The sequence below is a fragment of the Nonomuraea sp. IBHARD001 genome (assembly GCF_056106265.1).
Map to the genome: position 1 here is coordinate 446,655 of NZ_JBWBBW010000002.1, position 224,135 is coordinate 670,789.

221 protein-coding genes, 3 tRNA genes and 5 pseudogenes (1 of these 229 only partly in view) are annotated in these 224,135 nt (G+C 69.8%); 134 read left to right on the plus strand and 95 right to left on the minus strand.

All coding sequences use genetic code 11. The annotated features are described in order from the left end of the window. The 3 genes from ACTWNK_RS04195 to rarD form a co-directional block, all read right to left on the minus strand. A protein-coding gene (locus tag ACTWNK_RS04195) for a WD40 repeat domain-containing protein (RefSeq protein WP_474302177.1) crosses the window boundary here: on the minus strand, positions 1–131 show its 5' end (the start). 3,547 nt of this gene lie to the left of the window's left edge; 131 of the gene's 3,678 nt are visible here — the first part of the coding sequence; the start codon lies at positions 129–131; its stop codon lies off the left edge, out of view. Between the two features lie 80 nt (positions 132–211). Continuing rightward, positions 212–526 carry a hypothetical protein gene (locus ACTWNK_RS04200; protein WP_474302178.1) on the minus strand — a complete coding sequence of 105 codons (315 nt, stop codon included), beginning with the start codon at positions 524–526 and terminating at the stop codon, positions 212–214. A gap of 144 nt (positions 527–670) precedes the next feature. Continuing rightward, complete coding sequence (gene rarD / locus ACTWNK_RS04205; protein WP_474302179.1) at positions 671–1,591, minus strand: EamA family transporter RarD; 921 nt, start codon at positions 1,589–1,591, stop codon at positions 671–673. A gap of 156 nt (positions 1,592–1,747) precedes the next feature. On the opposite strand from rarD, the gene msrA reads away from it, so the two are divergent. Together msrA and ACTWNK_RS04215 are read left to right on the plus strand one after the other, a co-directional pair. Next, positions 1,748–2,410, plus strand: a complete 663-nt coding sequence (msrA, locus tag ACTWNK_RS04210; protein WP_474302180.1) for a peptide-methionine (S)-S-oxide reductase MsrA — start codon at positions 1,748–1,750, stop codon at positions 2,408–2,410. A gap of 137 nt (positions 2,411–2,547) precedes the next feature. After that, on the plus strand, positions 2,548–2,811 hold the full coding sequence (locus ACTWNK_RS04215) for a hypothetical protein (protein WP_474302181.1): 264 nt from the start codon (positions 2,548–2,550) through the stop codon (positions 2,809–2,811). Positions 2,812–3,309: 498 nt separating this feature from the next. Here the strand turns inward: ACTWNK_RS04215 and ACTWNK_RS04220 are convergent, their stop codons facing one another. The 4 genes from ACTWNK_RS04220 to ACTWNK_RS04235 all read right to left on the minus strand — a co-directional run bounded on the left by ACTWNK_RS04220 (position 3,310) and on the right by ACTWNK_RS04235 (position 6,119). Then, complete coding sequence (locus tag ACTWNK_RS04220) at positions 3,310–3,642, minus strand: hypothetical protein (RefSeq protein WP_474302182.1); 333 nt, start codon at positions 3,640–3,642, stop codon at positions 3,310–3,312. A gap of 108 nt (positions 3,643–3,750) precedes the next feature. Then, positions 3,751–4,956 carry a helix-turn-helix domain-containing protein gene (locus ACTWNK_RS04225; protein WP_474302183.1) on the minus strand — a complete coding sequence of 402 codons (1,206 nt, stop codon included), beginning with the start codon at positions 4,954–4,956 and terminating at the stop codon, positions 3,751–3,753. Positions 4,957–4,960: 4 nt separating this feature from the next. Then, on the minus strand, positions 4,961–5,497 hold the full coding sequence (locus ACTWNK_RS04230; protein WP_474302184.1) for a flavoprotein: 537 nt from the start codon (positions 5,495–5,497) through the stop codon (positions 4,961–4,963). 289 nt (positions 5,498–5,786) lie between these two features. Next, positions 5,787–6,119: a replication initiator gene (locus tag ACTWNK_RS04235; protein WP_474302185.1), complete on the minus strand. Its 333-nt coding sequence runs from the start codon at positions 6,117–6,119 to the stop codon at positions 5,787–5,789. Positions 6,120–6,591: 472 nt separating this feature from the next. Between ACTWNK_RS04235 and ACTWNK_RS04240 the strand changes: the two genes are divergently transcribed. Then, complete coding sequence (locus tag ACTWNK_RS04240; RefSeq protein WP_474302186.1) at positions 6,592–7,473, plus strand: haloalkane dehalogenase; 882 nt, start codon at positions 6,592–6,594, stop codon at positions 7,471–7,473. Here the strand turns inward: ACTWNK_RS04240 and ACTWNK_RS04245 are convergent. Both ACTWNK_RS04245 and ACTWNK_RS04250 read right to left on the minus strand, forming a co-directional pair. Further along, entirely contained in the window at positions 7,466–7,687 is a 222-nt protein-coding gene (locus tag ACTWNK_RS04245; RefSeq protein ID WP_474302187.1) for a hypothetical protein, read from the minus strand. The two genes, ACTWNK_RS04240 and ACTWNK_RS04245, sit on opposite strands and share 8 nt — an antisense overlap. A gap of 189 nt (positions 7,688–7,876) precedes the next feature. Continuing rightward, positions 7,877–8,662: a MerR family transcriptional regulator gene (locus ACTWNK_RS04250; RefSeq protein ID WP_474302188.1), complete on the minus strand. Its 786-nt coding sequence runs from the start codon at positions 8,660–8,662 to the stop codon at positions 7,877–7,879. A gap of 64 nt (positions 8,663–8,726) precedes the next feature. Between ACTWNK_RS04250 and ACTWNK_RS04255 the strand changes: the two genes are divergently transcribed. The 3 genes from ACTWNK_RS04255 to ACTWNK_RS04265 are packed head-to-tail and all read left to right on the plus strand — an operon-like array spanning position 8,727 to position 11,001. Further along, positions 8,727–9,368 (plus strand): hypothetical protein, encoded by a 642-nt coding sequence (locus ACTWNK_RS04255; protein ID WP_474302189.1) that lies wholly within the window; start codon positions 8,727–8,729, stop codon positions 9,366–9,368. 45 nt (positions 9,369–9,413) lie between these two features. After that, positions 9,414–10,172, plus strand: a complete 759-nt coding sequence (locus ACTWNK_RS04260) for a hypothetical protein (RefSeq protein WP_474302190.1) — start codon at positions 9,414–9,416, stop codon at positions 10,170–10,172. Next, entirely contained in the window at positions 10,165–11,001 is an 837-nt protein-coding gene (locus tag ACTWNK_RS04265; protein WP_474302191.1) for an alpha/beta fold hydrolase, read from the plus strand. The genes ACTWNK_RS04260 and ACTWNK_RS04265 overlap by 8 nt, the downstream gene beginning before the upstream one ends. Before the next feature lie 37 nt (positions 11,002–11,038). Here ACTWNK_RS04265 and ACTWNK_RS04270 read toward each other — a convergent pair whose 3' ends face one another. Beyond that, positions 11,039–11,785, minus strand: a complete 747-nt coding sequence (locus ACTWNK_RS04270; RefSeq protein ID WP_474302192.1) for an MBL fold metallo-hydrolase — start codon at positions 11,783–11,785, stop codon at positions 11,039–11,041. A 28-nt stretch (positions 11,786–11,813) separates the two neighbouring features. On the opposite strand from ACTWNK_RS04270, the gene ACTWNK_RS04275 reads away from it, so the two are divergent. From ACTWNK_RS04275 to ACTWNK_RS04295, 5 genes are all read left to right on the plus strand, one after another. Continuing rightward, positions 11,814–12,218, plus strand: coding sequence for a MerR family transcriptional regulator (locus tag ACTWNK_RS04275; protein WP_474302193.1), 405 nt, complete (start codon positions 11,814–11,816; stop codon positions 12,216–12,218). A gap of 71 nt (positions 12,219–12,289) precedes the next feature. Further along, positions 12,290–12,964, plus strand: coding sequence for a hypothetical protein (locus tag ACTWNK_RS04280; protein ID WP_474302194.1), 675 nt, complete (start codon positions 12,290–12,292; stop codon positions 12,962–12,964). A 91-nt stretch (positions 12,965–13,055) separates the two neighbouring features. Continuing rightward, the gene (locus tag ACTWNK_RS04285; protein WP_474302195.1) at positions 13,056–13,532 is read left to right on the plus strand and encodes a hypothetical protein; all 477 of its coding nucleotides are present in this window, start codon (positions 13,056–13,058) and stop codon (positions 13,530–13,532) included. A 23-nt stretch (positions 13,533–13,555) separates the two neighbouring features. Continuing rightward, entirely contained in the window at positions 13,556–14,518 is a 963-nt protein-coding gene (locus ACTWNK_RS04290; RefSeq protein ID WP_474302196.1) for a hypothetical protein, read from the plus strand. 6 nt (positions 14,519–14,524) lie between these two features. Beyond that, positions 14,525–14,923: a ribosomal maturation YjgA family protein gene (locus ACTWNK_RS04295; protein ID WP_474302197.1), complete on the plus strand. Its 399-nt coding sequence runs from the start codon at positions 14,525–14,527 to the stop codon at positions 14,921–14,923. 283 nt (positions 14,924–15,206) lie between these two features. Here the strand turns inward: ACTWNK_RS04295 and lpdA are convergent, their stop codons facing one another. Continuing rightward, positions 15,207–16,586, minus strand: coding sequence for a dihydrolipoyl dehydrogenase (gene lpdA, locus ACTWNK_RS04300; RefSeq protein WP_474302198.1), 1,380 nt, complete (start codon positions 16,584–16,586; stop codon positions 15,207–15,209). A 65-nt stretch (positions 16,587–16,651) separates the two neighbouring features. Here lpdA and ACTWNK_RS04305 point away from each other — a divergent pair, with 65 nt between their 5' ends. Next, a complete protein-coding gene (locus ACTWNK_RS04305) occupies positions 16,652–16,978 on the plus strand; it encodes an MmcQ/YjbR family DNA-binding protein (RefSeq protein ID WP_474302199.1) in 327 nt (108 codons plus the stop codon). 12 nt (positions 16,979–16,990) lie between these two features. Here the strand turns inward: ACTWNK_RS04305 and ACTWNK_RS04310 are convergent, their stop codons facing one another. The 4 genes from ACTWNK_RS04310 to ACTWNK_RS04325 are packed head-to-tail and all read right to left on the minus strand — an operon-like array spanning position 16,991 to position 20,529. Further along, entirely contained in the window at positions 16,991–18,190 is a 1,200-nt protein-coding gene (locus ACTWNK_RS04310) for an ABC transporter permease (RefSeq protein WP_474302200.1), read from the minus strand. 34 nt (positions 18,191–18,224) lie between these two features. Beyond that, positions 18,225–18,899, minus strand: a complete 675-nt coding sequence (locus tag ACTWNK_RS04315; RefSeq protein WP_474302201.1) for an ABC transporter ATP-binding protein — start codon at positions 18,897–18,899, stop codon at positions 18,225–18,227. Beyond that, positions 18,896–19,999, minus strand: coding sequence for an efflux RND transporter periplasmic adaptor subunit (locus ACTWNK_RS04320; protein ID WP_474302202.1), 1,104 nt, complete (start codon positions 19,997–19,999; stop codon positions 18,896–18,898). The genes ACTWNK_RS04315 and ACTWNK_RS04320 overlap by 4 nt, the downstream gene beginning before the upstream one ends. Then, on the minus strand, positions 19,996–20,529 hold the full coding sequence (locus ACTWNK_RS04325) for a hypothetical protein (RefSeq protein ID WP_474310827.1): 534 nt from the start codon (positions 20,527–20,529) through the stop codon (positions 19,996–19,998). The genes ACTWNK_RS04320 and ACTWNK_RS04325 overlap by 4 nt, the downstream gene beginning before the upstream one ends. 174 nt (positions 20,530–20,703) lie before the next feature. Between ACTWNK_RS04325 and ACTWNK_RS04330 the strand changes: the two genes are divergently transcribed. The 3 genes from ACTWNK_RS04330 to ACTWNK_RS04340 are packed head-to-tail and all read left to right on the plus strand — an operon-like array spanning position 20,704 to position 23,003. After that, positions 20,704–21,360, plus strand: a complete 657-nt coding sequence (locus tag ACTWNK_RS04330; RefSeq protein WP_474302203.1) for a response regulator transcription factor — start codon at positions 20,704–20,706, stop codon at positions 21,358–21,360. Continuing rightward, on the plus strand, positions 21,357–22,601 hold the full coding sequence (locus ACTWNK_RS04335; protein ID WP_474302204.1) for a sensor histidine kinase: 1,245 nt from the start codon (positions 21,357–21,359) through the stop codon (positions 22,599–22,601). The genes ACTWNK_RS04330 and ACTWNK_RS04335 overlap by 4 nt, the downstream gene beginning before the upstream one ends. Before the next feature lie 21 nt (positions 22,602–22,622). Then, the gene (locus ACTWNK_RS04340; protein ID WP_474302205.1) at positions 22,623–23,003 is read left to right on the plus strand and encodes a hypothetical protein; all 381 of its coding nucleotides are present in this window, start codon (positions 22,623–22,625) and stop codon (positions 23,001–23,003) included. Positions 23,004–23,021: 18 nt separating this feature from the next. Here ACTWNK_RS04340 and ACTWNK_RS04345 read toward each other — a convergent pair whose 3' ends face one another. Together ACTWNK_RS04345 and ACTWNK_RS04350 are read right to left on the minus strand one after the other, a co-directional pair. Continuing rightward, complete coding sequence (locus tag ACTWNK_RS04345; RefSeq protein ID WP_474302206.1) at positions 23,022–23,387, minus strand: DUF742 domain-containing protein; 366 nt, start codon at positions 23,385–23,387, stop codon at positions 23,022–23,024. Next, the gene (locus tag ACTWNK_RS04350) at positions 23,384–25,501 is read right to left on the minus strand and encodes a sensor histidine kinase (protein ID WP_474302207.1); all 2,118 of its coding nucleotides are present in this window, start codon (positions 25,499–25,501) and stop codon (positions 23,384–23,386) included. Before ACTWNK_RS04350 ends, ACTWNK_RS04345 begins: the two co-directional genes overlap by 4 nt. A 211-nt stretch (positions 25,502–25,712) precedes the next feature. Between ACTWNK_RS04350 and ACTWNK_RS04355 the strand changes: the two genes are divergently transcribed. From ACTWNK_RS04355 to ACTWNK_RS04405, 11 genes are all read left to right on the plus strand, one after another. Beyond that, positions 25,713–26,018, plus strand: coding sequence for a hypothetical protein (locus ACTWNK_RS04355; protein WP_474302208.1), 306 nt, complete (start codon positions 25,713–25,715; stop codon positions 26,016–26,018). A gap of 42 nt (positions 26,019–26,060) precedes the next feature. Next, positions 26,061–27,014: a DMT family transporter gene (locus ACTWNK_RS04360; RefSeq protein ID WP_474302209.1), complete on the plus strand. Its 954-nt coding sequence runs from the start codon at positions 26,061–26,063 to the stop codon at positions 27,012–27,014. Positions 27,015–27,024: 10 nt separating this feature from the next. After that, positions 27,025–27,666 (plus strand): GntR family transcriptional regulator, encoded by a 642-nt coding sequence (locus ACTWNK_RS04365; RefSeq protein ID WP_474302210.1) that lies wholly within the window; start codon positions 27,025–27,027, stop codon positions 27,664–27,666. 19 nt (positions 27,667–27,685) lie between these two features. Continuing rightward, positions 27,686–28,048, plus strand: a complete 363-nt coding sequence (locus ACTWNK_RS04370) for a hypothetical protein (RefSeq protein ID WP_474302211.1) — start codon at positions 27,686–27,688, stop codon at positions 28,046–28,048. 250 nt (positions 28,049–28,298) lie between these two features. Further along, positions 28,299–29,978 (plus strand): DUF4082 domain-containing protein, encoded by a 1,680-nt coding sequence (locus ACTWNK_RS04375; RefSeq protein WP_474302212.1) that lies wholly within the window; start codon positions 28,299–28,301, stop codon positions 29,976–29,978. A gap of 301 nt (positions 29,979–30,279) precedes the next feature. Then, the gene (locus ACTWNK_RS04380; RefSeq protein ID WP_474302213.1) at positions 30,280–31,701 is read left to right on the plus strand and encodes a sugar transferase; all 1,422 of its coding nucleotides are present in this window, start codon (positions 30,280–30,282) and stop codon (positions 31,699–31,701) included. A gap of 1 nt (position 31,702) precedes the next feature. Beyond that, positions 31,703–32,770: a glucose-1-phosphate thymidylyltransferase gene (locus ACTWNK_RS04385; protein ID WP_474302214.1), complete on the plus strand. Its 1,068-nt coding sequence runs from the start codon at positions 31,703–31,705 to the stop codon at positions 32,768–32,770. Next, a complete protein-coding gene (gene rfbB, locus ACTWNK_RS04390) occupies positions 32,767–33,726 on the plus strand; it encodes a dTDP-glucose 4,6-dehydratase (protein WP_474302215.1) in 960 nt (319 codons plus the stop codon). Before ACTWNK_RS04385 ends, rfbB begins: the two co-directional genes overlap by 4 nt. Further along, entirely contained in the window at positions 33,723–34,592 is an 870-nt protein-coding gene (gene rfbD, locus ACTWNK_RS04395) for a dTDP-4-dehydrorhamnose reductase (protein WP_474302216.1), read from the plus strand. The genes rfbB and rfbD overlap by 4 nt, the downstream gene beginning before the upstream one ends. After that, positions 34,589–35,824: an MFS transporter gene (locus ACTWNK_RS04400; protein WP_474302217.1), complete on the plus strand. Its 1,236-nt coding sequence runs from the start codon at positions 34,589–34,591 to the stop codon at positions 35,822–35,824. Before rfbD ends, ACTWNK_RS04400 begins: the two co-directional genes overlap by 4 nt. Continuing rightward, positions 35,821–36,810 (plus strand): TolB family protein, encoded by a 990-nt coding sequence (locus ACTWNK_RS04405; protein WP_474302218.1) that lies wholly within the window; start codon positions 35,821–35,823, stop codon positions 36,808–36,810. The genes ACTWNK_RS04400 and ACTWNK_RS04405 overlap by 4 nt, the downstream gene beginning before the upstream one ends. 20 nt (positions 36,811–36,830) lie before the next feature. On the opposite strand, the gene ACTWNK_RS04410 is transcribed toward ACTWNK_RS04405, so the two are convergent. Further along, complete coding sequence (locus ACTWNK_RS04410) at positions 36,831–37,883, minus strand: GNAT family N-acetyltransferase (protein ID WP_474302219.1); 1,053 nt, start codon at positions 37,881–37,883, stop codon at positions 36,831–36,833. Further along, a complete protein-coding gene (locus tag ACTWNK_RS04415) occupies positions 37,880–38,473 on the minus strand; it encodes a dTDP-4-dehydrorhamnose 3,5-epimerase family protein (protein ID WP_474302220.1) in 594 nt (197 codons plus the stop codon). Before ACTWNK_RS04415 ends, ACTWNK_RS04410 begins: the two co-directional genes overlap by 4 nt. Before the next feature lie 47 nt (positions 38,474–38,520). Here ACTWNK_RS04415 and ACTWNK_RS04420 point away from each other — a divergent pair, with 47 nt between their 5' ends. After that, complete coding sequence (locus ACTWNK_RS04420; protein ID WP_474302221.1) at positions 38,521–39,498, plus strand: glycosyltransferase family 2 protein; 978 nt, start codon at positions 38,521–38,523, stop codon at positions 39,496–39,498. Between the two features lie 7 nt (positions 39,499–39,505). Here ACTWNK_RS04420 and ACTWNK_RS04425 read toward each other — a convergent pair whose 3' ends face one another. After that, positions 39,506–40,102, minus strand: coding sequence for an acyltransferase (locus tag ACTWNK_RS04425; protein ID WP_474302222.1), 597 nt, complete (start codon positions 40,100–40,102; stop codon positions 39,506–39,508). A 61-nt stretch (positions 40,103–40,163) separates the two neighbouring features. Here ACTWNK_RS04425 and ACTWNK_RS04430 point away from each other — a divergent pair, with 61 nt between their 5' ends. The 5 genes from ACTWNK_RS04430 to ACTWNK_RS04450 all read left to right on the plus strand — a co-directional run bounded on the left by ACTWNK_RS04430 (position 40,164) and on the right by ACTWNK_RS04450 (position 49,788). After that, positions 40,164–40,991: a glycosyltransferase family 2 protein gene (locus ACTWNK_RS04430; protein WP_474302223.1), complete on the plus strand. Its 828-nt coding sequence runs from the start codon at positions 40,164–40,166 to the stop codon at positions 40,989–40,991. A 127-nt stretch (positions 40,992–41,118) separates the two neighbouring features. Beyond that, entirely contained in the window at positions 41,119–45,960 is a 4,842-nt protein-coding gene (locus ACTWNK_RS04435; RefSeq protein WP_474302224.1) for a DUF4082 domain-containing protein, read from the plus strand. After that, on the plus strand, positions 45,957–46,988 hold the full coding sequence (locus tag ACTWNK_RS04440) for a glycosyltransferase family 4 protein (RefSeq protein ID WP_474302225.1): 1,032 nt from the start codon (positions 45,957–45,959) through the stop codon (positions 46,986–46,988). Before ACTWNK_RS04435 ends, ACTWNK_RS04440 begins: the two co-directional genes overlap by 4 nt. Next, positions 46,988–48,220, plus strand: a complete 1,233-nt coding sequence (locus tag ACTWNK_RS04445; RefSeq protein WP_474302226.1) for a glycosyltransferase — start codon at positions 46,988–46,990, stop codon at positions 48,218–48,220. Before ACTWNK_RS04440 ends, ACTWNK_RS04445 begins: the two co-directional genes overlap by 1 nt. After that, entirely contained in the window at positions 48,217–49,788 is a 1,572-nt protein-coding gene (locus tag ACTWNK_RS04450; protein WP_474302227.1) for a lipopolysaccharide biosynthesis protein, read from the plus strand. The genes ACTWNK_RS04445 and ACTWNK_RS04450 overlap by 4 nt, the downstream gene beginning before the upstream one ends. Positions 49,789–49,974: 186 nt before the next feature. Here the strand turns inward: ACTWNK_RS04450 and ACTWNK_RS04455 are convergent. Both ACTWNK_RS04455 and ACTWNK_RS04460 read right to left on the minus strand, forming a co-directional pair. Further along, positions 49,975–50,871 (minus strand): annotated as a pseudogene (locus tag ACTWNK_RS04455) (O-antigen ligase family protein); the annotation flags it as partial. A 157-nt stretch (positions 50,872–51,028) separates the two neighbouring features. Continuing rightward, positions 51,029–51,769, minus strand: a complete 741-nt coding sequence (locus tag ACTWNK_RS04460) for a hypothetical protein (protein WP_474302228.1) — start codon at positions 51,767–51,769, stop codon at positions 51,029–51,031. A 348-nt stretch (positions 51,770–52,117) separates the two neighbouring features. Here ACTWNK_RS04460 and ACTWNK_RS04465 point away from each other — a divergent pair, with 348 nt between their 5' ends. From ACTWNK_RS04465 to ACTWNK_RS04475, 3 genes are read left to right on the plus strand one after another with little or no spacing between them, the layout of a single operon-like run. Continuing rightward, positions 52,118–52,756, plus strand: coding sequence for a hypothetical protein (locus ACTWNK_RS04465; protein WP_474302229.1), 639 nt, complete (start codon positions 52,118–52,120; stop codon positions 52,754–52,756). Between the two features lie 57 nt (positions 52,757–52,813). Further along, entirely contained in the window at positions 52,814–53,479 is a 666-nt protein-coding gene (locus ACTWNK_RS04470) for a polysaccharide deacetylase family protein (RefSeq protein ID WP_474302230.1), read from the plus strand. Further along, the gene (locus ACTWNK_RS04475; protein ID WP_474302231.1) at positions 53,476–54,453 is read left to right on the plus strand and encodes a right-handed parallel beta-helix repeat-containing protein; all 978 of its coding nucleotides are present in this window, start codon (positions 53,476–53,478) and stop codon (positions 54,451–54,453) included. Before ACTWNK_RS04470 ends, ACTWNK_RS04475 begins: the two co-directional genes overlap by 4 nt. Before the next feature lie 18 nt (positions 54,454–54,471). Here the strand turns inward: ACTWNK_RS04475 and ACTWNK_RS04480 are convergent, their stop codons facing one another. From ACTWNK_RS04480 to ACTWNK_RS04530, 11 genes are all read right to left on the minus strand, one after another. Then, entirely contained in the window at positions 54,472–55,236 is a 765-nt protein-coding gene (locus ACTWNK_RS04480; RefSeq protein WP_474302232.1) for a WecB/TagA/CpsF family glycosyltransferase, read from the minus strand. Then, the gene (locus ACTWNK_RS04485) at positions 55,233–55,889 is read right to left on the minus strand and encodes a class I SAM-dependent methyltransferase (RefSeq protein ID WP_474302233.1); all 657 of its coding nucleotides are present in this window, start codon (positions 55,887–55,889) and stop codon (positions 55,233–55,235) included. The genes ACTWNK_RS04480 and ACTWNK_RS04485 overlap by 4 nt, the downstream gene beginning before the upstream one ends. Next, positions 55,886–56,980, minus strand: a complete 1,095-nt coding sequence (locus tag ACTWNK_RS04490) for a DegT/DnrJ/EryC1/StrS family aminotransferase (RefSeq protein ID WP_474302234.1) — start codon at positions 56,978–56,980, stop codon at positions 55,886–55,888. The genes ACTWNK_RS04485 and ACTWNK_RS04490 overlap by 4 nt, the downstream gene beginning before the upstream one ends. Then, positions 56,977–57,621, minus strand: coding sequence for an acetyltransferase (locus tag ACTWNK_RS04495; protein WP_474302235.1), 645 nt, complete (start codon positions 57,619–57,621; stop codon positions 56,977–56,979). Before ACTWNK_RS04495 ends, ACTWNK_RS04490 begins: the two co-directional genes overlap by 4 nt. Next, positions 57,618–58,721 carry a DegT/DnrJ/EryC1/StrS family aminotransferase gene (locus ACTWNK_RS04500; RefSeq protein WP_474302236.1) on the minus strand — a complete coding sequence of 368 codons (1,104 nt, stop codon included), beginning with the start codon at positions 58,719–58,721 and terminating at the stop codon, positions 57,618–57,620. Before ACTWNK_RS04500 ends, ACTWNK_RS04495 begins: the two co-directional genes overlap by 4 nt. 8 nt (positions 58,722–58,729) lie before the next feature. Beyond that, complete coding sequence (locus ACTWNK_RS04505) at positions 58,730–59,731, minus strand: SDR family NAD(P)-dependent oxidoreductase (RefSeq protein WP_474302237.1); 1,002 nt, start codon at positions 59,729–59,731, stop codon at positions 58,730–58,732. Beyond that, positions 59,728–60,768 carry a Gfo/Idh/MocA family protein gene (locus tag ACTWNK_RS04510; protein WP_474302238.1) on the minus strand — a complete coding sequence of 347 codons (1,041 nt, stop codon included), beginning with the start codon at positions 60,766–60,768 and terminating at the stop codon, positions 59,728–59,730. Before ACTWNK_RS04510 ends, ACTWNK_RS04505 begins: the two co-directional genes overlap by 4 nt. 413 nt (positions 60,769–61,181) lie before the next feature. Beyond that, positions 61,182–62,228, minus strand: a complete 1,047-nt coding sequence (locus ACTWNK_RS04515) for a 2-oxoacid:ferredoxin oxidoreductase subunit beta (protein WP_474302239.1) — start codon at positions 62,226–62,228, stop codon at positions 61,182–61,184. Further along, the gene (locus ACTWNK_RS04520) at positions 62,221–64,068 is read right to left on the minus strand and encodes a 2-oxoacid:acceptor oxidoreductase subunit alpha (protein ID WP_474302240.1); all 1,848 of its coding nucleotides are present in this window, start codon (positions 64,066–64,068) and stop codon (positions 62,221–62,223) included. Before ACTWNK_RS04520 ends, ACTWNK_RS04515 begins: the two co-directional genes overlap by 8 nt. Before the next feature lie 141 nt (positions 64,069–64,209). Next, positions 64,210–64,284 (minus strand): putative leader peptide, encoded by a 75-nt coding sequence (locus ACTWNK_RS04525; RefSeq protein ID WP_474310829.1) that lies wholly within the window; start codon positions 64,282–64,284, stop codon positions 64,210–64,212. Positions 64,285–64,467: 183 nt separating this feature from the next. Next, positions 64,468–65,820, minus strand: a complete 1,353-nt coding sequence (locus ACTWNK_RS04530; RefSeq protein ID WP_474302241.1) for a polysaccharide deacetylase family protein — start codon at positions 65,818–65,820, stop codon at positions 64,468–64,470. A gap of 2,089 nt (positions 65,821–67,909) precedes the next feature. Here ACTWNK_RS04530 and ACTWNK_RS04535 point away from each other — a divergent pair. The 12 genes and pseudogenes from ACTWNK_RS04535 to htpX all read left to right on the plus strand — a co-directional run bounded on the left by ACTWNK_RS04535 (position 67,910) and on the right by htpX (position 80,056). Then, the gene (locus ACTWNK_RS04535) at positions 67,910–68,281 is read left to right on the plus strand and encodes an NADH-quinone oxidoreductase subunit A (protein ID WP_474302242.1); all 372 of its coding nucleotides are present in this window, start codon (positions 67,910–67,912) and stop codon (positions 68,279–68,281) included. A 22-nt stretch (positions 68,282–68,303) separates the two neighbouring features. Then, on the plus strand, positions 68,304–68,825 hold the full coding sequence (locus ACTWNK_RS04540; RefSeq protein ID WP_474302243.1) for an NADH-quinone oxidoreductase subunit B: 522 nt from the start codon (positions 68,304–68,306) through the stop codon (positions 68,823–68,825). Then, positions 68,825–69,412, plus strand: a complete 588-nt coding sequence (locus ACTWNK_RS04545; RefSeq protein WP_474302244.1) for an NADH-quinone oxidoreductase subunit C — start codon at positions 68,825–68,827, stop codon at positions 69,410–69,412. The genes ACTWNK_RS04540 and ACTWNK_RS04545 overlap by 1 nt, the downstream gene beginning before the upstream one ends. Continuing rightward, the gene (nuoH, locus tag ACTWNK_RS04550) at positions 69,405–70,352 is read left to right on the plus strand and encodes an NADH-quinone oxidoreductase subunit NuoH (RefSeq protein WP_474302245.1); all 948 of its coding nucleotides are present in this window, start codon (positions 69,405–69,407) and stop codon (positions 70,350–70,352) included. Before ACTWNK_RS04545 ends, nuoH begins: the two co-directional genes overlap by 8 nt. Before the next feature lie 30 nt (positions 70,353–70,382). Further along, on the plus strand, positions 70,383–71,525 hold the full coding sequence (locus ACTWNK_RS04555; RefSeq protein ID WP_474302246.1) for a hypothetical protein: 1,143 nt from the start codon (positions 70,383–70,385) through the stop codon (positions 71,523–71,525). A 159-nt stretch (positions 71,526–71,684) separates the two neighbouring features. Continuing rightward, the gene (locus ACTWNK_RS04560) at positions 71,685–72,746 is read left to right on the plus strand and encodes a NuoI/complex I 23 kDa subunit family protein (RefSeq protein ID WP_474302247.1); all 1,062 of its coding nucleotides are present in this window, start codon (positions 71,685–71,687) and stop codon (positions 72,744–72,746) included. Beyond that, positions 72,743–73,279 carry an NADH-quinone oxidoreductase subunit J family protein gene (locus ACTWNK_RS04565; RefSeq protein WP_474302248.1) on the plus strand — a complete coding sequence of 179 codons (537 nt, stop codon included), beginning with the start codon at positions 72,743–72,745 and terminating at the stop codon, positions 73,277–73,279. Before ACTWNK_RS04560 ends, ACTWNK_RS04565 begins: the two co-directional genes overlap by 4 nt. Next, positions 73,279–73,560, plus strand: a pseudogene (nuoK, locus tag ACTWNK_RS04570) (NADH-quinone oxidoreductase subunit NuoK); the annotation flags it as partial. The gene ACTWNK_RS04565 and the pseudogene nuoK, both read left to right, overlap by 1 nt. Before the next feature lie 182 nt (positions 73,561–73,742). After that, entirely contained in the window at positions 73,743–75,704 is a 1,962-nt protein-coding gene (locus tag ACTWNK_RS04575) for an NADH-quinone oxidoreductase subunit 5 family protein (protein ID WP_474310831.1), read from the plus strand. Positions 75,705–75,747: 43 nt separating this feature from the next. Further along, positions 75,748–77,349 (plus strand): complex I subunit 4 family protein, encoded by a 1,602-nt coding sequence (locus ACTWNK_RS04580; protein WP_474302249.1) that lies wholly within the window; start codon positions 75,748–75,750, stop codon positions 77,347–77,349. A 28-nt stretch (positions 77,350–77,377) separates the two neighbouring features. After that, positions 77,378–79,033, plus strand: a complete 1,656-nt coding sequence (locus ACTWNK_RS04585; RefSeq protein WP_474302250.1) for an NADH-quinone oxidoreductase subunit N — start codon at positions 77,378–77,380, stop codon at positions 79,031–79,033. Between the two features lie 171 nt (positions 79,034–79,204). Further along, a complete protein-coding gene (gene htpX / locus ACTWNK_RS04590) occupies positions 79,205–80,056 on the plus strand; it encodes a zinc metalloprotease HtpX (RefSeq protein ID WP_474302251.1) in 852 nt (283 codons plus the stop codon). 56 nt (positions 80,057–80,112) lie between these two features. Here the strand turns inward: htpX and ACTWNK_RS04595 are convergent, their stop codons facing one another. From ACTWNK_RS04595 to ACTWNK_RS04605, 3 genes are all read right to left on the minus strand, one after another. Continuing rightward, on the minus strand, positions 80,113–80,661 hold the full coding sequence (locus tag ACTWNK_RS04595) for a hypothetical protein (RefSeq protein ID WP_474302252.1): 549 nt from the start codon (positions 80,659–80,661) through the stop codon (positions 80,113–80,115). Between the two features lie 1,287 nt (positions 80,662–81,948). Beyond that, positions 81,949–82,524, minus strand: a complete 576-nt coding sequence (locus ACTWNK_RS04600; RefSeq protein WP_474302253.1) for a pyridoxamine 5'-phosphate oxidase family protein — start codon at positions 82,522–82,524, stop codon at positions 81,949–81,951. Between the two features lie 18 nt (positions 82,525–82,542). Then, the gene (locus tag ACTWNK_RS04605; protein WP_474302254.1) at positions 82,543–83,547 is read right to left on the minus strand and encodes a hypothetical protein; all 1,005 of its coding nucleotides are present in this window, start codon (positions 83,545–83,547) and stop codon (positions 82,543–82,545) included. Between the two features lie 106 nt (positions 83,548–83,653). Between ACTWNK_RS04605 and ACTWNK_RS04610 the strand changes: the two genes are divergently transcribed. After that, on the plus strand, positions 83,654–85,120 hold the full coding sequence (locus ACTWNK_RS04610; RefSeq protein ID WP_474302255.1) for a hypothetical protein: 1,467 nt from the start codon (positions 83,654–83,656) through the stop codon (positions 85,118–85,120). Positions 85,121–85,145: 25 nt separating this feature from the next. Here the strand turns inward: ACTWNK_RS04610 and ACTWNK_RS04615 are convergent, their stop codons facing one another. Next, the gene (locus tag ACTWNK_RS04615; RefSeq protein ID WP_474302256.1) at positions 85,146–85,943 is read right to left on the minus strand and encodes a hypothetical protein; all 798 of its coding nucleotides are present in this window, start codon (positions 85,941–85,943) and stop codon (positions 85,146–85,148) included. Positions 85,944–86,195: 252 nt separating this feature from the next. On the opposite strand from ACTWNK_RS04615, the gene ACTWNK_RS04620 reads away from it, so the two are divergent. Then, positions 86,196–87,638, plus strand: coding sequence for a hypothetical protein (locus tag ACTWNK_RS04620; RefSeq protein WP_474302257.1), 1,443 nt, complete (start codon positions 86,196–86,198; stop codon positions 87,636–87,638). A gap of 132 nt (positions 87,639–87,770) precedes the next feature. Then, complete coding sequence (locus ACTWNK_RS04625) at positions 87,771–88,373, plus strand: hypothetical protein (protein ID WP_474302258.1); 603 nt, start codon at positions 87,771–87,773, stop codon at positions 88,371–88,373. A gap of 61 nt (positions 88,374–88,434) precedes the next feature. Here ACTWNK_RS04625 and ACTWNK_RS04630 read toward each other — a convergent pair. After that, positions 88,435–88,516, minus strand: a tRNA-Tyr gene (locus tag ACTWNK_RS04630). A gap of 196 nt (positions 88,517–88,712) precedes the next feature. Between ACTWNK_RS04630 and ACTWNK_RS04635 the strand changes: the two genes are divergently transcribed. Continuing rightward, on the plus strand, positions 88,713–89,201 hold the full coding sequence (locus ACTWNK_RS04635; protein ID WP_474302259.1) for a YajQ family cyclic di-GMP-binding protein: 489 nt from the start codon (positions 88,713–88,715) through the stop codon (positions 89,199–89,201). 21 nt (positions 89,202–89,222) lie between these two features. Here ACTWNK_RS04635 and ACTWNK_RS04640 read toward each other — a convergent pair. Continuing rightward, positions 89,223–89,935, minus strand: a pseudogene (locus ACTWNK_RS04640) (transposase); the annotation flags it as partial. A 711-nt stretch (positions 89,936–90,646) separates the two neighbouring features. Here ACTWNK_RS04640 and ACTWNK_RS04645 point away from each other — a divergent pair. Then, positions 90,647–90,865, plus strand: coding sequence for a hypothetical protein (locus ACTWNK_RS04645; RefSeq protein WP_474302260.1), 219 nt, complete (start codon positions 90,647–90,649; stop codon positions 90,863–90,865). Positions 90,866–90,874: 9 nt separating this feature from the next. Here the strand turns inward: ACTWNK_RS04645 and ACTWNK_RS04650 are convergent, their stop codons facing one another. From ACTWNK_RS04650 to ACTWNK_RS04660, 3 genes are all read right to left on the minus strand, one after another. Next, a complete protein-coding gene (locus ACTWNK_RS04650) occupies positions 90,875–91,018 on the minus strand; it encodes a DUF3703 domain-containing protein (protein WP_474310832.1) in 144 nt (47 codons plus the stop codon). Between the two features lie 181 nt (positions 91,019–91,199). After that, the gene (locus ACTWNK_RS04655; RefSeq protein WP_474302261.1) at positions 91,200–92,090 is read right to left on the minus strand and encodes a transporter substrate-binding domain-containing protein; all 891 of its coding nucleotides are present in this window, start codon (positions 92,088–92,090) and stop codon (positions 91,200–91,202) included. Between the two features lie 24 nt (positions 92,091–92,114). Further along, positions 92,115–92,774, minus strand: coding sequence for a hypothetical protein (locus tag ACTWNK_RS04660; protein WP_474302262.1), 660 nt, complete (start codon positions 92,772–92,774; stop codon positions 92,115–92,117). Positions 92,775–93,059: 285 nt separating this feature from the next. Between ACTWNK_RS04660 and ACTWNK_RS04665 the strand changes: the two genes are divergently transcribed. Genes ACTWNK_RS04665 through ACTWNK_RS04675 form a run of 3 tightly spaced genes read left to right on the plus strand, consistent with a single transcriptional unit; the run spans position 93,060 to position 94,684 of the window. Further along, positions 93,060–93,410, plus strand: coding sequence for an ArsR/SmtB family transcription factor (locus ACTWNK_RS04665; RefSeq protein ID WP_474302263.1), 351 nt, complete (start codon positions 93,060–93,062; stop codon positions 93,408–93,410). Beyond that, the gene (locus ACTWNK_RS04670; protein ID WP_474302264.1) at positions 93,410–93,694 is read left to right on the plus strand and encodes a hypothetical protein; all 285 of its coding nucleotides are present in this window, start codon (positions 93,410–93,412) and stop codon (positions 93,692–93,694) included. Before ACTWNK_RS04665 ends, ACTWNK_RS04670 begins: the two co-directional genes overlap by 1 nt. A gap of 33 nt (positions 93,695–93,727) precedes the next feature. Then, the gene (locus ACTWNK_RS04675) at positions 93,728–94,684 is read left to right on the plus strand and encodes an NAD(P)-dependent alcohol dehydrogenase (protein ID WP_474302265.1); all 957 of its coding nucleotides are present in this window, start codon (positions 93,728–93,730) and stop codon (positions 94,682–94,684) included. Here the strand turns inward: ACTWNK_RS04675 and ACTWNK_RS04680 are convergent. Together ACTWNK_RS04680 and ACTWNK_RS04685 are read right to left on the minus strand one after the other, a co-directional pair. Further along, a complete protein-coding gene (locus ACTWNK_RS04680; protein WP_474302266.1) occupies positions 94,671–95,834 on the minus strand; it encodes a WD40 repeat domain-containing protein in 1,164 nt (387 codons plus the stop codon). The genes ACTWNK_RS04675 and ACTWNK_RS04680 overlap by 14 nt on opposite strands. Further along, positions 95,831–96,340 (minus strand): SigE family RNA polymerase sigma factor, encoded by a 510-nt coding sequence (locus tag ACTWNK_RS04685; RefSeq protein ID WP_474302267.1) that lies wholly within the window; start codon positions 96,338–96,340, stop codon positions 95,831–95,833. Before ACTWNK_RS04685 ends, ACTWNK_RS04680 begins: the two co-directional genes overlap by 4 nt. A gap of 139 nt (positions 96,341–96,479) precedes the next feature. On the opposite strand from ACTWNK_RS04685, the gene ACTWNK_RS04690 reads away from it, so the two are divergent. Next, positions 96,480–97,499 (plus strand): GH25 family lysozyme, encoded by a 1,020-nt coding sequence (locus ACTWNK_RS04690; protein ID WP_474302268.1) that lies wholly within the window; start codon positions 96,480–96,482, stop codon positions 97,497–97,499. Between the two features lie 17 nt (positions 97,500–97,516). On the opposite strand, the gene ACTWNK_RS04695 is transcribed toward ACTWNK_RS04690, so the two are convergent. Beyond that, positions 97,517–98,158 carry a hemerythrin domain-containing protein gene (locus tag ACTWNK_RS04695; protein WP_474302269.1) on the minus strand — a complete coding sequence of 214 codons (642 nt, stop codon included), beginning with the start codon at positions 98,156–98,158 and terminating at the stop codon, positions 97,517–97,519. Positions 98,159–98,290: 132 nt separating this feature from the next. On the opposite strand from ACTWNK_RS04695, the gene ACTWNK_RS04700 reads away from it, so the two are divergent. From ACTWNK_RS04700 to ACTWNK_RS04720, 5 genes are all read left to right on the plus strand, one after another. After that, positions 98,291–98,494, plus strand: a complete 204-nt coding sequence (locus ACTWNK_RS04700; protein WP_474302270.1) for a transposase — start codon at positions 98,291–98,293, stop codon at positions 98,492–98,494. Between the two features lie 55 nt (positions 98,495–98,549). Beyond that, positions 98,550–98,963, plus strand: a complete 414-nt coding sequence (locus ACTWNK_RS04705; protein ID WP_474302271.1) for a hypothetical protein — start codon at positions 98,550–98,552, stop codon at positions 98,961–98,963. Continuing rightward, positions 98,960–99,631 carry a two-component system response regulator CseB gene (gene cseB / locus ACTWNK_RS04710; protein ID WP_474302272.1) on the plus strand — a complete coding sequence of 224 codons (672 nt, stop codon included), beginning with the start codon at positions 98,960–98,962 and terminating at the stop codon, positions 99,629–99,631. Before ACTWNK_RS04705 ends, cseB begins: the two co-directional genes overlap by 4 nt. Then, the gene (locus ACTWNK_RS04715) at positions 99,631–100,866 is read left to right on the plus strand and encodes a sensor histidine kinase (protein ID WP_474302273.1); all 1,236 of its coding nucleotides are present in this window, start codon (positions 99,631–99,633) and stop codon (positions 100,864–100,866) included. Before cseB ends, ACTWNK_RS04715 begins: the two co-directional genes overlap by 1 nt. Positions 100,867–100,911: 45 nt before the next feature. After that, positions 100,912–100,984: transfer RNA gene (locus ACTWNK_RS04720), tRNA-Thr, on the plus strand. Between the two features lie 195 nt (positions 100,985–101,179). Here ACTWNK_RS04720 and ACTWNK_RS04725 read toward each other — a convergent pair. Further along, a complete protein-coding gene (locus ACTWNK_RS04725; RefSeq protein WP_474302274.1) occupies positions 101,180–101,434 on the minus strand; it encodes a hypothetical protein in 255 nt (84 codons plus the stop codon). Next, positions 101,435–101,773, minus strand: a complete 339-nt coding sequence (locus ACTWNK_RS04730; protein WP_474302275.1) for a DUF6247 family protein — start codon at positions 101,771–101,773, stop codon at positions 101,435–101,437. Between the two features lie 507 nt (positions 101,774–102,280). On the opposite strand from ACTWNK_RS04730, the gene ACTWNK_RS04735 reads away from it, so the two are divergent. Further along, complete coding sequence (locus ACTWNK_RS04735) at positions 102,281–104,602, plus strand: xanthine dehydrogenase family protein molybdopterin-binding subunit (protein WP_474302276.1); 2,322 nt, start codon at positions 102,281–102,283, stop codon at positions 104,600–104,602. Between the two features lie 315 nt (positions 104,603–104,917). Here the strand turns inward: ACTWNK_RS04735 and ACTWNK_RS04740 are convergent, their stop codons facing one another. Further along, positions 104,918–105,250: a hypothetical protein gene (locus ACTWNK_RS04740; protein WP_474302277.1), complete on the minus strand. Its 333-nt coding sequence runs from the start codon at positions 105,248–105,250 to the stop codon at positions 104,918–104,920. A 413-nt stretch (positions 105,251–105,663) separates the two neighbouring features. On the opposite strand from ACTWNK_RS04740, the gene ACTWNK_RS04745 reads away from it, so the two are divergent. From ACTWNK_RS04745 to ACTWNK_RS04780, 8 genes are all read left to right on the plus strand, one after another. Beyond that, a tRNA-Met gene (locus ACTWNK_RS04745) sits at positions 105,664–105,737 on the plus strand. 73 nt (positions 105,738–105,810) lie between these two features. Further along, positions 105,811–105,975 (plus strand): 50S ribosomal protein L33, encoded by a 165-nt coding sequence (rpmG, locus tag ACTWNK_RS04750; protein ID WP_030921771.1) that lies wholly within the window; start codon positions 105,811–105,813, stop codon positions 105,973–105,975. A gap of 320 nt (positions 105,976–106,295) precedes the next feature. Then, positions 106,296–106,745, plus strand: coding sequence for a MaoC family dehydratase N-terminal domain-containing protein (locus tag ACTWNK_RS04755; protein ID WP_474302278.1), 450 nt, complete (start codon positions 106,296–106,298; stop codon positions 106,743–106,745). Between the two features lies 1 nt (position 106,746). Then, a complete protein-coding gene (locus ACTWNK_RS04760) occupies positions 106,747–107,175 on the plus strand; it encodes a MaoC family dehydratase (protein ID WP_474302279.1) in 429 nt (142 codons plus the stop codon). A gap of 146 nt (positions 107,176–107,321) precedes the next feature. Further along, the gene (locus ACTWNK_RS04765; protein WP_474302280.1) at positions 107,322–107,636 is read left to right on the plus strand and encodes a hypothetical protein; all 315 of its coding nucleotides are present in this window, start codon (positions 107,322–107,324) and stop codon (positions 107,634–107,636) included. 79 nt (positions 107,637–107,715) lie between these two features. Further along, positions 107,716–108,588, plus strand: coding sequence for a hypothetical protein (locus tag ACTWNK_RS04770; RefSeq protein ID WP_474302281.1), 873 nt, complete (start codon positions 107,716–107,718; stop codon positions 108,586–108,588). Between the two features lie 23 nt (positions 108,589–108,611). Then, complete coding sequence (locus ACTWNK_RS04775; protein ID WP_474302282.1) at positions 108,612–109,706, plus strand: UDP-N-acetylmuramate dehydrogenase; 1,095 nt, start codon at positions 108,612–108,614, stop codon at positions 109,704–109,706. Between the two features lie 177 nt (positions 109,707–109,883). Further along, positions 109,884–110,453, plus strand: a complete 570-nt coding sequence (locus ACTWNK_RS04780) for a TMEM165/GDT1 family protein (RefSeq protein ID WP_474302283.1) — start codon at positions 109,884–109,886, stop codon at positions 110,451–110,453. 14 nt (positions 110,454–110,467) lie between these two features. Here the strand turns inward: ACTWNK_RS04780 and ACTWNK_RS04785 are convergent, their stop codons facing one another. Both ACTWNK_RS04785 and ACTWNK_RS04790 read right to left on the minus strand, forming a co-directional pair. Next, entirely contained in the window at positions 110,468–113,314 is a 2,847-nt protein-coding gene (locus ACTWNK_RS04785) for an ATP-binding protein (protein WP_474302284.1), read from the minus strand. 113 nt (positions 113,315–113,427) lie between these two features. Then, entirely contained in the window at positions 113,428–113,580 is a 153-nt protein-coding gene (locus ACTWNK_RS04790) for a hypothetical protein (protein ID WP_474302285.1), read from the minus strand. Between the two features lie 171 nt (positions 113,581–113,751). On the opposite strand from ACTWNK_RS04790, the gene ACTWNK_RS04795 reads away from it, so the two are divergent. The 6 genes from ACTWNK_RS04795 (at position 113,752) to ACTWNK_RS04820 (ending at position 119,621) form a co-directional block, all read left to right on the plus strand. Then, positions 113,752–114,807 (plus strand): hypothetical protein, encoded by a 1,056-nt coding sequence (locus ACTWNK_RS04795; protein WP_474302286.1) that lies wholly within the window; start codon positions 113,752–113,754, stop codon positions 114,805–114,807. Positions 114,808–114,913: 106 nt separating this feature from the next. Then, positions 114,914–115,852, plus strand: coding sequence for a deoxyribose-phosphate aldolase (deoC, locus tag ACTWNK_RS04800; RefSeq protein WP_474302287.1), 939 nt, complete (start codon positions 114,914–114,916; stop codon positions 115,850–115,852). 5 nt (positions 115,853–115,857) lie between these two features. Next, positions 115,858–117,282 carry an aldehyde dehydrogenase family protein gene (locus tag ACTWNK_RS04805; RefSeq protein ID WP_474310834.1) on the plus strand — a complete coding sequence of 475 codons (1,425 nt, stop codon included), beginning with the start codon at positions 115,858–115,860 and terminating at the stop codon, positions 117,280–117,282. Next, positions 117,272–117,493: a hypothetical protein gene (locus ACTWNK_RS04810; protein ID WP_474302288.1), complete on the plus strand. Its 222-nt coding sequence runs from the start codon at positions 117,272–117,274 to the stop codon at positions 117,491–117,493. The genes ACTWNK_RS04805 and ACTWNK_RS04810 overlap by 11 nt, the downstream gene beginning before the upstream one ends. Beyond that, positions 117,486–118,316 (plus strand): aldehyde dehydrogenase family protein, encoded by an 831-nt coding sequence (locus tag ACTWNK_RS04815; RefSeq protein WP_474302289.1) that lies wholly within the window; start codon positions 117,486–117,488, stop codon positions 118,314–118,316. Before ACTWNK_RS04810 ends, ACTWNK_RS04815 begins: the two co-directional genes overlap by 8 nt. A 102-nt stretch (positions 118,317–118,418) precedes the next feature. Further along, complete coding sequence (locus ACTWNK_RS04820) at positions 118,419–119,621, plus strand: FAD-dependent monooxygenase (protein ID WP_474302290.1); 1,203 nt, start codon at positions 118,419–118,421, stop codon at positions 119,619–119,621. Here the strand turns inward: ACTWNK_RS04820 and ACTWNK_RS04825 are convergent. From ACTWNK_RS04825 to ACTWNK_RS04855, 7 genes are all read right to left on the minus strand, one after another. After that, positions 119,606–121,117, minus strand: coding sequence for an amidase (locus ACTWNK_RS04825; RefSeq protein ID WP_474302291.1), 1,512 nt, complete (start codon positions 121,115–121,117; stop codon positions 119,606–119,608). The two genes, ACTWNK_RS04820 and ACTWNK_RS04825, sit on opposite strands and share 16 nt — an antisense overlap. Before the next feature lie 50 nt (positions 121,118–121,167). Beyond that, positions 121,168–121,383, minus strand: coding sequence for a type II toxin-antitoxin system antitoxin (locus tag ACTWNK_RS04830; protein ID WP_474302292.1), 216 nt, complete (start codon positions 121,381–121,383; stop codon positions 121,168–121,170). Beyond that, a complete protein-coding gene (locus ACTWNK_RS04835; RefSeq protein ID WP_474302293.1) occupies positions 121,376–122,227 on the minus strand; it encodes an SPFH domain-containing protein in 852 nt (283 codons plus the stop codon). Before ACTWNK_RS04835 ends, ACTWNK_RS04830 begins: the two co-directional genes overlap by 8 nt. 30 nt (positions 122,228–122,257) lie before the next feature. Continuing rightward, the gene (locus tag ACTWNK_RS04840; protein WP_474302294.1) at positions 122,258–123,082 is read right to left on the minus strand and encodes an alpha/beta fold hydrolase; all 825 of its coding nucleotides are present in this window, start codon (positions 123,080–123,082) and stop codon (positions 122,258–122,260) included. 81 nt (positions 123,083–123,163) lie between these two features. After that, positions 123,164–123,868, minus strand: a complete 705-nt coding sequence (locus tag ACTWNK_RS04845; protein ID WP_474302295.1) for a hypothetical protein — start codon at positions 123,866–123,868, stop codon at positions 123,164–123,166. A gap of 1 nt (position 123,869) precedes the next feature. Continuing rightward, positions 123,870–126,293, minus strand: coding sequence for an ATP-dependent helicase HrpB (hrpB, locus tag ACTWNK_RS04850; protein ID WP_474302296.1), 2,424 nt, complete (start codon positions 126,291–126,293; stop codon positions 123,870–123,872). 4 nt (positions 126,294–126,297) lie between these two features. Next, complete coding sequence (locus tag ACTWNK_RS04855) at positions 126,298–126,615, minus strand: ArsR/SmtB family transcription factor (protein ID WP_474302297.1); 318 nt, start codon at positions 126,613–126,615, stop codon at positions 126,298–126,300. Between the two features lie 64 nt (positions 126,616–126,679). Here ACTWNK_RS04855 and ACTWNK_RS04860 point away from each other — a divergent pair, with 64 nt between their 5' ends. Continuing rightward, entirely contained in the window at positions 126,680–127,840 is a 1,161-nt protein-coding gene (locus ACTWNK_RS04860; protein WP_474302298.1) for an MFS transporter, read from the plus strand. On the opposite strand, the gene pstB is transcribed toward ACTWNK_RS04860, so the two are convergent. The 5 genes from pstB to ACTWNK_RS04885 form a co-directional block, all read right to left on the minus strand. Beyond that, the gene (gene pstB / locus ACTWNK_RS04865; RefSeq protein ID WP_474302299.1) at positions 127,821–128,588 is read right to left on the minus strand and encodes a phosphate ABC transporter ATP-binding protein PstB; all 768 of its coding nucleotides are present in this window, start codon (positions 128,586–128,588) and stop codon (positions 127,821–127,823) included. The genes ACTWNK_RS04860 and pstB overlap by 20 nt on opposite strands. Next, positions 128,585–129,439 carry a phosphate ABC transporter permease PstA gene (gene pstA / locus ACTWNK_RS04870; RefSeq protein WP_474302300.1) on the minus strand — a complete coding sequence of 285 codons (855 nt, stop codon included), beginning with the start codon at positions 129,437–129,439 and terminating at the stop codon, positions 128,585–128,587. Before pstA ends, pstB begins: the two co-directional genes overlap by 4 nt. Next, complete coding sequence (gene pstC, locus ACTWNK_RS04875; RefSeq protein WP_474302301.1) at positions 129,436–130,332, minus strand: phosphate ABC transporter permease subunit PstC; 897 nt, start codon at positions 130,330–130,332, stop codon at positions 129,436–129,438. Before pstC ends, pstA begins: the two co-directional genes overlap by 4 nt. After that, the gene (pstS, locus tag ACTWNK_RS04880; RefSeq protein ID WP_474302302.1) at positions 130,329–131,390 is read right to left on the minus strand and encodes a phosphate ABC transporter substrate-binding protein PstS; all 1,062 of its coding nucleotides are present in this window, start codon (positions 131,388–131,390) and stop codon (positions 130,329–130,331) included. Before pstS ends, pstC begins: the two co-directional genes overlap by 4 nt. A 90-nt stretch (positions 131,391–131,480) precedes the next feature. Then, positions 131,481–132,086, minus strand: coding sequence for a TetR/AcrR family transcriptional regulator (locus ACTWNK_RS04885; RefSeq protein ID WP_474302303.1), 606 nt, complete (start codon positions 132,084–132,086; stop codon positions 131,481–131,483). Positions 132,087–132,158: 72 nt separating this feature from the next. On the opposite strand from ACTWNK_RS04885, the gene ACTWNK_RS04890 reads away from it, so the two are divergent. Beyond that, a complete protein-coding gene (locus ACTWNK_RS04890) occupies positions 132,159–133,142 on the plus strand; it encodes a hypothetical protein (protein ID WP_474302304.1) in 984 nt (327 codons plus the stop codon). A 146-nt stretch (positions 133,143–133,288) separates the two neighbouring features. Continuing rightward, positions 133,289–133,699, plus strand: a complete 411-nt coding sequence (locus ACTWNK_RS04895) for a hypothetical protein (protein WP_474302305.1) — start codon at positions 133,289–133,291, stop codon at positions 133,697–133,699. Here ACTWNK_RS04895 and ACTWNK_RS04900 read toward each other — a convergent pair. Continuing rightward, positions 133,671–134,498 (minus strand): undecaprenyl-diphosphate phosphatase, encoded by an 828-nt coding sequence (locus ACTWNK_RS04900; protein WP_474302306.1) that lies wholly within the window; start codon positions 134,496–134,498, stop codon positions 133,671–133,673. The two genes, ACTWNK_RS04895 and ACTWNK_RS04900, sit on opposite strands and share 29 nt — an antisense overlap. A gap of 226 nt (positions 134,499–134,724) precedes the next feature. Here ACTWNK_RS04900 and ACTWNK_RS04905 point away from each other — a divergent pair, with 226 nt between their 5' ends. Continuing rightward, positions 134,725–135,855 (plus strand): alpha/beta hydrolase family protein, encoded by a 1,131-nt coding sequence (locus tag ACTWNK_RS04905; RefSeq protein WP_474302307.1) that lies wholly within the window; start codon positions 134,725–134,727, stop codon positions 135,853–135,855. 47 nt (positions 135,856–135,902) lie between these two features. On the opposite strand, the gene ACTWNK_RS04910 is transcribed toward ACTWNK_RS04905, so the two are convergent. Continuing rightward, entirely contained in the window at positions 135,903–137,456 is a 1,554-nt protein-coding gene (locus ACTWNK_RS04910; RefSeq protein WP_474302308.1) for a M28 family peptidase, read from the minus strand. Between the two features lie 83 nt (positions 137,457–137,539). After that, complete coding sequence (locus tag ACTWNK_RS04915) at positions 137,540–139,054, minus strand: M28 family metallopeptidase (RefSeq protein ID WP_474302309.1); 1,515 nt, start codon at positions 139,052–139,054, stop codon at positions 137,540–137,542. A gap of 152 nt (positions 139,055–139,206) precedes the next feature. Here ACTWNK_RS04915 and ACTWNK_RS04920 point away from each other — a divergent pair, with 152 nt between their 5' ends. The 3 genes from ACTWNK_RS04920 (at position 139,207) to lipB (ending at position 140,613) form a co-directional block, all read left to right on the plus strand. Then, complete coding sequence (locus tag ACTWNK_RS04920) at positions 139,207–139,719, plus strand: HAD domain-containing protein (RefSeq protein WP_474302310.1); 513 nt, start codon at positions 139,207–139,209, stop codon at positions 139,717–139,719. Between the two features lie 63 nt (positions 139,720–139,782). Beyond that, positions 139,783–139,968, plus strand: coding sequence for a PspC domain-containing protein (locus tag ACTWNK_RS04925; protein ID WP_474302311.1), 186 nt, complete (start codon positions 139,783–139,785; stop codon positions 139,966–139,968). Between the two features lie 9 nt (positions 139,969–139,977). After that, positions 139,978–140,613, plus strand: coding sequence for a lipoyl(octanoyl) transferase LipB (lipB, locus tag ACTWNK_RS04930; RefSeq protein ID WP_474302312.1), 636 nt, complete (start codon positions 139,978–139,980; stop codon positions 140,611–140,613). Positions 140,614–140,656: 43 nt separating this feature from the next. Here lipB and ACTWNK_RS04935 read toward each other — a convergent pair whose 3' ends face one another. Together ACTWNK_RS04935 and ACTWNK_RS04940 are read right to left on the minus strand one after the other, a co-directional pair. Then, positions 140,657–142,153, minus strand: coding sequence for an amino acid permease (locus ACTWNK_RS04935; protein WP_474302313.1), 1,497 nt, complete (start codon positions 142,151–142,153; stop codon positions 140,657–140,659). A gap of 22 nt (positions 142,154–142,175) precedes the next feature. Then, positions 142,176–143,090 carry a choline/ethanolamine kinase family protein gene (locus ACTWNK_RS04940; protein WP_474302314.1) on the minus strand — a complete coding sequence of 305 codons (915 nt, stop codon included), beginning with the start codon at positions 143,088–143,090 and terminating at the stop codon, positions 142,176–142,178. A gap of 59 nt (positions 143,091–143,149) precedes the next feature. Here ACTWNK_RS04940 and ACTWNK_RS04945 point away from each other — a divergent pair, with 59 nt between their 5' ends. Beyond that, positions 143,150–145,540, plus strand: coding sequence for a GcvT family protein (locus ACTWNK_RS04945; protein WP_474302315.1), 2,391 nt, complete (start codon positions 143,150–143,152; stop codon positions 145,538–145,540). On the opposite strand, the gene ACTWNK_RS04950 is transcribed toward ACTWNK_RS04945, so the two are convergent. Further along, the gene (locus ACTWNK_RS04950; RefSeq protein ID WP_474302316.1) at positions 145,526–146,422 is read right to left on the minus strand and encodes a zinc-binding dehydrogenase; all 897 of its coding nucleotides are present in this window, start codon (positions 146,420–146,422) and stop codon (positions 145,526–145,528) included. The genes ACTWNK_RS04945 and ACTWNK_RS04950 overlap by 15 nt on opposite strands. An 84-nt stretch (positions 146,423–146,506) precedes the next feature. Between ACTWNK_RS04950 and ACTWNK_RS04955 the strand changes: the two genes are divergently transcribed. From ACTWNK_RS04955 to cutA, 7 genes are all read left to right on the plus strand, one after another. Then, on the plus strand, positions 146,507–147,064 hold the full coding sequence (locus ACTWNK_RS04955; RefSeq protein ID WP_474302317.1) for a TetR/AcrR family transcriptional regulator: 558 nt from the start codon (positions 146,507–146,509) through the stop codon (positions 147,062–147,064). Between the two features lie 57 nt (positions 147,065–147,121). Continuing rightward, positions 147,122–147,511, plus strand: coding sequence for a GntR family transcriptional regulator (locus tag ACTWNK_RS04960; protein ID WP_474302318.1), 390 nt, complete (start codon positions 147,122–147,124; stop codon positions 147,509–147,511). Beyond that, a complete protein-coding gene (locus ACTWNK_RS04965; protein ID WP_474302319.1) occupies positions 147,508–148,350 on the plus strand; it encodes an ABC transporter ATP-binding protein in 843 nt (280 codons plus the stop codon). Before ACTWNK_RS04960 ends, ACTWNK_RS04965 begins: the two co-directional genes overlap by 4 nt. Beyond that, positions 148,347–149,249: a hypothetical protein gene (locus ACTWNK_RS04970; RefSeq protein WP_474302320.1), complete on the plus strand. Its 903-nt coding sequence runs from the start codon at positions 148,347–148,349 to the stop codon at positions 149,247–149,249. The genes ACTWNK_RS04965 and ACTWNK_RS04970 overlap by 4 nt, the downstream gene beginning before the upstream one ends. 59 nt (positions 149,250–149,308) lie before the next feature. Beyond that, a complete protein-coding gene (locus ACTWNK_RS04975; RefSeq protein ID WP_474302321.1) occupies positions 149,309–149,581 on the plus strand; it encodes a heavy-metal-associated domain-containing protein in 273 nt (90 codons plus the stop codon). Positions 149,582–149,661: 80 nt separating this feature from the next. Further along, entirely contained in the window at positions 149,662–151,302 is a 1,641-nt protein-coding gene (locus ACTWNK_RS04980; RefSeq protein ID WP_474302322.1) for an ABC-F family ATP-binding cassette domain-containing protein, read from the plus strand. Then, complete coding sequence (cutA, locus tag ACTWNK_RS04985) at positions 151,299–151,619, plus strand: divalent-cation tolerance protein CutA (RefSeq protein ID WP_474302323.1); 321 nt, start codon at positions 151,299–151,301, stop codon at positions 151,617–151,619. Before ACTWNK_RS04980 ends, cutA begins: the two co-directional genes overlap by 4 nt. On the opposite strand, the gene ACTWNK_RS04990 is transcribed toward cutA, so the two are convergent. Both ACTWNK_RS04990 and ACTWNK_RS04995 read right to left on the minus strand, forming a co-directional pair. Then, the gene (locus tag ACTWNK_RS04990; RefSeq protein ID WP_474302324.1) at positions 151,597–152,229 is read right to left on the minus strand and encodes a hypothetical protein; all 633 of its coding nucleotides are present in this window, start codon (positions 152,227–152,229) and stop codon (positions 151,597–151,599) included. The two genes, cutA and ACTWNK_RS04990, sit on opposite strands and share 23 nt — an antisense overlap. A gap of 43 nt (positions 152,230–152,272) precedes the next feature. Then, positions 152,273–153,634: an MFS transporter gene (locus ACTWNK_RS04995; protein WP_474302325.1), complete on the minus strand. Its 1,362-nt coding sequence runs from the start codon at positions 153,632–153,634 to the stop codon at positions 152,273–152,275. An 87-nt stretch (positions 153,635–153,721) separates the two neighbouring features. On the opposite strand from ACTWNK_RS04995, the gene ACTWNK_RS05000 reads away from it, so the two are divergent. Continuing rightward, a complete protein-coding gene (locus ACTWNK_RS05000; protein ID WP_474302326.1) occupies positions 153,722–154,525 on the plus strand; it encodes an SAM-dependent methyltransferase in 804 nt (267 codons plus the stop codon). A gap of 80 nt (positions 154,526–154,605) precedes the next feature. Then, a complete protein-coding gene (locus ACTWNK_RS05005) occupies positions 154,606–155,742 on the plus strand; it encodes an amidohydrolase family protein (protein ID WP_474302327.1) in 1,137 nt (378 codons plus the stop codon). 160 nt (positions 155,743–155,902) lie between these two features. Here ACTWNK_RS05005 and ACTWNK_RS05010 read toward each other — a convergent pair whose 3' ends face one another. The 3 genes from ACTWNK_RS05010 to ACTWNK_RS05020 form a co-directional block, all read right to left on the minus strand. Continuing rightward, positions 155,903–156,532 (minus strand): maleylpyruvate isomerase N-terminal domain-containing protein, encoded by a 630-nt coding sequence (locus tag ACTWNK_RS05010; RefSeq protein ID WP_474302328.1) that lies wholly within the window; start codon positions 156,530–156,532, stop codon positions 155,903–155,905. 424 nt (positions 156,533–156,956) lie between these two features. Then, a complete protein-coding gene (locus ACTWNK_RS05015; protein ID WP_474302329.1) occupies positions 156,957–157,271 on the minus strand; it encodes a DMT family transporter in 315 nt (104 codons plus the stop codon). Continuing rightward, complete coding sequence (locus ACTWNK_RS05020) at positions 157,268–157,912, minus strand: FMN-dependent NADH-azoreductase (protein WP_474302330.1); 645 nt, start codon at positions 157,910–157,912, stop codon at positions 157,268–157,270. Before ACTWNK_RS05020 ends, ACTWNK_RS05015 begins: the two co-directional genes overlap by 4 nt. A gap of 128 nt (positions 157,913–158,040) precedes the next feature. Here ACTWNK_RS05020 and ACTWNK_RS05025 point away from each other — a divergent pair, with 128 nt between their 5' ends. Further along, the gene (locus ACTWNK_RS05025) at positions 158,041–158,607 is read left to right on the plus strand and encodes a helix-turn-helix domain-containing protein (RefSeq protein ID WP_474302331.1); all 567 of its coding nucleotides are present in this window, start codon (positions 158,041–158,043) and stop codon (positions 158,605–158,607) included. A 329-nt stretch (positions 158,608–158,936) separates the two neighbouring features. Here the strand turns inward: ACTWNK_RS05025 and ACTWNK_RS05030 are convergent, their stop codons facing one another. The 5 genes from ACTWNK_RS05030 to ACTWNK_RS05050 all read right to left on the minus strand — a co-directional run bounded on the left by ACTWNK_RS05030 (position 158,937) and on the right by ACTWNK_RS05050 (position 165,175). Further along, positions 158,937–159,143 carry an alpha/beta hydrolase gene (locus ACTWNK_RS05030; RefSeq protein ID WP_474310837.1) on the minus strand — a complete coding sequence of 69 codons (207 nt, stop codon included), beginning with the start codon at positions 159,141–159,143 and terminating at the stop codon, positions 158,937–158,939. Then, on the minus strand, positions 159,089–159,601 hold the full coding sequence (locus ACTWNK_RS05035; RefSeq protein WP_474302332.1) for a hypothetical protein: 513 nt from the start codon (positions 159,599–159,601) through the stop codon (positions 159,089–159,091). Before ACTWNK_RS05035 ends, ACTWNK_RS05030 begins: the two co-directional genes overlap by 55 nt. Next, positions 159,598–160,293, minus strand: coding sequence for an alpha/beta fold hydrolase (locus ACTWNK_RS05040; protein ID WP_474302333.1), 696 nt, complete (start codon positions 160,291–160,293; stop codon positions 159,598–159,600). The genes ACTWNK_RS05035 and ACTWNK_RS05040 overlap by 4 nt, the downstream gene beginning before the upstream one ends. Positions 160,294–160,382: 89 nt before the next feature. Then, positions 160,383–160,529 (minus strand): hypothetical protein, encoded by a 147-nt coding sequence (locus ACTWNK_RS05045; protein ID WP_474302334.1) that lies wholly within the window; start codon positions 160,527–160,529, stop codon positions 160,383–160,385. A gap of 866 nt (positions 160,530–161,395) precedes the next feature. Then, the gene (locus ACTWNK_RS05050; RefSeq protein ID WP_474302335.1) at positions 161,396–165,175 is read right to left on the minus strand and encodes an SGNH/GDSL hydrolase family protein; all 3,780 of its coding nucleotides are present in this window, start codon (positions 165,173–165,175) and stop codon (positions 161,396–161,398) included. Between the two features lie 1,091 nt (positions 165,176–166,266). Here ACTWNK_RS05050 and ACTWNK_RS05055 point away from each other — a divergent pair. The 3 genes and pseudogenes from ACTWNK_RS05055 (at position 166,267) to ACTWNK_RS05065 (ending at position 168,994) form a co-directional block, all read left to right on the plus strand. Beyond that, the gene (locus tag ACTWNK_RS05055) at positions 166,267–166,857 is read left to right on the plus strand and encodes an RICIN domain-containing protein (protein ID WP_474302336.1); all 591 of its coding nucleotides are present in this window, start codon (positions 166,267–166,269) and stop codon (positions 166,855–166,857) included. A gap of 9 nt (positions 166,858–166,866) precedes the next feature. Beyond that, positions 166,867–167,913, plus strand: a complete 1,047-nt coding sequence (locus ACTWNK_RS05060; protein ID WP_474302337.1) for a hypothetical protein — start codon at positions 166,867–166,869, stop codon at positions 167,911–167,913. Between the two features lie 118 nt (positions 167,914–168,031). Then, a pseudogene (locus ACTWNK_RS05065) lies at positions 168,032–168,994 on the plus strand (IS481 family transposase). A 126-nt stretch (positions 168,995–169,120) separates the two neighbouring features. Here ACTWNK_RS05065 and ACTWNK_RS05070 read toward each other — a convergent pair. The 3 genes from ACTWNK_RS05070 to ACTWNK_RS05080 form a co-directional block, all read right to left on the minus strand. Next, positions 169,121–171,973 carry a helix-turn-helix transcriptional regulator gene (locus ACTWNK_RS05070; RefSeq protein WP_474302338.1) on the minus strand — a complete coding sequence of 951 codons (2,853 nt, stop codon included), beginning with the start codon at positions 171,971–171,973 and terminating at the stop codon, positions 169,121–169,123. Positions 171,974–172,000: 27 nt separating this feature from the next. Further along, positions 172,001–172,807 (minus strand): hypothetical protein, encoded by an 807-nt coding sequence (locus ACTWNK_RS05075; protein WP_474302339.1) that lies wholly within the window; start codon positions 172,805–172,807, stop codon positions 172,001–172,003. An 83-nt stretch (positions 172,808–172,890) separates the two neighbouring features. Beyond that, the gene (locus ACTWNK_RS05080; protein ID WP_474302340.1) at positions 172,891–173,253 is read right to left on the minus strand and encodes a DUF1304 domain-containing protein; all 363 of its coding nucleotides are present in this window, start codon (positions 173,251–173,253) and stop codon (positions 172,891–172,893) included. 190 nt (positions 173,254–173,443) lie between these two features. Here ACTWNK_RS05080 and thrS point away from each other — a divergent pair. The 13 genes and pseudogenes from thrS to ACTWNK_RS05145 all read left to right on the plus strand — a co-directional run. Continuing rightward, positions 173,444–174,667: pseudogene (gene thrS / locus ACTWNK_RS05085) on the plus strand (threonine--tRNA ligase); the annotation flags it as partial. A gap of 61 nt (positions 174,668–174,728) precedes the next feature. Further along, positions 174,729–175,277: a hypothetical protein gene (locus ACTWNK_RS05090; RefSeq protein WP_474302341.1), complete on the plus strand. Its 549-nt coding sequence runs from the start codon at positions 174,729–174,731 to the stop codon at positions 175,275–175,277. A gap of 43 nt (positions 175,278–175,320) precedes the next feature. Continuing rightward, positions 175,321–175,920 carry a helix-turn-helix transcriptional regulator gene (locus ACTWNK_RS05095; RefSeq protein WP_474302342.1) on the plus strand — a complete coding sequence of 200 codons (600 nt, stop codon included), beginning with the start codon at positions 175,321–175,323 and terminating at the stop codon, positions 175,918–175,920. Then, entirely contained in the window at positions 175,917–177,038 is a 1,122-nt protein-coding gene (locus ACTWNK_RS05100; RefSeq protein WP_474302343.1) for an aminotransferase class I/II-fold pyridoxal phosphate-dependent enzyme, read from the plus strand. The genes ACTWNK_RS05095 and ACTWNK_RS05100 overlap by 4 nt, the downstream gene beginning before the upstream one ends. 60 nt (positions 177,039–177,098) lie before the next feature. Further along, positions 177,099–177,512, plus strand: coding sequence for a hypothetical protein (locus ACTWNK_RS05105; RefSeq protein WP_474302344.1), 414 nt, complete (start codon positions 177,099–177,101; stop codon positions 177,510–177,512). A gap of 102 nt (positions 177,513–177,614) precedes the next feature. Beyond that, positions 177,615–177,845, plus strand: coding sequence for a hypothetical protein (locus tag ACTWNK_RS05110; RefSeq protein WP_474302345.1), 231 nt, complete (start codon positions 177,615–177,617; stop codon positions 177,843–177,845). Positions 177,846–178,023: 178 nt separating this feature from the next. Then, positions 178,024–178,515 (plus strand): DUF1203 domain-containing protein, encoded by a 492-nt coding sequence (locus tag ACTWNK_RS05115; protein ID WP_474302346.1) that lies wholly within the window; start codon positions 178,024–178,026, stop codon positions 178,513–178,515. A gap of 72 nt (positions 178,516–178,587) precedes the next feature. Beyond that, positions 178,588–179,004, plus strand: a complete 417-nt coding sequence (locus ACTWNK_RS05120; protein WP_474302347.1) for an ArsR/SmtB family transcription factor — start codon at positions 178,588–178,590, stop codon at positions 179,002–179,004. Beyond that, positions 178,997–179,986 carry a cation diffusion facilitator family transporter gene (locus ACTWNK_RS05125; RefSeq protein WP_474302348.1) on the plus strand — a complete coding sequence of 330 codons (990 nt, stop codon included), beginning with the start codon at positions 178,997–178,999 and terminating at the stop codon, positions 179,984–179,986. The genes ACTWNK_RS05120 and ACTWNK_RS05125 overlap by 8 nt, the downstream gene beginning before the upstream one ends. A 43-nt stretch (positions 179,987–180,029) precedes the next feature. Then, positions 180,030–180,380, plus strand: a complete 351-nt coding sequence (locus ACTWNK_RS05130; RefSeq protein ID WP_474302349.1) for a BlaI/MecI/CopY family transcriptional regulator — start codon at positions 180,030–180,032, stop codon at positions 180,378–180,380. Continuing rightward, positions 180,377–181,300: a M56 family metallopeptidase gene (locus tag ACTWNK_RS05135; protein WP_474302350.1), complete on the plus strand. Its 924-nt coding sequence runs from the start codon at positions 180,377–180,379 to the stop codon at positions 181,298–181,300. Before ACTWNK_RS05130 ends, ACTWNK_RS05135 begins: the two co-directional genes overlap by 4 nt. A gap of 67 nt (positions 181,301–181,367) precedes the next feature. Beyond that, positions 181,368–182,033, plus strand: coding sequence for a DsbA family protein (locus ACTWNK_RS05140; protein WP_474302351.1), 666 nt, complete (start codon positions 181,368–181,370; stop codon positions 182,031–182,033). Further along, the gene (locus ACTWNK_RS05145; protein WP_474302352.1) at positions 182,030–182,617 is read left to right on the plus strand and encodes a vitamin K epoxide reductase family protein; all 588 of its coding nucleotides are present in this window, start codon (positions 182,030–182,032) and stop codon (positions 182,615–182,617) included. Before ACTWNK_RS05140 ends, ACTWNK_RS05145 begins: the two co-directional genes overlap by 4 nt. A 13-nt stretch (positions 182,618–182,630) precedes the next feature. Here ACTWNK_RS05145 and ACTWNK_RS05150 read toward each other — a convergent pair whose 3' ends face one another. The 3 genes from ACTWNK_RS05150 to ACTWNK_RS05160 all read right to left on the minus strand — a co-directional run bounded on the left by ACTWNK_RS05150 (position 182,631) and on the right by ACTWNK_RS05160 (position 184,909). Continuing rightward, positions 182,631–183,002, minus strand: coding sequence for an ArsR/SmtB family transcription factor (locus tag ACTWNK_RS05150; RefSeq protein WP_474302353.1), 372 nt, complete (start codon positions 183,000–183,002; stop codon positions 182,631–182,633). A gap of 67 nt (positions 183,003–183,069) precedes the next feature. Then, positions 183,070–184,434: an FAD-binding oxidoreductase gene (locus ACTWNK_RS05155; protein WP_474302354.1), complete on the minus strand. Its 1,365-nt coding sequence runs from the start codon at positions 184,432–184,434 to the stop codon at positions 183,070–183,072. Between the two features lie 10 nt (positions 184,435–184,444). Next, a complete protein-coding gene (locus ACTWNK_RS05160) occupies positions 184,445–184,909 on the minus strand; it encodes a MarR family winged helix-turn-helix transcriptional regulator (RefSeq protein ID WP_474302355.1) in 465 nt (154 codons plus the stop codon). Between the two features lie 116 nt (positions 184,910–185,025). Between ACTWNK_RS05160 and ACTWNK_RS05165 the strand changes: the two genes are divergently transcribed. Continuing rightward, a complete protein-coding gene (locus ACTWNK_RS05165; protein WP_474302356.1) occupies positions 185,026–185,676 on the plus strand; it encodes a nitroreductase family protein in 651 nt (216 codons plus the stop codon). A gap of 8 nt (positions 185,677–185,684) precedes the next feature. On the opposite strand, the gene ACTWNK_RS05170 is transcribed toward ACTWNK_RS05165, so the two are convergent. From ACTWNK_RS05170 to ACTWNK_RS05180, 3 genes are all read right to left on the minus strand, one after another. Next, a complete protein-coding gene (locus ACTWNK_RS05170) occupies positions 185,685–186,167 on the minus strand; it encodes an RDD family protein (RefSeq protein ID WP_474302357.1) in 483 nt (160 codons plus the stop codon). Continuing rightward, positions 186,160–186,822 carry a hypothetical protein gene (locus ACTWNK_RS05175; protein WP_474302358.1) on the minus strand — a complete coding sequence of 221 codons (663 nt, stop codon included), beginning with the start codon at positions 186,820–186,822 and terminating at the stop codon, positions 186,160–186,162. The genes ACTWNK_RS05170 and ACTWNK_RS05175 overlap by 8 nt, the downstream gene beginning before the upstream one ends. Positions 186,823–186,997: 175 nt before the next feature. Further along, positions 186,998–187,216: a hypothetical protein gene (locus tag ACTWNK_RS05180; RefSeq protein WP_474302359.1), complete on the minus strand. Its 219-nt coding sequence runs from the start codon at positions 187,214–187,216 to the stop codon at positions 186,998–187,000. A gap of 141 nt (positions 187,217–187,357) precedes the next feature. On the opposite strand from ACTWNK_RS05180, the gene ACTWNK_RS05185 reads away from it, so the two are divergent. The 3 genes from ACTWNK_RS05185 to ACTWNK_RS05195 all read left to right on the plus strand — a co-directional run bounded on the left by ACTWNK_RS05185 (position 187,358) and on the right by ACTWNK_RS05195 (position 190,665). Continuing rightward, positions 187,358–188,278, plus strand: coding sequence for an alpha/beta hydrolase (locus ACTWNK_RS05185; protein ID WP_474302360.1), 921 nt, complete (start codon positions 187,358–187,360; stop codon positions 188,276–188,278). A 37-nt stretch (positions 188,279–188,315) separates the two neighbouring features. Continuing rightward, positions 188,316–188,870, plus strand: a complete 555-nt coding sequence (locus tag ACTWNK_RS05190) for a TetR/AcrR family transcriptional regulator (RefSeq protein ID WP_474302361.1) — start codon at positions 188,316–188,318, stop codon at positions 188,868–188,870. A gap of 76 nt (positions 188,871–188,946) precedes the next feature. Further along, entirely contained in the window at positions 188,947–190,665 is a 1,719-nt protein-coding gene (locus tag ACTWNK_RS05195) for an alpha/beta fold hydrolase (protein ID WP_474302362.1), read from the plus strand. Here ACTWNK_RS05195 and ACTWNK_RS05200 read toward each other — a convergent pair. Genes ACTWNK_RS05200 through gad form a run of 3 tightly spaced genes read right to left on the minus strand, consistent with a single transcriptional unit; the run spans position 190,604 to position 194,408 of the window. Further along, entirely contained in the window at positions 190,604–192,091 is a 1,488-nt protein-coding gene (locus ACTWNK_RS05200) for an amino acid permease (protein ID WP_474302363.1), read from the minus strand. The two genes, ACTWNK_RS05195 and ACTWNK_RS05200, sit on opposite strands and share 62 nt — an antisense overlap. Before the next feature lie 23 nt (positions 192,092–192,114). After that, complete coding sequence (locus tag ACTWNK_RS05205; RefSeq protein WP_474302364.1) at positions 192,115–193,035, minus strand: glutaminase; 921 nt, start codon at positions 193,033–193,035, stop codon at positions 192,115–192,117. Next, positions 193,035–194,408 (minus strand): glutamate decarboxylase, encoded by a 1,374-nt coding sequence (gad, locus tag ACTWNK_RS05210; protein WP_474302365.1) that lies wholly within the window; start codon positions 194,406–194,408, stop codon positions 193,035–193,037. The genes ACTWNK_RS05205 and gad overlap by 1 nt, the downstream gene beginning before the upstream one ends. A 134-nt stretch (positions 194,409–194,542) precedes the next feature. Here gad and ACTWNK_RS05215 point away from each other — a divergent pair, with 134 nt between their 5' ends. Beyond that, positions 194,543–195,043, plus strand: a complete 501-nt coding sequence (locus ACTWNK_RS05215; RefSeq protein WP_474302366.1) for a GNAT family N-acetyltransferase — start codon at positions 194,543–194,545, stop codon at positions 195,041–195,043. 49 nt (positions 195,044–195,092) lie between these two features. Here ACTWNK_RS05215 and ACTWNK_RS05220 read toward each other — a convergent pair whose 3' ends face one another. Next, positions 195,093–195,821, minus strand: coding sequence for a hypothetical protein (locus tag ACTWNK_RS05220; protein WP_474302367.1), 729 nt, complete (start codon positions 195,819–195,821; stop codon positions 195,093–195,095). A gap of 236 nt (positions 195,822–196,057) precedes the next feature. Between ACTWNK_RS05220 and ACTWNK_RS05225 the strand changes: the two genes are divergently transcribed. The 19 genes from ACTWNK_RS05225 to ACTWNK_RS05315 all read left to right on the plus strand — a co-directional run bounded on the left by ACTWNK_RS05225 (position 196,058) and on the right by ACTWNK_RS05315 (position 215,876). Continuing rightward, positions 196,058–196,435: a hypothetical protein gene (locus tag ACTWNK_RS05225; RefSeq protein WP_474302368.1), complete on the plus strand. Its 378-nt coding sequence runs from the start codon at positions 196,058–196,060 to the stop codon at positions 196,433–196,435. 87 nt (positions 196,436–196,522) lie between these two features. Further along, the gene (locus tag ACTWNK_RS05230; RefSeq protein WP_474302369.1) at positions 196,523–196,996 is read left to right on the plus strand and encodes a flavin reductase family protein; all 474 of its coding nucleotides are present in this window, start codon (positions 196,523–196,525) and stop codon (positions 196,994–196,996) included. Further along, positions 196,993–197,763 carry an alpha/beta fold hydrolase gene (locus ACTWNK_RS05235; protein ID WP_474302370.1) on the plus strand — a complete coding sequence of 257 codons (771 nt, stop codon included), beginning with the start codon at positions 196,993–196,995 and terminating at the stop codon, positions 197,761–197,763. The genes ACTWNK_RS05230 and ACTWNK_RS05235 overlap by 4 nt, the downstream gene beginning before the upstream one ends. Further along, positions 197,760–198,797 (plus strand): 2,5-dihydroxypyridine 5,6-dioxygenase NicX family protein, encoded by a 1,038-nt coding sequence (locus ACTWNK_RS05240; RefSeq protein ID WP_474302371.1) that lies wholly within the window; start codon positions 197,760–197,762, stop codon positions 198,795–198,797. Before ACTWNK_RS05235 ends, ACTWNK_RS05240 begins: the two co-directional genes overlap by 4 nt. Next, positions 198,794–200,017, plus strand: coding sequence for a glutamine synthetase family protein (locus ACTWNK_RS05245; RefSeq protein ID WP_474302372.1), 1,224 nt, complete (start codon positions 198,794–198,796; stop codon positions 200,015–200,017). The genes ACTWNK_RS05240 and ACTWNK_RS05245 overlap by 4 nt, the downstream gene beginning before the upstream one ends. 47 nt (positions 200,018–200,064) lie before the next feature. Further along, the gene (locus ACTWNK_RS05250) at positions 200,065–200,742 is read left to right on the plus strand and encodes a TetR/AcrR family transcriptional regulator (protein ID WP_474302373.1); all 678 of its coding nucleotides are present in this window, start codon (positions 200,065–200,067) and stop codon (positions 200,740–200,742) included. 144 nt (positions 200,743–200,886) lie between these two features. Then, positions 200,887–202,167 carry an amidohydrolase family protein gene (locus tag ACTWNK_RS05255; protein ID WP_474302374.1) on the plus strand — a complete coding sequence of 427 codons (1,281 nt, stop codon included), beginning with the start codon at positions 200,887–200,889 and terminating at the stop codon, positions 202,165–202,167. Further along, the gene (locus tag ACTWNK_RS05260) at positions 202,161–203,111 is read left to right on the plus strand and encodes an ABC transporter permease (RefSeq protein WP_474302375.1); all 951 of its coding nucleotides are present in this window, start codon (positions 202,161–202,163) and stop codon (positions 203,109–203,111) included. Before ACTWNK_RS05255 ends, ACTWNK_RS05260 begins: the two co-directional genes overlap by 7 nt. After that, a complete protein-coding gene (locus ACTWNK_RS05265) occupies positions 203,108–203,956 on the plus strand; it encodes an ABC transporter permease (protein WP_474302376.1) in 849 nt (282 codons plus the stop codon). The genes ACTWNK_RS05260 and ACTWNK_RS05265 overlap by 4 nt, the downstream gene beginning before the upstream one ends. Before the next feature lie 8 nt (positions 203,957–203,964). Further along, entirely contained in the window at positions 203,965–205,602 is a 1,638-nt protein-coding gene (locus ACTWNK_RS05270; RefSeq protein ID WP_474302377.1) for an ABC transporter substrate-binding protein, read from the plus strand. A 59-nt stretch (positions 205,603–205,661) separates the two neighbouring features. After that, on the plus strand, positions 205,662–207,128 hold the full coding sequence (locus tag ACTWNK_RS05275) for a pyridoxal phosphate-dependent decarboxylase family protein (protein ID WP_474302378.1): 1,467 nt from the start codon (positions 205,662–205,664) through the stop codon (positions 207,126–207,128). A gap of 2 nt (positions 207,129–207,130) precedes the next feature. Beyond that, positions 207,131–208,078, plus strand: coding sequence for an amidohydrolase family protein (locus ACTWNK_RS05280; RefSeq protein WP_474302379.1), 948 nt, complete (start codon positions 207,131–207,133; stop codon positions 208,076–208,078). A 21-nt stretch (positions 208,079–208,099) separates the two neighbouring features. Beyond that, a complete protein-coding gene (locus ACTWNK_RS05285) occupies positions 208,100–209,488 on the plus strand; it encodes an FAD-binding oxidoreductase (RefSeq protein ID WP_474302380.1) in 1,389 nt (462 codons plus the stop codon). Continuing rightward, positions 209,488–210,480 (plus strand): ABC transporter ATP-binding protein, encoded by a 993-nt coding sequence (locus ACTWNK_RS05290; protein WP_474302381.1) that lies wholly within the window; start codon positions 209,488–209,490, stop codon positions 210,478–210,480. The genes ACTWNK_RS05285 and ACTWNK_RS05290 overlap by 1 nt, the downstream gene beginning before the upstream one ends. Then, positions 210,467–211,270 carry an ABC transporter ATP-binding protein gene (locus ACTWNK_RS05295; protein WP_474302382.1) on the plus strand — a complete coding sequence of 268 codons (804 nt, stop codon included), beginning with the start codon at positions 210,467–210,469 and terminating at the stop codon, positions 211,268–211,270. Before ACTWNK_RS05290 ends, ACTWNK_RS05295 begins: the two co-directional genes overlap by 14 nt. Beyond that, positions 211,267–212,148: a PDR/VanB family oxidoreductase gene (locus ACTWNK_RS05300; protein ID WP_474302383.1), complete on the plus strand. Its 882-nt coding sequence runs from the start codon at positions 211,267–211,269 to the stop codon at positions 212,146–212,148. Before ACTWNK_RS05295 ends, ACTWNK_RS05300 begins: the two co-directional genes overlap by 4 nt. Positions 212,149–212,217: 69 nt before the next feature. Continuing rightward, on the plus strand, positions 212,218–213,378 hold the full coding sequence (locus ACTWNK_RS05305; protein ID WP_474302384.1) for an acyl-CoA dehydrogenase family protein: 1,161 nt from the start codon (positions 212,218–212,220) through the stop codon (positions 213,376–213,378). Positions 213,379–213,494: 116 nt separating this feature from the next. Further along, on the plus strand, positions 213,495–214,442 hold the full coding sequence (locus ACTWNK_RS05310; RefSeq protein WP_474302385.1) for a TerC family protein: 948 nt from the start codon (positions 213,495–213,497) through the stop codon (positions 214,440–214,442). 159 nt (positions 214,443–214,601) lie between these two features. Beyond that, positions 214,602–215,876, plus strand: coding sequence for a cytochrome P450 (locus ACTWNK_RS05315; protein WP_474302386.1), 1,275 nt, complete (start codon positions 214,602–214,604; stop codon positions 215,874–215,876). A gap of 9 nt (positions 215,877–215,885) precedes the next feature. Here ACTWNK_RS05315 and ACTWNK_RS05320 read toward each other — a convergent pair whose 3' ends face one another. The 4 genes from ACTWNK_RS05320 to ACTWNK_RS05335 form a co-directional block, all read right to left on the minus strand. Then, entirely contained in the window at positions 215,886–216,383 is a 498-nt protein-coding gene (locus ACTWNK_RS05320) for a hypothetical protein (protein WP_474302387.1), read from the minus strand. Positions 216,384–216,567: 184 nt separating this feature from the next. Continuing rightward, positions 216,568–220,224, minus strand: a complete 3,657-nt coding sequence (locus ACTWNK_RS05325; protein WP_474302388.1) for an nSTAND1 domain-containing NTPase — start codon at positions 220,222–220,224, stop codon at positions 216,568–216,570. Positions 220,225–220,452: 228 nt separating this feature from the next. Further along, entirely contained in the window at positions 220,453–223,290 is a 2,838-nt protein-coding gene (locus ACTWNK_RS05330; protein WP_474302389.1) for a DUF7927 domain-containing protein, read from the minus strand. Positions 223,291–223,384: 94 nt separating this feature from the next. Then, on the minus strand, positions 223,385–223,963 hold the full coding sequence (locus tag ACTWNK_RS05335; protein ID WP_474302390.1) for a DUF7927 domain-containing protein: 579 nt from the start codon (positions 223,961–223,963) through the stop codon (positions 223,385–223,387). Positions 223,964–224,135: the final 172 nt, after the last annotated feature.

A 224,135-nucleotide genomic window follows, 5' to 3' on the forward strand; every position in this document is an offset into this window, starting at 1 on the left:
CCGGCCGAGGCGGCCATCCGCTTCAGCTTCGGCTTGCCCGCCGCCTCACGCAGGCTTCGCAGCTCGGACGCGAACAGCGCGACGGGACCGTCGTCCGGGTTCAGCGGCTTCTCCGGCCGTCCGGCGCCCACGGCGCTCCTCCCGTATGTGATCTCTGGGATCCTCGGCTGCCCTTGGGCTTTCGAGGATCCCAGAGATTGCGGTCAGAACGTCAGCCGCAGTCCCTCACACCGTGGAACGAGCGGGGGACGATGGGGACGGTGTGCCGCTTCGTCTTCCCCGCAGGCACCCAGCTGCAGGTGCTGTCGGCACCGTGCTTCCAGATGATGCGCAGGTAGTAGCCCCAGCCGCAGTGGTTCACGGCGTAGGCGGTCTGGTTGATGGAGCCGGTGTTGACGTAGCGCTTCACACACGCCGGTGCCCAGCCGCCCGCCTCGGCGGCGGTTGTGGTCGCGGTCGCGGCGCCTACCGCGGTCGAGCTGAAGAGCATGGCGCCCGTGAGGGCTGCGGTTGCTGTGATTCTCACGAGGTTCACCGATGACTGCCTTTCGTACGGCCCGGGACCGGCCCGGGCACGGAAGGAGGCGAAATGCCTTGCGTCATCAGATCTATCGATGTCCCCATTGTTTGCCCTCCCCCTGTTGACCAGGCAAACAATGCGACTTTCGGCTCAGCTGGCTGTGACGGTCTCGGTCTGTGCGATCGAGGCCATACGACTCTGCCTGGCCGTACGCAGGCCGTCGTAGGTGAACACCGCCAGGGCGAGCCACACGATCGAGAAGCCGATCCAGCGGCTGGGCGGCATCGTCTCCTTGGCGATGAACACGCCGCACAGGAACTGCAGGATCGGCGCGATGTACTGCAGCAGGCCGACCGTGCTGAGCGGCACCCGGATGGCCGAGGCGGTGAACAGCAGCAGCGGCACCGCCGTGATCACGCCGGCGCCGGCGAGCAGCAGCGCGTGTCCCGGGCCCTGGTTGCCGAACGTGCTCTGTCCGGTGCCGCCCAGGTAGACGAGATAGGCGAGTGCCGGTCCGAGCAGCATCAGCGTCTCGACCGTCATGCTCTCGGCCGCGCCCACATTGGCGACCTTCTTCACCAGTCCGTACACGCCGAAGCTGGCGGCCAGTGTCAGCGCGATCCACGGCAGCCGCCCGTAGTCGAGCGTCAGCACCAGCACGGCCAGCAGCCCGAACCCGACCGCCGCCCACTGCAACGGCCGCAGCCTCTCCTTGAGCAGCATCACCCCGCACACGACGCTGACCAGCGGGTTGATGAAGTAGCCGAGCGCGCTCTCCACCACGTGATGGGTATTGACCCCGTAGATGTAGGTGCCCCAGTTCACCGTGATCAGCACCGCCGCCAGCGCCAGCAGCCCCATCTTCTTCGGCTGCCTGACCAGCGCCCTGAACCACCCCCAATGCCGCCGTACGGCCAGCACGGCCACGACGGCCACCAGAGACCAGGCGATCCGGTGCGCGACGATCTCGAACGGCCCCGACGGCTGGAGCAGCGGCCAGTACAGGGGGAAGAGTCCCCACATGACATAGGCGGCCAGGCCGTAGAGGACACCGATTCGCTGTTCAGGCATAAAGCCTATTTTGACTGCTGTCTTGAGTTAGTACAACAACGTATCAGTTTATGGGACAGTTAAGCTGCGCTTACATATTGGGGATGCTCCGGGGGCGCTTCGAGGGTCCTGGAACACTGTGCGGTCGTCGGGTGTTGGGCACGATGGAGGTGGACCATGGGTTGGTTGTTCGGTCGAAACAAGACATCGATGGTGAGTCCCGAGGAGGCGATCCCCGGGCGCGACACACCGATCCCCGTACCCGCCAGGCACGTCGTACTCGACGCGCCCCTGGCCCCGCCGTACCCCGACGGCACCCAGATCGCCGACTTCGGCCTCGGCTGTTTCTGGGGCGCCGAGCGCAAGTTCTGGCAGACCCCCGGCGTCGTGACGACAGCCGTCGGCTACCAGGGCGGCTACACCGAGAACCCCACCTACGAGGAGGTGTGCAGCGGCCTGACCGGTCACACCGAGGTCGTCCGCGTCGTCTTCGACCCGTCGAAGGTCTCCTACGAGGAGCTGCTGCGGGTGTTCTGGGAGGCACACGACCCCACCCAGGGGATGCGCCAGGGCAACGACGTGGGCACGCAGTACCGGTCGGCCGTCTACACGCACGGGGAGGCGCAGGAGAAGTCCGCGCTCGCTTCCCGTGACGCGTATCAGGGGGTGCTGGAGGGCGCCGGCTACGAGCCGATCACCACGGAGATCGGGGCGGCGGGGCCTTTCTACTTCGCGGAGGAGTATCACCAGCAGTATTTGTACAAGAATCCGGGGGGGTACTGCGGGATCGGGGGGACGGGGGTCGCCTGTCCGGTGGGGCTGACGTCTGGTGAAGCCTGAGTCCAGGTTTCCGCAAGAACCCCGCGAGCACTTGGAGAGCATTCGTATCCGTCCGGGGATGGACGGCTTGGACGGCTCATATCGGCTGTTCACCACGTACATCGCGGGGTTCGACGCAAGGCAGTGACGGCACCCTGATGCAAGGGTTCAGGGAGTGGCTGATCGTCCAGGTCGGCGGGGGTAACAACCTTGTCTGGCAGGCCCTGGTTCTCATGCTCGCCTTCCCCGACTCGGCGAGCAGACCCGGTTTCTGGCCGACGAATGAGGAACAGAACGCTGTTGCCGTCGAGGCGCTGTTCCTAGCGTTTGAGCGGTTCTTCGCCGATCGCGATGATCGGGTGAACGGCCTGGAGTTGATCCAGGCCGACTACGATCAGTGGCTTCTGGGCGGCTCCTCTTAAGCGCCAGGCTCGTAACCCTCAGTAGCTGCGGCGACAATCTTCTCTACAGGGTCAAGGGCTCGCTGCGCTTGCCTCGGGTCAGACCGCCCGCGTAGCGGCCAGGCGGGCTTGTGCATGCGGCCTTGGGGGCCGTACGCGCCCGCCGCCGCACACGGGCGGTCGGTTCCGAGCAGCAGGCTTCCTATGCCTTGAAGAGCTCTGCCGTCCCGCTTCCGGTGCTCTGGCCTGGCGGCCCTGTGCTCCGGGTCAAGTTTCCATCGAGCACCATGGGTGTCGGTTCGTGATCCTTTCAGACCACGCCTCGTAGTCTGTTCGCGCGAAGAGATCGTTGGGTTTCGGCCGCCAGGTGCTTGCTGAGTTCCTCCAGGGTTCGCCCGCACCGGATGTTCGACAGACCAGTGTGCTGCGGGACAGGGACGGCACGGAGTGCATACCAGCCACCGCCTGCGGCATCCTGGATCTCCCAGCCGGGGAACTCTCTGGCCAGCTCACCAGCGGTCATCGACATGCTGGTTCCTCGGTGCCCGAGAAGGTGCGCGAGGCACGCAGGTCGGCGTATCGCAGCGCCACACGACGAGCGGATCGGACCGGCTCCAGGGTTGGATGCCAGGCGTAGATCGCCCGCTTGCTCTTGGGGGCCCAGCCTGTGCGCCACCAATAGATGCGCTCATCGCACCAGACGAGCAGACCCGACCAGGCAGACAGCACTGCGAGGCCGTAGCCGTCGTTCACGTCGGTGGGGATTGCGTGGCGGTCCAGCGCGTGTTGAAGGTCCTGGGCTGCGTTGAGTGCCTGCGAGGGCAGCTGAGGTTGCGGCTCCATCACCAGCACGATTGGCCTCCTGACCTGCGCTATCGCGCGTCAGGAAGCACCGTAGGCCGTCAGAGTCAGCGAACCCCGCACTCTTGTGGAGTAAAGGAAGCCGCACAAAAGTGCGGGTCAGATGATGCCTGCTCGGCGAGCCAAGGGGCGAAGTTGCGGAGTGCTGGCGCGGTGCTCTCGCTTGAGAAGTCGGGCCAGCAGATCGCGGGGGCGTCCGCCGTACCTGACGAGTTCAGGGGAGAGGAGCTCTGCCTCAAGGAGCATGTTGACCGAAGCTGCGTCTTTGCGCTGCGCCGCGTAGGCCCGTGCCAGATCGAGGTGGACTTGGGATCGGCGGCCGATCAGACCGGGAGCCAAGGTGGTGAGGTCGAGCCGCTCGCTTGCTGTGATGGCCCCGCGTGCGTTGCCCGAATCAGCCGCCGCTGAGACTTCGTGGATGATCACATTGGTCATCCCGAACGCGGTCCAGAAGTCGTTTCGATCCCCGTCGAGGATCTCGGCGACCTCGCGCGCTTGGGCGAGATGGTGGACTACCCCGGCCTGGTCGTAGGCAGCTGCCGCAGCTGTTACGGCGACGAGGTAGAGGCCGCCGAGGACCGGCAAGGATCGAGGGGTTGCGATCTTGTTGAGTGCTTCAGCGGCGGTGAGGACCACTTCAAGAGCCCTGCCGATCTCGCGTAGCCGAACCAGCACATATCCCAGCCGATAGGCGCTTACGGCGGCCAGCAGCGGGCGTTCCGCCTCTTGGGCCGCAGCCAACGATCGGTCTGCTGCTACCCAGGCGAGTTCAGGCTCTCCCACTCGGCGGAGCGTTGTGGTTGTGCAGTGGTAGGTGAGCGCGCGCAAGGAGTGGTACGCGCGCCGGTCTGCCAAGGGGGCGTGCCGCGAGCCCAGCTCGGTTGCGACGATCAGGTGGGGGAGGTGCCTGCCTGCTTCTTCGTATCGCGTCGCCTGGTAGAGACGGTTTGCCTGGCGGATTTCGTGTCTCAGCCACGTGATGCTCTCGACCGAGCCGCCCACAAGCCTGCGGTCGATCAGTGCAGAGAGGCCGTCGTAGCCCAACATGGCTTGCTTGATCCCGGCCGCAGCTTCATAGCGGGTCATGGCGGTGTTCTGCTTGGTGGTCAGGTCTTCGACAGTCAGGCCGAGAATCTCGGTCAGCGCGGTGATGACCCCGTGGTTGTTCACGTCCCGCTGCCCGCGCTCCACCTGGCTGAGCCAGCTCTCCGATCGGCCAACCAGGCCAGCGAGTACGGCTTGCGCCAGACCCCGACGACGGCGGGCACGGGCGATCTTCTCGCCGATCTCTCGCCGGGCATCCATGGCATCACTCTTGCGCCTGTCGCCCCCCGACTACGGCTTGCAGCTCATCCATCACCTGTTCCCAGGATGGCATGCGCGCATCCGAAGGGGCATCGGGATCGAACATGACCCGGACGCCCATGTCTCGGAGCGCTTCCACGTTGCGCACGAAGGCCGAGTGTTGCGCGAGTGCCGTCTTGAGCATCGGGACTGCCAAGATCGGCACGCCGAAGCCCATGAGCTCGCAGAGGAGACCGACGGCGAAGTTGTCGGCGATGCCGGTGGCCCACTTGTTGATCGTGTTGAACGTGGCGGGAGCCACGATCACGGCATCCGCGGGAGGCAGCCCCTTGGGTTCGCCGGGCAGCCGGTAGGTGCTCCGAACCTGGTCTCTCGTCAGCCCCTCCAGTTCGGGCACGTTCGCGAACCGCTCACCCATCGGTGTCGTCACCACGTGGACCGTCCAACCGACGTTCTGAGCCAGGCCGACAAGGTTGTGGAGGTCGGCAGCCGGAGGCGCTGCGCACACGATGACGTAGAGGACACCGGCGGTGGGTTCCATATGGCGTGATCCTAGCCAGCCGTATCAGAGCATTCCAGCGAGCCGGATACTCGGCCGTGCACTACCGGCCCTCACCGTCACGCGGCCCTTCGGGTGCTTCGCATGGGTGCCGGCCGCGCACTCCGCCATGGTCAGGTAGCGCCGGTCTCTTGTTGGCGCGCGATCCGCCGAGCAGTGCCGATGCGTTGTCGCGCTACCTCTGCCCAGAAGGGCTCACCGTTGCGGAGGCCGCTTCCCGCGAAGCGCCACTCGGCAACCGTGAGTATCTCGGCGGGGAGCGTCACGCTGGTCAGGACGCGGGCTTGTTCGGCTCGGAGTCGGCACGTGCCTGCCGTAGGCCTCCGAGCCTGATCGAGTAGTGGCGGGACTTGGTGGAGAAGTGGCCACGGTAGCCGAGCATGTGAGCCCACTGCCGAAGCAGCAGGTCCTTGTAAGCAGATGTACTCCCGGCGTGGGCGCCTGAGCTCGGCCCCGCGTGCCATACCTGCGTCAGGGACCCCTGCACCGCACGGACGCTGTAAGGGTTCAGCAAGTCGGCCATCGTGGCGATGCGCTGGGACACCGTGCCGTCGGCGGTGGTGCCAGCCGGATCAAGTTCGCGATGCTTGGCCAGGACGGGCACGAGGCCAGGCTGACAGTGGTCGCAGAGTATGGCCCCCAGGGGGTCTTGTGGCAAGACCCAGGGTATGCCGCAGAATCTCGGACTGCAGCTAGAGCTTACGAAATCAGGGATTCGCGAAGTACCTGTGCATTTGGCGATGTATGGATCTCGTGAAGCGCTGAAACTCCCTGACTGCGGGGAGCGGCTGGCGAGACGTAGTCACGTTGGATGGGTTTTGTGGACGATTTGATTGCTACTGACGGCGGGCCGATCGGTTTGCGGCTGCGCGGGATGTGTGCTCGGCTGGAGAAAGGCGTACTCGACTGAACAGTTCCGCGCACGCGACGTTACGGAGCGTCTGAACAAGCAATCGATACGTAGCTCTCTGTCGAATGCAAGAACTCTGAAGGGGCTTGCGGGAAAGCTGGGCCGGCAGCCATCCATGGGCTCTACTCCGACCATATCGATAATCGGCATTTCCAATAGGAGTGTAATGATCTCGTCTGAGGAGTCGTTTCGGAAGCGTCGTATTGAGATAGGCGGGCTTGAAATGGCCTACGTCGAAGAAGGGGAGGGTGATCCGATTGTCTTTCTTCACGGTAACCCGACTTCGTCGTACGTCTGGCGGAATGTGATCCCGCACCTGGCGGGCAAGGGGCGTTGTATCGCCCCTGATCTGATCGGGATGGGCGATTCCGCGAAACTCCCTGCCAGTGGGCCGGGCTCGTACCGATTCGTCGAGCACCGGCGTTACCTCGACGCGTTCCTCCAGGCCCTCGGCGTACGGGAGCGGGTGGTCTTGGTGCTGCAGGACTGGGGGTCGGCTCTGGGGTTCGATTGGGCGTACCGCCATCCTTCCGCGGTGCGGGGTATCGCTTACATGGAGGCGTTCGTGGCGCCGATCACCTCGTGGAGCGATTGGCCTGAGTCTGCGATTCAGTTCTTTCAGGCGATTCGCTCCGACGCGGGTGAGGAGATGGTTCTCGATCGGAACTTCTTTGTCGACCATGTCTTGCCCGCACAAGTGCTGCGAGGGCTGTCTGAGGCTGAGATGGCCGTTTACCGCCGCCCCTACGCGGAGCCTGGCGAGTCACGCAGGCCGACGTTGACCTGGCCGCGTGAGGTGCCCGTCGCGGGCGAGCCGCGCGATGTCCACGATGTCATCACGCGTTATGCGGCATGGCTCGCGGAGTCTCCGATTCCCAAACTGTTCATCGAGGCTGTTCCGGGAACGATGTTCGAAGCACACCGAGCCGTCGCCCGGACGTGGCCGAATCAAGCACACGTCACGATTACGGGTGGCCATATGGTTCAGGAGGACGCTCCCGATCACATCGGAGTGGCGATCGCTTCCTGGCTGCGGGACCTCACCTGAGGCCGGTGATTTCGCCGATGAGTGCCCCCTGGGTGTTGGCGACGGCGATGTGGTCGTACAGGGCGACGAACACCTTGCCGCCGCCGACGGTCACGTCGCCGTCCCTGGCGTAGTCGTTGCGGGTCACCTTGAGGTCGGTGATCGGGTCCGCGGCCGAGGCCGGGGGTGCCGTGGCGGTGAGCAGGCCGGCCGTCATGGCCAGCGTGCCGGCCAACGCGCTCAGGCGCCGGCTCGTCCGGGTGGTTCGCGAGGTGGGGTCCAGGTGAATTCGTCTTCGATAAGGACCGCATTCGACTCCGTTCCGAAGGGGATGTTCTTGATCGATTGAAGGAGGGGATGGCATCGGGTCAAGGCGTGCTGTGCGCAAATTCCGGACGGTAGTGACTGCGGGGTTTCGCTGGGGTCAAGGCTCGTCACGTCGATGGGTGGTCGCCATCGCGCCTGGTGCGAAGGCGTTTTCGGGTGGAGGTGCGGCACTGCGTACGGGGGCTTCGAGGACGGTGATGTGGGTGTTGTCGGGGGAGGGGAAGTGGTCCTCGACGGTGGGGCCGTTGATGGTCAGGGCGTGGCGGGTCAGCCAGGCGAACAGGTCGCGGCCGGCGCGGATCACGTCGCCTGCGGAGTCGGCCGATGCCGGTACGACGGCGCGTACGACCTCGCGGGTGGGAAGGGCCAGGTGTTCGCCGGGGCGTTCGGTGGTGACGGCGGCGCTGAAGGGCCCGGTCGGCTCGCCGGACAGCCAGGTGAGGAGGGAGGAAGGCGGCGGGGTGCAGGCGGCGGCCAGTTCGGAGGGGTGGGCGACGTGCAGGCGGCGTACCAGCAGGCGGCGGGGGCCCACGGTGGTGTGCTGGGGGAGGATCGACATGGGGGTGGCGAGGTGGTCCTCGGCGTACGCGCAGGCGGTGGTGAGGGTGGCGATGTCGCGGCGGATGGCGGTGATGGTCTCGGTGAGGGCCTGGCGTACGTGGGAGTCGGGGGCGTCGAGCAGGTCGGCGATGAGGCGGAGGGGCAGGCCGAGACGGCGTAGGCCGCGGATGCGTTCGAGGCGGGTGAGTTCGGCCGTGCCGTACCGGCGGTAGCCGTTCGAGGTGTCTGTCGAGGCGGGGCGGAGAAGGCCGATCTTGTCGTAGTGGCGGAGGGTGCGTTCGGAGACGCCGGACATGTGGGCCAGTTGGCCGATTCGCCACACGGTGCTGCTCCTTCATGGGGAGGGTTGACCTTGTCGCTGGGGAAGGGTTTTAGCGTCCACTGTCATGAGCGAGTCGAACCGGGTTGCCGGTGTGCTGCTGATGGCGTCCCTGGTGGTCATGATGGCCGGTGCGGCGATCGTGGTGCCATCCGGATTGACGCTGAATGCGGCCGATCCGGCCGGTGTGCTGGAGGCCGTACGGGAGCAGGCCGGGCTGCACATGGTGGAGTTGGCGTTGGATGTCCTGGGGTGGCTGGGGCTGCTCGTCGCTGGGCTGGTCATCGCGGGGGGAGCGGGCGCGGTGGTGCCGTTCGGGGGGCTGCTGGCCGCGGCGGGGGTGGCGGGGATGCTGCATGACGCCGGGAATCTGGCGTTGACGCAGTTGGCCGTCGTACCCGATGCGCCGGTGGCGTGGGCGGTGCTGCTCACGGCCAAGTGGATGGTCAACCTGGCCGGACTGCTGTGGGTGGCCGCGACGCTCGCCGCGCTGGCCGTACTGCCGATGACGTACGCGATGCGTGTCGCCGGTGTGGTCGCGTCGGTGTCGGGGCTGGCCTCGGTCGTGCTGCCGTGGGCGGCGGGGGCCGGTGGGGTGTCGGCGGGGGCGGAGCAGGTGGGGTACGCGCTGCATCTGCCGGTCGTGCTCTGGTACGGCGTGCTGGGATGGCGGTTCGCACGCCGTCGTGAGGCATGGGAATCCCGATGAGCTGCTGGGAGGATCTTGCGTTGTCGCCGGGCCTGAGGAGATCGCATGCGAACAGTGGTTGCCGTACTCGTGGTGGGTTTGGTGCTGCTTCATCCCTTGCCCGGGCATGCGGCGGCACCTGACCCGGTCAAGACGCTTCGTACGCAGATGGTGGCGGGCAGGGGCGTCACCGTCACCGCGATCGTCCGGCACACGACGAACGGCAAGCATGCCCTGACGGTGCGTGCGAAGCGTGTGGTCGGATTCGTCCGGGGCGGAAAGGTGGAGGTGGACGACATCACCACCTTCTACACGCCGCTCCGCGAGATCACGCAGACGATCAGCCCGTACTACGACTATCCGCATTTGCTCATCAAGACCGGGTCCGCGTTCTACCGATCCGGCGGTGACCTGGTGGCCAAGCTGCCGCTGGGCAAGACGTGGCTGCGGACGCGCTGGCCCGCCGCCCGCGGGTACCTGGACGGTGAGATCGACATCTTCCGGCCGGGAACGCTGCGGACGCTGCTCGCCTCGGCCACCTCCGTCAGCCGGTCGACGGCCAAGGGCGCCGTGAAAATCACCGATCTGCCCGATCTGCCCTACGGTGGAAGGCCGGGCAGCAAGGAGAAGGTCACCTGGCAGCTCTGGTTCGACGCCAAGGGCAGGGCCACACGCCTGGCGGCTGTGTTCGTCCACCTGACGAACGACGGCTTCGTGGCACGGCAGACCTCCGACCTTCGGTACACCGGCTGGGGTTCCAGGGTGGTCATTCAGCCGCCGCCGGAGGAACTGGTCATCGACAAGGACGACCTGCCCGGTGAGTGAGACGGGCGAGGCCTTCGTCCCCATGGACGACGGTGTGAGGCTGTGGACCAGCAGTTCGGGTGGCATCGGCCGGGCGGATGGCGCGGCGGTCGTGCTGGTGCACGGCGGGCCCGGGTTGTGGGACTACCTGGAGCCGGTCGCCGGGCTGTTCGGTGAACGTACCGTCGTGCACCGTTTCGACCAGCGGGGATGCGGCCGGTCCGACCCCTCGGACGACCAATGTGTCGATCGGGCGGTCGCCGACCTGGAGGGGCTGCGGCGGCACTGGGGGTACGAGCGGTGGGTCGTCGCCGGGCATTCGTTCGGGGCCACGCTCGCACTCGCCTACGCGTGGGCGCATCCCGGCCGGGTGGCGTCGCTGGGGTACCTCTGCGGGACGGGCATCGGCGACTGGCGTACGGGCTACCGGGCCGAGCGGGCCAGGCGGATGACGGCCGAGCAGGCCGAACGGCTGGCCAGGCTGGGCGAGGCGGCGAGCCGTACCGTCGAGGAGGAGCGGGAGTTCCGCACGCTGGCCTGGTTCACCGACCACGCCGATCGCGAGCACGCCTGGGAGTGGGCCCGGCAGGACGCCGCCGTGCCGTACACGATCAACTGGGACGCCAATCGCCGCCTCGTGGCGGACGCGCGGCCGTACGAGGGGGTGCGGGTGCGGGTTCCGGTGCTCGTCGTGCACGGGGCGGGCGATCCTCGGCCGGTCGGCGCGGTGGCGGCGTTGGCCGAGCGGCAGGCCGGAGGGCGGCTCCGGGTACTGGACGGGGCCGGGCACCATCCTTGGCGGGAGCGGCCGGAGGAGTTGCGTGCGGTGTTGGCGGAGTTGTTGCCGTAGTTCCCGGCGTTCATGCGATCTGCGGTGTTCCCAGGGATCACCCGTTCTGGGGCAGTTCCCAGCGGTCACCCGGTCGCAGGTCAGTGACTTGGAGCGGAAGACCGGTGGCCAGGGCGATGGCGTTCGCCGCTGTTCCCGTTGGGCGGAAGAAGGTGGACAGGGGGTCGTGGCCGTGGGCGTCGTGGATGGGGATGAGGTGGCGGGCGCCGAGGGTGGTGGCGCCGGAGACGGCGAGGGCGGGGTTCATGACGAGGCGGGGGCCGAGCAGCGGACGCAGGCCGTTGACGGGCAGGAGCGCCAGGTCGGCCTGATGGCCGGAGAGCGGTTCGACCTCGGCCATCTCGCCCCCGAAGAGCACCTTGGCGGACGCCGTGTGGAAGGCGTAGGCGTTGTTGGGCCAGAAGGCTGTGCGCCCGGACGGCAGGACGTGCATTGACAACCCGGGAGCCAGATCCAGCGAACTCCCCCAGGACAGGCATTCGGCACGATGAAAGCCGATCTTCCGGGCCTGGCGTGCCATGCGCGGCGCGGGGACGTACAGCGGGATCCACTCCCTACGGGCGAACATCCGTAAGGCGCGCAGGTCCCAGTGGTTGGTGGCCAGGTTCGTGACGACGATGGCGGTCAGGGGCGGCAGGTCGGCGATCGCCAGGCCGAGGGGTTCGCCCCGGCGCAGCCACCAGCGTTCGACGAACCAGGGATCGGTGAGGATCGCATGGCCGTCGATCTCGAGCAGAACGCAGGAGTTGACGATACGGGTGACCGCGATCGATGGCTTGATCATGCGGCCAACCGTGCCCCTTAATGTGTACATGAAGTCAAGCCAGGACCTGACGATCGGCGAGCTGGCCGAACGGTTCGGCCTGGCCACCCACGTGCTGCGGTACTGGGAGGACAGGGGCCTGCTGGAGCCGGTACGGCGTGCGGGCGGACAACGGCGCTACGGCGAGGCCGAGCTGACCAGGGTTGCGCTGATCCTCATGGGCAAGGAGGCCGGGTTCGGGCTGCGGGAGCTGCACGCGATCGTGTCGACGTCCGACCCGATGAACCGTCGCGACGTGCTCAAGCAGCACGTCGCCGCTCTCCAGGAGCGCATCACCAGGGCCCAGGCGGCCAAGGACCTGATCGAGCACGCCCTGGCCTGCCCGGTGAGCTTCGCCGACTGCGAGCACGCCCAGGCACAGATCGCGGCCCGCATTCCGCCGCCCGCGCGATAGGCGGCGCGGAAGATCGGCCGTCCGCCCGGTGTTCCTAGGGGCGTGATGCTCGTCGTGCGGCTGAGGAGTTGGTGACGGTGGAGGCGCTGGGGGATCTCGTACGGCGTTGGCAGGCCGGTTGGGGTGTGGCCAAGGGCGTGGGCACGGCTCGGGAGGCGGGAGGGGCGCTTCATGTGCGGTTCGGGCAGGCCGAACGCGATGTGGAGATCATCACGCTGAACGCCGACGACGACACCGAAGGGCTGCGGGCACTCGCGGGCCAGGTCGCGCACTCGCCCGGCGCCGACTGGCTGACGGTGATCACCAATCGGGCGGCCGGGGTGACGGAGCTCGTCCGGGCGGCCGGGCTGGACGTGGTGGGCGATCCGGAGAGCTTCATGACGGTCGCACTGAAGGACCATCAACCCCTGCAGGTGCGTACGGCGGCGCCGTACGTCGTCGAGGTGGAGCGCACCGGGGACACCATGTTCCATGCCTACGTCAGGGACGAACGATCGGGGGCATTGGCCGCCCAGGGCACGATGGTGGTGATCGGCGCCGACGCCGTCGCGCACAACATACGCACCCTGCCCGAGCATCGGCGCAGGGGCCTGGCCCGCGTGGTCATGGGAACGCTGGTCGCCGAGGCCCTGTCCCGCGACGCCGACACCGGCTTGCTGATCGCCAGTCCGGAGGGGCGGCTGCTGTACGGCGGGCTGGGCTGGCGATCGCTGGGCACCGTGCTGGTGGCACGGCGGGTGCGCTGAGAACGTGCAGTGTCGCTGGGGGCGCCGAGAAAAGCGGAGGCGTCAAGCCAGGGCCGCAGGTCACACTGGTGGTGTGATGGTGGGACATGCGGTGATTGAAGCAAACATCGGACGCTACATCATCCTGTCCGGCGCGACCTCGCAACAGGACCTGAGTACGGTGATCGCGATCATCGAGGCCTACCTGGACGTTGAGGACATCGCCGATGCCGAGTTGGTGATCGCCCCAGGCGGCGTACGGCTGTCCGACGAGGCGAGCGGCGTCGAGGTCGTGCACGGGTGTTGTGCTGGTCTTGAGGACTGGTGGCGGTGGTGCGACATGCTGGGCGGGGGCGCGCCGCCGTACCTCGGGCACGATCCCGACCTGTGGGCCGACGTGCAGGACGAGGTCGTACGTGTCCGGCGTGAGGACGGGAGCGTGGTCGTGGAGATCGCCGGAGCCGAGATGAGGCGGATCACGGCCGGGATCCGGGCCGATCTCGTCGGCTTTCTCGATCTCGTGGCCGTGCGGGCCGGTTCGCGCGTGGCCGGGGCGCTGGGGCGGGATCTGGGGATCACCGCGGCGTGAGGAACGGCGAGGAAGTGGACGGCATGGCTGTGGAGATCGCCTGTGACGAGTCGGGGTCCGAAGGGGAGAAGCTGGTCGGCGGGAACACGACGGTGTTCGCGCATGCCAGTGTCGGACTGAGCCCCGACGAAGCCGATCGGTGTATCGCCGAGGTACGCGAGCGTGCGCCTTCGCCCATTCAGGAGTACAAGGCGTTCGTCATTCAGCGGAGCAAGCACAAGGCGGCCGTGATGTGGCTGCTCGGCGAGCAGGGACCGCTGCTCGGACATGCGCACGTGCATCTGGTGGACAAGGCGTTCCTCCTTCTCGGCAAGGTCGCGGAATTGGCCGTCGGGGAGGCGGGAGAAGCGCGGCGTGCTCTGTACGCCGAAGGGCCGACGCTGTTCGGGGAGCAGGTGTGGCGCTCCTTTCTCGAGGCGTTCAACGCCGTTCTCCGGGTGAAGAGCGGCCGGAGGCAGGAGATCTCCTTCGACGCCGTGTACCGCGTCGTCGAGGACATGCGTGCGGTACGGGCGCCCGGCTGGTGCGGGGAGATCGTCGAACGCCTTTGGGTGGACCGCGAGCGCGTGGCGGCCTACCGGGCACGCCTGTCGCCGGACGCCGCTCCCGTACTCGACCTGCTGGTGCCCGCGGTCGTACGGGCGGTCGAACTGTGGAGCGACGGCGGCACCAGGCCGGTCTCGGTGGTGCACGACCGCCAGACCCTCCTGACCGACGAACGCCTGCGCCAGGCCGAACCCCGCCTGACCGCGGCGGGCTTGGCGGGATTCCGGCTGGTCGAATCGCGATTGGACGTACGCATCTCGGTGTGCGATCTGCTGGCCGGACTGGCGCGGAAGATCGCCCAGGAGGAACTGGCCGGGCGCGGGGACGCCGAACTGACGGCGCTGCTGCGGCCGTACGTGGATCCGGAGTCGGTGTGGGGCGATGCGCGGAGCTGGACGCTGCTGGCCCTCGGGCCTCGGGCCACGCTGCCCATAAGGTGATTCGCTATGGAGAAGCGGGCGAGGTTGTGGGCGGGGTTGGTGGCGCTGGGGACGGTGGGGGCCGGGTTGGGGGTGCGGGCTTGGGGGGAGGGGGACTTCGCCAAGTATGCGGGGGATGCGTTGTACACCGTGCTGGTGTACGCGCTGGTGGTGCTGGTGTGGCCGCGGGTGCGGCCTTGGGTGGCGGGGGTGGTGGCGGTGGGGTTCAGCTGGGGGGTGGAGTTCTTTCAGCTCACGGGGCTTGTGCCTGATCATTGGCTGGCCAGGCTGGTGCTGGGGTCGACGTTCAATGCGCCTGACCTGGGGTGGTATGTCGTGGGGGCGGGGTGCGCTTGGGTGGTGCACAAGGTCGTATTGACGCTCGGTGGGTCCGGGTCTAGCGTCACTCTTAAGAAACTTTCCTAAGAGTCGATCTCGCGACCGGCTCTGGGCAAGGCCCACGCTGAGGTCACCGCTGGTACTCACCTGGGGAGGGCGCACGGTCAGCCCCGCGCGCCCGACCCGCACGGGCGCGGGCGCCGGTCCTCCTCCGGCGCCCGTCACCGGCGGGCCCGCGCGGCAGGCGTCACCGGCGGCCCGGGTGACAGGTGAGGCGCACCGCCCGACACACGAACGAGACGAACCCGCCCAGAAGCCAGGTGCGAGCAAACACGCAGGCGCGAGCGAAGACCCGCGGCGCGATACACCCCTACATGTTGATCATGTGTCCCGCGAGGCCGTGGATGGCCTCCTTGACCGCTTCGCCCAGGGTCGGGTGGGCGTGGACGTTGCGGGCGACCTCGTGGACGGTGAGGTCCCACTGCTGGGCCAGGGTGAGTTCGGGCAGCAGTTCGGTGACCTCGGGGCCGATGAGGTGGGCGCCGAGCAGTTCGCCGTGTTCGGCGTCGCTGAGGATCTTGACGAAGCCGTTGGCGTCGCCCAGGCCGTGCGCCTTGGCGTTGGCGGTGAAGGGGAACTTCGCCACCTGCACGTCGTAGCCGAGGTCCCTGGCCTGCGCCTCGGTGTAGCCGAAGCTGGCGATCTGCGGCTGGCAGTACGTCGCACGCGGGACCATGACGAAGTCGATCTCCATCGTCTCGGCCCCGCCGATCGTCTCGGACGCGATGACGCCCATCGTCTCGGCGGCGTGCGCGAGCATCAGCTTGGCGGTGACGTCGCCGATGGCGAAGATGTGCGGCACGTTGGTACGGCCGCGCCCGTCGACGGCGATGGCGCCGCGCTCGGTGAGGGCGACCCCGGTGTGCTCAAGGCCGTAGCCCGAGACGCGAGGCTGGAAGCCGATCGCCTGGAGCACCTTGTCGGCCTCCAGGACCTGCTGCTGCCCGTCGCGGCTGACGGTGACGCGGACCTTCGGGCCGGACTCGTCGATCGACTCGACCTTCGTCGAGGTGAGCACGTCGATGCCGAGCCGCTTGTACCGCTTGGCCAGCTCCGCCGAGACGTCGGCGTCCTCGGTCGGCACCACGCGGTCGAGGAACTCCACGATCGTCACCTTGACGCCGTAGTTGTGCAGGACGTACGCGAACTCGACGCCGATCGCGCCCGCGCCCGCGATGACGATGCTCTCCGGCAGGGTGTCGCTGAGGATCTGCTCCTCATAGGTCACCACGCGCTCCGACACCGAGGTGCCGGGCAGCAGCCTGGTGGTCGCGCCCGCGGCGATGATGCAGTGGTCGAAGGTGACGGTGTCGCCGTTGACCTGGAGGGTGTGCGGGTCGACGAAGACGCCCCGGCCGTCGATCTCGGTGATCGCGTTCTTCTTCATCAGGTAGTGCACGCCCTTGACACGCCCGTCGGCCACCTTGCGGCTGCGCTGGAAGGCCGCGCCGTAGTCGAAGGTCACCGAGCCCGAGATGCCGAACGTCTTGGCCTCGGCGGTGAAGATGTGGGCGAGTTCGGCGTTGCGCAACAGGGCCTTGGACGGGATGCAGCCCACATTGAGGCAGACGCCACCCCAGTACTTCTCTTCGATGACCGCCACGCGCAGGCCAAGCTGGGCGGCGCGTACCGCGGCCGTGTATCCGCCGGGACCGGCGCCGAGGACGACAACGTCGAAGTGGGTGCTCATGCCCACGACGATATCCGGCCGCCGTCACGCGCCCGCTGTCGGTGGCGTTTGATAGTCCTTCTCGTATGAAGGTAGAGGACGTCCTCGCGATCGCGGCCGCATTGCCCGAGGTGACACTGCACGACGGCGGCGAATACGTCTCGCTCAAGGTCAGGGGCAAGGGGTTCGGCTTCCTGTGGGAGAAGACCGCGATCCTCGTGCTGAAGTCGACGCTGATCGAGCGGGAGGCGCTGGTGGCCGAGCAGCCTGAGGTGTTCTCCGAGTCGTTCACCGGCGGGCAGTTCGGCTGGATCGACGTGCGCTACCGGGTGGTCGATCCCGAGGAGCTGGCCGAGCTGGTGGAGGAGGCGTGGTTCCTCTCGGCGCCCAAGAGCCTGAGCGCCGAGAGGTGACCGGAGGCCGCGCTACGGCGTGGCCAGCGCCTCGGTCGGCGACAGGCGGGAGGCGCGCACGGCCGGATACAGTCCGGCGAGCGCGCCGATGAGCAGGGTGGCGCAGCCGCCGCCGAGCACGGCCCACGCGGGCACGACCGAAGGCCATCCGCGTGACAGTGCGTAGGCCGAGGTCAGCGCCGTGCCGAGCAGAGCACCCCCGGCCCCGCCCAGAGCCGAGAGCAGCAGCGACTCCGACAGGAACTGCGTGCGGATCTGCCCCCGGGTGGCCCCCAGCGAGCGGCGCAGACCGATCTCGGCCCGCCTCTCCAGCACCGAGATGACCATGGTGTTGGCCACCCCGACCCCGCCGACCAGCAGGGCGACGGCGCCGAGGCCGAGCAGCAGCCCGGTGAACGCCTCTCCCGCAGCCTGCCTGGCGGCCAGTGCGTCGGAGGGGCGCGAGACGTCGACCTCGTTCGGCGCCTGCGGATTGGCCGTGGCGCCGAGCACCGCACGGATGTCCTCGACCCGTTCGTCGGCCGAACGCGTGTAGACCTTGGTCGCGTGCCCGTCGAATCCGAGTACGGAGGCCGCGACCGGCCAGCCGACGAGTGCGGCCGAGTCCAGCTCCGGCGCGAGGGCCGCAGGCGCCAGAATGCCCACGACCGTGAACCACCGCCCGCCGACCAGCACCTTGGTATCGGCCCCCGCCCTGCCGATGCCGAGACGCCGCGCCGCGCCCGCGCCGAGCACGGTGGCCGGGTATGAGCCGGTGGCGGCGTTGAGCCAGGCGCCGCTCACGACTCGCCCGCCGACGGTGTCGAGCAGGTCGATCCTGGCCGCGTAGGCGGCGATGCCGTTGGTGTCGATGGCCGGGATCCGGCCGGTGCGGTACACCTTCGCATCGGCGACCTGGCCGATCGCCGACACCGCGCTCACCGGGCCGATCCTGGCGATCATGTCCTCCGCCTCGCTCGGGAGTGTGGCCTGTTCGCCGGTCAGGGTGTTGCCCGGCGCGACGGTGAGCAGGTTGGTGCCGAGCGTGTCCAGGGTCCGGTCGAGCTCGGCACGAGAGGAGGAGGAGATGCCGACGACGGCGACCATGGCGGCGATGCCGATCGCGATCCCGAGCGCGGACAGAAAGGCCCGCATCGGACGCGTCCGCAGCCCCACGGCCCCGACCTTGAGCACGTCACCAGGTCCCAGGCGGGCAGGCTTGAGCGCGTTCACGTCCAAGCTCCAAGGTAGGCCACCCCGAGCGCCTTCACGACGCCACCTCGGCCGAGTCCGACAGCACGCGCCCGTCGCGCATGCTCACCTGGCGGGGAAGTGAGGCGGCGATCTCCAGGTCGTGTGTGATGATCACCACAGTGGTCCCCGAGTCGTGCAGGTCGCGCATCAACCGCATCACCCCGGCCCCGGACGCCGAGTCGAGGTTGCCCGTCGGCTCGTCGGCCAGCAGCAGCGGTGGATCGCCCGCGACCGCCCTGGCCACGGCCACCCGCTGGCGTTCGCCGCCCGACAGTTCGTGCGGCCGGTGGTCCATGCGGTGGGCGAGTCCGACCCGGCGCAGCGCCGCCTCGGCCTTGCGGCGGCGCATGCCAGCGCGCAGCCCGGAGTACAGCAGGCCGTCGGCGACGTTCTCCAGTGCGGCCACCCCGGCGGCCAGGTGGAACTGCTGGAAGACGAAGCCGATCGTGCCGGCCCGCAACGCCGAGAGCCTGGCGTCCGACAGGGTGCCCACGTCGTGCCCGTCGATGAGCACACGGCCGGTGGTGGGCCGGTCGAGGGTGCCCAGCACATTGAGCATGGTCGACTTGCCGGATCCGGAGGGCCCCACGATCGCCACGAGTTCGCCCCTGGCGATGTGCAGGCTCACCCCGGCCAGTGCGGCCACGCCCCCGGCGTACTTCTTGGTCACCTCGGTGAGGCGGATCACTTCGGCACCCCGACCTGCGTGCCCTCGGCGATGCCCTCGCCGGTCACCTCCACCCTGCCGTCGGCGAAGAGCCCGGTCTCGACCGGCACGTACGACGTCGCCCTCCCACGGACGACCTCGACGCCGAAGCCGCCCTCCTGAAGGGCGAGCAGGGCGGTGACGGGGACGGTGAGCACGTTCGCCCTGCGGCCCGAGGTGAAGGTGACGTCCACGGCGGCCAGCGCGTAGGAGGCGCTCGCCTTGCGTGCCTTCTTGCCGGTGAGGGCGAGCACGACCTCGATCCTGGTCTGCGGCTCGGCGTCCGGGCCTTCGCCCGGTTCGATCACCGTGGTGACCTCCTCGACCCGGCCCGTGACGGCGCTGTCGTCGGGCAGGGTGACGGTGACCTTGGCGCCCTTCCTGGCCAGGCGCTGGTCGGCGGGGTCGAGCATGACGGTGACGGCCTTGGCCGTACCGCTCAGGGCCAGGACCTTCGCGCCGGGTGCGATCGGCTGGCCGCTCTCGGCGTGCAGGCTGTCCACCCTGACCGGGCCGGGCGCGTAGGTCACCCGGCCGAGTTCGACCTCGCCGCTCCGGTCGAGGCCGAGGTCGTCCTGCCACTCCTCGACCGCCCGCGCGGTGGCCCAGGTGTAGTCGGAGTCGACGGTGAACCCGGTGTGGCCGAGCGCCTTGAGGTTGCGTTCGAGCTGCTTGACGTCGGGACCCTCGTCGCCCTGGCGCAACGTGCGGTGGGCGGGCCTGGCGCCGTACATCAGCAGGACCGGTCTGCCGTCGACCTCGTACAGCGGCTTGCCCCTGGTGATGCGGGCGCCCGCCTCGGGCAGGCGGGTGAGGGTGCCGGGCAGGCGTGTGGTGGCGGTGGTGGTGGGGCCGTAGCCGAGTTCGCCGTCGAAGGTCTGGGAGTCGGTGAGCGTCTGGCGGGTCACGGGGGCGGTCTGCGGGGGCAGTGCGCCGGTCGGCGTCGCGCCTTCGGTGGGCGCGCCGCCGAGCGTGGTCACCGCGACCGCGCCGACCACGACGACGACACCGGCCACGACCGCCACCCTGCGTACGGCGCCGCGTCGCCGTCGCGGGGGTGCGGGCTCGTGCGGGCCGCTCACTGGCCGCCTCCGGGACGGCCTTCGGCCAGGATCGGCCGGCAGGCCTGCTGGGCCTGCTTGAAGTCGGGGTCCTCGCCGACGTCCGGTCCGATGCGGATGCCGCGCTGGCCGGGCGCGGGGTCGGGGAAGGCCTCGACGCCCTTGTCGCGCATGCACGTGGCGAAGCGGCGACCGCGTTCCTCCTCCTCGGGGCCCGCGGCGGTGCCCATCTTGCCCATCGGGCTGTATTCCTTGCAGGCCTCCATCGCCTTCTTCATCGTCTCCTCGGTCGCGCCGGTCGACTTGTCGAGCTTGAACATCACGCCTTCGCCCGGCTTGGGGTCGGCCATGTCGATGCCGTTCTGGCGCATGCACTGGGCGAACTTCACCCCGCGCTCCTCCTGGCTCAGGCTGGGCGCGGCGCTCGCACCCGCCGTCGGCCGTGCGCCGCCCGCCGAGGCGACCTTCGGGTCGTCGCCCGCGCCGCCGCATGCGGCGAGTGCCGTCGCCAGCAGGGCCGCCGCCAGCACACCGCGGATTCGCTGTCGCATCACGTCGTGCTCCTTCGCTCCGGCGGGGCCGCTCCCCGCCGCCTGGCAGCCGATGCAACGCGACGCCGCGTTTCCCCGGCGTTTCCACCCGGCCTGCGACGCTCCCTAACACGGAGGAAACGCCGGGATCGGCCACCATGGCGGAACGAGCGGTCCCGGCGAGGAGGACGACGCATGCGCGTACTGGTGGTGGAGGACGAGCCGCTGCTCGCCGACGCGATCGCGGAGTGGCTGCGCGGCGACGCGCACGCGGTGGACGTCGCCTACGACGGCGAGGCGGCGCTGGAACGTGCGGTCGTCAACGACTACGACGTCGTCGTCCTGGACCGGGACCTGCCCGCCGTACACGGTGACCAGGTCTGCCGTGAGCTCGTCGCGGCGGGTACGGCGGTGCGGGTGCTCATGCTGACGGCGGCGGCCGAGATCACCGACAGGGTGGACGGGCTCTCGCTCGGCGCCGACGACTACCTGACCAAGCCGTTCGCCTTTCCCGAGCTCGCGGCCAGGGTGCTGGCGCTCGGACGCCGGTCGAGACCGGCCGCGCCGCCGGTGTTCAGGCGGGCGGGCATCACCCTCGACCAGGCCAGGCGCGAGGTCTACCGCGACGGGAGGTACGTGCCGCTGTCGAAGAAGGAGTTCGCCGTGCTGACCGAGCTGATGCGGGCCGAAGGCGCGCCGGTCTCGGCCGAGCACCTGCTGGAGAAGGCGTGGGACGAGCACGCCGACCCGTTCTCCGGCGTGGTCAGGCTGACCGTGCTCAAGCTCCGGCGCAAGCTCGGCGACCCGCCGGTGGTCGAGACCGTGGTCGGCGTGGGGTACCTGATCCCATGAGCCGCCGTACGACGTTGCGCGCCAGGCTGACCATGATCTACGGCGGGCTGTTCGTGCTGGCGGGCATGGTGCTGCTCGGCACCACGTATCTGCTGTTCGACCAGCAGCTCACACAGGGCGGCGGGGCCAGGTTCTTCGCCACCTCGCTGCTGTCGCCGACCGTCACGCCTTCGCCGGGCGCCACGGCCTCGCCCGCGACCGGTGACAAGCTGACCTATCTGATCGACGGCGACGGCAAACTGCTGACCGGCATCGAGGCCGAGCAGTGGAAGCTGCAGCAGCAGAAGAACGTCAGGGAGGCGGCCACCACCTCCCTGCTGACGGTGGGCGGCATCGCGCTCGTGCTGGTCGGAGGGGCCGCGGCCGGGCTCGGCTGGCTGGTGGCGGGCCGGGTGCTCGCCCCGCTGCACCGCGTGACCGACACGGCCAGGCGCATCGCCATGTCACCGGCGGCCGACAAGGGCCTGCACGAACGCATCGCCCTGCGCGGCCCGGACGACGAGGTCAAGGACCTGGCCGACACGTTCGACATCATGATCGAGCGGCTCGACCGCTCCTTCGACGGCCAGCGGCACTTCGTCGCCAACGCCTCGCACGAGCTGCGTACCCCGCTGACGGTCGGCCGTGCCCTGGTCGAGCTGGCCATGCACCGGCCTTCGGCGCCCGATGAGGTGCTCAGGCTGGGCGAGAGCCTGCTGGAGATCAACACCAGGCACGAACGCCTGATCGCCGGGCTGCTGCTGCTCGCCGGGGCCGAGCGGGAGCTCACCGACCGGCGTCCGGTCGACCTGGCGGACGTCGTGGGCCACGTCACCGCCCAGGGCGAGGCCGACGCCGCGCTCGCCGGGATCGCCGTCGAGGAGGACACGCGCGAGAGCGTGGTGCACGGCGACGCGATCCTGCTGGAGCGGCTCGTGCACAACCTGGTGGACAACGGCGTCAGGCACAACGACAAGGGCGGCTGGGTACGGGTGGCCTGCTCGGTCAGGGCGAGGGACGGCCTGGTCGAGCTGGTGGTGAGCAACACGGGTCCGGTCGTGCCCGGGTACGAGGTGCCCGCCCTGTTCGAGCCGTTCAGGCGGCTAGGCGGCGATCGGCTGATCACGGTCAAGGGCGCGGGGCTCGGCCTGTCCATCGTGCGTACGATCGTGGCGGCGCACGGCGGTGAGGTCGTCGCCAGGCCGCGCGACGGGGGCGGGCTGAACGTCACGGTGACGCTGCCGCCGTACCCAGGAGGGTGAGTTTGATCTACCCTCGGGGTTGTGGACAGCGAAAGCCGCGCGGTGGCCGACCTCCTCGCGGCGCTGAGCCGTACCGCCGAGGGGTTCGCCGGGGTGCGCCATCCGTTCGCCAGGCGTGAGCTGTTCTCCAGGTTCGAGCCGGGCGGAGCCGTGACGGGTGTGACGTTCACCCTGCCGGACGGGCGTGAGGTCAGGTTCGCGGTGTCGGTGGGCATGGCGGGCGAGGTGTTCCGGGTCGACGGCGAGGTGCTGGTCGAGGAGCGGGTGCTGCTCGACCTGCCGACGAGGTACTCACCCGACGTGCCGGGCTGGCTGCGCGCGCTGGAGGACTACCAAGGCGAGGTGCTGGGCGGGGCCGAGCGGCTGCTCGACGGCCTGCTCGACGAGCTGACCGAGCTGTAGCCCGGTCAGCCGGTCGGCTCACAGGGCGCGGAGCCCTTGCAGGACCTCTCTGAGCAGCCTCTCCTGCGGCAGGTGCGTCACCGTGGCGGGCGGCCTGATCTCGACGAGCTGGCGTTCGCGCAGGTCGCCGAGCAGCACCCTGACCACGCCGACGGCGAGCTCGGTCTCCGAGGCGACCTCGGCGACGGAGGCGGGACTGCGGCAGGCCGACAGCACCCTGCGGTGCTCGGGCGCGAGCCCGGCCATGGGCGAGGGCACGCCGGTGGCCGAGACGATCGCGATGAGGTCGATGTCACCGCCGGTCGGACGGGTACGCCCGCCCGTCATCATGTACGGCCGCAGCAGCGGTCCGGCGTCGGGCGGTTCCGGCCAGCGGTCGGTCACGGTCTCGCCTCCTCGTCGGGCACGGGAGCGGGCAGTACGGGGGCGGGCAGTACGGGCGCGGCCACGGGGAAGGGCGCGGGCGCGATGGTGCCGGGTGTGGGCATGGGCGCGGGTCCCGGTTCGGGGGCGGACGGGGCGGGGGCGTCTCCCCGGCCAGGCAGGGGGACGAGCCTGGGCGGGAACACGGTGGGGCCTTCAGAGTAGGCGAGCCTGGGCGGCGGCGGGGTCGGGCCGACCGGATGGGGGAGCACCGGCGGTTGCGGCGCCTCCGCGACCAGCAGCGCGGCGGGGATGAGCACGATCGCGGTCGTGCCGCCGTAGGGCGAGGGCCGCAGCGCGACCGTGAGCCCGTGCCGTGCCGCCAGCCTGCCGACGACGAACAGGCCGAGCCTGTCGCTGTCGGCCAGATCGAACTCGGGCGGCGCGGCCAGCCGGTCGTTGATCTTGGCGAGCTCCTCGGCGGTCAGGCCGAGCCCTCTGTCCTCGATCTCCAGTGCGAACCCCTTCGCGACGATCTCACCGTGCACGGCGACATGCGTGTGCGGCGGCGAGTAGGCGGTGGCGTTCTCCACCAGCTCGGCGATCAGGTGCACGACGTCGGTAACCACGGTGCCGACCAGGCAGGGGCCCGATGGCATGTTGACCGCCACACGTAGATAGTCCTCGACCTCCTCGACCGACGCCCGCACCACATCGTAGATCGACACCGGCACTCGCCACGCCCTTCCCGGCGCGGCGCCCGACATGATGATGAGCCCTTCGGCATGTCGGCGCATGCGTGTGGTGAGGTGGTCCAGGCCGTAGAGCTCCTGGAGGATCTCGCTGTCGGTCGTGCGGTTCTCCATCGCCTCCAGGGTGGCGAGCTGGCGGTGCAGCAGCGACTGGTTGCGTCTGGCCAGGCTGAGGAACACCTTGTTGATGCCCTTGCGCATCTCGGCCTGGCCGACGGCGGCGGCGATCGCGGTGCGCTGGGCCGTGGCGAACGCGGCGGCGACACCGGCGATCTCGGTGGTGGTGCTCGGCGGGAGCCTGAGCCGTTCGCCCGGATCGACGTGCTCGCCCCTGCGCAGGCGCTCGACGACCTCGGGCAGCCGGCGGTCGGCCAGGTCGGCGGCGGCGTCCTGCAGTGCGGCCAACTCGGAGCCGAGCCTGCGCCCGAACCTGACCGAGACGTAGACCGACAGCGCCACGGCGACCAGTCCGAGCCCGCCCGCGACGCCCAGCCTGATCAGGATGTTCTTGGCCATGGGCATCGACCGGTCGGCGATGGACCTGCTGGCCTCGCCGCCGAGCACGCCGAAGACGTCGGCCAGCTTGGTGGCCGAAGGCAGCCAGCCGCCCGCCGAGCCGGGCAGCGGCTTACCCGGCCGTACGGTGGTGACGATCTGGTCCTCGGCCGTCTGGTGGCCGATGAACATGGCGGTCTTCTGCAGCTCCAGGTAGGGGGCTCTGAGCTGGTCGTCGAGCTGTTCGAAGGCCATGCCGTACAGGAGTCTGCGGCTGGTGACGAGCTCGGTGAACAGGGTGTGCTCGTCGGCGGACATGCGGCCGGTGGCGGTGGCGGCGGCGATGACGGCCTGCTGGCGGCTGAGGTACTCCCTGCTCCAGCCCATGATGATGACCGCGCGGGTCTGGTCGATGAGCTCGCCGTCCGGGGACAGGCGCATCTTGTCGAAGACGCGGAAGGCCGACTCGATGATCTGGCTGTAGGAGCGCAGGGTCTGCATCCGGGTGAAGGTGCCGGTGTCGATACGGGAGCGGATGTCGGACAGGCGCTCCATGTTCTCGACGAGGTCGGCGACGCGTGCGCGCAGCGGTTGCGGGCTGTCGTCGGCGGCCAGCGGTGTCAGCGCCTCGACGCTCTCTCGCGCGCGGTCGGTGGCGACGCGCAGGGGCGACAGTTCGCCGCGCTCGCCCGAGCCGAGGAAGGCGAGCGCCCCCGCCCTTTCCTGCTGGAGGGTCAACGTGACCGCCCGGACGGGGACGATCACGTTGTCGTACACGGTGCTGATGCGCAGCAACTCCTGGCCGGCTCCGAGTGTGATGGTCGCGGCGAACCCCCAGATGGCCGCGAGCGACACGAGCGGAACGAGGAGCAGCGTGGCAATCTTCACCCGGACCGAGCGAACCATGGTGCCTCGCATTTCCGGGCGTGGCCCGGGGTAACAGTGGCGACACAGTAGCAACGTCCAGCACGGACCCACTAGTGGTGAAATACCGGCCCAATCGTATTTATCGCCAATGTGGACAACAATGCGAAAACTTCCGTCACCGGTCTCTATTCTGTGGCCGTGAGTGACGTCGAATCGGGGGCAGGCTAGAGCTGTGGGCACGCCGACAGTCGGAGAACTGGTCACACCGTTGATCGAAGAGGCCGCGGGGCCGCTGGCCGCGCGGGCCGACGCTTTGGAGAGCACGGTTCTGCTCGTGCGTTTCGCGCCCCTCGTCGTGGCCGCCGAGGTGGCCGAGGGGGCCGCGCGCGTGGAGCTGACCGTGGTCGAGGGGGCGCTGCGCTGGTTCTGCACGTGCGCGGACGGCCGGGCCGGGGTGTTCTGCGCGCACTGCCTGGCCACCGCGCGCGTCGCCAGGCGGCGCAGGCTGCTGCGGACCAGCGGGCCGACGCCTGGCTAATCCTCTGGACGAATCTTGTCTGGTTGTCAGACAATCTGCGCTATGAAGTCTCTCTCCGTCGTGGCCGCCGCCGTGCTCTGGGGTACGGCGGGCACCGCCGGGCTGCTGCTCACCGCGGACCCCGTCTCGGTCGCCGCCGCCAGGCTGGTGATCGGCGGTGCGGCGCTCGCCCTGGTCGCGGCCGTGGGACTGCGCGGCTCGGGGGGCGTGCGCGGGGTGCTGCGGCCTGGACTGCTGCTCGGCGCGGTGGCCGTCGCGGCCTACCAGCTCTGCTTCTTCGCTGCCGTCAGCCGCACCGGTGTGGCCATCGGCACCGTGGTCGCGATCGGCAGCGGTCCGGTCTTCACCGGGCTGCTGTCCTGGGCGCTCGACCGGGCCAGGCCGACCCCTCGCTGGGCGCTCGCCACCGCCGCCGCCATCGCGGGCTGCGCCGCGCTCATCGTCGGCGGCGGCGCGCAGGCCGGTGGCCAGGTCCTGTCCGGCGTGCTGTTCGCGCTGCTCGGCGGCCTGCTCTACGCCTTCTACGCGGTCACGGCGGCCAGGGCGATCGGCGGGGGCATGGCGTCCAACGCCGTCATGGGGGTGATGTTCGGCGGCGCCGCCCTGCTGATGGCGCCGGTGTTGTGGTGGTCGGGCGCCGGGTGGCTGGCCGAGCCGCGTGGCCTGCTCGCCGCCCTCTACCTGGGCGTGGGCACCACCGCGCTGGCCTATCTCCTGTACGGCATCGGCCTGCGCGGCACGCCGGTCGCCACGGCCGCGACGCTCGCCCTGGCCGAGCCCGCCGTCGCGGCGCTGCTGGGCTTCGCCGTACTGGGGGAGCGGCTGGCGCCCGTCTCGCTCGGCGGGCTGGCTCTGCTGGGGGTGAGCCTGGTGGTGGTGGCGCTGCCCGCGACCGCCGGGCGGCGTGCCGATCCGGCGCAGGGGAAGGGGCACGGGGACGCCGAGCCCGTCGGCGCGGCGGGGACGCGAACCCGCGACGCCGGGCGGGCTTTGTAGGGTCGTCCCCGTGCCCCTTCCTCTACGCCAGGTCTCCGCGGTCGACGCCCTCGCCGACGCACTGCGCGAGCGCGTGCTCTCCGGCGAGATCGAGCCCGGCCGCCCGCTGCCCGAGCAGGAGATCGCCGCCCAGTACGGCCTGGCCAGGCCGACCGTGCGTGAGGCGCTCTCGGCCCTCGTGCACGAGGGGCTGCTGCGCCGCGAACGCAACCGCAGCGCGCACGTCGCCGTGGTGACCCCGGCCGATCTCGACGACCTGATGTACGTGCGGCGGCCCCTCGAAGACCTCATGGTCCAGGCCGTCAACGGCCGCAGGGTCGAGGGCGCGGAGGCGGCGCTGGCCCGGATGGCCGATCTTCCGGCCGAGGTGCCGTGGGCCCAGGTCGTGGCCGCGCACATGGACCTGCACGCCGCCCTGATCCTCGCGGTCGGCAGCCCGAGGCTGGAACGCCTGTACTCCGCGCTGGCCGTGGAGACCAGGCTCGGCCTGGTGGGACTGCGCCGCGTCTACGAGGATCGCGACGTCCTGGTCGCCGAGCACAGGGAGCTGCTCGACGTGCTGGCCGAAGGGCCGCTCGACCAGGCGAGGGCCGCGATGGTGGCTCATCTCGACCATTCCTGGGGTGCGCAAACCTTGCATGGAGTGCCCTGAACTAGTCAGGATTGCGGCCATGCACGGCAACGCGATGCCGGACTCCTATGTATACGTGACAGAAGAGGGCGTCACCCGTCACTACGCCGACGGCAGCGTCGAGGCCCTCGCATGGGAGGACGTGGTCGAGGTGCGCGTCGCCGCCGAGGACGCGGCCGAGGCGGGCGCCGACGTCCTCTACATCCTCCTGGACCGCGACGGGGAAGTCTGCGTGGTACCGCGCTCGGCGATCGATGCCACCTTTCTCGCCCGGCTCCGCTATCTGCCGGATTTCGATCTTGAACGCCTCACCTCGGCCGTGGTAGTGGCCGACGACGGCGCCGTCGTGGTGTGGCGAAGCCCCGATCCACCGGGCACACTTCCGGACTTGGAGTACGACTAAGCCAAATCGTGATCTCCATCACCGCAGGAAAACGGCGGTGTACCCAGAATGCTTCCGACTAAATATCACCAAAAAGATGCACTCCTGTGATTCATGGTGCAAAGATGTCCGCTGCAGTCATCGGCTCTCCCCTGCATCTGTATGCGGAGGTTCCACCGTGCAATGGAAGAAACCCACCTCTCGTCGTGGTACGCCACGCCGAAGACGGGGGACCATGGTGCTTGTGGCCGTGGCGGCAGCCTCTGCGTCTGTGGCGGCCACGGTCATCGTCCTCGATGCCGGCAAGGCCGAGCCACCGAGCGTCGAATCGGCCAAACCAGTGTCCTGGGAGCGCAAGAGCGTTCAGACCAGCATCTGGGAGCGTAAGAACGTCAGGCGTGCGACTCCCGTCAAGGACGGCGGCCCCGTCGAGCTCGGCACCAGGTTCGCCGTCAACAGGCAAGGTGTCGCCAAGGGCATCCGTTTCTTCAAGAACGACCAGGACAGGGGCCGTCACGTCGGCACCATCTGGGACGCCGACGGTCAGGTCCTGTCCAGGGCCACCTTCCGCGGCGAATCCCGGTCGGGCTGGCAGCAGGCCACCTTGGACAAGCCGGTCACACTCAAGCCCGGCAGGCTCTACACCGTCTCCTTCCACAGCTCCGCCGGCGCCTATGTGGCACAGTCGGGTGTGTTCGCGAACGGCGGCGAGGTCAACTCGGGTCCGATCAAGGCGCAGGCCGGTGTGTTCGGCTACGGGAAGTCGGGAGTCTTCCCCGCCCAGGTCAACCCCAAGGGCTACAGCTACTACGCCGACGTGGTGTTCACCTACAGCGTGTGGAGCCGGGTGGGCCAGTGGCCCAAGCCGAACGAGCCCGAGCCGCAGCCGAGCGTGACGCGCACGACCGACGGGCCGCCTCCGGCCACGACCGAGCCTCCCGCGACGGCCGAGCCCTCGACGAGCTCGACGCCGACCGAGACCTCGACGCCGGGCACGCCCGCGCCTTCGGTGTCGCCGACGCGCGAGCAGTCCGCAACGCCGAGCCCGTCGCCGACGGCCTCGACGCCGAGGCCCTCGCCCACCACGACGACCCCGAGGCCTTCGTCCTCGCCGACCGCGACGCGCTCCAGCACGCCGAGGCCGACGCCGACGTTCACCACGGAACCCACGAAGCCGCCCACGGGTGACTTCCCCAACGAGAACAACACCGGCCCCAAGACCACGAGCTTCCGCCAGATCAGGGGCGGCGAGGTCAGGGAGAACGGCGCGGTCTTCGACGGCGTGGAGGTGTCGGACGGCTTCGACGTCTACGCCGACAATGTGACGATCCGCAACTGCAAGATCACCACAGCGGGCTACTGGGGCATCCAGCTCCGGGAGGGCGCCACCAACCTGACCGTGGAGAACTGCGAGATCAAGGGCAACGGCCGCGACCGGCTGGGTGTGGCGGTCAAGAACGCCGGCAACGGCATGATCACCGTCCGCGGCAACAACATCCACCTGGCGACCGACGGCTTCATGGGTGAGCGCGGCCTGCTTGAGGGCAACTACATCCACGACCTCAAGGAGTTCCCCGGCGACCACGTCGACGGTGTGCAGAACAACGGCTCCAACGGATCGGGCTCGCTGGTGATCCGGGGCAACACCATCTTCAACAACGTCGGCCAGACCAGTGCGATCATCCTGGGCGGCTCCTTCGGGCCGATCCACGACGTGACGGTCGAGCGCAACCTCATCGCCGGCGGCGGCTACTGCCTCTACGGCGGCGCCGCGCATGCCAACCACGAGAACATCCCGCGCAATGTCGTGGTCCGCGACAACGTGTTCAGTCGCAGGCTCTATCCGAAGTGCGGTTATTACGGCCCGGTAACTTACTTTGACAAGTCGGCCGTGGGCAGTGTCTGGAGCGGAAACGTGTGGGAGGACACCGGCCAGCCGGTGAATCCCTAGCTCATACCGCAGGTCCCCAGCAGCGGGGTGTGCCGCCGTGAACACGGTGTGCACACCCCGCTGCTGTTTCCTGTACACGCCTGGCGGGTGAGGGGAAAGTAGACCATAAGGCCGAATGTGGCCAGTTTAAGTTGTTCCGTAGTTCAAACTCGATCTTTAGTATTTTTATGGGTCACATCGTCGATGTCTGTGCGACGGATGTGAACCTATGGGGCGCATGGTGCGTCCTGTAGCGCAAGCTTGGTGCATCACAGGGGTGGGGTGGAGCGTGGCGCTACGAGAATCCGAGGTGCTGCCTGTCATGGTGGCACGCGGTACATCGACGATCTGGACAAGATCGTACGTTCGATTACTGGTGCTGGGAGATGTCGCGAACGCCGCTCTGGCTGCGGCGATCGTGCTGGGAGTGCGGTCCTACACCGGCGAGTACATCCCCGGTGTCGAGTACGCGCTGGCGCTGGGCCTGGCCGCGGTGTGGCCGCTCGCGATGACGCTCGGAGGGGCGTATCGGGAGAGGCTGCACGGTGAGGGCAGTGAGGAGTTCCGTGCCGTAGCCGAGGGGGGTCTCGGGCTGATGGCGGTCACTGCGATCACGGCCTACGCCACTCAGTGGAACGTCGCACGCAGCTTCGTGCTGGCCATGCTGCCGCTCGCGGCGGCGCTGACCCTGCTGTTCCGCTTCCGCATGCGCAAGCGGCTGCACAGGCGCCGGATGGAGGGCCGCTACCTGCGCAGGGTGGTCGCCGTCGGGCACAGGGCATCGGTGATGGACCTGGTCATGCAGTTCAGGCGGCAGCCGTACCACGGCATGAAGGTCGTGGCCGCGTGCCTGCCCGCCGGGCAGTACCCGGTGAGCGGGCTGGATGTCGACGGCATTCCGGTGCTGGGTGAGTTCGCCGACGTGGCCGCGGTGGTGGACAAGGTGTCCGCCGACGCCGTCGCCGTGCTCGCCTGCCCGGAACTGCACGGCGACGCGCTGCGCAGGCTCGCCTGGGACCTGGAGGCCGAGGGCACCGACCTGTTCGTGGCTCCGGCGCTCATGGACGTGGCCGGACCGAGGACCAGCATCAGGCCGGTCGCGGGCATGCCGCTGCTGTACGTGCAGCACCCGGAGTTCGGCGGGTTCCGCAGGATGGTCAAGCGCATCTTCGACGTGCTCGCGGGCGGCCTGCTGCTCGTGCTGCTCGGTCTGCCGATGCTCGCGATCGTCGCGCTCATCAGGTCCACCAGCAAGGGACCGGCGTTCTTCCTGCAGACCAGGGTCGGGCGCGACGGCCGCGAGTTCAAGGTCGTCAAGTTCCGCACGATGGTGGTCAACGCCGAACACCTCAAGGTGAACCTGCTGGAGTCCAACGAGTTCGACGGCGTGCTCTTCAAGATGCGGAACGATCCACGCATCACACGGGTCGGAGCGTTCCTGCGCAGATACTCCCTCGACGAACTGCCGCAGTTGTTCAATGTGATGCGCGGCGACATGTCGCTGGTGGGCCCGCGCCCGCCGCTGCCCGACGAGGTCGCCCAGTACGGCATCGACGTCCGCAGGAGGCTCGTCGTCAAGCCGGGCATGACCGGACTGTGGCAGGTGAGCGGCCGATCCGACCTTTCGTGGGAGGAGTCGGTCAGGTTGGACCTACGATACGTGGAGAACTGGTCGCTCATCCTCGACCTGCAGATCCTCTGGAAGACCTGGTCAGCGGTCGTGACCGGGGAAGGAGCCTACTGACGTGAAGGCTCTCGTACTGGCGGGCGGCTCCGGCACCCGCCTGCGGCCCATCACGCACACCTCGGCCAAGCAACTGGTCCCGGTGGCCAACAAGCCCGTGCTGTTCTACGGGCTCGAGGCCATCGCCCAGGCGGGCATCACCGAGGTGGGCGTCGTGGTCGGCGACACCCAGGCCGAGATCGAGGCCGCGGTCGGCGACGGGTCCGCCCTCGGGCTGAACGTCACCTACCTGCGCCAGGACGCGCCGCTCGGCCTGGCGCATGCCGTGCTCATCGCCAGGGAGTACCTGGGCGACGACGACTTCGTCATGTACCTCGGCGACAACTTCATCGTCGGCGGCATCGCCGATCTGGTCGAGCGTTTCCGCGCCGAGCGGCCCGCCGCCCAGATCATGCTCACCACCGTGCCCGACGCCAGGCAGTTCGGCGTGGCCGAGCTCGACGGCTCCGGCCGGGTGATCGGTCTTGAGGAGAAGCCGCAGCGGCCCAAGAGCGACCTGGCCCTGGTCGGCGTCTACCTCTTCACGCCGCTCGTGCACGCGGCGGTCGAGGAGCTCAAGCCGTCGTGGCGCGGCGAACTGGAGATCACCGACGCGATCCAGGGGCTCATCGACGCCGGGCACGAGGTCGACTCCACGATCATCTCCGGCTACTGGAAGGACACCGGCAACGTCACCGACATGCTGGAGGTCAACAGGCTGGTGCTGGAGTCGCTCGAGCCGAGGATCGACGGCGACGTGGACGACGCCTCCGAACTGATCGGGCGCGTCGTCGTCGAGGCGGGCGCCACCGTGCGCGGCTCGCGTATCGTCGGGCCCGTCGTCGTCGGCGCCGGAGCCACCGTGCGCGACTCCTATGTCGGCCCGTTCACCTCGATCGCCGCCGAGTGCTCGGTGAGTGCCAGCGAGATCGAGTACTCCATCCTGCTGCCCCGCGCCTCCATCTCCGGCGTCGGCCGCATCGAGGCCTCGCTCATCGGCCACGACGTGGACGTCACCGCGGCGCCCGCCATCCCCCGAGCACACCGGCTGGTGCTCGGCGACCACAGCAAGGTTCAGATCAGTTCATGAGAATTCTCGTCACCGGCGGCGCCGGATTCATCGGCTCGCACTATGTGCGCACCCTCGTGTCCGGCGGCTACCCGGCCTTCGCCGGTGCGCGGGTCACCGTGCTGGACAAGCTCACCTATGCCGGAAACCTGGCCAACCTCGACCCGGTCGCCGGGCGTTTCGACTTCGTCAAGGGTGACATCGGCGACGCCTCGCTGCTGGCCGACGTGGTGCCGGGGCACGACCTCGTGCTCAACTTCGCCGCCGAGTCGCATGTCGACAGGTCGATCGACGGGGCGGCCGAGTTCGTCAGGACCAATGTGCTCGGCACCCAGGTGCTCATGCAGGCCTGCCTCGACGCCGGCACGCCCAAGGTCGTGCAGATCTCGACCGACGAGGTCTACGGCTCGATCGACGAGGGCTCGTGGGCCGAGGACGCGCCGCTGCGCCCGCGCTCGCCGTACTCGGCGGCCAAGGCGGGCGGTGACCTCATCGCGGCGGCCTACGGGGTCACGCACGGGCTGCCGGTGTCGATCACCAGGTGCGGCAACAACTACGGGCACTACCAGTTCCCGGAGAAGGTCGTCCCGCTGTTCGTCACCAACCTGCTGCGCGGCCTGAAGGTCCCGCTGTACGGCGACGGCGGCAACGTACGCGACTGGGTGCACGTCTCCGACCACTGCGCGGGCATCCAGCTCGTCGCCGAGAGCGGGGCGGCGGGCGAGGTCTACCACATCGCGGGCACGGCCGAGCTGACCAACAAGGAGCTCACGGCACGGCTGCTCGAGGCGTGCGGGGCCGGTTGGGACATGGTCGAGACCGTGGCCGACCGCAAGGGCCACGACCGCAGGTACTCCCTCGACGACGCCAAGCTGCGGGGCCTGGGCTACCGGCCGTCGGTCGGGTTCGACGAAGGCCTGGCCGCGACCGTGGCCTGGTACTCCGACAACGCCTCCTGGTGGGAACCGCTGAAGTGACCCGCTGGCTCATCACCGGCGCCACCGGCATGCTCGGCGCCGACCTGCTCGCCCTCCTGCTCTCCCGCGACGACAGCACCGAGGTCGCCGGGTACGGCAGGGCCGACCTCGACGTGTGCGACCCCGCCCAGGTGCGCGACGCACTGGCCGAGGCCAAGCCGGACGTCGTGGTGAACTGCGCCGCCTGGACCGCCGTCGACGACGCCGAGACGATGGAGGAGCGGGCCCACGCCGTCAACGGCACGGCCGTGGCGACGATCGCGGCGGCGTGCGCGGAGTTCGGCGTGCGCCTCGTGCACCCTTCGACCGACTACGTCTTCGACGGCGGCGCCGACGAGCCCTACGCCGAGTACGCCCCGACCGCGCCGATCAACGCCTACGGCCGTACCAAGCTGGCAGGCGAGCTCGCCGTGCTCTCGGCGCTTCCGGACTCCGGCTACGTGGTCCGTACGGCCTGGCTCTACGGCACGAGGGGTCCCAGCTTCGTGCACACGATGATCAGGCTGGCGGGCGAGCGGCCCACCGTCGACGTGGTCAGCGACCAGCACGGTCAGCCCACCTGGAGCGTCGACCTGTCGCGCCGCCTGGTCGACCTGGTGCACGCGGGCGCGCCCGCCGGGATCTACCACGGCACGGCCTCGGGCCTGGCCACCTGGTACGACCTGGCCCGCGAGGTGTTCACCCGCCTTGGCCACGACCCGGCACGCGTCAGGCCGACCGGCGCCGCCGCCTACGCGCGCCCGGCGCCGAGACCGGCCTACAGCGTGCTCGGCCATGCCCGATGGGCGCAGGCCGGGCTCCCCCCGATGCGTGACTGGCGTGAGGCACTGGACGAGGCCTGGCCCGGACTGGCCGGTCGGGGGTGAAGTACCTGTCGGAGAGCCGGTCGGCCGACACCCCGAAGGTGGCGGCCACCGGCAAGCTGATCGCGGGCAATGTCGCCGCGCTCGGCATGGTCAGCTTCTTCACCGACATCTCCTCCGAGATGGTCACCGCGATCCTGCCGCTCTATCTGATCTACGGCCTGGGCCTGAGCCCGCTGCAGTTCGGCCTGCTCGACGGGCTCTACACCGGGGCGTCGGCGATCCTCAGACTGGCCGGAGGGCATGTCGCCGACCGGTTCGGGCGCCGCAAACCGGTCGCGGGCGCGGGCTACGGGCTCTCGGCCGTGACCAAGCTCGGCTTCCTCGCCGCGGGTTCCTCGGTGCCGCTGCTCGGTGTGATGATCGGCCTGGACCGGCTGGGCAAGGGGGTGCGCACCGCGCCCCGCGACGCGATGATCTCGCTCAGCGCGCCGCCCGACCGGCAGGGCCGAGCCTTCGGCCTGCACCGGGCGCTGGACACGGCCGGGGCGCTGCTCGGGCCGCTGGCCGCCTTCGGTGTGTTGTGGCTGGCCGTCGAGGCCTACGACGCGGTGTTCTTCGTCAGCTTCTGCGTGGCGGCGCTCGGCGTCGTGGTGCTCATGCTGTTCGTCAGGGAGCCGGCGGGCCTGACGCCGGAGCGGCGGCGCACGGTGACCTTACGATCGGCCATGCGGCTGCTCGGGCCGGGGCCCTTCCGCCGGGTGACGATCGCGGTGCTGCCGCTGTCGCTGGCGACGATCAGCGACTCCTTCCTCTATCTGCTGCTGCAGCGCACCCTCGACCTGCCGGTCGGCTGGCTGCCGCTGCTTCCCGTCGCGGTGGCCGCCGCCTATCTGCTGGCGGCGATCCCGATGGGCAGGCTCGCCGACCGGGTGGGCAGGGGGAAGGTACTGATCGGGGGATATGTCGCGGTTCTGGGCTGTTACCTTCTGCTCGTGACGGAGATGGGAACGGGCCCTGTGCTCGCGGTGGCGGTGCTCGCCCTGCGCGGGCTCGGCTACGCGGCCACCGACGGTGTGGTCAGCGCCCTGGTCGGGCCGCTGCTGCCCGAGGAGCAGCGGGCGACCGGCATCGCGGTCGTGCAGACGGGGCAGGCGCTGGCGGGCATGGCGTCGGCGTGGTTGTTCGGCGCGTTGTGGTCGCTCGCCGAGCCTTCGGTGGCCGTGTGGGCGATGGCGGGCGCGTTGCTGGTCTCGCTCGGGCTGGCCGTACCTCTGCTGAGGGGGACGCGGTGAGTGGGCGCGGGCGGGTCGTGGTGCTGCTGGTCTGTGTGCTGGCGCTGGTCGCCGCCGGGGTCGGGTACGTGCTGCTGGCGGCCGAACGGCAGGCTCCGGCGGCATCGGCGCCGCCGACGTTCGCTCCGGTGCCGCTGACCGGCGCGACGGGCACGCTGCGGATGATCTCGACGGCGGGCTCGGGCTCCGGGCACGTCGTGGCCGCCAGGATGGGCAGGGACGAGCGTGAGGTGGCCCCGCTGGCCTGCTCGCGCTTCTACGCCGCCGCCGGGACCGGCGTGTGCCTGCTCGCCGAGCGAGGCGCCGTCACCCGCTACTACGCCCTGCAGCTCGACAAGGACATGCGCGAGGTACGCCGGGTCGAGGTGCCGGGCGTGCCGAGCCGGGCCAGGGTGTCGGCGAGCGGCCGGATGATCTCGTGGACGGTCTTCGTCAACGGCGACTCCTACCTGGCCACCGGCATGTCGACCAGGACGGGCGTGCTCGACACGGGCACCGGCAAGGCCGTCCAGACGCTGGAGACGTTCGGCCTGTTCAAGGACGGGCAGAAGGTGCGCTGGATCGACGCGAACTTCTGGGGTGTCACGTTCATGGCCGACGACGACACCTTCTACGCGACGGTGTCGTCGAACCAGAAGATCTATCTGGTCAAGGGCAAGGTCTCGGCCCGGCGCATCGACGTGCTCCAGGAGGGCCCCGAGTGCCCCTCCCTCTCGCCCGACAACAGCCGCCTGGCCTACAAGAAGCGCACGGGAGACGCGGCCAAGCCATGGCGCCTGCACGTGCTCGACCTGGCGAGCGGGCGCGAGACGACCCTGGCCGAGAGCGCCAATGTCGACGACCAGGCCGCCTGGCTCGACGACGAGACCGTCATGTACGCGAAGCTGCGCGGAGAGAGCACGGACGTGTGGTCGGTGCCCGCCGATGGTTCGGGCGCGCCGAAACTCCTGGTGAAGGACGGCTTCTCCCCGGTCCCCTCGGGCTGAGGGGACCGGCAGCGGCCGCTTCAGCCCCGGTTGCGGTAGGCCGTGCGCACGCGCTTGAGCCCGTTCAGCAGGGCCGGGCTTCGCCGTACGGCGTCGCGGGCCAGGCGGGTGGGCACGTTGCGGGCCCAGCGGATGGCGGCGGTGGCCGAGGCCCGGGTGACGCCGCCTTCGGCCACGCGCAGGTCGCCGGTCTTCAGCAGCTCCTTGTAGCGGCTCTCGCCCCTGCCCAGGTCGATGTGCCCGACGCCGAGCGCGGCCGCGTCCTCGGCCATGGCCAGCTGCTGCAGCAGGCCGGGGGAGAAGGCGCCCGACTCGGGGTCGTACGCGGGGAACCAGTTGACCAGCACGGTGGGCGACATCAGTCCGAAGTGCGCGGCGACCGGCTTGCCTCCGGCGCTCAGCACGCTCAGCACGCCCTTGAAGGTGTCGCTGCGCTGGGCGTGCAGATGGGTGGCGAACTCCTGGAACCAGGGGTCGGCGAAGCGGTCGAGCGCGCCCGTGCGGCGGTACTGGTCGGACTTCCACTCCATGAGCGTCCGCAGGGCGTCCGGGTCGTCGCTGGCGAACTCGTGCGTGATCTCGCCGACCCGGCGCTCCAGCTTGCGGCGCTTGTAGGCGGTGTCCTTGAACGCCCTGGCCGACGAGGCGGCCACGCGCTCGCTGTAGACGGCGAAGCCCTCGCTCAGGTCCATGATCGGGGAGGCGTGGGTGAGGCGGTGGTGCTCGGGGAACTGGCCGGACAGCAGGTGGTCGAACTCCCACACCGCCAGCCCGCAGGCCCGCAGCATCGCCTTGGGGTCCGGCATCCGCTCGGCGATCACGCCCTGGGTGTCGTTGAACCCGGCCCCGACCGGCAGCGCCAGGCCGAGCGGGTGCTGCTCGTAGGCGAAGAAGCCGGCGCCGTCGTCCAGCACCGCGACCCTGACCTGCGGCCTGAACCTCGCCACCGCGAGGGTGAACTCAGGCGACAGGAACGGATTGCCGAGACCGGGCAGCGTGCGCTGGAGTTCGCGCCAGCGGTCGAGCTCGGCCGTACCGAGCTCCTGCGCCCTGACGACGCGCACGGCGCTCACCCGCGCAGCTCCTCTAGGTAGCTCGCGCACGCCTCGTAGGTGGGCAGCAGGCCCTGCTCGCGTGCCTCGCGCAGGCTCGGCGCCGCCGAGTCCTTGGGCGACAGCGACGCCTCGACGTCGGCGGGCCAGGCGATGGCGAGGTCGGGGTCGAGCGGGTGCACGGCGTGCTCACGCGTGGGCGAGTACGGCTGCGAGCACAGGTAGGCCACCGTCGTGTCGTCCTCAAGGGCGAGGAAGGCGTGTCCGAGCCCTTCGGAGACGTAGAGCCCCTCGCGCTCGACGGCGTCGAGCCTGACGGCCTCCCAGCGCCCGAAGGTGGGCGAGCCGACCCTGATGTCCACGACGACGTCGAGGATCGAGCCGGTCAGTACCGTGACGTATTTGGCCTGTCCGACGGGCACCTCGGCGAAATGCACGCCGCGAAGGGCGCCTCTGCGGGAAATCGAGCAGTTCGCCTGGGCGAGTGCGAACCGATGTCCGATCGCCTTGGTGAGTTCATCGCCGCGAAACCATTCGTAGAAAGATCCGCGCGAATCACTGTGGATCTGCGGGGTATAGCGCCATGCGCCATCGATATCGAGGGGCTTCACCCGGCGATAGTCCCATAATCTCCGTCTATTGTCGGTAACAGTCGCCAATGGTTGCCAGAAGGGGAGACACTGTCCGGGTGCAGCTATCCGCCGTCATCGTGACTTACAACAGCGCCGGCTACATCACCGGAAGTGTGAAAGCGCTCTCCGAAGCGCTTCGCGGGCTGGAGGCGGAGATCGTCGTCGTGGACAACGACTCCACCGACGACACCCTCGACGTGGTGCGCTCGGCGCTTCCCACGGCCAGGATCGTCGACCGGCGGGTCAACGACGGCTTCGCCGGAGGCTGCCACGCGGGCGCCGACGCCGCGCAGGGCGACTACCTGCTGTTCGTCAATCCCGACGCCGAGGTCGAGGCCGACTCGGTCAGGGCGCTGCTCGACTGCGCCGAACGCAACCCGCGCGCCGGGATCGTCGGCGGGCGCATGGTCACCGAGGACGGCCAGACCGACCCGCGCTCGTGGTGGGGCAGGCCGACCCCCTGGACGGTTCTCTGCTTCGCGCTCGGGCTCAACACGATGTTCCCCGGCAGCGCGATCTTCGACAGGGAGGCGCCCAGGCCCTGGTCCGGCGATCCCCGCCAGGAGCGCGAGGTGCCGATCGTGACCGGCGCGCTGATGCTCATCTCGCGCCGGATCTGGACCGAGCTCGGCGGCTTCGACAAGAGCATCTTCATGTACGGCGAGGACGCCGACCTGTGCATGCGCGCACACGCGGCGGGCTACCGGCCGAGGGCCACGGCGGCTGCGCCGTTCTTCCACCCGTCCGGCATGTCCTCCACCAGCATCGGCAAGCTGGTCAAGCTGTTCACCGGCAAGGCCACGGTCGTGCGCAGGCACTTCCCCTTCGGCACCAGGCGACTGGGCGTCGGCCTGGTGCTGGCCGGAGTGCTGCTGCGGGCCAAGGCCAGCCGCCGCATGGCCCCTCCCGGCATCGAGCGCCAGGGCAGGCCGACCGCCAAGGGCGACGACTGGCCCAGGCTCTGGGAGGCCCGCTCCACGTGGAGCAAGGGCTGGACGTCCTGACGCGCTCTCAGGCGTCGAGGGTGAGCACGCCGTCGGTCTCGGTGTAGGTCTCGCCCGTGCTCGGGCAGGTCAGCCGTCCCTCGGCGTCGGCCCGTAGCGGCACGCCCGCCCTGCCGACCCAGCCGATCCGCCTGGCGGGCACCCCGGCGACGAGTGCGAAGTCGGGCACGTCCTTGGTGACCGTGGCCCCGGCGGCGACCAGGGCGTGGCGTCCGATCGTCCGGCCCGCCACGATCACCGCACGCGCCCCGACCGAGGCGCCCTCGCGCACCACGACGCCCTCGGCCTCCCAGTCGCCGTCACGCTTGAGCCCGCCGTCGACGTCGACCGAACGCGGATACATGTCGTTGGTCAGCACCACGGCCGGTCCGATGAAGACCCCGTCCTCCAGCACGGCCGGTTCGTAGACCAGAGCGTAGTTCTGCAGCTTGACGTTGTCCCCGATGACGACGCCGGGCCCGACATAGGCTCCGCGGCCCACGATGCATCCGGCGCCGAGCGTCGCGCCCTCCCGGATCTGAGCCAGATGCCAGACGGAGGTTCCGGAGCCTACCTTCGCCGACGGGTCCACATCGGCGCTGGCCTGGATGCGTGGCTCGCTCATGACAATGCCCTCTCTTGGTACGGCTGGCGTAGAAGGACGGAAGCGACCATACTCCCGGTTTGTGGCAAGCATTGTCATTCCCGCGCACAACGAAGAGCGGGTCATCGCCAGGCTCCTCGACGGCCTCCTCGCCCAGGCGCATCCCGACGAGTTCGACATCGTCGTGGTGGCCAACGGCTGCGCCGACGACACCGTCGGTGTGGCCGAAGGCTACGGCGTGCGCGTGCTGGAGACGCCGGTCCCGTCCAAGTGGGAGGCGCTCAAGCTCGGTGACGCCGCCGCGCTGCGCTACCCCCGCCTGTACGTCGACGCCGACATCGAGCTGTCCACGGCCTCGGTCAGGGCGCTGGTGGAGGCGCTCGGCAAGCCGGACGTGCTCGCGGCCGGGCCCGCCAGGGATCTGCGGCTGGCCGATCGGCCGTGGTCGGTGCGGTGGTACTACGACGTGTGGACGCGGCTGCCCGCCGTACGTGACGGGTTGTGGGGGCGTGGGGTGATCGCGGTCGACGAGGCCGGGGGTGGCAGGCTGGCCGCACAGCCGAGGGTGATCGGCGACGACCTCGTGTTCGCGCTGGCCTTCGGGCCGGGGGAGTCGGTGATCGTGGACGAGGCGGCCGTGGTGATCCACCCGCCGAGGACGCTGAGGGACCTGATGCGCCGGAGGGTGCGCACGGCTACCGGAACCTCGCAAGCCGACCAGAGCTCGCAGGTCAGCAGGCCCAAGACGGGCATGCGCGACCTGGTGGCGATGGCCAAGGCGAGGCCGGTGCTCGCGCCCAAGGTCGCCTTCTTCCTCGCGATGGCGGTGGCGGCCAAGCTGGGCGCGCGAAGGGCCGTGCGCAAGGGTGACTACTCGACCTGGTTACGGGATGAGAGCAGTCGTACCTGACTGACTTGTGTGACGGTTCAGCACTGTTGGTGTTGTAGGTAAACCAACGTGCCTCACATGGCGTCTTGCCTGTGTTGATTGCCCATGCCCCCTGCATCCCTTGATGCCTTGTACGAGTGAGTAGCCGATGAAGATCCGGCGTGCCTTATCCAGCATGTTCCTGTTCGGTGCGACGGCACTGGTGGCGGTGCAGGCGCCCGCGGTGTCCGCGATGGCCGCCGGTCCGTGTGACCCGGGCGGCAGCAAGATCGTTTGTGAGAACTCCAAGACGGGCTCCCCTTCCAGTGAATGGGAACGTGACAAAGGCCGGGGCGACACCATCGAGGGCTTCGGCACCGACATGAGTGTCAACGTCGGGCAGACGATCAACTTCAAGATCCGCACGCCGTCCACCGACTACCGCCTGGACATCTACCGCATCGGCCACTACGGCGGCGACGGGGCCCGCAAGTGGGACACCGTCCAGCCGTCGGCGACGCTGCCGCAGACCCAGCCGCCGTGCGTCGAGCGCCCGGTGACCGGACTGCTGGACTGCGGCAACTGGGGCGTGTCGGCGAGCTGGGCCGTGCCGTCCGACGCCGTGTCCGGCGTCTACGTCGCCCACCTGGTGCGCGAGGACGCCGCCAACACCGACGGCGACGACGACAACCACATCGTGTTCGTGGTGCGCGACGACGCCAGCACCTCCGACCTGATCTTCCAGACCTCCGACACCACGTGGCAGGCCTACAACGACTGGGGCGGCAACAGCTTCTACAAGGGGTCGAGCCAGGTCGCCTCCGACCGGGCGGTCAAGCTCAGCTACAACCGGCCGTTCGCCACCCGCACCGGCACGCCGTGGGGCCGCGACTTCCTGTTCGCCAACGAGTACCCGATGATCAGGTTCATCGAGGCCAACGGCTACGACGTCAGCTACACCAGCGGCATCGACTCCGACCGGCGCGGCAACCTGCTGACCAACCACAAGGCCTTCCTGTCGGTCGGCCACGACGAGTACTGGTCCAAGCAGCAGCGCGTCAATGTCGAGGCGGCCAGGGACGCCGGAGTGCACCTGGCGTTCTTCAGCGGCAACGAGGTCTTCTGGAAGACCCGCTGGGAGAACAGCGACGACGGCAGCAACACCCCGTACCGCACGCTGGTCACCTACAAGGAGACCCGCGCCAGCTCCAAGATCGACCCCTCGCCCGAGTGGACCGGCACCTGGCGTGACCCGCGCATCGGCACCTACCCCGACGCCGGTTACCCGGAGAACTCACTGACCGGCCAGCTCTGGACGGTCAACTGCTGCAACGCCGACATGAAGGTGCCCGCCGCCGACGGCAAGATGCGCTTCTGGCGCGGCACCAGCATCGCCGCTCTCGGCACCGGCCAGACCGCGATCCTGCCCGAAGGCGTGCTCGGCTACGAGTGGGACGAGGACCCGGACAACGGCTTCAGGCCGGCCGGCTCCTTCCGCCTGTCGTCGACGACGCACACCGGCCAGGAGGTCATCCAGGACTACGGCTTCCGTACGGCGGCCAACCAGAGCGCCACCCACCACATGACGATGTACAAGGCGCCGAGCGGCGCTCTGGTGTTCGGCGCGGGCACCGTGCAGTGGTCGTGGGGCCTGGACGACGAGCACGACTGGGGCCGTACCCCGGACGACAAGCCCGTGGTGAAGACGCCGATCTCGCTGCCGATGCGTCAGGCGACGATCAACCTGTTCGCCGACATGGGCTCGCAGCCGGCCAGCCTGCGCACCGACTGGAACCTGACCGCGGCCACCGCCTCGGCCGACGTCACCAAGCCCACCTCGGCGATCACCTCACCCGTTCCGGGCGCCACCGTCTCAGGCGGCACCTCGGTGACCGTCAGCGGCACCGCCGCCGACGTCGGCGGCCAGGTCGGCGCCGTGGAGGTCTCCACCGACGGCGGCGCCACCTGGCACATCGCCCAGGGCCGCGAGAGCTGGAGCTACACCTGGTCGGTCGTCGGCAACGGCAATGTGACCCTGAAGACGAGGGCGACGGACGACTCGGGCAACATCGAGGTGCCGGGCGCGGGCGTCACCGTCAACGCGGCCTGCCCCTGCGGCCTGTTCGGCGACGCCTCGGCCCCGAAGAAGCACGACAGCGAGAACACCACGCCGCTCGAGGTGGGCATCAAGTTCAAGCCCCAGGTCAGCGGCTGGGTCGGCGGAGTGCAGTTCTACAAGGGCCCCGGCAACACCGGCACCCACACCGGCAGCCTGTGGCGCCAGGACGGCACGCTGATGGCCACCGGCACGTTCACCGGTGAGAGCGCCTCCGGCTGGCAGACGCTCACCTTCCCGACGGCCAAGCAGGTCGACGCCAACACCACCTACCTGGTGTCGGTCTTCTCGCCCACCGGCCGCTACTCCTACGACGAGGACACCCTGCGCAAGCAGGGCCTGACCGCACCGCCGCTGGTCGCGCCGTCGGCTCCCGACTCCACGGGCAACGGCGTCTACAAGTGGGGCAGCGCAGGCTTCCCGCAGGCCTCGTACAACGGCACCAACTACTGGGTCGACGTCGTCTTCCACACCGTCGAGCCGCCGGACGTCACGGCGCCCGCCGTCACCGCGGCCGTGCCGTACCCGGGTGCGTCCAGCATCCTGACCACGGCGCCGGTGTCGATCACCTTCGACGAGAAGGTGGCGCCGGGCACGGCGACGGTCACGGTCAAGAACCCGGCGCTGCAGACGGTCGCGGGCAGTGCGAGCCTCGACGGGACCGGCACCATCCTCACCTTCGCCCCGTCGGCCGCGCTGACCCCGGCGACGACGTACTCGGTGTCGGTGAGCGGCGCCGCGGACCTGTCCGGCAATGTGATGGCCGCGCCGTACACCTTCAGCTTCACCACGGCCAAGCCGACCCCGGTCGCGGGCGTGTGCCCGTGCTCGATCTGGAACGACTCCACCGTGCCCACCTGGATGCAGGTCAACGACGCCGCCGAGCTCGAGCTCGGGGTGAAGTTCCAGGTCGCCGAGGCCGGGTTCGTCAAGGGCGTGCGCTTCCACAAGGGCAGCAACAACACCGGGACGCACATCGGCACGCTGTGGTCGGAGAGCGGCACGGAGCTGGCCAAGGCCACCTTCGTCAACGAGTCGACGCAAGGCTGGCAGGAGGTGCTGTTCAGCTCGCCGATCTCGGTGTCGCCCGGCATCACCTACGTGGCCTCGTACCACACCACGACCGGGTTCTACTCGGCCAAGTACGACTCGATGAACAACGGCTTCGACAACCCGCCGCTGCGGGCGCTGCCCTATGCGGAGGCGGGGGGCAACGGCGTCTACAAGTACGGCGCCCGCACCTTCCCGACGCAGAGCGGCAACACCAACTACTACGTCGACGTCATCTACGAGTACGCGCCCGACACCACGGCGCCGTTCGTGGCCTCCTCCTCGCCCTCGACCGACGCCACCAACGTCAATGTGGGCGCCCCGCTCGTGGTGAGGTTCAACGAGCCGGTCACCGGGGCCACGGTCACGGTCAAGGACTCGGCCGACATCACCATGGCGGGCACGACCTCGATGGACGTGACCAACAAGGTGCTCACCTTCACCCCGTCGGCGCCGCTCGGCGTCGCCACTGCGTACACGATCGCGGTGAGCGGGGCGGCGGACGCCGCCACCAACAGCATGGCCCCGGCCAGCTGGAGCTTCACCACAGCAGGTACCGCCGCCTGCCCGTGCACCCTGTGGGCGAGCGACGCGGTCCCCGCGACGGCGGCCTCGACCGACGCCGCGGCCGTCAACGTGGGCGTGCGCTTCACCCCGAGCACGGCCGGATACGTGACCGGCGTGCGCTTCTACAAGGGGCCCGGCAACACCGGGACGCACACCGGCGGCCTGTGGACCGGCAACGGCACCCAGCTCACCACGGGTACCTTCACCAACGAGACGGCGACGGGCTGGCAGACGCTGACCTTCTCGGCGCCGATCGCGGTCCAGGCGGCCACCACCTACGTGGCGGCCTACCGGGCGCCCGCCGGCAGGTACGCCATCACCGCCAACTACTTCACCGGCGGCGGCGTCACCAACGGCCCGCTTTCGGCCCCGCAGGCGGGCAACGGCGTCTACGCCTACGGTGCCTGGAAGTTCCCGAACGCCACCTACCAGGGCGGCAACTACTGGGTCGACCCGATCTTCACCACCGCGTCGCCGGGCGACGTCATCGCGCCCGAGGTGAGCGCGCAGGACCCGGTGGACGGCGAGACCAGCGTGCCGACGACGTGGCACCCCTCGGCGACGTTCAACGAGGACGTGCAGCCCGCGACGGTCGTCTTCGGCCTGACCGGCGTCTCCGGCGGCTTCACCTACGACGCGGGCACCAAGACCGTGTCGTTCACGCCTTCGTCCGCGCTCGCGCCCGACACCCTCTTCACGGCGGTGCTCAGCGGGGTCAAGGACCTGGCGGGCAACACGATGCCCACCCAGAGCTGGAGCTTCCGTACGGCCAAGGCCCCGACCGGCGCGTGCCCGTGCTCGGTCTGGCCCGACAGCGCGCGACCCGACGTGCGCACGGCCACGGACGGCTCGGGCGTGGTGCTCGGTGTGAAGTTCCGCAGCTCCCAGGCGGGCACGATCACCGGCGTGCGGTTCTACAAGGGGCCGGGCAACGACTCGCCGCACGTGGGCACCCTGTGGGACGCCTCCGGCAACAAGCTGGCCGAGGCGAACTTCACCAACGAGTCGGCCGCGGGCTGGCAGACGGTGACGTTCACCACGCCGGTGACGATCGCGGCGGGCACCACCTACGTGGCCTCCTACCGCGCACCGGGCGGTCGCTACAGCTATAACGCCGGGGCATTCGCCGGTGCTGGGGTGGACGCGCCACCGCTGCGTGCGCTCCAATCGGGTGAGGACGGTCCGAACAGCGTCTATGTCTACGGAGCGAACCAATTCCCCACCAACGGTTCCACCGCCAACTATTGGGTCGACGTGATCTTCGTCCCGACGCCATGATCAAAGATGCGGTCCGCTGGGCACTTGGTGCGCGTGCCCGGCGTTACCGCCGTCCTCCCAAGCTGCGCCTGGGATCGGGCCAGGGCCGGGGCAGGGTGTTCTACCTCTGCCCCGACTACCCGATCCCGAGCGGCGGCATCAGGGTCGTGTACCGCCACGTCGACCTGCTGAACGCGGCAGGCTTCGACGCGGCGGTCCTGCACGGCAAGGACGGCTTCTCCTGCGGCTGGTTCGCCCACGACACCAAGGTCGTGGGCGCCCCCTCGGTCGAGCTGACCGAGCGGGACGTGCTGGTCGTGCCGGAGATCCACGGGCCCTGGCTGAACGAGCTCGACATCGGGCCACGCCTGGTGGTGTTCAACCAGAACGCCTATCTGACCTACGACGGCGTCGCCCCCGACGTGGCGGCGCCGTACCGGGGGGTCGAGCGTCTGGAGGCGGTGTTGTGCGTCTCCGACGACAACGCCGCCTACCTGCGTTTCGCCTTTCCCGAACTGCCGGTCAGCGTGGTGACCAATGCGATCGACACCACGCTGTTCCACCCGCAGGAGGCCGAGCCGGAGCGGCGCGTCGCGCTGATGCCGCGCAAGCGGCCCGACGACGCCCGCCAGGTGCTCGCGCTGCTGCGGGCGCACGGCAGCCTGGAGGGCTGGGAGGTCGTGACGATCGCGGGTAGGTCCGAGCGCGAGACGGCCGAGCTGCTGCGCTCGTGCCCGATCTTCCTGGCGTTCGGCAAGCAGGAGGGCTTCGGGCTGCCGCCAGCCGAGGCGATGGCGTCCGGCTGCTACGTGGCGGGGTTCACCGGGCTCGCGGGCAGGGAGTTCTTCCTGCCGGAGTTCAGTGCTCCGGTCGAGGACGGCGATGTCGCGGCGCTGGCGAGGGTCGCCGACGACGCCGTCCGAAGGTATGAGAAGGACCCCGCCGCCGTGCGGGCCACCGGGCGGCTGGCCGCCGCCCACATCCGCGAGACCTACTCGCTGGAGCGCCAGCGAGAGGAACTGCTGACCTTCTTCGGGGGACTTCTCTGATGCGGCTCGTTGTCGGCCTGCACCACACCGAGCTGGGCGGCAGCCAGCTCAACGCGCTCGACCTGGCGACCAGGGTCCGTGACGCGGACCACCACGTCGAACTGCTCGCGGTGCACAACGGCCCGCCCGGCCCCGTCGTCGACCTGGCACGCGACCGTGGCCTGCCGGTCACCCTGGCGCCGCACCCGCTGGAACGCCCCCCGCGCGGCGGGCTCTTCCGGCCGAGCGTCGCCGCCGCGCTGACCGCCCTGGCCGCCCGCAGCCGCGCCGACCTGGCCCACCTGTACGAGTACCCGCTCATCCTCGACGGCCTGTACGGCCCGCACCTGCGCAGGGGCACCGCGCTCATGGGCACGGTCTACGCCATGGCGGTGCCGACCTGGCTGCCCAGGACCATGCACGTCATCGCGGGCACGCACGACCTGGTCGAAGGCGCCAAGGCGGTGGGCCAGCGGGCCACCCTGATCGAGCCGCCCGTCGACACCGACGCCGACGACCCCGCCGTCGTCGACGCCGCAGCCTTCCGCCGTGCGCACGGCCTGGCCCAGGGCGACGTGGTCGTCGTCGTGGTCTCGCGCCTCGAACCCGACATGAAGCAGGAGGGCGTCGAACGGGCCATCGCCGCGGTGGGCGAGCTCGGCGACGCCAGGCTCAGACTGGTCGTGGTCGGTGCCGGCCCCTCCTACGACCTGCTCGCCGCCCGGGCCGAAGCGGTCAACGACAGGCTCGGCAGGCCCGCGGTCGTGATGACCGGCTCGCTGGTCGACCCCAGGCCCGCCTACGCCGCCGCCGACATCGCACTCGGCATGGGCGGCTCGGCCCTGCGCGCGATGTCGTTCGGCAAGCCGCTGATCGTGCTCGGCATCGGCGGTTTCTCCCGGCCGTTCGACGACTCCACCAAGGACCACTTCTTCGGCGCCGGGTTCTACGGCGTCGGCGACGGCACACCCGACCCGCTCGCCGGGCAGATCGCCGCACTCGCCGCCGACGCGCGGCGCAGGTCGGCGCTCGGCGCGGACGCGCGTGCGATCGTCGTCGACCGCTACAGCCTGAAGTCCGCCACCGCCACCCTGATCGCCCTGTACGAGGCCGAGACGGCCGACAGGCGCGGCGGACTGGCCAGGGCGGGCGCGGCGACCCGTACGGGCCTGCACCGCCTGGGGGCCGATCTGGCGGGCGGCACGCTGCGCACGCGGCTGCGGCCCCTGGTGCGCGGGGTGCTGGCCCGATGAGCGGTTCGCTCGCGGGCAAGGCTGGCAAGGCGCTCGGCTGGAGCCTGCTCAACACCGTCGCGACCAAGCTCGGCACGTTCGCGATCGGGGTGGCGCTGGCCAGGATCCTCGGGCCCGAGGAGTTCGGCACGTTCGCGGTCGCGCTGGTCGCGCTGATGGCGGTGCTGAGCTTCAACGAGCTCGGGGTGAGCCTGGCGATCGTGCGCTGGCCCGGCGACCCCAAGGAGATCGCGCCGACGGTCATGACCATCTCGGTGCTGACCAGCGTGCTCATCTGCGCGGTCTGCTGGGTGGGGGCTCCGGCCTTCACCGCGGCCATGGGCGCGCCCGCCGCCACCGACGTGATCAGACTGCTGGCCGTCACCGTGGTCATCTCGGGCGTGGTCGCCACCCCCGCCGCGCTGATGCAGCGGGCCTTCCTCGGCGGCAAGCGCATGATCGTCGACCAGGCGGGCGGCTGGACCGGCTCGCTGCTGTCGATCGGCACGGCGATCGCGGGCATGGGCGCGATGAGCCTGGCCGTCGGGCGGCTCGCGGGCGCGCTGGTCTCGGCCGTGCTGTTCGTGTACTTCGCGCCCGGCTCGCTGCGTTTCGGCTTCGATCCGCGTCTGGCCCGCAAGCTGCTGCGCTTCGGGCTGCCGCTGGCCGGGTCGAGCATCGTGGTGTTCGGCGTGGGCTACCTCGACCAGTTCGTGGTCGGCGGGGTGCTCGGGCCCATGCAGATGGGCTTCTACGCCCTCGCGGTGAACCTCGCCGCCTGGCCGGTCGCGGTGTTCTCCCAGCCGGTCAGGCAGGTGGCGCCCGCCGCCCTGGCCAGACTGCAGGGCGATCCGCCCGCCATGCGTGGCGTCTTCGTCACCGTGGCGGGGCTGCTGGCCACCGTGACGCTGCCCGTCTGCCTCGTGCTCGCCGGGGCGGCGAACGCGGCCGTGCTGTTCGTGTACGGCACGCCGTGGGCCGGTGCGGCGCCGATCCTCGTCTGGCTGGCCGTGCTGGCGGCGGTGCGGATCATGTTCGAGCTGGTCTACGACTACTTCGTGGTGATCGGCGGCACGCGGGTGGTGTTCACCGTTCAGGTCGTCTGGCTGGTGGCGCTGGCGCCCGCGCTGTACGTCGGGGCCGATCGGTGGGGGGCGCCGGGTGCGGCCGCGGCTCAGCTCGCAGTCGCCGTGCTGGTCATCCTGCCGATCTACCTGTGGGAGCTGCGCCGGGCCGGTCTCGGGCTCGGGGCGCTCGGGCGCAGGCTCGTGGTGCCGCTGGCGATCGCGCTGCCCGTGGGGCTCTGCGCGGCCCTGGCCGACCGGCTGGTGGCCTGGGACCCGCTGGCACTGGCGCTGGCCGGCCTCGCGCTGGCCGCCGGGCTGGCCGTACAGGCGCGAGGGGTGCTGGCCACCGTCAGGTCACTGCGCTCGGTTGCCGCCGACTCTGACGTCGCCGCCGATCCGGGCGTCGGCGGCGATGATGCCGTCGCCGGGCAGGGCGTCGGGGAGCACCTCGTCCCTGCTGCTCCTGGCGGTGAGGTCCGGCATCCGCACCAGGCGCCAGACCGTTCCGCAGCATCCGAGTAGCAGGAAGGTCAGCCCCGAGGCCATCGGGAAGGCGAAGGCGTCATAGGTGCCGAACGTGAAGGCCGCCATGGCCGCGCACGCGGCGAAGCACTGGGCCAGATGCTTGGTCCGCTCGTCGGGTGCGGCCTTGGCGGCCCTGCGGCCCAGCACGATGCCGTGCAGGAACAGCGAGACCAGCGCGGCCAGTCCGAACAGCCCGACGTCGAGCAGCGTCACCAGGTACTGGTTGTCCAGGATGCGGTAGAGGTCGGGCAGCCAGGTGGCGAACCCCCTGCCGAACCACGGGTACTGCGGGTAGTAGTACAGGATCGCGTCGTAGTCCTGGATGCGGTATTGGGTGCTGCCGTCGGTGCCGATGCGTTCGACCAGGCGGCGCAGCGTGCCGACCAGGCCGGGCGCCACGGCCTGCACGGCGATGATGAAGCCGACCCCGACCAGGTAGGCCCGGCGGCGCTCCTGCTTGGTCCACAGCGGCATGATGATCACCAGGCCGATGAGCAGGGCCAGGATGGCCGACCTGGAGACGGTCATCATCATCGCCATCGCGATGACGCCCACCTGGGACCAGGCCCGCAGCCTGCGCCCGGCGGGGGCGAACCTGGCGCCGTGGATGGCCAGCGGCACGAGCAGGCCGAGCACCATGCCGAACTCGATCGGGTGCAGCGACGTGCCTGCGGGCCTGCGCAGATTGTCACGTGCCAGCAGGGAGGCGTAGTCGCCCTGCAGGGACAGTCCCGGGATGTGGATGTACTGGGCGATGTCCAGGCCGAACAGGTACTGCACGACGCCGATCAGCCCCAGCACGGTGCCGAGGATGACCAGGCGGTTGCGGACCTTCTCCAGGCTCTCGATGCGGTCCATGCTGTCGGCCGTGAGCAGCACCACGCCGGTCCAGCCGAGCACGGTGATCAGGCCCCGGTCGATGGCGTTGAGCTCGACCGTCTCCAGGGCGCGTCCCGCCGCGGCGATGTAGCTGGCGAACACGGCGACGACGAACAGGCCGATGGCCGTGCGCATGGGCTGGCGCTGGTGGATGACGGCGGCGCTGCGCGGGCTGACCCAGGCGCAGACGTACCAGAGCATGCCGACGCCGGCCAGCAGGCCCGCGGGGGTGCCTGCCGCGCCGAGAGGACCGACCACGTATCTGGAGGGCACCAGGAGGAGCACGCAGATGTAGACGGTCAGCACCGCGACGGGCGCGGTGCGGGCGATGGGGTGGGGGACTACGTGCACCGGCGGGTCAGGGGCGGTCGTCGGTCAGGTCGAAGCGGTACAGGTGCGGCTCGGCCGCGTCTCCGTTGACCCGCCTGGAACGATCCTCCTGTGCCTTGTCCACGATGATCACCGGCATGTTCATGGTGTCGGAGGCGTCGCCCAGGGAGTTCCACGGGTCGTCGGGCCCGAAGTCGGCCTCCGGCTCGCTGACCGGCCTGGCCCTGACGATCGGCTCCTCGGTGCCGCGCGCCGGGTGTCTCGGCTGGGGGGCCGCGACGACGAGCAGGTCCGACGGGTTGACCGGGGCCGGCTCCTGCGCCCGGCGGCTGCGCCGCTGCTCGTTGATGCGCTTGCGGTCGGCGAGCGCCTCCAGCACGACCGGCACGCCGAGCGTGAGCAGCAGGCCGAGCACGCCCAGCACGATCAGCGTCCGCACCTTGGGCTGGGCGTCCAGCTCGGGCGTGAGCGACTGGGAGATGATGCGCGTGCGGATGAGCGAGTCGCGGCTCGGCGTGGTGCCCTCGATGGTCTGCAGGCTCACCAGACGGGGCTGGATCTCCTCGAGCAGGACCTTCAGGGTGTTGACCGTGACACGCGGCTCGTCGCCCTCGACCATGACGTCGAGCACGGGGCCGTTGGTGTTCTCGGCGATGTTGATCGTGTACTCGGCGTCGAAGCCCTTCGCCTCGAAGGTCTCGACGCTGCGCTCGTCCATCATGTTGCGCCCGAGGATCTCCGCGGCGACCGTCAGGGAGGGGCCGAACACCAAATAGGGGTTACCGCCCGACTCTTTTGCCTGCTTCGGCGACGGAAGGAAAACCACATTCGCATTCGCGGTGTAGGTCCACGGGATGACGAGATACGCGCCCGTGACACCTCCAGCGGTCGCGAGTAACAGGAGCAGGGCGAGCCACCAGCGACGGCGGAGGGCCCGTAGTGTGCCGAGAAGATCCATTTTTTCCTTTCGGCGTGATGCCGATGCCTCCCCGTCCAGAGGCCTTTGCCATCTTTAGGACTCTTTGATGGATGAATAGCCTCTAGCATAGGTCTACATCGCCGCAGCCAACCATTCGGAGAGCAACGCAGATGGTCGCAGGAGAGGAGTTCTTATCCGATGACCATCCGTGACGTTCTGGTGCTGCTGTGGCGGCAACGCTGGGTCACCGCGGTCGTCCTCGCACTCGCGGCGCTGGCCGCGTACTTCATCCTCACCGAGAGCCCGCTCTACCGCAGTGTGGCAGAGGTGCAGCTGCGTGCCCCCACGAGCAGGGAAACGGTCGACGCCTACGAGACGTACTCTCCCGAGCTCATCCTGGCAGCCCATCTGTCGCAGATCCACCTCGACGGGCAGCAGGGCAGGGCGGAGGTGCGGGCGGCGGGCGGCAGGCTCAACTACACGGTCAAGCTGGCCAACATCGGCAACGAGGAAGACCCGTACTTCAACGCGCCGTTCGTGACCATCGCGGTGATCTCCAGGAACCCCAAGGCGGCCGACCGCACCCGTGACGCCGCCGTCGCGGTGCTGCGCGCCGACCTGGAGAAGCGCCAGCGCGACGCCGAGACCTACCCGGGCGCGTACATCACGCTGCGTATGGCCGAGGGCACCATCCCCGCCACGCAGGTGAACACCCGGCACTCGCGCTCGCTTTTCGGGCTGGCCGTAATCACCTTGATCACCCTGCTGACGGCGACCCTGGCCGCGGAGCGCAACAGCGTCCGCATGATGGTCACCCGCCTGTCGCGGTCGCACTGACGTCACGGGCGTCGCACGGAAGTCGTACAGAAGACGTACTGAAGGAGCCAAGAAGGCATGGCACACGAGGTCATCAACGTGCTGTTTCACGGGATCGGCACGCCTGGCCCCGGGCTGGAACCCGACGCCTACGACTACTTCATACCGGCCGATCTCTTCCGTGCGATCCTCGACGAGATCGCCGGGCGTCCGGATGTGGCCATCTCCTTCGACGACAGCTTCGCCTCCGACGTCGACATCGCACTGCCCGAACTCCTCTCCCGAGGGCTGAACGCCACCTTCTTCCCGCTGGCCGGCCTGCTCGGCGGGCGGGGCAGGCTCGACGAGGGAGGGGTACGCGAACTCGCGGCGCAGGGTATGGGCATCGGCACGCACGGCATGCGCCACCTCGACTGGCGCCGCCTGGACCAGGCCGCGCGCCAGGACGAGTTCGTCCAGGCCCGCGAGCGCATCGCCGAGGTGATCGGCAGGCCGGTCGACGCCGCCGCCATCCCGTTCGGCTTCTACGACCGCGCCGTGCTCGGCCACCTGCGCGCCCAGGGCTACACCACGGTGCACACCAGCGACAGGAACAGGGCCAGGACCGGCCGGTGGCTGCAGCCGCGCTACAGCGTCATGGCGCACGACACCGTCGAGACGTTCAGGCAGGCCGTGCTCACCCCGCCGAGCCTGCGCCGCAGGGTCCGCGGCATGGCGGCGGCGCAGTACAAGAGGTGGAGATGAGCACCAGGGCCGGTCTCGGCGCGGTCGTGGTGATGCTGCTGCTCACCGCCTGTACGCCGACGAATGTCACGCTGGAGCCCCTGGAGGAGTCGGTCACGGTCCCGCCCTCGCAGAGCGCCACGCCCGAGCCCACGGTGAAGCCGAGCGTCTACGACCCCGACAACCCCTACGGCAGCATCCAGCACGACGACGGCAGGCCGATCCCGCGCAAGTGGCCGGGCCCGAGCAACACGGGCGTGCCGAAGGGCACCGCGCTGACCAGGATCGAGCCCATGACGATCACCGAGGACGGCACCGTGCTCGACGCCGTCTACCTCGAAGGCGACCTGGTCATCGCCGCCAACAACGTGACGATCAAGCGCAGCCGCATCCTCAATCCTGGCGACATCTGGGCGATCATCCAGCGCGACGGCTTCGAGGGCCTGACGATCGAGGACTCCGAGATCAGCGGCAACGGCAAGAAGCGCCTGTCGATCGGCGTGATGAACGAGGGCGGCATGCTCACCATGCGCCGGACGAACGTCCACACGATGCAGGCGGCGGTCAACACCCAGGAAGGCCTGCTGGAGGACAACTACTTCCACCACCCGGTCTTCTTCGAGGGCGACCACACCGACCTCATCTGGGCCAGAGGCGGCCAGCCCAAGGACCGCAAGCTGATCATCCGTCACAACACCGTGCTGAACACCCTGAACCAGACCTCGGCGATCGCCCTGTTCCAGTTCGACGGCGTCACGCACAACACCGTGATGGAGGACAACCTGCTCGGCGGCGGCTCCTACGCCCTGTACGCCGGAGGCGGCCCCTACGGCCGCTCCTACAATGTGAAGATCATCAACAACACGTTCAGCCGCCGTGCCTTCCCCAAGGGCGGCGGCTGGGGCCCGGCCTCCCGCTGGGACGCCAAGGGCAAGGGCAACGTCTGGAAGGGCAACGTCTGGGAGGACACCGGCAAGCCGGTGCCCGCCCCTTGACCCGCTTTGTTCAGCCCCTCAGCGGCGGCGGCTGAACAGCGTTCTGACGAACAGGGCCAGGAAGGCGCCGTTGGTCGTCACGTAGCGGGGGCCGAGTCTGATCGGCTCCTGCAGCAGGCGGTAGAGCCATTCCAGGCCCACCCGGCGCCAGGAGTCGGGAGCCCTGCGCACCTTTCCGGCGATGACGTCGAACGAGCCGCCGACGCCGTGCACGACCTTCGCCCGGGTGCTCGCGCCGTGCTTGGCGCAGAAGAGCTCCTTCTTGGGCGACGACATGCCGAGGAAGAGCATGTCGGGATCCGTCTCGCCGATCGCCGCCGCCACCGATGCGGCCTCGTCGTCGGAGAAGTAGCCGTCGCGGTGCCCGGCGATGCGCAGTTCGGGATGCTTGGCCCGGATGTTGGCGAGCATGACGTCGAGGGTCTCGCGGGTGGCGCCGAGGAAGTACACACTCAGCCCGCGCTCCTCGGCGGCCGTCAGCAGGGCGGCCAGCAGGTCGATGCCGGTGACCCGCTCGGGCAGCGGCTGCCCGAGCGCCCGTCCGGCCCAGACCAGCGGCTGGCCGTCGGCCACGATGAGGTCGCAGTCCACGACGGATGAGCGCAGCAGGTCGTCCTTGCGCATCCTGACGAGCTTGGCGGCGTTCACACAGCCGACGCTGAGCTGCCTGTCCGCCTCGACGGCCTCCAGACAGCGTGCGACGGCCTGCCCGATGGTGACCGGGTCGACGGGAACGCCCATGATGTCCCTGCGATCGAGCACGTCGGCTCCCGGCCCGCTCATGTCGCCTGGACCGCGATGACCGACTTGACCAGCCCGGCCATCCGCTCGACCCGGATCTGCGAGGTCGGGAAGTAGTAACGCATCTCGGTCAGCGAGAGCAGCTCCACCTCCATCGCGTCCCGCAGCGCCCCCACCCTGTCGTGCGGCCTGGTGTGCACCAGCGGCCAGCGCGAGACGACGGCCGTACGCGCGGCCACCGGCAGGAACTGGAAGCCGGGGAAGAGCACGTGCGGCTCGACCGGGAAGTAGCGGTAGGGCACCTGCACCCAGTGCTTGGGCGCCAGCTGCCGTACGGCGTCGGCGAAACGCTCGCGCCTGATGTGCCCGCCGACGTGCTCGATCACCGCGTTGGACACGACCAGGTCGTAGCCGCCGTTCAGGATCGAGTCGGGCAGCTCGCACGCGTCGCCCTGGGAGGCGCGTGCCCAGTCGGGCAGGTCGTCGGGCACCGGGTCGAGGTTGACCAGGTGCACCTCGCGCGGCCTGACCGGCACGCGCTTCCAGTACTCGACGGTTCCGCCGAGGTCGATCACCGACATCTCGGCGAGCTTCGGGAACGTTGACATGAACGTCTGCCAGCGACGGGCGCGGGCGCGCGCGCCGACGGAGTTCGGCGCGTCCACGAAGCGGTTGCGCAGGGCACGCATGCTCATCGCAGGGCCTTCCGGAGGGCATCGGCCACCCGTAGCTGCTGCTCGCGGGTGAGGTGGGGGAACATGGGCAGGGAGATGATCCGCTCGGCGGCGGCCTCGGACACCGGGAAGTCGCCGGGGCCGTGGCCGAGATAGGCGTAGGCCGGGTGCAGGTGCACCGGCTTGGGGTAGTGGATGGCGCTCTGCACACCCTGCTCGGCGAGTTTGGCCATCACGCGTTCGCGGTCGTCCACCTGGGCGACGTAGAGGTGCCACACGTGCTCGTTGCCGGGCGCGGTCCGCGGCAGCGTCAGCTCGTCCAGGTCGGAGAGCAGCTCGGCGTATCGCGCGGCGGCGGCGCGGCGGCCGTCGTTGCCGTCGCTCAGGCGGCGCAGCTTGGCCCGCAGCACCACGGCCTGGAGGGCGTCGAGCCTGGAGTTCATGCCGGGCACGAGGTGCTCGTACTTGCGCTCGCTGCCGTGGTCGGCCAGCAGTCTGACCTGGCGGTCCAGGGCGGCGTCGTCGGTGGTGACGGCTCCGGCGTCGCCGTACGCGCCCAGGTTCTTGCCCGGATAGAAGCTGGTGGCCGCGATGGCGCCGAAGAACGTGCGGCCGTCCTGGGTGGCGCCCTGCGACTGGGCCGCGTCCTCGACGACGGGCAGGCCGCCCGCCGCCTGGATGATCTCGGCCATCGGGGCGAGCTGGCCGTACAGGTGGACCGGGACGATCGCCTTGGTCCTCGGGGTGATGGCCGATGCCAGGGCGGCCGGGTCCATGAGCAGGTGGGCGGGGTCGGCGTCGCACAGCACCGGCTTGGCGCCCGCGCGTACGACCGCGCCGGCCGTGGCCACGAAGGTGTTGGCGGGGATGACCACCTCGTCGCCCTGGCCCACACCGACGGCACGCAGGGCCAGCTCGACGGCGTCGGTGCCGTTGGCCAGGCCGACGCAGTGCGCGGTGCGGGAGTAGGTGGCGTACTCGCTCTCGAACGCGGCCACCTCGGGGCCCTTGATGAAGGCCGTGGCCGACAGCACCCGCTCGAAGCCCTCGCGGACCTCCTGCGCGATCTCGGCGTGCGGGGTCGCCAGGTCCATCAGGGGGACGGTGTTCACAGCAGGGTCCTTTCTACGGGACGCAGGTAGCGGGCGGGATTGCCGGCCCACACCTCGCCCTCGGGAATGTCACGGGTCACGACCGCGCCCATGCCGACCATCGCGTACGCGCCGACCGAGCAGCCCTGACGCACCAGCGCGCCCGCGCCCACATAGGCGCCGACGCCGATGCGCACGCCACCGGCCAGCCGCGCTCCGGCGGCGATCGTGGCGTAGTCGGCGACCACGTCGTCATGCGTGAGCACGACGTGCGGCATGATCGCGACGTGCGCGCCGACCCGGACGTTCGCGGTCAGCACGGTGTACGGCAGCAGCACCGAGCCGTGCCCGACCGAGGAGTCGGCCGAGACGAGCGCCGTGTGGTGCACGACCGTGGCGTAGCGCCCGGCGGGCAGGCCGAGCCGCTCGACGAGGAGCGGACGGCCGGTGTTGTTGTCGGGCCGCCCCACACCGACGATCAGCCGGGCGTGCGCGGGTATGGCGGACAGACCGCCGAGCACGGGCAGCCCGGCGATCGTGGTGCCGTGCAGGCCGGGATCGTCGTCGACGAAGCCGAGCACCTTCGCGTCGGTGACGGCTTGGGCGGTCTCCCTGGAGAAGCCGCCCGCCCCGACCAGCACGAGTTCGAGCGGCGTGCTCATCCGAGCGCCGCCGTGACGGCCGCGACGACCGTGTCGTGCTCGGCCTCGGTCATCTGGTGGAACAGCGGCAGGATCACCGTGCGCCGGGTGGCGAGCTCGGTCTGCGGCAGGTCGGTGCCGGGATGCCCGTCATAGGCGGGCTCCAGGTGGGCGGCCATGATGCCGCGCCTGGCCGACACCCCGCGCGAGGCCAGCTCCTTCAGCAGCTGCTCCTGGTCGACGGCGTGCCCTTCGGGCAGCCTGAGCCAGAACGACTGGTAGTTGCTGGTGCCGAACTCCGGGTCCACATGGGTCACCAGGCCGGGCAGCGCCTGCTGGTAGCGCGCCGCGAGCTCGCGCCTGCGGGCGACCATGGCGGGCAGCTTGGCCAACTGGACCAGCCCGACGGCGGCCTGGATGTCGGTCATGCGGTAGTTGAAGCCGACCTCCAGGTAGGCCTCGAGCACCGGCTGCGCGCTGGCGTGCCTGTCGGCGGCGCTCACGTTCATCGCGTGCTCGCGCAGCCGCCGCAGCCGGGTGGCCACCTCGGCGTCCTGCACGGTGACCATGCCGCCCTCGCCGGTGGTCAGCAGCTTGCGCGGATGGAAGGAGTAGGCCCCGAACGCGGCGCCGCCGCCGACCGCTCCGCCCTTGTACGTCGAGCCCGCGCCGCATGCCGCGTCCTCGATGACGGCGATGCCACGCGGCTCGCACAACGCCTTGAACGCGTCGAGGTCGCAGGGCTGTCCGCCCTGGTCGACCACGATGACGGCCTTGGTGGCCGGGGTCAGCACAGCCTCGACGGTCGCGGGCGTGAGGTTCAGCGTGCCGGCGTCGATGTCGGCGAACACCGGCTCGGCGCCGACATAGCGCACGGCGTTGGTGGTCGCGATGAACGACAGCGAGGGCACCACGACCTCGTCGCCCGCGCCGACGCCCGCGCCGATCAGGCACAGGTGCAGTGCGGTCGTGCAGTTCGACACCGCGATGGCATGCGGCGCCCCGACGAAGTCGGCGAACGCGCGCTCGAACTCGGCCACCCTCGGCCCCTGCGCCACCCAGCCGGACCTGACGGCCGCAGCCGCCGCCTCGGCCTCCTCCTCGCCGAGCCACGGCTTCATGACCGGGATCATGCGCCTGCCCCGGATGCGCCGGTGAAGGAGGCGTCGGCCGCCTTCTCGGCCTGCCACCAGCCGACGAGGCGGCGCAGGCCGTCCTCCAGGCCGATCTCCGCCTTCCAGCCGAGGTGCTCGGCGGTGCGGCTGACGTCGGCCAGGCGGCGGGTGACGCCGTTGACCGCGCGCGGCGGGCCGAACTCCAGGCCGAGGTCCTCGCGGTCCATCACGCGCAGCAGCATCAGCGCCAGGTCGCGCAGGCTGGTCTCCACGCCGCACGCGATGTTGAACACGGTGTCACTGGCCTGCGACTCGGCGGCCAGCACGTTGGCCCTGGCGATGTCCTCGGTGTAGACGAAGTCCATCGTCTGCAGGCCGTCGCCCAGGATGAGCGGCGGCTCGCCCGCGGTGATGCGCTCCATCCAGCGGATGAGCACCTCGGTGTAGAGGCCGTGGATGTCCATCCTCGGGCCGTAGACGTTGAAGTAGCGCAACGCCACGTAGTCGAGGCCGCGCATGGCCTTGAAGCTGCGCAGCAGGCCCTCGTTGAAGGTCTTGGCCGCGCCGTACATGGTGTCGTTGTCGTAGGGGTGCTGGGTCTCCGGCGTGGGGAACTCCGTGGCCAGGCCGTACACCGAGGCGGAGGAGGCGGCGACGAGCTTGCGCACACCGGCTTCGGCGGCGGCCTCGACGACCTCGTAGGTGCCGTCGACGAGTACCTCAAGGGCGAGTCTGGGCTCCTCCGCGCACTGCGTGATGCGGATGGCGGCCTGGTGGAAGACCACGTCGATGCCCTCGGTGACCGACCTGACCAGGTCGCGGTCGCGGATGTCGCCTTCGACGACGCGTACCCGGTCACCGTGCGCGAGGGCGTTGGCGAGATTGGCCTTGCGACCTCTGACGAAGTTGTCGAGCACGACGACCTCGCGGGCGCCCGCGTCGAGCAGCTGGTCGACGATGGTCGAGCCGATCGTCCCCGCTCCGCCCGTGACCAGGCAGCGAGAGTTGTTGATCATCGAGCGCTTCCCCCAAGATCGATTCGTTTGCCATCATTGTCGATGCTTTGTCCGGCGGCTTCCAGCAGTGCGAGCACCCTGAGCCCGGACTTGCCGTCGGTCAGCGGCGGTCGTTTGTCGGTGATCGCCGAGGCGAACTCGGTCATCACGCCGCGCAGCGCCTCACGCTCCGGAAGCGCGGGCACGACGACGTCGCCGAGCCGGTAGGAGATGAGCGCCTGCGCCCTGGCGTCGGGCTCGGCGGCGTCCGGCACGTCGACGCCCCTGTCGTACACGGACAGGCGCTGGGCCGGATTCACGTCGTCCCAGACGAGCGTGCGCCGGGAGCCGCCGATGATCGTGGTACGGATCTTCGTCGGGCTCAGCCAGTTCACGTGCACATGGGCGATCGCACCCGACGACAACCACAACGTCAGGTACGCCAGGCACGGCTTGCCGGTGCCCAGAGGGTCGGAGGCGTGCGCCGCGACCGCGACGGGGACGACGTCGTCGGGCAGGACGAAGTCGAGGATCGACAGGTCGTGCGGCGCCAGGTCCCACAGCACGTCGACGTCGGGCTGGACCAGACCGAGGTTGATCCGGACCGAGTCGACGAAGCGCAGGTCGCCGAGCTCGCCCGAGTGCAGCAGCTCCCTGATGCGGCCGACGACCGGGGTGTAGCAGAACGTGTGGTCGAGCATCAGCGTCAGGCCGCGCTCCTCCGCCAGCCGTACCAGCTCCACGCCCTCGGCGTGCGTCGGCGTGAGCGGCTTCTCCACCAGGACGTGCTTTCCGGCCAGCAGCGCCTCGCGCACCAGCTTGAAATGCGTGCCTGCGGGGGTGGCGATGGCGACGGCGCCGACGTTCGGGTCGGCGAGCACCTCCTCGTAGGAGGTCGTCGTCCTGACGGTGCTGTAGCGGCCGAGTACCGCCTTGGCACGTTCCTCGTCGAGGTCGCACAGCCATTCCACCCGAAGGGCCGGGGTGGCCATCGCATTCCTGATCAGATTGGGGCCCCAGTATCCGGCCCCTATGACGGCCAGGCCGATCGATGTCACCGTGCTGATCTCCCTCGTTGCGATGCGGTATTGCCTGCAATTCGACGCTCTTGCACCACGAGTGGTTTACCGCAACATGTGTCCCAAATCTTTCTTCTAGCTGGGGCGATGCCGGAAAACACACTCCGGTGACACGTGGTGGTCGAACCGGTGGCGCGGGCACGTCGAACGGATGGCGCTGCTGGTACGGGGGTACGGCGTGCGAGTGAGGGAGGGGGGCGTCCTCGGGCACGCAAAAGAGCAGGGCCCTCTAGAAGAAGGACCCTGCTCTCTTTTATGCCTAAATCACAGGAAAAGCCAGATGTTACCGGGCGTACGGTGCGCCGATCTTTGTCACATTCGCCCGGTCACGCTTGGCTGCGCCCGATCGTGCTTGGCTGCGTCCGGACGTGCTTGGCTTCTTTCGGACGTGATCAGCCGATGCGCCAGGTGTCGCCGCCCAGCAGGAGCTCCCCGAGGTCGCCGGGGCCCTTCTGCGCCACGGCCTCCTCCAACTGCTCGGCCATCAGCACGTCGTAGGCCGGGCGGTCGATCTGGCGGAAGATGCCGATCGGAACGTGCTCGAACGCCGGCTCGTCCAGCCTGCTGAGCGCGAACGCCAGCGAAGGGTCGGCGCGGTGCGCGTCGTGCACCAGGATGTCGGCCTCGGCGACCGACGCCCTGTCGACGACCTCGATGCCGCCGTCGGCGCCGCGTACGACCGCCTTGGTGGCACTCTGGATCGGCTGGCCGTGCTCGACCTTCAGCGTGATGTCCTCGCGCTGGTCGGGGTCCTTCAGCTGGTCGAAGGCGCCGTCGTTGAAGATGTTGCAGTTCTGGTAGATCTCGACGAGCGAGGTGCCCCGGTGCTGGGTGGCCTCGCGCAACACCGACTGCAGGTGCTTGCGGTCGGAGTCGAGCGTGCGCGCCACGAACGAGGCCTCGGCGCCCAGCGCGAGCGAGATCGGGTTGAACGGCTTGTCCAGCGACCCCATCGGCGTCGACTTGGTGATCTTGCCGACCTCGGACGTCGGAGAGTACTGGCCCTTGGTCAGACCGTAGATCCTGTTGTTGAACAGCAGGATGTTGAGGTTGACGTTGCGGCGCAGCGCGTGGATGAGGTGGTTGCCGCCGATCGACAGCGCGTCGCCGTCACCCGTGATCACCCACACCGACAGGTCGGGCCTGCTGGCGGCCAGTCCGGTCGCGATGGCCGGGGCCCGGCCGTGGATGGAGTGGAAGCCGTAGGTGTTGAGGTAGTACGGGAAGCGCGAGGAGCAGCCGATGCCGGAGACGAACACGATGTTCTCGCGCTTGAGGCCGAGCTCGGGCAGGAAGCTCTGCACCGCGGCCAGGATCGCGTAGTCACCGCAGCCGGGGCACCAGCGGACCTCCTGGTCGGACTTGAAGTCCTTCATGCCCTGCTTGGCATCGGTCTTCGGGACCAGGCTGAGGCCCTTGCCGTTGAGGAGGTCACTCACTGTCGATCACGTCCTGGATGACTCCGGCCAGCTCCTCGGCCTTGAACGGGAGCCCGCGCACGCGGTTGTAGCTGATGATGTCGACCAGGAACCTGGCGCGCAGAAGCAGCGCGAGCTGGCCGAGGTTGATCTCGGGGAGCAGGACCTTGTCGTAGCTCTTGAGCACGTCGCCGGTGTTGGCCGGAAGCGGGTTGAGGTGACGCAGGTGAGCCTGCGCGACCGTGCCGCCCGCCTTCCTGATCCGGCGCACGGCCGCGGCGATCGGGCCGTAGGTCGAGCCCCATCCGAGCACCAGGACCTTCGCGTCGCCCGTCGGGTCGTCGACCTCGAGCTCCGGGATGTCCTTGGCGATGCCGTCGATCTTGGCCTGGCGGAGCCTGACCATCAGATCGTGGTTGTTGGGGTCGTAGGAGATGTTGCCGGTGCCGTCGGCCTTCTCGATGCCGCCGATGCGGTGTTCGAGCCCGGCTGTGCCCGGGATCGCCCACGGGCGCGCCAGGGTGTCGGGGTCGCGCTTGAACGGCAGGAACGTCTCGCCGTCGTTGGGCTCGGTGGTGAACGTCGTGGAGATGTCGGGCAGGTCGCCGACCTCGGGCAGCTTCCACGGCTCGGAGCCGTTGGCCAGATAGCCGTCCGACAGCAGCATGACCGGCGTGCGGTACTTCACCGCGAGGCGGGTGGCCTCGATCGCCGCGTCGAAGCAGTCGCTCGGCGACATCGCGGCCACGATCGGCAGCGGCGACTCGCCGTTGCGGCCGAACATGGCCATCAGCAGGTCGGTCTGCTCGGTCTTGGTCGGCATGCCGGTGCTCGGCCCGGCGCGCTGCACGTCGACCACGATGAGCGGCAGCTCGGTGGTGACGGCCAGGCCCACGGTCTCGGCCTTCAGCGCGACGCCGGGACCGCTGGTCGTCGTCACCCCGAGCGCACCGCCGAACGCGGCGCCCAGCGCGGCGCCGACGCCCGCGATCTCGTCCTCGGCCTGGAAGGTACGGATGCCGAACGTCTTGTGCTTGGACAGCTCGTGCAGGATGTCCGAGGCCGGGGTGATCGGGTACGAGCCGAGGAACAGCGGCAGCTTCGCCTGCACCGCCGCCGCGATCAGGCCGTAGGCCAGCGCCTGGTTGCCCGAGATGTTGCGGTAGACGCCGGGAGCCAGCTTGGCCGGCTTCACCTCGTAGGAGATCGAGAACGACTCGGTCGTCTCGCCGTAGTTCCAGCCCGCCTGGAAGGCCGCGATGTTGGCCTTGGCGATGTCGGGCTTCTTGGCGAACTTGCCCTCGAGGAACTTGATCGTCGCCTCGGTCGGGCGGTGGTACAGCCACGACAGCAGGCCGAGGGCGAACATGTTCTTGGAACGCTCGGCGTCCTTCTTGGACAGGTCGAAGCCCGCGAGCGCGGTCACCGTCAACGACGTCAGCGGCACCGGGTGCACCCGCCACTCCGCCAGCGAGTCGTCCTCGAGCGGGTTGGCGTCGTAGCCGACCTTCTGCAGGTTGCGCTTGGTGAACTCGTCGGTGTTGGCGATGATGTCGGCGCCCCTCGGCAGGTCGCCGATGTTGGCCTTGAGCGCGGCCGGGTTCATCGCGACCAGCACGTTCGGCGCGTCACCCGGAGTGAGGATGTCGTGGTCGGCGAAGTGCAGCTGGAAGCTCGACACACCCGGCAGGGTGCCTGCGGGCGCCCGGATCTCGGCGGGGAAGTTGGGCAGCGTGGACAGGTCGTTGCCGAACTCGGCCGTACCCGCGGTGAAGCGGTCACCCGTCAACTGCATGCCGTCGCCTGAGTCGCCGGCGAACCGGATGATCACGCGGTCGAGTTGCTGAACCTGCTTGGTCACAGCTCAGTCCTCCTCGACGCGCCGAGGCGCGGTCGCTTGTGGCTCTTTCTCGTTTCCATGCTAGATCCTCGGGAGTTCACGCGTTTGCAGCCCAGACAAGCGGGTAACGCGAGGTGGCGTTCAGGGGAGGGCGGGAGAACGCTAAAGACGACACAGACCGGCCGCGAGCCTGCACAGGTCAACGTGCAGGCGGGCGAAGAGGACGGTTCGGGTCACGATGCTCAACTATATGCGCCTCCCGCCGCTGAGCTACGTCAGGGGCCGACCGCCTCTTGCCGGGGCTCCAGCGGAGGGGGCGTGTGGCGCCCGGTTTCGCCGCGGAGAGGGCGTGTGGCGCTCGGGCTCCTGCGAGGGGACGGGTGGCGCTCGGGTCGCTGTTGAGTGGAGCTCACGGGCGCTCTACTGCAGGGGCTCCTTCCGCGCGGCCTTCGGTCCGGAGCGGTACATCTCACCGGCCCGCATCTCCGTCTCCCCGTAGAGCTCCGGAACGGTGACAAAGGTGTAGCCCCTCTTCTCCAGCGCGCGCAGGATGCGGGGCACCGCGTCCACGGTCGTGCGATGGATGTCGTGCATGAGGATGATCGCCCCCGGGTGCGCGCCCTTCACGGCGCGTCCGGCGACGACCGAGGCGTTCCTGTCACGCCAGTCCATGGTGTCGACGTCCCAGTTGACCAGCGAGAGCCCGAGCCTGCGCGCCACATTCGCCACCTCCTTGTCCGAGGCCCCGTACGGAGGCCTGACCATCGTGGGCGTCTGGTCGACGGCTTCGGCGATCGCCGTCTGCGTGCGTGAGATGGAGTCGGCGATCTTGCTGCTGGGCAGTTTGGTGAGGTCGCGGTGCGCCCAGGTGTGGTTGCCGACGAGATGGCCTTCGTCTCGCATGCGCCGCAGCAGCTCCGGGTTGGCGGCGGCGTTCGTGCCCACGGTGAAGAACGTCGCCCGCGCCTTGCTGTCGGCGAGCATGTCCAGCAACTTGCCCGTGTACGGCCCCGGCCCGTCGTCGAACGTCAGCGCCACGCACTTGTCCTGCGCGCAGTCGACCGCGCCCGCTCCTGTGCTGCTGGCGTCCGGGCTGGGCGTGGGCAGCGTCATGGAACTGCTCGGCGAAGGCGGATTGCGCAGCGCCGAAGCCCTCGCCCGTACCCCCGTCTCCGACAGCAGCGGCTCCGCCTCGGCCGAAGGTACGGCCACGGCCACCCGCCCGACCGATCCCGCCGCCACCTGGTAGTCGTCGAACTCCACGACCAGACTGCCGTCCGGGTTGAACGCCATCGAGTCGAACAGCTCCGGGTCGGCGTCGACCGCGTCGTCGTCCACCTCGGGCCCGCGCTGCCCCAACTGCTTCCTGACCAGCTCCGCGAGCGTGGCCAGCGCGGCGTCCCCCTTGATCAACCCCGGCGAGTCGAACGCCTTCTTGCGCGCCCGGTCGTACCAGATCGTGCGCAGGGAGTTGCCCCAGTTCGCCCCCGTGAACTCACCCGTGCGCAGCCGTACGCCCACGACATGCTCATCGGCGGCCGCGAGCTGCCAGTCCACGTTCAGCTCGGGCTGAGGGTAGGGATCGTCGTCGCTGGTCGTCTCGACGAAGCGCTGGAGCTGACGCTGGGCCTCCTGGCTGAGTTTGTCGGTGAGCTCGGGGGAGTCAGGGAGCTCGGGATAGACGATGTGCACGTGACGTCCACCGGCGTCACCTTCGGTCAGCGTCCTGGTGACCAGCCCGTCGACCGTGGAGGGGTCGACAAAGTTGATCATCGTAGGCTCCGATGGCAGGGGCACGTTCTCGCTAGGGGAGGCGGGGGCCACACCACAGCCAACAGCCGCTGCGGCGATCAGCGCGATTCCTCCGAAGAATCGCATTTTGTGCATGCGTGCCAGATTATGGGTCTCTTTTGGTGTTTTGCCCTCTCTTGGGGGGATGGGGGGTGAGGCTTTGGAGGGGTTACGGGTGTGACGTCTGTGATGTCAGGGGAGGGGGTGGGGTGGTGTATGGGGGTGGGTGGGGGCTTGGGGGTGGGGTGTTTGGGCGGGGGTGGCGGTGGGTGGGGCGGGGTTTGTGGAGGGGGGAGGTGGCGGGGTTGAGGGGGCTTGGGAGAGGTGGTGGGGGTTTTCCTGGGGTGTGGGGTTTCTTGGTGTTTTGTTGGTGTTGGGGCTGGTGGTGCTGGTGAGGAGTGGGGGCGTGGGGTTGGTTTTGGGCGGTGTGGGGATGGTTTGCGGGCGGCGTGGGGATGGTTTGCGGCTTGGCATTAGGAAAGCGGGCTGGCCCATCGCAGGCGCTTGCACGCGGCGTGCGCCTTGCGCGATGCGCCTGAGGCCCCTCACTGCGGGCGTATGCGGAACGTCATGCCGAGCAGTGTTGGCCACACCAAGACGCTCACACACAGCACGCTCACAGACAGCACGCTAAAGCGCACCACACGCCTGCTTCCTCTTGCTTTCCCCCACCCCACCGCCCTCACGCTCGCTTCACCCTGCCGTGCCGCGTCTCACGTGGAACCCCACCTCACCCGCACGTAACACGCACCTCCACGCCACCCCACACCCCCCGTCCATGTCCCACTCACGCCCTGCCTCACCTGAGAAGCCCCCAGTCGAAGCTCCCAGCGGCATGAGCTGCCCTCCAGCAACGCTCCGCACGGCCTGCTCGAACGCCCGCATTCCTGCACGGCGACGCGAACGGGCGCTGCGCCTGACACCTGCCGCGTTGTCAGGCGCTCTCGGACGGCATCACCCAAACACAACCCGCAATCCCAACAGAGCACCGCAATCCCAACAGAGCACCGCACCCCCAACAGAGCACCGCACCCTCAACGGGACACCGGACCCTCAACAGGACATCGCACCCTCAACGGGACACCGCACCCCCAACCCGCACCCAGCCTCAGCGCCAACCCCAGGCTCAGGCCCACCCCTCAAAAGCCAACTGCCCAACCCATCACAGCAAGCGCTACCCCGCCCAATGCCCCACGCTCAGTCCACCCCCACCACACCGGCTCGCCCTGCACCCCGCCTCCGTACCCACTCCGCGCCACGCACCTCGTCTCACCCTCACTTCAGCCCGCCGCACTCCTCACTTGATCTTGCCCCGACCTGCTCTCATCCCACCTGCTGTCTTCTCCACCTGCTCTCGCGCACACCCCGTCCCTGAGTCACCCCCAACCTGCACAGGCCAACTCCACCCACCCACACCAGGCTCAACGCTCACATGCCGGACCCAGCCTGCGCCCCGCCTTCAGCACGCGGTGCAGCCGGTGTGCCCTTCCTTGCTCCGCCGCTTCGCCACACGTCCTTTCTTCCGTCCTCTCTCGGCTCCCTATCCCGCCACGCCTTTCCGCAGCCGACCACTGCCACGTCGCTCAACCCCCCCTGCCCCAACCCCACCCCGCCTCAAGCTCCACCCCGCCGCCCACCTCAGCTCCAGCCCCGGCCATCCGGCCCTCCGGACCCCAGTCTCCGCCTTCAACCTCCCGCCGCTCACTCCCGCCAACCTCCACCTGCAACCTCACCCACCGGCCCGTCACTCAGCCAAGCCTTGGCGCTTACACCTGACACCCGCCCACCCGGTTTGACGGATTCCGGCACCCTCATCTCCCCCCACAGCAGTCCTGCACGCGCCCGAAAGCGGCCCATCCCCCTACCCCAAGGCCTCCCAGCGCTCGGCTCCAGCCTCTTTACCTCCGGCCCCTCCAGCGGTCCAAAGCCCAACCCCCTCCCCAACCTCGGCGCACCCACCCAAAGACCCAAGGCACCAAGGACCAACCACCGACCCCACCCCACCTCACCCCCACGAAGTAAGCCCCTCAGCGTTCTGGGACGAAAGAGGCGGCTGGGTTACGATCGGCCAATGGACGGCTACTTCGGCTCCTACGCGTTGGTTGCCGTGCTGTTCGGTGTTGGGGTTGTGATCGTGGTGGGGGCGTTGTTCGCCAATCGCCTGCTGCGGCCGACCAGGCCTACGGCCGAGAAGCTGACGACCTACGAGTGTGGGGTCGATCCGGTCGGTGAGGGCTGGGCGCAGTCGCAGATTCGCTACTACGTGTACACCTATCTCTATGTCGTCTTCGCGGTCGACGCGGTCTTCCTCTTTCCTTGGGCGACGGTCTTCGCATTGCCGGGGTTCGGGATGACCACGCTGGTGGAGATGTTCGTCTTCCTGGCCTTCATCGCGCTGGGCATCGTCTATGCCTGGCGCAAACGGGTGCTCGCCTGGACGTAGCTCACGAGGGACAATGCTGCCCATGGCCGATCTTCCGATGCCCACCGTGGGGCCGGTCTCACGGCTCGCTCCCAAGCCCATGCGCTTCGTACTGAACTGGGGCAGGCGCTACTCCCTGTGGGTGTTCAACTTCGGTCTCGCGTGTTGTGCGATCGAGTTCATCGCCGCCTCGACGAGTAGGCACGACTTCATCCGCTTCGGTGTGATCCCGTTCGCCAACGGCCCTCGTCAGGCCGATCTCATGATCGTCTCGGGCACGGTGACGGACAAGATGGCCCCGGCGGTCAAGCGCCTGTACGAGCAGATGCCCGACCCCAAGTACGTCATCTCGTTCGGCGCGTGCTCCAACTCCGGCGGCCCGTACTGGGACTCCTACTGCGTCACCAAGGGCGTCGACCAGATCATCCCCGTCGATGTGTACGTCCCCGGCTGCCCGCCCAGGCCCGAGGCCCTGCTCCACGGCATCATGAAGCTCCAGGAGAAGATCGCCACCGAGAAGCTGAGCGACCGCTACGTGTGGTCTCGCTCGCACGAGGGGACCTGATGACACCCTCCGACGACCTCCCGGCCCCCACGCCGATCCGTCCCGGCACGAGCGGTGTGCTGGAGTGGTGCGGCTCCCGGGCCCAGGTGAGTGAGGCGCACGGCGAGACCACCCTCGACGTGTCGCCTGGCGACTGGATCGAGGCGTTGCAGGTCTGCCGGGCGGCGGGCTTCGAGTTCTTCGACTGGTTGACCGGTGTGGACGACCTGCCGGGCGGGTTCCACATCGTCGCGAACGTCTATGCGCCACGGGAGACGGCCAGGCTGCTGATCCGCACCTGGGTGCCCGCCGACGATCCACGCCTGCCCACGGCCACAACGGTGTACCGAGGGGCGAACTGGCACGAGCGCGAGACGTACGAGATGTTCGGCGTGAGCTTCGACGGTCATCCGTACCTGGTGCCGCTTCTGCTGCCCGACGGGTTCGAGGGGCATCCGCTGCGCAAGGACTTCGTGCTGGCCGCGCGGGTGGCCAAGGCGTGGCCCGGCGCCAAGGAGCCGGGGGAGTCGGGGCACGGGTCGCCGAGTCGTCGCAAGACGCTGCCGCCGGGTGTGCCGGCCGACTGGGGGTCCGCCTCGGATGCTTGACGTACTGATCCGCATCGCGCTCATCGTGATCGTCTTTCTGGTGCTGCCGCTGGTCATCGGGCAGGCCGAGCACAAGGCGATGGCGCACATGCAGTCCCGGCTCGGGCCGATGTACGCCGGAGGGTTCCACGGGTGGGCGCAGCTCATCGCCGACGGGGTGAAGTTCGCGCAGAAGGAGGACGTCATCCCGGCCGCCGCCGATCGGCGGATCTTCCAGCTCGCCCCGGCCGTCGCGCTGGTGCCGTACCTCGTGGTGATGATCGTCATCCCGGTCGGCCCAGGGCTGGTCGGGGTGGATCTGGACGTGGGGTTGTTCTTCGTGCTGGCCGTGATGGGGATCGGGGTGCTCGGCTCGATCATGGCCGGGTGGGCATCGGCCAACAAGTACTCGGTGCTCGGGGGGATGCGCTCGGCAGCGCAGCTCATGTCGTACGAGCTGCCGTTGGTGCTGGCGGCGTCGTCGGTCGCGATGGCGGCGGGCACGCTGTCGCTGCCGGGGATCGTCGAGGCGTGGCAGTGGTGGTGGCTGCCCTGGCAGGCGATCGGCGCTGTGGTGTTCTTCGTCGCCGGGCTCGCGGAGTTGCGGCGACCGCCCTTCGACATGCCGATCGCCGAGTCGGAGATCATCATGGGCCCGATGACGGAGTACACCGGCATGAGGTTCGCCCTGTTCATGCTGGCGGAATATGTCGGAATTGTGGTGCTGTCTGCCCTTACGACGGTATTGTTCCTCGGTGGCTGGCACGGGCCGCTCCTTCCGGGGCCGGTGTGGACATTGATCAAGGTGTTCGGACTGGCTTTCCTGATCATCTGGCTGCGTGTGAGCCTTCCGCGCCTGCGCGAGGACCAGCTGCAGCGGCTGGCGTGGACCGGGCTGGTCCCCCTGGCGCTCCTGCAGTTGGCGCTCACCGGTGTCGTCAAAGTGCTGGCCGGGTCATGATGGGTTGAGGCGAGGACTTGGTGAGACGGCTTGTCGAAACGATCGCTGCTGGGCTCACTGAAGTCGCTGGTCGCCTCACCTTCCGAGGATGAATACGCGTTTCCCCAGCTGTACTGGCATGCCGGACAGCTGATCGTCAGGCGGGGCAACACGGTCATGCACGCGGTGCGCCCTGCCAAGCTGGTCTGCTATCGCCTGGCCACGGAGGGGGACACGCCGGTTCTGCGGCGTCGTGTCGATCCGAACGCGATGCGCGGCGCGGTCGCGCTCGATGCCGACGGGCTGATCGTTCTGGAGCTTCCCGACGCCGGGCCCGTGCGCGGTGTGCGGGAGTTGAGCGCCGCTCTGGGCATCCCGTACGAGGTGCGGAGCTTCGCGAACGTCGCGCAGGTCCATGCGTATCTCACCAGGCGTGGGCCGGGATGGCGTGGTGTGTACGGGGCTGCCCCGATCGTTGCGCAGGAGCTGCCGGAAGCGGTGCCCGAGCTCGCGACCGGCCCGGTGGTCGAAGCCGGGGTGCTCATGAGGGCCGGGAAGTCTGCGCGAGAGCTCTGGCGGGATCGGCGGAAGAGGAAAGAGGCGAAGGAGGCCACGCGCAAGGCGTGGTGGGCGGCGGCGCCATGGCGGCATTGGTCCCCGTTGCGGCTGTGGGGGTCGTTCGTCGTCGGACTGGCCACTTTGACGGCCTCGATCGTGTTTCTGCCGTGGGGCTCGTGGAGGGTGATTCGACTCCTGGCGGAGCTGGTGCCGGGGCCGACGATCGGGTTCATGCTGGTCGCTCCCTTCCTGTTCCTGCGTGGACCTGCGTTGAACTACTTCGAACGGCGACGCGTGCGCAAGCAGATCGCGGCGGGCAAGGCGATCGCCGTGCCCGGGTTCGTATTGGAAGGTCGCGAGGGCGGGCTTCTGCGCGTGCGTACTCCTGCCGATCACGCGCTACGGGTGCGGGTCAGTGAGGTGACGGGTGGGCTGATGCTCTATCGCTACGAGGATCTTTCGGGACTTGTGCTGATGAGTGACAGTCAGGGCTTGCTGCTTCACTTGCCCGGCCCGTGGTCGGCCGACGATGTGCACCGCTTCGCTGTACGTCATGATCTGCATCTTGAGCTGCGAACGTTTGGCCGAGATGAGTATGCACGGCTCGTCGGGCAGGTTCACGACGCTGCCGACTAGCCTGTGGACAACTTGTGGATGACCGTGGATGCCTGTGGAAAACCTGGGGACAACGGTCTGGCACATTCTCCTCAGGAGCATCCTGCGTCATGATGTTGAACCATGGCGCACATACCGGGAGTGGGACTGGCGAAGGGGCTTTCCATCACCCTTCGTCACATGTTGCGCAGATCTGTGACACAGCAGTACCCGGAGGTACATCCTGCTCTCCCGGCGCGTAGCCGAGGCGTCATCGCGCTGGTCGAGGAGAACTGCACCGTCTGCATGCTGTGTGCCCGCGAGTGTCCTGACTGGTGCATCTATATCGACTCGCACAAGGAGACGTTGCCCGCCCCCGAAGGCGGCCGTCCGCGTGCGCGCAACATGCTCGACCGGTTCGCGATCGATTTCTCGTTGTGCATGTACTGCGGGATCTGCATCGAGGTGTGCCCGTTCGACGCGTTGTTCTGGACGCCGGAGTTCGAGTACGCCGAGTACGACATACGTGACCTTCTTCATGAGAAGGATCGGCTGGGCGAATGGGTACAGACCGTGCCGCTTCCGCCTGCTCACGAGGTGAATGCGGAGCCGCCCAAGGAGCTCGGCGCCGCCTCGCGGCCCGCTGCTCGCGCTGGGCGTGAGGGCGCTTCGGCGGGTGCGGCCGGTACTGCGGCGCGGAGGGCGTCTCGGCGGGAAGGCACGGCCGGCAATGGAGCCGAGGCTGCCTCCGTTCCCCCTTCTACTCCTTCTCCCGCCGCTCCTTCTGGTGAGGGGGAGGGTGGGCGGCCTCCTCGGCGCGCTATGAGTGGTGTGCGGGGGATTCGTCCACCTGGTGCGCTTCCCGCGACCGATCAGGGGTCGGCGGCTGACCCGGACCCGGACCCGGAGACTGTGGACGGCGGTAGTGCGCAGTCTGCGGCTGCCTCTGTGGATGGGCCGGTGGCTGTGGACGGCGGTTCGGAGCGTGCGGGTGCAGGGAGCGGTGCTTCCCCGGCTGCTTCCTCCCCAGGCGTTTCCCCTGCGGATGGTGACAAGGCGGGCAGTGCGGCGCCGGAGTTTTCCACAGGGCGTGCGGCGGCGGAGGAGTTGTCCACAGGTTCGGATGTGCCGTCAACAGAGGCGCCCGCGGACGAGCAGACTGCTGCTCGGTCGCGCAGGCGCCGGATGGCCGACCCGAGGTCCGTCCGCCCGCCGGGCAGATTGCCGGGCGACGAGACGCAGGAGTCCGAGGAGGAGTCGTGAACGAGGCAGTGCCCTCCTACTTGTCGCCCACGGGGCAGGAGATCGTCTTTCTGCTCCTGGGCATGGTGGCGGTGGGATCGGCGCTGCTCGTCGTCACGACGAAGCAACTCGTGCATGCCGCCCTCTGGCTGGTGCTGTGCTTCGGCGCGCTCGCGGGGTGTTATCTCGTGCTGACGGCCGAGTTCGTGGCGTGGGTGCAGGTTCTCATCTATGTGGGGGCGATCGTCGTCCTGCTGCTGTTCGGCATCATGCTGACCAGGGCGCCGATCGGCAGGTCGGCCGACCTGGACAGCGGTAACCGGTGGGTGGCCGGCGGTGTGGCGCTCGCGACCGCGGTCGTGCTGGTCACGGTCGTGGTCGACGCTTTCCGGTTCGCGTATGCACCGCTTGATCCCGGTCCCGGCTCGGCCAAGGAGCTCGGCTCGACGATCTTCCGGAACTGGGTGTTGCCGTTCGAGGCGCTTTCGGTGCTGCTGCTCGCCGCACTGATCGGCGCCATCGTGCTCTCTCGCACCGACATCAGGGGGCGCTAGTGCACATCGTCTATCCCGCCGTCGTCTCGGCCCTGCTGTTCTCCATCGGCGTGTACGGCGTGCTGGCCCGGCGCAACACGATCCTCGTTCTGATGTCGGTCGAGCTCATGCTCAATGCGGTCAATCTGAACCTGGTGGCGTTCGACGTCTGGCTGCGCGATCAGTTGCACGGCGGGCAGGTTCTCACACTGTTCGTGATCGTGATCGCCGCGGCCGAGCTCGGTGTGGGGCTGGCCATCGTGCTGGCGGTCTATCGCAATCGGCAGACGGTTGATCTGGATCGGCTGCGGGAGCTTGCCGAGCCTGGGAGCGAGAGGCCTGGTCCCGGCGACGGGCCGGAGGTCCTCGATGGCGAGCGTGTGGCGGTCGAGGTGGGCGTCGGGGCCGCCGGTGGTGCTGTGGCGCAGTCGGCCGACGACGGCGCATCCGATGCTCGGCGCTCCGGTGAGGGAGGCGCTTCGTGATGGGCGGCTCGGCGGGTGTGATTCCGGGATTCGTCGCTCCGGCGGTCGTGCTGTTGCCGTTCTTGGCGGCCTTCGCTGGATTGCTGCTCTCCCGTGGCCTTCGGCGTACCTCGGGGGTTTCGCGGGTCGCGTTCGACCGGGCGGCCAATCAGCGGGCGGCGTGGTTCGCGGTCGTGCCCATGGGCGGGGCGGCGCTGCTGGCGTTGTGGCTGGCCTGGGGGCAGGGGTTCGCGTTCTTCGGCCGGGTTTCGGGCGAGGAGGGGCAGGCGGCCGTCGGGCGGGCGGCCGAGGTCTACGGCGACACCTATGCGACGATCGAGACCGGCGGTGTGCCGATCTCGGTGACGCTGCACGTCGACGCGTTGTCGTCGATCATCGCGGTCCTCGTCACGCTGGTCGCGCTCGCGGTGCAGGTCTACTCGATCGGCTATCTCAAGGACGATCCTCGCTATCCGTCCTACAGCGCGTTCATCAGTCTGTTCAGCAGTGCGATGTTGCTGGTCGTGTACTCGGGTGACCTTCTTGTCCTGTATGTGGGCTGGGAGGTCATGGGACTGTGCTCGTACCTTCTCATCGGGCACTGGTGGGAGGATCGGGCCAACTCCAGGGCGGCGGTGAAGGCGTTCCTGGTGACGCGGCTCGGGGATGTCGGATTCCTTTTCGGGATCTTCGTGCTCGGCATGGCGGCCGGGAGTTTCCAGATCACCGAGGTGATCGCCCGGGTGCCCGAGATGTCCACAGGCACGGTGGTCGTCGCCACGATGCTGCTGCTCGCGGGGGTGGCGGGCAAGAGTGCGCAGGTGCCGCTGCACAACTGGCTGCCCGACGCCATGGCCGGTCCGACGCCGATCAGCGCGCTCATCCACGCGGCCACGATGGTCGCCGCCGGGATCTTCCTGGTCGCCAGGCTGTTTCCGGTGTTCCTCGCGGCTCGGCCCACGCTCGACGTTCTCGCGGTGCTGGCCGCGCTGGGCATGCTGGGCGCGGCGCTGGCCGCCCTGGCGCAGGACGACCTCAAACGTGTGCTCGCGTACTCCACCATCAGTCAGCTCGCCTACATGGCCGGTGCGCTGGCGGCCGGGTCCGACACTGCGGCGATCTTCCACCTGGTGACGCATGGCGCGTTCAAGGCGCTGCTGTTCCTGTGTGCGGGTGCGGTGATCCACTACGTGGGCTCGAACCTGACGAGCCATATGGGCGGGCTGCGGCGCACGCTGCCCGTGACGTTCGCGACGATGACGATCGGGCTGGCGGCGCTCGTCGGGTTGCCGCCGACCAGCGGGTTCTTCAGCAAGGACGGTGTGCTCGCCGCGATGGAGCAGGCGCTCAGCGGCGGTGTGCTCACCGATGCCGCGGCTCTGCTGCTCTATGCGTGCGCGCTGGCCACGGTCGCGGTGACCGGCGCCTATGCGATGCGCGCGTGGTTGCGCACGTTCTTCGGTACGGCGCGGCCGATCGCGCTGCCGGAGCCCGCGCCCGGCACGGCTCACGTCATCGACACGCGCGAGGCGCCAGGCACGATGCTCGTGCCGCTCCTGCTTCTCGCCGTGCCCAGCCTGTTGCTCGGTCTGGCCGGGATGGCGCATCTCGACTGGGGCATCGCCTCGGTCAGCGTCGTGCTCGCCCTCCTGGGCGGCGGCATCGTCTACGCCCGCTGGCGAGCCGATCCCGTCGCGGACCCGGCCAGAGTGCTCGGCCCGTTGCGCGCGCCCGCCGAGCGCGGGTTCTATGTGGACACCGTCTACGCCGCCGTGTTCGTCACGCCGGTGATGTGGCTGGCCAGGCTGGTCGTGCGCACCGACGACGCGGTGGTCGACGGGGCTGTGCGGGGCTCGGGGCGCACGGCGCTCGGGGCTTCGGGGCTGCTGCGCCTGGCCCAGAACGGCAATGTTCAGCTCTATGTCAGTGGCCTGCTGGCGGGCGTGCTGATCATCGCTGTCGGGGCGGTGATGTTCGGGTGATCTCGCTGGAGGCCGTCCGGCCGACCTTGGAGGTGGTGGGCCGATGAGCTGGCTGCCGATCGCCCTGCTCGCGGTTCCGTTGCTCGGCGCCGCCGTACTCCTGCTCTGGCGTGCTCCTCGCGCTGCGCTTCCCCGGTTCGGGCTGGCGGTGTCCGGGGCCACGCTGGTGCTTGCCGTACTGCTGGCTGTGCGGTTCGAGTACGGCTCGGCCGGGAGGGTGCAGTTCGGGGTGGACTTCGAGTGGATCGCGGCGCTCGGGGTGCGTTTTCAGCTTGGCGTCGATGGGATTTCGCTGCCGCTCGTGGTGTTGACGGCATTGCTGACGTTCCTGTGCTTCGTGTACCTCGCGTGGGGGGATGCGCGAGGGGCTGGGCAGTTGCTGGCGGGTGGGCGGCCGAGGGCGTTCGTGTTCACGTTGCTGGTCCTCGAAGTGGGCATGATCGGGACGTTTCTCGCGCTCGATCTGCTGCTGTTCTTCGTGTTCTTCGAGGTCGTGCTCATTCCGATGTACTTCGTGATCGCGGTGTGGGGTGGGCGGAATCGGCGGGCTGCGGCGATCAAGTTCATTCTGTACACGTTGCTGGGGTCGGTCGTTCTTCTGCTCGGGTTGCTGCTCATCTGGGCGCAGACCGGGACGCTCGACATCGTCGCTCTGAGTCAGGCGCACGGCTCCGGGATGTCGCGTTCGGTGCAGATCCTGGCGTTCGTGGCGGTGGGGCTCGGCCTGGCGGTCAAGACGCCGATGTGGCCCTTTCACACCTGGTTGCCCGACGCCCATACCGAGGCGCCCACGGTCGGCTCGGTGCTGCTGGCCGGGATCCTGCTCAAGATGGGCACGTACGGCTTCGCGCGTATCGCCATTCCTGTCCTGCCCGAAGGCGCTCAGGCGGTGGCGCCGTGGCTCGGGGCGTTCGCGGTGGTGGGCATCATTTACGGCGCTCTGGCGTGTTTGGCCCAGCGTGACCTCAAGCGCATGATCGCGTACTCGTCGGTCGGGCACATGGGGTTCGTGCTGCTCGGCTTCGCGACGCTGACGACGGTGGGGATCAATGCGGCGCTCTTCGGCAACATCGCGCACGGGCTGATCACCGCCCTGCTGTTCTTCGTCGCCGGGGCGATCAAGGAAAGGTACGGCACGGCCGACATGCCCGCGCTCGGCGGCGGTCTGCTCGCGCGCCTGCCGTACATCGGGGCGATTTTGACGTTCGCCTGTATCGCGTCGCTCGGGCTGCCGGGGCTGGCGGGGTTCTGGGGGGAGATGCTGGCTTTGCTGGGGGCGTTCCAGCCGGCCGAGGGGCTGCCTCGGGGGTTGTTCCTGGTGTTCATGGCGCTGGGTGGGGTGGGGGCCGTGCTGACGGCGGCGTACTTCCTGGTGATGTTGTCGCGGGTGACGCACGGGGTTCCGGCGGTGCTGGTCGGAGGTGCGGTCGGGCGTGGTGGGGAGGCCGGGGATCGGGAGCTGGAGGAGCTGGTCGAGGGGCGGGCTGTGAGTGGGGAGGAGCTCAAGGGGGGCGATGTCGCCCGGCATGAGGTGGTCGCCTGGGTGCCGTTGGTGGTGTTGATCGTGGTGTTCGGGGTCTGGCCCAAGGCGTTGCTGTCGTTGAGTACGCCGGTGGTCGAGGTTGTGCTGGGGGTCGGTCGATGAGTCGCGGGACGGGTTGGAGGGTGGGGTCGTGATTCAGAGCATCGACTACTTCGCCGTTGCGCCTGGACTGGTGCTCGCGCTGGCGGCTGCTTTGGTGTTGCTGCTCGACGCCTTCTGGCCCGGGAGCGGAGGGGCGGGGCGGAGCTCGCGTGGTCGTGGGGAGTGGGTCGTGGCGGCCGGGCGGGGGCGGCGGTGGGTTCCGGCCGGGGATGTGGTCGCTGTCGTGGATGAGGGGGTTGAGGCTGGTACGGGGCGGGGCTCGCGTGGGTCGCTGGGAGGCGTGGCCGGGGCGGGGGTGGTGGTGGCGCTCGGGTTCGTGGTGGCGCAGGCGGTGCGGGGCGGGGAGGCGTTGCGAACGTTCTGCGTGCCGGGCGACCTGGGGGGCACGGGGTCGTGCTCGTTGGTCGTGGATGGGTTTGCGGTGATCTTTGCGGGGTTGGCGTTGGTGGCCGGGCTCGTGGTGGTACTGCTGTCGGTGGCCGAGCTGTCCCGTGGTGGGATTCCGGTTGGCGAGTGGTACTTCCTGCTGTTGTGCACGCTGGTGGGGGCCGTACTGCTGCCTGCTTCGCGGGATTTGATCATGTTGGTGGTGGCGCTGGAGCTGGTGTCGCTGCCGGTGTTCGCCTTGACGGGGATGCGGCGCTACGACGGGCGGTCGTCGGAGGCGGCGATCAAGCTGTTCCTGGTGTCGGTGGTGTCCACGGCTGTGATGTTGTTCGGGGTGTCGCTGATCTATGGGCTGACCGGGTCGGTCTATCTCGATCGGATCGGCGCTGCGTTGGGTGGGGCGGTGCCGTTGGTCGTGGGGCCGGGCGCGGGAGGTGATCTTCCGGTCGTGGCGACGGTCGCGGTGGTGCTGGTGGTGGCCGGGTTCGCGTTCAAGGTGGCGGCGGTGCCGTTCCATGCTTGGGCTGCCGATGTGTACCAGGGGGCGCCTGTTCCGGTGGCCGCGCTGTTGTCGGTGGTGTCCAAGGCCGCAGGGTTCGCCGGGTTGATGCTCGTGTTGGTGCTGGCGCTGGGGCCTCAGGTGGGTACCTGGGCGCCGGTCGTCGCCGTGGTGTCGGCGCTCACCATGACGGTGGGGAATCTGCTCGCCATGCGGCAGCGATCGGCTGTGCGGCTGCTGGCCTGGTCGTCGGTGGCGCAGTCGGGGTACATTCTGGCGCCGCTCGGGGTGTTGGGTGCGGCGGGTGGCGGCTGGGATGGCGTGGGGGCCTCGGTGGCTTACCTGGTGTTTTATGCGGCGATGAATCTTGGGGCGTTCGCGGTGGTCATGCTGGTGTCCCGGCGCGAGGGGCGCAACGAGGTCGACGACTATCGCGGGCTGGCGTTCCGTAGTCCGGTGGCTGCTGTGGCGCTGGGGTTCTTTCTGATCTGTCTGGCCGGGTTGCCGCCTGGGCTAGCGGGGCTGTTCGCCAAGGTCGTGGTGTTCAGGGAGATCGTCGAAGGTGGGGTGGGGTGGCTGGCCCTGGTGATGGCGGTGAACACGGTGATCGGGCTGTACTACTACGTGGGGTGGACGGCTCGGCTGTTCATGCCGGGTGGGGCTGGGGTCGAAGGGCGGCGTGTTGGTGCGGGGTGGGCTGTTTGGGGGGCCATTGGGGTGGCGTTGGTGCTGACGGTGCTGTTCTCTGTTGTGCCGCAGGTGGTGCTGGATGGGGCGGCGCTGGGGCTATTGAGGTAGAGGGCTGTTGGTCTCTCGCTGGGGGTGCCTTTTGGTTGTCGTGGTGGGGAGCGGGGGGTGGGGCTGCTGGTGCGTGGTGGGTGATTGGGCTGGTGGGGGTGGGAGTTGGGGAACGTTGGGCGGGGTGGTGCTCGTTGGTAGGGGTGAGCCCACTCCCTGTAAGGAGGAACTGTGCATCGCAATGGCCTGCGTACGGCGGTCCTCCTGGCTGGGGTGTCGGCGTTCGTGTTGGTGATCGGGGGGTGGCTCGGCGGGAGCGCCGGGGTGCAGGTGGCGCTGCTGGTCGCCGTGGTGGGCAATGGGGTGGCGTACTACTTTTCCGATCGGATCGCTCTGTCGGCCATGCGGGCTCGGCCGGTGGGAGAGGTGGAGCAGGCGAAGCTCTACCGGATAGTTCGGGAGCTTTCTACGCAGGCTCGGCAGCCGATGCCTCGGTTGTACGTGTCGCCGACGATGCAGCCCAATGCGTTCGCGACGGGGCGTAATCCTCGTCGGGCTGCTGTGTGTGTGACGCATGGGCTCTTGCAGATACTGGACGAGCGGGAGTTGCGTGGGGTTGTCGGGCATGAGCTGTCGCACGTCTACAACCGGGACATTCTGCTGTCGTCGGTGACGGGTGCGTTGGCGACGATGATCACGTACTTGAGCTACGTGGCCGTGTTCTTCGGTGGGTCTGATGATGATGAGGGGCCCGGGTTTCTCGGGGCTCTGTTGATGATGGTGCTGGGGCCGGTCGCCGCTGGGGTTATTCAGATGGCGGTGTCCAGGTCTCGGGAGTTTCAGGCTGACGAGTCCGGGGCTCGGTTGACCGGGGATCCGTTGGCGTTGGCGTCGGCGTTGCGGAAGATCGAGATGGGGGCTCGGCAGTTTCCTCTTCCGGAGAACAGTCGGCTGGCGTCGGCTTCACATTTGATGATCGCCAATCCGTTTCGGGGGATTGGGGTGGGGCGGTTGTTCGATACGCATCCGCCTACTGCTGAGCGGGTGGCTCGGCTTGAGCGGATGGCGGGGTATCGGCGGTAGGGCGGGGGTTCGAGGTACGAGGGGCGGGTTTGGGGCTGGGGGGCTCGGGGGTGGGGTTATTCGCCTGGGAGGTGGATGTTTGTGGTGGTGGGGGCGATGGTGAAGTGGTCGGTGGGGTGGGAGGTTTGGGCTTGGGGGTTGAGGGTGTGGCGGGTGTAGGTGGTGGGGTTGGTCTGCGTCAGGAGGGTCAGGCGGGCTTTGGGGAGCCAGGCGAGGAGGTGGGGGGATTCGGGGCGGGGGATGGCCAGGCTCAGGGGGCGGCGGGCCGGCATGGCGGTGGAGGTCGCGTAGAAGCGGATGACGATGTGCTGGCCTTCGCGGGTGGCGCCGGCTATGCGGGTGCCACGGTTGTTGAGGGCGGTACGGCCTACGACTGTCGCGCCGCCGGAGGGGACCTCGCCGCCGGGGCGGTAGGCGGCGGTTTCCTCTTCGTCGAGTACGACTCGGGCGAGGCGCGCGTCGGGGCTGAAGCCGTTGACCCTGGCGTATTCGGGGAGGGACCAGGCCTTGCCGTTCCTGGTTTCGACGAGGATGGAGTCGCCTGATGACGGGACTATGGCGAGATAGCGGCCCTTGGGGGAGAGGACCAGGTCGAGTTGGGACACGTCCTCGTTCGGGGGGCGTTGGCCGTACGGGCCTGGGATGAGGCGTACTCGGCCGGTGCGGAGGGTGTGGATGGCCAGGCGCTTGGCCGATTTCGTGAAATAGGCGATTTGTCGGCCGGTGGGGTCGAGGGCGACAGGGGCCGGTTTGCGGGAGGCGCTTTTGGCTGGCACCTGGGCGTCCGGCAGGTCTAGGGTGCTGCCGTCTTTGAGCCATACGCGCCAGGGGCCGAAGGGGCGGCCGTCTCTTGAGGATAGGGCTGCGTAGCGGGCTGGGGGTGTTCCGGTCGGGCGGGTGTCTTGGGAGGGGAGGCGTGCGTGGCGGGCGGGGGGTGTTCTGGCGGGGCGGGCGTGGGCGGTGGCTGCTCGGGGGGTTCGGGAGTGAGGGGCGTGGGGGTGAGCGAGCTCGGAGTGAGCGACCTGGGGGTGAGGCGCCTGGGGGTGGAGGGTGCGCTTGATTGTGGCTATTCGGGGTGCGCTGGGCGTCTTACGTGTTTTACGCGTCTTGCGTGTCTTACGCGTGGTGGGTGGGGGCGTGAGATGCGTGAGATGCGTGAGATGCGTGAGATGCGTGAGATGCGTGAGATGCGTGAGATGCGTGAGATGCGTGAGATGCGTGTAGGTGGCAACTTTTGGGCATGTTGCTGGGCTTGGGCTTGGGTTTGTGGGGTTGGGTGGGATTGGTAGGGGGGCTTCTGCTGCTGTGGGAGTGCTGATTGTGGGAGTCGCGTCCCTTGTTGGGCGCGTCGCATCGGGGTGTTCGCTCGGTGGGGGGCCGGAAGCGGCGAGGAGGAGCACGCAGGCGAGCGCGAGGGGCGCGATCATGGTGGACAGCCTAGTCAGATCGTCCCGACATGCCGGGTAAAACCGGTAGGCGTAGGGGGACGGATTCGAGGCGGCGGGGTGGCCAGGGGGTGGGCTGGCAGGGAGGCGACGACTGGGAGGGGCTGGCAGGGAGGGAGCATCTGCGATGGCGGTGGGGAGAGGCTGGCAGGGAGGGCGGTGGGGAGGGGCTGCAGGGAGGAGGCTGGCTCGGAGGGGGCAGTAGGGGGTGGGTGGGGCTGTGAGGCGCGGGTGCGGGCTCAACCCCAGAACCCACGGCAGTCGTGGCTGAGTGGGTGGGGTGGGGGGCTGGCGTTGCGGGGCTCGTTGGTGAGCGCCTACTGGTACCGCGACCCGCGCCCGCGACCCGCGCCCGCGACCCGCGCCCGCGACCCGCGCCCGCGCCCACGACTCGCGCCCGCCATCAGCGCCCCCACCAGTACCCCCCCGACAAACCGCCAAGGCCCCCTACGAATGCACCCCCACCGGATCCGTCTCGTCTGCGCGCAAGCCCGGGAGTCCGTCGATGCTTTCCCGGTTGTTCTTGGCTCGGTAGGCGCGGCGTTGCTGGGTGTCCTTGCGTTGGGCCCATTCGTCCAGGAGTGGGCGGTCTTCCTCGTATGCCATGAACGGGACTGAGAAGCCGCAGGAGTCGGCGATGCGGTCGCAGCGGACGACGATGATCGAACGTACTCCGGGATGGGGTCCGAAGTGTGTGAGGAGTTCGGGGAAGTCCGGCTCTTCGGGGGTGACCACGCGGCCGGTGCCGTACAGGCGGACGATGTTCGGTGGGCCTTGGAAGGCGCAGAACATGATGGTGATGCGGGTGTTGTCGCGCAGGTGGGCGATGGTTTCGACGCCGCTGCCGTCCAGGTCGAGGTAGGCGACGGTGAGGTCGTCCAGGATGGTGAACGTGTCGGCGTAGCCCTTGGGGGAGACGTTGACGTGCCCGCCGTTGCCGGGGGCGGTGGCGACGAAATAGACAGGCTGCGCGGAGATGAACTCCCGCAGCCTGTCGTTGAGCCTTTCATGAATTTTCCCCATAAAGCGACGATAGTTCGGTTAGTCGCCGGGGAGCCACCACGTCCAGATGCCGGACTTGATGCGGAACGTATCGCGCTGAATGGTCTTGCCGGTCTCGGTGTCGACCGAGCGCTTGGTCGCGCCGATGACGTCGCCCTCGGGCTTCGTCCTGGTCGTCCACAGCGTCACGGCGCCGGAGGAGCTGTAGACCAGCCGGTTCGGGTACTCCGAGGCGGTGGGGTAGGACAGTGTGACCGCCTCGGATACCTCATCGCTGCTCAGGTCATAGGTCCGCAGCCTGGCCTTGCTCGTCGCCTTCGGGCCGGTGATGACCAGGCCGAGGGTGGAGCCGTCGTCGGACAGGGCGATCGGGGCGTTGTTCGCGACGATCTGCGGGACCACGCGGCTGTGCGCCTCCTCGCCCAGCTCGTTGTACACGACGAACTCGGTGGTGTTGTCGGAGGTGATCCTGCTGGTCAGCGTGTAGGCGCCGTCGGGGCTGAAGGCCTGGAGGTACTCGTTGCCCGGCAGCCGCACGGTCTTCTTGGAGGCCAGGTCGACGACGAGGGTGGCCAGTTTGGCGTTCTCGTCGTAGTAGTCGATGGCCAGCTTGCGGCCGTCGTCGGAGAACGCCGTGTCCAGCTCGGCCATGCCGAGACCCTTGGGCGTCTTCGCCGCGGCGCCGGGCAGCGGCTTGACCGAGCCGGTGGTCAGGTCGCGTACGACCAGCTTGCTGTCGCTCTTGCGGAAGTAGCTGATCAGCCGCCCGTTGCCGCTGACCGAGATCGGCGTGCTCGACTCCTTGTCGACCTTGCCGTTCGCCCCCTTGGGATGGACGGCGGCGTCGGTCAGCTTGACCTTGGAACCGTCGCGCAGCATCAGTGTCCACGGCCCGCACGGCACCGAATAGTCCTTCTTCGGGCAGCTGTCGACCCAGGCGTATCGCACCTCTCCAGACGCCGTGGCCGCCTGCGAAGGGCTGATCATGAAAGTGGAGGCCGCGGCCGCGATCGCGAGCACGGCGAACGCGCGTGTCTGAAGCATGGGGACATCCTTTCGTCTCCTGGATAGATGCGTCCACCAGGCGAATGGTTGCGTCACAAGTTGGCCACGGGTACGAATGGTGACCATGCCTCCGAGATCATCCCGCATGCGGCTCACCGCCCCGGAACGACGACTGTGGCGGGCCTTCGGCTCGGGGACGGTCGTCGACCTGAGCCCGGTCGCGGGAAGCGGTCGCACCGCCGTACCCGACGACGGTGCGAGCTGGGGTCCCGAGCGGACGGTCAGGGCCGAGGTGGTCGCGGCGCTGTTGCTGGGGGCCAGGGAGTCGGCGGTGGGCCAGGTGCCGTCCGTACGGCTGCGGGGCGCCAGGATCACCGGGCCGCTGGTCCTGCGCGGCGGAACGGTCGAGTGCGAGCTGGCGATGAGCGGCTGTCACCTGGACGAACCCGTCGATTTCGTTGACGCCACCACCAAGACCGTCCGGTTCACCGACTGCCGTATGCGCGACTTCAGCGGCGGCGGCATGCGGACCACCGGCCACCTCAGCCTGTCGGGTTCGCATATCGAAGGCACGGTACGGCTGGCCAGGGCGCAGTTCGACAGCGGCCTGTACCTCGGCGGCAGCCGCGTCGAGGCGACGGAAGGCGACTGGGCCTTCTACAGCGGCTCGATGGTCGTCGAAGCGGGCACGTTCATGAAGAACGCGGTGTTCAGCGGAGGGGTACGGCTGGCCGGCGCGAGACTCAACGGCGGCCTCTTCCTCAACGGGGCCACCCTGTCCAACCCGGGCGGCGAGGCGCTGACCTGCGACGGCATGGTCGTCGAAGACGTCATGGACCTCAAGGACGGCTTCAGCGCCGAAGGCTGCGTACGGCTGCGCGGCGCGCGGGTCGACGGCACGCTGTCGATCAGCGGCGTCCTGCGCAGCCCGGACACCACCTACGCGCTGCACGCCAGCCACATGGAGGTGCGCTCGCTCTGGGTGTGCCCCGACCAGCCGATCGACGGCGTCGTCAGCTTCGCCCACTCCCGCATCGGCGTGCTGCACGACGACCCGCGCACCTGGCCCGAGCGCCTGCGGCTGAACGGCCTGACGTACGACACGTTGCGCGGCGGCGGGGTCAAACGGCGTATCGAGTGGGTCGGCCGCGACCCCGAAGGCTTCAGACCGCAGCCGTACGAGCAGCTCGCCGCCTGGTATGTCCGGGACGGCAATCCGACGCTGGCCCGCCGTACCCAATTGGCCAGGTTGCGGGCTTCGCGGCGCACGCTCGGGCCGGGGGCGCGGATGTGGGGGCGGATGCTGGATGTCACGGTCGGGTACGGGTATCGGTCGTGGTTGGCGGCGTTGTGGTTCCTGTTGTTGCTGGTGACGGGGACGGTGGTGTTCGGGCTTGAGCCGCCGCGTGCGTTGAAGCCCGCCGAGAGTCCTGGGTTCGATGCGTTCGCCTATACCTTCGACCTGTTGCTGCCGATTCCGGCGTTCGGGCAGCGGGAACTGTTCGATCCGGCCGGGTGGACGCAGTGGCTGGCGTACACGCTGATCGTGTCCGGGTGGATCCTGGCGACCGCGCTGATCACCGGGGCGACCAGGGTGCTCAGACCGACGTGAGCCGGGGGGCTCGGGTGCTCGGGCGTCAGGATGTCGGGCGGTGCGGTGTGGTCAGGCCCGCCAGGCGGGGGCGGCGGCGTAGCAGCAGGCCGGTTCCGGCGGTGACGATGAGCAGGATCCCGGCCGAGACGAACACTCGCCCGTCGGGGCCCGCCGTCCCGCCGCCGCCGGTGTCGGCGCCGCCCTCCGGCGTCTTCTCCACCTGCACGGGGTCCTCTTGCTCGGTTTGATCGGTTGGCTCGGTTGGCTCCGGTTCGGCAGGTGTCTTGGAGGGCTTGGGGGCAGCCGCCGAAGCGGCGAAGGAGAGCGGGTAGGTCGTCAGGGCGTCGGCGTTCTGGACCGCGCACTTGATGATCGGCTCGGTCGGGCCGGCGCCGAAGTTGATCGCGGCCGGTCGTATGGTGGCGATGCCGGTGTTCTGCGACGTCGTCTTCACCTGTAGAGCCGCGTCGGGCAGTTCGATGATCGCGCCCGCGTCGAGGGTGGCGAGCGTGCCCACGCCCGTGCCGGAGGTGACCTTGTCCAGGCCGCTCGACGAGATGTAGGCGTACAGCCTGGTCCCGGGAGGCAGCCCGGAGTCCGGCACGCGTAGTGCCGTCTCGTCGCTGACGTAGATGCCGTGCCACCCGATCGCCGTCTGGACGTTCGCCACGGCATCGGTCGGCATCGTCAGCTCGACCTTGACCTTGATGATCTGAGGCTCGGTCGTCGCGCTCGTACACCGGTATTCGACGATGTCGGTGCCCTGTACGGCATGCGCCGGTCGGGGAAGCAGGGTCGTACCGCCGGCCAGAACGGCCATGAGAAGCAAGCGCGTGCGCAAGGTGACTCCTGTCGCGACGGATGAGGCACAGGAGAGACGAGAGGCGACCAAGATCGGTTGACAGGGTCAGGACCGTTTCCGGCCCTAATCGTCGGCCGAAACCACCTCGATTAGGCATCGGCCGAATCGTTGGGCGGTGAACACGCGCTCCCTACGCTCGGCCTGCGGATCGCGGCCGAATCCCGTTCCGCTCTCCTCGCCGGATCCCCGGACTCTCGAACTCTCGAATCCTGGAAGGGACGCGTGCGTTTCATGCGAATGCGAATGCGGTTGATGGCGGCGCTGCTCGCCGTCGTTCTGAGCGGCCTCGGCCTGGTGGCGGTCACACCGTCGTCGGCCGTCGCCGGTACCTGCTCGACACCCGGCTGCGGCGGCGAGGTGATCAACGAGGCCGACATGCCGATCCTCATCAGCAACCACTGGTGCTGGGACATGTGGACGTGGACCTACAACGGTGACACGTTCGGCTGTCCGGACGACCAGGGCAGGCCACGCCAGCACAACAATCTGTACGCCCCCAACTCCGACGCGCCGCTCACCACGAACAACTGGTCGTCGCAGTACGCGGCCTACTACGACACCGACGCCGTGCGGATGCAGGCCGGGTGTATGACCATGGGCTACTGGACCGGCAAGGGGGCCTGGCGCAACCTGCCCGGTATGGCGATGAACCACCACTTCTCCTACGACCGGCGCAGCATCGACAGCCTCTGGCAGCGCCTCCCCGCACAGATCGTCGTCGTCATCACCTCCATCACGTGCCGGAGCGGATCCGGCTCCGACCCGGTGAACGCCCTGCAGTCCGCCTGGCCGCAGACGCAGGAGGCCGCCGAAAGCTGGGGTAGCAACGGGGGCACCACCGTCGGCGACGCGCCCGGGCCCGCGCCGACCGAGCGGCTTGCCGTACTGCAGGACGGTGTGTTGTGGGTCAAGGAGGGGGGATTCGGCGCCGGGTGGTCCCGCCAGTACGAGGGTGTGGCGGAGTACCGGCTGTCCGGCAATCGCATCGGCGTCCGCAGGGCCAGTGACGGCCGCGTGTTCGTCAAGGAGGGCGCGCTCGGCGCCGCCTGGCACGACATGGGCCTGCACGGCGTCACGTTCGACCTGGCCGGAAATCGCGTCGGCGTCCTGAACTCCATCAACGGCGAGGTCGCGATCAAGGAAGGCCCGCTCAACGCCGGATGGACGAACATGGGCAAGATCGGCCGCAGCTTCAAGCTCTCGCCCAATCGCGTGGCCCTGGTCATGGGCGACGGCAGGCTCTGGGTGAAGGAGGGCGCGCTCAATGCCGGGTGGTCCGACATGGGGCTGTACGTCGCGGGCGACCAGTTCGAGGTGACCGACAACCGCGTCGGCCTGCTCGACTTCTTCAACGGCGAGGTGACCGTCAAGCAAGGCGCGCTGAATTCCGCCTGGACGCGTATGGGCATCATCGGGAACGGCACCTTCCGTATGTCGCCCAATCGCGTCGCTCTTCAGCGGACGGATGGTCGTGTGGTGGTCAAGCAGGGGGCATTGAACTCCGGCTGGGTGGACATGGGGTTGTACGCGCCCACCGGGTTGTATGACGTTTCGGATCGGCGTTTCGGGCTCATTGATTACTTCAATGGGGAGACGACGGTCAAGGAGGGGTCCTTGAATTCCGGCTGGTCTCGCATGGGAATCATCGGGCAGTCCTTCGCGCTGCTGCCTTGAGTTTGATTTAGGGCTGCGTGTCGCCGTTTGATTCAGGGCTGAGCATTGCCGTTCGCCGCGGCCGGGTTCTTCGGGGCCCGGCCGTACGCCGGTGAGGGAGCTGCTGTGGACAGGTGCGGTAACGTGACACCGGTGTCTCGAACCTCCCTCCTGGCGGCAGCCCTCACGCTGTCGGCCTGCCTCGCGAGCGCCCCGGCGGCGGCCGCGGCTTCGTCGGCTCAGTCGGCGGTGCCCGGCCTGCTTCAGGGCTCGCAAACCGTCATCACGCCCAAGCAGACGGCCGTCAACAAGATTAAGTCCCTGCTGACGACATTCTTCACCGACCAGCAGCTGTCCAAGATCCTGGACAGAATGGCGGAAGACATCTACGCCAAGAAAACGTCCAGGGAATCCTTCGACAGTCTCGTCGCATCGAAGGACCTCACTTCGAGCCAGCTGCTGGTCTTGGCGAAGGTCGCTTCCGGGACGCCGCTGCCCAAGGCGCTCACGGTTCTTCATCGCAGATTCGAGCCGTACTACACCAAAATGGCCGCGGCGATTCTCACGATGAGGAACAATCGCAACACGAAGGCGGAATGCTTCACCAAGGTCTACGTGATGACGGCCGCCTCTCTCACCAAGGCCGGTGTCACACCCGTTCTCACCGAGGTGAAGTCCAGTCTGACGTCGGCGGAGTGGAAGGCCTTCCGGGCCGACAGCGCTGGGCTGTTCCTCTGGAGCAAGCACGGGCTGTAGCGCCCGAACGCAAGAGGCCCGTCCCGGCGTCTGCGCTGGTGACGGGCCTCTTGAGGCTGTGTGGCAGGTGCAGGACTTGAACCTGCGTAGGCTGAGCCGACGGTTTTACAGACCGCTCCCTTTGACCACTCGGGCAACCTGCCGCATCGATCCGCTCTCGCGGCGACAGGTAGAAGAATAGCGGACTTCGAGGGTGCACGTGACACCGGTTTGTCCCCGGGCGGTGGCGGGTCCGGAGGTGGGCGGGCAGGCGCGATGATTTGGTCAGAGCCGACCATCCTAGGAAGATGCTGATTAGGCTGATCCGGTCGGCGTTCTCGCAGTTGAGAGAGGTTTGTAGTGGCGGATTCCAGTTTCGACATCGTCAGCAAGATCGATCACCAGGAGGTCGACAACGCGCTGAACCAGACGGTGAAGGAGGTCGGGCACCGGTTCGACTTCAAGAACACCGGCGCCTCGATCGCCTGGTCCGGCAAGAGCATCCAGATCAAGGCGAACTCGGAGGAGCGGGCCGGCGCGGTGCTGGAGGTCTTCAAGGAGAAGATCATCAAGCGCGGCCTCTCCCTCAAGGTGCTAGACGCCGACGAGCCCAAGCTCTCCGGCAGGGAGTACTACCTGAACGTCGCCCTCAAGGAGGGCATCGACCAGGAGCAGGCGAAGAAGATCTCCAAGATCATTCGCGACGAGGGCCCCAAGGGCGTCAAGGCGCAGATCCAGGGCGAGGAGCTCCGCGTCAGCTCGAAGAAGAAGGACGAGCTGCAGGACATCATCACCCTGCTCAAGGGCAAGGACCTCGACGTCGCCCTGCAGTTCACGAACTACCGCTAGATCGTTGATACGGAATTCGGGTCAGTGGTCGTAGGCGGTCAGAGAGCGTTTCACGGGTGCGCCGGTGTTCCAGTTGTGCCGGATGACGGCGTTGAGAGCGAGGATGCGCTGGCTGGTACGAGCCCAGAAGCCGTCTGAATGGCGGGCGTTGTGGCGCTCGTGGCCGAGCTGGTTCTTCAGGGTCCAGATGATCGCTTCGATGCGCCGGCGCAGTCGGCCGGGGAACGTCCTGCCGGTGGGTTCGTCGGCGCGGGCCGGACGGATCAGTGGGCGCCCCAGGCCGGCGGCGGCTTTCTCGATGCCTGTGCCGGCGAAGCCCTTGTCGCAGGCGATGGGGCAGGGCCCGGGCGCGATCTGGTGGACGTGCAGCAGCTGCAGGGCCTGTTTGCGTTCGTCGAGTTCTTCGGGGTGGGCCAGGCTGTAGCCGGTCATCGCGCCGTCGGCGGTGGTGATCAGTATCAGCTTGGCTCCCCAGTAGAAGGCGTGGTGGGACTTGTCCATGCCGTATCCGGCGATCTCGCCAGAGCTGAGCGGTTGACTGTCACCCCGGAGGCGCCGCAGTGCACCGGCGTGCCGTCCATCAGCTGGAGCGGTTCGTGCCAGGTCGGGATCTGGCGGGCCGGCCACAACGCCGCCGCCGACATCTGCGGGCCCAGGCCCCGCAGCTGCTGGTTGCAGACGGTCAGGGACGGCAGCCGCGGGAACAGATGACCGATACGGGCCGCCGCCGTCCGTTGTTTCAGGCCGCTCTCCTACGTACGTCCTGAGAGGCACGGTGGGCGTGGAGTGACCCGGAGCGAGTCGCACTGTCTTCGCTGAGGCGCCGTTGTGGATCGGCAGGCTACGAAATAGTGCCTTAAGCGGTGCATCCCCACCCTGGCGGGAATGCCAACGGGGGTTTGGCCGTCGGCCTTTAGGGGGCGTCCAGGTTGCCCGGTGAATCGGGTTGGGCTCGTTCGTGCTGAACGCGAGTCGTGCGGTGCCCTGTATCGGTCTTAGGCCGGTTTCGTCGATCAAATCCGCGACACGCCGGACTTCGTTAGGTGATGGCGGAAGCGCCTGTATGGCCGCTCGTGGCAACTCGCGCGTACGGGATGAGGTCGGCGTCTTGGGCTTCCCCAGGCACGGCTTTCGTCGAGTAACACAGAAGCTGCTGGCTTGCGTCGCCCTCTTGTAGGTCCAGGTCGATCGAGTAGAGCTCTGAGTCCATGAGTGCCAAGTGAAAGTGCAGTTCAGGCAGAATGGGCCGCTGTTGCTGCAGGTCACTGTGGTGCGGCATCGGAACCTGGCCCACAGGCCAGCCCGTTTTTCCTCTCTCTCACCCGGCATTTTTCTGATGAATTCTGTCAGGAATACGGCTTTTCGGTGCCGAGTCGACTTGTTAGTTTTGCTGTATCACCGAACTTTGGGGAGGAAAAATGTCGTTGGTCAGACGAGGAATCGGAGTGACCGCCCTTGCGGTCGCCCTGGGCGGCGCGATCGTCGCTCCGGCCAGTGCGTCGGCCTGGATGCAGATAAGGACCTATTTTCCGCAGAATGCCGCCAACTGGGCGGAGTGCAACAGATACGGGCAGGAATTCATCGACGGCTCCACAGGTTACGAGTGCCGCAACACCCACAACGCGGCGGGCGTATGGGGATATGCGTTGTGGGTCGGCCCGTGACGCGCTAGCTCAAGACGCCGCCATCACGGCGGCCCGGGCGGGCATGGGCGTGAGCCGGGTCAGGCCGTCGCGGGTCCGGCCGGTGCTGCCCTCCGGGTAGCGGCCGAGAGCCGAGCCCGGGGCGGCGACGACAATACGCACCCCCTGGCCCAGCGCCTCGCGGCGAGGGCAGCTCTACTCCGTGCTCCATCCCGGGCTGAAAGCAGTTCACGAACTACCGCTGAGATCGGGACCTGAGCTTCAGCCGACCGATCCCGCCTGGAGGGCACATCCAGGGCGCATGGCCGACCGCTCCGACCTGTGGAGCGTCGGCCTTTCGTGTGCCGGCGGGAGATCAGCTCGTCGCCTCGCAGTTCTCCAGGGCGTACGGGTTGGGCCGGTGACGGTCGGCCGAGAGGGTGGGGAAGCGCTGGGTGAAGGTCTCGGCCCAGCGGCCGAGCAGCATGAAGCGCCTGAGCGCCTCGGTGAGGATCTTGCAGTTGGTGAGATCACCGTGGCGCAGGCCGATGCCGTAGATCTCCTGGGAGCCGAACGTCAGGTCGGGAATGACATGCAGCGCCCCCGGCTGGGCGTTCTCGTACCCGGCCAGGACGAGTTGGTCGGTCGAGACGGCGTCCACCGACCTGCCTTTGACCAGGCTGTCGATACAGGCGCTGAACCCGGCCTCCTCGGTGACGGTCATCGCGATGCCGGTACGGCGCAGCTGTTTGGCCGAGGTCGTGCCCTTCGCCGTGCACACGGCCTTGCCCTTGAGGTCGGCGAGGGTCTTGATGGCGTCCTCGCCCTTGCGGACCAGCACGCCCTGCTTGGTCTCCAGGTACGGCCCGGCGAACGTGACCAGTTTGCGGCGCGCGTCGGTCACCGAGTAGATGGCCACCACCATGTCGACGCGTTGCACGGCGTTCCCGGCGCCGAGTGCCGACTCGCGCTGGGCGACCGTGATGTCGACGAAGGTGGGCGTGATGCCGAGTTCGACCGAGAGCCATTCGACGATGGAGATGTCGAACCCGCTGTGTACGGCCCGGCTGGGGTCGAGCAGGCTCAGGCCGGGCTGGTCGGCCACCACGCCGACGGTCACCACGGCGCCCTTCCGGAACACCTTGGCGGGAGTCGGCCCGGCCGGGGCCGCGGGCGGCTGGGCCGTACATCCGATGCCGGCCAGGAGGCAGGCGGCGAGGGCGAGCGGGATCAGCGCCGCCGTCGGGGTCGTGGTGGGTCTGCGCACGTGTCGCTCCTTCGCCTCGGCCTGTCAGTTGTGCAGCCGCGCCTCGGTCACGCGGATGTCCAGCTCGCATGCGGGGTCGTCCACGTACAGCGTGAAGTGCACGACGACCTCGCCCGCCGCGCCGCTCAGGTCCAGGTCGGCGGCCTCGTCGGCGCGTACGGTGCGCACGGCGGGCGCGGCGGTGCCGGGGCGCTGGTCGAAGGAGGGCCGTACCTCCAGCCGTGCGGGGACCACGCAGTCGCCCACGGGCGCGTGGTTGACCAGCGAGAAGCGCAGGGCCAGGCGGTCGCGGCCGGGCGGTGAGCCGGGGACGCGGATGTTCCTGGAGTCGCCGCTCCGGACGTCGCTCCACCGCGTGACGATGCTCGGCCGCAGGTCCTGGTCGGGATGGCGCGGGTAGACGAGATAGACCACGGCGAGTACAGCGACGCCGACGGCCGCGACGGCGACGACCGGGCCCGGCCTGAGCCTGACGGGGTTCGGCCGCTCGGGGGCGGGGCCCAGGGGAGCGGCGTGGACCAGGCTGAAGTACGTCGCGAGCCCGATGCCGATCATCGAAATGACGATGCTGATGACCGGCGCGATCGTGGATCCGGCCGAGCCGAGGGCCAGCAGCCAATATGCGGCCGCGGCTGCGGCGACTATGGAGCCGGCCAATATCAGACGGGGTGTGAGCTTGCGCACGAGGGGGCTCGCTTCCGTCGAGTCCTGCGCGTCGATGCTGCACACGACGCTGGTCGATGGTGGAGACCGGACCGAAACACCCTTTCTCGGAGGCGGTCCTGCATTTCCAGTATGCCCGCAGGAGTAAGGCGTGCTGGGCCTTTTGTGTGGTGAATGCGACGGCATTCCTGGTCGCAATTCCTGAAATTTCGGTACATGCGGGGTGGCGGGAAGGGGGGTGGTCTCGCGGCAGGGGACATGCTAGCGTTTCATATGTAAGAAGATTCTTACACATGAAGGAGAGTCATGACGGATGGCTGGCCGACGGGCGACGACCTGGTCGAGGTGCTGGCCGCACTGGCCAACCCGCTGCGACTGCGCATCGTCGCCCAGCTGGCCGGAGGGCGTGACTACGTGAGCCACCTGGCCCGCGAGATCGGCATCAGCCGACCGCTCCTGCACATGCACCTGCAACGCCTGGAAGCCGCAGGCCTGGTCGTCGGCAGCCTGGAGCTCTCGGAGGACGGCAAGGCCATGAAGTACTACGAGGTCACCACGTTCGACCTGCGCCTGACCGCGGCGACGCTGGTCGAGGCGGTCACCACCCTGACCACGCCGGACCCGGACAAGGGGTCCGCACGCAAGGAGCAGTCCTGATGAACCTCAGCACTCTGGAGACCTCCACCTGGCCGGGCACCGTACTCGTCCTGGGCCTGCTGGCCCTGGCCATCGTCCTGGTCATCGCGGTGATGGCGACGCTCAGCGAGTCGCGCCGGATCAAGACGCTGGCCGGTCAGGAGGACGCGCTGCGCCAGCTCGTCCGCAGATACGAGCAGCTCGCCGAGAACACACTCGACGCACAGCAGCGCCTGGCCGCCGACGCGGCCGAACTGCGCACCAGGACGGCCGCGATCGAGCAGATCCTCCGCACGGTCGAGTGAGCACCACGACCACCCCCGAGAAAGGACAGCACGATGAAGGCCATCGTCCAGAACGGTTACGGCACGGCCGACGCCCTTGAGTTCACCGACATCCCCAAGCCCGCACCGGGCGACGGCGACGTGCTGATCCGCGTGCACGCCGCAGCCCTCAACGCCGCCGACTGGCTGATGCTGCGCGGCGAGCCGTACGTCGTCAGGCTCATGGGCAGGCCCAAGGGGCGGGTCATCGGCCGCGACGTCGCGGGGCGGGTGGAGGCCGTGGGGGCGAAGGTGCGCGGGTTCAAGCCGGGCGACGAGGTGTTCACCGAGGCCGTGGGGGCATTCGCCGAGTACGTCACGGCATCGGCCGATCTCGTGGCGGCCAAGCCGACCGGCCTGTCGTTCGAGCAGGCGGCGGCCGTGCCGCTGGCGGGCAACACCGCACTGCAGGCGCTGCGCGAGTGCGGTCGCCTGCGCGAGGGACAGCACGTGCTGGTCAACGGGGCCAGCGGCGGCGTCGGCACCTTCGCCGTGCAGATCGCCAAGGCGCTCGGCGCCGAGGTCACGGGAGTGTGCGGCACGCGTAACGCCGAACTGGTCGCCTCGCTGGGCGCAGACCACGTCATCGACTACTCGCGCGAGGACTTCACCACGGGCGGACGGCGCTACGACCTCGTGCTCGACCTGGTGGCCAACCATTCGCTCGCCGCCATGCGCCGGGCGCTCACCCCGAAGGGCACGCTGGTGCTGTCGTCGGGCAACGGCGGTCGCTGGTTCGGGCCGATGGGCCGGTTGGCGGCGGGGGCCGTGCTCTCGCCGTTCGGCGGGCAGAGCCTGCGGCCGTTCGCCGCCAAGCGCAGCGCCGCCCGCCTGGCCGACCTCGGCGCGCTCATCGAGGCTGGCCAGGTCACCCCGGCGGTCGAGCGGACCTACGCGCTGGGCGAGGCGCCCGAGGCCATGCGGCACTTCGGCGAGGAGCACGCCAGGGCGAAGGTGGTCATCGTGGTGTGAGGACGTAGGTCCAGGTGTCGTCGGCCGGGTCCACGGCCGTCAGCCTGGTGCTCCCGCTGCCGTCGGCCTCGGCCACCACCAGGCTGTTGCGGTGCTCGTCGACACAGGGGTCGGCGCAGCCCACGGCCAGCAACCTGTCCGCTCCCGCCCAGGCCAGAGGGTTCAGCACGTCCGGATCGCCGAAGATCGAACCGTCCTTCGTGGACGCGACCACGGCTCCCGACAGCACGAGCCTGCCGTCGGGCGAGACGGCCGAGTGGCCGGAGTAGTCGATGTAGCGCTCGTGCGCGGGCGCGGGGACCTGCCTGCCGGTCAGGTCGTGGAACACGCGGTCGGGGCTGGAGTCGGTGGGCGCCCACAGCAGGGCGCCGTCGAGGCTCCAACCGACGTCCTGGCGCGGGTTGCCGTTGGTCGGCGTGCTGCGGTGCGACAGCGGCGCCAAGGGACGGAAGGCGCTCGTCCCCTTCTGCACGTCGACGATGACGAACCCGGTCCGCGTGCTCTCCTCGACACGGTAGGCGACGCCGATCGGCCTGATCCGGTCGGGGGTCGCGGCGTAGGTGGTGGCCAGGACCCTGGTGCCGTCGGGCGACCAGGCGAGGGCCGCAGCGGGCCTGGGCAGGGTGAACTCGGCGATCGGCAGACGCGTCGCGAGATCGACGATCGACAGCCGGGCCGAAGGCAGGTCGCCTTCGAGCACGGCGGCGTACCTCAGGCCGGGCGCCACGTCGATCCAGCTGTAACCGGTCCTGCGATAGCCGCCCGACGCCGGGTCGTACACCGACCAGGTGCGCCCGAGCACCTCGCCGGACGGCGCGGGCACCCAGTACGCCGACACGGCCAGGCCGCCCGCCGCGACGAACCGCTCGGGCGGCAGGGTCCGCACATCGGCGTGCACGTCGTCGGGCGCTTCGGGCGCCTTCTCCAGACGTACGGTGATCGGCTCGTCGAGGCGGGGGGCCGGTGCGGCCGAAGGCCACAGGAGGAGGGCGAGCGCGGTCGCGACGGCGAGCACGGCGGTGCCGGTCAGACGGCGAACCAGCAGGCGGCGACGACGGCGCAGGGCACGCGCGGCGAGATCGGCGGGCGCCGACGCCTGCTCGGACCACTCGCTGAGGGTCTCGCGCAGCAGGGATTCGGGCACGGTCACGGTGCGGCCTCCTCGAAGGTCAGATCGGGCGAGAGCGCGCGCAGCCGGGCGAGTGAGCGATGCGTGGTGCTGCGTACCGTGCCGACCGAGACGCCGAGCGCACGGGCGACCTCGGCCTCGGGCAGGTCCTCGAAGTAGCGCAGGACGAGCACCGTGCGCTGCCGCGCGGTGAGCCTGGCCAGCGCCTGGCGCAGCAGCAGGCGAAGGTCGGCCCCGTCGATGGGATCGGCGGCGACGGCACGGTCCGGCGGGTCGGCGCGCACGCTCTCGTGCCGGTGTCTGGCCAGGCGCCACCAGGAGATCTGGCCGCGGTACATGACCTGACGGACGTACGCCTCGGGCGCCTCGATGCGTTTCCATCGGCCTGCCGCCTTGGCCAGGGCGTTCTGGAGGAGGTCTTCGGCCGCGTGCTGGTCGCCTCCTGTCAGGAGGAAGCCGAGACGCAGCAGAGCCGGGGAACGCGTCGTGACGAACTCGTGAAAACGCCTGTCATCCTCGGCGTCCACGTCACCTCCAGGGGGCCTGTCGCATGGGGTCGTCCCTGTAGACGTCTCGCGCGGCCAGAGCTATGTCCGCGAACACCTTGCGACTCCTGGCGTACTGAAGGAGGATCTTGGCCAATTGTCGTTCGGGGGAAGGCCGTCAATGAAGCGCACATGGGCAGGCGCCGTGGCGGTGGCCGCGGGACTCTGGGCCGGGATGCCGGGCGGCGCGCACGCCGAGGCGCTGCCGCTCGGGATCGACGTCAGCAACTGGAGCGGCACGGTCGACTGGCAATCCGCGGTCCAGGGCGGCGTGCGCTTCGCCTTCGTCCTGGCGACCGAGGGCGGCGACTTCCGCAACGCCCAGTTCGACGCCCAGTACGGCGGCGCGGCGGCGGCCGGGCTGGTCAGGGGCGCCTACCACTTCGCCCAGCCGCACGAGTCGGGCGGCGCGGCCCAGGCCGACTACTTCGTGCAGAACGGCGGCGGCTGGAGCGCCGACGGCGTGACCCTGCCCGGCGTGCTGGACGTCGAGCACAATCCGTACCAGAGCCGCAACGGCAAGAACGGCTGCTACGGCCTGAGTGCCAAGGACATGGTCGCCTGGATCGGCGACTTCACCACGACCTACCGCAAGCGCACCGGTCGTGAGGCGATCATCTACACGACGACCGACTGGTGGCGTGCCTGCACCGGCAATTCGCCGAAGTTCGGCCGCAACCCGCTCTGGCTGGCCCGATGGGGCTCCGAGCCGGGCGAACTCCCCGCGAGCTGGCGCAGGTGGACGTTCTGGCAGACGGCCGACAAGGGCGCCTTCCCCGGCGGCCAGGACGTGTTCAACGGCAACCTCTCCCAGCTCCAGGAGCTGGCCGACCCACCGGCCGAGGTGACGGTCGGCGGAAAGGCGCACAGCCGCACGCTGTACTCGATCACCCTGGCCAATACCGGCGCCAAGCCGCTGACCGATGTGAACATCACGGGCAAGGCGTACGGCGGGCAGCGGGTCGTCAAGGCGGGGCCCGGATGCAGGTTCAGCGGCACGGCCGTGCGATGCGTCGTGCCGAAGATCAACCCTGGCGGCAAGGTACGCCTGACCTTCACCACCAAGCCGCGCAACGCCCGCGCCGCCGTCGGCATCGCCTTCACCGTCGGCACCGTCAAGCTGGACCTCAGGAAGCGGTGACCCGGCCGCAGGGCGGTTCAGATCGGCGACAGCGGGCCGAAGACGAGGCGCTGGCGACGGCGGTGACCCTTGCGGGTGAGAGCGAGCACGACGCCGAGCAACGGCCCGGCGAGCCTGCGCAGCTCCTCCAGCTCCTTCGGCCTGGCGTACTGGGCCAGCCTCGGCAGGTCGAAGCGCACGTCACCGCCCTTGCGCGCGGCCTCCTCCACCCGCTTCCACGCGGCCTCGGGCACCCGCGTCTCGATGATCGGGAAGAGCAGCCGCTCCTCCTCCTCGATGTGCTCGTCCAGCAGATCGGCCAGCAGCGTGAAGTGCTTGGTCAGCCGGACGGCCGTCCCGCTGAACCCCAGCTGCGACAGCTCCATCCGGATCTCGTCGAGCAGCGGGTCCAGGTCGGAGTGGTCCCTGGTCAGGCCGGACAGGTCCACACGCGACCCGGCCGCACGTACGATCACCGGCCACAGCTCCCTGTCCTCGACCGTGTGATGGTGGTGGATCCCCGCGCACAGCCCGGTGGCGAAGGCCGTCACGGCCGTCGCCCTGTCCGGTCCGAGCTCCTGCCTGCCGGTCGCGACCTGGTCGAACAGCGTCGCCAGCCGCCTGCTGTCGCCGCGCATGGCCCGATGGGTGATGCGAAAACCTAAGAGATTGGGTGCCATTGGTCGCTCTCCTCCACTACCGACTCGCTCGGTGCTAGTACGGTGACCCGAACGGCTGGTATCCGGCTTGGAAGCGACTTGTCCGTTGTGTCGCGCGAAACCGGTGGGGCTTGAGGGCTACTCTGGGCCGCTATGGACAGGCGCTGGGTCGGCCCCGAAGGGCTTGAGATCGTGCCGGCCACCCGGGCCGGGAGGCAGGTGCTGCGGCTCACCAGGCACGGCTCGCCGCTGGCCGACTGCCTGTCGGTCGAGGAGGTGGCCGCCCATGTCGATCTGGCCGATCTGTGTGAGGTCGTACGACTGCCGATGAGCGGTCGTTACAGAGTCGCCGGGTAACCGTCGTACTTCGCGCGTATCGTCGCTGACATGCGAAAAGGCATAACGTGACGGCATGAGAAGGGGACTCGTGGCGCTGGCCGTACTCCTGTCGGCCGGGTGCGGGGCGGGCGAGGGCGTGCGGGTCGAGGGCAGTGCGCCGCCGTCGCCCGCGGGCGGGCCCGTGTACGTCATGGCCTACACCGGCGACGCTCTGCAGCGGCCCGCGGCCATGGCCCTGACCGAGTTCTCGTCGATGACGAAGATCCGGTGGAGTTCGTGGGGCGGCGCCGAGGCCGTCGGGACCGGTGAGGTCAGCGGGATGTGGTGCCTGCCCGACTGCCTGAGCAAGGGCCATCCCGCGACGATCACCCTGAGCGCGCTGCAACGGCGCGAACGCACCGCCTACTACGGCCGCTTCACCGTGACCTCGCCGCACGAACTCGGCGAGAAGCTCGCCGACCAGAAGCTGGAGGTGCCGCCGTCGTGACGGTGAACCTGCGTGTGCTGCTCGTGGAGGACGACCCCGTCATCCGCGAGGCCACCCAACTCGCCCTCGAACGGCACGGCCTGCGCGTGCGCACCGCGCCCGACGGGCTCAGCGGCCTGACCGCCTTCCAGGACGACCAGCCGGACGTCGCCGTGCTCGACGTCATGCTGCCGCATCTGGACGGGGTCAGCCTGGCCCGCCGCATCCGCGAGGCGGGCACGGTGCCGATCGTGATGATCTCCGCCAGGTCCGACGCCATCGACGTCATCAACGCCCTTGAGGCGGGAGCCGACGACTATGTCACCAAGCCGTTCGACATCGGCGTCCTGCACGCCAGGATCAGGGCCGTCCTGCGCCGCACCGCCTCCACGCCGTCGGCCACGCGCCCGCTCGTCTTCGGCGATCTCAGCGTCGACACCGAGTCGATGGAGGTACGGCTCGGCGACGAGCTGCTGGCGCTCACGCCGACCGAGCTCAGGCTGCTGCTGGAGTTCGCCGCGCAGCCCGGTGTGGTGCTCTCGCGCGACACGCTGCTGAACAACGTGTGGGACTACGCCTGGGACGGCGACACGCGTGTCGTGGACGTCCACGTCCAGCGGTTGCGCGCCAAGATCGGCGCCGAGCGCGTGGAGACCGTGCGCGGCTTCGGCTACAAGCTGCGACGCTGATGCGTACCAAGATCACAGCGGCCCTCGCGCTCACCGCGGTCCTGGTGGCCGCCGTCATCGGTGTGCTCGTCCACGTGCGCACGGCCGCCTCGACGCTGGAGGCCGCCCGCACGGCGCTGGACGACCGGTTCGTCTCGCTGCTCGACCGTGCCGCCGAAGGGCAGGACGCCGGGCTGGGCACGGGCGCCGCCGGGGTGCCGCAGCCGCTGCTGGCCGAGGTGCGCTCGGCGCCCGTCCGGGCCACCTACCTGGCGGGGAGCACGCTGTGGGCGGCGACCACGCTGGACGGTGAGGTGGTCTCGCTCTCGCGTTCCTATGCGGGCGAGCGGGCGGCGCTGGCCGACCTCGACCGTACTCTGGCCGTCGTCGGGGCCGGGGCCGCGCTGGTGGCCAGCCTCGCGGGCTTCGCCGTGGCCACGGCCCTGAGCAGGAGGCTCGGCGCGGTGGCCAGGGTGGCCACCCGCATCGCCAACGGCGACCTGACGCTGCGCACGACGCGACGGCGCCGGGCGAGCTCCTCCGACGAGGTGGCCGAGGTCGCCGCCGCCCTCGACACCATGGCCGACGCGCTCAACGCCCGCCTCGAAGCCGAACGCCGCGTCACCGCCGACATCGCACACGAACTACGCACCCCCGTCACCGGCCTGGTCACCGCGGCGGGCCTGCTGCCACCAGGCCGCCCCGCCGAGCTCGTCCAGGACCGGGCGAACGTCCTTCGCCGCCTGGTCGAGGACGTCCTGGAGGTCGCCCGCCTCGACACCGTCACCGACCCGCCCGTCCTCGAACCCCGCCAGGTCTCCACCCTGGTACGGCGGGCCGTCGCCGCCGCGCGTTCGGCGGGAGCGGGCGAGGTCGAGATCGTCGTCGCCGCCGACGCCGAGGTCGAGACCGAGCCGCGCAGGGTCGAACGCATCCTGGTCAACCTGATCGCCAACGCCTTCCGCCACGGCGCGCCACCCGTTCACGTCCTGGTCGAAGGCCCTGTGATCACCGTTTCCGACGAGGGCCCCGGCTTCCCTCCGGCCCTCCTCGACACCCTGCGCGAACACGGCCCCCAGCGCTTCGCCACCGCCGCCGCCTCCCGCGGCACAGGCGTCGGCCTCGGCCTCACCATCGCCTCCGGCCAGGCCAAAGCCCTGGGCGCATCCTTGGAGTTCGGCACCACACACGCGGGCGCGACGATCACCCTCACCCTGCCCCGAACGCCTGTCCCAACCAGTTCGCATCATCGCTGAGTGCCGTGTATGGTTACACCTGTCCGCAGCGCAGAACAGCGGCAGGCCCCTATAGCTCAGTCGGCAGAGCGTCTCCATGGTAAGGAGAAGGTCAACGGTTCGATTCCGTTTGGGGGCTCGTACTCTGACCAGGTAGAACGCCCGCCTCGCACTTGCGCGAGACGGGCGCTTTTTCGTTTGTGGCGCTTTTGTGGGATATTTGCGGGGCGACCTCTGGTCAGACGACTCTCAATTCATCGAGCAGCCTCCACCGCGACATCTGACACGTGTGTAGGTCGCCTGCCTGGACTCCAGCGAGTGATCACTCGCTTTTTCAGGCTCCCAGCCAGCTGAGCTGCACGATGTGCACCTTGCGCTGTTCTTGCAGCAGCAGGTAGATGACCATCCCCCGTCCTTCGGCGAACGGGCGCGAGAACATGTTTCCTTTTGGGTTGCTCGGGTTGAGTGGTTCTCCCTCGGCGGGGTTCAAAGCGATGGCCACCCGCACTTCCATGAACACACTGAGTGCCTCAAGGGGGAGTGTCTCGCACTGCTCCAGGACCTCTGGCAGGGTGTCGACCTCGTACACCTATGAGCCGTCCGCCAGTCGGGCGCGCAGCCTGTTCTCGATCACATCCCAAGGGATAGCACCGGCCGACTCGCCGCGTTCGGTCTTCTCCTGAATTTCTGCCGCACGCTGCATCATGGTGTCGTACGCGCCTGTGGCCTTCAGTACCGCGATGTGCCGCCAGTGGTCGATGCACCGGAAGGCATGCTCAAGCTCCTGCTCTTCGGTGGCTTTGGCCATCGCCTCTCGCCATGCCGCGTCCCACAACGGCCTGTCTGCCGGAGGGAGTGCGGCTCGTACGGCCCTAGGCGTCCGGTCAGGCACGGGTCCTGTCACCTGCTGGTGCGGTTGCGCGGACACGGCGCACCTCCCTCTCCCCGAGACTACGCCAGGTGCTAAGCATATTTATGTCTAACACCAGTCGCTGACCATCAGCATGCCTGGGTGCCGGTCAAATCCAAACGGTGGCCCTGGCCTGGCAGTACCGGGCCGGTCGCGGCGGGCTGGGGAGACGCCCGCCCAGTGCCTCTGGCTTGCCTCTGGTGTCCGGCAGACGGGGGACGGGACCATGACCATGGTCCGGCTTGCACGGCGAGTGCGCCTTCGACGGTCAGGATCGCGACCATCCACGCGGGCCTCGCATTCTGTGGAGATCGTCGTTCTGTGTCATGGACAGCGCGGAATAGGGCGTCCCGAAAGGGCGTTCTTGTGGATAGAAAAGCGGCGGCTGTGCTGCTCACGGTTGTTGTGGGTGGCCAACCCGTCGGCACATTCAGTAGTTGAAAGCACCCGCTCTCCATGACGGAGGGCGGGTGCTTTCGCGTTCTCCGCCTGGACCCCTTCGGCGGGCGCGATCACAATCGGGGTATGGCGGAGCGGAAGCAGATCGGCGTCAGCGCGCTGCGGCGCGAGAACGAACGCCTGCTCACGGGACGGGCCAAGTACGTGGGTGCGGTGCGGCGCGGGCGGGAGGCGTTGCACGCGGTCGTCGTACGCAGTCCGATCGCGCACGGGCGGCTCCTCGCCTGCGAGGTGAAGGCGGCGCTGGCGGCCGAAGGGGTCGTCGACGTGGTGACCGGCCCTGCGGCCGAAGGGGTCAGGCTGCCCTGCGTGTCGCCGGGCCCCGGCCAGCCGGAGACCTCCTACCCGGTGCTCGACGACGTCATCAGGTACGTCGGCCAGCCGATCGCCCTCGTCGTGGCGCGTACGGCGGCGCAGGCCAGGGACGCGGCCGAGCTGGTGGAGCTGGACCTGGAGCAGTTCCCGCCGGTCGTCGGCGTCGAGCGGGCGATCGAGGCGGACGCGCCCGTGCTGCATCCGGCGTGGGGCGGCAACACGGTGACCGACTTCGTGCTCGGCGACGCCGACGCGGAGTGCGAGGAGGCGATCGCGGGCGCCGATCTGGTGGTCGACCTGGTCTTCAGGTTCGGCCGGGTCTCGCCGTACCCGATGGAGACGCGTGGGGTGCTCGTCGCGTGTGAGGGCGGGGAGCTGACCGTGTGGGCGTCGACGCAGGCGCCGCACCATGTGCGCGAGCAGATCGCCGACGCGCTGGGGGTCGGGCACGACCGGGTTCGGGTGGTGGCGGGGGACACCGGCGGCGGGTTCGGGGGCAAGGAGCACCTCTACCCGGACGAGGCGCTCGTGTGCCTGGCGGCGATGCGGCTCGGGGCCGTCGTGGCGTGGAGCGAGGATCCGGGCGACCGGCTGGTGGCGACACTGCCCGCCAGGGCCGGTGTGCACAGGGCGAGGCTGGCGCTGACGGCCGACGGGCGGTTCCTGGCGTTGCATGCCGATGTGATCGGCGATCTGGGGGCGCATCCGTCCAACGCGGGGATCTCGCCGTTCGCGGTGACGGGGTCGATGCTGCCCGGGCCGTACCGGTTCGAGCGGGCGGGGGCGCGGGTGCGCGGTGTGGTCACCACGACGACGCCGACCGGCTCCTTCCGGGGGTTCGGCCAGCCGGAGGCCACGTGGACGAGGGAACGGCTCATCGACGAGGCGGCGAGGGCGCTGGGCGCCGACCCGGTGGAGCTGCGGCTGCGCAACATGATCGGGCCCGAGGAGATGCCGTACTCCAGCCGTACGTGGCAGGCCTACGACTCGGGCGACTACCCGGCGGCGCTGCGCAGGCTGCGCGAGATCGTCACACCGCCGGAGCCGCGCGACGACGGCCGGGTGCGGGGCATCGGGTACTCCTGCCAGGTGGAGAACACCGGGCTCGGCCCTTCGATGCTGATGAAGTCGATGGGCATGGAGGCGGGCGGCTACGAGAGCGCGATCATACGGATGGAGCAGGACGGCTCGGTCGTCGTCTCCTCCGGTGTGGTCGGCATGGGACAGGGCATCGAGACGGCGCTGGCGCAGATCGCCGCCGACCGGGTGGGCGTGGGGCTGGAGCGGGTCAGGGTGGTGCTCGGCGACACGGCGAACACGCCGTACTCCTCGATCGGGTCGATCGCCAGCAGGTCGCTCGTCGTCGGCGGAGGGGCGCTCACCCGGGCCGCCGATCGGCTGAGGGACAGGATCGTGGCGATCGCCGCCCATCGGCTGGAGGCCTCGCCGGACGATCTGGAGCTCACGGGCTCGGCCGTACAGGTGAAGGGGGATCCCGGCTCGGCGCTGACGTTGCGCGACCTCGCGACGACGGCATGGCGGGGGTGGGACCTGCCTGAGGGGTTCGAGCCCGGCCTCGAGGAGAAGGTGACCTACGACCCGCAGGGCTGTACCTACGCCTACGGGGCGCACGCGGCGGCCGTGGCCGTCGATCCCGAGACGGGTGCGGTGCAGGTCGAGGGGTACTGGGCGGTGGCCGACTCGGGCGTTCTGGTCAATCCGGCGATCGTCGAGGGGCAGATCGTGGGTGGGATCGTCCAGGGGATCGGCATGGCGCTGACCGAGGAAATCGGCTACACCGAGGACGGGCAGCCGGTCGCCGAGTACCTTCCGCCCACCGTGCGCGAGGTGCCCGGCATCCGGGTCGAGCTGCTGAGCACGCCTTCGCCGATCACGCCTGGCGGGATGAAGGGCGCGGGCGAGGCGGGCACGATCGGGCCGCCCGCCGCGATCGGCAATGCGATCGCCGCCGCGCTGCCGGACATCGCGGGACTCGTCACGGACACGCCGGTCACGCCACAGGCGCTGTGGAGGCGGCTGTCCGAGGCGGGCAACGGCGTGGCCGGTCGTTGATGGTGGGCGGGTGGGGGACCGGGGCGGGCTGACAAGCCTGCGGAGGGCGCTGCCGGTCGTTGAAGTGAGATGGGGTCGGGCGGGACCCGGCGTCGGAGACGAGAGGAGGCCCTCACCCGGTGGGGGTGAGAGCCTCCTGAGGTCGTCGTCAGGTGGGTGACGAGGATGCCGGCGGCGGGCGGCGGGGGTTGTGCCGCCCGGGTGCCTCCGCCGGGGCCCGTCGACGTGTAGCTGCCGGGCTGTGGTGGGTTCCGCGTGGGTCTCGGCGCGTACGGTGTGTCGACCGGCTCGGCCGTGCCGCCCGCGGCCAGGGCGTTACTTGAGGCCGGCGCTGACGCCAGGCAGGGCGCCGGTGACGCCGCCGAGGCCGCCGGTGAGGCCGCCCAGCGTGCCGGTGACCTGCTCGACCGGGCTGCCGCTGCCGCCCAGCAGGCCGGTGACGCTGTCCAGCGGGCTGCCGCCGCCGCCGCCGAGCAGGCCGCCCAGCAGGCCGCTGATCGGGTCGCCGCCGCCGCTGCCGCCGAGCAGGCCGCTGAGCAGGCTGCTGATCGGGTCGCCGCCCGCGGGGGCGGAGACGGCGGCGGAGGCCGGTGCCGCGAGGGCGGTGGAGAGGGCGAGAGCGGCGATGGCGGTCGCGAAGATGCGCATGTGAAGTCCCCTGCTGTTGAACGGTTCGATGAGGCGCTCCAGATCATGTCCGTGCGCCTCGTGACACGACACGAGACCCGCTGCGCCTTGACCAACCGGGACCGAGCAGTGGGCGAAAGCTCACCAACACCGTGTTCGCCACAGGCGGGACGGCGTTCGGATTGACCAACACCGGGTACTCCTGACCCGGCTTGCGTGGCTCGGCCGACTGCTAAAGTGGTCAGCACTTTCCAGGCGGCCCGGCTGTGCGCCCTGTGGCCCTGAGGTGGCTTTACTTATTGATTTCTGTTCACGGGTGTCCGTACGGCATACTGGGGGCACCCCACCTGATCAGGCGAAGTCGTGGCATGTGCGTGACTACTCCTAGGGTCGGGTATCCTTTCGTGGCCGGGGGTTTTACGCCCCAGGTCCAAGGCGGAGTAGCTCAGTCAGGCAGAGCAAACGGCTCATAATCGTTGTGTCGCCGGTTCAAGTCCGGCCTCCGCTACTACCCCCTCCCGGGTCACCTCGACATCGGGTTCGGGTATGTCCCAGTCCCAAACGTAGAAAGGCACTCCCACGTGGCTGCCACCGACGTTAGGCCGAAGATCACGCTGGCCTGCCAGGAGTGCAAGCACCGCAACTACATCACGCGGAAGAACCGGCGCAATGACCCGGATCGGCTTGAGCTGAAGAAGTACTGCCCCAACTGCAAGACGCACCAGGCGCACCGCGAGACGCGCTAGTCGTCTGCGGCTCCCGCCCCCGTGGCGGTCGCCGTTCGTCATGGGCAGTCGCCGCGCGATGACGCAGCGGCACTCCTGAGTGATATCTCCAACGGACCGGCGTTCACCTTCGTGTGGACGTCGGTTCGTCGTGTTGGCCGGAAGCTTCTTGGCCGGGAGCTTCTTGGTCGGGAGCTCTGGGGATGATCGGTCGTCGTCGGGCGGATGCGAGACAGCCGAATCTTATTCTGTTAGCGTCGCCGCAGCGGTTCCCACGACGGAGCCGCTGCACACGAGAGCTCTGACGATGCGAGCTCCGACCGCGCGCCAAAGGGGCATGAATGGCCTTGAACCGTGATTTCGTCGGACGTACCTACGACGCGTCCGTCCCCTACGAGGTCAGCCGGGTGAAGATCAAGGAGTTCGCGGCCGCGATCGGCGACCACAACCCGATCTACCGCGACCGCGCCGCCGCCGAGGCCGCCGGGCACCCGGACGTGCTCGCCCCGCCCACCTTCCCCATCGTGTTCAGCCTGACCGGCGCGGGGGAGGCGCTGGCCGATCCCGGACTCGGGCTCAACATGGCCATGGTCGTACACGGCGAGCAGCGCTTCGAGTACATCCGCCCGATCCACGCTGGCGACGAACTGGTCACCACCACGACGATCACCGACATCCGCAGCGTCGGGCGCAACGAACTGCTCACGGTCAGGAGCGACGTGCACACGGTCGACGGCGAGCACGTCTGCACCACGTACAACACGATCATCGAGCGCGGAGGGGCGGCCTGAGATGACGGCGACGGTGAGCTACGACGAGATCGAGGTGGGCCTGCGCCTGCCCCCGGCCGAGTACACGATGCGCAGGGTCAACCTGGTCATGTACGCGGGCGCGTCGGGCGACTTCAACCCCATCCACTGGAACGAGCGTTTCGCCAAGGCCGTCGGCCTGCCGGACGTCATCGCGCACGGCATGTACACGATGGCGCAGGCCGGGCGCTATGTCACCGACTGGCTGGGCGATCCCGGCGCGCTGGTCGACTACAGCGTGCGCTTCTCCTCGATGGTCGTCGTGCCGGACGACGACGACGGCGCGGTGCTCACGGTCACCGGAGTGGTGGAGGAGAAGCTGGAGGACGGACGCGTGGTGATCGGCCTGACGGCGAAGGCGGCCGACGCCAGGGTGCTGTCCAAGGCCCGCGCGGTGGTACGGCTGGCATAGGGGCTATCCCGCGGCCGCGCCGGACTCGCGGTGGTACGGCCGGCATAGGGGGCCGGAGGTACTCCAGGTGACACAGGGGGAGATGAGGGGATCGTAGGGGTGGGAGACAGCGGATTCGGGCGGGTCGTCTCCTTAGGATCGTGATCATGCATAAGAAGATCATTTCGTCCCTGGTGATCGCCCTTTCCGCCATCACCCTCACCCTCACCCCTTCGGCCGCGAACGCCTCCCCCGGCGCGCTCGGCGGCGAACCCGGTCCGACCGGCTGCAGCTCGGGCTACGGTTGGCAGCCTGACTACACGTGGGCCAAGTGCACCGGCGGCTACGGCTCCGTCATGGCGGTCGCCCGCTGTGCCAACGGGACCAAGGCATACGGCCAGTGGGCGTGGATCGGCTCGCAGTCGACGGCCAAGTGCTCCAGGCACGAGGTCATCGGCCACAGCTTCATCGTCTCGTACTGATGATCCCGCGAGCCTCTGTCTCCTGTTGATCCTGCGAATCCCCTGGTAGTTCCGCCTCCGCCCGGGTAGGGGCGGAGGCATGACGCAAGCACCGAACGACATCCGCGTGCTGGCCGAGCGGCGTGCCGAAGCCAGGGCGGCACGTGACTTCGCCGCCGCCGACACCTTCAGGCAGCAGATCGAGCAGGGCGGATGGCTGGTCCACGACACCCCTGACGGCTACCGCCTGAGCGAGCGGCCGCCGTACGTGGTGAGCCCGGTCGTCGAGGCCATCCCCGTGCCCGTGCGCGGGCAGGACGGCCAGGGCGAGGGCCACGGCGGCGCGCCGCTCAACCCGGCGGGCGATCTCGGCTTCTCGGGCGACCCGGCGCAACGCGGTGACGACGTCGCCCGCTCGCTCGGCGGGGCCGACATGCTGCACTCGCAGACCCTCTGGGACGGCTCGCTCGCGGCCAACCGCCTCGACCCCGAGCTGGAGCAGCAGCGCGAGCGTGTCGAGACGGCCGGCATCTCGGTCGGCGTCGGCCTGGTGGTCGACGGCTGGCCCGAGGACCTGGCCGCGTGCGTCGCCGGAATCGTCGAGCACACGAACGCCACCATCCTGGCCCTCGACCTGGGCGACGTGGACGGCGCCGGTGCCGTGCTGGAGGAGCTGGCCGCCAAGCATCCCGAACGCGTCAAGGCCTGGCACGTCGCCGAGCCCCCGCACTGGCGTGGCGGCGGCTCCGAATGGGGAGCGGCCAGGCGCAAGCTGCTGGAGCTCGACGACAGCGACGTACACGTGATCATGGACACCTCCACCGTGCTCACCGGCGACGCGCTGACGCCGCTGGTGGCCGCCATCGCGGGCGGCGCGGTCGCGGCGGGCGCGCACGACGTCGACCCGGACTACCGCGACAGGGAGTCGCGCCGGACCTACGAGCGGGTGATCGGGCTGCTGCGAAAGGCCTAGCCACGTCTCATAGGCTGGGGGGCATGGGAGATCGTGTGCACGAGGTACGGCTGGGGCCGTACACCACGCTGGGGCTCGGCGGGGTGGCGACGGCCTTTGTCGAGGCGGGCAGCGCCGAGGAGCTGGTCTCCCTGGTCGCGACGGCCGACAGGGAGCGTGAGCCGCTGCTGCTGCTCGGCGGCGGGAGCAATCTGGTGCTGGCCGACGAGGGGTTCGACGGCCTCGTCGTGCACGTGGCGGGCCAGGGGGTGGCGGTCGATCGGGGCTCGCCGTGCGCGGTGCCGAGCGGCTCGGGCGAGGTCATCGTCACGGTCGAGGCCGGCGAGGACTGGGACGCGCTGGTCGAACGGGCCGTGGCCGAGGAGTGGTCCGGCCTGGAGTGCATCTCGGGCGTGCCGGGCCTGGTGGGCTCCACGCCGATCCAGAACGTCGGCGCCTACGGCCAGGACGTCTCGCAGACCGTGACCTGCGTGCGCGTCTACGACAGGGCGACCAGGCAGGTGCGCGACCTGGACAGGGTGGCATGCGGCTTCTCCTATCGCGACAGCACGTTCAAGGCCTCGCCCGGCCGCTATGTCGTGCTCTCGGTGACCTACGCCCTTGAGCGTTCGCCGCTGTCGGGGCCGATCGCCTACAAGGAGCTCGCCTCGCGGCTCGGCGTCGAGCTCGGCGCGCGGGTGCCGCTGGCCGAGGCCAGGGCCGCGGTGCTGGAGCTGCGCAGGGGCAAGGGCATGGTGCTGGACGCCGCCGACCCCGACACACGCAGCGCGGGCTCGTTCTTCACCAACCCGGTCATCGGCGCCGAGCAGGCGGCCGAGCTGGAGCTGCGCGCCCCCGGCCATCCCCGGTGGGACATGCCGGGCGGCGAGATCAAGGTGCCCGCCGCCTGGCTGATCGAGCAGGCCGGGTTCGCCAAGGGCTACGAGCTCGGGCCGGTGCGCATCTCGACCAAGCACACGCTGGCCCTGACCAATCCGGGTGAGCACGGCCGCACCGAGGATCTGCTGGCCCTGGCCAGGCAGGTGCGCGACGGGGTGCGGGCCAAGTTCGGGATCACGCTGGTCAACGAGCCGGTGCTGGTCGGGGTAAGCTTGGCGGGTAACACCGAAGGGGAGTAGTCCCAATCGCGTAGATCGACATGCTGACGCCTCGTGCGTCCGGTCACGCGGGCCTTCACGGGCGGACGAGACCTTCGGCCTGGCAGTCATGGAGACAAGACGCTGCCGGGCCGAAGTCGTGCCCGATCATCTCCCCGGGTGCCTTCTTCCGGTTCGGTCGCGCGGAAAAGGACCTCGGTGGAAGCATTCTGGATCAGTCTGGTGGTCATCTTCGTCGCCGAGCTCGGCGACAAGAGCCAGCTCATGGCGATGACATTCGCGACCAGGTTCAAGGCCTGGCCGGTGCTGGCCGGAATCACGATCGCGACGACCGCCGTGCATCTGGTCAGTGTGGCCGTCGGCGGGCTCATCGGCGACGCGCTGCCGACCAAGGCGATCGCGATCGTGGCCGGTGTGGCCTTCCTCGGGTTCGCCGCGTGGACGCTGCGCGGCGACGAGCTGACCGACGAGGAGGCGAGCAAGGCGCAGCGCACGACCAAGCACGCGCTGATCGCGGTGACGGTGGCGTTCTTCCTGAGCGAGCTCGGCGACAAGACCATGCTGGCGACGATCACCCTGGCCACCCAGCACGGCTGGCTCGGCACCTGGATCGGCTCGACCGTCGGCATGGTCGCCGCCGACGCCCTGGCCATCGTGGTCGGCCGCCTGCTGGGCAAGCACCTGCCGGAGAAGGTCATCAGGTACGGCGCAGCCGCCGCGTTCGTCGTGTTCGGCGTGGTGCTGCTGATCGACGGCCTGATGGCCTGACGCCTCCCGGGCTGCTAGGACGTCAGCAGGGCGCGTTCGTGTGCGGCCGCGGCGGCCTCGCCGCGGCTCGCGCAGCCCAGTTTGGCCAGGATGTTGGACACGTGCACGCTGACCGTCTTCGCCGAGATGAACAGCTCGGCCGCGATGTCCCTGTTGGAACGCCCGAGCGCCACCAGCCGCAACACCTCGAGCTCGCGCGGCGTGAGCAGGTCGGCGGCGGGCGCGGCCTCGCCCAGCTGGGCGCCCACCCGGCGGGCGAGCGTGTCGATGTCGCGCACCAGCGGCGCCGCGTCGAGCCCGGCGGCCAGCGGATGCGCCGCACGCAACCGCGTGCCCGCCCCTTCCCGGTCACCGGTGCGCGCCGCCGCGGTGGCCGCCGCCAGCAGCGACTTGGCCCAGGAGTACGGCCTGCCGAGCCGCTCCCACGCGGTGGCGGCGGCGTCGTAGTCGCCGCCGTAGACCAGGCGGTAGGCCTCGGCGACCGGACCGTTGGCCCTGAGGGTCGCGGCCACGTCGGCCGACATCGCCAGCACGGGATCGGAGTCGCCGGGCACGCTCTCGCACACGGTTTTGATCATCGACAGCAGCCGCCAGCCGAGCATGGCCTTGCTGGACTGCGAGGAGTCGCGCAGCATGCGCTCGGCGATCTCCAGGGCCCGGTGCGGCTCGCCCTTGAGCATCGCCCAGCTCAGCATCAGCCGCGTGCTGTTGGTGACCTCCTGCACGAACTCGGGCGTCTGCCCGCTGAGCAGGCCGAGCCCGCCCAGGATCGGCTCGGCGATGTCGAGCCTGCCCCTGGCCAGTGCGATGTCGGCCTGGACGCGGACCAGGTGGTGATGGGTCGACAGGGTCGGGCTGAGGCTGAGCGCGTGGTCGACGACCTCGAGCGCCTCCTCCCAGCGGCCGAGCGTCTCCAGCGCCTCGGCCCTGTTGAGCAGGATGAAGGTGCCGCTCGCCCTGGTCCTGCCGTACTTCTTGGCCAGGGCCTCGCCCTTGCGGGACAGCTCGATGGCCTCTTCGGCCCGGCCGAGGTCGTTGAGCGCGTCGACGCTGTTGCCGATGGCGCGCAGCATGACGCGGGGGCCTCCGGCCTTCTCGCCGAGCTCGTAGGCGATCTTGTTGGTGGCGAGTGTGGCCTCCAGGTCGCCGTTGATCGAGCGGCCGAGCGCCAGGTTGAGCAGGAGGTCGCCTTCAAGACAGGGGTCGTCCAGCCCTCTGGCCAGCTCCAGCGCCTCCAGCGTGCAGGCGGTGCCCTCCTCGGTCCGGCCGAGCATCATCAGGTGGGCGCTCAGCCGGGTGAGCACATTGGCCCTGGCCTCGCCCGGCTCGGGGACCAGGCTCGCGGCGTAACGCAGGTTCTCCAGCATGCCCTGCTTGCCCTTGCCGAGCAGGAACCTGGCCTGGAGCACGACGAGCGCGGCCACCCGTTCGGGCTCGGTGCGCTCGTCGAGCTGCGCCAGTGCGGCCTTGGCGAACTTCAGGCCACGGTCGACCTCGGCGCAGGCGACGGCGCAGTCGGCGGCCTTCTCCAGCACGTAGGTGTGGTCGGCGCCGATGCGCATCGCCGCGTCCGGCACCTTGTCCCAGAGCGTGAGCACGCGTTCGAGCAGTTGTATGGCCTCGGTGTAGGCATAGGCCTTGACCGACTTCTCCGCCGCCTCCCAGGCCGACACCAGGGCCCACAGGTCGTTGCGTGCGCCGTGCCAGTGGTGGGCCAGCTCAATGGCGGCCCGGCCCGGCGGCACGAGTGTGCGGTCGCGGGAGATCTCCTCGGCGAACCTGGCGTGCAGCCGCATGTGCTCGCCGGGCAGCAGTTCGTCGTGCACGGCCTCGCGGATCAGCGCGTGCCTGAAGATGTAGGCCCTGCTGTCGGCGATCTGCAGCACGTTGCCGGCGATGGCCGGGCGCAGTGCCCGCTCCAGGTCGAGGTCGGTCAGGCCGCTCACGGCCGCGAGCAGCGCGTGCCCGACCCGGTTGCCGCCCGCGGCGGCGATGCGCAGGATGTTCTGGGTGTCGTCGGGCAGCCGTTCGACCGAGCCGATGATGAGGTCGTGCAGCGACTCGGGAAAGGAGGTGTAGGCCCCGGCGTCCAGCAGCGCCTCGACGAACAGCGGAATGCCCTCGCTGCGGTCGAATACCTTCTCGACCTGCGTGTAGTCGGGTGCCCTGCCGAGGATGCCCGCCATCTGGTCGGCGACCTCGTCACGCGTCAGGCGGGGCAGGTCGACCTTGAGCACGCCCGCGACCCTGCCGAGTTCGGCCAGCACCGGCCGTAGCGGATGCTGCCTGTGCAGGTCGTCGGAGCGGTAGGTGAGCAGGATGAGCACCTGCGAGGCGCGCAGGTTGCGGCTGAGGAAGGCGATGAGGTCGCGGCTGGAGCGGTCGGCCCAGTGGATGTCCTCGACGACGAGCAGGACGGGCCGCTGCTCGGCGAGCCGTTCGAGGAGCGTGAGGAGCTGCTCGAACAGCCGGGCGCGGCCGGTCTCGGTCTCACCGTCGCCGCTCGGCTCGCCGAACTCGGGCAGCAGCCGCGCCAGGTCGCGCGCGGCGCCGTCGGGGAGCAGTGCGGCGATCCTCTCGGTGCCGAGCTCCCTGACGAGTTGCCTGAGTGCGGCGGTGAAGGGCGCGTAGGCCAGGCCCTCGGTCGACAGTTCGACGCACCCGCCGTACAGGACGTGTGCGCCGTCCCTCGCGGCCTGTTCGGCGAACCTGTCGACGAGTCTGGTCTTGCCGACGCCTGCCTCCCCGCCGAGGAGGACGGCCGTGGCTGTCCTTTTCAGGGACTCCTCGTAGGCTTCGGCGAGCGACGACAGCTCTGTTTCCCGTCCCACGAAGACGGGACTCACCGAACGTCCCAGCATGTCGTCCAGCATGTCACGCCCTTTGGAATGCTTTCGACGGCTTTTCCCGCTTGGCTACGGGGGGAGAAAGGCCCGGCCGCGAGGGAGGGTGCGGCCGGGCCTTCGTGCGGTGGTCATGACGAGAAGAGCTTGCCGAAGACCGAGCGGTGACGCCCCTCGGACTTCGCCTTCCTGGCCGCCTCGCGTACCCGGCGGTGTTCGGCCGCGGCGGCGCGAAGCTCGGAGGCGTGGTACTGCATGATCTGGTACTCAAGCTCGGGAGCCATCTGAGTTTCTCCTGTGTTTCGGTGTTCCTGTGTCCTGCTGACATCCTCAAGATTGCTCCTAAGGCCCACCTCCCTACATCGGGCGGATGCCTTATCTCTTGCGAAACCATCGGCTTAGGACTACCTAGGACACGCCCGCCGGACGCCTTAGGCACGCGACGATGGTGGTCCGTGAGGCACTTCATGATCATCTGTACGGCTTCGGCGACGCTTCTCGCGAGTGCTCCCGCTGCCGCGGAAAGCGTCGGCTGGCGGGTCTCCTGGAGCGGCCAGGCCGCCTCCTGGGGGGCGTTCCAGGAGGTCGGGGCGTCGGGGCCGGACCAGGCCTGGGTGGTGCGGACCGGCCTGCCGCTGCTGCGCTGGAACGGCAAGGAGTGGCGGGGGGCCAGGACCAAGGCGGTGCCTTACCTGGTGACCGGAGAGCGCGAGCGGTGGCAGTTCATCGAGAGCGACACCAGGGTCGAGGTCCGCAGGCAGGTGGCGGGCGTCTGGCTCAGGCACCCCATCGACACGCCGGGCGCGCACGCCACGACCGCCGTGGTCCCGGCGCCGGGCGAGTGCTGGGCGGCGGGCCTGAGGTTCGGCGAGCAGGGCATGGTGGACACGCTGTGGCACTGGCAGGGCAAGGGCTGGTCGGCCGTGGGCAGCCCGCTGCCGATCAGCGACTTCGCCGCCGTCTCCAGCACCGACGTGTGGGCGCTGAGCAGCCCGGGGGAGCGCAATCTCGGCTACGACGTGGGCAGGGTGGCCGCGATCCTGCACTGGGGTGGCAGAGGCTGGCAGCGTGTCGCCCTGCCTCTGGAGCCGCCGCAGGCCGACGCCTACGTCGAACTGAACGACGTCGTGGCGCTGCGGGCCGACGAGGCCTACGCGGTCGGCTCGGTCACCTCGCTGAGCGGTTACACGCGCACGCACAAGGAGGCGGTCGTGCTGCGCTGGAACGGGCGTGACTGGCAGCGACTCGGGCACCGTCCGGCGGGCACGGCGTACACGAGGGTCGCGCCTGACGGCTCCGGCGGGCTGTGGCTGGCGGCCGAGCGGCAGGGCGGGCCCGACTTCCTCACCCATTACGCCAAGGGCAGATGGACCCGGTCCCCGCTGCTCGACGGGAGCACGGCCGTGACGGTCAAGGGCTTGGCCCACGTGCCTGGTACGACGCGGATGTGGGCGACGCTGGAGGCCGGGACTGGGGAGCGGGCCAGGCAGGTGGTGCTGGCCTACCGCTGAGTCGCAGGTGACATGGGCGAATACTGATGAAATCAGGTGACGACACTCGGCCGGGTCTGGTTTGGAAGTACCCGTCCCGGTCGGCGATGCTGTGAGGGTGTCAACTGTGACTACCTCGCTCGCTGACGTGGCGGCTTCCCACACCACGCTGCGAGCCTTCCTGCACGGGTTGCCCGGCGTCGACAAGGTCGGCGCCGATCAGCGCGCCGCCATGCTCGGCACCCGTTCCGTCAAGACGACCGCCAAGGCGAAGGCCATCGACCTGGCCATCACGATGGTGGACCTCACCACGCTTGAGGGCGCCGACACCCCTGGCAAGGTCCGCGCGATGTGTGCCAAGGCGAACCAGCCGGACCCGACCGACCCGACGGTGCCCAGGGTGGCGGCCGTCTGCGTCTACCCGGACCTCGTGTCCGTCGCGGTGGACGCGCTCGGCGGATCGGGGGTGAAGGTGGCCTCCGTCGCCACCGCGTTCCCCAGCGGCCGGTCCTCGATCGAGGTGAAGGTCGCCGACACCGCGCTCGCGGTGGCGGCAGGCGCCGACGAGATCGACATGGTCATCGACAGGGGCGCCTTCCTGGCCGGCGACTACCTCAAGGTCTTCGAGGAGATCGCGGTCGTCAAGGCGGCCTGCGGCGCCGCCCACCTCAAGGTGATCCTGGAGACCGGCGAACTGGTCACCTACGACAACGTACGGCGGGCCTCGTGGCTGGCCATGCTGGCGGGAGCCGACTTCATCAAGACCTCGACCGGCAAGGTCGCACCCGCCGCGACCCTGCCCGTGACGCTGATCATGCTGGAGGCCGTGCGCGACTTCCGTGACGGCACGGGCCGCATGGTCGGCGTCAAGCCCGCCGGAGGCATCCGCACGACCAAGGACGCGATCAAGAACATCGTCCTGGTCAACGAGAGCGCGGGCCCGGACTGGCTCGACCCCGACTGGTTCAGGCTCGGCGCCTCCTCGCTGCTCAACGACCTGCTGATGCAGCGCCAGAAGATGGCCACAGGCCGCTATGCCGGCCCCGACTACTTCACTCTGGACTGATGACGATGTTCGAATACGCACCTGCGCCCGAGTCGCGCGACGTCGTCGACATCAAGCCCTCCTACGGGCTGTTCATCGGCGGCGAGTTCGTCGACGGCTCGGGGCCGTCGTTCAAGACGATCAACCCGGCCTCCGAGGAGACGCTCGCGGAGGTGGCCACCGCCTCCTCCGACGACGTCGACAGGGCCGTGCAGGCCGCGCGCAAGGCGTTCGGCGTCTGGAGCGCGCTGCCCGGCGCCGAGCGGGCGAAGTACCTCTTCCGCATCGCCCGCATCATCCAGGAGCGCTCGCGCGAGCTCGCGGTGCTGGAGTCGCTGGACAACGGCAAGCCGATCCGCGAGTCGCGTGACGTGGACCTGCCGCTGGTGGCCGCGCACTTCTTCTACTACGCGGGCTGGGCCGACAAGCTGTCCTACGCGGGCTTCGGCGCCGACCCGCGTCCGCTGGGCGTCGCCGGTCAGGTCATCCCGTGGAACTTCCCGCTGCTCATGCTGGCCTGGAAGATCGCTCCGGCGCTGGCGTGCGGCAACACGGTCGTGCTCAAGCCGGCCGAGACCACACCGCTGACGGCGCTGCTGTTCGCCGAGATCTGCCGGCAGGCGGACCTGCCCGCCGGTGTGGTCAACATCGTCACCGGCGCGGGCGAGACCGGCGCGGCCGTCGTCGGGCATCCCGACGTCGACAAGGTGGCCTTCACCGGCTCGACCGAGGTCGGCCGGATCATCGCCCGCACGGTCGCGGGCACCGACAAGAAGCTCACGCTCGAACTCGGCGGCAAGGCCGCGAACATCGTGTTCGAGGACGCCGCGCTCGACCAGGCGGTCGAGGGCATCGTCAACGGCATCTTCTTCAACCAGGGCCACGTGTGCTGCGCCGGATCCAGGCTGCTGGTGCAGGAGTCGGTCGCGACCGAGGTGCTCGACGCGCTCAAGCGCAGGCTGGGCACGCTGCGCCTCGGCGACCCGCTGGACAAGAACACCGACATCGGCGCGATCAACTCGGCCGAGCAGCTCGCCAAGATCCGTCAGCTGTCCGACATCGGCGAGGCGGAGGGCGCCGAGCGCTGGTCGCCCGCGTGCGAACTGCCCGGCAAGGGCTTCTGGTTCCCGCCGACCGTCTTCACCGGTGTGGCCCAGTCGCACCGGATCGCCCGTGAGGAGATCTTCGGTCCCGTCCTGTCCGTGCTGACCTTCCGCACGCCCGCCGAGGCCGTGGAGAAGGCCAACAACTCACCGTACGGCCTGTCGGCGGGTGTGTGGACGGAGAAGGGCTCGCGCATGTTGTGGATGGCCGAGCGCCTGCGCGCGGGTGTGGTGTGGTCCAACACCTTCAACAGGTTCGATCCCGCGTCGCCGTTCGGCGGGTACAAGGAGTCGGGTTACGGGCGCGAAGGCGGCCTGCTGGGACTGGAGGCCTACCTTGCCCTCTGACCACGGCAAGCAGCCGCTGTGCGGCCACGGCTCGGGCCGTCGCCGCGACCGCAGGGCCCAGGCCACCAGGGGCAGGGCCTTCTCCCGTGCGGGCCGCCCCGCACGCACCGGCTGGTTCGCGCACCGGTGCGGTGTGAGCCGCTGCGGCCAGATCTTCGTGCCGGTACGGCTGACGCAGGAGACCATGTGGAGGGGGCGCGGCGATGAGTAGATTGTCCGTTCGCAAGACCTACAAGCTGTTCATCGGCGGGGCCTTCCCGCGTTCCGAGAGCGGAAGGTCCTACGTCGTGACCTCCCCCAAGGGTGAGTTCCTGGCCAATGCCTCACGGGCCTCGCGCAAGGACGCGCGTGACGCCGTCACGGCCGCGCGCAAGGCCTTCCCCGGCTGGTCGGGCGCCACGGCCTACAACAGGGGCCAGGTGCTCTACCGCATCGCCGAGATGCTGGAGGGGCGCAGGGCGCAGTTCGCGGAGGGCAAGAAGGCCGGGGAGGCGGTCGACGCGGCCGTTGACCGGCTGGTCTGGTACGCCGGATGGTCGGACAAGATCGCCTCGGTGCGCGGCACGGCCAATCCGGTCGCGGGACCGTACTTCAATCTGTCCTCGCCCGAGCCGAGCGGGGTGGTCGCGGTGGTCGCGCCCGCCGATCCGCTGCTGGGGCTGGTCTCGGTGGTCGCGCCCGCGATCGTGACCGGCAACACGGTGGTCGTGGTGGCCTCGCAGAGCTCGCCGCTGGCGGCGATCACGCTGGGCGAGGTGCTGGCGACCTCCGACCTGCCGGGCGGTGTGGTCAACATCCTGACCGGGCTGCAGGCCGAGATCGCGCCGTGGCTGGCCTCGCACATGGACGTCAACGGCCTCGACCTGACCGGCGTCGACTCGCCCGACCTGGCCCTGGCCTGCGAGCAGGCGGCGGCGGAGAACCTCAAGCGGGTCCTGCGCCCGGCATCGGTCGACTGGACGGCCGATCCGGGCGTCGAGCGGATGACGCGCTTCCTCGAGACGAAGACGGTCTGGCATCCCGTAGGGGTCTGATCCAGGCGGAAGGGGCCGATCGGCGATCGGCCCCTTCTGTTGGCCCAAGAATTGAGACGCTTGTACTAGACGATCGTCTCAGACATATGTATCGTCCGAGGCATGAGAAACGTGCTGATCTCAGGAGCGTCCATCGCCGGTCCCGTCCTCGCCTTCTGGTTGCGGCGTCACGGCTTCCGGGTCACGCTCGTCGAGCGCGCGCCCGCGATCAGGACCGGCGGCTACAAGGTCGACGTCAGGGGCACGGCGCTCGACGTGCTCACGCGGATGGGCCTGATGGAGGCGGTCCGCGCCCTGGAGACCGACATGCGGGTGGGTAGGTTCGTCGACGCCGACGGCCGCCAGGTCGCCACCATGGACGCCAGGACGTTCGGCGGGCGCGGCGGCGACGACGTCGAGATCATGCGCGGCGACCTGGCCCGCATCCTGTACGACGCCACCAAGGACGACGCCGACTACCTGTTCGGCGACTCCATCGCGAGCCTGGAGCAGGACGCGGACGGCGTGCGGGTGCGGTTCGAATCGGGCCGTTCACAGACGTTCGACCTCGTCGTCGGGGCCGACGGACTGCACTCCCACACCAGGTCGCTGGTCTTCGGCGACGAGAGCGCCTTCCGCAGGGATCTCGGCCACTCCATCTCGATCTGGACCGTGCCCAACCACAGGGGCCTGGACCGCGACGAGATGACCCACCTGCAGCCGGGCCGCATCTCCGGCATGTATGCCACGCGCGGCACGGCCAAGGCGCTGTTCATGTTCGCCGGTGAGCCGCTCGGCGACGACAGGCGCGACGTCGAACGGCAGAAGCGCGCGGTCGAGGCCGCGTACGCCGACGGCAACTGGGACGAGCCCACGCTGCTGGCCGCCATGCGGGAGGCGCCCGACTTCTACTTCGACTCGATGAGCCAGATCAGGATGGACACCTGGTCGAAGGGCAGGGTGACGCTCGTCGGCGACGCGGGCTACTGCGCCTCGCCCGCATCGGGGCAGGGCACCAGCCTCAGCCTGGTCGGCGCCTACGTGCTCGCCGGCGAGCTGGCGGCGGCGGGCGGCGACCACGAGGCTGGCTTCGCCGCGTACGAACGGGAGATGGGCGCCTTCGTCGAGGCCAACCAGAAGCTCGCCGAGACCAATCTCAACGGCATGATCCCCTCCTCCAGGCTGATGATCCGCATCCAGCTGCTGGCCCTCCGCGTGCTGCCCAGGATGCCGCGCGGCTACCGCGAGGCGATGACCAGGCGTATCACCGGGCCGATCGCGAAGGCGGCCAGGGCCATCACGCTGAAGTCCTACGCGGGGGCGTGACGCGGCCAGGGCTCGGCCGACTCCAGCTGGGCGGCCAGGCCGAGCAGATGGGGTTCGCCGCCGGGCGGCGCGACGATCTGCACGCCGATCGGCAGGCCCCTGCCCCGCCCCGAACGGCAGCGCCCGAACGGCACCGTGATCGCGGGCCAGCCCGCCAGGTTCCACGCGGCGGTGGTGGGCGCGTAGGCCACATTGACCAGGGCGTTGCGCACCAGGCCGCGCTCTCCCCATCGGGCGGCCTTGGGCGGCAGCCCGGCGAGCGTTGGCATCACGATGGCGTCGGCGTCGCCGAACCACTGCTCGGCCCCGCCGTCCAGCCAGCGCTCCCTGCCCTTCTCGCCGTTCAGGCCGAAGCCGCCCAGCACCCTCCCGGCCCTGGCCAGCGCCCGTGTCCTGCGCTCCAGCAGGTCGCGCCCGAGCGGGGCCGCGTCCTGCGCCGCCAGGGCCAGCCAGGTCGCGATCGCACTGAAGCCGAGCCAGGCGGGCATCCTGTGCGGGTGCTCCACGACCGTGTGGTCCATGTTGCGCAACGCCTGGGCCGCCTGGTTCACCGCCTCCTGGAAGGCCGCGTGCACGCGCATGCCGGGCGGCAGCGGGTTGGGGCAGAACGCCACCCGTAGCTCGAAGGGGCCGGGCCCGCTCGGCCTCGGCACCGGGTCCCAGGTCGCCCTGCTCTCCTCGACCGGCGTGGGGTCCCAGACCGAGCGCAGGGGGGCGTTGCCCGCCACCTCACCGGCCGGGCCGGGCTCGTCGTCCCAGATCGAGCGCAGGGCTGGCAGTGCGGTGACGCGGTCGCCGCCCTGCCAGGCGCCCGCGAGGCCGGGGTCGTCGGCCAGCACCGAGAGCATGAGCGCCAGGTCGGCCGCCGTGGCCGCGACCGGGCCGTTCTCCGCCATGCCGTGCCAGCCGTTGCCCGGCGGCGGGACCAGGCCGGGGCCAGGCTTGAGGGCCAGGACGCCGCAGCAGGCGCCGGGGATGCGCAGGGAGCCGAGCCCGTCGTTGCCGAGTGCGATCGGCACGAGGCCCGCGGCGACCGCCGCCGCGCTGCCGCTGGAGGAGCCGCCTGCCGTACGGGAGAGGTCCCAGGGGTTGCGGGTGGTGGCGTGGACGCTGTCGCCGAAGCCGGTCAGGCAGAGCTCGGGGACGTTGGTCAGGCCGACGATCACGGCTCCGGCCGCGCGCAGCCTGGCGACGGCCGGGTGGTCGGCGGGTGCGGGCTCGGCCGAGGTGGCGGCCGAGCCGTTGCGTGTGCTCTCGCCCGCGACGGCCAGGTTGTCCTTGACCGCGACGGGCACCCCGGCCAGCGGCAGGTCGGACCGTGCGGGTACGGCCAGCGCCTCGGCCCGCGCCGCGGCCCGCACGAGGCGGAAGGCGCCGATGGCGGGATCGCGGGCGGCGATGACCGCCAGGTGCTCGTCGAGCACGGCCGAAGCCGTGACCCTGCCGCCGCGTACGGCCTCGGCGATCTCGACGGCCGGTCTGCCTGCCCATGACATGTCCTGATTGTGGTACTCAGGGCGGGCGCTGTGAAGCTTTCGGCGAGGGCCTAAGCGTCGCGCTCGCCCTTGCCCTTGCGCGGCTCGCGCCCCGCCTGTCTGAGCGCGAGCCGCAGGGCGTACTCGATCTGGGCGTTGATACTGCGCAGGTCGTCGGCGGCCCATCGGGCGACGGCGTCGTGGACCGCCGGGTCGAGGCGCAGCAGGAGCTTCTTGCGTTCGGGCGGCTTGGCGCGCCCGGCCGGTTCGGCGGGTTCGTCAGCCATAGAGGCTGCCCGCGTTGACCACCGGCTGCGTGGCGCGGTCGCCGCACAGCACCACGAGGAGGTTGGAGACCATCGCGGCCTTGCGCTCCTCGTCGAGGTCGACGACGCCTTCGGCGGCCAGCCGGTCGAGGGCGAGCTGGACCATGCCGACCGCGCCTTCGACGATGCGGGTACGGGCGGCGACGACCTGGGCGGCCTGCTGGCGCACCAGCATCGCCTGGGCGATCTCGGGGGCGTAGGCGAGGTGGGTGATCCTGGCTTCGAGGACCTCGATGCCGGCCAGCACCGTGCGCTCGCGCAGCTCGGTCGTGAGCTCCTCGGCGACCTCGCCGCCGTCGCGCAGGCTGGTGCGGTCGGGCTCGTGCGAGTCGTAGGGGTGCGAGGTCGCCAGGTGGCGGACGGCGGCCTCGGACTGGATCGCGACGTACTCCTCGTAGTCGTCGACGGCGAAGGTGGCCTTGGCCGTCTCGTTCACCTTGTAGACGACGACGGCGGCGATCTCGACCGGGTTGCCGTCGGCGTCGTTGACCTTCAGCTTGGTGGTCTCGAAGTTGCGCACCCGCAGCGAGATCTTCCTCTTGCTGGTGAACGGCAGCACCCACTGGAAGCCCGCGTCGGTGATCGAGCCGACGTAGCGGCCGAGGAACTGCACGACCTTGGCCTCATTGGGGTTGATCACGGTGAACCCGGTGGCCAGCAGCACCGCCACCACGCCCCACACGATCAGCGCGACGATCAGGCCCACCTCGCCGCCCGCCGCCCCTCCCGCGGCTGCGGCGCCGCCCAGGACCAGCAGTGCGAGGAGCACCACGAAGCCATTGATGCGGAATGCCCTGCGTTCCATGTGCGACTCCCTGCTATCCAAGTGATATCACTATGATAGTCGCATGACAGCACGCTCGCGCACCACCCCATGAGCGGCGACGAAGCTCAGGACGGCTTCGGCGCATTCGGCCTGGCGTTCGGCGTGCGGATAGTGCCCGGCGCCCTGGACGAGGTGCACGGCGGCGGGCCCCGCGAGCTGGGCGGCACTGAGGGCGGCGTCGGCGGCCGGGTCGGCGAAGTCGGCGTCACGCGTGCCCATGACGAGCAACGACGGCTGCGCGACCTCGGCATACCTCGCCCGTACGCCCGACAGCGACTCCTCGATCTGAGCGCGCAGTGCGGCCATCCGGCCGGGCCGCCTGAGATCGGCCCTGACGCCCGCGAGGTAGGCGGGAAGGTCGTCCGGCCTGCTCCCCGGGTAGCCGGCGCGCAGGAACAGGCTCCAGAGCAGCGCGCTGCGCCCGACGAGCCTGGACATCGCCTTCATCCAGCCCTTGATCGGCGTCTGGCCGGAGAACGTGCCGATCAGCACCAGCCCGGTGACCTCGTCCGGCGCCTCGGCCGCGGCCCAGACGGCTGCGGCGCAGCCGATGGAGTGCCCGACGACGGTCGCGGGCCCGCCGAGCTCCCGGATCAGGACGAGCACGTCCCCGCCGATCGCCTCGACGCCGTGGTCGGCCCATCCGGCGCTCGAACGCCCGTAACCGCGCACGTCCATCACGGCGACCCGGTGCCCGGCGGCGGCCAGGTCGGGGGCGAGGAACCTGAAGGTGGCGCCGCTGTCGCCCATGCCGTGCACGAGGACGACGAGCCCGCCGTCGGCCGGGCCGCTCAGCTCGTAGGCGATCCGGCCTTCGGGAGTGGCGATATGCATGGAGTGCACCTCTCTGTTTTGTGAGCACCGCTCTCGCTGGGGAACAGTGAACACCGAAACCGGTGCAAGGGCAAGCCGACCTCAGCCGGCCAGCAGAACGCGCAGCGGCCCGACCGTCGTGAAGCCGAGCTCCACCGGCACGTCGAGGTCGGCTCCCGACTCGTAGCCGACCAGCTCACGACCGGGGAACAGCCCGGCCGCCATCGCGATCACGCCCTGCCAGGCCGCGGGCAGGTCGCACCCGGAGGCGAACACGTTCGACACACCCACGACCGGACCGTGGAGGTTCAGCACGGCCCCGCACACGGTGTCGCCCGCGATCTCACCCCTGATCAGCCGCACCTCGGGCACGGCCAGCAGGGCGGCGGGAAAGAGAGCGGGTGAGCTGCCCGGGTGGGCGTGTTCCTCCCAGTCGGCCAGGGCGGTGGGGTCCTCGATCACGTTCCAGGTGACGCGGTCGCCCGTGGCGGTGCGCGAGTGCGCGCCGGAGCGGCCGGGCCTGCTGTGGATCCAGTCGGCCGTGAACAGCACCTCGAAGCCCGGCAGGTCGAGGGTCGCGAAGCTGTCCTTCACCGAGGCGCCGGGGCCCGCCTCGATCGCGGGCAGCACGTCGCCGGGCCGTGCCCGCGGCGTGAGCGTGACGGCGTCCGGGTACAGCACGGGCGTGCGGGTGGGGCTGGTCCAGGCCGCCCGGCCGAATGCGGTCGCGATGCCGTGGGCCTGGCACAGGCGGGCACACCATTCGGCGTTCTCGCGGGCGGCGATCAGGGCGCGGCGGTCGGGCATGTCAGCCCTTCCGGGGATTGGTTCTACGGGTGGCCGTCGCCTGCAGCGGGTCGTCGGGCCAGGGGTGACGAGGGTAGCGACCGCGCAGTTCGGCCCGGACCGAGCGGTAGCCCTCGCGCCAGAACGACGCCAGATCGGCCGTCACGGCCACCGGCCTGCCCGCGGGCGAGAGCAGGTGGATCAGCAGCGGCACGCCTGCGATCAGCGGCGTCTCCTGCCAGCCGAACAGCTCCTGCAGCTTCGCCGCGAGCACGGGCTGCGGGCCCGAGTAGTCCACGCGCACGCGCGAGCCGCTCGGGATCTCCACCCGCTCGGGCGCGACGTCGTCGAGCCGCGCACTCCACGGGATCAGCCGCCGCAGCGCCGAAGCGACGTCGACGCGTTCGAGATCGGCGCGACGCCTGGCCTTGGACAGCTCGGGTTCGAGCCACTGCTCGGCCAGGTCGGCCAGCCGGTCCATCGAGGGCCACGGGTCACCGGCCACCCGATGGCAGAACGCCAGCCGCTCCCGCAGCGCGCCCGCCTCCTTGGTCCAGGTGAGCAGCCCGACGCCCTCGACCCGCAGCCCTTCGAGCAGCGCGGGCCGTACATCGGCCGAAGGCAGGACCGATGCGGCCAGTTCGATCGCGCCGAGCCGTTCCACGCGTCGTGCGCTCACGTCGCCCTTGCGCCCGCCGGGCGGCGTCAGCCAGCCGACCTCGTCGGCCCTCCGCACGGGTACAGCGGCGCGGGCGGTCTCCTCGTCGATGACCACGGCCTGGCGTACTCTGGCGCTCGCCGAGCCGGTCGGCCGGTCGGCCACGGCGATCGCGAGCCAGGCGGCCGAGGCGAGCCGCGAGCCCTCGGGCAGTTGCGCGGCCGTGCCCGACGCCATGAGGAAGGCGCCGCTCGCGCCACGCCTCCTGGCGACGCGCTCGGGGAAGGCCAGGGCGACCACCAGCCCGGCCAGGGCGTCCGACGGCGTCGCCGAAGGGCCGCGTGCGCCCAGGCGGCGTACCTCCTGACGCCAGCGCGCCGAGAAGGCGTCGCCGCCACGCGCGGCCGTGCGCCAGATCTCGACCAGGTCGTCACCGGCCGAGCGCGGCGCCTCCTCCGACAGCAGCGCCACCACGTCGGCCGCGCCGGGGCCGCCGTCGAGCAGCGCCCTGGCCAGGCGGGGATGGACGCCCACCGATGCCATCGCACGCCCTCTGCCGGTGACCTTCGCCTCCGGCGTGAGTGCGCCGAGCGTGGTCAGCGTCCTGGTCGCGGCGGCCATCGCGGCGGGCGGCGGCGCCGTCAGCAGGGCCAGGCCGGTGGCGTCCGCACTGCCCCAGCAGGCGGCCTGCAGTGCGAACGCGGTCAGGTCGGCGAGCACGATCTCGGGACTCGCGTGCTCGGCCAGCCTGCCGTGCTCGGCCTCGGACCAGCACCGGTAGACCGTGCCTTCGGCCTCACGCCCGGCCCGGCCCGCACGCTGGACGGCCGACGCCTTCGACACGCGGACCGTGGTGAGCGAGCCGAGCCCCCGCGCGTGGTCGGTGCGCGGCTCCCTGGCCAGACCGGAGTCGACCACGACCCGCACACCGGGCACGGTCAGACTGGACTCGGCGACCGAGGTGGCCAGCACCACCCTGCGCCGATCGCCGGGCGACAGCACGGCGTCCTGGACATGGGCGGGCGCCTGGCCGTGCACCTGGAGCACATCGGCGTCCAGGCCGGAGCCGAGCAGCCCGGCCACCCTGCCGATCTCGGAGACGCCCGGCAGGAAGCACAGCACGTCGCCGACGCGCTCGGCCAGTGCCCGCCGTACCGTGGCGGCGACGTGGGCCAGCAGTTCGGGTGCGACGCGCATGCCGTGCGGCGGCGGCAGCGGGCGGGCGGGAGGCGCCCAGACGGTCTCGACGGGGTGGGCCGTGCCCTCGGCCGCCACGACGGGCGCGTCGCCGAGCAGGGCGGCCAGCGGGGCGGCGTCGGCGGTCGCCGATGTGGCCAGCAGGCGCAGGTCGGGCCTGAGCGTCTCGCGTACGTCGAGCAGGAAGGCCAGGGCGGTGTCGGCGTCGAGGTGGCGTTCGTGGCACTCGTCGAGCATGACGACGTCGACGCCCGGCAACTCCTGGTCGCGTTGCAGGCGCTGGAGCAGGACACCGGTCGTGACGACCTCGACCGTCGTCGCGGGACCCGCCTTGCGCTCGCCCCGCACGGTGAAGCCGACCCGCTCGCCCACCCGCTCCCCGAGCAGCGCGGCCATCCTGCGCGCCGCGGCGCGTACGGCCAGCCGCCGGGGCTCGGCGACCAGCACGCGCAGCCCGGTCTCGGCCAGGGCGAGCGGGACCAGGGTGGTCTTGCCGGTGCCGGGTGGCGCGGTGAGCACGGCGCACCCGTGCCCGGCGAGCGCGTCGAGCAGGCGGGGAATCGCGGGCGCGATGGGCAGATCGGTGCGCACGTGCTCAGTCCACCTCGGCGGAGGCGGCGAGCACGGCGGTCAGCAGGCCGGGGAAGCGCGACTCCAGGTCGGAGGTGCGCAGGCGCAGCCACTTCTCCCTGCCGTCCTGCATGGTGCTGACCAGGCCGGACTCCCTGAGCACCCGGTAGTGGTGCGTCATCGTCGACTTGTGCACGCTGAGCCCGGCTCCGGCGTCGACGCACCGCGCCTCGCCCTCGACGGCCAGGCGCAGCACGACGGTGAGCCTGGCCGGGTCTGCCAGGGCCTTGAGCACCTCGGTGAGCTGGATGTCGCCGACGGCCGGTTGCGGGAGCGGACGCATGCCCACAGCCTACCTTTGTAGGATTGTTTGACAACAATCATACAAATGAGCCAGGCTCTGAAGGGTGAATCCACGGCTGTATCCGCTCGCCTTAGCCACCTTCGCCGTCGGCACCGGCATGTTCGTCGCCGCAGGCCTGGTGCTGCCCATCTCGCGCGACCTCGGCGTCTCGCCCTCGGCCGCAGGTCAGATCATGACCGTGTTCGCGCTCTCCTACGCGCTGCTCTCGCCCGTGCTGGCCGCCTTGACCGCACGGCTCTCGCGCAAGAGCGTCCTGCTCATCGGCCTGGCCGTCTTCGTCGCCGGAAATGTGCTGACCGCGCTCGTCAGCGGTCTGGCGCCGATCCTGGCCACCCGTGTGCTCGCCGCTGCGGGTGCCGCGCTCGTGACGCCCGTCGCCTCGGGGGTCGCCTCCGCGCTCTCGCCGCCCGAGCGCAGGGGGCGTGCGCTCTCGCTGGTCATCTCGGGGCTGACCGTCTCCACCGCGCTCGGCGTGCCGATCGGCACCCTGGTCGGCGCGGACGACTGGCGGCTGACCATGTGGCTGGTCGCGGCGCTCGGCGTGCTCGCGCTCGTCGCGGTCGCCGCCGTCGTGCCCGAAGCGCGCATCGAGCAGCCGGGAGGGCTCAGGCAGAGGTTCGCGCCGCTGGCCGACAGGGGCGCCCTCACCGTGCTCGGCACGCAACTGCTCATCTTCGCCGCCGCGTTCACCGCCTACACCTACTTCGGCTCGCTGTTCGACGTCTCGCTCACCGCCGTGCTGTGGGCGTGGGGCCTGGGCAGCATCGTGGGCAACCTGGTCGGCGGCAGGCTCACCGACGCCTACGGGCCCAGGGCGATGATCTTCGGTGCGGTGGCGGGGGCCACGCTGTTCGTCGCGATCCAGCCGCTGGCCAACACCTCGCTCGCACTCGCGCTCGTCTGGGCGTTCCTCTGGGGGGCGATCGGCTGGATCATCGCGCCCTCGCAGCAGTACCGCATGGTGGCCGCCGTGCCGCACAACGTGCCGGTGGGGCTCGGGCTGCTGGCCTCGGTGCAGTACGCGGGGATCTTCGTCGGCGGGCTCGCGGGCGGACTGGCGCTGGAGTGGGCGGGCAGGGGCGGCGTGGTCGTCCTGGCCTCGGCGCTCGGCGTCGCCGCCCTGCTGTTCACGGCCGTGACCTACCGCAGGGCCAGGCCCGAGCCCGAGGCGGCCGTGCCCGTCGTCAGCCGAAGCGGCCGGTGATGTAGTCCTCGGTCGCACGCTCACGGGGATTGGTGAAGATCTGCTTCGTCGGGCCGTACTCCACCAGCCTGCCCGGCTGCCCTGGTCCCGCCACGTTGAAGAACGCCGTCGTGTCGCTCACCCGCCCCGCCTGCTGCATGTTGTGGGTGACGATGACGATCGTGTACCTCTCCTTGAGCGAGATCACGAGATCCTCGATGGCCAGCGTCGAGATCGGGTCGAGCGCCGAGCACGGCTCGTCCATGAGCAGCACCTCGGGCTCGACCGCGATCGCCCTGGCGATGCACAGCCGCTGCTGCTGGCCGCCCGACAGCCCGCCGCCCGGCTTGGTCAGCCGGTCGGCGACCTCCTTCCACAGGTTCGCGCCCTTCAGCGAGCGCTCGACCACGTCGTCGAGCTCGGCCTTGCTCCGCCTGCCGGTCAGCTTCAGGCCGGAGGCGACATTGTCGTAGATCGACATCGAGGGGAAGGGATTGGGCCGCTGGAACACCATCCCGACCGACCGGCGCACCGCCACCGGATCGACGCCCTGGCCGTACAGGTCCTGGGCGCCCAGCGAGACGTGCCCTTCGACCCGGGCGCCGGGCACGACCTCGTGCATGCGGTTCAGCGTGCGCAGGAACGTCGACTTGCCGCAGCCCGAAGGCCCGATGAAGGCGGTGACGGCACGCGGCTCGACGCTCAGCGAGATGTCGGCGATGGCCTGGTGCGAGGAGTAGTACGCCGAGAGGCCGGAGGCGGTGATCATCGAATTCTCCTGGTACGGGCGATCAGGCGGGCGGCGAGATTGAGCAGCATGACCAGCACGATCAGCGTCAGCGCCCCGGCCCACGCCCTGTCGATCGCCGTGTCGAACGGCTTGCTCGCCTGGTCGAACACGTATTGCGGCAGCCCGACCTGGGGCCCGGCGAACGGATTGAGGTTGATGGAGTCGGTGAAGAACACCGTCAGCAGCAGCGGCGCCGTCTCGCCGACCACCCGGGCGACGGCCAGCATGACGCCGGTGACGATGCCGCTGAAGGCCGTGGGCAGCACGACCGAGCAGATCGTGCGCCAGCGCGGCACGCCCAGCGCGTAGGCGGCCTCGCGCAGGTCGTCCGGCACCAGGCGCAGCATCTCCTCGGCCGAGCGCACCACGACGGGCAGCATGAGGATGGCCAGCGCCAGCGCCCCGGCGAACCCGGAGAAGCCCTGCCCGAGCACCAGCACCCAGAAGGCCAGCACGAACAGCCCGGCGACGATGGACGGCACGCCGGTCATCACGTCGACGAAGAAGCTGATCCAGCGCGAGAGCCTGCCGCCCTGGCCGTACTCGACCAGGTAGACGGCCGTCAGCAGGCCGATCGGCACGGCCATCAGCGCGGCCAGGCCGACCTGCTGCAGGGTGCCCACGATCGCGTGGTAGGCCCCGCCCCCGGCGTCGAGCGGCCCGACGTTGCGCATCGAGTGCGTCCAGAACTCGGCGTCGAACCTGGCCAGCCCGTTGCCCACCACCTCGGCGAGCACCGAGACCAGCGGGAGCAGGGCCAGCAGGAACGCGGCGCACACGGCGACCAGTACGGCCTTGTCCTTGAGCCTGCGGGCGAGGGAGAGCTTCACTTGGCACCCTTGACGATGAGACGGGCCAGCGAGTTCACGGCCAGCGTGATGACGAACAGGACCAGCCCCGACGCGATGAGCGCGCCCCTGCCGATCTGCCCGGCCTCGCCGAAGGTGTTGGCGATGTTGGCGGCGAAGGTGTTGCCGCCGGGCGCGAAGACGTTCAGCGACACCGCGAAGCTGGAGGACAGCACCAGCGCGACCGCGATCGTCTCGCCGAGCGCCCGGCCCAGGCCGAGCATCGAGGCGCTGAGGATGCCGCGCCTGCCGTACGGGAGGACGACCATGCGGATCACCTCCCACCTGGTCGCGCCAAGGGCGAGCGCCGACTCCTCCAGGCCCTTGGGCGTCCGCAGGAAGATCTCGCGCACGATCGAGGAGATGATCGGCAGGATCATGATGGCCAGCACGACCGAGGCGGTGAACACACTCCTTGAGCCGATCTTCGGCACCAGGAACAGCAGCCCCCACAGGCCGTAGACCACGCTCGGCACGGCGGCCAGCAGGTCGACCGTGTACCCCATCGCCCCGGCCAGCCTGCGTGGCGCGTAGTGGCTGATGAACAGGGCCACGCCGATCGCGACCGGCGTCGCCATCGCCAGTGCGAGCACCGCACTGGCGATGGTGCCGAACGTCAGCGCGGCGATGCCGAACGCACTCGGCGTCGCGTCCGGGTCCCACAGCGAGGTGGTCAGGAAGCTCACACTGTTGGCCCGCAGCGCGGGCACGGCCTGGGCGACGAGGAAGGCCACGATGGCCGCCATCACCGCCAGCAGGGTGAGCCCCGCGCCCCGGCTGAGATGGCGGAAGACCTTGTCACCGGTGTTGCGCACCGGCGCGAGCGTGGTCGTCTCGCGCGCTCTGACCTCGGGCGCCTCGGTCGTGGTGGTCACGAGAGGGCCTTGACGGAGGCGTCAACCTTGGCGGCCACCTCCTGCGGCAGCGGGGCGTAGCCGAGCGAGGCGAGCCGGCTCTGGCCGTCGGCGCTCGCCGTGTAGCCGAGGAAGCTCTTGACCAGCGCCGGAGCGCCCTTGGCGCAGGTGATCTCGTAGGTGACGAGCACCACGGGATAGGCGCCCTTCTCCTTGGTCGTGTAGTCGAGCTTCATCGCCAGGTCGCCGCCGGTGCCGACGATCTCGGCGCCGTTGAGGCTCTTGGAGGCGCTCTCGGGCGTCAGGGAGACGTACTCGCCCGAGGCGTTCTTCACCTGGGCGGTCGCCAGCTTGGCGTTGGTGGCGTAGCCGAGTTCGACATAGCCGATCGCGCCCTCGCTCTGCTTGACCGCCTGGGTGACCCCGTCGGAGCCCTTGGCCCCCTGGCCGCCGGGCGCCGCCCACTTCTTGGCGGGCTCGTACGGCCAGCCGCCCGCCGCCTTGAGGTACTTGGTGAAGTTGTCGCTGGTGCCGGAGTCGTCGGAGCGGTGGAAGGCCTGCACGGCGGTGCCCGGCAGCGTGACGCCCGGGTTGTCGGCGGCGACGGCCGGGTCGTCCCATGTGGTGATCTTGCCGCTGAACAGCCCGCTGATGGTCGCGGGCGACAACTTCAGATCGGGTACGGCCGGCAGGTTGTAGGCCACGGCGATCGGCCCGACGACCATCGGCAGGTGCACGACCTCGCCGCCGCAGCGCTTGACGGCCGCCGCGCGCTCCTCCGGCTTGAGCGCCGAGTCCGAACCGGCGAACGCCGTCGAGCCCTGGACGAACTGCTGGATGCCCGCGCCCGAGCCGTTGGCCTGGTAGTTCACCGTGGCGTCGGGGTTGGCCTGCTGGAAGCCCTTGCGCCACGCGTCCATCGCACCGGCCTGGGCGGAGGAGCCCGAGGCGTTGACGGCGGTGGCCTTCGCGGCGTCGCCGCTGGTGGCGGAGGCGGGTCCGTCGGTGCCGCAGGCGGTCAGGCTGAGCGCGGCCACCGCGAGTGCCGCGGCTCCCATGATCTTTGTCGTGTTTCGCACGAGATGGAAGCTATGAACCAAATATGACCAATCAGGGGAATCGACGGTGAACCGAAAGGGAACGGTTGGTCATGAAATGTTCAAGTCGCGTCACTCGACCGACAGCTCGCCGGTCAGATACCGCTGCAGCGAGGGCGCCACGTAGGCGACCAGTTCCTCGAACGGCAGCGAGGCGAGCGGCTCGACCCTGAGCACGTAGCGGAGCATCGCCGGCCCCATGAGCTGCCCGGCGGCCAGCAGTGTGCGTACCTCGGGCCGGTCCGTGCCCAGGTGGCCGGCCAGCGGCACCAGCACCTCCCCGCGCAGGAACTCCTTCAGCAGCTCGGCCGCCGCCGGGGTGCTCGCCGCCGCCTGCATCACCGCGCGCAGCCTCGGGCCCGCCTCCTCGTCCTCCCAGAGTCCGAAGTAGCGCTCGGCCAGGCGTCGGCCGAGGTCGGCGGGGTCGCCGTCGACGACCTCCTTCAGCCTGCGGATCGGCATGCCGCCGTCGCGGATCGCGGCGTCGAACAGGCCGTCCTTGGAGCCGAAGAAGTGCATGACGAGCGCGGGGTCGACCCCGGCGGCCCTGGCCACGCCTCTGATCGTCGTCGCCGCGTAGCCCTGACCGGTGAAGGCGGCGATGGCCGCGTGCAGGATCGCCTCCCTGGTCTGCGGGTTTCCCGGCCTTCTGCCTCGGTCCGAAGTGATCTCGCTCACGGTTCTATTCAACCATGTTGAATTGGGCTACCTTGAAATTCAACAGTGATGAAGTCATCAGGTGGTGAAAACATGCGTAAGATCATCGGCGTCATCGTCGCCGTGACCCTCGTCGGGATGCTCTTCGCCGCGTCTTTCCTCGGCGCCTTCAGCAAGCCGGAGCCGCACGACGTGCCGATCGCGGTCGTCGGCCCGGCCGCCCTCGTCACCCAGCTCGACACCGCCATCGGCCAGAAGAAGCCCGGCGCGTTCGTCCTCACCGGCTATGCGAGCGAGGCGGAGGCCAGGACGGCCCTGCTGGAGCGCGAGGTGGACGCGGTGCTGGTGCCGCAGGAAGGCAGGCTGGTCGTCGCCGGAGCGGGCGGCCGGGCCGGCTCCCAGGTCATCACCGGCGTCTTCCAGGCCGTCGCCCAGGCCCAAGGCCGCACGCTGACCGTGCAGGACGCCGTCCCGCTGCCCCCGGGCGACGCGGGAGGCATCGCGGGCATGTTCTACGCCCTCGCCCTCGTCCTGCCAGGTCTGGCCATGGCCATGCTGCTGCGCACCGCGGTCCCCGGGCTCGGCGCCGCCGCCACGGTGGGTGTGCTGGCCGCGGGGGCGCTCGTCGCCGCGCTCGGCATCGGCTGGATGGCCGACGGGGTGTTCGGCGCACTGCCCGGCTCCTACGCGGCGCTCGTGCTCGCCTCGGCGGGGATCGTGTTCACGATCGGTGTGGCGGTCGCGGGCCTGGTCAAGGTGGTCGGTCCGGTCGGGGTCGGCCTGGCCGCACTGCTGTTCATCCCGATCGGGCTGCCCGCTAGCGGCGGGCCGATCGGCGCACGCTACATCCCCGAGTGGTACGCGTGGATCGGGCAGTACCTGCCGGTGGGCGCCGGGTCCAGGACGATCACCAACGTGGTGCACTTCTCGGGCGCGGATCTGGCCTTCCCGCTGGGCGTGCTGGCGGCGTGGGCAGTGCTGGGGCTGGCGCTGCTCGCCCTGCCCGGCCGCGGGAGCGGTGAGCCCGTCGCCGTACGGCCGGACACGGCGGGGAAGGTGCCTCTGGCGGGGGTGTGAGCGCCTCTGCTCCAGCGCCCGCGGCGGGGAAGGCGCCTCCGCTTCCGGCGCCTGTGGCCCGTGTGAACGCCTTTGCTTCAGCGCCCGCGGCCCGAGGTCGCGGGCGCGCTGCGCGTGGCGGGTCGGAATTGGCGAGAATGGCGCGGGTGTCCGATGAGATCCCGCAAAGCCCGTCCGTCGACCCCAGGGACGAACCCGCGCCGCTCGGCCCCCTGGTCGGGCTGACCGTGCTGTCGGCCGTCGCGGTCATGGGCTTCAGCCTGCTGCTGGCCGAGCCGAGCATGAAGGTCCTGCTGCTCGGGCCGATCGCGCTCGTGGCGTTCGAGGTCGTCGTCAACGAGGTGTGGTGGCGGCGCTGGTGGGGCGCGGTCCCCGCCGCGCTGGCGGGGGGCGCCGTCTACTTCGAGGGGAGCGAGGCCGTGGCCGGCGTCATCGGCGACGGCTGGGCGCAGCCCGTGGCCTACGTGCTGGCCTGGGCGGTGTTCGCGGTGGTCTTCAGCCTCGCCAGCCGCTATCCGCGCACCGACTTCACGTCGCGGGGATCCAGCCCAGGCTGACCGCCAGGATGACGAAGACGCCCAGCAGGATGCGGTAGATCACGAAGCCGGTGAACTTGTGGGTGCTGATGTACTTCAGGAACCACGCCACCGCCGCGTATCCCACGACGAACGAGATCACCGTCGCCAGGATCGTCGGCCCCCAGTCGGGCGACTGGCCATCGCCGATCTTGAACAGCTCCAGGATCCCGGCCCCGAACACGGCGGGCATCGCCAGCAGGAAGGAGTACTTCGCCGCCTCCTCACGCCGGTAGTCGAGCAGCAGACCCGCCGTCACCGTGCCGCCCGAGCGCGAGACGCCGGGCACCAGCGCGAGCGACTGGGCGAAGCCGTAGATGAGGGCGTGGGTGAAGCTCATGTGCTTCTCCAGCGTGAGCTTCGTCCGCGCGGTGTGGTCGGCGAACCACAGGATCAGCGCAAAGACGATCAGCGTCGTCCCCACCAGGTAGAGGTTGCGGAACACCCCCTCGATCTGGTCCTTGAACAGCAGCCCGAGCACGACGATCGGCAGGGTGCCGACGATGATGTACCACCCCATGCGGGCGTGGAACTCCGAGCGCAGGTCGCGGTTGACCAGCGACCTGGCCCACGTCGAGACGATCGACCAGATCTCCTGCCTGAAGTAGATCAGCACGGCGAGTTCGGTGCCGATCTGGATGACGGCCGTGAACGCCGCTCCGGGGTCCTGCCACCCGAAGAACGCCGAAACCACGCGGATGTGGGCGCTCGATGAGATCGGCAGGAATTCAGTCAGGCCTTGGATCAGACCCAGCACAACGGCCTCGAACCAGCCGATCACGCGTGCCACCTTCCAAAACGACGTGGGGAGTACCGTCGAGAGGCTAGCGGAATCGGCCGCCTCACCCGACGAAAGTCAGGGTGATCGCCTGACCGATGGCAGAGCCGGAGGCGGGGGCGTCACCGCCAGGGTTGTCCCCATGCGAATGACGATGACCCGAAAGACGACGACCCGAAAGACGACGACCCGAAAGACGACGACCCGAAAGACGACGACCCGAAAGACGATGACCGCCTTGCTGGCCGCCGCCGCCTTCGCCTGTGCGGCGGCGCTGCCCGCCCATGCCGAGCCCGCCGGAGGCAAGGTCTCCTTCGAGCTGCCCGCGCCCACCGGCGGGCATGCGATCGGCACCCGTGAGGTGCACCTGACCGACGAGGCCACGGGCCGGGAGCTGATGATCAGCGTGTGGTACCCGGCGTATGCCGACAGGTCGCTGCCCGCGGCGCCGTACATGCGACCGAAGGCCGCCGCCTACTTCGACACCGGGGCCGGGGCGCTCGGGCTGGCGCAGGGGCAGGTCGACTGGGCCGCCGTCACCACGCACGCCAGGCAGGACGCAGTGCCCAAGGGCCGCTGGCCGGTCGTGCTCTACTCGCCGGGCTCACGTTCGCTGCGCGTCCTGGGGACCACGCTGGTGGAGGAGCTGGCCAGCAGGGGGTACGTGGTCGTCACGGTGGACCACACGGGGGAGGCGCCCGTGGTGGAGTTCCCCGGCGGCAGGCTGGAGCTCGGCAGGCCGCGCGAGGGCGGGCTGGAGGAGGAGATGGACAGGCGAAGGGCCGACATCGGGCTCGTCCTGGACCGCCTGGCCACGCTGAAGGGTCTGAGCCGGGCCATGGACCTCGGCAGGGTGGGCATGTTCGGGCACTCGTTCGGCGGCGACACGGCCGCCGAGGTGATGGCGGTCGACGACCGGGTGGACGCCGGGGCGGGCCTGGACGGCTGGCTGGCCTACGACGTCGACGGGCTGCGGCCCGTACGTGCCGCCCAGGAGGGGCTCAGACGGCCCTTCCTGCTGATGGGGTCGCCGGGCAGCACACGGGACGGCGTCGAGCGCACACACCGCACCTCGCCGTCCTGGGGGGCATTCTGGGACAACTCGACCGGTTGGAAGCGCGACCTGTCGATGCCGAAGGGCATGCACTACAGCTACACCGACGTCCAGGCCTTCCTGCCGGTGCTCGACGAGCGCCTGGAGGTGGCGCCCGGACGCAGGGCCGCGCTGATCGGCTCGGTCGACCCGGCGGGCAGCCTGGCCGCCCAGCGGGCCCATGTCGGCGCGTTCTTCGACCGGACGCTCAAGCACAGGCCGGGCGCGTTCGCAGGGTGGCACCCGGAGGTGCGGTCCGTGCGATGAGGCGACGCCGGGCGCCCTCGTCGAGGCACGCGCCCGGCGTCCGCAGGTCACTGCTGAATGATCTTGATGTCGTCGATGCCGGCCTCCAGCAGCGAGGCGGTCGAGGCGTCGGCGGTCTCGATCAGGATGCGAACGGTCTGCCCCGAGTACGACGAGATGTTCACGGTGGCGTGCGCCCAGGCGCCGTTGCGGTTGGCGGCCGCGCCGAGCTGCTGGAAGACCTGGGTCGTCGAGCCGCCCACCACCTTGACCCGCAGATAGTCGGCCGAGGAGGAGTTGGAGCCGTGCGCGAGGTACCAGGAGAAGCTCAGCGCGTGCGGGGTCGGCCCCGCGGCCGGGATCGTGATCGGCGGCGACTGGATCGTGGTGACGCCGCCGTCGACGTCGTAGTCGCCCGCAGCCGATCCGGCCAGCCTGCCTGTCACCAGGTCGTTGACACCGCTGACCGTGGTGCCGAGCTGCTTGGCGCCGCTCGATGTCGTGGCCGCCGGGTCGCCGCGCTCCCAGACGCCGACCGTGGCGGTGTCGGTGGAGTTCGGGTTGACCGTCCAGCCCTTGGCGCTCTCGAAGTCGTCGCTCCACACGACGACGGGCGGGCTCGCCGCCGCGATCGTCCAGACGGCATAGGCGATGGCGTCGGCGTTGCGGTCGAGCGCCGTGTCGTTGATGTTGGCGGTGGTGTCGCAGGCGCGGTGGTAGCAGACGTCGAACGCCTGGCCTGCCGTACCTCCCCACAAGGTGGCCTGGGCGCTGGACTTGATGCCTTCGGCGCCGGTGAACGTGCCGCCCGCCGGGATGCCGACCGAGATGAACGGGCCGTAGTCGGAGCGGCCGTCGAAGTCGGTGCCCCTGGTCTGCACGCCGATCGAGGTGAAGTAGGCGATCAGCGTCTGCTCGATCTGCGCCGAGCCCGCCGGGCCGGGACCCGAGCCGACGCCGTCGGAGTTGTCGCCGTCGTAGACGAAGTAGCCGGGGTTCGGCGAGCCGACCATGTCGAAGTTCAGATAGCCCTTGACCTTGGCCCGCTCGGCGGCGGGCAGGTTGGTGACGTAGTACTGCGAGCCGCGCAGACCGAGCTCCTCGGCGCCCCACCAGGCGAAACGCAGGTGTTTGGTGGGGGCGAGCGCGCTGCGCGACACCTGCAGCGCGGTCTCCAGGATCGCGGCGCTGCCCGAGCCGTTGTCGTTGATGCCGGGCCCCGCGGCGACGCTGTCCAGGTGCGAGCCGACCATGAGGATGTCGTTGGGGTCACCGCCCGGCCAGTCGGCGATCAGGTTGTAGCCGGTGGCGCCGTTGTAGGTGAAGTTCTGGACGACCGTGGTGAAACCGGCCGAGTCCAGCAGGCTCTTCACGAAGTTCACCGAGGCGAGATAGCCGGGGCGGCCGTGCGCGCGGTTGCCGCTGTTGGCGGTCGCGATGCTCTGCAGCTGGGCCAGATGGCTCTTGACGTTGGCCAGAGAGAGGTTGGGCGGCGGCACGAGGGCCCGCGCGGCGGGGGCGGCGACAGGCAGGGCGAGGGCGGCGACGGGGGTGGCGGCGGGGACGAGGGCCAGCGGAAGGGCGAGGACGGCGGCTGTCAGCAGGGCACGGAGCTTGCGCATGGGAGGGGGTGCTCCTTTTGGGCAAGGTGCGGAAATGCGAGGAGCGCGGCTCCCGCCCGGGGGGACGGGAGCCGTGCCGGGGTTCAGCTGGGCGCGCCCTCGTGGACGGGGGCGGCCGTGGGAGCCGAGAGGGACCTGGCCGCGGCGGCCGCGTTGCGGTCCGGGATGCCGGTCAGGTCGTAGGCGTAGGTGGCGGTGGCGTAGGCGATGGCGTCGGAGTTGAAGTCGAGCGCCTTCTGGCTGATGTTGGACAGGTTGTCGCAGGCCTGGTGGTAGCAAGGGTCGAACGCGACGCCCGCGGTGCCTCCGAAGAGCGCGGCCTGCGCCGGGGTCTTGATGCCCTCGGCGCCGGTGAAGATGCCACCGGCCGGGATGCCGACGCCGATGAAGGCGCCGTAGTCGGAGCGGCCGTCGAAGTCGGTGCCCTGGTACTTGATCTTCTCGCGGTTGTAGAACCTCTCCAGCGTCTTCTCGATGCCGGCCGAGCCCGCGGGACCGGCGGGCGAGCCGACGTTGTCGGAGTTGTCGCCGTCGTAGAGGAAGTTGCCGAAGTTCGGCGAGGCGACCATGTCGAAGTTCAGGTAGAGCCTGATCTTGTCACGCTCGGCCTGGGACAGACCCTCGACGTACTGGTTGGAGCCGAGCAGGCCGAGCTCCTCGGCGCCCCAGAAGGCGAAGCGGAGGCGCTGCTTGGTCGGGACCAGCTTGGCCTGCAGCGCGGTCTCCAGGATGGCGGCCGAGCCGGAGCCGTTGTCGTTGATACCGGGGCCGACCTCGACGCTGTCGAGGTGGGCGCCGATCATGACGACCTCGTTCGGGTTGCCGAACAGGCTGTCGGCGATGACGTTCTTCGTACGGCCGACCGTGGTCTTGGTCGTGGCCTTGATGTGGACGGTCGTGCCGGCGGTGGCCGCCAGCTCGTTGCCCACCGCGAAGCTCGCGAAGAAGACCGGGAAGCCGAGACGCCACTCGCCGATGTCGAAGACGAACGGGTCGGTACGGCCGGGCTGACCCTCGTTGAAGAAGATCACGCCCTTCGCGCCCGCGGCCTTGGCGTTGTTCGCCTTCTGGACGAACGGGCACGTGCCACGCTGGATCAGCGCGATGTTGCCCGCCGGGAATCCGGCGAAGTCGGCGGGCGCGCAGCCCGCGGCCGAGCTGGGCGTCGGGGTCGGCGGCAGCACGACGGGACCGACGACCGTGATCGGCGCGGTCACGTCACCGCTGCCCGACGAGGCGACGGTGACGAAGTCGCCCGGCACGCTGTAGGTCTTGGGCGAGGGGCTGACCCGCTCGAACACGGGCGGAGCCGTCTCCTCCCACGCCAGCGGGAACTCGACGTCCGTCGTCCGCACCCGGTAGCCCGCGTTGCGCAGCTTGTCCGACACATAGGCGGCGGAGGCGTCGTAACCTGGCGAACCGGCGTGCCGAGTGCCTCCATTGGCATCGGCGAGCTGCTGGAACTTCTTGAGGTGCTTGGTGACGTTCTCGGGCTTGACCGCCTTCATGAGCAGTCCGGCCGCGATCTCGGAGATGGGGCTGGCGTTCGCCGGAGCGGTGAACGCGAGCGGCAGTGCCAGGGCGGTGGTAACCGCCAATGCTTGAACCATGCGTCGTCGGTGGTTCAGGCGCATGCAGGGCCTCCAGGAACGTTGTATTTCCCCCGACTCGTATTTGAGAGGAAGGTAATCTGATAAACGCTGATTCACCAGTCTGGACACGGCGTGTCAGACGCGGGACGATGCCCGCCATGATCGGGCGCCCCCTTTTACTGGTCGATGTCGACGGTGTTCTCAACCCGTTCGGCCGTCCGACCCCCGACTTTCGGCGCTATGAATGCTCGCTCAAGGACCAGACCTATACCGTGCACCTCAACCCACGTCACGGTGCGCGGCTGCTGGAACTCGCCTTGCGGACCAGGTCAGAGCTGGTCTGGGCAACAACATGGGAGCACAGCGCCAACGATTGGATCGCTCCGCGAATCGGCCTGCCCGAACTTCCGGTGATCACTATGGGGCCGCCGCGTCCGAGTGAGATGGGGGAAATGTTCAAGACGCCGTACGTAGCGGATTTTGTGGCGGGCAGACCTTTCGTCTGGTTCGACGATCACACGTGGCTGGCCGACGAGGAGTACCTCAGGGCGCATCAGGGGGTCGGGGAGTTCCTGCTCGTCAACATCGAGCCGAAGCGCGGCCTGACCAGCGAGCATCTGGCCGCCGCCGCGGAGTGGCTGACCCTGTCAGGGTTTTCTCAGGGCCGCTGAGCGGAACGTCGGCGCAGGTCCTGGGCGTTCTTCTGGGTGAGTAGCGATCACACGGAGGAAGCGATGCACCGCTCACGAGAGCACAAGATCCTGGCCGGCGTCTGTGGCGGGATCGCCGACAAGCTCGGCCTGCCGCCCACGCTGGTGCGGATCGCGTGGTTCATCCTGTCGCTCTTCCCCGGTCCGATGTGGGTCCTCTACGTCGTGCTGTGGATCCTGATGCCGAAGGCGCCGGGCTACGACCACTAACCTGAACATATGAGGTCACGCCCGCTCTCCCTGCTCCAGGACGAACTCGTCGACTACGACAAGGCGATGGAGCGCATGACCGCCCTGGTGGGAGAGCGGCAGCGAGACGAACGGCCGGACACGCTGTGGCTGCTGAGCCATCCCTCGGTCTACACGATCGGGCGGCGCACGCCGATGGGCCACCTGCCCGACCCGGCCAGGGGCGTGCCGGTGATCGAGACCGGCCGGGGCGGCCAGCTCACCTACCATGGCCCCGGCCAGCTCGTCGGCTATCTCGTCGTCAAGCTCGGCGAGGACGAGGGCATCGTCGACTATGTCAGGGAGGTGGAGTCGCGCCTGGTCGAGGCGCTCGGCGCACTGGGCCTGCCGAGCGAGCGGCGCGACACCCCGCCGGGGTCGGAACTGCTGACCGGCGTCTGGACCGTGGCCACCCAACGCAAGATCACCTCGATCGGCATGCGGCAGAGCAGGAGCGTGACCAGCCACGGGTTCGCGCTCAATGTCGACGGCGACCTGGAGCCGTGGCACTGGGCCGTCGCCTGCGGCATGCCGGACGTCGACATGACCTCGCTGGCCAGGGAGCTCGGCCGGGCCGCGATGCCCGAAGTGCGCGAGGCCGTCGCCGCCGCCTTCGAGGCCCGCTGAGGCACGGCGAGCCGGGTGCTCGCCGTACCTGGTGGGCGGGGGATTACTCGTCGACGGTCCTGCGCGGGCCGGTGAACCACTTGCGGGCCGACAGCGCCCACCACAACGCCACGCCGAGGATCATCAGACCCACGACGAGCGGCGCGTAGTTGACGGCCGTCCACTCGAACTCCGAGCTGAACGGCACGGCCGCGGGAGCCAGCGGCATGATGAAGTACACCGAGACCACGGCGATCTCGATGATGGCGATCCAGCCCAGCACCTTGTACTTGCGCCCGAGCGTCCACGGCCCGGGCACGAAGCGGTCGCCCATGCGCAGCCGTAGCCAGATCGGGATGGCGAAGGCGATGTAGAGCCCGATGACCGCGACCGAGACGACCGCGTAGAAGGCCAGCGGCGTGCCGGTCGGCGCCTTGTAGAGGGCGGGCAGGGTGAGCAGCAGGGCGAGCGCGCAACCGAAGATGATCGCGTTGACCGGCGTGCGGTTCCGGTCGACCTTGGACCACAGCCGCCAGCCGGGCACCGCGCCGTCACGCGAGAAGGCGTAGGTCATCCGCGACATCGAGGTGACACAGCTCATCCCGCAGAAGAACTGGCCGATGGCCGAGATGGCGAAGATGGCGTTGGCCAGATTGCCGGGCACCGCGGTGTCGAAGATCGCGCCGACGAAGCCGAACTGCTTGTTGATCTCGTCGACGTTCGTGGCGGCGAACAGGAACGACAGCAGCAGGATCCAGCCGCCGATCGCCGAGTAGAAGATCGACTGCCACAGGCCGCGCGCCGCGCTCGTCGAGGCGCCCTGCGTCTCCTCGGACACGTGCGCGCAGGCGTCGAACCCGGTGATCGTGTACTGGGTGAGCAGGAAGCCGAGCGGCAGGATGTAGAACCAGTAGGAGGCGTCGGAGAAACCCGAGTTGTTGATCGTCTCGGTGAACACGAACGAGAACGACTGGTGGCTGTCGGGCCCGAAGGCCAGGATCGCGACCACCACGACCGCGCCGAAGACGTGCCAGTAGACCGAGACGTTCTGCAGCAGCGAGATCAGGCTGTGGCTGAAGATGTTGATCAGTGCGTGCAGCACCAGAATGATGGCGAACAGCACGAACGTCGTCTCAAGGGTGTAGGTCAGGCCGAAGAACCGGTCGAGTGTGATGTTGACGAAGGTGGCACAGCCGTAGTCGACCGACGCGGTGACCGCGATCAGCCCGATGAGGTTGAACCAGCCGGTGAACCAGCCGTGGATCGGCTTGCCCATCTTGGCGGCCCACCAATAGATGCCACCCGCTGTCGGATAGGCCGACACCAGCTCCGACATGCAGAAACCGATGATCAGAATGAAGATCGAGATGATCGGCCAGCCCCACGAGATCGCGATGGGACCGCCGTTGTTCCAGGCCTGGCCGAAGGTGGTGAAGCAACCGGCCAGGATCGAGATGATGGAGAAGGAGATGGCGAAGTTGGAGAAACCGCTCCAGGTTCTCGACAGCTCTTGCTTGTAGCCGAGTTCTGCGAGTCGTCTGGAATCCTCGTCGACGGTCATGAGGTTCTCCTCGTCGTGCGTGTTACCTGGGGGGATCCGGGATCCATGGAGGGCGGTCCCGGACGTCATCGATGAGGCGGCCGAATCCGGGGTCGTCGAGGTCGCGTACGGCCTTGCGGAACTTGTCGGCCGCCTCGGCCGCGTAGTCGAAGTCGGCGTGCCTGGCCATGAGGCCGTGGTGGACGGAGAACCAGAGCGTCCAGGTGATGTTGGACATGACGAGGAAGAGCCTGACGCGGGCGAGATGCTCCTCGTCGCCGTAGTAGGCCCTGGTCAGCGCCGCGGTCTGGTCGGGGTCGAAGTCGGACTCGGCGGCGATGTCGCCCAGCTCGAAGGCCGGGTCGTTGTTGCCCGACAGCTGGTAGTCGACGATGCGGACGCGCTCGCCCGCGAGGATGAAGTTCTCGGCGAGCAGGTCGTTGTGGCAGGGCACGGTGGGCGCGGGCGGCAGGGCCCGCTCGATGGCGGCGGCCAGCGGCAGCACGTCGTCGTAGCCGGAGGGCACGGCCAGGTCGTGCTCGCGGCAGAGCGCGCGCAACTGCTCCAGCTTGCGGAAGACGGAGAAGTCGTTGACGAAGCGCGGCCCGGCGTGCAGCCGCCCGCACGCCCTGGCGATGGCGCCGATGTGCGCGCCGGTACGGCCCGCGCTCAGCGTCTCGCCGTCGAGCCACTCCAGCAGCAGCGCGTCGGCGCCGGGCCGGTGCAGCACCCTGGGGCCGACCCCGGTCGTGGCCGCGTGCACGGTGTTGGCGATCTCCTGCTCGATCGGGATGCCGAGCCCGGCACGCGCCACCGCCGGATCCAGCACCCGCAGCAGGAAGCGCTGCCCGTCGCCGGTTTCGACGCGCGAGACATGGTGGCTGAGGCCGCCCTTGACGGGCACCTGGCTGACCGGTCGCCCGGCCCAGCGCGCAACTGCTTCGAGGGCATCTGGCATGCGGTACTCCTTTGGCCTAGGTTTAGACCATTCGCGGCCATCGAGCAAGGTGTTACATCGTGGACTCAGCACAAGCGATCGTGATCGGCGGCGGGGTGGCGGGCTGCAGCATCGCCTACCATCTGGCCCGCCTGGGCTGGTCGGACGTCCTGCTCGTCGAGCGGCACGGGCTCACGGAGGGCACGACCTGGCACTCGGCCGGTTTCGTCGGGCAACTGCGCTCGACTGTGACCCAGACCAGAATGATCATGTACTCGGCCGGCCTGTACGCCGAACTCGGCGCGCGGACCGGGCTCGACCCCGGCTGGCGAGGCGTCGGCGGCCTGCGCCTGGCCACCACGCCCGAACGCGTCGAGGAGCTCGTGCGCCAGGCGGGCGCGGCCGAGACCTACGGCCTGGACATGTCGCTGCTGAGCCGGGCGAGCACCCGTGAGCTGATGCCGATGATCGAGGACGCCGACGTCCTGGCCTCGCTGTGGCTGCCCGGCGACGGCTGGCTCGACCCCGCCCTGCTGACCAGGGCGCTCGCCACCGCCGCCGAAGGGCTCGGCGTGCGGATCGTGACGGGCACGCGGGTGATCGGCGTGCTGACGAAGGACGGCGTCGTCACCGGCGTGCGGGTCGCCGACGAGGGCGGCGAGCGCACCATAGCCGCGAGCACCGTGGTCGACGCGGCGGGCGCGGCGGCGGGCCGGATCGCCGCCATGGCCGGGGTCGACGTGCCGATCGTGCCGATCAAGCACCAGTACGTCGTGAGCGAGCCCTTCGGCGTGCCCGCCACCACGCCGACCGTGCGCGACCCCGACAACATCGTGTACTTCCGCGAGGAGGGCGAGGCCATCCTGGTCGGCGGGTACATCAGGACGCCGGAGATCTGGCCGGTCGCCGAACCGCTCGCCGAACCGCGCACGCTGTTCGCCCCCGACCACGCGCGCTTCCAGGAGTCGTGGCGCGCGGCCAGGCACCGGCTGCCCGCACTGGCGGCGAGGACGCCCGCGACGTTCGGCGACGACGCCGTCGCCAAGATCGTGCACGGGCCCGAGGCGTTCACGCCCGACGGCGAGTTCCTGCTGGGCGAGACGGCCGTGCGCGGCTTCTGGGTCGCGGCCGGCTTCTGTGTGCACGGCCTGGCGGCGGCGGGCGGGGTCGGCAAGGTGATGGCCGAGTGGATCGTCGACGGCGTCCCCGAGTACGACATGTTCGGCATGGACGTCCGCCGTTTCGGCGCGCACGCCCGATCGGCACGCTGGGCCAGGGCCAAGGCGCTCGACTCCTACTCCAAGTACTACGACATCGTCTACCCCGGCGAGGAGCGCGAGGCGGCCAGGCCGCTGCGCCGTTCCCCGGCCTGGCCGCGGCATGCCGAGCTGGCGGCGTCGTTCGGCGAGAAGGCCGGATGGGAGCGCGTCAACTGGTACGACTCGGGCCAAGGGCGTGACGACTCCTCGCCCCGGCCGCACGGCTGGGCCGGTCGCGTCTGGTCGCCCGCCGTACGCGCCGAGTGCCTGGCCACCAGGGACGCCGTAGGCCTGTTCGACCAGTCCTCGTTCGCCAAGATCGACGTGAGTGGGCTGGAGGCGCTGCAGCGGCTGGCGGGCGCGGACCTCGATCGGCCGGTCGGCTCGGTCGTCTACACGCAGTTGCTCAACCACAAGGGCGGCATCGAGGCCGACGTCACCGTCACCAGGCTGGGCGAGGACAGCTTCCGCCTGGTCACCGGCACCGCGTTCGGCGAGCACGACCTCGCGCTGCTGCGCCGGGGCGGCGTCACGGCCGTGGACGTGACCTCGGCGCACGCCTGCTACTGCCTGTGGGGTCCACGGGCGCTCGCGGTGCTGGGCGAGCTGTCCGACGACGATCTCGGCTTCGGCTTCCTCCAGGCCAGGGCGATCGGTGTGGGGCACGTGCCGGTGCTGGCGCAGCGGGTCACGTATGTGGGGGAGTTCGGCTGGGAGCTGTACTGCCCGGCCGAGTACGGCCTCACCCTCTGGGACGCGCTCACCGACGCGGGCAGGCGGCACGGCCTGCGGCCCGGCGGGTATCGGGCGATCGAGTCCATGCGCCTGGAGAAGGGCTACCGGGCCTGGGGCTCCGACATCACACCCGAGACGACTCCTCTGGCCGCGGGGCTCGGCTTCGCCGTACGGGCGGAGGTCAGGCGGACGATGGCGGTTCCGGAGCGGGAGTTGCGCTGCCTGATCGTGGCCGATCCGCTGCAGGTGTGCCTGGGCGGTGAGCCCGTACGCGTGGCGGGGGCGCCCGCCGGGCGGGTGACGAGCGGCGGGTACGGGCACCGGGTCGACGCCTCGATCGCCTACGCCTATCTGCCGCCGGGTGTCGTGGACGGCGTCGAGGTGGGGGTCAACGGCGTCTGGACACCGGCTGCGATCTCCAAGGCCGCGCCCTACGACCCGGGCCACGAGCGGGTGCGGCGGCTACCCGACGTCTAGCACGATCTTCCCGGGCACCTGCCGGGCGAACAGCGCGTCGGCCGCCTCCCCGACGCGCTCCCACGACCCGCGCCAGCCGATCTCCGCCGAGATCTCGCCGTCGGCCAGCAGAGCGACCAGGTAGGCCAGGTCGGCGGCGGGCGCCGAGGCGTCGCCGAAGGAGTGCAGCGAGCGGGCAGCGCCGGGCGCGAACGTCGAGTCGGGCGGGAACACGGCGGGCTCGCCCGACGCCCAGCCGATGCTCTGCAGCACGCCCCTGGGCGCGAGCAGGCCCCACGCCGTGACGAGGTACGGCCCGCCGACGGTCTCCAGCACGGCGTCCACCGGCTCGACGCCGTCCAGGCCGATGACCACCTCGGCGGCTCCGAGCGCGGTCAGGGCCTCGGCGTTGGCCGCCGAGCCGGTCGAGGCGACGACATGCGCGCCCGCCCTCCTGGCCAGTTGCACGGCCAGCCTGCCGACCCCGCCGGAGGCGCCCGTGACGAGGACCCTGCGGCCGAGCACGTCGCCGACGGCCCGCAGTGTGCGCAGGGCCGTCAGACCGGACAGCGGGAGCGCCGCCGCCTCGGCCAGACCGGCCGCGTCAGGCACGACGGCGATGGCGCCGGTGTCGAAGGCGGCGAGCTCGGCCCAGGCGCCGGGCCCGAACGCCACCACCCTCGTGCCCTGCGGCGGCCCCGAACCGTCGGCCGCCTCGCGCACGACGACACCGGCCGCGTCGTAGCCGGGCACGGAGCCCGGCGGGAACTGCCCCAGATGACGCAACTCCCCGAACCCGGCGGCGGCATGCCGTACCCGGACGAGGGCCTGTGAGGAGGTGGGCACGGGGTCGGGGGTCTCTCGGAGCAGGACGGATCCTGAGTCGGCGACGAGGGCCTGCATGGCATACTCCCGGGAAGAGGACTGACAGTCCGGATGTTATGCGGACCGACGGTCCGCTTGCAAGACGGGGAACAAGGAGGGGCCATGCGTGCCGACGCGGTTCGCAACAGGGGCGCGATCCTGCGTGCCACCGAAGAACTGCTCGCCGAGCATGCCGCCGAGCACGTCTCGCTCGACCGGGTGGCCGCCGCCGCGGGGGTGGGCAAGGGCACGCTGTTCCGGCGTTTCGGCAGCAGGACCGGCCTGTTCCAGGAGCTGCTCGCCGAGCGGGCCTCGCTGCTGGCCGAGGCCATCGTGTCGGGGCCGCCGCCGCTCGGGCCCGGCGCTCCGGCCGCCGTGCGACTGCTCGCCTTCCTCGACGAGCTCGCCCTGCTGGCCGAACGCAACCTGGCGCTGTTCGCCGCGCACGAGCGGGCCTGCGCCGAGGACAAGTACGCCGATCCCACCTATCGGCGCTGGCACGACCATGTGCGCCTCCTGGTCTCCGAGGCCAGGCCCGGCCTCGACGCCGCGTTCGTCGCGCACACGCTGCTCGGCTCGTTCGACGGGGAGCTGGTACGGCACGTGCTCGCCGACGGCGGCGTCGAACGGCTCAGGCGCTCGGTCGCCGAGCTGGCGGGGGCGCTCGTGCCCGGCGGTTGACAGGGGAGGCGTCTGGCACCACCCTTTCACTAATTGATTAGTGAAAGGGTGTTTTTGGTGATCGTCTTTCAGCTCGACAGGGGGTCCGGGGTCGCGACCTATCTGCAGCTCGCCCACCAGGTCAGACAGGCCATGCGGCTCGGCCTGCTCAAGCCGGGCGACAAGCTGCCCACCGCCAAGGAGGTGGTCGACCTGCTGGCCATCAATCCCAACACGGTGCTGAAGGCCTACCGCGAACTGGAGCGCGAGGGGCTGGTCTCGGGCAGGCCGGGCATGGGCACGTTCGTACGGCGGACGGTGGGCGGCTCGGCCCCCGCCGACCAGGCCAGGCTGCGGGCCGTGCTCGACGACTGGGTGCGCGAGTGCCTGGAGGCGGGGCTCGACCAGGAGGACATGGCGGCGCTGTTCGCCGCCGTGCTCGCCGGAGCCGCGAGGAGGAGCGCATGAGCGGCGCGCTGGAGCTCTCGGGGGTCGGCGTGCGCCACCGGGGCAGGTGGGTGCTCAAGGACTGCTCGATGTCGTTGCCGCAGGGCAGGGTGGTGGCGCTGGTCGGGCCCAACGGCGCGGGCAAGTCGACGCTGCTGCACGTCGTGGCCGGACTGATGCGCCCCGACCGTGGGCAGGTGCGCGTCGCGGGCGAGGTGGCGTTCATGGCGCAGGACCGGCCGCTCTACGACGGGCTGACGGTCGCCGAGACGCTGACCATGGCCGAGCGGCTCAACACCCGCTGGGACCGGCGCGCGGCCGAGGACAGGCTCGCCCGGCTGCGTATCCCGCTCGGCGACCGGGTGGGCAGGCTGTCGGGCGGGCAGCGGGCCCAGGTGGCGCTGAGCCTCGCTCTCGGCAGGCGGCCGGACGTGCTCGTCCTGGACGAACCTCTGGCCAGCCTCGACCCGCTGGCCAGGCACGACATCATGCGCATGCTCATGGTCGCGGTCGCCGAGCAGGAGATGACGGTCGTGCTCTCCTCGCACGTCGTCTCCGACCTCGTCGAGACCTGCGACTGGCTGGTCGTGCTCAACGAGGGCCGTGTCCAGGTGACGGGCGACATCGAGGACCTGCTGGCCGGGCACCGCTCGCTGACGGGCCCGGTCGAACTGGCCGAAGGGGTGCCGGCCGTGGCCTCGACCGTGTCGGGCGGCCAGGCCACCCTGCTGGTACGCACGTCGCGGCCGGTGGCCGACCCCCGCTGGGTGGTGCGTCCCGTCACGCTCGACGATCTGGTGATGGCCTATCTGCGCAGCCCCGGCAGCGCCGCGCTACCCGCTCCGGTGAGGGTCTCGTGATCTGGCTGACGCTGCGCCAGCACCGAGGGCAGATCGTGGTGACCTGCGGTCTGCTGTTCGTGCTCGGCGTCGCACTGCTCCTCTCGCGTCTGGAGGCGGCCGGGCACGTGGGCGACCCCGGTGCGCTCGCGTCGCGCTACGGGCTGGTCTACTCGGTGTTCGGCTGGATGCCGCTCGTCGCGCCCGCGCTGATCGGGGCGTTCTGGGGTGCGCCGCTGCTCGGCAGGGAGCACGAACGCGGCACGCATCGGCTGGTCTGGACCCAGGGCGTGTCGCGACTGCGGTGGATCACCGTCAAGCTGGTGCTGCTCGGTGTCCTCGTCGTGCTGCTGGGTCTCGCGCTGTCCGGCATGGTGGGCTGGTGGCGGCAGGTGTTCCGCAGTGACGTCTTCGGCAATCCGGGCACGTTCAACATGCTCGGCGTCGCGCCCGCCGCCTGGTGGTTGTTCGCGTTCATGCTGGGCGCGGCGTCGGGTGCGCTGCTGCGCCGGGTGCTGCCTGCGATGGCACTGGTGCTCGCCGGTGTCACGGTGGCGATGATGGCCCTGCTCAACCTCAGCGACCACTACGCCGAGCCGACCAGGCTGGTCGCCGCCGATGTCACCGACGTTCTCACCGGCGATGTCAGGCTTGTCGGCAGGGCCTGGCTGACCCCGTCGGGCGAGCAGGTGGCCGAGCCGCCTGCGGCGTTGTGCCCGACCGAGGGCGCCGAGCGCAGTGCGCTGGCCCACGAGGCCTATGAGAAGTGCGTGGTGGGCAAGGGGTACGCGCAGGTCGTCTCCTTCCACGGACCTGAGCGGTTCTGGCGCTTCCAGTGGACCGAGGCGGGCATCCTGCTGGGTGGCGCGGTGCTGCTCGGCGGACTCGCGGTGGGTGTGACGCTGCGCACGAGAGCGTGACTTTACCCCTGGGGGGTATATAGTGGCCGCATATCGCGTCGATGAGTGAGGAGTGTGCGATGACCGTCACCACGTACCAGGTCGAGGGCATGACCTGTGGCCACTGCGTGAGCTCCGTGAGCGCCGAGGTCGGCAAGGTGCCGGGTGTGAGCGGCGTGCAGGTCGACCTGGCCGCCAAGGCCGTCACCGTGACCAGCGCCGACGTGCTCGACGACGCCGCGATCGACGCCGCCGTGACCGAGGCGGGCTATGAGCTGGCCGGACGCAGTGCGCCCGTGGTCGAGCTGGCCCAGGCCGGAGGGTCGTGCTGCGGTGGCGGCGGCTGCCACTGACCGCACGCCACCGCCCCGCCGTACCTTCCAGGGGTATGGCGGGGCGGTCGTGTTCCCGGGCTGTGACAGCATGAGGACACATGGGAGCAACGATCGTCGCGAAGGGACTCGCGGCCGGACATGGTGAGCGGGTCCTGTTCTCCGGGCTCGACGTGGTGGTGCCGCCCGGCGACGTGGTGGGGCTGGTGGGGGCCAACGGGGCGGGCAAATCGACGTTGCTGCGCCTGCTGGCCGGGCTCGACACGCCCGAGGACGGCGAGATCAGGCTGACACCGCCCACCGCCCTGGTCGGGCACCTGCCGCAGGAGCCGGAGCGGCGTCAGGGCGAGAGCGTCAGGCAGTTCCTGGCCAGGCGCACCGGCGTGAGCGGCGCCCAGGCCGAACTCGACGCCGCCACCCAGGACCTCGTCGAATCGACGCCGGGCGCCGACGACAGGTACAGCGAGGCGCTGGAGCGCTGGCTGGCACTCGGCGCGGCCGACCTCGACGAACGCGCGGCCGAGGTGACGGCGGAACTCGGGCTCACCGTCGACCTCGACCAGCTGATGACGTCGCTGTCCGGCGGTCAGGCCGCCAGGGCCGGGCTCGCCTCGTTGCTGCTCAGCCGCTACGACGTCTTCCTGCTCGACGAGCCGACCAACGACCTCGACCTGGACGGCCTGGAGCGGCTGGAGAAGTTCGTCACGGGACTGCGCGCGGCCACCGTGCTGGTCAGCCACGACCGCGAGTTCCTGGCCAGGACCGTCACGAGAGTCGTCGAACTCGACCTGGCCCAGCAGCAGGTACGCGTGTACGGCGGCGGCTACGCGGCCTACCTGGAGGAGCGCGAGGTCGCCCGCAGGCATGCGCGCGAGGCCTACGAGGAATACGCCGACACCAAGGCCGCCCTGGAGGCGCGCGGCCGTACCCAGCGCGCCTGGATGGAGAAGGGCGTCAAGAACGCCAGACGCAAGATGCCGGACAACGACAAGATCGGGCGCAACGCCCGGGTCGAGACGACGGAGAAGCAGGCGGCCAAGGCCAGGCAGACCGAGAAGATGATCGAGCGCCTCGATGTCGTCGAGGAGCCGCGCAAGGAGTGGGAGCTGCGCATGGAGATCGCGGCGGCTCCCCGCGCGGGCGCGGTCGTGGCCACCCTGCGCGGCGCCGTCGTCAGCCGGGGCTCCTTCACACTCGGGCCCGTCGACCTGCAGATCGGCTGGGCCGAGCGGGTGGCGATCACCGGGGCCAACGGCTCGGGCAAGACCACACTGCTGGCCGCCCTGCTCGGCCGCGCCGAACTCGCGCAGGGGCATGCCTCGCTCGGGCCCGGCGTCGTGGTCGGCGAGGTGGACCAGGCGCGCGGGCTGTTCCTCGGCGAGGAGGCGCTGCTGGAGGCGTTCGAGCGGGAGGTGCCCGAGCTGGCTCCCGCCGACGTGCGCACGCTGCTGGCCAAGTTCGGGCTGAAGGCGCTGCACGTGCTGCGTCCGGCCGCGACGCTCTCGCCCGGCGAGCGCACCCGGGCCGCGCTCGCGCTGCTGCAGGCCAGAGGGGTCAACCTGCTCGTGCTCGACGAGCCGACCAACCATCTCGACCTGGTCGCCATCGAGCAGCTCGAATCGGCGCTCGCCCAGTACCCGGGCACGCTGTTGCTGGTCACCCACGACCGGCGCATGCTCAAGGCGGTGCAGGTCAACCGGCGTCTCGAAGTCGACGCCGGACAGGTGAGGGAGTCGCGGTGACGGACTACGTGGAGATCAGGGTCGCCTGTGCCAGCAGGGAGGAGGCGCAGACGATCGCGGAACTGGTGGTCGGCAGGCGCCACGCCGCCTGCGCGCAGACCCTCGGACCGATCACGTCCACGTACTGGTGGCAGGAGCGCATGCACACCTCCGAGGAGTGGCTGCTGCTGCTCAAGACCACCCTCGACCGCTTCGGCGACGTCGCGGGCAGCGTGCGGGAGGCGCACTCCTACGAGACGCCGGAGATCGTCGCGGTGCCGATCGCGGCCGGGGCCGGGGACTACCTGGACTGGATCAGGACGACGACGGAGAAGTAGCCCAGAGGCAGTCCTGCCGCCGCGGGAGGCGCAGGACGCCTTCGAGGAACGAGCTGTCGTCCTCGATGTAGATGTAGACCAGGCCGGGAGTCCGTTCGCTCAGCGGGACGGGCCTGATGGTGTCGTCCGCGGTCAGGACGAGCAGGCCCAGCGCCAGTGCGAGCGCCGCCCGCCTGTGCTTCGGCGTCAGGGGCGGCCGGGGCGGCGCGGGCAGCCTGGCCAGGTCCCAGGCGTCGAGCCAGCCCTCGGCCGCCGCCGCGATCACCAGGCACGGGGCGGCCAGTATGAGAAGGACGTCGTCCCACATCTGTGCTTGCGTGCCGAGCCCGTCCAGCCCGATCGACGCCACGAGTGCCAGCAGGACGATGCCGCCGCCCACGACGTGCACGCGGGCCGTAGGCCGGAGAGCGGCCAGCCAGGCCGTCATGACGACGAGCGCGGCGACCGGCCATCTGATCAGTTCGGCGAAGGCGGTCACGGCCAGGTGGCCGGTCGCCTCCGTGCCGGGCAGGCAGTCCAGGTCGCTCAGGTGGCTCAGATGGCTCAGGAGCGGCAGTCCGGCCGCCAGCATGGCGGCCGACCACCACAACGCGGTACGCGGGGGATGCACCCACGGCACCTTAGCCATCAAGGGGGACAAATCCCTGCGACCGTCAGGCCGCCGGAGTCGCCTCACGGTCGAGGTCGGCTGCCGGGCTCGGGATCACGCGCCGCCGTACGGCCAGGCCGAAGGCCACCACCAGCAGGCCGAACACACCGGACACCACGAACGGACCGGCGGGCCGCCATACGTCGTAGAGCACCCCGCCCAGCGCCGAGACGATCATGATGCCCGCCGCGCCGAACAGCGTGTGCACCCCGAACGCCGAACCCCTGAACTCGGCGGGCGCCTGCTGGGCCAGGAGCGGCCCCGCGGTCGTGATCCCGGCGATCTCGCCGACGCCGATGAGCACCGCGACGACCATCATCCCCGAGCCGAGCGGATCGGACACGAGCAGCGTCGACAGGTACGCCAGCGCGGCGACGAGCTGCGCCACGATGACGAGGTTCTCCCTGCGCATCCGGTCGCCCAGCCAGCCGAACACCGGCGCGCACAGCAGGGCGACCGTCTGCGAGATGCCCACGACCGCGCCCGCCCTGGCCAGGGCTTCGGCGCTGGACATACCGCGCTCGGCGGTGGCGAAGTCGACGATCCACAACGTCATGAACCCGACCACCACCGCCAGGTCGGCCCGTGCGACGAAGGAGGCGGCGTAGGAGAGGGCGACACCGGGGTCGCGGGCCAGTGCCAGCCCTTCGCGCACCAGCCGGGGCAGCGGCGTGCGCGGCCCGCTCGTGCTCACCCTGACCGGCGAGAGCGAGAGCCACAGCAGCCCGGCCACCAGGACGGTCGCCGCGGCGATGAGCAGGAAGGCCACCCGCGTCGCCGACACCGCGTCGAACCCGGCGGCCTCGAACGTCCCGGGCAGCCGTACGATCACCAGCACCGCGATCACGGCGCCGAGCCCGCCGAACACGCCGATCAGGCCGTAGGACTTGCCGCGCGAGCGGCTGCGCACATAGTCGATGGCGATCGTGGACAGCATGGCGTTGAGCGCGGCCACGCCGAGCCCGAACACCACGCGGAGTGCGACGAGCACCGCCGTACTGGCCGCGAACGGGAACAGGGCGATGCCGATCGCGCACAACACCAGTCCGAAGACGACGACGGGCCTGCGGCCGAAGCGGTCGGCGAGCGCGCCGTACCAGGCCAGGCTGAGGATCATCGCCAGTTCGGCCGCGAACCCGAGCAGGCCGACGACTCGGCCCTGGGCATTTTCCGGTACGCCGAGGATCGTGGTGAGGATGTGCGGCTGGGTGGACGGCAGGAACGAGATCACCGCCGTCGCCGCCGTCGCCATGCCCAGCAGGGCCCACATGTTGCCCTTGGAGATGCCGTCGGCGAGATGTGTCCCGAGTACGCGGGAAGTCCTGGTGGGGGCGCCGAGCTCGTGCGGGGAAGCGGATTCGGCCATGCGACAGATCATGACATCGGCAAGATCACTGGCTCTAGGCCCAAATTCTCGATATATCAGTATTCGACTGATGGAGGAAAAGTGGACGTGACCAAAGTTGGTGACGGGTTCAACCCGAATATTCCAAATGTCGCACGGATGTATGACTACTTTCTTGGCGGCAAAGACAACCTGCCTGTTGACAGGGCCGCAGCGGAGAAGATCCTGCGATTCGTCCCCGAGATTCCGATCGGCGCACGGGAGAACCGTGACTTCCTCGGCCGTGCCGTGCGCTTCCTCGCCAAGCAGGGCATCAGGCAGTTCCTCGACATCGGGGCCGGGCTGCCCACCCAGCGCAACGTGCACCAGGTGGCCGCCGAGGTGGCGCCCGACGCGCGTACCGTCTACGTCGACAACGATCCCCAGGTTCTCGTGCACGCCAGGGCGCTGCTGCAGGACAGCCCGCAGGTGCTCGTCGTCGACGGCGACCTGCGGCGGCCCCGGGACATCCTGACCGATCCCCGCGTGCGCGACCACCTCGACTTCCGCCAGCCCGTCGCCGTGCTGCTGCTGGCCATCATGCACTTCGTGCCCGACACGGCCGACCCCAAAGGCATCATCGACACCGTGCGCGCCGAGATCCCCTCGGGCAGCTACCTCGCCCTCTCCCATGTCGCCGTCGATGCCAGGCCGGAGGTCGCGCCCGGGGTCGAACGGGTGTACCGAGGGGCGTCCGCACAGTTCGTCTCGCGGTTGTCGCACGAGATCGGGCCGTTCTTCGAGGGGTTCGAGCTGGTCGATCCCGGTCTGGTGGACCTGCACGAATGGCGACCGGACGTCGACAAGGGCCTGGCCAGGGTGCCGCCGGGCGCGCACTCCTACTTCCTGTGCGGGGTCGGGCTCAAGGCGTGAGATCCGCGGGCGTTGAGCTGCGCTGTGTTGAGCAGGGGGATACCCATGCGTTGTGACCTGCGAAGGAGCACAGTGGAACCATGCACGCACTACGCGCTGAGCGGGTCTTCGACGGCTATCGCCTCCTCGACGAGCATCTCGTCCCCATCGACGGCTCCCGCATCGCGATCTCGGCAGGCGACGATCCCGACATCACCGACCTGGGCGATGTGACGCTGCTGCCCGGCCTGATCGACACACACGTCCACCTCGTCTTCGACGCCGGCGACGATCCCGTCTCCCGGATCGGCGTGCCGGACGACGTCCTGGTCGCCCGCATGCGCGAAGCCGCCAAGCAGCACCTCGACGCGGGCGTCACCACGATCCGCGACCTCGGCGACCGCGACTACCTCGCCTCGCGTCTCGGCCTCGGCCCCTACGAAGGGCCGGAGATCCTGGCCGCCGGACCGCCGATCACCACCACACGCGGCCACTGCTGGTTCCTCGGCGGCGAGGCCGACGACGAGAAGGCCATCCGCGACGTCGTACGCCGCCACGCCGACAACGGCGTCCAGGTGATCAAGATGATGGTGACGGGCGGCGAGATGACCCCCGGCACCTTTTCGCACCTCAGCCAGTACCGCCTGCCGCACCTGCGCGCCGCCGTCGACGAGGCGCACTCCCACGGTCTGCCCATCGCCGCGCACGCCCACTGCGCCACCGGCATAGCCGACGCGCTGACGGCCGGGTTCGACACCATCGAGCACTGCACATTCCTCAGCGAGGACGGCCTAACCGCCGACCCCGCCCTGCTGCACCGCCTGGCCGAGAGCGGCGTCTTCGCCTCCCTCACCCTCGGCGTCGTCCAGGGCCCCACTCCACTCCCGCCGAGATTCGTCCAACTCCGCCCCGCCCTGACCGCCCTGCTCCGCGCCCAACGCCAGGCCGGCACCCGCGTCGTCATCGGCACGGACGCCGGGATCAACCCCTCCAAACCACACGGGCTGCTGCCGTACGGCGCGCAGATGATGGTGGAGGCCGGCGGGTTCACCCCCCTGGAGACGTTGCGCGCGATCACGTCGGAGGCGGCGCACGCGTGCTGGGCGGGGGAACGTAAGGGCGTCATCGCACCTGGGTACGACGCTGATCTGGTCGCGGTGGAGGGTGATCCCACGCGGGACATCACGGCGTTGCTGCGACCGGTGGCGGTGTTCCGCAACGGGGTTCGGGTGCGGTGAGCTGACGGGGTTGTCGGTTTTGGGGGAGGGGGTGCGGCTCGGGGGCGGTGGGGGCGATGGGTGTGGGTGTGGGTGTGGTGAGTGTGTTGGATGTGTCGCTGGGCAGAGTGCGCTGATCGGTTCCGGACGTGTCCCGGGTGGGAGTGGCGGTGCCGTTGGGTCAGAGCGCGCTGATCGTTCCCTCGGTTCTTTCGGAACGGCTGAGCGCACGCAGGACCGGGAGGACGCCGTGCCGGTGTACGGCCAGTCGCGAGAGCAGGTCGATGACCGGCGTGTTCACGTCATCCGGCAGGCTGGGCGTCGGCACTCCCACGCTTACCGCCAGGTCGTCGTTGTGTACGGCGATCTCCATCATCCGGGTGACGAGGAAGTCGTCGAGCTTCAGCGCCCATTGCGTCCACGTCAGGCGTACCACCCGGTCGCTCGGCTCCTCGGCCAGCGCCTGCCGCAGATCGGCGAGCGCCTCCTCTGCTCGCCGCGCCACGGCCTCGGGCCCGTCCTGGGCCGCCTGCTCGCCGTTCTTGCGCGTTCTGACGTTCGGCTCGTCGTCGACATCCGCCTTCACCCATGCCGACCGGAGGTAGTGCTCGACCAGGCTGATCGGCTCGGAGTCCGTCGGCTCGTTCAGGAGAAGCCTGGCCTGCAGCACCTGATTGCCGAGATGCGCGGCGAGTCCACCCACGGAGTAGTCGGCCAACGCACTGGGCTGCTCCCACTGCCTGACGACGGCCGGCTCACGAAGCAGCCCAACCGCAACCGCCGCCGCCGCGAGGTACGAGTCTCTGATCATGCTCGCAGGGTACTCCCGTGGCTTTGGGAGCTGGAGGGACGGGGTGAGGTGAGTCTGAGGGCTGGTGGCGAGGTGGATTTGAGGGGTGAGGTGAGCTTGAGGCTCGGGTGGTGAGGTGGGCTTTGGGGTGGGGCGAGGGGCGTGCCCGGGACGGTCGCGGGGAGGCGTGCGAGGTAAGCGGATTTTTGAGCCATCGTTCGAGCGGAGCTTCGAGCGGACTGCTAACTGCCTCCGACGATCACGACATACCGGACTTGTCTCCACAAAAAACCCAGGTCGACCCCTGCGAGACCCCCGGCCAAACCCCTACGCCCGCCCCCTGGCGCTCGCCCCTCACACCCGCCCGCCCACGGTGTGACCCTCGCCGGGAGAACGATCCCGCCCACCGCGACCGCCCCCTCGCGGCTGCACCCTCACGCCCGCCCTACGCCGTGACCTTGGCCAAAACGATCCCGCCCACGATGAGGGCCAAGGCTGCCAGCCGCCCGATGGACACAGGGTCGTCGTTGAGCCAGATGCCAAGACCGATCGCGCCCACCGCGCCGATCCCGGTGAACACGGCGTACGCGGTGCCGACCGGAATGCTGTTCATCGCCTTGGACAGCAGGAACACGGCCAAGGCCATCAGCGCGAGCGAGACCAGCGTGGGCCAGAGCCGGGTGAAGTTCTCGGTCGGCCTGATGCTCTGCGACCACGCGATCTCGACCAGCCCGGCGAGCAGCAGCATGACCCAGTTCATGCCGTGGACACCTCCCTGATCGCAACCCGCGCGGCGGCCAGCGACTCCTCATGCCGCCCCCGCAGATGCGCGATCACCGGATCGATCACCGTATTGGCCAGCTCGGCATGAACGAACGCCACGTCCTCCACCGCGAAATGCCCCCGGAAGAAGTCACGCAGGTACCGCTCCTGATGCTCGACCGCCTCCTTGGCCGACCCGGGCCCATAAACCCCTCCCCGCGCACTCGCGACCACGAATCTGCGCCCCACGAGCGACATCCGGGGAAAGGTGATCTGGTCGAGCCAGGCCTTGAGCGAGGAGGGAATCGAATAGTTGTACATCGGCGTCCCGATGAGAATCACATCGGCCGCGACCACCTCGTCCAGCATCGGCGCAAGAATGTCCCACGCGGTCTTCTGGTCGGGCGTACGCGCCGCCTCGCCGTACCGTGCGATGTCGGTGATCTGCTCTGCCATCACGTAGTCGCACAACTCGGTCCACGCCTGCGTGATATGTGGGACGGGCTCCGCCGCGAGGTCCCGGTAAACGTACGCGCCGTCCGGATGCGCCTTCCGCCATTCCTCGGCATAGGCCGCCGACAACTCCCGCGAGAACGACCCCCGCCGGGCACTGGCATCCAGATGCAACAGATTCGCCATGACTCCCACACCCCTCGACCCGCTCTATGTGGACACGCTGTCCACTTCTGTACGGTAGCCCACAAGTGGACACGGTGTCCACATAGGCCACCCAGAAAGTGGACACGGTGTCCGGATATGCTGGCCGCATGGAGAGAGCCGACGCCGCCCGTAACCGGGCCAGGATCCTGGTGGCCGCCGAGGAGTTGTTCGCGATCAAGGGGGCGCCGAACGTCACCATGGACGACATCGCGCGAGCCGCCGGAGTCGGCCGAGGCACCCTGTACCGCCGCTATCCAGACCGTGCGGCCATCGCCATCGCCCTGCTGGACGTACACGAACGACGCCTCCAGGACGAACTGATCCGAGGCGAACCACCTCTCGGCCCCGGAGCGCCGCCCGGCGAGCGGTTGGCCGCCTTCTACGCGGCGATGTCCGGCCTCTTGGAGGAGCACTCGCACCTGGTACTGGGCGCCGAGACCGGCCGGTCGCGGTTCGAGACAGGGGCCTACGGCTTCTGGCGGGTCCATGTGCACGCACTGCTGCTGGCGGGAGGAGTGGAGCCGTCCGACGCCCTGGTGGACGTCCTGCTGGCGCCGCTGGCACCTGACGTGTACGGCTACCAGCGAGAGGAGAGGGGCCTCAGCCAGGCACGAGTCATCGAAGCCCTCGAACAACTGGCCAAAGGGGTGTTCGGCGCCTCCCGAGACGCATAGGAACAGCCGCCGACCCGACCAAGTCGGCCGACGTACGGCCGTGCCAGAGCCGGGACACCGGGAGTCGCCGCCGGACCGGGTCGCTCAGTCGGGCAGCGGGAGTCGCCGCCACCCAACCAAGCAACCTGGTCGCGCAGGGCGGGATCGCGGTGCTCGTCGGCCGAACGCCACGATCGCCGCGCGACTGGGCGATCCGGTCGCGGGGGCAGGACTGTGGTGTTCGTCGGCCGGGCACACCACGATCGCGACCCAACCAAGCAACCTGTCACGGACATCGAGGCACTCATCGACAAGGCGCCACGATCACCCCTCCAGCACGCCCTCGACCGTCAGAACAACGTGCGGCCGTCACCGCAGTAAGTGACGCGGGACGGCACTCCAGTACGCAGATACGTGTCGACTGCCTTTCGCCCGCAGGTCGTCTGGACGCCGTGGCCCCAGCCGCTGACGGTGACGAGGTGGGTGTCGCCGAGACGGCGGGTCATGGTGCGAGCCCAGGTGTGCGGTGTGGCGTGGTCCCAGACCTGGTTGAGCAGGAGAACGGGACGGCTGCCGCGGTTCCAGGCGCCGGCGTAGGAACGTCAGGTGGCGCAGACCGATCGGTCCAGGACGCTTTCCGCGCCGAAGGTACGGGCGAGGCGGTCGGCGTGGTGGGTGGCTCGATCCAGCGGGTCCAGGCGTGCGGCATCGGGCCCGCGTCGGAGCAGAGGGTGGCGTCGCGGACGTTGGAGGAGTTGGCCTCGACGGTGGCGCGTCTGACGATCGGGCGACGCGGTTTGCGGGCTTCGGCCAGGAGGGTCTCGGAGGCGAGGCTCTTGCGGGTGAGCAGTTCGTCGTAGGCGCTTTGCAGGAGCGTGGTGGCGTTCGCCGCATCGCCTGGCACGCCGCTGACCAGGAGCCGGGCCATCGAGGTGAGTCCGCTGAACATCCGCGTGTCGCCGGTGGCCACGGTGAGGGCCCGGACGGTCGCCAGCAGCTTGCCGTATTTGGTCATGGCCCGGGGGCGAACGCGCATCGGTCGGCGGCGCGGTCGCAGGCGGTGAGGCCTGCCTTCAGGGTGCATTCCAGTACGATGCCGTCGTCGATGGTGAAGGTGAACGTCGGCTTGAACCGGGTGACGGAGTCGACGACGCCGTGCAGGACGAGTGCTCGGTAGCGACTGGGATAGACGTTGGCGTACAGGGCGCCGATGACAGTTCCGTAGGAGATACCGACATAACCGAGTTTCGTGTCGCCGACGGCACGGCGGAGCAGGTCGAGGTCGCGCACATTGTCCATGGAGGTGATCTGCCGGGTCACCTTCCGGGTGGCGCATCCCTTGGCGATCGAGGCCGTGACCTTGAGGCGGGTACGGATGGCACGTTCGGTGAGCGCCGCAGGGGTCGTCTCGATCGCCTCAAGGGTCGCCGACGGCTTCAGGCACAGCAGTTCGGGCCAGCTGTGGACGAGGCCGCGCGAATCCCAGGTGACCAGGTCGTAGCTCTTCCGGGTCGACGAGCCGACGTACCTGTCCCAGCGAAGTCCCAGGCCCGCGCCGCCCGGCCCGCCAGGGTTGAAGAACACCGATCCGCGAGGATTCCTGCGCTTGGCCGGAAGCTTGGCCACAGGCAGGGACAGCGTCCCCGCCCCGGGCTTGGCGTAGTCGCGCGGCACCGGGTAGCGGGAGCGCAGCCAGCCGGGCGGCATGTGCCACGCCTCCGGGCACGCCCTCCAGCGAATGGGCCGCACAGCGGCTACGGCAGGCGGGTGCACGATCTCCACCAGCTTCTCGTCCTCTACGGCATCTCGTCGTTCGGCGCGATCGAAGCAGGGCTCGTCGCAGGCAGCGCAATGGAGGCCAGGCCCGCCACAGGCAGGTCGAAGGCGACGACAATCAAGGCCGTGGCCAGGGCTACCGCCGGGACGCGTGCAATTCTGAGCATGATCGAAGGTCACACCGGCGGGTTCACCCGGCCGCCGAGCGACTGCGGCCCCATCCCCACTCTGCTCCTGCCTTGGCCGACAGCTTCCGGCCTTTGGCCCAGGGCCTACGGCGTGGTCGCGGCCTCAGGAAGCAGCGGGAGAGCGGCTCACCGCCTTGGATCTCGGGTGGCGAGCACGGCTGGGCGCCGTGAGATCATGCGGAGATGGAAAGCCTGAGGGCGAGATCGGCGCGTCCACTCGTGACCGCTCGCCGGAGGCGTGCACCGGACTGACACACTGCCGAAGCCAGGTGTTGCCAACTGAAGGCGCGCCTGTCCCTGTGTAGTCCGAGACGCGAGGTTGCTTACGGCGACCTGGAGATTGCGGGCCCGCGCAGTTCCTCGGGGCATCCTGAGATCTTCTCAAGCTCATAACCCTGCTCCGGGGAGCCGATTCGTGTGAAATAGACGTCATAACATCGCACGTACAGTGATGTGCCTAGGAAAACGCCAGCTTCCTGAGTGATCGACGTCGAGATGAGCAGGGAATCGCGTGTCTGCCTTTCGTGACGCAAGACACGAGCCCCCTTCGCGCTGTGCCAGGAGTCGCCTGTTGGGTCTGTCCGAAGTCGGTGGTCGACCTGCCGGGCATATTCCCGTAACCCCCTTTCTGCCTCGTCCTCGATCCGTGATTCCAGCAGTACGCCGTGCAACAACGCGGGAGCGCAAGCGACTGCGACGGCCAGGACCAAGAATGTGATCAGCGTAACCCGATATATCTTTCGTGGATCTTTGGCCTTCATGCTGTCATCCTAGTGTTCCCGCCCCGGTCGAGGGAGCGCCACGCGTTGCTGTACGTGGCACTCCCGTGAGTGGCTCGGATGGATCTACCAGCCGGTGTAGTTGATTCCGGGACTTGCGAGATGTTCCTGAAGGACCTGCGTGTAGGCTGCGATGCCCTTTGTATTTGGATGCATGGAAGTCCGGCTTGCGCACGTGACGTCGTCGGATATGCATCCGTCGAACAGGTCGCCGAAGTCTCCTTCTCCCGTCTTGGTGAAGTTCACCGGAATGATCCAGGGGTCGTCGTCACACGCGCCATGTCTACCGAACTTGGAGATCGGATTGGCAAAGGACACCTCTGCACCGGCCGCACTCAGGGAGGTTGTCATCGACGCCTGCTCGGCTGCCATGAAATCAGAGAGCCTGTTCAGCATGGCCATCTCGCCGGCGCTGAAGGCACTGGTGGAGGCGCAAGGAGTCGTGGGCGGGCCAACGGGATCCCCGTCGAAGATGCGCGGGTAGCCCATGAGGACGATTTTCGCCTTCTTGCCGCGCGACGGGAGCTGATTCTGAACGGCGTTGCCTATTCTCGTCAGAGTGTCTTTGACGTTGTACTGAACCAGTACGCCATTGTTGTCAAGGTCATACTCCCAGTAGTTCACAGCTCCTCTGATGTGGTCTCCCAATTGCTGCTCGTAATCGCCCAGCTGACATGGGTAGAGATAGCAGTTCTTGACGACATTCGGAAACCCTGCGTCGTTTCCGCCGATCGAAAGGGTGACGAGCGTGGTGTTCTCGTCGAGATAGCCGGCGTCCAGTTGGCTGATTTCCCTGAATCTGCCGTCGGCTTGGCCGCGGTATGTGGCCCACTCGAAGGTGCCTTCTAGGTGCTTTGGGTATTCCCGCTTCATGTCGATATTCGTTGCGCCGGAGCAGGCGGTAGAGTGGAAGTCGAGTCTCGGATCGAAGGAGTCCGCCATTTCTCCAATGGTCATGGTCTCGCCCGGCAGAATAGTCTTTCTGGCCCACGAATCCTGGCTGCGTCGGCAGGCGTTCCAGGAGGTAGATTTGTAGGCTATATCTGTTTGCTTGTAGTAGTTGCCTACGCCCTCACCGGACGAGTAGGAATCACCCATGGCCACCACAAAGTGTTTTGGTTTGGCGGCGAGAGGCTGAATGGCGATCGCATCCCACGATATCGCCGAGCTGCCGACGCCCTCCTGATTAAGAGTGGATAGGCTTACAGAGGGCGTTCCGTCGAACTTGAATACACCGAGACTTCTCCACTCGTTCTTTGTGGTCAGTAGGGAAAGATATCGAGTCTCGGACCTGCCCGCGCTCAGGTTCACGGTGTAGGGGGCCTGCTGAGTCTGGGCGCGGCGTTCCGGATTGTGGACCAGGACGCGTGCCCAGCCATGGATCTCGCGGTCGAGTTTCCAGGTGCCGGTGACCTTCATGGGGATGCCGTTCCGGTCAGTTCTGCGGGTGTACGCGAACCACTGATGCCCGCCGTATCCGTTTCCGAGTTGTTCGAAGTCGGCTTTGGCGGGGATCCGGCCGGCCGCATCGCGTCCGAACTGGAAGGACAGGGTGCCCGCGTTGGGAATCGACTTACCGACGCATGAGCCGATCTGCGGTGGGGCGGTTGGACCCACGTCATCGATGACCAAGGACCCGCCGGGCAGACCGGTGGTCAGACAGGTACGCCAGTAGTCTTGCGGTTCAGCCCGTTCTGTATAGGCGTAGACAGGATCTGAATATCTGATCGACCCTTCCGTCCCGCAGGCTACGGCGCAGTCTTTCCATATTTTGGGCACATGCCACCAGCAGCGGAAATCCGATCGCAGACATGTTCCGGCTGTAATAGTGGCAGGACTTTCGGGGTTCACGGCACCTGGCGTGCATCCGTTGTCGGAGGTGCAGAAGGCATTGACGTCCACGACGACCACGCCGGCCTTCTGGATCACGGGGACAATCGCGGAGCGGTGCTGGCTGTTGGTCCAGCCGGCTTGGTTGTACCCCGCCTGCTCCTGCCAGCTGTTGCTGGCGGGGTCGTAGTACGTCTTGACGATCGGCCAAGCTGCCCAGCCGAGCACCTTTTCCTGATAGGGCCAGTGCTGAGGCGTCGCCGCGTCTGCGTAGGAGTTACCGTCGAGGAACGGGTGGCGGCCCACGGCCCACAACCCGCTGGACGGGTTGTTGGTCCAACCCAGCCCCCAGGTGTCTGCACCGTTGGGGCCGCCCACATCGGCCCTGGGATGGTAGCCGCTGTTGTAGGCCCAGATGGCGAAGTACCAGTTCTCGATTTTGGACGCAGCGCCGTTGTTGGCGATCACTGCCCCACCCGAGTCGTTGTGGATCTGGTTCCACTTCTGTGTCAAGGTCCGCAGTCCTGCGGCGATGTTGGTGACATAGTCCACCGCCACCGCTTTCTGCTTGTTCGCCGGCCACGCGATCTCGCCCGGCCGTTCGCGGCCTGCCAGGCGCATGCCGTCGGTCTGCTGCGAGACGCCGTAGCCGCAGTCGGCCACAGAGAAGTCGATGTCCCAGTCGTTGGCGGTGGTGTTGTCGTAGACGTTCACTCCGTAGAAGTTGCCTATCAGGGGGTTGCCTGTTTCCCCTTCCATCACATTTCGCTGGGCCTGCCATAGGTTCGATTCCTGCGCGAGAATTCCGAGCATGATGTTGGTCGGCACCCGGCCGCCGCCCTGGAGAGCCTCAGGGGGGAACATCGCCTGCGGAGACCAGGAAGGTAGTCCCGAGCCCTTCCAGTTGGCCGGGCGACTGAGGTTCAGACGATTCAGTACGAGCTGGTCGACCGCCCATTCCACCTGTCGCCAGTGCGGCTGGTAGACCTGAATCTTCGGATCGTTGCGCGGTATCGCACAGGAGTACCCGATGTCAGGGGTCTCATCGCTCGCCAGCGGCCGAGCGGTGGAGCCGGTGCTGGGTGCGCTCTTCGAATCGGTTCGCGGCTGAGTGGCGAAAGCTCTGAGCAGCGTCTGATTCGGATTGCTTCCCGTGTGTGCCTTCGTGGCGACGCGCTCATTGGGCATCACCTCAAAGGAGAGTGCCGCTCGGGTCGAAGGGATGCTGGCGGCAATGTCGAGATTCTCGGGTCCGGCTCCGTCGCCGCTGACGCCGCGGATCTCAGTGTCTTTCGGATCTCCTTGCACTGCCGCCCGGAGACCGTGTCGGCTCGCGCTGCGTACGATCATCTCGCCGTGAGTGGAGGTCTGCCCGTCAGGCAGCGAGTCGATCCGCCTCATCCCGCCGGGCAGTTTGCTGACGGTGGTGGTGTTGTCGCCCACAAGAAAGAGCCTTCCACCGGTGCCCGAACGCACACCGACATGGCCGAGGAGGCCTTTCGCCACCGTTGCCGGGCGGCTGTTGGGCTTGTTCAGGAATCTGACGGTGACCTTGCCCGCAGCGTCCCGTTCCGCGTACGCTACCCCGCTGGCTGCGTCCACGCGGACGTCGAAGGGGATGGAGCTCGCCTGCGCGAGAATGCGTTGCTCGCCGGACTTCGAGACGGCGACCAGAGTATTGCCTGTTGCGGCCACGATGTCGTCGCCATAAGGCACAGCCGAGGTGAACTGGCCGGGTAGGACAACAGACCGCGACACCTTCTTCCGCTCCGTGTCCACCAGGAGGAGACGGCTGGTCGTGTGGCCCTCCACCGCGCCCTGGGTCAGCACGGCCTTGCCGTCGGCGCCACACCCGGGGTTGAAGTAGGCGAGGGATACCTGCTCGCGAAGCTTGGTGACCTCACCTGACTTCATATCGACGATCGCGGCAAAGGCGCCACGTGCGAACAACTCCGCCCTGTTGGTGAAGTGTCGAGGAGCGTAGACGACCAAAGCCTTGCTTCCGTCACCTGTCACACATGTGTTTCCCACCCATTGATCGGTGCTCATCCCAGGCTCGGACAGAGATGTCAGAGTCCGCCATTGGTATCCATCGCGGGCTTCTGCGACCAGGACATGAAAACCGGTGGCGTCTCCTGTCGAGGCGTACGCGACGTCCCTGGAGAGTTGCCACCCTTCGCCCAGCACCTGAGGGCGGTTGGCCTCAGGTACCAAGGACGGGCTCTTCTTGATTGCCTCGGCAGGAGGCGGAGTCGGATTTCGGTCAGGTGCGGGAGGGGTGACAGGTGTTCCTTGAGCACTCTGCGGAGCCCACAGGGCGGCGGCAGACACCCCGGTCCCGGAAGAGATCACTGCCAGGGTCGCCACAAGCGTTGCGGATAACAGTGCGGTACGCAGACGTTTCATCGGATCAGCACTCCTCCAAATCATTCGGACGGGCGGGCGGTACTCGTAGGACGAATTTCCTTCTACGGGATGTGTGCTCATTTTCCGACTGGCGTGGTGAAGCGCCAAATCGAAGTATGGCGGCAAGTGTTGCCTGACTGAGGGCGTCTCCCCGTAGGTCCGCCGACTGAGCCTCACATCTCGTGAGACCGGCCTCCATAGTGTGAACACATGCAGAAAACTCAAGCAAGAGTGCGGAGGTGTCTTTCTTGAGTTACTTTGAGCATCCGGCGAGTAGCCTTCCGTACTAAGAGAGTTCGCGATCGCCGGAGAGTGCTCGTGAGTTCTGAGACCGGCTCGAGCCCAGTTCGGAGGACGTTTCGAAGTCCCTTGCGGCCTGTTGAACAGGACGTTGCGAGGATGTCGCCTGGCCAGGTTCTCGCACGTCAGCGCGTATGCGACCCACCTCTGACGCCTTGCTGCACATCAATCCGGGATGTGGTCGCGGCCCGTCGGCCCGCATCCTTTCGCTTGGAGGATGTCAGGCACTCCATACAGGAGTCTGGCCTGTGGATTTATGGGAATCGAGGCCTCGTGTGCGACGCGGTCTGTGAAGAAATGTAGGACAAATCTAGACGGGTACTCTATTACTGAACTCTGTTGAACGAATCCGTCGGTACGAGGACTCCGTGCCGACAGCTGAGCTCATGGAGAGGACAGGGATGGGGGTCGAATCAGTGCGTCGCACCCGATTCATGCTGTTGTCGTTACTGGTCTTCGGGACGGTCTTCGGAGGGGTGACGCTTCCCGCTCACGCCGACGGAACCTTCCGATGGGTGAACGAGTACGACGACAACTGCCTGGAGGTGCTCAACTCCTCGACAGCCAACCAGGCGCGTGTGATTACGTATCCTTGCTACAACACCCAAGCGCCGAACCAGCTCTGGTCGGACTACCATCTCGCTGACGGCTATTTTAGGCTGGTCAACAACAACAGTGGGAAGAGTCTGGGGCACCTCGATCGACGCATTTCTCCGCCCGCTGGGCCTGTGGCGTGCGGGCTGCCCGATCAGTACTCGTGGTTGAACACCAGCTACCAGTGGTGGCGCTACCGGGCGATCTGGAGTAGCACCTACGGTCGTAGCTACACGCTCTGGATCAATCGGGAAGGGTGCCAGGGCAACGCGTACCATGATGTTCTCGGCGTAGACCTGAACCCGAATGTGAATACCTATCTCTACACCGAAGACTTCTGTTCCGACGAAGGCTATGGCGTGCCTAGCAATTGCTATTGGAAGAGGGACGGGAACTGAGGAATGGTCATGAACAGGGATTTCGGATTACCCGCCGCCGTCCTGCTGATCGGCTTCGGTGTTGCAGCCTGCGGGCAGAGCGCCGGCCTGGAGGCCGACACCCGAGCAGGTGTGGGGGCCACAAACGTCGCCAGTGCCCCGACGGCGTCGTCGACGTTGCCGTCCGTTGCCGTTCCCGAGGCGTCGACATCGCCCCCGGTGGAGCCGTCTCCGCAGGTCGTGTTGACACCGCCCCCGCTGCCGTCGGACCTCGCTGTGACCTCCGATGCGAAGATACCGATGCCGCTGGACTCGTATCTGGCGCCAATGCAGGACATGTACCTCGTTCAACGGGCCAAGGATGCGGGTGCTGCGGCGTGCATGCGTTCGCTGGGCTACTCAGGCTGGACGGCCGATACCGTGCGTAACTGGGCGCCAGAGTCGTACAACGAGTATGACTACATTGAGTACCTCGACCCCAAGAAGGCCGAAAGGTCTGGCTACCCAAGGCCCGCCGCTGGCGCCGTGGTTACCGCCACAGCCGAAGCCACTCCTCTTCAGGGCAAGAGACATGGCCCCACGGCCGAGGAACTGAAGATCTACAACGGCACGGGAGGGAAGACGGTCTCGGGAAAGCCGGTGGTCGAAGGAGGTTGCTACGGGCAGGCCGAGCAGCGGGTGTCCGGCAGGGCCCGATTGCCCGTTGACGCGAGATCGCTGGCTGTCGACTCCCGCGTCGCGGCCATGGATGACGCTCGGACGAGGCGGGCCATCGACAGATGGCGCTCTTGCATGAAGAGGCTGGGCCTGGTGTACGACACTCCGGTGGTGCCAAGGCACGACATGCGGTGGGTCAACAGGACCGCGGATCGGCCGGCCGGTGAGGAGGAGAGGCGTACGGCTGCGGCCGATGCCGGGTGTCGCGAGGAGAGCGCAGTCGCCGGGACGTACAAGGCGATCAGGTTCGGCTACGAGCAGCAGCTGCTCGACGCCAACAAGGAAGCGCTCGCCGCCTCGGTGACGATCTTCCAGCAGTGGAAGAACGCCGCCCAGACCCTGCTGAAGGAGAGCGGCTGAGCCGGGCCTAGGTGTACTCGGCCGGGAGGTTGGTGACACTCCGAGGCTGGTCGTTGATCAATAGGAAGACCTCCGGATGTGGTGGAGATGCCTGTCTTCACCACTCACGGAGGTCTTTGTGTCCCACGCTAACGCCCGGCTGACTGAACACGGCCGCGCACTGCTGGTCCAGCGGGTGCGTGTTGAAGGACGTCCAGTCGCCCACGTCCCAAGGAACTGGTGTTTCCCGGCAGTGCGCGCACCGCTGGGTACGCCGCTTCGACGAGAGCGGCCGGGAGGGCCTGCGTGATCGTTCATCACGCCCCTATCGCCTGGCCAACCGCACCCCGCTCGCGACTGAGCAGCGGGGCTTGGCCTGCCGGGCAGCCGACCGGCGCGGCCCTGCCCACATCGCCGCGGTCACCGGCGTCGCCGAACGCACCGTCTCACGGATCCTGCGCCGCCACCGCGTGCCGTACCTGGCTGACTGCGACCCGCTCACCGGCAGCGTGGTCCGCGCCAGCCAGCACACCACCACCCGCTACCAGCACGACGCACCCCGCGACCTGATCCACCTGGACGTCAAGAAGATCGGCCGTATCCCCGACGGCGGCGGCTGGCGCGCCCACGGCCGCAGCGAACAGGTCCGCGGCCGTGGCATCGGCTATGGCTACGTGCACGCCGCCGTCGATGACCACTCCCGCCTGGCCTACGCCGAAATCCGGGCCGACGAGGGCGGCACCACCAGCGCCGCCTTCCTCCTGCGCGCCGCCGCCTTCTTCCGCACCCACGGCATCACCCGCATCGAAGGCGTCCTGACCGACAACGCACTCGCCTACCGCCGCTCGGCCGCCTTCGCCGCCGCAATCCAGGCCATCGGCGCTCGGCACAAGCTCATCAAACCCCACTGCCCATGGCAGAACGGCAAGGTCGAACGCTTCAACCGGACCCTGCAAACCGAATGGGCCCACGCCCAGCTCTTCACCGGCAACACCACCCGCCACGACGCCCTGCCACCATGGCTGGCGTACTACAACACACAACGGCGTCACAGCGCACTGGACGGACTCCACCAGCCAGCAGGCTGTCACCAACCTCATGACCGAGTACACCTAGGTCGGCGGCGGAAGTTCGCCGCGCAGACCCTGCTCAAAGAGTCCGGCTGAGCCCAGCCCACGCCGCTCAGCCTTTGCTCAAGGAGCCCGGCCCACCCCGCCCACCCCCCGCCCTACATGGGCGAAGGTTCGAACAAGCGGAGCCGGTGGGCCGTGGCGGCGGCTTCGCCGCGGGAGGCTACGCCGAGTTTGGCCAGGATGTTGGAGACGTGGACGCTCGCCGTCTTCACCGAGATGAACAGCTCCTCGGCGATCTCCCGGTTGCTGCGCCCGGCGGCGACCAGGCGCAGCACCTCCGACTCGCGCGCCGTCAGCCCCAGCGTGCTCTCGGCGGGGGCGGACGCCTCGGGTGTGATGCGGGCGCGCCTGGCCAGATCGGCCAGTACGGCGAGCAGCGGCGCGGCCCCGAGCCGCTCGGCGAGTTCGGTCGCCCGGGACAGATGCGGCGCCGCCGCGTCGCGCCGACCGGCGAGCACGGCGGCGGTGGCGGCTGAGCTGAGCGCCTTGGCCTCGCCGTACGGCTGGCGGAGGGATCTGCGGGCCTGGGCGGCGCGTTCCCAGTCGGCCTGCTCGCCGGACACGACGGCGGCGAACGTCAGGCTGTCGGCCTGTTGCACCGCGCCGTCGACGTCGAGCACGGCGGCGACGGCCTGAAGGTCGGGCAGGTGGCCGCCGGGGGTGCGTGCGCAGGTGGTCAGCAGCGGCCAGGTGTAGCGCGAGCTGATCAGCAGGTCCTCGTGCCGCAGGACCTGCTCGACCAGGCCGGGCACCTCGGCCGTCCGGCCCTGGGCCAGGCGCAGGGTGATCTCGCGGTCGAGGTTGGGGAAGACGGTCTGCGGCCGGTAGGTGCCCTGCGACAGCACCGCGCGGGAGTCGGCGAACGTCGATTCGGCGCGGTCGAGGTCGCCTCTGGCCAGGGCGATGTCGGTGGCGTACCCGAGCAGGCTGGCCCGGAACGGCGGCGGCGGCGCGAGGTCGAGGGCGTGCTCGATGACCTCCAGCGCCTCCTCCCAGCGGCCGAGCGAGTGCAGCGGCTCGGCCAGGTTGATCGAGAGGAAGGCGCCGGACGTCCGGGCGACGCCGTAGGCCTTGGCCTCGGCGATGCCGCGGCGGGCGACGTTCGTGGCCTCCTCGTGGTGGCCCGCGGCCTCAAGGGAGTCCGACTCGGAGATCGCCGCACGCATGACGGCCCCGAAGGCGCCCGCCTGGGCGGCGAGTTCGCGGGCGGCGCGGTAGGTGCTGCCGTCGGGGTCGACGGGCTGACTGGTGTAGGTGAGGGTGATGCTCGCCTGGGCCTCGGTCGGGATGTCGCCGGTCGCGTGTGCGATCGCGATGGCCTCGGCGGCGAGCTGTTCGCGTTCGCGCTTGTTGTCCGGGCCGTGCAGCATCCTGGCCAGGCTCTCCATGACCTGGGCGCGCAGTGCGGTGAGCGGCTCGGCCGGCACCAGGGCGAGAGCGGCGCGCAGGTCCTCGATGTGCCCGGCACGGCCGAGGTCGTACCTGGCCAGGCCGCGCTGCTTGAGCACCTTCGCCGCGCGGATCGGATCGGTCGCGGGATCGAGCTCACCGAGCGCCGCCTTGGCCAGCGAGATGCCGCGCTCGAACTCACCCGCGAGGTGCGAGACGGTCGCGGCCTGCCGCACTACGTCGACGTGGTCGATGCCGATGCGGTCGGCGGCGTCGGGCACGCGGTCCCACAGCTCCAGGATGCGGTTGAGCATCTTGAGCTGTTCGTCGTACGCGGTGGCCTTGCGTGCGGCGGCGGCGGCCTTCCAGGCGCTGACCAGGGCCCAGGTGGCGTCCTGTGCCGAGTGCCAGTGGTAGGCGAGCTCGATCGCGCCGCGCGGTCCCGGCAGCAGTGCGGGCACGGCCTCGATGGCCTGGGCGAACCTGGTGTGCAGCCGGATGCGCTCACCCGGCAGCAGGTCGTCGTGGATGGCCTCGCGGATCAGCGCGTGCCTGAAGGCGTAGCCGTCGCCGTCCACGACCAGGACGTTGCCCGCGACGGCCGGGCGCAACGCCGAGGACAGGTCGCGGTCGTCGAGCCCGGCGACGGAGGCGAGCAGTGCGTGCTCCAGCGGGGCGCCTCCGGCGCTGGCCACGCGCAGCAGCTCCTGGGTGTCTTCGGGCAGTCGTTCGACACTGGCCAGCAGCAGGTCGCGCAGGGACTCGGGCAGCATCGCCTGGCCGCCTCCGTCGCTGAGCAGGGCCTCGACGAACAGTGGATTGCCCTCGCTGCGCGCGTAGATGGCGTCGATGTCGTAGGCGGCGGGCCTGCGGTTCAGGATGCTGGCCGCCTGCTGGACGACCTCACGCCTGTTCAGCCTGCGCAGGTCCAGCCTGGTGACCCAGTCGACGCGGCTGAGCTCGGCCAGCAGCGGGCGCAGGGGATGGCTGCGGTTGAGCTCGTCGGTGCGGTACGTCACGACGATGAGCAGGCGTCCGTCGGAACGCTGGTAGCGCACGAGGAAGGACAGCAGGTCGCGGGTGGAGCGGTCGGCCCAGTGCGCGTCCTCGATGACCAGGGCGAGCGGGGCCTGCTCGGCGAGGCGTTCCAGCAGGCCGAGTACCAGCTCGAACAGTCTGGCCCTGGCCTCCGGCCCGTCCTTGTCCGGCTCGCCGAACTCGGGCAGCAGTCTGGCCAGGCCCCGCGTGGTGCCGCCGGGCAGGAAGGCCGCGATGCCGTCGTGGCCGAGGTCGCGTACGAGGCCACGCAGGACGGCGGTGAAGGGGGCGAAGGGCAGGCCGCCGGTGCCGAGTTCGAGGCAGCCGCCGACCAGGACGCGGGCGTCGCCCGCCCGTTCGGCGAACTCGCGGACGAGCCTGGTCTTGCCGACACCGGCCTCGCCGCCGACCAGGACGGTCGCCGACGATCCCGCCCGTGTCCTGCTCATGGCACGGCCCAGGGCGGCCAGGTCGTCCCGGCGTCCCACGAAGCGGGGGCTCACTGTCCTGGGGGAGTTCACGGGTCAAGAATACGGACAAAACGCGTCTCACCTGTCGCTCAGCACGCGTGTCGAGGAGGGCGGCGGCGCGGTGACGGCGGAGGTGTTCCATCCGGAGAAGACGATCTCGACGCGCTCATCGGCCGCCCACACCGTGCGGATCGGCCGTCCCCGTGCATCGGTCCACAGGTCGTAGACGATCCGGGGGCCGAGTTCGGCCCGCAGGCGCGTGCGCACACGGGCCTGGAAGACGCGGTCGCCGGACGCGGCGAGCAGGAGCTCGCTCGACGTCCTCGCCCTCAGCGTGCTCCTGTCGCGCACCTCGGCATAACGGGCCAGGTCGAGCCGGTCGACGGCCTCGCCTGTCGCCGCCTCGATCGTGTAGTGCACGCCTTCGCCCGAGCGTTCCGCCCTGGTGAGCACACCGGTCCGGGTGAGCAGGCGCTCCAGCAGGTGGTGGTCGGCGAGCTCCATCGACAGGATCGTCAGCAGGGAGGCGCCCAGCAGGTGGGGCGGCTCGAAGTAGTCGGTGATCTCGTCGTACTGCTTGCCGTCGCCGACCTCCTCGCCCAGCGGGATCTGCATGTAGCCCGTGCCGCCGGCACTGATCACGCGGCCCGACAGACCGGCGACGCCCAGCGTTGCGGTGAGGTCGGAGTCGGGGCCCGCCGTGACGAGCCGGACCCTGTCGGTGGCGGTGGTGACGGTCCTGGTGACGCTGTGGTGCGCGGCGAGCTGGGCCGCGACGACACGCGACACCTCCTCGGACGAGCTCAGCGGCCGGACGGCCGGACCACGCGCCGAGGTGAGGGGGAGAAGGGCGAGAACGAGGGCGAGCAGGGCGAATCGCGACACGCAGGGCATGGTGTCACCCGGATGTGCGGCGATTCCGGGCGCGGTGTGGAGATCCGGTGCAGGACGCGATCCCGTGACGCCGCTCAGGCGGCCAGGAGGACCAGGGCGAGGGCCACGGCGCCGGGTACGGCCTGGACGAAGAGGATCTTCCGGTTGGCCGTGGCGGCGCCGTACAGGCCGGCGATGATGACGCACAGGAGGAAGAACAGCTTGGCCTGGAAGCCGGTCGGGTCGGCGGCGAGCAGGCCCCAGAGCAGTCCGGCGGCGAGGAAGCCGTTGTAGAGGCCCTGGTTGGCGGCCAGCGCGCGGGTCTTGACCGCGAACTCCCGCTCCAGGCCGAACGCCCGGAGCCCCCGCGGCGTCGTCCACAGGAACATCTCCAGCGCCAGGATGTAGACGTGCAGCAGCGCGATCAGCGCCACCGCCATGTTGGCCAGGACCGTCACCGCTGCTCCCTCGGGAACCGAGCCGTCATCAACCGGACTGCTATCCTCGCAGACATGAAGCGCGCTGCCATGACGACGACGCCGGAGAGTGTCCCGGCGCGCTGAGCAATGACTTAGTCCGAAGCCCCGGGGCGAGTGCCCCGGGGCTTCGTCGTCTCCTCACTCGCCTCACCCAGACCGCGAGGAGAGCACGATGTACGACCACCGCAGGCTCGGCCGTGAGCTCGACCTGTTCGACACCGACCCGCTGATCGGCTCGGGCCTGCCGTACTGGCTGCCCGCAGGAGCGGCGGTGCGGCAGGCACTTGAGGACTACATCCGCGAGGTGGAGCGCAGGTCCGGCTACCGGCACGTGTACTCGCCCGTGCTGGGCAAGCGGGAGCTGTATGAGATCTCCGGGCACTGGAGCCACTACAGCGACGACATGTTCCCGCCGATGGACCTGGGCGGCGAGCAGGTCGTGCTGCGGCCGAGCCTGTGCCCGCACCATGCGTTGATCTTCCGTTCGCGCGGTCACAGCTATCGCGACCTGCCGTTGCGCATGGCCGAACTCGGCGGGATGTACCGCTCGGAGCTGTCGGGCGTGCTCGGCGGGCTCACCCGGGTCAGGGCGATCCAGCTCAACGACGCCCACGTGTTCTGCACCGCCGAGCAGGCCGCGGACGAGGCGAAGGCGGCGCTCGGCCTGATCGGGGCGGCCTACGAGGCGCTCGGCATCGAGCCGGTGCGCTACCGGCTGTCGCTGCCGGGCGAGGGCGGCAAGTACGTCGCCGATCCCGCGCTCTGGGAACGGGCCGGACGGCTGCTGACCGAGGTGCTGCGGGAGTCCGGCCTGCCGTACGAGGCGGTCGAGGGGGAGGCGGCCTTCTACGGTCCCAAGATCGACGTGCAGATCGCCGACAGCGCCGGGCGCGAGTCCACCCTGTCCACCGTGCAGATCGACTTCTACCAGCCCGAACGCTTCGAGTTGTCCTATGTCGGCGCGGACGGCGCCAGGCACAGGCCCGTGATGGTGCACCGCAGCATCATCGGCAGCGTCGAACGTGCCGTCGCCCACCTGGTGGAGAAACACGGCGGCGCCTTCCCCGCCTGGCTCGCCCCTGTGCAGCTGCTCGTCCTGCCCATCTCCGACGGCGAACTGGACGCGGCACACGACCTGGTACGGCGCTGCCTGGTGGCCGGGCTCCGCGCGGAGGTGAGCGAGCCCGAGCGCGGCACCCTCGGCGCGCGGATCAGGGCGGGACGCCTGGCGCCCTACCAGGCGGTCATCGGCGCCCGTGAGGCCGAGGCCGGGTCGGTGGCGTTGCGGCTGCGCGACGGCAGGAAGCTGCCCGCGATGGCGGCGGAGCACGCGCTGGAGCGGATCGGGGCGCTCGTGGCCGGGCACCGTGTAGAGCTTTGGCCGCAGATGTAAGGGTCTTGTGCAACCACCTGTCCGAGCGGCCCGCCGGCGGCTAGTTTCCATGCTCGTGAGGGTGTCGTGGGGATGGTGGTCGCTCAACGCGCTGGTTCTGGCGGCGGCGCTGGCCACGCTCTACGCCGAGAGCGTGCCGGGCGGCTACTTCGATCTGACCGTGCTGCTGGTCTTCGTGTGGCCGCTGCTCGGCATCGCCTGGCTGGTCGTGGTGGCGCGTGGGCTGTTTCCGGTCCGGCGTGCGCGCTTCCTGCGGCGCTGGGCGTTCTGGGTGGCGGGGCCGCTGGTCGTGGTGCTGACCTCGGTGCTGCTGGGGGCGGGCGTGCCGCTCAGGGCCAGGTTCGAGCTGTCGCGGCCGGAGATCGACGTGGTGGCCAGGCAGGTGAGTGAGGAGGCGGCGGCGCCGCTGCAGGACCGCCGGATCGGCCTGTACCTCGCCTCGGTCGTCGAGCGCATTCCGGGTGGGATGCGGTTCGCCGTACCGGATGCCGGGTTTCTCAATGTGCACGGGTTCGCGTGGAGCCCGGATCGCATTCCGGTCGGGAGCAGCGACAACACGCGGTACGACCATCTGGAGGGGCCTTGGTACCTCTGGACCGAGGCCTGGTGAGCCGGGCTGGACGTATCGTCCGAATTGGACATACTATCCGGGCATGAGCGATCCGCGTGTGGCGCAGTGGGGTCCGGCCTGTGCGGCCGTCGCGACCCTGCTCGCGCCGCATGCCGAGGTCGTGCTGCACGACGCCCGCACCGACACCGTGCTGGCCGTCTGGAACCCGCTGTCGGGCCGAGGGCCTGGCGACCCCTCCCATCTGGGTGAGCTCGACACCATGACCCCGGGGGACGGCGGCGTCCACGGGCCCTACGAGAAGTCGTTGCCCGACGGGCGCAGGTTGTCGTCGGTCAGTGCGGTCCTGGGTGACGTCGTCATGTGCGTCAACCTCGACCGCACCCCGCTCGAGCAGGCGGCCGAGCTGCTGCGGGCGTTCGCGGCGCCGGTCGCCGAGCGGCCGGGCGCGCTGTTCGAGCACGACTGGAGCGAGAAGGTCAACGATGTCGTCGGCGCCGTGGCCAGGCAGCGGGGGCGTGCTCCCGCCGGGCTCGACCGTCAGGGCAGGCTGGCCGCGCTCGCCGAGTTGGAGCGGGCGGGCGTGTTCGCGGTCAGGGGCGCGACGCCCGTGGTCGCCAGGGCGCTGCGGATCTCACGCTCCACCCTCTACGCCCTGCTGGCCGAGCTGAGGAGCTCCTCATGACCGTCCTGCCCGACTTCAAGCTGGAGACGTACTTCTCGCGCTGGGAGTTCGTCGCACGTCATCACCTGGCCGCCTCCGACGCCGAGACGCTCTCGATGGCGGAACTGCTCGCCCTGGCCGACGAGGAGGACCTGGCCGCGTGGCAGGGGCTGCGGCTCGGCTACACGCAGACCTACGGCGATCCCGGGCTGCGGGCGGCGATCGCGGCGACCTACGACGGCGTCGAGCCCGAGGACGTGCTGTGTTTCGCGGGCGCCGAAGAGGGTGTGTTCCTGGCGATGCGCACACTGCTCGGACCGGGTGACCACGCCGTGGTGATCACGCCGAACTACCAGTCGGCCGAGACCGTGCCGATGTCGCTGTGCGAGGTCACCGGGGTGGCGCTCGACGCGGACGCGGGATTCGCCCTCGATCTGGACGAGGTGGTCGGGGCGCTGCGGCCGAACACGCGGGTGCTGTCGGTGAACTTCCCGCACAACCCGACCGGCCGGGTGCTGGCCGAGGCCGACTTCCGCGCCCTGGTCGAGGTGTGTGAGGAGCGCGGGATCCGGCTGTTCAGCGACGAGGTCTACCGCGGGCTCGAGGCCGATCCACTGCCGCAGGCCGCCGACCTGTCGGCGCGTGCGCTGTCGCTCAATGTGGTGTCCAAGGCCTACGGGCTGCCGGGGTTGCGGGTGGGCTGGATCGCCTGCCGCGACCGCGAGCTGCTGGCGCAAATGGAGCGGGCCAAGCACTACACCTCGATCTGCAATGCGGGGCCGAGCGAGATCCTGGCCAGGATCGCGGTCAAGGCCAGGACGACGATCTTCGCGCGCAACCGGGGGATCATCGAGGCCAATCTGCCGCTGTTCGCCGACTTTTTCGCCTCGCATTCCGGTCATTTCGAATGGGCGGCGCCCGAGGGGGGATGTGTGTGCTTCCCGCGCTATCTCGGGCCGGGCTCGGTCGAGGACTTCTGCGCGGATCTGGTGGAGCGGGCCGGGGTGCTGCTGCTGCCCGCGAGCGTCTACCGCTCGGAGCTGACGCCCGTGCCGGACGACCGGTTCCGGCTCGGCGTGGGCCGGTCGGGCACGGCCGAGGCGCTGGCCGTGTTCGACGCGTGGATGTGCTCACGGTGACATCCAGGCCATCAGTGGATAGGCCCTGACAACACGGGCGGGGCGTGTCACGATCCGGTCGTGGAGCTGCGCCCCTCGCCGATCCACCGCCTGGCCAACTGCGTGCCGGGCGGTCTGCCTCCCGTGCTGGCCTGGTTGCTCGGCGTGGGACCGTGGTGGAGCTGGCCGCTGGCCGCCGGGGCGGTGCTGGCCGTACGCGGGTATCGGGCCGGTGTGGTGTGCACGCCGAGTGACGTCCTGGTGCGCGGGTACCTGTGGAGCAGGCGGGTGGCGATCGACGACGCGCTCAATGTGTCGTTCGGCACAGTCGCGATTCTGCATCGGCGCGACCGGCGTGGGTGGCGGCGCAAGACGCTCATCGTCGCGTTCAGCTCGTTCACCGGCGTCCTCGATCCGACCGTGGAACGGCATGCGGAGCAGGTCGAGGCGCTGCGGGAGTGGATCGCCGTGCACCGGACTTACGGTCTGAGGTGAGGTGGGGATCGTGGCTGTCCAAACCTCGACGGGGCGTAGGAGGCCAGAGGATCTACCCAGGAAAGTCACCGCAATTGGCCAGGTGGGCGCATACTGATAACGATGAAGACCACCCGAGCCGCGACCCGGCGACCCCTGCCCGGAAGTCCCTTCAACGTTCCGGTCCCCCCGCCACCTCCTCTGGAGCACTTCGAGGTGCAGGACCGCGTAAGTCATGACAAGTACGGACTCGGTCGAGTGATCGGTGTCGAGGATGACATCGCCGTGCTCGTCGACTTCGGCACCCAGCAGATGCGCATCACCGCGCCCTACGCCAAGCTGTTCCGGTTGTGAGGCCGCACGTGCTTCTCAGCTGATCAAAGCCCAGGCTCCAACCCGGCCTGGGCTTTGTCGTCGCCGGACGCCGGAGCCGGAGAACATGACGTGGCACTGTGTGGGGCAGTGCCTTGCGAGGCGGCGCGCCGTCCGAATGCCGCCAGCCCTTCTCCCTTCAGCGTCCGACGATGGGCGTATGACCTACACCTACACGGCCATCGACCCCCGCAGGCTCAAGGGCCTGCGCGACCTCGACGACGCCGGCCGCCCGCCCCGTCCCTATCTCTCGGCGGAGGGCGGCAACCCCATGCGCTGCTGCCTGGGCAGATCCGCGCCGGGTGAGGAGATCCTCCTGGTCTCCTACGCCCCCTTGCGCGACTGGGCGGCGCTGACGGGCGCCGATCCCGGCCCCTATCTGGAGCTGGGCCCCGTCTTCATCCACGCGGGCGAGTGCGCACCGCCCCCCGAGGGATATCCCGTCGCCCTGGCGGGCGAGCGACGCGTGCTGCGTGCCTACGACGCCGGTGGTTCCATCCGGGGAGGCCGCCTGCTCGACGACGGCGCCGCCCTGGACGAGGCGACCGCGACCGCCGCGCTCGACGACCTCTATGCCGACCCCGACGTGGCCCTGGTGCACGTGCGTGCGGTGGAGTACGGCTGTTTCCTGTACGAGGTACGTAAGCGCTGAGCTTCGTGTGATCTGTCCTACTGCTGAAGATCGCGTATTGACAGGGGAACCGCCGGGCCTAGACTCGCACATATGAACAACCATTCAAGTGTCGTGGTGCCGCTGGCGCCCGACGGCTGTTCGACGTCGGTCGTCGACGCCGGACGGGTGGCCGCGGTGCGCGAGGTGTTACCTCCGGACGAGGTGGTGCACGACCTGGCCCAGGTGTTCGGCCTGCTGGCCGACCCCGGCAGGCTGCGGCTGCTCTCGGCGCTGCTCGAAGGCGGCGAGATGTGCGTGTGCGACCTGTCGGCGGCGACCGGTCAGAGCATGTCCGCCGCCTCGCACGCCCTGCGCCTGCTGCGCCTGCACCGCGTGGTCAGAGTACGGCGGGCCGGTCGCATGGCCTACTACCGGCTCGCCGACTCCCACGTACGGCTGCTGTTCGATCTGGCGATCGCCCACCTCGGGCACGACGAGGACGACAAGGACGGACACGACGATGAGTGAGGGTCACGGGCACGGCCACGGACATGGCCACGGTCATGGGCACGGGCACGCCGTCAGCGCCGAGGCGGACAGGCGCTACCTCTCGGGGGCGCTGGCGCTCATCGTCGGGTTCATGGCGATCGAGGTCGTCATCGGGTTCGCCGCCCAGTCGCTCGCGCTGATCACCGACGCCGGTCACATGCTGACCGACGCGATCGCCATCGTCTTCGCGCTGGTGGCCATGCGGATCGCGGCCAGGCCGCCGCAGGGCGGTTTCACCTACGGGCTCAAGCGGGCCGAGATCGTCTCGGCGCAGGTCAACGGCATCACACTGCTGCTGCTCAGCGCGTACTTCATCTACGAGGGCATCCGCCGGCTGATCGTGCCGCCCGAGGTCGAGGGGCTCTTCGTGGTCTTCACCGGGCTCGCGGGCATCGCGGTGAACCTGGCGGCCACCTGGTTGTTGTCGAAGGCCAACCGCTCCAGCCTCAATGTCGAGGGCGCCTACCAGCACATCCTCAACGACCTGTTCGCCTTCATCGCCACCACCGTGGCCGGGCTCGTCGTGTGGCTGACCGGCTGGGCCAGGGCCGACGCCGTGGCCGCGCTCGTCGTGGCCGCGCTCATGCTCAAGGCCGGATGGGGCCTGGTCCGCGACGCCGGACGCGTGTTCATGGAGGCCGCGCCCGTCGGGATGAACCCGGCCGAGATCGGCGCGAGGACGGCCGCGCTGCAGGACGTCGTCGAGGTGCACGACCTGCACGTGTGGGAGGTGACCTCGGGCTACGCCGCCCTGTCGGCGCACATCCTGGTCACGCCGGGCGCCGACTGCCACGCGGTGCGCGCGGCGGCCGAGCGGCTGGTGCACGACGACTACGGGGTCGAGCACACGACGCTCCAGGTCGACCACGCGCCGACGGAACTGGTGCGGGCCGGGGCCGACCGCGCGCACTGCGCCGACCCGCACGGCCCCGCCCACCGGGGGAGCGCCGCACTGCTGTAGCCGCCTACGCTGGGAGGACGGCGAAGGCGAAGGGTGAGGCACGGTGCGGCTCGGCAGTCTCGAACGCTCGGTCATGGAGGCGCTGTGGGCGCGTCCCGAGGGCATGTTCGCCCAGGAGGTGGCCGACGAGCTGCCTTCGGGCCCGGCGGTCACGACCGTGCTGACGGTGCTGACCAGGCTCTCGCGCAAGGGCCTGGTCGTGCGCGAACGCGACGGCAGGGCCCACGTGTACCGGGCGAGCGGCGGTCGTGACGCCTTCGTCGCCGAGACCATGAGGGCGGCGCTCGACGAGGCCGGTGACGTCGAGGCCGCGGTCAGCCGTTTCGTCGGCACGGTGACGCCCGAGGTGGCCGCCGCGCTGCGTGCCGCTCTGGCGGGCCGGGAGCAGCCGTGACGGTGTGGTTCCTGGTCGCCGGCCTGGCCCTGCTGCCGGTCGCGCTCGGCGGGCGGGCCGCGGCCAGGCTCGCGGGCGCGCGCTGGGCGCCCGCCCATCCGAGGGCCGCGCTGGTGCTCTGGCAGGCGATCGGGCTGGCCGGAGGGCTGAGCGCGGCCGGTGTCGGCCTGGTCGCCGCGGTGGCGCCGCTGGCCGCGGCCTTCCCGCACGGCATGCACACGCTGTACCACCAGCTCATGGACGGCAGGGGCCTGGTGGGGCTCGGTCCCGCCCATGTCGCCGCCCTGGTGTGGTCGCTCGGGCTGGTCGGCTGGTTGCTGGCGCACACGGCCCGCGCGGTCGTCCGCACCATGGCCGAGCAGCGCCGTCAGCGCGCGCTCGTCGGGGTGGTCGCCGACCACGCCCCCGAGCACGACGCCTACGTGCTGCCGAGCGAGCGGCCCTTCGCCTACTGCGTGCCGGGCTCGGGCACGGTGGTGCTGAGCCAGGGCGCGCTCGACAGGCTGGCCCCCGACGAGTTGCGCGCGGTGCTCGCCCACGAACGCGCGCATGCCAGGGGCAGGCACGACCTGGTGCTGTTGCCGTTCGTGGCGTTGGAGCGCGCCTTCCGGTGGCTCCCGCTCGCACGCAGGGCGAGGACGGCCGTGCCGGTGCTGCTGGAGCTGCTGGCCGACGACCGGGCCAGGAAGGCGCACGGCGACCTGGTGCTCGCCCGTGCGATCGTGCTGATGGCGACCGGAGCCGTCGCCAGGCCCGGACTGCCCGCGCTGGCCGACACCGCCGTGCTCCAGCGGGTCCAACGCCTGACCTCGCCGCGGCCGCATGCCAGGGGCTGGGCCGCGTCCGGGGCCTATGCGGGGGCGTGTGTGCTGATGAGCGGGCCGATCGCCCTGGTCGTGGCGCCCGTCGCCTGCGGCTGATCTCTTAACGCCTCCCATATTCTACGTACGGTAGAACTTCTACGAATCGTAGAAACAAGGTGGGGACATGACGACGAACCTGAAGATCACCCTCGTCATCGCCGTGATCATGGCTGCCGTCGTCGGCGGGTTCGTGGTGTTCGGCGGCGGCGAGAGCGTGCCGAAGGCCGTTGCGGCCGAGGACGGACGCCTGCCGTCCGACCTCCTCGTACGGCCGGACAGCCACAAGCTCTCGACGGCCGCCGACGGCAAGGTCACGCTGGTGGAGTTCCTCGACTTCGAGTGCGAGGCCTGCGGCGCCGCCTTCCCGCACCTGGAGCGGATCAAGGCCGAGTACCAGGGCAGGATCGACTTCGTCGTGCGCTACTTCCCGCTCGACGGCCACCGCAACGGCGAACTCGCGGCCCGCGTCGCCGAGTCGGCGGCCAGGCAGGGCAGGTTCCCCGAGATGTACGCCAAGCTCTTCGCCACCCAGAAGGAGTGGGGCGAGGCGAACGAGTCCAAGGAGGCCTACTTCCTCGACCTGGCCGAGGAGATGGGCCTGGACATGACCGCGTTCAAGCGCGACCTGGCCGCACCGGAGGTCGCCGAGCGTGTGCGCAAGGACAAGGCGGACGGCGCCGCGCTCGGCGTACGCGGCACGCCGACCGTCTATGTCAACGGCGCCGTGCTCGACGGCGCTCCCGTCTACGAGAATGTGAAGTCGGCCCTCAACACGGCCCTGACCAGGTGAGCGGCCCCACGGTGGCCACCAGGGCGCTGCCGTGGCTGCTGGTGGTCTGCGGCGCGGCGGCGGCCGTCGCGGCCTTCGGGCTCATCCTCGAACGGCTGAAGCTGGCCGCCGACCCCGGCTACGTCCCGGCGTGCAGTATCAACCCGATCCTGAGCTGCGGCTCGGTGATGAGGACCGCGCAGGCGGCCGTCCTCGGCTTCCCCAACCCGCTGATCGGCCTGGCCGCCTTCCCCGCCCTGGCCGCGATCGGCGCGGTCCTGCTGGCGGGCGCGGCCCCTCGGGCCTGGTTCTGGTACGGCCTGCAGGCCGGGGTCACGGCAGGCGTGGTGTTCGTGCACTGGCTGATCTTCCAGAGCCTCTACCGGATCGGCGCGCTGTGCCCGTACTGCATGGTGGTGTGGGCGGCGACGATCCCGGCGTTCTGGTACGTGACGCTGGCCAATGTCGAGGCCGGGCGGATCAGGCTCGGCGCGGCGGGCGGTGTGCTCGTGCGGCTCCACACGGCGGGGCTGACGCTCTGGCTGCTGGCCGTGGCCGGGCTGGTGCTGCAGAGGTTCTGGTCCTACTGGATCACGCTGGTCTGAGGCGGCCCGTGGGTCACGCGCCGTGGTGCAGGTGCTCCCTGCTGAGGTCGAGCAGCATCCGCACGTGGGCGTCGGCGAGGCGGTAGTAGATCATGCGCCCGGCCCTGCGGCTGGCCACGATGCCCGCCGTGCGCAGCAGGCGAAGGGCGTGCGAGACGGCGGTGTCGCTCACCTCGACGGCCGTCGCCAGGTCGCACACGCACAACTCGCCCGCTTCGAGCAGGGCGTAGAGGAGCTGGGCCCTGGTCGGATCGCCGAGCAGTCTGAACTGCTCGGCCAGCCTGGTGGCCTCCTCCGCTGTGACGAGCCGCTCGCGGGTGGCCGCGACCCTCGCCTCGTCCGGCTCTCTCGCGGCACAGGCGTCGAGACCGGAGACCACGCTCATGGCGTCACTCTTGAATAGCTGCTCATCAATGACAATCGTAACCGTAATCGAGCCCAGAAGGCTCCCGTCAGAGCACCTTTCCGGGGTTCAGCACGCCTGCCGGGTCGAGCGCGTGCTTCACCGCGCGATGCAGGGCGAGCACGTCATCGCCCAGCTCCTCGCGCATGCCGCGCCGTTTGAGCAGCCCGACGCCGTGCTCGCCGGTGACCGTGCCGCCGAGTGCGATCGCGTCGTCGAGGATGCGCTCGAACGCGTGCTGCGCCGCCGTGCGCGCGGCCTCGTCGCCCGCCGGGACGACGATGAGCGGGTGCAGATTGCCGTCTCCCGCGTGTGCGATGTTGGCGATGTGCACGCCGTGCGCCTTGGCCGTGCGCTCGATCCTGGCCAGCATCTCGGGCACCGCGCCACGGGGCACGCAGACGTCCTCGGTCAGCACGGGGCCGAGGCGTTCGAGCGCCGGGTAGGCCAGCCGCCTGGCCGCGAACAGCGCCTCGGCCTCGTCTGCATCGGTCGAGCGCGTCGACCAGGTGGCGCCCGCCGCGTCGAAGCACTCCTGCAGCACGGCGGCCTCGCGCTCGTCCTCGGTGTCGGACCTGCCGAGCAGCAGGACGTCACCGAGATCGGCCAGGCCCATGTTCTTCCAGTCGTCGACAGCGCGAAGGCAGTAGCGGTCGACGAGTTCGAGCGCGGCGGGCCGCACGCCCGACGCCCCGACGGCGGCGACCGCCCTTCCGGCCGCGAGGAGGGAGTCGAAGGCGCCCACGACCGTGCGCGGCTGCCCCTGCGGGAGCGGGAGCAGGCGCACGGTCACCTCGGTGATGACGCCCAGCGTGCCTTCGGAGCCGACGAGCAGGCTGGTCAGGTCGTATCCGGCCACGCCCTTGCGGGTGCGCCTGCCGAGCCGTACGAGGGCGCCGGTGCCGGTCGCGATCTGGAGGCCGAGGACGTAGTCGCCGGTCACGCCGTACTTCAGGCAGCACACGCCTCCCGCGTTGGTCGCCGCGTTGCCGCCGATCGTGGACCAGGGGGAGCTGGCCGGGTCGGGCGGGTACCACAGGCCGTGCTCGGCCGCGGCCCTGCGCAGGTCGTCGTTGACCACGCCCGGCTGGACGACGGCCAGCTGCTCGGCCGTGTCGATCTCCAGTACGGCGGACATGGCGTCGAGGGCGAGCACGACGCAGCCGTCGATGGCGTTGGCGCCTCCCGACAGCCCGGTGCCCGCGCCGCGCGCCACGACGGGCACGCCGTGCGCGGCGCAGACGGCCACCGTGGCGCGTACCTCCTCGGCGCTCAGCGGGCGCACCAGCGCGGCGGCCGTGCCGACGGGCGCCCAGGCGGCCTGGTCGGCCGAGTAGGCGGCGACCACGTCGGGGTCGAGCACCACGCGGCCTTCGGGCAGTGCGCCGATCAGCGCCTTCATCGCCTCCGACATCGCGCGCTCCTCAGGATCGGCCGGTGTGCAGCAGCTTGCCGAGCAGGACCGACAGCTGGTCGCGCTCGGCGGGGGAGAGCGCCTGGAAGGTGTCGTCGAGATAGGCGGGCACGGCGGCCTCGGCGGCGGCGAGCGCGTCGCGGCCCGCGTCGGTGACGGTGACGGCATAGGCGCGCCGGTCGTCGGGGTTGCGCTCGCGGCGCACCTGCCCGGCTCGTTCCAGCTCGTCGCACAGGGTGACCATGACGCTGCGGTCGATGCGGAGCTCCTCGCTGAGCGTCTGCTGCGAGCAGGGGCCGACCGTGCTGAGCATCTTCAGCACCAGGTGCCCGCCGACGCCGAGCCCCTGTGTGCCCGCGTGCGCCTCGGCCGCCCTGGCGACGGAGGCGGAGGCGCGGCACAGGGCGATGTCGAGCCGCTCGCCCGCCAGCCTGGGGAAGTAGGCGACCCGCTCTCGTGCTCTGCCGGTGGTCATGAGCTCGACGCTACCAGAATTCATCTGTACTCAGATTGTTTGACGACAGACGACAGGGTGCCGTACGGTCGAAAACCATCTGGACTCAGATTGTCTGCCCTCAGATGGAGGCTGTCGTGACGCTCGACCTCACCCCTGACGAACTGCTGTCGACCACGAGGGCGGTGCGCAAGCGCCTGGACTTCACCAGGCCGGTGCCGCGCGAGCTCATCGAGGAGTGCGTCGACCTGGCCACCCAGGCGCCGACCGGCCGCAACAGGCAGCGCTGGCACTTCCTGGTCGTCACCGAGGAGACCAAGCGCCGGGCCGTCGGCGACATCTTCCGCCGTGCGATCGCCGCGGGCGGCGGCAGCGCGCCGCTCAGCCGCGACGACGTCCGCAGGATGAACGCCCATCCCGGGTCGATGGACCGCATCTTCGACGGGCTCGGGCATCTGCTGGACAACATCCACCGGGTGCCCGCCTTCGTCATCCCCGCGGTGGAGGGGCGCACCGACAGGGCGGGCGTGGTGGAGCAGGCCGGGACCTGGGGGTCGATCCTGCCCTCGGTGTGGAGCTTCATGCTGGCCGCGCGGGCCAGGGGGCTCGGCACGGTCTGGACGACGGCGCAGGCGCCTCTGGAGCGCGAGCTCGCCCGGGTGCTCGGCGTGCCGTACGAGAAGGTGATGCTGGCGGCCTTCCTCCCGCTGGCGTTCACGATCGGGACCGACTTCAAGCCGGCCAAGCGCGTGAGCAGGGACGAGGTGCTGCACTGGGACCGCTGGTAGGCGGCCCACTACGGCATGGGCGTCGAGAGCGCGGGCGCCGGCTGTGGGCGGTAGAGCACGACCGTGCCGAAGACGACGTCGATCAGGCCGCGCCGCCGCTCGTCCAGCAGGACCAGGATCATCCCGATCAGCCAGACGGGCGCGAACAGCAGTCCGGCGACCGCGCGGCCCAGCGCCCGCAGGAAGTGCACCGGCGTGCCGTCGGCCGTGCGCACGCTCACGCCCAGCAGGTAGTCGCCGACCGTCTGCCCGGTCAGCCACCAGGCCAGGGTGAAGTACGTCGTGGGCAGGCAGGCGATCGTCAGCTCCGACATGGTGCGCGCCCATCCGGGCGTGCCGCCGAGCACCACGTACGAACCGCCGACCAGCACCAGGTACACGGCCGCTGCCGCCGCCACCAGGGCCAGCGTGTCGACGAGCAGTGCCGCCGTGCGTGACACGAGCCCGGCGTAGGCGTCCCGGCCGGGCTCCGGCGAGGCTGGGTCAGGCATTGCGGCCGAGCAGGCGGCGGAAGCCGGCTTCGACGCGGGCGTCGGCGTCGCTGGTGACCGAGCGCACGCCCGTGCTCGCGTCGGACAGGGCCACCTGGGTCTGGCTGAGCACCAGGTCGCGTACCTTGTCGTTGGTCGCCAGGTCGTCGATGATCGGCGGAAGCACGGTGGTCCTGGCCCAGGAGATGGCCCGGTCGGACTCGCCCTTGAACACCTCGGCCGCCTGCTCGCTCACCGAGCCCGCCACCTCGCGGCCCCGGGTGACCAGCTTGGCGACCCTGTCGCCCGCCTCGCCCGCCAGGCGTTTGGCCGGACGCCTGGCCCAGCCCATCATCCGCGAGCCGAGCACCGCCCTGCCCACGTCCGCGGCCGTGCCGAACGGCTGGGTCGCGGCCTGCCTGCCGCCTTCGACCAGTCGTCTCGCCGTCGCCGCGGTCCGGTCGGCCAGGCCGATGGCCAGGGCGGTCGCCCGGCTGGGCTCCTCCTGCTCGCGCCCGGTGACGGCGATGCGGACCTGCCGTTCCAGCAGGACGACGGCGCCGAGGCACACGCGTGGCAGGGTGGCCAGCAGGCCGGGGCTCGCGGGGGAGTCCGCCTGGGCGTCCGCCGGGGAGGCGGGGGCGGTCTCCGGCAGGGTGTCTGACGGGTTGTCCATGGCGTCGCCTCGCATACTCGTCCGTCCGCACAGTGGCCTGTTCGCCGAATACCCGCTTTCGGGGATATCGACTGCTTTGCGGCGGTTAATGAGTTCGTATAGAACGCCCGGGCCCACTCGTCCTCGCCGGTCTCCACGCTGTCCGGAGCGGCGGCGGGAAGGTCGTGGGCCCGCTTCAGCTCGGCGTCGACGTCCTCACGTCGCGGATGTGCGGGACGCCGTGCTCCTGTGTCGCGACCTCCGGCGATCGGGCGGCGGAGCTTGCGTCGTGGGTCGCGCCGGGCCCGTCGTCGCAGGCGCTCACCACGGCCAGCACCGAGACGAGCGCCCAGACCAGGAGCCGCCTGGTCGCGGGCTGTCCAGGACGAAGGGTTCGGTATCGCCTGTCGTTCATCACGGCCCCCATCTGCCCGCAATACCACCACCCACGCGTCCGAATCTGCCTCAAGTCGCGATATGTCTTGACCTTCCCGAAAGACGCGACATATCGTGTCGTTACGCCAATCGCGATATGTCGCGTACCGAGGGAGCCGAGATGAGCGTTGAGATCGTGCCGCCGATGCGAGAGATCGACATGTCGGTGACCGCCGCCGACGGCCTGCAGCTGACCGGCTCGCTGGTCCTGCCGCCGGGCGCGGGCCCGCACCCCGCCGTCCTCCTGCTCTGGCCCGGCCGCACCGACAAGGAGGGCAACGCGCCCAGGGTCCGGCTCGCGCTCGGCCGGGCCATGGCCAAGGCGCTCGCCGCCAGGGGGATCGCGTCCTACCGCTACAACGGGCGGCCGGGCGGCGGCTACCGCAGCCAGCGCGAGGACGCCGCCGGGGTGCTGGGCGCGCTGGCCGCACGGCCCGGTGTGAGCGGCGTCGGCGTCATCGGCCACGGCGAGGGCGCCCGGCATGCCGCCTGGCTGGCCGCGCGTGCCGGAGTGCGTGCCGTCGTGCTGATCGGCTGTCCGGTGCGAGGCGGCGAGGAGGTGCTGGACAGGTGGGCGGGGCAGCTGCGCGACGAGGACGTGCCCATGCCCGCCAGGCTGCTGCTGCGTCTGCTCGGCCGCAGCGTGCGGGAGCAGGTCGCGATGGTGGTGGCCAGGGCCGTGGCGAGCACGCGCGAGACGATCCGCGTTTTCGGCGTCAAGGTGGCGGCCGGGCGCCTGCGCGAGTTCCTCGAGCACGACCCCAGGGGTGATCTGGCCGCGATCGAGGCGCCGGTGCTGGCCGTGACGGGGGACAAGGACCTGGTGGCCGATGTCGCCGATCTGGAGGTCGTGGCCAGGCTCGTCAAGGGCGAGGTGGCGACGGCCGGGCTCGCGGACCTCACGCACGTGCTGCGCCGCGACCCGGGGGAGGCGTCGTTCGCCCGCGACCGTGCGCTGTGTGCACAGCCTGTGGACGCCGAGCTGCTGACGCTGGTCGCGGACTGGACGGCCGAGCGGCTGGGGGCGGTGGCGCACGTCTAGCTTGCGATAATTATGCAGACCGGTCTATTTTATGGCCATGGGACAGAAGGGCGCCGAGACACGGGCCAGACTGCTGGACGCGACGCAGGACCTGATCGAGGGAGGCGGCTATTTCGGCGCCGGGCTCAACCAGGTGATCGCCGCCAGCGGTTCGCCGCGCGGCTCGCTGTACTTCCACTTCCCCGGCGGCAAGGACCAGCTGGTCGCCGAGTCGCTGCGCAGGGCCGGTGGCGAGATCGGCGCGGCGATGGAGCAGGCGGCCGAGGCGGCGCCGACGTTCGCCGTGTTCGTGCGGACCATGCTGGAGGTGCTCGGCGACCGGCTGGAGGCGTCCGGCTGGCGCAAGGGCTGTCCGGTGGCCACGGTGGCGCTGGAGATGGCGGCCACCAGCGATCCGCTGCAGCAGGCGTGCTCGGAGATCTACGCCGACTGGGAGGGTGCGCTCCGGCACGCGCTGGCCGGGCGCGAGGACGCGGACGATCTCGCGGTCACCGTGCTGGCCCTGGTCGAGGGCGCGCTGCTGCTGGCCAGGGCGCACCGCAGCAGGGAGCCGCTGCACCGCGTGGGCAGGCAGATCGCCGCCCTGCTCTGACGACCCCGCCCGGCTCGGGCGGGGTTCCTCTGTCACCACAGAATATGTAGACCGATCTATTTTTAAGGAGACAGGCATGGATGCGATCGTCTTCGGCGCCACCGGCTTCATCGGCCGCAGGCTCGTCGCCGAACTGCTCGGCCGGGGGCAGCGGGTGGCGGCGGCGGTACGGCGGGACACGCTCACGCCCTGGCTGAGCGCCGAGGGCGTCGACACGCGGCGGCTCACCGTCGTCACGGCCGACATCACCGCACCGCTCTCGGGCCTGCCGCACGCCAAGGTCGTCTACAACGCCGCCGCGCTGTTCGCCTTCGGACTGGGCAGGCGCGAGGCCAGGGCGGCAAACGTCACGGGCGCGCTCAACGTGCTCACCTGGGCGGCCGGCCTACCGGACCTGGAACGCCTGGTGCACATCAGCGGCTACCGCGTGAGCGCCTCGAACGCCGAGGCCGACCATGACTCCGACTCCGACTACGCCGAGCTCGGCGGCTACGAGGCGTCCAAGCGCGAGGCCGACACCGCCGTGCGGGAACGGGCCCATGAGCTCGGCGTGCCGCTGAACATCGCCAACCCGAGCACGGTGATCGGCCCAGGACAGTACATCGGCCTGGCCGCCGTGCTCGCCGACCTGTGGCAGGGCCGGTTGCCCGCCGTGCCGGGCGGGCCCGAGGTGTTCGTGCCGGTCGTCGACATCGGCCACCTGGCCCGCTTCCTGGCCGAGATCCCCTCGGGCCCGGCGGGCGAGGACTACTGGGTGCTCGACGACGACACCCCGAACCTGCCCGGCCTGCTGGGCCTGGTCGCGGAGCACATGGGCGTCCGCGCACCCCGCCGCAGCGTGCCGGTCGGCCTCATCAGGCGGTTGCCGCGCAGGCTGACCGGCGTCGACCCCGAGACCCTGTCGTTCCTTTCGTCCGACCGCTATCCCACGGCGTCGGCCGACGCGTTCGCCGCGCGCTCCGGCCTGCGCCGCCCGCCCGTCGCCGACGCCCTGCGCGCGTGGAGCGACGGCCTGGTCGCCACCCGCTTCGGTACGGCCGAGCCATGGCATCCGGCCTACGGCTTCCACGACGTCGCGGGCACCCGCACCTGGCTGTACGGCGAGCGCGAACGGCCGGACCACGTGCTGCTGCACGGCCTGCCGATGAACGCCGACCTCTGGGCGCCGCTCGCCACGGCACTCGGCACCCGCGTGCTCGCCCCCGACCTGCCGGGGCTCGGCCGGTCGGCTCCGGGCCCCGTGGACGACTGGCTGGCCGCGCTCATGGAGCCGGTGCAGACCAGGCCGGTCCTGGTCGCGCACTCGCTGGCCTGCGGTCCGGCGCTGCGTTACGCCGTGCGCAGGCCGGAGCGGCTCGCGGGGCTGGTGCTGATCAGCCCGGCGTTCCTCCAGGCGCCGAGTTCGCGGCTGGCCCGCTCACCGCTGGCCACGGCCGTGCTCGGGCGGATGACGGCCGGGCGGCTGGCCTCGACGCTCGGGCTGGCGCCGGGGCCGGAGGTGGCGAGCGCGGCGGCCGACCTGCGCCGCAGGGGAGCGGCCCGCCGGGTCGCGACGGCGCTGCGGGCCGCGCATGCCGTACGGGCGGGGTCGCGGCGGCTGCTGGAGCAGGTCGGCGTGCCGGTGGAGATCGTCGTGGGGTCGGCCGATCCGCTGACGGCGGGCGATCCCGGTCATCCCGTCACCGAGGTCGCGGGCGCCGGGCACTATCCCCAGCTCACCCATCCGGCCGAGGTCATGGCGTCGTCGTGGTGGACCCGCTCTCCCGCTCCCGAGGCAGCCACGACGGCTTCCTGAACCGCTGGATGACCAACGGCAGCCCGGTGAAGATGATCGCGCCCGCCGCGACCAGCCCGACGTACAGGGCCGGACTGCCGATCGGCAGCTGCGACGGCGGCACGAACGCCAGGACGAAGGCGAAGGCGACCGCGAGGAAGCCGATGCCGGCCACCACCCACATGCCCGCGTTGCCGCCGGGGATACGGAAGCTGCGCGGCAGGTCGGGCTGGGTGTAGCGCAGCCGGATGGCCGCCACGTACATGATCATGTAGACGATGATGTAGAGGCTGACGGCCATGGCGGAGATGAGGAAGTAGGCCGTGCTGACGTTCTTCATCACCAGGTAGAGACCAGCCAGCAGGGTCACCGCCAGGCCCTGGATCATCAGGATGTTGCGCTGCACGCCCTGCTTGTTGGTCTTCTGCAGGAAGGGCGGCAGCAGCCCGTCGCGTGCGGTCGCCAGCACGCCGCGGCTCGGCCCGATGATCCACGCCAGCACACCGCCGAGCGCGCCGTAACAGATGAGCACGGCCAGCACCCGCACCGGCCACTCCACGTGCATCAGCCCGGCGAACATGGCGTCGAGCGCGTCGAACACACCACTGGTGATGTTGATGTCCTGGTACGGCAGGATGCCCGCGATGGCCAGCGCGCCGAGGGTGAAGATGACGAACGAGATGCTGGCGGCGATGAGGATGACCATCGGGTAGCCGCGCTTGGGGTCCTTGAGCTCGGAGGCGTGCACCGCCTGCGACTCCACGCCCGCGAAGTTCAGCAGGATGCCCGCGAGGAACGACAGCCCGGCCAGACCGGTGATGAAGGGGAACCAGCGCGGATGCGCATGGCCGTCGGAGACCACCGCGACGGCCGGGTTCGTCGCCTCGCTCCAGCCCGCCGACTTGCCGGAGATCAGCCAGGCCAGGAAGCCCGCGATCAGGATGATGCCGGGCACCGCCGTGCCCAGGACGAAGCCGAACTTGGTCACCCTGCTCGCGAGCCGGTTGCTCACCAGCGCCACCAGCGTGCACAGCCAGAACGCGATGACGATGAACAACCCCACATAGATGTTGTTCTGTGCCAGTTCGGGCTTGCCGATGGCGAAGGCGGCGGCCACGGCGGCGAACGTCAGGCCCGTCGGGTACCAGACGATGTTCTGCACCCAGGCCAGGAAGATCGCCACGAAGCCGGTCGGCTTGCCGAGCCCCTCGCCGACCCAGACGTACAGGCCGCCCTGCCTGTTGCCGAACGCGCCGCCGAGTTCGGCGGCCACCAGCCCGGCCGGAATGAGGAAGAGGAAGGTGGCGAAGCCGATGTAGGCGAACATCGTCAGTTCTTCCTTGGCCATCATCGGCAGGCCGCGCAGGCTGGTGACGATCGCGGCGGCGGTCATCAGACCGAGCGTCGAGACCGTCAGGTAGCTCCTGGCCGGAGTGCTCGCTGTCATGGCGGATCCCCCTTGGTTCAGGGTCAGAACACCGACCAGCCGGTCAGTGTCGAGAAGGTCTCAAGGGCGAGCGCCCCCGTGACCGAGTTGCCCATGGGGTTCAGGCCGGGCCCCCAGACCGCGACGGCGCACCGGTCGGGCACGACCGCGAGAATGCCGCCGCCCACGCCGCTCTTGCACGGCAGGCCGACGCGGTAGGCGAAGTCGCCGGCCTCGTTGTAGGTGCCGCAGGTCAGCATGATGGCGTTGATCCGCCTGGCGTCCTCGCGGCTGATCAGCCTGCTGCCGTCGGCGCGTTCGCCGTGCCTGGCCTGGACCAGTCCGGCCTTGGCCAGCTCCGCGCAGGTGATCATGATGGAGCACTGGCGGAAGTAGTGGTCGAGGAAGTCGGGCACGGGGCTGAGCGTGTTGCCGAAGCCGGACATCAGATAGGCGATCGCCCTGTTGCGGTCGCCCGTCCTCGCCTCCGAGTTCGCCACCACGCTGTCGACGTGCAGCTGCGGGTCGCCCGTCTCGGCCCGCAGCAGGGCGCGCACGGCCGCGTAGGCGTCCCCGGTGTCGGACAGGAGCTGGTCGGTGACCAGCATGGCGCCGGGGTTGATGAAGGGATTGCGCGGCACACCGCGTTCGAGCTGGAGCTGGATCAGGTCGTTGAACGGCTCGCCCGAAGGCTCACGCCGTACCCGCTTCCAGATCGCCCTGTCGTCGTGCGCCAGGACGAGTTGCAGGGCGAACAGCTTGGAGATGCTCTCGATCGCGAACGGTACGCCGGACTCGCCCGCGCCGTGCACCTCGCCGTCCACGGTCGCCACCGCCACGCCGAACTGGTGCGGGTCGACGGTGGCGAGCTCGGGGATGTAGTCGGCGACCTGGCCCTCGCCGATGTGCGGGCGCACCGCGTCCATGATCTGTTCGACCACGGACGCGTAGTCGGGCGCGGTCATCAGTGGTGGAACCCGGGCTGCGCGGGCGCGTTGCCGCCGCCGGAGAGCCGATCGAGCGAGCGCCGGATGTCGTCGGCCAGCAACGAGATCTCGTCCCTGCCGATGCCGTGCCTGATGAGCACGCGCTGGATCACCGTGTCCTGCCGGTCGGCGGGCAGCGGGTAGGCGGGCACCTGCCAGCCGCGTGCGCGCAGCTGCTCGGTCAGGTCGTAGAGGGTGAAGGGCGACTTCGGGTCGGTCAGCGTGTAGGAGACGCCGGGCAGAGCGCCGTCGCCGTCGTAGAGCAGGGTGAAGGGGCCCATGTCCGAGATCTGCTCGCCGAGGAACTTGGCCGTGTCGACGCAGGCCTGCTGGACCTTGCGGTAGCCCTCGCGGCCCAGGCGCAGCAGCATGAAGTACTGCGCGACGATCTCGCCGCCGGGGCGGGAGAAGTTCAGGGCGAACGTCGGCATGTCGCCGCCCAGGTAGCTGACCTTGAAGACCAGGTCCTCGGGCAGCAGGTCGGCCGAGCGCCACACCACCCAGCCGACGCCGAGCGGGGCCAGGCCGTACTTGTGGCCTGAGGTGTTGATGGAGGAGACGCGCTCCAGCCTGAAGTCCCAGATGAGGTCGGGCTGGATGAAGGGCGCGATGAAGCCGCCCGATGCGGCGTCGACGTGGATGGGGATGTCCAGGCCGGTGTCGGCCTGGATGGCGTCGAGCTCGGCGGAGATCTCGGCGACCGGCTCGTAGTCGCAGGTGTAGGTCACACCGAGGATGGAGACGACGCCGATCGTGTTCTCGTCGACGTACTCGCGCAACTGGTGCGGGCGCATGCCGGTCGCGCCCTTCTCCAGCGGGATCTGCCTGAGCTCGACGTCGAAGTAGCGTGCGAACTTCTCCCAGCACACCTGGACGGGGCCGCACACCAGGTTGGGCCGGTCGACCGGCTTGCCCTCGGCCTGGCGGCGCTGGCGCCAGCGCCACTTCAGGGCGAGGCCGCCGAGCATGGCCGCCTCGCTGGATCCCGTGGTCGAGCAGCCCATCGTGTCGCGTTCGGCGGGGGAGTTCCACAGGTCGGCGAGGATGTGCACGCAACGCCGCTCGATTTCGGCGGTCTGCGGGTACTCGTCCTTGTCGATCATGTTCTTGTTGAGGCATTGGTCCATCAGCTTGTGGACCTCCTCCTCGCTCCAGGTCGTGCAGAACGTCGCCAGGTTCTGCGCCGCGTTGCCGTCGAGCAGGAGTTCGGCGCGCAGGAGTTCGTAGACCGTGCGCGGCGCGCTCTCGCCTTCCGCGATGCGGTACTTGGGCAGGACGGAGGCGCTCAGCGGGCTCGCGTAGACGTCGTCGGTCCACGAGCCTTGCTTCGCCGAGGTCTTGTGCAGGGCCATCTCGCCCTCCGGGTAGGTAGTGGATTGCTGCCTCGGTACCTACCGTCTGACCTGCGGAAATATTGTCGCTTTGTCCGGAAAATGCCCGATAAATGGCAATGCGAAGGGGGAGGCGTGTCGCTAGCCTGACGCTCGTGGCGCACATTCTCACGACCGGGCGGCTGACGCTCACCCCTGTGACCGAGCGCGAGCGCGCCGGGCTGCTGGCCCACTGGACGGCGCCCGACGTACGCCGCTTCCTGTTCGACGGCGAGGTGCTCGACGCCGATCAGGTCGGCGCGATCGTCGAACGCAGCACCCACGACTTCGCCGCACACGGCTACGGCCTGTGGCTGGTACGCGAGAGCTCGGCGATCCCTCTCATCGGTACGGCAGGCCTGCGCCCGCTCGACGACGCCGGGCTTGAGATCGTCTACAGCCTGGCGCCCGGGGCCTGGGGCAAGGGATACGCCACCGAGGCGGCGGGCGCGGTGCTGGAGCACGCCCTCGTCACGCTGGGCCTGCCCGAGGTGCTCGCCGAGATCGACGAGGGCAATCGCGCGTCGGTCGCGGTCGCCGAACGGCTGGGCATGACGCCGTACGAGGTGGTGCCGGGTCTGCTCGGGCCGATGACCCGCTACCGCAGGACGCGCTGACGCCCGAACCCCCGCCAGGGCTCGGGCGACGGGCGCATGGTCTGCGGCGTCAGTCGGCGATCGTGACGACCGTGGTGTGGGTCTTGAACGGCGTCTGGGCCTCGGTGGCCTCGATCGTGTAGGTGCCGGGCACGCAGGACTTGGCGATGGCGGCGAGGGTGAAGGCGCCCTCGCGGTCGGCGGTCAGGCGGGTGTTGCGCAGGTTGGTGCCACCCTTGCAGGCCGCGTTCAGCGCGACGCTGTTGACGGCGACCTTGGTGTTGGAGGGGAAGCCGGTGCCGTTGAGCGCGAAGGCGACGTCGCCGTCGTCGTTGGCGCGGATCTTGTCGGTGTGCGCGGCGAAGGCGGTCTGGCCGGCGGGGGCGTCGGACGCGGCGATGGTGAAGAGGGCCGAGTAGCTCTTGAACGGGCTCTGCAGCTCGGTCGCCTCGATGCGGTAGGTGCCCTCGACGCAGCCCTTGGCCGAGACGGGGAAGCTGAAGTAGCCGCTGCGGTCGGTGGTGACCTTGTCGTTGCCCAGGTTGGTGCCGCCGGTGCAGGCGGTGTTCAGGCTGGTGCTGTTGAGCAGCAGCACCTGGTCGGCGTCCAGGCCCCAGCCCTCGACGACGAAGGCGACCTCGCCCGACAGCGTGGGGGCGACCGCGGCGGGGCCGACCATGAGCTTGGACGCCTCGGCGGCGGCACCCGCGGCGGGCTCGGGCGCGGCGGAGGCCGGAGCGGCCGTCAGGAAGCCGACGGACAGCAGGGCGGGCAGGACCAGCAGGTGCTTGGCGTTCACAGGTGTGCTCCGTATCGATGGCTGTGCGGTCGAGGGCGATCCGGGTCGGCCGCCCTCGTGACAGGAGTGATTCGGGAGGCTCGGGAGGCCGGACGGGCAAGGGCATGTCTGCGGTGCGGCCGGGGTGTGCCTGCCCGGCCGGATCCAGGTCAAGGGCGGGGAATGCGACGGGATGCGCATGGGTTGAGCAAGTTGGATAGCATGACTATCCAACAGATCGTCGAACGAGGTGCACCATGGCAATCACCACCCCCTGGGTCCCCGGACCGGCCGCCGGGCACGACGGCGAGGTCCAGATCATGGCCTCCAGGTTCGTACTGAAGGGCCTGGCCTCCGTGCCCGGCTTCCTGCTCGCGGCGATGCGCATCCTGCTGCAGGCCAGGCGCAGCCCCGGCGCGCTGGGCGCCTCGCTGAAGGCCTCGCCGTTCAGGCGTACGTTCTGGACGCTCTCGGCCTGGACCGACCGGGCGGCGCTGAACGCCTTCGCCGGGGCCGAGCCGCACCGGGGTCTGGTCAGTTCCTACCGTGAGGCCATGGCGGACTCGTCGTTCGAGTTCTGGACGGCCGACGCGCCCGCCGGTTGGGAGGAGGCGCACGCCAGGCTGAAGGACTGAGTCCGGACGGCTCTCATGAGCGTGGTCAACAGTGTTGACAACGCTTCTGTGGCGGATCTACGCTGCGGATCAACCGAGGGAGTCGACATGGAATGGTTCCGCCAGGGCATGCAGCGCCTGGCCAGTGGTGTGACCGTGGTGACCACGAGCGACCTGGACGGCACCCGCTACGGCATCACCGCCACGGCCGTCTGCTCCCTCACCGCCGAGCCGCCCACCCTGGTGGCCTGTGTCAACAAGGGCACCAGGGTCGGGCTCGCCCTGCCCGACACCGGCTACTTCTGCGTCAACCTGCTCACACACGGACAGCTCGACGTCGCCGAGGTCTTCGCCGGAAGCCGGGGCGAACGCTTCGGCACCGGCGCGTGGACCACCCTCACGACCGGCGCCCCCGTCCTCGAAGGCGCGCTCGCCTCCTTCGACTGCAGGACCGACGCCATCATCGAACGCTCGACCCACTACCTGGTCATCGGCGCGGTGGTGGACACCGCCGTGGGCACGGACGACTCCCCGCTGCTCTACCACTCCCGCCGCTTCGCCCATCTGGAGAGGCTCACATGACGGCAGCGACACCTGCCCCGGCCTGGATCGAAGCGGGGCAGGGCGAGCCCGTCCTGTTCCTGCACGGCATCGGCGGCAGCAGCTGGACCTGGAAACCGCAGTTCGAGGCCCTGGCCGCCACCCGCCGATGCATCGCCTGGGACATGCCCGGCTACGGCGACAGCGCCCCGCTCCCCGAGCCGATGACCTTCCCGGCGCTCGCCGGCGCCGTGGCCGCCCTGCTCGACCGGCTCGGCGTACGGCAGGCCGATGTGGTGGGCCTGTCCATGGGCGGGCAGGTCGCCCTGCACACCGCGATCGAGCATCCCTCGCGCGTGCGCTCGCTCGTCCTGCTCGACACCAGCCCGGCCTTCGGCCTCGACGGCACCGACGTCGAGACGTGGAGGCGCGAGCGGCTGGCCCCGCTGGACGCCGGGCTGACCCCGGCCGACTTCGCCGAGGAGCTCTTGCGCGGCGTCGCGGGCCCGACGCTGACCGAGAGCGCCCTGCGCCAGGCCGTCGCCGCCATGGCCAGGGTGCCGTCCGAAGGGCTGCGGGCCGCTGTGGCCTGCCTGCCCGGTCACGACGTGCGCTCGCGCCTTTCCCTCATCGCCGCCCGCACGCTCGTGCTCGTCGGCGAGCTCGACACCGAGACGCCCGTCGCCTACGCCGAGTACCTCGCCGCGCATATTCCCGGCGCGCTGCTGGAGATCATCCCCGACGCCGGTCACCTGACGAACATGGACCGGCCCGAGGTCGTCAACCGCCTGATTGGAGAGTTCCTGTGACGGAATGGCAGTGGATCAGTGTCTTCGCCGAGCAGTTGCGCCGTTGCGGTGTGCACGAGGGCGAGCCGGTCACCGTGTTGTCCGAGACCCGGAGCCGGGCCTCGTTGGTCGAGACCTCGGTGCTGGCCGCCCAGTCGCTCGGCGCCCGGGTCTGTCAGGTCGTCATGCCGACCCCGGCCAACCCGGGTCCGGTGCCGATCCGCTCGACGGGCGCGTCGGTGGCGCTGCAGGGCAACGCCGCGGCCATCGCCGCCCTGAGCGCGGGCGGCCTGGTCGTCGACTGTACGGTGGAAGGGCTGTTGCACGCCGTCGAGCTGCCGCAGATCCTCGGGTCCGGCTCACGGGTGCTGATGATCTCCAACGAGCACCCGGAGAACTTCGAGCGTTTCGGCCCGCTGCCCGGCCTCGAAGAACGGGTCAAGAAGGGCAAGGCCCTCATCGACGAAGCCACCACCATGCGCGTCACCTCGGCGCACGGCACCGACCTGACCGTGGACCTGCGCGGTTCGATGCGCGCGGGCTCGACCGGCCTCACCGAGGGGCCCGGCTCGATCGCGCACTGGCCGGGCGGCCTGATCATCGCCTTCCCGGCCCAGGGCACGGTCAACGGCACCGCCGTGCTCGCACCCGGCGACATGAACCTCACCTTCAAGCGCTACATCGAACGCCCGGTCACGCTTCGGTTCACCGACGACGTGCTGGTCGCGATCGAGGGCGAGGGCGTCGACGCCGACATGTTCCGCAGCTACATCGCGGCCTGGCGCGAGCCCGAGGCCTACGCGGTCTCGCACGTCGGCTGGGGCATGAACACCGCCGCCCGCTGGGACTACCTGGAGCTCTACGACAAGGGCGACGTCAACGGCACCGAGGCCCGCGCCTTCGCCGGGAACTTCCTCATCTCGACCGGCGCGAACGAGGTGGCGGGCCGCTACACCGCAGGCCATTTCGACCTGCCGATGCGCGGCTGCACGATCACCCTCGACGGCGTCCCCGTGGTCGAGAACGGCGTGCTGATCGAGGAACTCGCCCCGTGATCAGACTCGTCTGGCCCGACCTGCACGGCCTGGCCAGGGGGCAGTACGTCACGGGAGAGGGCGAGAGCGCCGTCAGCCACGCCGCCGCCGCCCACATGGTCTCGGCCCCGTGGCGCGAGCCCGTCCCCCTGCCCGGCTACGGCCTGGCCGACGGCCTGCCCGACATGGTGATCAGGGCATCGGCCGTACGGCCGGGCGGCATGGTGATCGGTGATCTGTTCCGGCCGGACGGATCGGCGTTCCCGCTGTGTTCGCGTGCGGCGCTGCGTGCGGCCGATGCGGTGTGGGCCGGGCGGGGGCTGAGTGCGCGGATCGGCTTCGAGGCGGAGTTCTACCTGCTGCGGCCGGTCGCCGACGGCTGGGAGCCGATCGCCGTGCCCGGCCACAGGACCTACGCCACCGGCAGGGGCGCCGACCCGACGGGCGTGGCCGAGCGGATCGCCGAGGCGGCGATCGCCGCGGGCGTGGGGGTGGAGCACCTGACCAAGGAGTTCGAGGCCGCCCAGTTCGAGATCACCCTGCGGCACGCGCCCGCGCTCCGGGCGGCCGACGACGTGTTCGTCCTGCGGGAGGTGGCCCGCGAGGTGGCCGCCGAGCACGGGCTCAAGGCGACCTTCCTCGGCAAGCCGTACTCCGGGCTGGCCGGCAGTGGGCTGCATCTGAATGTGAGCGCGTGGCAGGAGGACAATGTGTTCGCCGGGCGGCCGGTCGAGCTGGAACGCGCGGTCGCGGGGGTGCTGCACCACTATCCGGGGCTGACGCTGCTCAGCGCGCCGACGGTCAACGCCTACAAGAGGTTCGCACCGGGCGAGATCGCCGGCGCGGTGGCCAACTGGGGGCACGCCAACCGCACGACCGGCGTCCGGGTGCCGACCACGGAGGGGCCGTCGGCCCGGATCGAGTACCGCCTGGCCGACGGCAGCGCCAATCCCTACCTGGTGGCGGCGGCGGTGATGCACGCGATGGCGCACGGCTGGCAGGAGGAGATGACGCCGCCGGAGCCGAGGACCGGCGACGTCACGGCCAACCCGTACGGCGACCCGGTGGCGCCCTCGCGGCTCGACCTGGCGGTGGACGCCTTCGAGGCCGACAAGTGGCTGTGCGACGCCTTCCCGGCCGACCTCCCGGCGGCGCTGTGCGCACTGAAGCGCGCGGAGTGGGCGCGCTTCGAAAGGGCGGTGACCGACTGGGAAAGGACCTCCTACCTGCCGTACCACTAGTACGATGTCATCGCTACTGACAATTGAGATGACAGCAAGGGAGTCCAGTGCCGCCGAAGGCGAAGACCACCAAGGAACCTCGCCGGAGCCTCAGCCGTGAGCTGATCCTCGACGCGAGCATGCGGCTGCTGGCCGAAGGTGGGCTCGACGACCTGACCCTGCGCAGTCTGGGCAGGGAGCTGGGCGTCGACCCGACCGCCATATACCGCTACTTCCGCGACAAGGACGAGCTGCTCTTCGGGGTCAGCGAGCTCTTCCTCGCGGGAGCCGTCGAGGGGTTCGAGGTCGACCACGACGACTGGGCGGGCAGCATCAGGCGGCTGTGCCTGCGCATGCGGGAGGCGCTGCTCACCCAGCCCAGGATCGCGCCGCTGATCGCGTCGAGGCCGCCGCAGTGCAGTGCGGAGTACCACTTCACCGAGCTGCTGCTGACCTCGATCGACGACGCGGGCTTCACCGGCGAGGAGGCGGCCTACGTCTACCACGCGCTGGTGGAGTTCACGATCGGGGTGGCGACCATCGACGCCTACGCCGTCGGCCTGGAGCAGGGCGACAGCGACGAGGAGCACCGCAAGTGGCGCACGATGTACCTCACGCTGCCCCCGGGCCAGTTCCCGCGCAGTGTGGCGATGGCGCCGCTGCTGTACCCGGACGTCGACCGGCAGTTCGAGTTCGGTCTCGGACTGCTCCTCGACGCGCTGAGCGCGCGCAGGGCCAAGGCCTGACCTCACCGGAGCCCGGCGCTCCTCCCGTCGCGGGAGGGGGGCCGGGCTCTGCCGTTTGACGGGGGCCTTTACCGTAAACGGCGTTGAAAGTCTTGATGTCAACGCTATTGACATCGATGTTGCCACGCGACCAGAGTTCACCCCGTGGCACGAGACGACATCTCCCTGATCGTTCGAGACGCCTGGCTCGTCCCGCTGGACGACAGGCGCACACCCCCCTTCCACGGACATCTCGTCGTCGGCGCCGACGGTCGCATCCTCCGACTCGGTCCCGGCGAACCCGCCGAGCGCGGGGCGCCCACGCTGGACGCGGGCGGCGCCACCGTGCTGCCCGGCTTCGTCTCCGCGCACAGCCACCTGTGGCAGAGCCCGTACCGCGGCATCGGCGACGGGCTGCGGACCTGGGCGTGGATGGCCCGCCTGCACCGGCGGCACGGGCCCGGGTTCACCGAGGACGACTTCCACGACTTCACCCGGCACGGCGCACTCGACCTGCTGCACTGCGGTGTCACCACCGTGTGCAACCACACCCACGACTTCGGCAGAGGCGCCGAAGGCCAGTGGGAGGCCGCCTTCACCGTGCCGCAGCGCACGGTCTACTGCTACAGCCCGCCGATGTGGGCGGGCCCGGCCGAACGCGCACGGGGCATCGCGGCCTTCGCCAGGAAGGCGGCCACGCGTGCCGGCGACCCCCGGCTGCTGGGCGCGGCCGTCAACACCACCGGCCTGATGGACGTGGCCGACATGCGGGCCGAGTCCGCGCTGGTCCGCCGGCTCGGCCTGGACATGCAGGCCCACTACCTGGAGGACCCCACCCAGGCCGGGCAGGACGTGGCCGCCTTCGACGACATGGTGGCGGCGGGCCGGGTCGCGGCCGATGTGAGCTTCGCCCACTTCGTACACGCCACGCCCGAGATCCTCGCCGCCTGCGCCGCGCTCGGGGCCGCCATGGTGTGGAACCCGCTGTCCAACGGCCGTCTCGGCTCCGGCCTGCCCGACATCGCCGCCTACCGCAGGGCCGGGCTCAGGATCGGCATGGGACTGGACGGCCAGGCCAGCGCCGACCTCGCCGACCCCTTCCAGAACATGCGCACCGGCCTGTACGCCCTGCGCATGCGCCACCAGGACCCGGCCGTGCTCTCCTGCGAGGACGTGCTGCGCATGCACACCGCCGACGCGGCCGAGGTGCTCGGCGTGGCCGACAGGACCGGCAGCCTGGCGCCGGGCAAGTACGCCGACTTCCTGCTGGTCGACCTGACCAGATACGGACCGGTCGAGGACAGATACGCCCATCTGGTGCTGGCCGCCTCCGCCCGCGACATCACGGCCGTGCACGTCGGCGGTGTGGCCGTGCGCGACGAGCGGGTCGACGTCGCGGACCGGGTCGCGGGCGTCGCGGAGCGGCTCAAGGAGAACGCATGCTGAGATTCCTGCTCGCCAAGCTGCTGGCCATGGTCACGACCATGCTGGTGGCCTCCTTCGCCATCTTCGCCAGCCTGAGTCTCGCGCCAGGCGACCCCGAGAGCTTCCTCATCCGCAGCAGGACGGTCAGCCCCGAACTGCGCGCCTCGATCAGGGCCCAGTTCCAGCTCGACGACCCGTTCCTGCTGCGCTACCTCGGCTGGCTCGGCGACGTGCTGCGCGGCGACCTCGGCACCTCGCTGATCTTCCGTGAGGACGTCACCGGACTGCTCGCCACGCGCATCGGCACCACGCTCTGGCTGGTGGGCTACGCCTCGGTGCTCATCCTCGTGGTCGGCGGCGGGCTCGGACTGCTGGCCGGGCTGCGGGGCAGGGGCGCGCTCGACAACACGATCGTGGTCGCCACCGTGGCCGGTCTGGCCGTGCCGAGCTTCATCGCCGCCACCGTGCTCGTCTCGGTCTTCGCGATCATGCTGGGGTGGCTGCCCGCCTCCGGAGCGGGCGAGGGACTGGCCGGAGGGCTGCGGCACCTCACCCTGCCCGCGCTGGCCCTGGCCATCTCCTCGCTCGCGGTGATGACCCAGACCACGAGGGCGGCCGTCCGGGGCGAACTCGCCCGCGACCACGTCGCCACCGCCCGCAGCAGGGGACTGGCCGCCAGGCATGTGATCGGCCGGCATGTCGTACGCAACGCCCTCATCCCGGTCACCACCGTCGCCGGGGTCACCATTCCCAGCCTGATCGCCGGATCGATCATCGTCGAGCAGGCCTTCGGGCTCGGCGGCATCGGCGGCTACCTCGTGCAGTCGGTCAACGCACGCGACTTCCCCGTCGTCCAGGCCATCTGCCTGGTGCTCGTCGGGGCCTTCGTTCTCGCCAACACCGTCGTGGACCTGCTCTACGGCTTTCTGGACCCGAGGGTCCGCGTGGGAGGTGCCGCCCTGTGACCGCCGTGCTCGCCGGGACCCGCGAGCGTGCTCGCACCAGCGATCCCGTCACCCTCGTCACCGCAGCCGTCATCGCCGTCCTGGTGCTCGGCGCGCTGCTGGCCCCCGTGCTGCCGATCGCCGACCCGAACGCGGTCGACCTGGGCGACACCTACTCGGGGCCGACGGCCGAACACCTGCTGGGCACCGACGGCAGCGGGCGCGACCTGCTGGCCAGACTGGTGCACGGGGCCAGGTCGGGGCTGCTCGGGCCGCTCATCGTCGTCGTGCTCGCCACCCTGGCCGGAACGGTCGTCGCGGTCACCGCCGCCTGGCGTGGCGGCTGGGTGGACGCGGTGGCCTCGCGCGTGTGCGACGTGCTGTTCGCCTTTCCCAGCCTGCTGCTGGCGATGCTGGCCGTCACGCTGTTCGGCAGCGGCCTGGTGCCGGGAGCCGTCGCACTCGCCGTGGGCAGCATGCCGTACATCATGCGGATCACCAGGGCGGTGGCGCTGCGTGAGTGCAGGCAGACCTACATCGCGGCGCTGATCGTGCAGGGGCAGTCGGGTCTGCGGATCTGTGCCAGGCACGTGGTGCCTGTGCTGCTGCCGTTCATCCTGTCGCAGGCCACGATCTCGTTCGGCTACGCGATGGTCAACATGTCGGCGCTGTCGTTCCTCGGGCTCGGTGTGCAGCCGCCCACCGCCGACTGGGGAGCCATGGTCTCCACCGGTCAGACCGGCCTGATCCGCGGTGAACCGCTGGAGGCGCTGCTCGCCGCCGGTGTCATCGCCCTAGCCGTCGCCTCCTTCACCATCCTCGGCGAACGCCTGCTGGCCGCCGCCGAGGATCACCCCCACCGATGAGGAGAGAAATGCAGGTACGTCACACCCCCCTGACCGCAGCCCTGCTCGCCACCGCACTCGCGCTGACGGCGTGCGGCCAGGGCGGCAAACCGGCGGCCGAGTCCGCCCCTCCCGCGCCGGGCTCGGCCGAGCTCACCATCACCACCCCGGCGGCCAAGGGCGAACTCGACAAGGTCACCTGGGACATCCCGTACGGCGAGCCCGCCACGCTCGACTGGGTGCGCTCCTACGCCTACCAGGAGAACACCGTCCTGGCCAACGTGTGCGAGAGCCTGCTGCGCCTCACGCCCGACTTCAAGGTCGTGCCCGGCCTGGCCGAGTTCGCCAATCCCACGCCGACGACCTGGACCTACACCCTCAAGCCCGGCCTGAAGTTCGCCAACGGCACGCCGGTCACCGTCGAGGACGTCGTCTTCAGCCTGCGCAGGGCCGCCGACCCCGAAGGCTCCTACTACTCCTCCTTCACCGGCAATGTCGACTCCGTCCAGGCCAGTGGCGACGACCAGGTCACCGTCACGCTCAAGAAGCCGGACTACAGCTTCAACTCCATGCTCGCCACCGCCATGGGCGTCGTCGCCGAGAAGAAGTACGTCGAGAGCAAGGGCAAGGAGTACGGCACGCCGGGCGGCGGCGTCTCCTGCGTCGGCCCGTACCGGGTGGCCGGATGGGAGAGCGGCCAGCAGATCACGCTGGAGCGCGTGGCCGACTACTACGACCCGGCGGGCGCGGCGAAGGTCAAGACCGTCGTGTTCAAGTTCGTCAGCGACCCGGCCGCGATCGTCAACGCCCTGCTGTCGGGCGAGCTCGACGGTACCTACCAGGTGCCGGTGCAGGGCCTGGACAAGCTGCGGGCGGCCGGATCTGGAACGCTCTACTCCGGACCCGGCGGCGAGGTGCAGTCGATCTACATCACCGGCCGCAAGAGCCCGCTGCACAACCCGAAGGTCCGCAAGGCCCTGCAACTGGCCATCGACAGGACGGCGATCGCCAAGTCGGTCTTCATGGGCACCGCCGTACCCACGGCCTCGATCGTGCCGCCGAGCGCGTGGGGATACGCCGAGGCGGAGCTGCGCGGGCTGAACATCGCCGAGGTGGACGGCGCGCCAGACCTGGAGGCGGCCAAGAAGCTGATCGCGGAGGCGGGCGACGTCTCCGGGACGATCATCATGGCCGCGGCGACGGACGACGGGCAGAGCGGCCAGATCGCGGCCGAGGTGCAGAGCGCGGGCGCCAAGCTCGGCCTGGACATCCAGATCAAGCCGCAGACCACCAACCAGATCATCCCGCTGTACTTCGACCCGAAGGCCCGCGAGCAGGTGAGCATGTGGTTCGCCCAGACCTACCTGGACGTGCCCGACCCGCTCAACGCCCTGCCCAGGCTGACCTCGACGGGAGGCGGCAGCAACTACTCCGGCTACAGCAACCCGGTCGTGGACAGGGAACTCGCCGCCGCCGTCGGGGCGGCCGACGAGGGCACGCGCGCCGGGCACGTGGCCGCCGCGGCCAAGGCGCTGGTCGACGAGGCGCCCGTGATCCCGCTCGCGCAGATGAACAACCACCTGTTCATGAACAAGCGGCTGACGGGCGCGCCCGCCTCCTTCTGCTACCTCTACTACCCGTGGGCCCGCGACCTCGGCGCGGCCTGAACCACCGGCCCCCGCGGCCTGTCGTCGCGGGGGCCTTCCCGAACGGAAGACTCCTCGACATGCACTCGCTCGATCCGTCGTCCGAAGACCTGTCCGCCCTGCTCACCGGTGTCGAGGCGCTCGTCACCGAGTACGTCGCCGCGGTCGGCTCGCTGCCCGTCGTGCCCTCGCTGCCGCGCGCCGAGCTCCGCGCCAGGTGGAGCGGGCCCGCGCCGGCCGCCGGAGCACCCGTCGCCGACCTGCTCGACGACTGCAGGGACCTGCTGTTCACGCATACCAGGCATCAAGGCCATCCCAGGTTCTTCGGCTACATCTCCTCCCCGGCCTCGCCCGTCGGCGCGGTCGGGGACCTGCTGGCCTCGCTGCTCAATCCGAACGTCAACAACGCGCTCGGCGCGCCCGGCCCCGTGCAGATGGAGCACACGGTGCTCGGCTGGCTGGGCGAGGCCGTCGGCTTCCCCGTCGGGACCGGACTGCTGACCAGCGGCGGCTCGATGGCCAATCTGAACGCCCTCTACGTCGCCACCCGGCAGGCCGCCGATCCCGGTGCGCACGGCATGCGGGGATCGCCGCGGATGGCGGTGTACGCCAGCGCCGAGGCGCACCACTCGATCGTCAAGGCGGCCGACGTGCTCGGCCTGGGGCGTTCGGCGGTCAGGTCGATCCCGGTCGACGAGTCCTTCCGCATGTCGCCTTCGGCGTTGCGGCTGGCCGTACGGGCCGATCTGGAGGAGGGGGTCGTCCCGGTGTGCGTCGTGGGCACGGCGGGGACCACGAACACGGGGGCGGTCGACCCGCTGGACGCCATCGCCGACGTGGCGGCCGAGCACGGGATGTGGTTCCACGTCGACGGGGCGTACGGCGCTCCGGCCAGGATGGACCCGGCCAGGAGCGGGCTGTTCGCGGGGATGGAGCGGGCCGACTCGCTGACCGTCGACGCGCACAAGTGGTTCTACGCGCCCGTGGACTGCGGCGTCCTGCTCTACCGCGACGGCGCGACGGCCAGGAGGGCGTTCGCCGAGGCCAGCCATGCCGACTACATCGACATGCCGTCGGGCACGGCGGCCGACGACGCGTTCGCGTTCTGGGACTACGGCATCGAGTTGAGCCGCAGGTTCAGGGCGCTGAAGCTGTGGCTGATGCTGAGGTACCACGGTATGGAGGCCATCGCGGGCGCCGTGCGGCACGACAACCTGATGGCCGGGGTGCTGGCCGCCAGGATCGAGCGGGAGCCGGAGCTTGAGCTGCTGGCCCCGGTGGAGCTCAGCACGGTCTGTTTCCGTGTCGTCGCGCCGGTGGCCGACCTGGACGCGCTCAATGAGCGGGTCATGGTCGCGGTGCAGCGCTCGGGTGCGGCCTTCCTGTCCCAGACCAGTGTGAACGGCCGCTACTCGCTGCGGATCTGTGTGACGAACTACCGCACCACGCAGGCGGACGCCGAGGCGGCGATCGATGCGGTGCTGGCTGCCTACAACGCAGTTGTCAACGCTATTGACATCGTTGCGGATCGGGCGACAGACTCGTGACCATGCCCGTGATCGATGTCCACACGCACATGGTCAGCGCCGCGTGGTTGTCCCTCCTGCACGAGCACGGACGACCGCGCCTCGACCACCAGGCGGACGACGTCTGGCTCGACGGGCGGCCGTTCATGTCCCTCACGCCCGGCATGCTCGACTACGAGCTGCGGATCAAGGACATGAACGAGGCCCGCGTCGATGTCGCGATACTCTCCCTTACCTGCCCGAATGTCTATTTCGGCGGCGAAGAGGTCGCCGTCCTGGCGGCCAGGACCGTCAACGACGAGTTCGCCGCCGCCCAGACCGCATGGCCCGACCGGATCAGGTGGCTGGCCTCGCTGCCGTGGGAGTACCCGGCGCGTGCGGTGCAGGAGCTCGACCGCTCACTCGCCGGGGGCGCCGTCGGCGTGATGGTGCTGGCGCAGGTGGCGGGCAGGCCGCTCACCGACCCGGCCTTCGCGCCCGTCTGGCAGGCCATCGACGCCCGCGGCCTGCCCGTGCTCGTGCATCCGGGCACACCGCCTCCCGGAGTGGGCAGCTTCGGGCTCGCCGCCACCGTGGGCTTTCCCATGGACACCAGTCAGGCCGTCGCCGACCTGATCTACTCCGGCTTCTTCTCCGCGCACCGGCGGCTGAAGATCGTCGCCGCGCACGGGGGTGGCGCGCTGCCGTACCTGGCCGGGCGGCTGGACGCCTGGTGGCAGGCCGGGCACGCGCGTGACGTGCTGGACGAGGCGCCCAGCGAGGTGCTGCGCAGGGTGTGGTTCGACGCGATCACCTATCGCCGCGACTCCCTCGACCTGTGCGTCTCGGTCGCGGGGCCGCAGAACGTGCTCTTCGGGTCCGACTACCCGCACCCCACCGGCGACATGGCCGGGATCCTCGCCCGCGTCGACGACCTGAAGGCCCGCGACGCCGTGCGCGGCGGCAACGCGGCACGCCTGTTCGACCTCTGAGACGCTGAAGAACGGAGACCCATGACCGACCTCCAGGCACTCATCGCCGACCTCGGTGACGTGCCCTACCTCGACGACGCGATGCGGGTGCGCCCCAAGAGCCGCGACAGGTTCGCCCAGAGCCCGATCCTGCGCGAACTGCTCAAGGACAAGTACGCCGAGATCATCATCTCCCCGCGCGACAAGGACGACCTGCGGGTGGCGGTCGCCGCCTGCGCCAGGCGCCGCGTGCCGATCACCGTACGCGGCGGCGGCACCGGCAACTTCGGCCAGGGCGTCCCGCTCAACGGCGGCGCCATCATCGACGTGACCGCCCTGGCAGGCGTGCTCTGGTACGGCCTGGGCAAGGTGCGGGCCCAGGCGGGCACCGTCATCGCCGACATCGACGACGCCACCAGGGGCGAGGGCTGGGAACTGCGCGTCCACCCCTCGACCAAGCGCACCGCGACCATCGGCGGCTTCCTGGCCGGAGGCCACGCGGGCGTCGGCTCGGTGCAGTACGGCATCATGCGCGACCGCGGCAACATCGCCGCCATCGAGGTGATGACGGTCGAGGAGGAGCCCAGGCTGATCGAACTGCGCGGTGCCGACGTCAACATCGTGCACCACGCCTACGGCTCCAACGGCATCATCACCGAGGTCGAACTGCCGCTGGCCCCCGCCTGGACGTGGAACGAACTCGTCGTCATGTTCCCCGACTTCGCCCAGGCCGCACGCTTCGCGGTCAAGCTGGCCAGCAGCGACGGCCTGCTGAAGAAGGTGGTCTCGCTGCACGCCTGGCCGCTGCCGACCTACTTCAGGCCGCTCGCCCCCTATGTCAGGGACGGGCACGCCATGGTGATGGCGATGGTCGCCCAGGAGTGCATGGAGCCGGTGCGCGACCTGGTCGCCGAGTGCGGAGGCGAGATCACCAGCGAGGCGCTCGAAGGCCAGGGCGACTACGGCTGCCCGATCTACGAGTTCACCTGGGGCCATGCCGGCACCCACTACCAGCGCCACGACCGCACGCTGACCGGGCTCATCGGCCTGTTCCCCCCGGCCGACCTGCTCGGCGCCATCGACCGCGTGCATGCCAACATGAGCGACGTCGGCCATCTCAACATGGAGTTCAAGCGCTTCGACGGCATGCTGTCCAGCCAGGGCTCGCCCGAGTTCCCCTTCCAGGGCGAGGAGCACATGGCCGAGGTCGTCAGGCGCCTGGAGGAGGAGGGCTGCCGCGTCGCCAACTCCCACACCTACGTGCTCGGCGCCGGAGGCATGAAGCCGATCGGCCCCAGGGAGATCGCCTTCAAGCACGACGTCGACCCCTACGACCTGCTCAACCAGGGCAAGGTCGACTACGGCAAGGGCGTGGCGGACGACGCCCCCTCGCTGCCGATCGCGGGCTGGTCCTACGAGCGGACCGGCTGATGGACGAAGGGCGGAGAGCGCCCGGCGCGCTGCGGGTCACCGGCCTGTCCGTCCAGGTCGCCGGACGGGCGATCATCAGGGAGCTCAGCCTGGAGGTCGCACCCGGCGAGGCGCTCGGCCTGGTGGGCGAGTCGGGGTCGGGCAAGTCCATGACGGCCAAGGCCATCGCCAGGCTGCTGCCCGAAGGCGCGAGCGCGAGCGGCTCGATCACCTTCGGCGGGCGTGACGTGCTCGGCCTGCGCGGCGCCGATCTGCGCGACTACCGGGTCAGGCAGGTCGCGATGGTCTTCCAGGACCCGCGCTCGGCCGTCAATCCGGTCAGGTCGATCGGCGACTTCCTCACCGAGTCGCTGCGGCTCAACCTCGGCCACGACCGGCGCAGCGCGGAGGAACGCGCCGTGCGGACGCTGCGCGAGGTCGGGATCGCCGACGGCGCCAGGCGGCTGCGGCAGTACCCGCACGAGCTGTCGGGCGGCCTGCTGCAACGCGTGATGATCGCCGGAGTGCTGCTGGCCGACCCCGCGCTCGTCCTGGCCGACGAGCCGACCACCGCACTCGACGTGACCACGCAGGAGGAGGTGATGGCGATCCTGGACGAGCTGCGCAGGGACCACGGCATGGCCATGATCTTCATCACGCACGACCTGGACCTGGCCGCCGCCATCTGCGACCGGACCGCGGTCATGTACTCGGGCTCGATCGTGGAGTGCGGCGGCTCGGCCGACCTGGAGAACGCGCCACGCCATCCGTACACGGCCGCGCTCATCGCCGCCAGGCCCGAGGTCACCCGCAGGCTGGACCGGCTGGCCGCCGTGCCCGGCCGGCCGATCTCGGCCTGGGAGGCGCCGTGCGGATGCGCGTTCTCCCAGCGCTGCGCCTATGCCGACGACCGATGCGGCCAGGAGCGCCCGCCACTCACCCACACCGGCGGCGGCACCGTGTCCTGCCACCGCGCGGGCGACCTGCTGGAGGTGCTCCGTGTCCACGGCTGAGCCCGGCCGCGTGGTGTCGGTCGCCGCCCTGCGCAAGGAGTACGGCCGGGCGACGGCCGTCGACGGCGTCTCGTTCGAGGTGCTCGAAGGCCACGCGCTCGGCATCGTCGGCGAGTCCGGCTCGGGCAAGTCGACGGTCGCCCGGATGATCGCCGGACTGATCCGCCCGACCTCGGGCCGGATCACGGTCGCGGGCCGGGACCGCTCGACCCCGGCCGGCCGCCCGCGGGAACGCAGGCGCAGGGGTCGTGAGCTGCAGATGGTCTTCCAGGACCCCTACACCTCGCTGTCGCCGCGCCACAGTGCCAGACGCTGCCTGGACGAGGCGCTGCGCCTGCACTTCACCCTGTCGCCGGAGGAGCGGGAGGCCAGGATCGACGACCTGCTGGCCCAGGTCGGCCTCGACGAACGCCAGAGCCGGGCGCTGCCCTCGGCCCTGTCGGGCGGGCAGTGCCAGCGGGTGGCCATCGCCAGGGCACTGGCCGTCGACCCGCGCGTCCTGGTGCTGGACGAGTCGGTATCGGCGCTGGACGTGTCGATCCAGGCGCAGATCCTCAACCTGCTGGACGAGATCAGGCGGGCCAGGAAGATCACCTACCTGTTCATCTCGCACGACCTGGGCGTGATCAGGCAGGCCACCGACGACGTCGTGGTGATGCGGCACGGCCGGATCGTGGAGCACGGCCCGACCGCCAGGGTCCTCGACGAACCGGCCGACCCCTACACCCGCGCACTGCGCGCCTCCGTGCCCCGCCGTGGCTGGAAGCCGGTACGGCGGGCCGCCTCGTGACGCTCCTGGAGATCACCGCGATCACCCCGGAGGCCGAAGGCGTGGTGTCGGTGACGTTCGACGGCTCCGGCATGCCCGCCTGGGAGCCGGGCGCCCACGTGACGCTCGACCTGCCGGGTGGCCTGGCCAGGCAGTACTCCCTGTGTGGCAGGCACGAGCACGACTACACGGTCGCGGTGCTCAGGGAGCCGGAGGGCAGGGGCGGTTCGCGCTTCGTGCACGACGGGCTGCGCGTGGGCGACCTGGTGAACGTCAGGGGCCCGCGCAACAACTTCCCGTTGGTCGCGGCGCCGTCCTATCTGTTCGTCGCGGGCGGCATCGGCATCACGCCGATCCTGCCGATGCTCGGCGCGGCGCAGGGGGAGTGGGAGTTGGTCTACGGCGGGCGCACGCGGGCTTCGATGGCCTTCGTCGAGCGGCTGCTGCCTTACGGGGAGCGGGTGCGGGTGCTGCCGCAGGACGAGTACGGGCTGCTCGACCTGGACTCCCTGCTGGACCTGCCCCGCGAGACCGTCGTGTACTGCTGCGGGCCGACGGCGTTGATCGAGGCCGTCGCCGCGCGGTTCGGGGGCGAGTTGCATGTCGAGAGGTTCGCGGGCACGCCGTTCGTGCCGGGCGATCCCTTCGAGGTGGAGTGCGTGCGGTCCGGCGTGGTGCTCAGCGTCGGGTCGGGCGAGTCGATCCTGGAGGCCGTCGAGGCGGCGGGGATCGCCTGGGACTACGACTGCCGTGACGGCACGTGCGGCACCTGCGAGACCAGGGTGCTCGGCGGCGTGGTCGAGCACCGCGACCATCTGCTCGGTCCGGCAGAGCGGGAGCGGTGCCTGCTGATCTGCGTGTCGCGTGCCGCCTGCGATCGGCTGGTGCTGGAGATCTGACGGTTCCCCGCGCGGGGCCGGTTTCGGCACGCCCATTGGTCAACAACGATGACAACATAGGAGACAACAATGTCGCCAGACCGAGGCGAGCTGGTCGCACGCGTGGCCGAACTCGGCCCCGCCTTCGCCGAGCGCGCCGTACGCTACGACCGCGACGCGACCTTCCCGCACGAGAACTTCGACGACCTGCGCAGACTCGGCTACCTCGGCCTGTGCGTGCCCGTCGAGCACGGCGGGCTCGGCGCGTCGTTCGCCGACTACGTCCGGGTGTCGGAGGAGATCGGCAGGCACTGCGGCGCCACCGCGCTCACCTTCAACATGCACACCGCGACCACCCTGTGGACCGGCGAGGTCGCCGATCTGCTCGACCTCGCGCCCGGCGACCGCGAGACGCACGACAAGCGCCGGGCCGAGCTGTACCGGGGCATGGTCGAGGAGGGCAGGATCCACAGCCAGCCGTTCTCCGAAGGACTCAATCCCGGCGCCACCGCGGGCGTCGCCACCAGGGCCGTGCCCGTCGAAGGCGGCTACCTGGTGACCGGTCGCAAGATCTTCGCATCGCTGTCGGGCGCCGCGCACTTCTACAACATCACCTGCCAGGTCGAGGGCGAGGACTTCATCCGCCTGCTCGGCGTGCCCGCCGACGCCGAAGGGGTGGAGATCGTCGGCTCGTGGGACCCGCTCGGCATGCGCGGCACCGTCTCGCGCACGCTGATCTTCAAGGACGCCTTCGTGCCCGCCGCCAACGAGTGGCTGCCGCCCGGCGCCTACGACCAGGCGGCCCGGCGCTTCCCGTTCCTGTTCATGTCGCTGGCGCCCTCCTATCTCGGGCTCACCGGGGGCATCCTCGACTTCACCAGGCGCTACCTGCGGGGCGAGGTGCCCGGCGCGCCTTCGGGCACGCGCAGGGACCTGCCGCAGAAGCAGTTCGGCTGGGCGCAGATGCAGCTCATGCACGAACGCTCGCGCGCCCTGCTCTACCAGGCGGCCGACTGCATGAGCCTCGATCCGTCGGAGGAGCACCTGGTCACCGCGTGGAGCGCCACGCTCACCGCCATGGAGACCGCCCCCGAGGTCGCCGCCCTCGCCATCCGCGTGTGCGGCGGGCAGTCGATGCTCAAGCACCTTCCGCTGGAGCGTATGTACCGCGACGCCAGGCTCGGCTCCACCATGCTCCCGTGGAGCGCCGAGGTCTGCCTTGACCGGCTGGGAGCGGCCCGGCTGTATTAGGGAGACCAGGTTTCTCCTGGATTCCGGTGACCGAAACGCCGCCTTGACCGCGATGGCACACCGACGTCAGCTCTTGCTGAGAGTCACCTGTCGTGGCTCATCGTGAGGGAGGCTGCGTGGACGTGCCGGGATGGGTATGGGCCTTCAGCGCGGTCTGCCTGGTGCTGGTGGCGCTGGCCGACTTCATCCTCGTGGGCGGGCCCAACGCCACCGAGCGCGGCGTGCTCATCGGCGTCGGCCTCTACGGCGGCATGGCGCTGGTGTTCGGGCTCGGCGTGCTGACCGCCTCAGGGGCCGGGCACGCCGCCGAGTTCCTGTCGGCGACGCTGGTGGAGTGCGCGCTCGGGCTGGACAACCTGGTGGCGTTCGGGCTGATCGTGACCAGGCTCGGCGTGCCCGAAGAGCGGCAGTACCGCATCCTGCTCGGCGGCATCCTGCTCGGCCTGCTGCTGCGCGCGTGTGTGGCCTTCGCCGGGCTCGAGGTGCTGGCCAGGTTCGCCTGGCCGGGCTTCCTGCTGGCGGGCGCGCTGTTCCTGGTGGCGTGGAAGCTGGCCCGCAAGGGGGAGATCTCGACGGCCGAAGGCACGCACAACTCGGCGATCCGCGTGCTGCGCCTGCTGACCGGGCCCGGCGGGCGTCAAGGGGGCAGGCGCTGGACGGCGCTGTCCGGTGTGGTGGTCCTGGCCGGGCTCGCCGTCGTCGACCTGGTCTGCTCGGCGGACTCGATGGCCGCGTTGCTGGGGCTGACGCGGGAGCCGTACCTCATCGTGGTGGCCGCTTGTTTCGCGTTGCTGATCCTGCGGCAGCTGCACTTCGTGCTGCGGGCGCTGATGGCGCGGCTGGTGCACCTGGATCTGGCACTGGCCGTGGTGTTGGCGCTGGTCGGGGTCAGGCATCTGTTGCTGGCGGCGCACGCCCAGGACTGGCGGGTGCCCGACGTGCCGGTCGGGGTGTGGCTCGGCGTCGTCGTTGTGGCCTTCGGGACGGTCGCTCTGGTCAGTGTGGCCAGGGCCAGGCCCGCTCTGGTGCCCGCCCTGCTGCGGGGCAGGCGCAGGACGGGCTGAGGGGGTCACGCTGCGTTTACATCCGGCTGGTCAGCTAGGCATGGCTGCCGAGTCACTGCTGGTCACCGGCATGGGCGATCTACTGTTGTGTACAGAGCGCGACGGTGGGGGAGTTCCTGCGGGGCTCTCCCCCTCTTCGGCCCCCACGCCAACGGAGAGATGCCCATGGACCACGCCGTACGCCCGATGCCCGACCTGTCCGACATCGCCTTCTGGAAGTTGCCTCGCCGTACCCAGCGTGACGGCCTCGCCGCCCTGCGCCGCCTCGGCAGGCCCCGCTTCTACGCCACGCCCAAGATCCCCCTCGTCCGCAGCGGCGCCGGATTCCACGCCCTGGTCCGGCATGCCGACATCGCCGAGGCCAGCCGCCTGCCCCAGGTGTTCAGCAGCGAGCCCAACGCCATCGTCCTGCCCGAACTGCCCGCCGTCCTGGCCCCCTACCTCGGCTCGCTGATCAACCTGGACGACCCCAGGCACGCCAAGCTCCGCCGTATCGTCTCCCGGGCGTTCAGCCCGCGCATGCTGGCCCGCATCGAGGCCGACATCGAGGCCACCGCACGACGCCTGGCGGCAGCCCTGGCCGCCAAGGGCGGGGGTGACTTCGTCGCCGAGGTCGCCGAGCCGCTGCCCATCGCGATCATCTGCTCGATGATGGGCATCCCCGAGTCCAGGCGGGCCGAGGTCGCCGCGCACACCGCGGTCGTGCTGGCCGGGCTCGACCCCGAGTACTTCGGCGGCGACGTCGGCGTAGGCACCCTGTCGTCGGCCAGGATGATCGGCCGTATCTACCGCTCGCTGACCGCACTGCACCGCATGGCGATGGGCGTGGCCAAGGCCAGGACGCGCGAGCCGCTCGACGACCTCGTCTCGGCCCTCGTCACCGCCAACGTCGACGGCGAGCGGCTGACCAGGAGGGAGGTCGGCTCGTTCTTCATCCTGCTCGTCATCGCGGGCAACGAGACCACACGCCACGCCCTCTCGCACGGGCTCAAGCTGCTCACCGACCACCCCGAGCAGCGCGAACTCCTGCTGTCGGACTTCGAACGCCACCAGCGCGCCGCCGTCGAGGAGATCCTGCGGATCGAGCCGCCCGCCCTGCAGATGCGCCGCACGCTCACCAAGGACCACATGCTGAACGGCCATCTGCTGCGCGCGGGCGAGAAGGCCTCCCTCATCTACCTGTCGGGCAACCACGACGAGAGCGTCTTCCCCGACCCCGAGACGTTCGACCTCACCAGGGAGTCGCACGACCACCTCAGCTTCGGCGGCCCCGGACCGCACTTCTGCCTCGGCGCGCACCTGGCCAGACAGGAGATCCGCCTCATGCTGCGCGAGCTGTTCACCCGCATGCCCGACCTGCGTTCCACCGGCGAGCCCGACTACCTGGTCTCGTACTTCATCAACGGCGTCAAACGGCTCGGCTGCCGGGCCTGACGGCAGGTCTCACAGGTAGCGGCGTCTCCACTCGGGCGCGACCCGCTGCCACTGCGCCTCGATCTCGCCGCCCGCGCTCATCCGGGCGCGCCGCCGTACCGCGAAGGCGGCGCAGCCGAAGGCGGTCATGATGGCGACCGCGCAGGCACGGGCGACGACACCGCCGGGCGACAGGGGCGCGGCGGTCATCTCGCCGGTGTCGCGCTCGGCCCAGATGAGGATCGTGCCGCCCGGCCTGGCGCTCTGGGCGGCGACGAGTTGCCCGCTGCCCGCCGCACCGCCGGGCGTCATCCACTCGGCGTCGAACGTCTTGGCCCACAGGCTCATCCCGCCGCCCTCGGCCGGGAGCTGGCGCAGCAACCTGGCCTCGACCTGCACGCGTCCGGCGCTCTCGCGTTCGGCCTGGTCGGACACCGTCAGATAGGTGCCGAGCCCCACGAGCAGGGCGATCACGAGCGGCAGCCCCAGCGCACGGCGGAGATCGGCTCCCGCCCTCCACTCCGTCATGGCGCAACTCCCGTGCTCGGTCGTCGGGCGTGGCGCCGACGCCTGGCCCTTAGCCGGTTCTTTCGCATCGCCGTGAGCGTTGTCAAGACTCCCGTGACGGTACGGCGAGTCGTCAGAGCTTGCGGGAGACGCCCTTCATCCAGTCGTCCTCCGGGCGGTAGCGCTGCCCGGGTCCGCGCCGGGTTCAGCCGGGGCAGCTACGCCGGTAGGGGCGTTCCGGTATGTGTTGCCGCCATTCCTGAGGGGTGAGCGAGCGGCCTGCCATGGCGCACACGGCCGGGACGAGGTCGGCCGGGAGGGACACCGTCCAGAGGTTGATCGACCGGTCGGCGCCCGAGGTGGCGAGGGTACGGCCGTCGGGGCCGAAGGCCAGCGCGACGACCGGGCCGGTGTGGCCGGTCAGGCGGGTGCCGATCATGCGGTGGGTGCCGCCGTCCCACAGCAGCGTGCCCTCGTCGACGGCCGTGGCGAAGGTGGAGCCGCCGGGCAGGAAGGCCACGTCGTGCACCTGTCCCGTGTGGGCGCTCAACGGCGGTTCCTTGGCCCGATGCCCGGCGGTGTCCCACAGGCGGGCGCCGTCGCCTCCGGCGGTGACGACGCTCGCGCCGTCGGGGGCGTAGGCGAGTGCGGTGATCGCGCGGTGATGGCCGACGAGCGGGGCTCCGGCGAGCCGGCGTGCGGCGGCGTCCCACAGGCGCAGTTGCCCGCCGTCGTCGCCGGTGGCGAGGGTACGGCCGTCGGGGCTGAAGGCGAGGGTGTTGACCGGTCCGGTGTGGCCGGTGAGGGCGGCGCCGATCGGGCGGTGGGTGGCGGTGTCCCAGAACCTGGCGGTGGAGTCGTCGCCTCCGGTGGCCAGGGTCCGGCCGTCGGGGCTGAAGGCGAGGGTGTTGACGGGACCGGTGTGGCCGGTGAGCGGAGGGCCGATCGGGCGGTGGGTGGCGGTGTCCCAGAGCCTGACGGTGGAGTCGTCGCCCGCGGTGGCCAGGACGAGGCCGTCGGGTGAGTAGGCGAGGGCGTTGACCCTGCCGGTGTGGCCGAGCAGCGGCCGACCGGCCGGTCGTCTCGTGGTCGCGCCCCACAGGCGCACCGCGCCGTCCGTGCCCGCCGTGGCCAGCAGGACGCCCCGGCGGTCGAACGCCATCGCGGTGACGAGATGGCCCGGCTGCAGGTACGCGGCCTCGATCGCACGGCGGGTGCGGCGCTCCCACAGGCGTGCGACGCCGCCCTCGCCCGCGGTGACGAGCATGCGGCCGTCGGGGCTCGCGGCCAGGGCGTTGATCGCGCTTCCGTCCCCGGTCAGCGGGGCCTCGAACGCCTCGTGCGTGCCGCCCTTCCACAGCAGGACGCTCGCGTCGCCGCCTGCCGAGGCCAGCATGTCCGTGCCCCTGAACAGCACGGCGTTGACCGGGCCGCCGTGACCGGTCATGGGCTTGCCACGAGGACGGCGAGTGAGGGCGTCCCACAGCCGTACGGCGCCGTCGTCGCTCGCGGTGGCGACGATGCTCTCGTCGAAGGCGAACGCGATGGAGTTCACCCGGCCGGTGTGCCCGTCCAGCGAGCCGAGCGCTCGGCCTGTCGCCGGGTCCCACAGCCGGGCGCGCCGGGAGTCGCCCGAGGCGAGCACGGCTCCGGACGTGCTGTACACGAGCGCGCTGACCGCGCCCCTGTGCCCGGTGAGCGGCTCGCCGACCGGCTCGCGGGTTGCGGTCGACCAGCGTATGACGACGCCGTCGCGCCCGCCGGTGGCCAGCGTGCGTCCGTCGGGCGCGTAGGCCAGCGAGCGCACCCCGCCCTTGTGGCCCCTCAGCGGCGCTCCGTCGAGGCGGCGGGTGGCCAGGTCCCAGAGCCTGACGCCGTCGGCGCCTCCGGTGGCGAGCACGCGCCCGTCCGGGCTGAAGGCGACCGCGTCGACGGGACCGCTGTGCCCGGCGAGCGGGACGCCGATCGGATGGCGCGTGCCCGCGTTCCACAGCCTGGCGGTGCCGTCCTCGCTGGCCGTGGCCACGGTCGTGCCGTCCGGGCTGAAGGCGACCGAGGTGATCGGCCCCGTGTGCCCGGCGAGCACGCCGTGCGCGGCCGAGGCCAGGGCGTTGAGCATCTGGTACCTGGCCTCCTGTGTGGGCGCGATACGCCAGGCGGTGACGGCCAGCAGTCCGGACACGACGGGGTCGGAGGCGGCCAGCCCTTCGCCGCGCATCGTCAGCAGCCGCGAGAGCACCTGGGCACCCTGCGCCTCGGCCTCGCGTGCCGCCCTGACGGCGAGCACGGCCGCGACCGAGGCGGTCAGCGCCAGCACGACCAGTGCGGCCACCGCCGCCCTGGCCAGCTCCGCCCGCCGCCTGCCCGCCCGTACGGCCTGCTCGGCCGCGCGTTGTGAGGCCGCGAGGAAGGCGTGCTCGGCGGGGGTCAGCTCGTCGGGTCCGGTCAGCAGGGCGTGGGCCGAGGCCAGGCGGGTGCCCTGGTAGAGCGCGTCGGCGGGGCGGCCGAGCTCCTGCCAGGCGGCGGTCGCCTGAGTGAGGCGCCGCTGCAGCCTGAGCAGCTCGCGCTCCTGCTCGATCCACTCCCGCAGCCGGGGCCAGGAGGCGATGAGCGCCTCGTGCGCGATCTCGACGGTGTCCTCGTGCAAGGTCACCAGCCTGGCCCCGGCCAGCCTCGCGATCACGAGCGCACTGTCGGGCGAGCCGCAGGACTCCAGCTCGTCGCGGTGGGCGGGCCTCCTGGTGTCGGGCGCGTCCGAGCCGGAGGCCCCCGAACCCGGACTGATCAGGCGCAGCACGATGCGTCTGGCATGCGCCGCCTGGCCGGGCGAGAGCGTCGAGTACACCTGTTCGGCGGTCGCGGCGATCGCGCCGTGCACGCCTCCGGCCCGTTCGTAGCCGTCGAGGGTGAGCAGCCTGGCGCGGCGGCGGCGCCAGGTCTCCAGCAGGGCGTGCGACATCAGCGGCAGTGCGCCCGGCTCCCCGTCGACGTCGTCGAGGATGCGCGCGCTCAACGCCCGTTCGACGATGAGACCGGCGGCCACGGCGGGCCCGACGACGGCCTCGCGCAGTTCCTCCCGGTTCATCGGGCCGACCAGCAGCCCGGAGGTACGCAGGGCGTCGCTCAGCGCACGGTGCTCGGCGCAACGCCCGTAGAAGTCGGCCCGCACGGCGACGACCACCCGTGTCGGGCCGGGCGTGAGCAACCGGTCGACGAAGGCCGTGCGCTCGGCCTGTGCGCACAGCGTGAACACCTCCTCGAACTGGTCGACGACCAGCAGGCCCGGCTGCCCGTCGCCGAGCAGGTCGACGTGCTCGCGCATCGGATGCTCGCCCGGCGTGACGACCCGGACCCCGGGCACCGGCGAGCCGAGCCGCCCGGAGGCGACGGCGGGCACCAGGCCGGCACGCAGCAGCGAGGTCTTGCCCGACCCCGAGGCGCCGAACACGGCGGCGAACCGGCTGCGCCTGACCAGGTCGAGCAGCTGCCCGACGACGCGTTCGCGCCCGAAGAAGCGGTCCTGGTCGCCGGTGTCGTAGGAGGCGAGACCCCGGTAGGGCGCCTTGGCGTCGTCCGCTCCCGGGGACCGGGGCCGTAGCGTCTGCTCCGAGGTCTCGCGCCAGCGTGCCTCCCATGTGCCGGCGTCGCCGCCGCAGGCCACCGCGTAGGCGAGGACGACGGGCAGCGAGCCGAGGCGCTCGCCCGCCGCGGCCTGGGAGAGCGTCGTGACCGAGTAGCCGGTCGCGGCGGCGAGCTCGCGATAGGTGGGGCCGCCCGCCTTCTTGCGCAGGGCGCGGAGCTCGGAGGCGAAACGTTGCGCCGGTCCCGCCTCGGGGTCCAGCGGGCTCTCGCTGCGGCCCACGATCCCTCCCAGCCCCTGGCTTGGCACGATATTTGGCGACATGTCATTGTTCGCCGTCGGCCGGGGACCTGCCAAACAAACGGGGGGCGACTACACATGATCGTGACGGTTGCGTCCAAGGCCGGGGCTGAGGCGGGGGCCGACCCGGACGCGGGCAACCGATCGGTGTCACCCACGCGACGGGCCGGAGGGCGAGATCGCCCCCCGGCCCGTCAGACGTCCGGATCGTCAGCGCTCGTAGCGCGTGATCGTCTTGAGGGTCTTCTTCTCATGAGGGATCTTGATCTTCACCTTGGTCCGGCACTTCGGGTCCTTGCTGCCCGTGCGGCAGTTGGAGCCCTCGACGGTGACCGGGTTGTGCAGCGTCATGTCGCCCGCGCGCTTCTTGAACACCGTCACCGAGTACGTGATGACCGCCTTCTTGCCCGGCGCCAAAGTGGCCTCCCAGATGAGGAACGGGCGCTGGAACGACAGGGTGCCGACGTTCACCTTGAGGTCGCGGTTGAAGCGGGAGTCGTCGAGCACACGGGTCAGGTCGTCCTTGAGCGAGACCCGCTGCGCCGAGGCGCCCCGGTTGACGACGGTGAGCCGGTAGCGCAGGGTCGAGCCGGGGCCGGGCTTCTTCTTGACGCTCACCTGCTTGTGCACGTGGACGTCGCGCACCGGTGGCCTGACGATGTTCTGCTCGGTACGGCACTCCGGCTTGGCCCCGCCGGCGCAGTTGGACTGCGGCACCCGTACGACATTGCGCATGCGAAGGTCGCCGCTCAGCGGCTTGCGCACGGTGACCGAGTAGGTGATCGTCGCGGTCGCGCCGGTCTCCAGGTCGCCGGTCCAGGAGACGGTCGGCTCGGTGTAGGAGGCGGTGCCGATGTCGGCGCTCTGGTCGTTGTTGAACACGGCGTCGTCGAGCACGCCGGTCAGGTCGTCGGTCATGGTGGCCCCGGCGACGGCGTCGGCCCCGACGTTCTGGATCGTCACCGTGTAGGAGACCTTCTGCCCGGCCTTGGGGTTGTCCGGGGTCGCGGACTTGCGCACGATGAGCCTGGGCACCTTCAGTTCGACCGTGCACCGCGCGTCGCCGGGCGTGGGCGGCGGGCAGTTGTTGCCCGGTGTGGTCGAGGTGACGAGGTTCTTCAGCAGCAGGTCGCCGGTCGGCGGGTCGTCGACGGTGACGGAGTAGGTCACGGTGACCGTGGCGCCGCCCGGCACGTCGCCGGTCCAGGACACGATCGGCTCGGCGTAGCTCACGGTGCCGGAGGTGGCGCTCTGGTCGTTGTTGTAGACGGCGGTGGCGTTCAGCACGTTGGTCAGGTCGTCGCTGAAGTTCACCCCGGTGTAGGCGGCCGTCGAGGGGTTGGTGACCTTGACGGTGTAGGTGACCTTGCCGCCGGGCATCGGGTTCGCGGGCGAGGCCGTCTTGACGATGACGATGTCGGCCACCGGTGTCCTGGCCGTGGCCTGGACGGTGGTGGGGTCGGCGGGAAAGTCGTTACCGGTGTAGGCGGCGGTGGCGGTGTTGACGACCGTGGTCCCGGCCGAGGCCTCCTCCAGCTTCACCCGGAAGGTCATGCTCGTGCTCTCGCTTGGCACCAGCCTGCCTCCGGCCGAGGCCGTCGCGCCCGTGCCCAGTCTGAAGGTCACCGTGCCCGCCCCGAAGTCGCCCTGGTCGTCGCCTGCCGCGTCGGTCTTGGCGCCGCTGTTGGGGCCGGAGGCGACGGTGAGGCTGCCTGGCACGTAGGTGGTGTTGGCCGGGATCGGGTCGGTGAGCACGACGTCGATCGCGTCGTCCGGTCCCTCGCTGGTCGCGGTGATCGTGTACTCGACCTCGGCGCCGGGCTGCGCGGAGCCGCCGCCGACGACCTGGGCGGTCTTGGTGAGGGTGACCTCGGGCTCGTTCAGGTCGATCTGCGTGTACAGCGCGTGCGGGAAGTAGGTGTCGCCCACCGTCCTGAACGTGACCGCCGCCGAGGTGTCGTCGTTGCGGAAGGCGGAGGAGGCGTTCTCGAAGTCGGTGTCGTAGCCCAGCGTGTTGAAGTACGCCGGGTCGCGGTCGGTGTCGCGCACGCCGCCCGTCGAGATGGAGGAGTTGAAGAAGTTGTCGGCCGGGTTGGCCGCGTCCGACAGTGTGGTGAGCGGCCCGTTGGTGGTCTGCACCAGCATCGAGTCGCCGATGAGGTCGAAGTCGCCGTCATAGGCGATCGAGCCGAGACGGCCGTTGACGGCGCCGTTGATCGGCGTCTGGAAGCCGCTGATGTTGATCGTCGTGTCGGGTGCGTTGAGGAACTGCGCCACGAACCCGTCGAAGAAGGAGATGTTGCGCAGCGGTTCGCTCTCCAGCTTGTAGGCCACCACGACGCTCCAGCCGCCGAACGCGCCCAGGCTGTCGAAGCCCCGCGCGGTCTGCAGGTCGGCCACCGTGTACGTGCCCGTGCCCGCCGCCTTGACCTGGGCGGTCACATCGGCCGACGCGCCGTACATGAGGCCGGGGCTGTCGGCCGGGTTGATGTGCGGGGTGTCGCCGATGTCGGCGGGCAGTGCGGTGACGGTCTCGTAGGAGCCGCCGGGCACCTTCAGCCGTACCTGGTTGTTCGCGGTGAAGTCGGGTGCGAGGTTGTTGCCCGCGGGCAGGCCGGGCGTCTCGTTCAGGGTCTGCTGCCTGCCGCCCCAGTACAGCCTGGCGATCTGGATGTCGGCGCCCGGCGGGATGGTGAGGTCGGCCGTGCTGGAGTTGAAGGTGGCGGCGTCGCCGTCGACGTCGACGAACGTCGCGGCGATGCCGTTGTTGCCCGCGCCGTCCCGGTAGGCCAGGCAGTCGGTGGAGGCGGGCGGGTAGCAGGTCGTCACCGCGTTGCCCGCCTTGGCGATGGCGCCTCTGTAGGTGTCGACATAGCGCTGGGTGAAGGGTAGTTGCGCACGCAGGGCCCGCGTGGCCGCCTGCTGCGACTCGGGCCTCCAGTCGGCGCCTGGCCCGGCCTCGATCGCGATCCGGCGTTCCGGTTGGACGGGCTCGGCATGAGCCGTCGGCGTCCCCAAGGACGCGTAGAGGAGTGAGGCGCTCAGCACCCCACACCACAAGGTCTTCCCCCGCACTGCGGTACCTGTGCTTTCTTGTCGATCGGATCTGATCGGGGGGAGCGTCCGGTGTCTTCGCGGGCCGTCAGGGCGCCGTCGTGACCGTCACGGTCGTCGTGCACGCGGCCGGGGCGCGTCCGGCCGCCGTCCGCTGGGCCGGGCCGATCGGCGGCACCGGCGGGCGCGGGTCGCCGCAGTTGTTGTCCTTGGTCGAGGAGACGATCGTGCTGATCATCTTCTTGTCCGCGCTCTGGGGAGCAGGGGAGCGCGCGGTGAAGGAGAACGTCACGGTCACGCTCTCGCCGACCGCGAGCGGCCCCTCCCAGAGCAGGCCGTCCTTGCCGTCCCTGGGCTGGACGGCGGCCACGCCGGTGGTGGCCGCGATGTCGTCGTTGTAGGTCGCGTCGTCGACGACACCCTCGAAGGCGTGGAAGAACCAGGCGAAGGCGCTGCCCTCCTCGTTGACGAAGGGCGCCGGGCCCTTGTTGACCGCGGTGACCGTGTAGGTGGCCTTCTGGCCCGGCGCGAGCGTCGTCCTGTCGACGGCCAGGCGGATGTCCAGCACCGAAGGCGCCGCCTCGGCGCTCACTGGCTGCCCGCCGCCCGTGCTGAGTACTGCGGCGACCAGACAGGCGCCGAGCGCCCTGCCTGCCCCCTGCGTCAAGAGCTTCACTGTTTCCCCCGAAGATCGACTGATCGCGGGATGTGTCCCCGTTGTGTACGGCAGGCAAGCCCCTGACCTGGGCAGAAGATGACATCCGGTCGGCAGGGACGGCCTCGCTGACGGACATACCGGCATATCGCCGACCGGATCGGCCGCAGGGAAGCGCAGTGCT

Bases quoted from the DNA above. Each gene is read 5' to 3' on its own strand.
- rarD (WP_474302179.1), bottom strand. From the start codon at position 1,591: ATGCCTGAACAGCGAATCGGTGTCCTCTACGGCCTGGCCGCCTATGTC.
- msrA (WP_474302180.1), top strand. From the start codon at position 1,748: ATGGGTTGGTTGTTCGGTCGAAACAAGACATCGATGGTGAGTCCCGAG.
- ACTWNK_RS04215 (WP_474302181.1), top strand. From the start codon at position 2,548: ATGCAAGGGTTCAGGGAGTGGCTGATCGTCCAGGTCGGCGGGGGTAAC.
- ACTWNK_RS04225 (WP_474302183.1), bottom strand. From the start codon at position 4,956: ATGGATGCCCGGCGAGAGATCGGCGAGAAGATCGCCCGTGCCCGCCGT.
- ACTWNK_RS04230 (WP_474302184.1), bottom strand. From the start codon at position 5,497: ATGGAACCCACCGCCGGTGTCCTCTACGTCATCGTGTGCGCAGCGCCT.
- ACTWNK_RS04240 (WP_474302186.1), top strand. From the start codon at position 6,592: ATGATCTCGTCTGAGGAGTCGTTTCGGAAGCGTCGTATTGAGATAGGC.
- ACTWNK_RS04255 (WP_474302189.1), top strand. From the start codon at position 8,727: ATGAGCGAGTCGAACCGGGTTGCCGGTGTGCTGCTGATGGCGTCCCTG.
- ACTWNK_RS04260 (WP_474302190.1), top strand. From the start codon at position 9,414: ATGCGAACAGTGGTTGCCGTACTCGTGGTGGGTTTGGTGCTGCTTCAT.
- ACTWNK_RS04270 (WP_474302192.1), bottom strand. From the start codon at position 11,785: ATGATCAAGCCATCGATCGCGGTCACCCGTATCGTCAACTCCTGCGTT.
- ACTWNK_RS04275 (WP_474302193.1), top strand. From the start codon at position 11,814: ATGAAGTCAAGCCAGGACCTGACGATCGGCGAGCTGGCCGAACGGTTC.
- ACTWNK_RS04290 (WP_474302196.1), top strand. From the start codon at position 13,556: ATGGCTGTGGAGATCGCCTGTGACGAGTCGGGGTCCGAAGGGGAGAAG.
- ACTWNK_RS04295 (WP_474302197.1), top strand. From the start codon at position 14,525: ATGGAGAAGCGGGCGAGGTTGTGGGCGGGGTTGGTGGCGCTGGGGACG.
- lpdA (WP_474302198.1), bottom strand. From the start codon at position 16,586: ATGAGCACCCACTTCGACGTTGTCGTCCTCGGCGCCGGTCCCGGCGGA.
- ACTWNK_RS04305 (WP_474302199.1), top strand. From the start codon at position 16,652: ATGAAGGTAGAGGACGTCCTCGCGATCGCGGCCGCATTGCCCGAGGTG.
- ACTWNK_RS04325 (WP_474310827.1), bottom strand. From the start codon at position 20,529: ATGCGACAGCGAATCCGCGGTGTGCTGGCGGCGGCCCTGCTGGCGACG.
- ACTWNK_RS04330 (WP_474302203.1), top strand. From the start codon at position 20,704: ATGCGCGTACTGGTGGTGGAGGACGAGCCGCTGCTCGCCGACGCGATC.
- ACTWNK_RS04335 (WP_474302204.1), top strand. From the start codon at position 21,357: ATGAGCCGCCGTACGACGTTGCGCGCCAGGCTGACCATGATCTACGGC.
- ACTWNK_RS04360 (WP_474302209.1), top strand. From the start codon at position 26,061: ATGAAGTCTCTCTCCGTCGTGGCCGCCGCCGTGCTCTGGGGTACGGCG.
- ACTWNK_RS04370 (WP_474302211.1), top strand. From the start codon at position 27,686: ATGCACGGCAACGCGATGCCGGACTCCTATGTATACGTGACAGAAGAG.
- ACTWNK_RS04380 (WP_474302213.1), top strand. From the start codon at position 30,280: ATGGTGGCACGCGGTACATCGACGATCTGGACAAGATCGTACGTTCGA.
- rfbB (WP_474302215.1), top strand. From the start codon at position 32,767: ATGAGAATTCTCGTCACCGGCGGCGCCGGATTCATCGGCTCGCACTAT.
- ACTWNK_RS04420 (WP_474302221.1), top strand. From the start codon at position 38,521: ATGGTTGCCAGAAGGGGAGACACTGTCCGGGTGCAGCTATCCGCCGTC.
- ACTWNK_RS04425 (WP_474302222.1), bottom strand. From the start codon at position 40,102: ATGAGCGAGCCACGCATCCAGGCCAGCGCCGATGTGGACCCGTCGGCG.
- ACTWNK_RS04435 (WP_474302224.1), top strand. From the start codon at position 41,119: ATGAAGATCCGGCGTGCCTTATCCAGCATGTTCCTGTTCGGTGCGACG.
- ACTWNK_RS04440 (WP_474302225.1), top strand. From the start codon at position 45,957: ATGATCAAAGATGCGGTCCGCTGGGCACTTGGTGCGCGTGCCCGGCGT.
- ACTWNK_RS04445 (WP_474302226.1), top strand. From the start codon at position 46,988: ATGCGGCTCGTTGTCGGCCTGCACCACACCGAGCTGGGCGGCAGCCAG.
- ACTWNK_RS04450 (WP_474302227.1), top strand. From the start codon at position 48,217: ATGAGCGGTTCGCTCGCGGGCAAGGCTGGCAAGGCGCTCGGCTGGAGC.
- ACTWNK_RS04465 (WP_474302229.1), top strand. From the start codon at position 52,118: ATGACCATCCGTGACGTTCTGGTGCTGCTGTGGCGGCAACGCTGGGTC.
- ACTWNK_RS04470 (WP_474302230.1), top strand. From the start codon at position 52,814: ATGGCACACGAGGTCATCAACGTGCTGTTTCACGGGATCGGCACGCCT.
- ACTWNK_RS04475 (WP_474302231.1), top strand. From the start codon at position 53,476: ATGAGCACCAGGGCCGGTCTCGGCGCGGTCGTGGTGATGCTGCTGCTC.
- ACTWNK_RS04480 (WP_474302232.1), bottom strand. From the start codon at position 55,236: ATGAGCGGGCCGGGAGCCGACGTGCTCGATCGCAGGGACATCATGGGC.
- ACTWNK_RS04485 (WP_474302233.1), bottom strand. From the start codon at position 55,889: ATGAGCATGCGTGCCCTGCGCAACCGCTTCGTGGACGCGCCGAACTCC.
- ACTWNK_RS04495 (WP_474302235.1), bottom strand. From the start codon at position 57,621: ATGAGCACGCCGCTCGAACTCGTGCTGGTCGGGGCGGGCGGCTTCTCC.
- ACTWNK_RS04500 (WP_474302236.1), bottom strand. From the start codon at position 58,721: ATGAAGCCGTGGCTCGGCGAGGAGGAGGCCGAGGCGGCGGCTGCGGCC.
- ACTWNK_RS04505 (WP_474302237.1), bottom strand. From the start codon at position 59,731: ATGATCAACAACTCTCGCTGCCTGGTCACGGGCGGAGCGGGGACGATC.
- ACTWNK_RS04530 (WP_474302241.1), bottom strand. From the start codon at position 65,820: ATGATCAACTTTGTCGACCCCTCCACGGTCGACGGGCTGGTCACCAGG.
- ACTWNK_RS04535 (WP_474302242.1), top strand. From the start codon at position 67,910: ATGGACGGCTACTTCGGCTCCTACGCGTTGGTTGCCGTGCTGTTCGGT.
- ACTWNK_RS04540 (WP_474302243.1), top strand. From the start codon at position 68,304: ATGGCCGATCTTCCGATGCCCACCGTGGGGCCGGTCTCACGGCTCGCT.
- ACTWNK_RS04545 (WP_474302244.1), top strand. From the start codon at position 68,825: ATGACACCCTCCGACGACCTCCCGGCCCCCACGCCGATCCGTCCCGGC.
- nuoH (WP_474302245.1), top strand. From the start codon at position 69,405: ATGCTTGACGTACTGATCCGCATCGCGCTCATCGTGATCGTCTTTCTG.
- ACTWNK_RS04560 (WP_474302247.1), top strand. From the start codon at position 71,685: ATGTTGCGCAGATCTGTGACACAGCAGTACCCGGAGGTACATCCTGCT.
- ACTWNK_RS04575 (WP_474310831.1), top strand. From the start codon at position 73,743: ATGGGCGGCTCGGCGGGTGTGATTCCGGGATTCGTCGCTCCGGCGGTC.
- ACTWNK_RS04580 (WP_474302249.1), top strand. From the start codon at position 75,748: ATGAGCTGGCTGCCGATCGCCCTGCTCGCGGTTCCGTTGCTCGGCGCC.
- ACTWNK_RS04600 (WP_474302253.1), bottom strand. From the start codon at position 82,524: ATGGGGAAAATTCATGAAAGGCTCAACGACAGGCTGCGGGAGTTCATC.
- ACTWNK_RS04605 (WP_474302254.1), bottom strand. From the start codon at position 83,547: ATGCTTCAGACACGCGCGTTCGCCGTGCTCGCGATCGCGGCCGCGGCC.
- ACTWNK_RS04610 (WP_474302255.1), top strand. From the start codon at position 83,654: ATGCGGCTCACCGCCCCGGAACGACGACTGTGGCGGGCCTTCGGCTCG.
- ACTWNK_RS04620 (WP_474302257.1), top strand. From the start codon at position 86,196: ATGCGAATGCGAATGCGGTTGATGGCGGCGCTGCTCGCCGTCGTTCTG.
- ACTWNK_RS04665 (WP_474302263.1), top strand. From the start codon at position 93,060: ATGACGGATGGCTGGCCGACGGGCGACGACCTGGTCGAGGTGCTGGCC.
- ACTWNK_RS04670 (WP_474302264.1), top strand. From the start codon at position 93,410: ATGAACCTCAGCACTCTGGAGACCTCCACCTGGCCGGGCACCGTACTC.
- ACTWNK_RS04675 (WP_474302265.1), top strand. From the start codon at position 93,728: ATGAAGGCCATCGTCCAGAACGGTTACGGCACGGCCGACGCCCTTGAG.
- ACTWNK_RS04690 (WP_474302268.1), top strand. From the start codon at position 96,480: ATGAAGCGCACATGGGCAGGCGCCGTGGCGGTGGCCGCGGGACTCTGG.
- ACTWNK_RS04695 (WP_474302269.1), bottom strand. From the start codon at position 98,158: ATGGCACCCAATCTCTTAGGTTTTCGCATCACCCATCGGGCCATGCGC.
- ACTWNK_RS04700 (WP_474302270.1), top strand. From the start codon at position 98,291: ATGGACAGGCGCTGGGTCGGCCCCGAAGGGCTTGAGATCGTGCCGGCC.
- ACTWNK_RS04705 (WP_474302271.1), top strand. From the start codon at position 98,550: ATGAGAAGGGGACTCGTGGCGCTGGCCGTACTCCTGTCGGCCGGGTGC.
- ACTWNK_RS04715 (WP_474302273.1), top strand. From the start codon at position 99,631: ATGCGTACCAAGATCACAGCGGCCCTCGCGCTCACCGCGGTCCTGGTG.
- ACTWNK_RS04735 (WP_474302276.1), top strand. From the start codon at position 102,281: ATGGCGGAGCGGAAGCAGATCGGCGTCAGCGCGCTGCGGCGCGAGAAC.
- ACTWNK_RS04740 (WP_474302277.1), bottom strand. From the start codon at position 105,250: ATGCGCATCTTCGCGACCGCCATCGCCGCTCTCGCCCTCTCCACCGCC.
- ACTWNK_RS04755 (WP_474302278.1), top strand. From the start codon at position 106,296: ATGGCCTTGAACCGTGATTTCGTCGGACGTACCTACGACGCGTCCGTC.
- ACTWNK_RS04760 (WP_474302279.1), top strand. From the start codon at position 106,747: ATGACGGCGACGGTGAGCTACGACGAGATCGAGGTGGGCCTGCGCCTG.
- ACTWNK_RS04765 (WP_474302280.1), top strand. From the start codon at position 107,322: ATGCATAAGAAGATCATTTCGTCCCTGGTGATCGCCCTTTCCGCCATC.
- ACTWNK_RS04770 (WP_474302281.1), top strand. From the start codon at position 107,716: ATGACGCAAGCACCGAACGACATCCGCGTGCTGGCCGAGCGGCGTGCC.
- ACTWNK_RS04775 (WP_474302282.1), top strand. From the start codon at position 108,612: ATGGGAGATCGTGTGCACGAGGTACGGCTGGGGCCGTACACCACGCTG.
- ACTWNK_RS04785 (WP_474302284.1), bottom strand. From the start codon at position 113,314: ATGCTGGGACGTTCGGTGAGTCCCGTCTTCGTGGGACGGGAAACAGAG.
- ACTWNK_RS04790 (WP_474302285.1), bottom strand. From the start codon at position 113,580: ATGGCTCCCGAGCTTGAGTACCAGATCATGCAGTACCACGCCTCCGAG.
- ACTWNK_RS04805 (WP_474310834.1), top strand. From the start codon at position 115,858: ATGTTCGAATACGCACCTGCGCCCGAGTCGCGCGACGTCGTCGACATC.
- ACTWNK_RS04815 (WP_474302289.1), top strand. From the start codon at position 117,486: ATGAGTAGATTGTCCGTTCGCAAGACCTACAAGCTGTTCATCGGCGGG.
- ACTWNK_RS04820 (WP_474302290.1), top strand. From the start codon at position 118,419: ATGAGAAACGTGCTGATCTCAGGAGCGTCCATCGCCGGTCCCGTCCTC.
- ACTWNK_RS04825 (WP_474302291.1), bottom strand. From the start codon at position 121,117: ATGTCATGGGCAGGCAGACCGGCCGTCGAGATCGCCGAGGCCGTACGC.
- ACTWNK_RS04830 (WP_474302292.1), bottom strand. From the start codon at position 121,383: ATGGCTGACGAACCCGCCGAACCGGCCGGGCGCGCCAAGCCGCCCGAA.
- ACTWNK_RS04835 (WP_474302293.1), bottom strand. From the start codon at position 122,227: ATGGAACGCAGGGCATTCCGCATCAATGGCTTCGTGGTGCTCCTCGCA.
- ACTWNK_RS04840 (WP_474302294.1), bottom strand. From the start codon at position 123,082: ATGCATATCGCCACTCCCGAAGGCCGGATCGCCTACGAGCTGAGCGGC.
- ACTWNK_RS04845 (WP_474302295.1), bottom strand. From the start codon at position 123,868: ATGCCCGACCGCCGCGCCCTGATCGCCGCCCGCGAGAACGCCGAATGG.
- ACTWNK_RS04855 (WP_474302297.1), bottom strand. From the start codon at position 126,615: ATGCGTCCGCTCCCGCAACCGGCCGTCGGCGACATCCAGCTCACCGAG.
- pstB (WP_474302299.1), bottom strand. From the start codon at position 128,588: ATGATCACCGCCTCCGGCCTCTCGGCGTACTACTCCTCGCACCAGGCC.
- ACTWNK_RS04890 (WP_474302304.1), top strand. From the start codon at position 132,159: ATGCGTAAGATCATCGGCGTCATCGTCGCCGTGACCCTCGTCGGGATG.
- ACTWNK_RS04905 (WP_474302307.1), top strand. From the start codon at position 134,725: ATGACCGCCTTGCTGGCCGCCGCCGCCTTCGCCTGTGCGGCGGCGCTG.
- ACTWNK_RS04910 (WP_474302308.1), bottom strand. From the start codon at position 137,456: ATGCGCAAGCTCCGTGCCCTGCTGACAGCCGCCGTCCTCGCCCTTCCG.
- ACTWNK_RS04920 (WP_474302310.1), top strand. From the start codon at position 139,207: ATGATCGGGCGCCCCCTTTTACTGGTCGATGTCGACGGTGTTCTCAAC.
- ACTWNK_RS04925 (WP_474302311.1), top strand. From the start codon at position 139,783: ATGCACCGCTCACGAGAGCACAAGATCCTGGCCGGCGTCTGTGGCGGG.
- lipB (WP_474302312.1), top strand. From the start codon at position 139,978: ATGAGGTCACGCCCGCTCTCCCTGCTCCAGGACGAACTCGTCGACTAC.
- ACTWNK_RS04935 (WP_474302313.1), bottom strand. From the start codon at position 142,153: ATGACCGTCGACGAGGATTCCAGACGACTCGCAGAACTCGGCTACAAG.
- ACTWNK_RS04940 (WP_474302314.1), bottom strand. From the start codon at position 143,090: ATGCCAGATGCCCTCGAAGCAGTTGCGCGCTGGGCCGGGCGACCGGTC.
- ACTWNK_RS04950 (WP_474302316.1), bottom strand. From the start codon at position 146,422: ATGCAGGCCCTCGTCGCCGACTCAGGATCCGTCCTGCTCCGAGAGACC.
- ACTWNK_RS04955 (WP_474302317.1), top strand. From the start codon at position 146,507: ATGCGTGCCGACGCGGTTCGCAACAGGGGCGCGATCCTGCGTGCCACC.
- ACTWNK_RS04965 (WP_474302319.1), top strand. From the start codon at position 147,508: ATGAGCGGCGCGCTGGAGCTCTCGGGGGTCGGCGTGCGCCACCGGGGC.
- ACTWNK_RS04975 (WP_474302321.1), top strand. From the start codon at position 149,309: ATGACCGTCACCACGTACCAGGTCGAGGGCATGACCTGTGGCCACTGC.
- ACTWNK_RS04980 (WP_474302322.1), top strand. From the start codon at position 149,662: ATGGGAGCAACGATCGTCGCGAAGGGACTCGCGGCCGGACATGGTGAG.
- ACTWNK_RS04995 (WP_474302325.1), bottom strand. From the start codon at position 153,634: ATGGCCGAATCCGCTTCCCCGCACGAGCTCGGCGCCCCCACCAGGACT.
- ACTWNK_RS05005 (WP_474302327.1), top strand. From the start codon at position 154,606: ATGCACGCACTACGCGCTGAGCGGGTCTTCGACGGCTATCGCCTCCTC.
- ACTWNK_RS05010 (WP_474302328.1), bottom strand. From the start codon at position 156,532: ATGATCAGAGACTCGTACCTCGCGGCGGCGGCGGTTGCGGTTGGGCTG.
- ACTWNK_RS05015 (WP_474302329.1), bottom strand. From the start codon at position 157,271: ATGAACTGGGTCATGCTGCTGCTCGCCGGGCTGGTCGAGATCGCGTGG.
- ACTWNK_RS05020 (WP_474302330.1), bottom strand. From the start codon at position 157,912: ATGGCGAATCTGTTGCATCTGGATGCCAGTGCCCGGCGGGGGTCGTTC.
- ACTWNK_RS05025 (WP_474302331.1), top strand. From the start codon at position 158,041: ATGGAGAGAGCCGACGCCGCCCGTAACCGGGCCAGGATCCTGGTGGCC.
- ACTWNK_RS05035 (WP_474302332.1), bottom strand. From the start codon at position 159,601: ATGACCAAATACGGCAAGCTGCTGGCGACCGTCCGGGCCCTCACCGTG.
- ACTWNK_RS05040 (WP_474302333.1), bottom strand. From the start codon at position 160,293: ATGCCGCCCGGCTGGCTGCGCTCCCGCTACCCGGTGCCGCGCGACTAC.
- ACTWNK_RS05045 (WP_474302334.1), bottom strand. From the start codon at position 160,529: ATGCTCAGAATTGCACGCGTCCCGGCGGTAGCCCTGGCCACGGCCTTG.
- ACTWNK_RS05055 (WP_474302336.1), top strand. From the start codon at position 166,267: ATGGGGGTCGAATCAGTGCGTCGCACCCGATTCATGCTGTTGTCGTTA.
- ACTWNK_RS05060 (WP_474302337.1), top strand. From the start codon at position 166,867: ATGAACAGGGATTTCGGATTACCCGCCGCCGTCCTGCTGATCGGCTTC.
- ACTWNK_RS05095 (WP_474302342.1), top strand. From the start codon at position 175,321: ATGAGCGATCCGCGTGTGGCGCAGTGGGGTCCGGCCTGTGCGGCCGTC.
- ACTWNK_RS05100 (WP_474302343.1), top strand. From the start codon at position 175,917: ATGACCGTCCTGCCCGACTTCAAGCTGGAGACGTACTTCTCGCGCTGG.
- ACTWNK_RS05110 (WP_474302345.1), top strand. From the start codon at position 177,615: ATGAAGACCACCCGAGCCGCGACCCGGCGACCCCTGCCCGGAAGTCCC.
- ACTWNK_RS05115 (WP_474302346.1), top strand. From the start codon at position 178,024: ATGACCTACACCTACACGGCCATCGACCCCCGCAGGCTCAAGGGCCTG.
- ACTWNK_RS05120 (WP_474302347.1), top strand. From the start codon at position 178,588: ATGAACAACCATTCAAGTGTCGTGGTGCCGCTGGCGCCCGACGGCTGT.
- ACTWNK_RS05125 (WP_474302348.1), top strand. From the start codon at position 178,997: ATGAGTGAGGGTCACGGGCACGGCCACGGACATGGCCACGGTCATGGG.
- ACTWNK_RS05140 (WP_474302351.1), top strand. From the start codon at position 181,368: ATGACGACGAACCTGAAGATCACCCTCGTCATCGCCGTGATCATGGCT.
- ACTWNK_RS05150 (WP_474302353.1), bottom strand. From the start codon at position 183,002: ATGAGCGTGGTCTCCGGTCTCGACGCCTGTGCCGCGAGAGAGCCGGAC.
- ACTWNK_RS05155 (WP_474302354.1), bottom strand. From the start codon at position 184,434: ATGTCGGAGGCGATGAAGGCGCTGATCGGCGCACTGCCCGAAGGCCGC.
- ACTWNK_RS05160 (WP_474302355.1), bottom strand. From the start codon at position 184,909: ATGACCACCGGCAGAGCACGAGAGCGGGTCGCCTACTTCCCCAGGCTG.
- ACTWNK_RS05170 (WP_474302357.1), bottom strand. From the start codon at position 186,167: ATGCCTGACCCAGCCTCGCCGGAGCCCGGCCGGGACGCCTACGCCGGG.
- ACTWNK_RS05175 (WP_474302358.1), bottom strand. From the start codon at position 186,822: ATGGACAACCCGTCAGACACCCTGCCGGAGACCGCCCCCGCCTCCCCG.
- ACTWNK_RS05180 (WP_474302359.1), bottom strand. From the start codon at position 187,216: ATGAACGACAGGCGATACCGAACCCTTCGTCCTGGACAGCCCGCGACC.
- ACTWNK_RS05185 (WP_474302360.1), top strand. From the start codon at position 187,358: ATGAGCGTTGAGATCGTGCCGCCGATGCGAGAGATCGACATGTCGGTG.
- ACTWNK_RS05190 (WP_474302361.1), top strand. From the start codon at position 188,316: ATGGGACAGAAGGGCGCCGAGACACGGGCCAGACTGCTGGACGCGACG.
- ACTWNK_RS05195 (WP_474302362.1), top strand. From the start codon at position 188,947: ATGGATGCGATCGTCTTCGGCGCCACCGGCTTCATCGGCCGCAGGCTC.
- ACTWNK_RS05200 (WP_474302363.1), bottom strand. From the start codon at position 192,091: ATGACAGCGAGCACTCCGGCCAGGAGCTACCTGACGGTCTCGACGCTC.
- ACTWNK_RS05205 (WP_474302364.1), bottom strand. From the start codon at position 193,035: ATGACCGCGCCCGACTACGCGTCCGTGGTCGAACAGATCATGGACGCG.
- gad (WP_474302365.1), bottom strand. From the start codon at position 194,408: ATGGCCCTGCACAAGACCTCGGCGAAGCAAGGCTCGTGGACCGACGAC.
- ACTWNK_RS05225 (WP_474302368.1), top strand. From the start codon at position 196,058: ATGGCAATCACCACCCCCTGGGTCCCCGGACCGGCCGCCGGGCACGAC.
- ACTWNK_RS05230 (WP_474302369.1), top strand. From the start codon at position 196,523: ATGGAATGGTTCCGCCAGGGCATGCAGCGCCTGGCCAGTGGTGTGACC.
- ACTWNK_RS05235 (WP_474302370.1), top strand. From the start codon at position 196,993: ATGACGGCAGCGACACCTGCCCCGGCCTGGATCGAAGCGGGGCAGGGC.
- ACTWNK_RS05260 (WP_474302375.1), top strand. From the start codon at position 202,161: ATGCTGAGATTCCTGCTCGCCAAGCTGCTGGCCATGGTCACGACCATG.
- ACTWNK_RS05270 (WP_474302377.1), top strand. From the start codon at position 203,965: ATGCAGGTACGTCACACCCCCCTGACCGCAGCCCTGCTCGCCACCGCA.
- ACTWNK_RS05275 (WP_474302378.1), top strand. From the start codon at position 205,662: ATGCACTCGCTCGATCCGTCGTCCGAAGACCTGTCCGCCCTGCTCACC.
- ACTWNK_RS05280 (WP_474302379.1), top strand. From the start codon at position 207,131: ATGCCCGTGATCGATGTCCACACGCACATGGTCAGCGCCGCGTGGTTG.
- ACTWNK_RS05285 (WP_474302380.1), top strand. From the start codon at position 208,100: ATGACCGACCTCCAGGCACTCATCGCCGACCTCGGTGACGTGCCCTAC.
- ACTWNK_RS05290 (WP_474302381.1), top strand. From the start codon at position 209,488: ATGGACGAAGGGCGGAGAGCGCCCGGCGCGCTGCGGGTCACCGGCCTG.
- ACTWNK_RS05305 (WP_474302384.1), top strand. From the start codon at position 212,218: ATGTCGCCAGACCGAGGCGAGCTGGTCGCACGCGTGGCCGAACTCGGC.
- ACTWNK_RS05315 (WP_474302386.1), top strand. From the start codon at position 214,602: ATGCCCATGGACCACGCCGTACGCCCGATGCCCGACCTGTCCGACATC.
- ACTWNK_RS05320 (WP_474302387.1), bottom strand. From the start codon at position 216,383: ATGACGGAGTGGAGGGCGGGAGCCGATCTCCGCCGTGCGCTGGGGCTG.